Raw genomic sequence first — 230686 nt, forward strand, 5'->3', positions numbered from 1 at the left:
GGCGCCGGTCGCGGCGAGGCGGTGCAAGTCGCGCTGCATGGCGTGGGCGTAGGTCTCCGACACCACCACCAGAGCCCGTCCGGCGGCGGTCGCAATCTGGGGCAGATCACCGGCACCGTCCAACTGCTGCAGGTGCTCCCACCACAGGGATGCCTCACGACTGGAGGAAGCCACGGAATCCGCATGTCGTGGCAGGAAAGTCGCGGCATAGGACGGTGCGAGGCTGGAGACTGGCCGCAGGCCCAGGCCGGCCGAGGCTACATACAGGCGAGGAACGAAACCCGCGCGGGTTGCTGCGTCGGTGAGAGCGAGGGCTCGCCGCCACTGATCCCCTTGGTAGAGGTTCTGCAGGGTCGTCGGCCGGCCATCGGCTGTCTGCAGGCGGCGTGCCCATTCTGCGGCTCGCTGCAGCAGGTCGCCGGCGGGCAGGGTGCGTGCCTGCAGGGTCGCGGGGGGCGGTGAGGTCTTTCGGTCCGTGCACGTGACCACGATGGGCAACTCGTTCACTGCGACTCGACCCCTGGCTTCCGTAACTCGCGTGTTGTTGTGGTTACTGTAGCCGGTAGTTAGGGGGGTAGGCTGCATCTGCCTCGGCTGAGGAAACTGGACTGCAGATAAGGGAGTGACAGCATGGACCGTCCCGCGATCGTGTTGCTGAGCGGCGGCCTGGACTCGACCACGGTGCTGGCCATCGCCAAGGACCAGGGCTTCACTCCCTACGCGCTCAGCTTCCGCTACGGCCAGCGGCACAGCATCGAGTTGGAGGCGGCCCAGCGTGTGGCGCAGGTCCAGGGTGTGGCCCGGCACGTCATTGCCGACATCGATCTTCGTGTCTTCGGCGGCTCGGCCCTGACGTCGGACATCGAGGTGCCCAAGCACGAAAAGCTGGAGGATGTCGAGGAGGGTGGGGTGCCGATCACGTATGTGCCGGCCCGCAACACGATCTTCCTGTCTTTCGCGCTCGCCTTCGCCGAGACCGTCGGCGCGAGTGACATCTTCACCGGGGTCACGGCCGTGGACTACAGCGGCTACCCCGACTGCCGCCCCGAGTACATGGAGGCCTTCGCCACCATGGCCAACCTGGCCACCCGGGCCGGGGTGGAAGGAAGTTCGAAAATGACCCTGCACTCCCCTTTGATCGCGCTGTCCAAGGCCGACATCGTGCGCGAGGGCCTGCGCCTGGGCGTGGACTACTCCCTTACCTCTTCCTGCTACGACCCCGACGAGCAGGGGCGGGCCTGCGGCCGGTGCGACACTTGCCTGCTGCGCCTGAAGGGCTTCGCCGAAGCCGGCGTGAAGGACCCCGTCCAATACCAGAGCGCCTGAGCATGACCTACCTGATCAAGGAAATCTTCTACACCCTGCAGGGCGAGGGCAGCCACGCAGGGCGCCCGGCGGTGTTCTGCCGTTTCTCCCGCTGCAACCTGTGGACAGGCCGGGAGCAGGACCGCGCCCGTGCCGTCTGCCAGTTCTGCGACACCGACTTCGTCGGCACCGACGGTGAAGGTGGCGGCCGCTTCCGCACCCCGCAGGATCTGGCAGCCGCCGTCGAGGCCGCGTGGCCCAGCACCGACCCGGCCCACCGGTTCGTAGTGTGCACCGGCGGAGAGCCCCTGCTGCAGTTGGATGAGGAAGCCATCGACGCGCTGCACGAGCGAGGCTTCGAAGTCGCGGTGGAGACCAACGGCACCCGCCCTGCTCCCCGCGGTATCGACTGGCTGTGCGTCAGCCCCAAGATCGGCTCCACCCTGGTCCTCACCCAGGGCGACGAACTGAAGTTGGTCTACCCGCAGGCCGGAGGCGACCCCGCCCAGTTCGAAGACCTGGACTTCCGCCACTTCCGGCTGCAACCGCTGGACGATGCCCACCGCGAAGCCCACACCCGTGCCGCCGTCGAGTACTGCATGAAGAACCCGCGCTGGACACTCTCCCTCCAGACGCACAAGTATCTGGGAATTCAGTAATGGAAATCTTTCGCGAGTTCACCTTCGAAGCGGCGCACCGACTGCCCCGCGTGCCGGAGGGCCACAAATGCGCGCGCCTGCACGGCCACTCCTACAAGGTGATCGTGCACGTCGAAGCCCCTGTCGACGCAGAACTGGGCTGGGTCATGGACTTCGGCGACGTCAAACGCGCCTTCAAGCCCATCGACGCGCAACTCGACCACTATTACCTGAACGACATCGAAGGACTAGACAATCCCACCAGTGAGAACCTGGCCCGCTGGATCTGGGACCGGCTGATCGACGAGCTTCCCGCACTGTCCGCGATCACCGTGCGGGAAACCTGCACCTCCGGCTGCACCTACCGAGGCGCGTGAGCATGCACGACATCCAAAACGAACCCGACCGCCGAGGCATCGCCATCGACGAAGTGGGCATCAGCGGCCTGCGCTATCCCCTCACCTTCGACGACGGCCACACCCGACAGCAGGGCATCGCCGACATCAGCGTGACCGTCGGCCTGCAAGCCGACCGGCGAGGCACCCACATGAGCCGCATGATCGCCCTCGTGCACGAGGAAGTCGCCACGCTCACCCCGCAGGAATTGCCCCTCGCCCTCAAACGAGGCCTCACCCTTCTCGACGCCCCGGCTCTCACCCTGATCCTGTCGCTGCCTATCGCCACCTCTGTAACCGCTCCCGCCAGCCGGCAAGAGTCCTGGCAGACCCACGACGTCACCGTCACCGGCCGCATCACCACCTCCGACTGCACGGTCGCCACTGCGGTGACCACGCATGTCACCAGCCTGTGCCCCTGCTCGAAGGCCATCTCCGACTACGGCGCCCACAACCAGCGCAGCGAGATCACCCTGGAGATCACCGGGACCGCGGACGCCCCCTATCCCCTGCCCGTCCACGAGATCGTCGACCTGCTGCGCGCCACCGGCTCCGCCCCTGTCATCCCGCTGATCAAACGGCCCGACGAACGCGTCGTCACCATGCAGGCCTACGACCACCCCGTCTTCGTCGAAGACATCATCCGCGACATCAGCCTCACGTGCCGCGACAAAGCACTCACCCACACCGTCACCGCGAAAAACCTCGAAAGCATCCACAGCCACGACGCCATCGCCACCCTGCACCACACCTGCTGACACCCCAACGCGCGCACGACTCACCGCTGAAGGCGCCGGGCGCGCCAGTACCGCACAAGAGGAGTCCATCGCCCGCGCACCGTCACGGCGGCACATGGACACGCAGTGCCGCTCGGCGCCCCGCCGCTGCTCCAGGGCTTCGCACGCTCGAAGCAGCCCTGCGCATTCAGCGCCCCCTTGTCCAGACCCCCTGCGGGCAGGGGGTCTCGCTCTCCACGGCCACCACGGCGACCCGGATTCGGCAGCGGCTGCCGGGGGCACCGAGCCAGCTCCGGTTTGTGTGACACCCCGCGCCACAGGCCAGCGGATCGACCATCATCCAGCGCGTGCTGAGAAACCGGTCCCGGCCTCAAAGCCCGTAGCAGATGCCGACCTGGGATGTGGCCGCCACGACACCTCGGCCGCTGCAGCCGAAAAACGAACCATCCGGCTGTCAGTGCCATGTGGTGAACTGCGCGAGGTTTGTCTCCGCGCCCGTCCGTCGTCAAACAGGGCGCGCTATGCCTCGATCACCACAGAAAGCAGATCGTGAACGTCCCCGCCCGCGCTGGAATCCTCACTCTCCTCGCTTACATCGCGACCATCCCGGCCGCCAACCTCGCCGTCACCCACTTCGGCGTCGTCCCAGTAGGCCTCGGCTACACCGCCCCCGCCGGGGTGTACATGGTCGGCCTCGCCCTCATACTGCGCGATCTCGCACGAGAAGCCGCAGGACGCGGTGCCGTCCTCACCGCCATAGCCATCGGCACCCTCCTGTCCTACCTCCTGGCCGACCCAAACCTCGCAACAGCCTCCGCGATCGCCTTCGCCGTAGCCGAAATCATGGACTTCGCCGTCTACGAGCCGCTGCGGCAACGCGGACTGCTCCTCGCAATGCTTGCATCGAACGCTGTCGGCCTGCTCGCCGACAGCCTCCTGTTCCTCCAACTCGCCTTCGATTCCCTCGACTTCCTCCCAGGACAGATCCTCGGCAAAACCTGGATGACCCTCGCCGCCGTCACCACCCTGACCCTGCTACGCCGAACCAAACGCACCCCTGCATGAACCACCTCAAGCACTCACAGTCGCCGAGTCGACCCACGAGCCGTCAGGAGCACGGCCGGTCCAGGCAGAACGACGCCTCAGGATCGTGTCCCGCGTGATGGTGTAGTCGATCAGCTGGTGGGCGTGTTTGGTGTGTTGGTTAGCGCCGGGGCGCTTTCGGGGAGTTCGGGGTAGAGATCGTCCATGCTGCCTTCGGGGAGGTAGCGGCGGGGGAAGGCGATCCATTCGTCGTGCATCTCGAAGAGCACGGCGGTGACCAGCCGCAACAGGGCGTCGTCGTTGGGGAAGACCTGGACGACGTCGGTGCGGCGCTTGATCTCCCGGTTGACCCGCTCCAGCGGGTTGGTCGACTGGATCTTCTTCCAGTGCCGCTCCGGGAAGACCGCGAAGGCGGTCAGATCGTCCTTGGCCTCCAGCAGCATCTGCTTCACCTTGGGGAACTGCCCGCCGAGCATGTCGGCGACGGTGTCGGCCTGGGCTCTGACCGCGGTGGGGCCGGACTGGGCGAAGATCGTGCGGATCGTCGCGGCCACCATCTCACCGGCGTGCTTGTCGATCACGCCGAAGACGTTGCGCAGGAAATGGACCCGGCATCTTTGGTAGGCGGAGCCGAGCATCACCTTGCCGATCGCGGCAACCAGGCCGCTGTGATGGTCACCGATGACCAGACGGACCCCGGACAGGCCCCGTTCGCGCAGGTGACGCAGGAACTCGGTCCAAAACACCTCGGTCTCGCTGTCGCCGACCATCACGCCGAGGACTTCGCGGCCGCCGTCCTCGGTGACGCCGGTGGCGATGACCACGGCCCGCGAGGCGATCTGGTGGTTGACCCTCGCCTTGCAGTAGGTGGCATCGAGGTAGATGTAGGGGAAGCGGGTGTGGTCCAGCGGCCGGGTGCGGAACGCCGTCAACGGCTCGTCCAGGGCTGCGCAGATCCTGGAGACCTCGCTCTTGGAGATCCCGGTGTCCGCCCCCAGGGCCTTGACCAGGTCGTCGACCGACCGGGTGGAGACGCCCTCGACGTATGCCTCCATGATGACGGCGTAGAGGGCCTGGTCGATGCGGCGCCGACGCTCCAGCAGACAGGGGAAGAAACTGCCGGACCGCAGTTTGGGGATGGCCAGGTCGAGGTCGCCGGCCTGGGTGGTGAGCGTCTTGTCGCGGTGCCCGTTGCGGTAGTTGGTGCGGGTGTCGGTGTGCTCGTTCCACTCGGCGCCGATCTTCGCCGTGGCCTCGGCCTCGATCAGCTCCTGCAGCATCCGCTCGGCGACACTGCGGACGAGTTCGAGTCCCTCGGTCGAATGCAGTGACTGAAGCAGGCGGGTGAGTTCAGACTGGGACAGGGCCACTGTGCGTCTCCTCCCCTCGATGAACTGGGCGTTCATCAGGGAGGAGACGCACGGTGGCTCGTCCCCTGCGCAGGGAGCGGACATCACCAGCCGGAGCACACCGGCGCACTACTCAACGTCGATCGGCTACACCATCACGCGGGACACGATCCGCCTCAGTCGGCCGCCACGGTGCGTACATACGGCAGTTCGTCGAACTTCGGGGGCGGGAGCCGTTCGCTGCGGTCACGGCTTGCCCGAACCAGACCAGCGCCCGCAGGAAAAGCCGGATCGTACACGGCCTCCCCGGCACGACCCGGGCCGTCTGCGTCAGCCGTGGTGTCCGCCGAGCCGCTCTCAGACGGACCCGGACTACTGGAAGGCCGTGCCGAGCGCGCGCAGTTGAGCGCGGCGGGCCTGCATGAGTTCTCCGGTCGGCGCAGGGCGGTGTCCAGGAGCCATACCCCGCGGCGGAACAGTTGGAAGCCGATGCTCTCCCACAGTGCGGCGATCTCCTCCTTCGCCTGGAGCCGATAGGCCTCGGTGACCTGCTCACAGTCTTCGGGGTACTCACCCATTCCGGGAAACACCGCTACCGCGTAACAGCCCCCAGACAGGCGGCGGATCGCCTCGACGACCAAGGCCACGCGCTGGCCCTGCCGCCGCCTCTCAGGCACGACCCGCCAGCCCCTGACCAGCACAGACCAATCCACCTGAACCACGCAGCGATAGAGAAATCCTGCACCGATCACTAGATCCACAGGTCAGCGCATCACTCACCTAGTGATCACTAACGGATTTGTCAGAGGGCGTCTACGGCCAGAAGTTGGACCCGGTAGACCTCGCGGTAATTGATGAGGCCCACAGGACAAGTGGGGCGATGGGTAAGGCGTGGGCGGACATCCATGACCAGACCGTCATCCCGGCGTACCGGCGGCTGTACCTGACGGCGACGCCGCGGATCTGGGAGGAGCGGCTGAACCGCGAGGTTGCCGAGGGGGGGCGTGACCCGCTGCCGAGGGAGATGGCGGCGAGCATGGATGACGAGAAGGTCTTCGGGCCCGTCCTCTACAAGCTCTCGCTCGCCTCTGCTATCTCCCGGGGCCTGTTGGCGCGGTTCCAGATCATCGTCCTGGAGCTCCAGGACCCGGTCGTCACGCCCGAGCGGCTGATGGGCGAGGAACGGCACACCGAAGAGGTCCGCGGGCAGCGCCTCGGAGCCCTCCAGGCCGCGTTGCTGCACACGATGGCGCAGCACGACCTGTCGACGTGCATCACCTTCCACCACCGGACTATCGAGGCGCAGGCGTACGCGGAGGGCCTGGAGCGGGTCGCGGCCAAGCTGCACGCCGACCGGCCCGAGACCTACCCGAAGCGCATCTGGGCGGACTGGCTGTGCGGTGAGCACGTCCCCGAACGCCGGCGAGAGGTCCTGGGTTCGTTCGGGACCACGGCGCAGCGGGCCGTGCTCTCGAACTGTCGTGTCCTGGGCGAGGGCGTCGATATTCGAAGCGTGGATTCAGTCGCCCTGTTGGACCCGAAGGGCGCGCCGCACGACATCGTCCAGGCCATCGGCCGGGCACTCCGGCAGAAGCCCGGACAAGGCAAGCTCGCCTCCCTGATCGTGCCCGTCTTCCTCCAGCCCGGAGAGCAGCCCGAGGACATGTTCACCTCCGGCTCTTACCGGCCCCTGGTGAAAGTCCTGGAAGGTCTGCGGGCCCACGATGAAGAGGCCGTGGAACTGCTCGCCATCCCCCAGGAGCCGCAGAAGGACGTCGCGCAGCCGTCCGTGAACATCGGTGTCGCGCCAGAAGACGGCGAAGAAGAATCCCGCTTGTTGCTCCGTTTCGCCGCCCCCAGGGATCCCATGATGGTCGCGGACTGGGTTTCCTTCAACGTCATCGACACCGAACGCCAGGACTGGGCCCGCGGCTGGGCGAAGCTGAAGACGTACGTCGAGCGCGAGGGGAGCGCCCGCGTGCCCTACGGACACCGCGAGGGCGCGACACCGCTTGGACAATGGGTCGCGGAACAACGACGCGCCTACGCAGCCGGGCAGATGACCGGCCAACGCGCGAGGCGGCTCGAACAACTCGGCATGGTCTGGTCACCGGCCGACGAACGCTTCCAGGAAAACTTGGAAGCGGCCAGGACGTACTACGACCAGCACTGGACGCTCTGCGCCCCCCGCACTGCGACCGCGCTGGATAGACCATTGGGGATGTGGCTTGCGAATTTGCGGCGTCCTGGTGCGCTGGACGGCCACCCCGAATGGAAGACGGCGCTGGAAGCCGTGGACGAGGACTGGAACCCGGCATGGCCAGCGGACTGGCAACGCCACTACGCCGCACTACGCGAGCTCGTGCGCGACGAAGAGGGCCGAGCGGAGGTCCTGCCCGGCGTGACTTGCCACGGAATGGACATCGGACGATGGCTCACGAAAAACCGTCAGCCCGCCGTCTGGCAGGGGCTGATGGACGGGCAGCGCGAACGCCTGGAGCAGCTCGGCATCACACCGCTCGCCCAGGAGCCGGAAGTGCCCACGAAGCCGTCCACGACACCCGTGGGAGCCTTCGAACGGGGCGTTGCAGCCCTAGCGCAGTACAAGGCCCGCGAAGGCTCCGTGACCGTCCCCAGAGGCCACACAGAGCGGCTGGAAGACGGCACCCAGGTCAAGCTCGGAGTCTGGATCATGAACCAGAAGGGACGCCGTGCGAAGCTCACCACCGACAAACTCGCCACACTCGCCAACCTCGGTCTGGAATGGGCGAGTGCGTAGGGCATTCGAGGGGGAACGGCAGCGTGAGGATCATGCTCGACAACAACATCTGGTCCTATGTGGGGGATGCGAGGGCCGGGGACCGGTTCAGGACGGTCGCTCGTTTCCTCGGCATCGCGTGGTAACCGCGCCGAGCGTCCTGCTGGAGGTGCTGCAGCATCCGCACTCGGACATGCGGGCGGCCATCATCGAGGCCATCACGACCGCGACGGACGAACGGCTGTGCAGCGAGGCCGACCGGGAGGGTGCCGAGGTCATCTCCGAAGTGCGCCGTTTGCACCCGGAGTGGATGCGGGCAGTGCCCGACACCGGACGTGAGGCGACATGGCGTACGTACTGGACCAAGATGTTCTGGCGGGAGGCGGTGGAGCACCACGACTGATTGCGCGACGCGGAACCGGCCCGTCGGACCGCGCGCACGGTGCGCTTTGTCGTGGATAACCAGAAGGAACAGCGGGGGCGTTGGCGCGAGGCCGGCTTCGATCTCCGCGGCCTCTCCCGCATCACGCTGGCCCCGGGTGAGGAGACCCCGATCGAACAGCGGGCAGGGTGGCCATCTGACGAATGGGTCGCGGCATGGCGGCCGTACAGCCAGGAGGTGTACTGGCATGCCTTCGCGAGGAGCCGTCGATCTGTGCTCACGCAGGAGGAGACTACTTACGCCGACTGGGTCGGCGCCCGGGTAGACCTACGCGCTATGTGTGACTCCCGGGAGGCGTTCAACCGGTTTTGGCTGTATGAGGTGGAATCCGCGTACATGCCACGCGCCTGGCTCCGGTGGGCGGCGGACACCGTACAGATGGACATGAAGGTGACCGACGGCAACTCCATTGACGTCCAACACGCCTCCTACCTGCCGGACTGCGACGTGTTTGTCACCGCCGACAAGAACTTCCTGCGGGTGCTGGACCGCATCGCGGAGCAGGCCCCGGTCCCCGTAGGCAGAGCCCATCGGGTGGAGCCGGCAGCCCATAACGGCATCGTGGAGGCGGTTGAGGCCACGCTGCGTACCCTCTGAGCCGCTCGGCGCTCGGAGGCCCGCCCTGGGCGTCAGTCCTGACCTGCACCTGATGTGGCTGGCTCTAGTTGGCGTCGGCTGGGCCGACAAAATGTTTGATGTCGGCTCTGAGTCATTTGGAGTGCGGCCTCGGAGCCGACGCCGCGCCGACCGCCGCCGCGCCCCAAAGGATGTACGAGTTTTCGGATCGGCCCTGCTTGCAGCAACGCACCGGCCGGGTGGTGTTCTCCCCCGCCGGCACGACTTGTGTATGAGGCTCCCGTGAGGAAAAGGGGGACAAGCAGCGGGACGACATCCCTCCGACCCGACACGCCCGGAAGCTGGGGCTCGCTACGGTCGGGCAGTCCGCGGCGGCTTCCGCCGGGGCGCTGGTGCCGCGGTGGAAGCCGGCCCCGCGCCGGTCGTGCTGGTTGCTGGTCGAGTGCTCGGGCCGGCCGAACGGCAGGTGGGTCTTGAGCGCGGGCAGGTAGGTTCCGTGGATGTTGGGCGCGGTCACCTCATCGGCGTCGGCGGGGAGTTCGGGGCGGGTCCGCTCGGTGCGGGCTGCGGCCAGGTGCCGGCGCTGATCCGGGCGGGGACGACGGTGGTGTACTGCTCTCGGGCGGCGGGGGCGAGGGGATCGGTGGCGGTGGTGGGTCCGTCGTAGGTGATGTGGATGCGGGCCGCAGGCCCTTCGTGCAGAACGGCCTCGAGGCGGCGATGGCCGGGGAGCGCCTCGGGTCGGGTCCGGCTCCGGTGCGGGCAGCACGGCCGGCGCCTGGTCGGCGGCGTATGCCAGGGCGCGGTCGGCGTCGCCGGGCTCCTGAGAGGTCTCGACCTCTCGATGCCCGGGGTGCGTCTCTTTTCAGCCATGCCTCTATGACGTCCCTGCGCGGAAAGGTACTTCCGTACAAGGGCATGTACCTGACATCTTGCATCGACCATTCGTTTCGTACGGCGCGGCCGGTGCCCTCGGCGCGGCCGGGCCGTCTCCGGAGGACGCATTGATACCCCCCATATCCGGCCGACCCAGACGCGCGCTGGTGCTGGCGACCACGCTCGGTGCCGCCCTCGCGTTCGGCGCCCCGGGCGCCCTCGCGGGCACGCTCCCCGTCGTCCCCTCCACCGCGCCGGCCGCCAAGGCCCACGCTCTGGCCGCCGTGCCGGCATCCCAGAGTGCGGCCTGGGTGGCCGGCACGCGTGCCTACCTCGTGATCACCGCCCCCGGTGACAGCTCTGCGGTCCGCTCGGCGATCGCGGCCAACGGCGGCACCGTCTTCTCGGACTTCGACGCCATCGGCGTGATCGTCGCCCACTCGGCGTCCAGCGGATTCGCCGCCGCCATGCGCGGTGTCGCCGGCGTGCAGCAGGTCGGCGCCACGCGCACCTCGGACGTCCCGGCCGACGCCTACGACCCGGCGCTCCCGGCCAACCCGGCCCAGGCCTCGACCCCGGCCGGAGAACCGGTCCGGGCCGACATGAGCCAGATCAAGGCCGACCAGGCCTGGGCCGTGAACCCGGGCTCCGCCTCCGTCACGGTCGGCATCCTGGACACCGGTGTGGACGACCAGCACCAGGACCTGGCGCCCAACTTCGACGCGGCCGACTCGGTCTCCTGCGCCTACGGCAAGCCCGACACCCGTGCCGGCGCCTGGCGGGACGTCGACACGCACGGCACCCACGTGGCGGGCACCATCGCCGCGGCCAAGAACGGCAAGGGCGTCGTCGGCGTGGCCCCCGGGGTGAGGATCGCCGCGGTCCGGGTCGCCGAGCCGGGCAACTCCTTCTTCTTCGCCGAGAACACCATCTGCGGCTTCGTCTGGGCCGGTGACCACGGCTTCAAGGTCACCAACAACAGCTATTACACGGACCCGTGGCAGTTCAACTGCCCGGACAACATCGACCAGGCCGCCATCATCGAGGGCGTCAGGCGCGCCCAGGAGTACGCCGAGGGCAAGGGCTCCCTCCAGGTCGCCGCGGCGGGCAACGAGAACTACGACCTCGCCCACAAGACGACCGACTCCGCGAGCCCGAACGACTCGACGCCGGTCACCCGCACCATCACCAACGCCTGCCTCGACATCCCGACCGAGCTGCCGGGCGTGGTCACGGTCGCGGCCAACGGCACGGGCGTCACCAAGGCCTCGTTCTCCAACTACGGGCAGGGCGTCATCGACGTCGCGGCGCCGGGCAGCAGCGTGTACTCCACCGTCCCCGGCGGGGGCTACGGCAGCAAGAGCGGCACCTCGATGGCCACCCCGCACGTGGTCGGCGTGGCGGCACTCATCGCCAGCGCCGACCCGGGCATCACCCCGGCGCAGCTCCGCGCCAGGCTGGCCGAGCAGGCCAACGACATCGCCTGCCCCTCGGACAGCCGCTGCACGGGCACGACGGCCAGCAACTCGTTCTTCGGCGAAGGACAGGTCGACGCCCTCAAGGCCGTCGGGACCACCCCGCCGCCCGGCACGTACTTCGAGAACCTCGCGGACTTCGCCGTCAACGACAACGCGACCGTGGAGAGCCCGATCGCCGTGACCGGCGTGACCGGCAACGCCCCGGCCACCCTCAAGGTGGGTGTGGACATCAAGCACACCTACATCGGTGACCTGAAGGTCGACCTGGTGGCGCCGGACGGCACCGTCTACACGCTGCACAACCACACCGGCGGCAGCGCCGACAACATCGCCCAGACGTACACCGTGGACGCCTCCTCGGAGGTCGCGAACGGCACCTGGAAGCTGCGCGTCAACGACAACGCCGCCTCCGACACAGGCAGGATCGACGCCTGGAACCTGACCTTCTGACGCAGGGCCGGGCAACGCCCGCGTCGGCACGCTGTGCGCCGACGGCAGCTCCCTGTCCGCGGCCGCGGACGAGGCGGGCTGCGGTCGGCCAGGGCCGGACCGCTGCGCGGCGGAGGGCACAGGGGCCTCGGCGGCGGTGAACGCCGCGGCCGGGGCCGCCATGCCGGAGGCGTCCGGGAAGGCCGCGAACGGCCTGGGGCCGGTGCCCGGCTCACCGTGCGCCTCCCTGAGGACGCTCCGGCCGAACGGCGAGGTCCCCCACACGTTTGTGGCCTGGTTGTTCACTGCTGTTCAAAGCGTGGTGACGGGCGAGTGCACGCTGCGGCGTCTCTCCGTCGTGCTCTTGGGTCCAGCGGGTGACACTGGGCGTGGATATGAGCAGGTGCGGCTCGGCGTAGGCCAGGGCCGTAGCGGCGCGGGGGCCGGCATTGCGATCATGATGTCGAGCCGATCTTGGGCATCGCCGCGGACGGCTCGCAGGCGGCGCCCGGCGCGGGACGCGGTGGACGCGTTCGTGTCCGCCCACGCACGAGCCCGGCAGGAGCCGGACACCCCCCTTCCGCGCACACCTGCACGCGCTGGTGTCGCGCTCATCCGGCTTCGACTGTCAATCTCGATCGCCAGGAACGCACGCAGGACTCCGAGGGACTCGGGCTCGGGGGAACCTGCGACCGGCTACGAAGGCGCCTCACCAGGGAGGCCGCCGTCGCCCCCCACCACCACCTGAGCGGGCGGCGGGCGGCCCGCAGGCAGAGCGGGCCGGAGCCTGGGGGCAGCGATCATCGGCGCCGTCCCCGGCACCCTGACCCGCCCCTCAACTCGTCCTCGGCCGCCTCGGGCAAGGCGGGCCGGCTGCGCCCGGAGGCGCCCCGGAAGGTCGGCGGGCGCCTCACCGCGGCCCCGGGCACCCCTTCGAGGAGGTGCGGTTCACCTCGGCGTGGGGCAGCCGCGACGCTTTGGACGTGCAGCCGGTCATCCCTCGCCCTCTGTCCCGGCTGCCAGGCGCCACAGTTCGGGTGCGCTGGAAAGAGCACTCCGGTATGACCGCCGTGTTCGACCGGCGGACCCGCCGTGCGGCGCGGGCCTTCGCCGCCCCCGCGGGCTACGAAGCCAGCGCGTCGGCCTCGGCCGAGTGGGGTATGACGAAGAAGTCGGTGAGGAAGCAGGCGACGCTGCCGTCCGCCGCGCGGCCGATCCAGGTCGGATATGCGCCGTCGCCCCACCCGGACGTGAACCCGGCGAGGTTGTGGCCGCCCTCGCCTTGGGCCATGAAGACGTCGGGTCCGTGCCCGGCAGACTCCATGGCCGCCCACACCGCCCCTTCCTCGTCCTCCGTCCCCGGAAAAGCGTTCTCGGCCGAGGCGTCGTAGAAGCAGCCGGTACCCGCGTCCACGCCGTAGCCGAAGTACTGCTCGTCACCCAGTTCCGCCGGATCCTGTCCGGGCAGCAGCGCAAGCTCCCACCCGGCCACCTCCACGTCACGTATCACCAGCCGGGCGGCCGCGACGCGAGTGTGCGGGTGGGGCCCCGACTCCGCGCCTGGACGAACCAGCGTGGCGACGGCAGCGTCCACGGCGTAACGGCCGGGCTCCACCGCGACCGTGAAGGGTGGTACGTCCCCGCTGCCCAGGTACACGAACGGGTCGCACGCCACCACCTGGCCCGAATGCAGGGTGAGTTCGCCCACGCGCACCACGGACAGCGTTCCGGTCAGGTCGCGTCCGCAAGCGAAGGAGGTCCCGTCGGTGAAGTACCGGGAGTAGTCGGGCGCGGTGATGGGCATGCGGGGAACCTCCGTGAACCGGTGTGTATCCGGTGGATCCTAGAAGCAGGCACTGACATCTCCGCGTTCCTGCGCTGCGTCACGGGAGCGCCTGCTCTGGGCAGGGGCGGTGGCGGTGCCTGGAGGCAAGGTCCCGGAGCGGGTGGACCACTGCAGCATCCGGGCGGGCGGCCAGGGTGCCGAAGGGGAGAAGACGGACTTCGTCCGCAACCTCTCAGGCAGTCATCCGGATGAGCCAGGCACGTGTCCAGGGCCTGGGCGTGGTGGCGCCGTTCGTCTTCTGCGCACACCTTGCGGGGCAGCGCGCCCAGTCGCCGGCCTCAACAAGCGGGCCTGCCCGGCCCGGGGCGGGCAAGCGGTGCGTACGCCCAGAAGCCAGCACTGGCCCTGCACCCGCAACCACCCCGAAGATCACCAGGCGCGCCGAACACGCTCCGTCAGCGGGTTAAGGAATGGGATAAGTTCGTGGTTACGTTTCCGGATCTTTCGGAGTGGAGGTGCAGGGGTGGCATCTGAGGAAGAGCTGTTCGCGTCCGTCGATGCTCTGTTGAACGAGGAGCCGCATCTGCCGCCTCCGGCGGAGCGTGCCCGGCTGCGTGAGGCCGCCGGCATCACCCAGGCCCGCCTGGCCACAGCGCTGAAGACGACGACCCAGTCGGTGAAGAACTGGGAGAACGGCCGCAGCGAGCCGAAGTCGCCGCGGCTGGATGCCTACCAGCGGCTGCTGAACGGGTGGGCCGCGAAGTACCCGGCCCATGGTGCCGCTGGCGCGGCGGTGCCGGCGGACTCTGGCGGGCCGGCCGCGTCCGCGACGGCGGACGCCCCGCAGACACCCCACGTTGCGGCTGCGCAAGCACCGCATCCCGCCGCCCCCCGGCCCGCCGCAGCGTCGCGTCGCCCAACGGTGAAGAAGGCGGCCAAGCCCGCGCTGGACCCGGGTTTCCCTCACGGGCCGCTCGCCGTGCTGGACGGTGACGGCTCCGCTTACGGCATCGACGGGATCGTGCTGGACTGCCCGGCGGCCACCGTGGTGGAGCTGGTGGAGTGGACGCTGCGCGAGGCCGGTCTGGGCGCGCCGCGTCTGCACCGCAACGGCAAGGACAGCGACCCGCTGATCGTCCTCACCGCCGCGGCCGCCGTGAAACTCGGACTCCCGGAACACCTGGAAGGTCACGAGCAGCGCCGTTCTCTGCGGCTGCCGGAGGATCATCCGGTGGTCAAGCAGGTGGTGGAGGCGAAGTGGCGGCTCACCCAGCGCGGGTTCGGCCCGTGGGTAAGGATCTACCGCAACGCGCAGGGGGCGCGGCGGCAGTGCGTGCAGCTGGCGATCCTGTCGTGGGACGCCCTCGATGAGCGGTCCTGGCCCGGCGTGGCGGAGATGGAACCGGCCGACGTCGCCCGCGTCCTGGGGGTGTACGCCACCCGCGTCATCCCCCCGCGCGGGTCGACGGCCGTCTGCGGACTGGAGCTGATGACGGCGCTGCGCCCGCCCACCCGCGCGGTACGCGACGAAGCGAGCGGAAACTGGGTGCCCGGCCACAACCCCGGCTCGCTGGGGACGGACCCGATGGACCCGGCGCCGCCGGAGGCCACGCCCGAGCACCCCGTCGTCATCGACAGCGGCTGGAGCGGCGGGTTCCTGAACGAGGAGGCGTACCAGTGGGTGCGCGACGTCAGCCTGCTGACAGATGAGGAGTGCATGCTGCCGTACGCGGTCGGCCTCGACCTGAACACCGCCTTCCTCGCCGCCGCGGCCCGCCTGGTCGTCGGCCTCAGCGCGCCCGACCACTTTCGCGCCCCGGCGTTCAACCCGAAGATCCCCGGTTGCTGGCTGGTCGACCTGTCCCGCATCGGGCTGGACCCGCGCCTGCCCTCGCCGTTCACGCCGGACGGCTCGCGGCCGACGGGACCTGCCTGGTACCAGACGCACACCGTCGCCTACGCCCAGGAGCTCGGCCACAACGTCGCTCCGCTGGAGGGGTATCTGCGCCGGGAGACCGGCGCGTACCTGGACCCGTGGCACGACCGTCTGAAAAACGCCTACGCCGACACTCTCGCCGACCTCGGCGTCACCAAGGACCTCACGGACGTGGAGTTCCTCGCCGCGATGGAGCGGCACAAGGACGTCGACCCCGCGATGGCGGCCGTCCTCGCCGCCATCAAGGCCACCGTCAAGGGCGGCGTCGGCAAACTCCGCGAGCGCCCCCAGGGCAAGCGCTACAAGGAGGGCGAGCGGTGGCCGGCCCTGCAGCGCCCCACCTGGCGTCCGGATGTCCGTGCCGCCGTCATCTCCAAGGCACGGGTCAACATGCACCGCAAGCTCACCACCATGGTGAAGTTGACGGGCCTGTACCCGCTCGCCGTGCTTTCCGACTGCGTCGTCTACCCCAGCCCGGGCGCCTCGCCGCTGGATTTCCTGCCGTACGCCGCGTCCGGCAAGCCGCAGCCCGGCGGGTTCCGCCTCGGGCCCACGCCGGGCCTGGCCAAGCTGGAAGGCGTCCAGACCATGCTGTGGGCGGTCGACGTGATGGAACAGGGCTACAACCCCGCCCGTCACATCAAGGGCGGCGACGCCGTCCTGGACGAAGGAGAGTAGGCCAGTGCCCGACACCGGCCCGACGCACAAGACCTGGTTCCCGCCGGCCGACACGGGCGGCCAAGACCCCACCGCCGAGGAGGGCTGAGCCGTGGCAGAGATCGAGGACGCCATCGAGCGGGCCGGCCAGGAGAGCTTCACCCGCCAGCCGCCCAGGACGCTCAAAAGCCAGATCGGCTACCTGATCAAGCAGCTCAAGACGACCCGGGCCGTCGCCGAGGAGATCGGCGTCAGCCAGCGGTCGGTGGAGCGCTACCGCAAGGGTGAACGCAAGCACCCGCCCCGGGCCATCGCCGAACGGATCGACGCCGCCGTACGGCAGCGATGGCAGCCCCGGGTCCGCAAACGCCGGCAGCAACAAGCCGCCCGCAGCGGCGGGATCACGGTGGAGACCAGGGCGCGGTTCGGGTACACCGCACCGATCGGCACCACAGACGACGGACGCTTGCGCCGCCTCACCGTCCACCTCCCCCCGCAATACGCCCAGCGCCTCTTCGACGCCCGCGACACAGGCGCCGGTGACCAGCAGATGCGCCAGATCATCGCCGAGGGATTCAAAGAGATCTACTTCCAGGACGGCGGAGCCCGCGCCATGGGACTCTCCGACGTCACCCTCAACGACATCGACTACCTCGACCTCGACTACTGACCTCAAGCCGGCCGTAGGCCCAGCACCTGCTTTGTGACTGAGCACGTCAGTTGGCGGCCGGCGTGGCGGGCTTTGCGCCCAGGCTCGCTCCGCTCTGCCACATCAACGGCCCGACCGTGCACGACGAACCGCAGATGCCCTTCGGCGGTGTCGGCGCCAGCGGCTGGGGACGGTTCGGTTCCCGGGCCGCGCTGGAGGAGTTCACGGAACTGCGCTGGGTCACCGTCCAGTCCGGCGAGCGGCACTACCCGATCTGACCCCCGGCATCCAGAACAGACGCGAACAGATCGGAAACCCGCATGCCCACTGTCCGTGACGCCGTCTTCGGAGTACTGCGTCGGTTCCAGCTGACCACCATCTTCGCCAACCCGGGGTCGACGGAGATCGACTTCCTGACCGGCCTGCCCGACGACCTCGACTTCCGCCTCGCCCTGCACGAGGGCTCCGTCGTCGGCATGGCCACCGGATGGGCGATGGCCCACGGCCGCCCCGCGTTCGTCAACCTCCACACCACCGCGGGCCTGGCCAACGCCGCGGGCGCGCTGGCCACCGCGCGCACCAACCGCGTGCCGCTCGTGGTCGTCGTCGGCCAGCAGGACCGGCGCCATCTCGCCTACGACCCGTTCCTCGCGGGCCGGCTGGAGGGGCTGCTGGGCGAGTATCCGGTATGGACGAACCACCCGGCCCGGCCCCAGGACGTGCCGGCCGCCGTCACCCGCGCCCACCACGAAGCGATGGCCGGGGCGGGCCCGGCGATCGTCGTGGTCCCCATGGACGACTGGCAACAGCAGGCCGACCCGATCCGCGGCGCGGCCCCGCCCGTCGTCCACAGGCCGGCCCCGGCGGGGACGGACGCCGCCGACGACCTCACCTCACTCCTCGACCTGGCCCGCTCCCCCGTGATCGTCGCGGGCGCAGGCACCGACGACGACGCGTCCTGGGCGGCTCTGGTGGAGCTGGCCGAGCGTCTGGGGGCACCGGTGTGGCAGGAGCCCTTCGGTTCGCGCGCCGGATTCCCGCAGGACCACCCGTCGTTCGCGGGCCATCTCCCGGCGGGCCGGTCCGGCGTGCGCGCCGCGCTGGCCGGGCACGACGTCCTCCTCGTGGTCGGTGCGCCGGTCCTGCGGCAGTACCCACGCGAGCCCGGCGAACTCGTCCCGGACGGCATGACGGTCCTCCAGGTGACCCCGTACGCGGACGAAGCCCACCACAGCGTGGCCGACGTGGCGCTCATCGCCGACCCGGCCGCCGTCTGCCACCGGATCGCCCAGCGGGTCCGCCCGCGCGAGGGAACACGGTCCGGGCGGCCCTCCCCACAGGCTGCGCCTCTGCCGGAACCGGGCGGCCCGCTGCGCCCCGCCCATGTGTTCGACCTGCTCGCCCAGCATCTGCCACCCGACACCGTCCTCGTCGAGGAGTCCCCGTCCAGCCGCCCCGAACTCCACCGCCGGGTGCCGGCCCGCGCTCCCCTCGGATTCGTCAGCGCCGCTGCGGGCGGGCTCGGTTTCGGGCTACCCGCGGCCATCGGTCTCAAGATGGGCGCACCGCACCGGCCCGTGGTCGCCGTCCTCGGCGACGGCTCGTCGCTCTACGCGATCCAGGGCCTGTGGAGCGCCACCCACTACCAGGTCGGCACGCTCTTCCTCGTCCTGGCCAACGGCGGGTACGCCATCATGGACCGGCTCGCCGAGAAGTCGGGGCGGGGCAAGGCACCCTGGCCCTCCTTCACCGAGGTCCGCATCTGCGACATCGCCCGCGGCCTGGGCTGCCCGGCCCGGCGGATCACGACCCACGAAGAGCTGACGGCGGCCCTGGACGAGATCCTGCCGTCCCTGGCACAGCGGTCCGAACCGCTCGTGCTCGACATCGAAGTGGCCCCCGACGAGTCCTACGGCTGATCCACCGCATCGCCGCCCTTGAGGACCCCCTCCCGCACGCCCCATGAACCTTCGCCGCACCGACGAGGAACCGATGAAGATCACCCATTTCGGCCACGCCTGCGTCCTGCTCTCCACAGACCAGGAAGTGCTGCTCGACCCCGGCACCCTGTCCACCGGCTTCGAGACCCTGCGCAACCTGGACGCGGTGCTGGTCACCCACGACCATCCCGACCACCACGACCCCGACCGCCTCCCCGAACTCCTCACCGCCAACCCCGCCGTCCGGTTCGGCTCGGTACCCGACGGCGTCGACGCGGTGGCCGGCGAGCACGCCGTCATCCACCCCGACCTCCCTGGCATGGCCAACACCGGCTACCTGGTCGACGGCGTGTTCCACCCGGGCGACGCCTTCCTCCCGCCGCCCGGACCCGTGAAGGTGCTGCTGCTGCCCATCGGCGGGCCGTGGATGAAGATCGGCGAGGCCATCGACTACCTGCGATCCGTCAAGCCCGAGCTGGCAATCCCGATCCACCAGGCCGGACTCGCCCCGGCCCACCAGGAACTCCACCTCCAACTGCTCCGCGGACTCGGCCCCAAGGGCAGCCAGATCGAGGTACTCGACCACGGCGTCCCGTACGCCGTCTAGAACCGCCCGCGCGCCCCGCACGGACAGCCCTCACCCACCACGGCACCCGACGGTGCCGGACGGGCTCTCAGACGGCCCGTCCAGCCGGTACGGCTCGAACGCGGCACCCGCCCACTGGACAACCCGGGCCGAAGAAACCCGCACGCCTGTGCATACGACCGATGTCCCGCCTACCTGTCGGGCCTGCGTTCTCCCTGGCCTGCGAACACCGACCGGCAGACATCGGCAAACAGCCGGCCCCACCCGCAACGAGGGAACGGACAGACCCGAATGAAAAAAGGACGTAAAGACGGGAACACTGCAACACCGCTGTCGCGGACTCGCGGCCGATGCCGACATCATGAGAGAAACACCATCTCCCGTGCGCCGCCGAAGAAACCACCAAACAACCCCTCAACCGGCGCATCCTCGAACCGTCACCTGTCCCTGTCTACTTGCGCGTCAGGAACGAGTGGCTCAGCCAGGTGCCGGACCTTCCGAGATGGGCAGCGGTTCTGCGGTCTTCGGGGCCAGCATGCGGATGGAGGGGGTGGCGACCATGGCGAGGGTGGCGAGGAGGATGAGCGCGGCGGCCACGTAGAGGGTGGCGTGGAGACCGAGGAGGAGTACGGCGGGTCCGGCGGCGAACTGGGCGAGCGGGAGCGCGAGGTAGGAGCCGAGGTCGTCATAGGCGTAGACGCGGGCAAGGCGGTCCTCGGGTATCTGCTCGTTGAGGGTCGAGTACCAGGCGACGCCGGCCTGCTCGACAGCCACGCCCGCCACGAAGTTGGCCACGACCAGCGCCCAGGTGTACGGGGCGAGCGCGAGCAGCAGCGGGGTCATCGCCGTCAGGCCCATCAGCGTGCAGCCGACCAGGATCGCGCGCCGGGGCCGCCATCTCAGCGACAGTACGCCGCCGGCAACCGCGCCGAGCGAGGACGCGGCGACGGCCAGACCCCAGCCGGTGCGGCCGATCCCGGTGGTGTCGGCGACGGCCGGGCCGAGGACGGTGAACGAGGCGGTCAGGCCGGCGTTGAGGAAGCAGAAAGCCACCACGATCACCCACACCCAGGTGCGTGAGGTGAACTCCTGCCAACCGACGCGCAGTTCATGCACCACGCCGGGGCTGGGCGCGGGCGGCGCAACCTGGATGCGGACCAGCGCGAAGAAGGCGGCGGCGAGCGCGAAACTGAACGCGTCAACAGCCAGGCCCCAACCTGAGCCGACCGCGGCAACCAGTACGCCGCCCAGCGAGGCGCCCGCGATCATCGCGCTGCTGCCCCCGATCCGGGAGAGCGCGAGAGCGGCGCGGCGGGACTCGGCCGGCACGGTCTGGGGCAGCAGGGCCTGGGCGGCGGGCTGGTAGCAAGAACTTGACGCCCCATTGACCGCGGCAAGCGCCATGAGCAGAGGGATGGCGGCGTTGTGGGTGAGGACCAGGACGGCGGTCATCGCCTGGCTCGCGGCACTGACCACGCTGCTGCCGACCAGCAGCGGACCGCGCGGCAGCCGGTCCGCCAACACCCCACCACACAGCAGAAAAACAATACCGGTGAGAGAGCGAACACCAACCACCAACCCGAACGAGCCGATCAGTTCCTGTTCTTGCGCAAAGCGGGACGGCACAGTACGAAACGGTCGCGGTCGAGGTGCGGATGCCCTCGACCGCGACCGCTTCATACTGTGCCGTCAAGGCACCGGGACTGGCACTGCCCCCTGATCATTCAGGCGCCCGGGCCGTGCGGGACCTCGACCGGGGCGATGTGGACTCCGTACGTGGCAGCCACTTCTGTCCAGGGCTCAGCGAAACCGTGCAAGATGTTGCCCGCGATGACGTGACCGCGGATGACGGCGTTACCGGCGTGGTCCAGTGTGTAGAACGGGGCGCCCGAGTCCCCATGGTCCGGCAGACGTGATCCACCACCGAAGACGCTGGCGGGCCAAACGCAACCGTTCTCCGCACATGACATCCAGTCGGCCGAGGATACAGTGTGCCCGCAGGATTCCCCGGTGGTGGCACCGCTGTAGCAGTAGAGTCCGCCCTCGGTGACACCTTCGGCCGCTACAACCGGGATGGTGGTAGTGCTGTTGACGCCGCCAGTGAAGATCTGTCCGAGGTAGTCTTTCCCACTTACGAGTTCCGCGTCCATGAGGTCACCTGTTTTGTCGGGCAGGCGCCGGTCGGAGACGGTGCCGTAAGTGTGGTTCTTGGTCCTGGTATAGACCGTCACGCCGTTCTCATAGCAATGGCCGGCAGTGACCATGAACTTGTTCCCACCGGAGTCCTCCACCGCGTAGCCCATGGAACACTCGATTTGCTCGCCGGTCGGGAGGGGGGACGACGCCATACCCCCACCACCCTTGAACGGGGCTTCATCGTTCAGGCGGGACTGCAGGTTGCGGGTAGAGACGCGGTTGACCCGCACGTTGCGGATTGCCTGGGCCTCGTTCGCTGGCTCGCTGGAGAAGTCGGTCAGTTGGGAAACTACGTTCACCGGAGCATCTGTGTCGAGCACGATCCTGCCGGTAGCGTCCAGTCCGTTGCCGAACGAGTACGTAGTGCCGTTCTGGGCGACGTAATCGAGGATCCTGTTCTGAAGCTTCGCCAGTGCCGTTTTTGCTGCGGATGACCCTGGACCAGGGCGGCGGGCTGCCGTGGCAGGGTTGGGCCGCTTCTGCTTTTCCTGGATCAGCGTCAGCACGGTTCCGGGGAAGATCCAGTGGCCCCGGTCGCTGGAGGCGTATCCGTGTCGGTGTGCTTCGTCCTCGATGGTCTGCTGGTTGAGCGTGTAGACGTTTGCCCACAGCCGGGGGTTGCCGACGGTCTGCTGGGCGATGTCCCACAACGTGTCACCGGGGACGATGGTGTGCCTTGCGGGCTGCTGCCGCGTCGGTGTTGCGGACCCATTGGGCGTTCTTCCTTGCGGCAGATCACGTGGGCTGGTGCTGGGCGCGGGGCCGTCAGCCTGCGCTGCGGCTTTCATGCGAGCGGCCGCTCCGTCCGACGTACCGTGGGCAGTGGCCGTGCCTGCACTCATCACGGTCAGGCTGGTGAGGCATATGGCAGCCGCAGCGGCTGCGCGCGCTGGAGGTCTTCTGCGTATGGGCATGTCGTCCCTCTGCATCGGTGCCGAGTGGCGACACGCGCGTTGCGTGGGTCAGCACACGGCTTGGGGTGGTCACACACCACGCTGCGGAGATCATGCCGACATCGCACTCCGACACACCCAGATGGCGTCGTGGCCTGCCCCGTCCGGACGACGGTCAGCTCCGGGGTCCTATCGGTACTGGGCGGCATTGCGCTGCCGGGACTTGGTAATCACGCGGGCCGCAAGGTAGGTACTTCAGTCATCCTAGGCGTGGTCCGCCCATCTCTGGGCCGTGTGATGTTCATGCCGAAGAGGTCGGCGACCACGACGGGTGGGAGGTTGGTGGCTGCTTCAATCATGGTGGTGTTGCGGATGCTGACAGGCAGGCCGCGCTACTGAAGCAGGTGGTGGGTGCTGGCCGCGTTCCGTGAGCGTCTTCAGGGTGGTCACTGATCAGGTGTCGGGCTGGTGTCCCTCAACGCACACGTTCCTGTGCCGTTGAGAGAGGTTGTTCGACGTCTCAACTCATCAGCGCAGGAACCTCGTTGGTTCCCTCTCCTACCGCGCTCGACCTGCCAAGCGCTGTCGAGTGGGTAACCATGCTCTTCGTCACTCGTGAGGGTGACCGCCGTTGCAAGCTCCCTACTCACCAGCGTGCTCTCGTTGGCCTGGTCTACCTTCGCCGTCGCGCCCCGCTGACACAGATCGCCGCTGGCTTCGGCATATCCGTCGGCACCGCCCATGCCTACGTCACCGCAGTCGTGAACCACCTGTCCCGCCGGGCGCCCGGCCTGCTGCGCGTCCTGCGGGTGACCGACCCCGAGTACGTCCTGCTCGACGGAACTCTCCTCGAGTGCGAACGGGTCGGTGACAGTCGTGCGAACGCCAGGGCGTTCCCGTCCTCGCTGACCGCGCCTACATCGGGCGATCAATCGGGCGCTGTCAGCGGCGCGAGCACCTGTCGACGAAGCGTCGCGAGACTGAAGTTCTGGCGGATCTTCCGTCGGGCCCGTTGCAGCCACAACCGCCTGTCGTCAATCTCTGCCGCCGTCCTCACCCTGGAGCGGCAACGCTGAAAATGATCTGTGGCCTGCGCGGCGTTTTGCCTGGGAAGAGGTAGCCGTTTCCGTTGCCGAACTACTGACCCTCATCCGTGAGTCGGGAGGGCGTAGAGGCTGATCAGGGCACCGATGATGCGTGCTTCTCGCGGACTGGTGTAGTCATTGAGACAGCGTCGGAGCTGGTCCTGTAGATCTTGTTCGTCCAGGAACCCGGAAGAGTTTTTCTTGGGTGGTCGGGAGATGGCGAGCTTGCCGGTGATGCGTCGGGCCACCGCCCACTGGGTGAACGTGACGACGGTCCGGCCCAGGGAAGAGTGATCAACGAGCCAGCGGTCCAGGTCGCTCTGGTTGGTGTCCTGCAGGATGATCTCGTACGTGTCCAGCCAGGATATGAGTCGACACCGGCCTTGATGTCCCTGATGTCGCCGTCGACAGCCAGGGCGGTGTAGCGGCGGCGGGCATGGCGGACGACGTGCCTTACCGAACGCCCGGCTTACCCGGGCTTAGTTCCGGGCGCGCGAGGTTCTCGTCTCGGCGGAGAGGGAAGAGGTACCGGACACCACTCACATGACGAAGACCCGGTCGAGGGATCTCGACCCGCCGCGCCAGCCGGGCGTGGCGTCGGTCAAGTACCTCACGGTGACGGCAGTACAGCGCAGAGGGCTCAACGCTCAGCCGAACGACCCGACATCACCCAAACGGTGGTCCAGGTGCGGGAGTGGGCCTTGGACCTGTGGCAACGAGTGCAAGGTGAGCTGCGAGGACCTTGGACGTCTCCTTGTCCCGCATCATCGGGATGAGCTTCTGCGCGGTCTTGGGGTGGCACACGCGGTCCATCGGAGAGCGGTCGATCTCCTGCTCGTCCAGCATCAGCCACTTGACACCAGAGTGCTCACCAGCGTGACACCGGCGACCTTGCCGCCAGTGCGGGCGCCGAGCGACCCGCCGGTGCGGCTCGACGCGGCGAAGAGTTCGAGGTCCTTCTTCCAGAGCAGCGGCTGCGGCCCGGCCGGCAGGGAGCTGAGCGAGACCGTGCCTGTGGACGCGCTCGTGGCAGCCCGGAACGCGGCGGCGCCCACCGGCGGCAGGGCCTACGACTCGCTGAGCGTCATCCGGCTCACCGCGAACAGCGGAACCGCGAGCGGCATGTCGACCAGCAACGCCGACGGCAGATGCTGGACTCCTCCACGAAGGGCCAGTCGTTCATCGGGCCCCCGCCAGTGGGACGTCGGCGGGCCAGAGGCCGTCGAGGGTGCCGTGGTGGGTCGCCGTCCAACTGCCGTCAGGCCGAACGGCGATGTCGAAGACGACCGGTGGTCGGCCCGGGCGCGGCACCTCGTAGTGGACGGAGGTGAGGAGATCGACAACCTCGGTCGTGCCGTCCGCGAGCGGGACCGCCAGCCGTCGGCCCTTGGCCGTGGCGGTCAGCGGGACCTGCGCCCTGGTCTCGTGCGCGCTGCGCAGCACGTTCTCGAAGCCCTTGTTCTGCACCAGCTGGTTGACACCCTCGGGCGCCAGCATGATCCCTTCGATGAGCTCGCTGCCGAATCCCGGCCCGATCAGGTGGGCACGCTGCCAGCCCTCGAGGAAGCCCGCGAGGCGGGCCGCGAGCTCCGGCGGCGCCGTCTTCAGCTCCCGGATCTGGTTCGGGCTGAGCAGGACCCGCTCCAGGCCCTCGCGCCCGACCGGCTCCCGCAGTGTCCCGCTCGCGAGGACGTCGAGCTCGCCGAGATGGAGCTGGTCGAGCAGCTGGGGGCGAGGGAGACCAGCCAGAGCCGGGTCGGCGGCGAGCGCGGCGCGGATCGCATCGGCCCGGGCGGCGGCCTCGGCGGCAGCGCCCGTACGCGGCGTCGCCCCGGCGGGCAGGAGCCGGCCCGGTAGCACGTCTCCGGTGACCACCACGTCGAAGTCGCCCGCGGCCCGCCGTAGCGCCTCATTGGCGGCGGCGTACTCTCGCTGGAGCAGATCGGCGGCAGCCGCCGCCGACGCCGCATCACCGCGTGGATTCCTGCGGTACGCGTCGATCGCCTTCTCCAGCCGTCGCATCGCGGCGACCAGCCGCGGCTCCTCCGGCCGGGGCACGGAGAACCTGAGACCGCGCTCGGGCAGCGTGTGTCCGGACCGCCACGCCTCCAGCACCGTCTCGGCCAGACCGCGCACCTCCTCACCCCGCCCGAGCGCCTTGTTGAGAGCGCCGACCGGTGCCGCCGCGGAGCCCGGTGGTGACTGCTGGACGATCCTGCCGAGCTTTTCGTCGTGGGCCGCGATGCGCCGCCTGACAGCGCCCTCGAACTTTCGTTCGACGATCGCCGCATCGAGCCTGTCCTTCGGCATGTGCTCCAGGATCTCCGTGACCATCTCCTCGCTCAGATAGACGTTGCCCAGCGCCATCCGGCGGCCGAGCGCCCGGACCTCGTCGGAGCCGTACTGCTCCACCAACCGCTCGATCCGGCGGGCGAGTTGGGCCGAGGGCCGGCTCCGCGGCCCCTTGAAGGCGAGCACGTCCCCTCTGGTGATACCGCGGTCCGCAAGCCTGCGCAGGACATCGTCGAGCCGTTCGGGCGGCGGGGCGGGCGCGAGCGGCGCCTCCGGCTCGACCGGTCGGGCCTCTTCGGGCACCTGCCCCGGCGCCCCGCCCCCGGCGCTCTCCGGGGCCGCCGCCTCGGTCAGTGCCTCGGGTTGCGTCTCGGGCTGCGTCTCGGGTTGCGTCTCGGTCAGCGCCTCGGGTTGCGTCTCGGGTTGCGTCTCGGGCAGTGCCTCGGGCTGCGTCTCAGGGAGCCTGCCGGGTACCTCGACGACGGGCTCGGGCCCGTACACCTCCGCCAGCGACTCGGCGGCGCGGGTCTCGTACTCCCGGCCGAGCGCCTTCAGAACATCGCCGACCTTCTGCCGGAATCCCCTGGCGATCGCGGGCCCGGCTTCGTTCCCGACCGCGCGGCCGACCGCCGCCTCAACCCCCTCCGCGCCTCGCAGCAGCAGCCTGGCGATCTCGCGCAGCGGCTTGCCGCTCGCCCGCAGCGCACGTGCCGCCTGCGTCGCGGTCGTGGCCTTCTCCAGCGCGAGGCGCACGGGCGGGGCGAGGACCGGCACCGCCAGGAACTCGAACGCCAGCGTCATGGCGAAGCCGGTGGTGAAGCGGTCCCAGTATCTGCCCGGGTCGGACCAGCCGTTGCAGTGCGAGTAGTGCACCAGGTCGTCGCCGAACTGGTAGGTGGCCTCCAGGCCGCCGACCCCAGCCGCCGTCGCGACGCCGCGCAGGCCATAGACGATCCACTTGGCCGCGACCTTGCCGACCAGTTCCCGGGTGATCAGCTGGCCGGTGGCGAAGCCGCCGAGCTTGCTGACCACGCCGGACAGGCCCTTGAAGCCGACCGCGTCCAGCTCGCCCTTGAGCGCGGCGCCGAGATAGCCCTCCAGCGTCCGGTCCTCGGCGTCGGTGGTGAAGTGGTAGACGACCACCTGCATGCTGACGAAGAAGAAGAGCTGGCCGACCGTGGCGACACCCAGTTCAACGATCATCACACCGCCGAGGACGACCGCCTCGCCCATCATGAGGACAGTGAGCGCGCTCTCCAGGTGCTGCAGGTGGTAGGTCGTCAGGTAGGCCTCGAAGGCGGCGGGCACCTGGACGCGCACGTCCCCTGCCGGCATCCACGGGTTGTCCCCGACCTTCTGCACCGGCTGGTAGTGCACGTAGACCTCGTCGATCCCGCGCTCCCGGCGGCGCTCCAGCCGCAGCACCCGCACGGACTTGAGGAGCGTGACCTTCACGAGGTCCTTCTCCTCCAGCGGCGGCAGTTCCCTGGCGGCCTCTTGGGTGGCCCTGTGCAGCAGTTCCTCACGGGTCATCTGCTCGCCCGGACGGCAGACCATCCGCCCGATCAGCTCGGACACTTTCTTGCGGGTCGGTTCGCGGAGGCGGTCCAGGATCTCCTGCTTCGGCTGGAGGACCCGCGAGGACTCGGCGTAATATGGCTCCACCACCGCCACCACGCCGGCCCTGTCGTCGCTGCTCCGGCCCGCCGCGTGGAGAATGCGCCCCGGGTCCCGGCCGATCAGGATCTCTTGGGCGTCCACGTCGTAGTGGTGCTTCCCGATTTCGCGGACGAGGGACTCGATGTCCCCCGCCACCGCCGCGATCCGCGGATCCCGGTCCGCCAGCGCGGCGACCTCCCGCTTCAGCGGTGTGTCCGTCAACGGAAGACCGCGGACCGCACGCACGAACGCGTCGAGCCTGTCGCGCCGCTCCAGCTCGTCCAGTAGCAGTCCGAAGAGCTCCGGGTCGTGCACCTTGGTGGTCCACCGGGTGAGGAAGCCACGCAGCACGTCGTCCCGATCGGCGCTCCAGATGCCGTTCTCCGTCCGCAGGATGCGCTCCGCCTCGGCCGCCTCGGCGGAGATGAAGTCCGCGTTCGCCGTGCGCAGCGTCTGCTTGCGCACGTCCCCGACCAGCGGGGTGAGGTTCACGCCCGTGCTGCCCGGCAGCCAGAAACCGCCCACCGGTGGTCCGCCCGAGGTGGCCCGCGCGGCCAGGAAGGACCGCAGGACCGGGCCAAGCGCAGGGGTCGCGGACTGCGTGAGCGGTACGACCGCGCCGAGCCGGCCGCCGCCGAACTGCTCGCGCCGGTACTGTACGAACAGGGCGGCAAGCGCGCGCTCGTGGATCCGACGCCGGACCGTGAACGGGGTGACAACCACGGCGACCGGCACGTCCGGCGCCTCCCGCACGGCGGCGGACAGGTCAAGCCCGGCCTCGGCGGCGAAGTCCGCCGCCGTGCCCAGCGCGGCCGCCTCGCGCATCGGTACGTCGACGGCGCCGACCTGCCCCAGCTCGACGAGGTCGGCGAGGACGATGCTCGGCAGCGGCAGGAAGACCGAGAGCGTCCACGCGCCGGGTCGCAGGACCTCCTGCCGCGTGCTTTCCGTCGGCCCGTGCCGCTCCTCGACGAAGCCCCGTCGGCCGAACTCCGGGATGGGGCCAGCGATCTGGGGGTCGGCCGCCGCGAACTGCGCGCGCAGCTCGTCCCACCCGTGCACCGACCAGATGTACTCGTCGGGCCGCCGGGTCGCGGCGAAGCGGCCGAGGACCTCCCGGTTGTGCTCGTGGACCTCGCGTTCCGCGAGCACCTCGGTCACCCATGCGGTCGCCGGCACCGGCTGGTCGAGCAGCGGGAAGTAGACCTCCAGTGGGTCGACCGGGTCGGTCGCACCGCTGTCCTGCGCCGCGTGCTTCTGGCGGATCTCGAAGAACTGCCGGGGCGTGAGGAGGAATTGCACCGCGGTCCGGACATGCCATGTCTCCACTGGCGCCGCCCGCCCCGCCGCCGTCCTGCGCACGCCAGTGTCGGCGGGCGCCAGCGGCAGCGACTGCGCCCGGGCGGCCTGCCCGATTGCCTGGCTCAGCCGTTGGAGCAGCGCGGCCTGCTGGTCCGGGGTGAACTCGCCCCGGACCAGCTCCGGCGGTTGCAGAATGACGGCGGACGCGGGCAGCGTCTGCCGGGCGCGGTCGAAGGCCCGGCCCAAGGCGCGTGCCACGGCGTTCTCCAGCCCTTCGGCGGCCAGCAGCTCGCCCGTGCTGGTGCAGCGCAGCCGGAGGGGGAACGTGAGCGCGCCGGCTGTGCCCGGTCCGCTCGTGCCGCCGTCGCTCACGCCCCACCCCCCCGTCAGACCGCGAACGGCTCGCCCCAGCGGGTCAGCTCGGGCTCTGCCGGATCACGGCGCGGGCACTGCTCGCTGACCAGGCGGGCCTTGCGGGAGGCCACGCACCCGCAGGCGCCGCAGACACGGTCGTCGCTCCCCTTGGCCATGACCACCTTGTAGACCCACTTGACCGGCGGCTCGGTCAGCTCGGGGCAGGCCGCGCAGGCCGCCGTCCGTCGCTCGTACGTCTCCGGGTCCACGGTGCGGAATCCAGCCGCCGCCCAGCGGTTGAGCGCCTTGCCCGCCTCGACCACCAGCCCGGCGGTGGAGCGGTTCGCCGTCTCCGTCGCCGCCACCTCGGTCGTGGCGCCCGGAGCGGAGTCCTCGGGCAGCTCGTACGGACGGTTGTCGGGGTGGTCCACCAACTCGCGTAGCTGCGACTGGTTCCCACGGAAGGCCAGCAGGACGAAGCAGTAGGTGTCCTCGACCATGGCCCGGCGCAGCGCGGGTGCGGGGAGCGGGCTGGGCAGCCCGACGTACTCCCCCGCCGCCGCCCGGGCCTGCTCCCACTCCAGGCCGTCCAGCCTCTTCTCGAGTTCTGCCAACATTCCGTCAGCCTCCCTGCGGAGGGGCGCTCAGGGCGCAGTCGGGCACCGGCTGCATGCCCATGGCGGCGACGTAGGCCTTCATCCGGCAGTCGAGCGACGGCTGTTCGCAGCGGTCCGCCGGGTCCTCCCCGGCGGCGGCCCCATCCACGTAACCGAAGATGGTCTTGATCTCCTCGACGCCCCGCTCGCACATCGTCGGGAAGACCGAGAGCGTCCACATCCGCCGCAGGCCGTCGATGGCCGCGTGATCGGCCTCGCCCACGCACACGGCGCCCTCGTGGTAGGCCAGCGCGTGGGAGAGCACCAGCGCGAGCCCGGCCTCGGTGAGCGACTTGATCCGCAGCAGACCGCCGGACACCACCACGTACCTCTGCCGCAGCTGGGTCCACGCGTACGCGCCCGGCAGGCTGTCGTTCCAGTCGACGAGCATGACCACGTCGTCGCGCCGCAGCCGGGCCAGTTCGATCAGCCGCTCCGTCACGGTGACGCGGAACGTGTTGGTCGAGGGGAACCGCGGGGCGGCGTCGCGGATCTGCTCGGCCTGGGCGTTGCTGAGGAAGCTCTTCGCCCCGGGCGGGATCGTGACCAGCGGCCGGGGCGGTTCCAGGGCCGACGCGTGGAGACTGATACCGGCCGCCCTGACGTCTTCCAGGAAGGTGCTGTGCGCCCGGTTCTGGGCGAGGTACTCCTCGGTGCCCGCCACCGGGGTGCCGTCGTCCAGGACGATCGGGTCGATGACGTCGGTGCTCTGCAGGGCGCCGACGCTGTGCGCGCGCTGCACTGAGAGGTCGGCGGTGACGACGCCGTAGGTGTTGAGCAGGTGGCCGTCGAGGTTGACGCCGTCGAACGGGCCCATCTCGACGGAGTGCACGCCGACGGACAGGGTTTTGGTGACCGGGCCGAAGATCTCGGCCTCACCGCCGTCGGCGCGGCGCAGCCGGTCGCCGGGCACCAGCACCTCGGCTGACTTGAGCAGGCCCGTGGTCATCAGGAACAGGGTGTCGTCGGTCACCTGGAGGGCGCGGATGTCGTCCGCGTCGTATCGGAAGATGACGTTCAGGACCGGGAAGGCGGGCTGGGCGGTCTGCATGCCGGAGGCAGAGGAGACCTGCGTGGGCTCCCAAGCCAGGCTCGCACCGGCCGCGAGGATGCTGTCGCCGGTCTTGATGTCCTGCACCTTCACAAAGACGCCGGGCTGCGCTTCGATCGGCGTGTCCTGCCCGTAGCAGCTGCAGCAGCACGCGCACTGCTTGACCGTGCCGGGCGTGTCTCCGGGGATGAACAAGATCCACGGGTCGTCCGGCTGGTGGCCGTTCAGCACGCAGTGGCCGTCCACGACCTGCTGCGCGGCGCCGCAGAAGGCGTCACCGCACCACACGTTCGCAGGTGGCGGGGAGCTGTTGACGTTGTCCAGGCATTTCTGCGAGGGCATCGATGGGTCCTTTCCTCGGAGGGTGGGGTGGTGTCAGTCCTGCAGTTCGAGCCGCAGGACGCGGACCGAGACCGTGACGGCGGTCGGCCGCTGGTGCTGGAGGCGGAGCATGCGGGCGATCAGCGGCGCGCCCGCTCCCGTGTCCGCCGCGAAGGCCATCTCCTGCCAGGTGACCTGCGCGTTCAGGAAGGCCGCGCCCGGGCGGACGCTGACGAAGTGGAAGGCGTGGCTGGTCAGCGGCAGCAGCGCGCCGAGCTGGACGTCGAACACGCCGCCGGTGGCCGGGGGCCCGGCGATGAAGGCGGGGATCGTGACCGTCTGGTCGATCAGCGTCCCGGCCGTGGGCCGCTGCTGGAGTGCGCTGTCCACCTTGGTGATGACTTCGGACAGCTTGCCGAGGTCCGCCTGAAGCGCCTTGAAGCGCGCGTTGAAGCCGTTCGGGCCGCCGGCCTGCACCCGGTCCCGGTTGTCCACGTAGTCGGTGTGCTGGAAGGTCGGGGTGAACGAGACGCTAGTCATTGTCGAGGCCCTTTCGGCGTTGTTCCGGATTCAGCCGCGCGGTGGAGCGGTGCAGGCGGAACTTGGGATACGTGTAGACGGGGTCGAGGGACGGCAGGCCGGCCAGCTCGACCACGGCCGAGCGGATGTCGCGAGTCAACACCTCGACGCCGAGCGGGTGCAGGGCGTGCACGACGTTCATGATCAGGTCGTACTGGTCGCGGGTGACCTTGGCGTCGGCCGGGACCGTGTCGGCCAGCCGTACCCGCATCGCGTACGGGCCGGTCGCCCCGGCCTCGCGAAACGCCGCCTGCACCCAGACCCGGCCGGCCTGCCGGCCGGTCAGCTGAAGGGCGGGCAGCGCCGGGCTCGCCACGTCCGCCCGCCCGGCCGTGGGGTCCAGCGGGCCGGTGGACCAGTGCAGGCGGGTGGTCGCCGAGACCGCTGACGGGTCGGGCACGACCTGGAGGGTGATGTTCCCGCCCTCCTCGACCAGGTCGGGCCCGCGGACCACGATCAGGTCCTCTGCGCGGTGCAGAACCTTGACGTCAGCGCCTTCCACGGTGACCCAGCTGAACCCGACAGCATGCGCCAGCGCCGCGAGCCGGCCGGCGGCCAGGTTGGAGTGCCGCATGCTGAGCGCCCGCCCCTGGGAGGCGAGCGTCGGCTCGCCACCCGTCGGTACCGGGACGAAACCGGAGCGCAGGGTGAGCGTGCCGGTGAGGCCGGTAAGCAGCGTGCGCAGCCGGCCGGCTGTGCCGGGCTGGATCCGGCCTGCGTCCGGGGTGGTGAGGGTGACCGAGGGGGCGGTGAACTGCTGGAGGAAGGCTGGGTCGAAGCGCTCGGCGGGCGCGCCTGCCACCTCCCGGCCCGCACCCAGGGTGCCGTTGGCGGCGATCGACGAGCCCGCGGCGAGGGTCGTCGGCAGCACGCGCACCGCGAGTGAGGCGGTGGCGGCGAACCCCTCGTGGACCACGTCGAGAGTGATCACGGCGAAGCCCGGGGTCACGCCGCCCACGGTGGCCTGTCCTGCAGCGGCGGCCGGGGTGACCCGGACCCCGCCGGCGGCCACCGACCAGCGCACGTCGGCCGCTGCGGGCGGCACCGGCGAGGCGGCCAGGGTAATGGTCGCGCCGACGTCGACGGTGATGTCCTCGTCGAGTGCGGCGCCCGGCCGGCCGAGGACAATCGGCGTGCCTGGGGCACAGGAGGCGTAGACCCCGGTCGCGTCCGGCAGGGTCCGCACCAGCAGGAAGCCCGCCCGGTGGGCGAGCGCGGCGAGCTTGGACACGGCGATCGCGCTGTGCCGCAGGACGACGGCGCGGCCGGCCGCCCGGGCGTCCGGGGCGGCGGGGGTCCAGGCGCTGGCGATGCGCAGGCGGCCTGCGGCCTCAGCGGCGGCGATCGTGCGCAGCCGGTCGACCATCCGGGCCAGCGGCGGTTGCATGAGATGCGGGTCGCCGGACGACGCGGGCCCGTAGTCGACATCGGCCGCATCGTGCCGCAGCAGCAGCGCCGGGTCGATGGCGAGGTCGTCCGCGTCGCCGTACAGCTCCTCCTCCGACCGCAGCCCGCGGCGGCCGGCCGCGTCGATGCTCTCGCCCGGCGGGAGCGCCGTCGGCACCACCCGGACGACAAGGTGGCCACGGTAGGCCGGGGAGTCGGTGTCGTCGACGACGAGCGGGTTCGTGACGCCGCCGATCGTGCCGACCGCGTCGTTGAGCGCGGCCGTGAGCGCGGCCGGAGTGGGCAACGTCCAGCGCCGGAAGATGCCCAGCCGACGGCGGTAGTGCTCGTCGTCCTCGCCGAGCGCGGGGGCGAAGGTCCGGCGGGCCACCCGGCTGATCCGTACCTCGTCGATCGTGGCTTGCAGCGCTGTGTCCGGCCCCGGCCCGATCACCACCGGTTGCGCGGTGGTGATCGGGCCGAGCGCCCCGATGGGCCGCAGGTCGGCCCGCTCGCCGTCCACCCAGAGCGTAACCGAGCCCTCGGCTCGGTCGACTACGACGGCGACGTGCGTGAACCGGTCGGTTCGCAGCGACCGGCCGCTGTGCAGCACCTGTTCGTGGGTGCCGTCAGAGACGGTGGCGCGCATGGTCCGGGGCAGCCCGCGGCCGAACGAGCCCAGCTCGATCGACCAGCCGGCGCCGGTCGCGCCGCGCCGGGCGAGGATCCGGGCGTCCAGGCCGTCCGCGTCCGGTTTGACGAAGCACTCGGCGGTCAGGCCGGCGTTGGCTGGAACGTCAAAGGCGGTGTCCGAGGTGACCGTTACGGCGCCGCGACCGGTGAAGGCGGCGGCGGTGCCATACCGCCCGAGAGCGCCCAGGGCGACGCTGCCCGACGTCGTCCCGTGGTGCCCGGTGCGGCCGGGGAAGCGGCCGGTGAAGTCCTCCACAGCGATCGACGCGCCGGGCACGTCGTCCAGGTGGTAGAGCGCGACGGTGTCGTCGTCCACCGAGTAGGCCAGCGGCGGGAAGCGCGGGACGGCCATGTCGGCGCCGAGCAGGTCGAGGCTCACGCCGAACGCGGTGGCGAGCTGCCGCTGGGTCGCGGTCCTGGCGATCTGGCGGCGCAGCAGGTCCCGTTCGGCGCCGAGCACCCAGAGCACACGGGCGGTGTGGCCGAGCAGGGCGGTGACCCCCCACTCGTCCGCCACCGCGCCGGGCGCCGCGGCGAAGCCCGGCCCGGCACTCCTGGCGACGGTGAGCCGGGTGAGCCGGGCGGCGTCGGTGGCACCGGCGGGCAGCAGCAGCGGCACCGACTCGCCGGCCAGACTGCCGGCCGGGAGGACCAGTTGCGCGTCGGCCGCGCCGCCGACGAGGGCCGGGTCCGCCACGCGTAGGGTCAACCGGGTGTCGCGGTCGAGATCGCGCAGGGTGCGCACCACGTACGACGGGGTGGGCAGGGCGCCGAAGCGGGCGACATGGGCGGTGAAGTCGTAGCGGCTGACGTCGGCCGACTCCGGTGCGCCAGCGGCCGGGGTCAGCGCCAGGTGCAGTACGTCGCCGCCCGCCGCGAAGGGCGCGGTGAGGCGGCGGGACATCCGGCCGGCGGCGCCGCGGGTGACCGAAGCGAGTTCGAGGTCGGCGGGCAGCGTCATGGCGTCACCAGCTCAAGGTCGTGCAGGGCGGCGTCGGGGCGGAAGACCGGCAGTTCGGTCGGGCCCATCACCAGGTTCTGCCCCACCGCGGCATGCACGGTGGTGGTCTGGAACGCCACCTCGCCGAAGGTGATACGGCCGAACGCCGGCGGGTGGCGGCGCAGGTGCAGGCGCTGGACGTCGAGCACGCCGTCGACCTCGACCACGGTTCGGACCACCTGGCTGTACAGCACGTCGCCGCCGAGCCGCAGGTCGCCGAGGGCGCCGGCGAGCCGGGAGCGGATCTCCCGGTCCAGCGCCGCCTCGTCGGAGCCGCGCTCCACCACCACGCGGGCCCGCACGCCGACGTCGATGTGGTCGGCCTCGACGATGTTGGGGTGCACTCCGGGCGGCCGAAGCCGCTCCATCACCTCGTGGACCCGTTCGAAGACGCCGAGCACCGGGTCGGTAGTCCGCCAGGGCCACCGGTATTCGTGCGCCACCACCACGTCGAAGGTGTACGGCTCGTCGATCTGCCGTTCGGCGCTGAACAGCCGCTCGGCGAAGGAGAATTCGTTGAAGACGCTCTGCGACACGTCCACGCCGCCGAAGGGGTCGGAGAGCAGCACGTCGACGACGCCGTCGACGTCGAGCACGGCCTGCCGGGCGGCCTCGGCGGTCCAGATCGTGCGGACGATGCCGAGCTGCCGACCGCGGTAGGTGTCGTGGTCCTCCCGGTCGTCGCCGCCGCCGAGTTCGGAGTGGTTGGTCACGGTCACGTCGGCGGGAAGGAAATCGGCCAGGTAGACCGCGCGGTACTGGGGGGCGATCGCGGTGATCGTGCTCTTCGGCACGTTGCCGCCGATGCCGCGGGCGAGAGCCTGCACTGCCACATCCTGCGCAGGTGTGCCGGCGGTGAGCTCGGCCGCGGCCGTGGTCGCGAAGGACTGCCCGCGGGTCGGGGCCAGCAGGATGGTGCCCTCCGGCACTACGTAGGTCCGGCCGGTCAGGCCCCCGGTGAGCGTCAGCGTGACCGTCCCGGTGGCGAACAGCTCGCGGCGGGTCAGGCCGACGTCGCCGCCGAGCAGGTCGAGGCTGTCCCCGGTCGCGGTGGACACGTACCCGCTGTAGTAGAAGTCCTGGAGCCGCTTCCACAGCTCGGCGTCCTCCATGGCCGCCGCCTCGATCAGCTTGGCCAGTGGGCTGGTCGCGCTGAGGTCGGCCTCCAGCCCGAGGGTGGCCCACATCTGCCGGGCCCGTTCCCTGGTGTCGTCAAGGATGGCGTCGATGCCCTTGAGGACGAAGCCGTCCCCGGTCACCCCGTATTCGGTCATCACTCAGAACTCCACATCGACCAGGACCGACGTCGTGACGTTCTGGACCGTCTCCACCGTCACGAGCACCTGCCACAGCCTCGTGCGGTGGTCGGACGGCTTCCCGCCCGCCGCCACGACCTGGGCCACGAACTGCGGGTCGTCGTCGAACAGCACCTCGGCGACCTCGCGGACCCGCGGATCGGAGCCCAAGGTGCGCACCACTTCGAGCCGGATCAGCTCCTTGACCGTGCGCCGGTTGTAGCCGCCGGTGAACGCGCCCCGCACGTCCAGCCCGTAACGGGCGTTGAGCGGATCGGTGCCGAACGGGGTGAGCAGCCGCAGGGTGAGCGCCTGTTCCAGGTTCGCGAGGCCGTGCACGAGCTGCGGCTCGCTGCCGTGGTGGTCCGCGGCGAGCACCAGGTCGCCGTCCCGGAGCCGGAAGCCGGAGCCGTAGAGGATGTCCCCGGCGGGCGGGGCGGGGCTGGTCATGACGCCTCCAACACTTTCTGGCTGGCGCTGCGGACTTGCCACAGCACCGGCTGCGGCGGAACCGCGTCGGTGAGCCCTTGCGCCGTCTCCAGCATCACCGGCTGACCGGACACGGTCAGCGTCCTGCTGAGTCCGGCGGTGATCGACGTCACCTTGAGGCAGGGTTTCTGCCCGGGGCTGTTGTTCGTGCAGCCGGCGACGGTCGCGGCGAGGAGATCAGCCTGCACCAGCACGGGCGACCCCCCGGCGGTCAGCGCCGAGGTGGACGCCTGGACCACCAGCTGTCCCTGGTGGGCGCAGACGAGCTGGGAGGCGGCGGTCAGCACAGCCGGCATCAGGACACCGCCACCTTCGCGCCGTCGAGCTTGAGCGAGACCTGCCCGTTGGTCAGGGTCAGCGACTTGTGGTCGGTGGTGATGGTGACCTTGCCCTGGGAGGAGATCTCGATCCTGGTGCCGGAGTGGTGCTCGATGGTCACCGTGTCGTTCGCCGGCGCCTTCGGCCGCTTCCCCACGTCCGGCAGTTTCGGGCCGCCGACCAGCACGTGCAGCGCGCGCACCTGGACGGCTCGGCGGCCGGTGGCGTCGATCAGGTCGTTGGCGCCTTTCCCGGTGGGCAGGCCGTCCTCGCCGAACTCGGTGGGCAGGGCGAGCCAGTAGTCGCCGGGCTCGTTGCCGGGCGGCTCGTGACCCGACTGCCGCGACCAGAGCCAGCCGGCGACCACGGCGTCGTCGACCGCGCCTCGGTTGTGCGCGAGCAGGGCGCGCATCCCCGGATATACCGGGGTCACCAGGCCGACCTTGTGGAACGCGAACGGCGCCGCGAGCGGCTTGCCATGCAGCTTCACGTCGTCGTCGACGGGGCTCGCGACGCTGGGCGTGGACACGTCGGGCTTCGGGTGCTGGCCGTAGTTGAGGTCCGTGAGGTGCTTGCCGTCCTTGCCCGGGCGGTACTCGGTCACCTCGCCCACGTCGACTGCCGGATGGTCGGACCGGCTGCGCTGGACGACGTCCTGGACACGGTCCACCACGCCCCGCACGCCGCCGGTGACCCGGGCCCGCTTGCCCGGCGCGACCGCGGTGAGCGTGAGCTTGCAGGTGTAGCCGGCTGTGCCGTACGTGTGGGTGACGCGGCCGATCCGCAGCGGACCAGCCGGCACGTCGTCCAGGCCGGTGACCGTGACGGTCTGCCCGGCTCGCAGCTCGGGGTGGCCGAGTACGGTGACCTCAAGGCCGGTGCGCACGGCGCGCGCCGCATCCTGCGGGGGCGCGTCCGGGCTCTCGGTCTGGGCGTCCGACCGGGCAACCAGGTTCCGGTCCGGGTCGACCGGGACGGGCGCGGGCTCCCGACCGACCGCGTCGCCGAGCAGGACCGAGCCGTCCCGCACGATGATGGGCACGTCGGCGTCGGCGGCGAGCTGCTGGAGCGCGGTGAGGGTGTTGCCGGAGCAGACGCTGATCTCGCCGACCGACCCGGGGATCGTAGAGCCGGGCGCCAGGTCGACCCCTTTCGGCAGCAGGTCGCGGACCAGTTTGAGCCGGGGCAGCGCGGCCGGCCGGTCCAGCCGGGCCTCCTTGCCGCGCAGCAGGTAACCGGCCTCCTCCTGGCCCTCGATGACCGTCTCGGTCACCCCGCCGCTGCCGATCCCGGTGGTCACCGCCGTGGCCCGCCCGGTCATCACCGGCCGCGAGCCGAGCCGGGTGCCCAGGTCGTCGAAGTAGCCGAGCCGGATCGACACCTTCAGCCCGTCCGACGAGTAGCCCGCCCGGAGCTGCCGGACGGTGTCGGGGGGCAGGTCGTAGAGGGTGACGCAGAACGTGTCGGCGGTCGCGCCCTCGCCCATCTCGACGGTCACCTTCGCGTCGAGGACGATCCCGCCGGCGTACACGTCGTTGCTCACCGTCAGCGGCAAGCCGAGCCCGGCGAAGGAGGCGACCGCCTGGACCAGTCCGCCGCCGCCGGATACCTGCTCGATGTGGACGCGATGCCACAGCACCAGGCTCATGCCCGTGCCACCCCCGCCACCACCTCGGAACCCCACCGGCCGTAGCCGTTGAGGTTGCCCAGCGCGATCCGGATTGTGCGGAACACCAGCGCGAGTTCGCCCGCGCGGTACACCAGGCCGGGAATTACCTTGCGGCGCAGCAGTGTGACGCCCTCGGCGACCCCCTCTCGGACCACGGTCACGACCAGGAAGGCGCCGTCATCCGGTAGGTCCACCACGGTGTTGAGGCCGGCCGAGGAGTACGCGTCCGGCAGTGCCTCCTCGGCGATCGTGACCTGGAGGCCGAAGACGTAGGAGCGGCCTTCGAACGAAAGCCGGAACGACTGCGGGAAACCCTCGTCGGGGTTTACCGGGAGCCGCAGGAATGATGGTTCGCTCATCCGGTCTCCAGATGGATACGAGGTTGCTAGAGCGGGGGGCCGGGGCTACGCGGTGCCGGGCTGGGAGGCGGCGCGGCGCCGGAGGCCGCTGTGCCTGCCGCGAGTGCCATGTCCGCCGCCTCGCCGACCAGCGCCGAGAGGTTGGAGCGCGGCACGTGCTGGAGGCTCAGCGAGACGTCCAGCGCTTCCCGTTTCGTCGTGCTCTGCGTGATCCGCAGGTCGGTGACCTGCATGTCCAGGCTGATCGTCAGGCCGGACACCACCGGGATGCCGGCGACCGCCATCAGCGGTGCGGCTGCCGCGGCAAGCGCCCGGCTGGTCAGTGCCATCGCCTCCAGCGCCTTCTTGACCAGCAGCCGGTCCGGCCCGATCAGGATGGCCTCGATCGCGATCGTCTTCACGGTCGGCTGGGTCGCCTGCGACCAGCGGCTGCCCATGATCCGCTCGATCCGGTAGCCCTGGCTGATCGACATGCTCTGCACATGGAAAAGCGGGACGACACCGACCAGCACCGGCGGGTTGGCGGTCACTGACGGCTCGCCAGCTCACGGTTGAGCTGGGCGAAGACCTCGGACGCGACCCGCTGCACCAGCGCCTCGTCCACGTCGCCGACGACCTCGACCTCCACCGGGAAGTAGTAGTGCACCTTCGCGCCCTTGCCTGCCGGGGCTGGCGGCCCGGCAGTCGGGAGGGCGCTGTCGCTGGGGCCGGCCACGGTCAGTCCTCCACGCCGACGGTCAGCGCCATGCAGGTGAAGTTCGCCTGCGGCACGCCGTCGATGACGACGTTGCTGGGCGACGCCGAAGTGACCACGCACCGGGCGAACTTCATGGCGTTGAACGCCCAGTCGGTGCCGCGCTTCTCGGCCACCGTGATGGCGAACTCGGCTCCGCTGACCGCCAGTTCGGTGAGGTCGGCGACGGTCGCCGCGATCGCAGGCACGGTCATGGTGAAGGTGAAGGTGAACGGCTGCCGCACATACCCGGTGTTGTCCTGCTCCAGGCTGTGCACCACGGTGTGCGGCACGTTGAAGGTGGGTGTGAAGTTCGTGATCGGGGTGATCGTCCGATCGCCGAGCTTGACCTCGAGGCGCGTGTTCCAGTCGGCCATGGTCGCGGGTCCTCCTACACGAACTTGAGCGTGATCGACAGGCGGTGGATCGCCCCGGCGTAGTCGACGGAGACCAGAACCTCGACCACGCGCTGAGCCTGTGCGTCGTTGATCCGGTGGAGCTCGGCCTCGGTCAACGTGTTCGGGTCCTTGTCGAGCAGCACCTTGAGCGGCGCGGTGATCGTGAAGCCCTCGATCACCTCGTTCTGAACCAAGGGCTGGAGCACCGCCTCCATCTGGGCCTCCAGCGTGCGCAGCCCGGAGCGGCTCACCCGCAGGTTCCCGATCGTCTTGATGAGCTGCGCCTTCAGGCGGAACGAGACGTCGTCGACGGTGCGCACGATATCGATGTACTTCTTGCCGCCGGGATCTCCGGTGTATCCCTCGCCCATGTAGACGCCGCGACCGGGGATCAGCGAGGGATCGACGAGCCAGTTGACGCCGTTTCCGGCCGGGCCGCTGGCGAAGGTCTCGTCGCCGTTGATGGTCGCGATCTGGGTGGGGGTGAACGGCTCACCGGTGATGTTGACGGGTTTCAGGACGATGGAGACGTGCGGTTCGTAGCCGGCGATCACTCCGGCGACCGCCGCGGCCGTGTCCTGGTCGCTCTTGTGGGCGATGTACACCATCCGTTCGTGGGCCAGGGCGCCGCTGACGACGGTGGTGGCGGTCGCGTCCCTGGTCAGCATGGCCACCCCCATCCGTTCCTTGCCGTCGCCGCCTTTGTTGGAGACGGCGCTGACATGGCCGGCGAGCAGGTGAACGGGGCCGCCGGGCGCGCCGGTGGTGCCGTCCAATGCGATGTTGGCCAGCACCACGAACTGCGCGTCGAGGGGCGCGACGGCGTCGAGAGCCGCCTGCCAGCCAGGGCCAGCGGCTGTGCGCACGCCGTACACCAGCGTGGGGCCGGGCGTCTGCGCGAAGGCCAGCGCGATGGCCTCGCCGAGGTCACCCGGTACCCGGCGGCGAGCCTCGCCCGGATCGGTGAAGGCGATCGGTGTGTTCGGGCGGGCGATGAGCGGGCTGTCGCCCAACTTCGCATCCGGAACGTCGTCGCTGAACGTGGTGGCGGTGTTGTCCTCGATAGTCGCCAGCAGCCGCTCGGAGCCTGTCGCGCCGCCCACCGCTGTGCGGTACAGCCTGCGCGCCGTCGTGCCGGCCGGTCCGGCCGGGATGGCGGTGAGGTTGACCTTCTGGTTCCCGGCGGTAGTGGTGACGGTGGCCTCAGCACCGGTGTCGGACTCTTTGCCGGCGGTCACGAAAGTCACTGCGTAGCGGTAGGCGCCGACCTTGAGTCCTGCACCGGCCGCCGCGGCGGCCGTGGGAGCCGTGGGTACCTGGCCCGGCGGCGCGACCTGGCCCACGATGGCGATGTTGCCGTACGCACGTACAGCCGGAGCGAAAAGATCGGAGACGGGATTCACCCGAATATAGCGGACAGTCATCGGCGGTCTTCTCCACCTTCGTCAGCTGGCTCAGTGGTATCTGTCCTGGAGCTTGCGTCGCAGTCGGATCTGCTCCTCGCGGCCGAACGGTGGAGGAGGGCCCAGCGTCGGCGTACCCGCGGCGTCCGGGGGATCCGTGACGGCGTCCTGTGCGTCGGCGGCCGGCCGGGCTGCCTCGGGCGGCTTCTTGCCCGGCTTCTTTCGCCGATGGGGCATGGTGTCCTCCGTCTCAGCATGCGGAGCTCTAAACGAATAGGGTCAGTACTCCTTCGGAGGCGAAGAACGACTCCAGAACGTCCTGCGTCAACGGCGGGCCGGGCACTGCCGACACGGGAAAGACCACTACCGGTGCGTACGGTGTCCGTACTTCCGTTTCGTCCGACCGGGGTTGAGGGACGATCGCGCGCTCCATGGCCGTCCGGGCCAGTTTGGCGTCCCGCAGAGCGGCTGCCACGTCCACCGTGTCGCGGATGAGGATCGCCAGTTTGAGGTCGTAGCGATGGCTGTTCGCCGGGTCGTTCGGGTCGAAGGGGCCCGGGAAACGCAACCGGACTTCAGTGATCAGGTAGTGGAACGCCTCGCGGAGCTCCTCGACCGTGGTGATGCCGTGCTCGGCCATGAAGGCATCGAGGTCGATGAAGCGGAAGCGGCTGCGGAAGTCGTCCAGGCTCGCGAAATCGGTGATCTCACGTGTGAGGAACGACTGCACGCCGCCCACGTCGATGTCCAGCAGCAGGGTGAGGCCGAGCTCGGCGGCCAGGTCGACCCAGACCGGGGCCGTCGGATCGTGCCGTTCGAGGGCGACATCGGTGCGGGTGTAGGGCGGCACGCTCTGGAACCACGTGCCGGCGGTGCGGCGCGGCGGGAAGACGGGGCGCTGGAACTCCGTCTGACGTACCTTCATTTCGGACACGCCGTGGATCGTGGCGAACTCCATGGCGTACACCGCATTCAGCAGGGCGCGCACACGGCCGTGCTGGGTATCGCCGGGTGGATCGACCAGACTGGCAAGGTGCGAAGGATCACTGAGCCGTACCATCTGCTGGTCCACGAATTCGCTCATGCAAACGCCCTTCGCGAATCGTCGGGGTCGACGGCTGTCACATATGTGCCAGTATGTAACCGGAGGAACCGATTCCTGGGGACCACGGGCAGCACCGGCGTGGCGCCTCGGCTCCCCATCGCCGCCTCCCCTGTAGCGTGGGGTGCAAGGCCTCACGCAGAGAACGGGCCGACGGCCACAGTTCGCACATCCATGCGAGCCGACCGTCCGTGGAGAGGCCGAGGACGGCGAAACCCCGGTGCTTGAGCAGCAGGTCGCACGGCACGATCCGGTCTACGGCGACCGCAGCGGCGTCGACACCGACGATGACCATGTCGGGCGTCTCCCGCCCGATCACGGCATCGAGGCAGTCGGCAGTCCGCAGTGTCTCGGCACTGACCGACGGGTCGTCGACGAATGCCTCGCGAACCATGTCGGCGAGTAGCTCCGCTGAGGTCAACGACACCGAGCGGACGGCCAGACCCCCTACGAACGCCCAAGCGCTTGCAGAGAATCAACATGCTGATCGGATCTCCGCGGGGCTGCTGTTCGCGAGGAATGCCGTGATGTCAGCGGGCGTGCGGAATCTGGCTGTCGAGGGTGGAACGGTGTGGGCGTGGTCGGCCAGAAGAGGCTGAACTTGGTGAACGGCCCGGGTGAGGGTGCTGCCGTTGACTCCGAAGAGTTGGGCGATCAGGTCTCTCGTGCCGAGTTTGCGCAGGTAGAGCACGGTGGTCAGGACTCTGTCGGAGGTGGTCAGCTTGTCCTTGGCGCCTGCGCCGCGAGCGCGGATGCGCTCGCCTCCCCGGTGCTGGAGCCGTCGTTGCTCACGTGACTCATCCAGATCAAGGGCCAGTTGGTTGATGAGGTCGTCCAGCGCCTGTTCGGGCATGCCGGTCAGTTCCGGGTCGCGCAGACCCTTTGTGCAGGGCTGAGGGGGCGGGTCGCCGGCTGACCCTGGGTTCCGGGCTGCGCTGGTGGTGTCGCGGGACTGAGAGCGGAGGGTGTAGTTCCAGTCGCCGTGGAAGCGGTGGCGGTGCATGGGCAAGGCGTCGATGTCGCTGTCGGTGACCTTGATGCCCGTGTCGTAGGTGCCCGGGTCGAGTTCGGCGGGGACTTTCAGCCCGTGCGGGTGGTGGTCGCCGCGATGCTGTTCACGATGACGTCGTGGCTGGTCAACGGACGTCCGCGCCAGTTCATGGAGATGTGGGAGAACAGCCGGTGCTCGATCTTGTTCCACTTCGATGTGCCCGGCGGCATGTGGCAGACCGTGATGTCCAGGCCCGTATCGGCAGCCAGAGCTGCGAGTTCCGTCTTCCAGGCCCGGGTGCGGTAGCCGTTGGACCCGCCTGCGTCCGCAGTGATCAGCAGACGGGTGGCGACCGGATAGTCGTGCCATCCCCGGCCCTGCCACCAACGGCGGATGGAGGCAACGGCGAATGCGGCGGTGTTGTGGTCGGTGCCGACGCTGACCCAGCCGGTGTTCGCGGCGATGTCATAGATCCCGTACGGGATCGCCTTGCCCGGTCCTTGCCGGTCCAGGAAGTCGTGCGTCTTGACCAGTACCGGCTCACCGGCCGGCCGCCACTGGTCTCCGACGTTCTTGTAGTCGCCGACGAGTTCCTTCTTCTTCGTGTCCACGCTGATCACCGGCTGGCCCGCATCCATGTGCTGTTTGGCCCGCTCGTTGATGTAGCGGAACTGGGCGTCACGGTCCGGGTGCTGCTTGCCCTCAATGGTCTTGGCGCCGGCCTGGAGGCTGAAGCCCGCCTCAGGCCGCAAGGATCCTGGTCTCACCGTCCAGCGCAGCGGCGACATCAGACCGCCCCGCTCGTCCGGTTCCACCAGTGCCAGCAGCGCGGGACGCACGTCCGGATCAAGGTCCGCGGCCTTCTTCCGACCACCGCCGGGCCTTCGTACCCGGCCCATTGGCTCCTCGCCGGCCTCCAGCTCGTCCACGCCCTTGCGGACCATCGTCTCGCAGACCTGGGCCGCCCGGATACCGCCGTGCCCCAGGGTCCGGGCCTCGGCCCCCATCAGCAAGCGCCATTGCCGCTCGTCCAGATGCGGAAACAACACCCCGAACTTCACCGCGAGTTGACCACGAACCTCATCCGAGATGCCCATACCAGACCAACGAGCCGAATCACGCGAAGCAACACGTTGATTCTCTGCAAGCCCTAAAAGGCGTTGTCCAGCGTCAGGGCGAGCTCGGCGATCCGCCACCCACCGTCGGACCGGCGCAGGCCGAACGTATAGACCCCGGTCGAGATCATCTGGATGCTCTCGCCGGTGTTCCTCGTCTGCACCAGATAGGCCCGCACCTCGGCGGTGGTGGCGTTCGTCGTCGTGACCACGGCATTGGCCAGGTAGTGCCGCACCCTTCCGGTCTGGACCGTGTGCCCGTCACGGACGAAGTCGAGCACCGCCGCGCGCCCGGCGACCGGGCCGATCACTGCCTGTCCGGGCATCGTGAAGGTCCAGGTGGTGTCTTCGGTCAGGACCGCTTCCAGCTCGGGCACATTCAGCTCGTCCAGGGCGTGGGCGTACTTCGCCACCGCCTGCTGGAGTTCGGCGATCACGGGACCACCGCCAGCACGATCTTGCCTTGGATGTGGCCCTGTGCGGCCCGCGTGTGTGCGCTGCCCGCCTCGGGCAGCGGGTAGGTGCTGTCCACCCCGACCTGGAGCCTGCCCTCGTCGAACAAGCGCCCGATCTCGGCGAGCTGGGGGCCGTTGGAACGCACCTGAATGTTCGAGACGGTGATGCCCAGGCTTGCCGTCTCTTCCGGGTCGTACTCGGCGAAGAACACCGGAAGCATGGTGCCGCCGCGCTTGAGCACGGTCAGGAAGCGTGAGCTGTCCGGGCCACCGACGGTGTCAATCACCAGGTCGACACCGCTGACCACGTCCGCGGCCTGCGTCCTGGTGTAGTCGATGAACTCATCGGCGCCGAGCTTGCGCAGGAACTGCTCGTGCCGGCCCGAGGCCACCGCGATGACGTGTGCCCCCTTCCATTTCGCCAGCTGCACCGCGAAGTGGCCCACTCCACCGGCGGCCCCGTTGACCAGCACGGTCATCCCTGGCGTGATCGGCAACGGCTGGTGCACCTGACCAGTGAAAGGAGACGGCACATCGTGGCCGAGATCAACCAGGTACTGCCAGGCCGTAAGCACGGCCATCGGCGCCCCGGCCGCCTGCACGTGGTCGATACCGGCCGGCTTGTGAGCCAGGTCCGAAGCCGGCGCGGCCACGTACTCGGCGTACGTCCGGCCGTCGAATCCGGGGAACCGCAGCATGCCGAAGACCTCGTCACCGACGGCGAACCCCCGCACGTCCGGAGCGACCGCCTGGACCACGCCTGACATGTCCGTTCCGGGGATCAGAGGGAACTCCAGCACCGGCCTCATCTCGGCCGGCATGACCTTCATCCCCTCACGCAGGTACCAGTCCGGCGGGTTGATGCCCACCGCGTGCACCCGGACGAGCACCTCGCCCGGCCCGATCTCGGGAACCGGCACCTCGTCATACTGCAGAACTTCCGGCCCGCCCGCTTCGTGGAACTGAATCGCCTTCATCGCGCCTGTCGCTTTCCTGGGGAAACGTTGCTCCTTCAGTCAAGGCCCAGGACGGCATGACCGTCCAAGACCGGTTCGGCAACCCGATCATTCCGAAACGGCATGACGCGTACGCTGAAAGGGTGAACGATCTAGGACAGGACCTGGAACTGCGGCTGGTGCGCTACTTCACCGTGGTGGCGGCGCACCAGCACTTCGGCCGCGCCGCCGCCGACCTGCACGTGGCCCAGCCGGCGCTGAGCCGCCAGATCCAACGGCTCGAGAAGTACCTCGGCGCACGCCTGCTGGACCGCACACCCCAGGGCACCCGGCTCACTTCGGCCGGCCAGAACTTCCTCCCCCTGGCCCAAGCCCTGCTGCAGGCCGCCCGCCAGGCCGAGCTGGCCGTGCGTGAACAGGCCGAGACCGAACGAATCGCCATCGGCTACGTCGAAGACCTGGTGATCACTGCCGCCGTACGGGAACTGCGCCGTCGTTGTCCGGACGCCGAGATCGCCACCCGGTACCTGAGCTGCCGCGACGTCGGGGCACTGTCCGACAAGCGCGTCGACGCCCTGATCGCGCGGGCCCCACTGCCGTTCGCCGCCGACGACGTGTTCACCACCCCGCTGTACGAGGAGCCCCGGATGCTCGCGGTCCCGCGCGGCCATCCCCTGGCCGACCGCGCGTCGGTGACCGCGGAAGAACTGGCCGGCGAGGAGACGGCGCCGTGCGCGTTCGAGACCGCAGACTGGGCTTCCTACCGGATCCTCGGGGCCGGCGTGCCGCCGATCGAGAGCTACGAGGACAAGCTCGAACTCGTCGCAAGCGGCAAGGCGATCGCCGTGCTGCCGGTCGGCGATCGGCGTAGCTCACTGCGTCCCGACCTCGTCACCGTCCCGGTCGAGGGCGCTCCCCCCAGCCGGGTCGTCCTGGTCAGCCGCAAGGGCGACCCGAATCCGATGATCAGACATCTCCGGTTGGCTGCCAAGACCGTCCTGACCGCCCCGGCAGCCTGACCGAAACCAGCCGACCCGCTTGGCGCTGCACTGCGCCAAGCGGGGCTCACGCGCGCCGTGTTCGACGCGCATCTGCCGGTATCGCTCGGGGTTACGTTGTGCCGGCTCAGCGTCCGACCCTTGGGAACGGCGATCAAACACGCCGTCTCGACCAAGGACCGTTGCCGTATCGCGTGAGGGTGCAGGCAAGCTTCAGATCCGACCAGGTCAACACGCACTGTTCAGGGCCGTCGTTGAGACACGTTCCAGCCCGGGCGCCCCAGGGCTGTAGCCCGGGAGTGTAAACCTAACGGCCCTGTCTCACTTTCGATGGTCACTCAGGGTGACTGCTATCCGAGGAGGATGCGGTGGCGGAGCGGAGCGAAGCCTGCTCGTCCGTGCGTCTGGCGCGCGATGCGCTTGGACTTGGTGTTGACACCCTCGGTCGACCGTTGCGGTACGGAAGCGTGAGAGCTGCATCCACGGCCTCGCGGTCTCGTTCCAGACCTCGGGCGAAGGCATACAGGTGAGGCATGTCGGCGTTGTCGGCGTGAGGGGAGAGGAGCGGGGCGAAGTCCCTGATGGCTGCGGCCAGTTGGGTCATCTCGGCGCAGGCGGCGGTGAGTTTGGCCAGGAGTTCGTGGTGCTCGGCCTTGAGTTTCTCGGGCCTGGTCAGCAGCATCCGGGCGAGTCTGCGCGGGGAGATGTGGCTTCGGTCGGTGTTCGCGGTAGGGGTCCGACGAGGCTCGCGTGGTATTCGGGGACGCGGAGCATGCGCTCGGGCCGGTCGGCTCGCGCGTAGTGTTTCACGGTGTTCAGGGCGAGTTGCAGACGCCGGGCACATTCGAGCAGGCCCACCCCCCTTCTCGAGCAGGCCGTGCACCTGGTGCCGGCGTTCCAGGGTGGTCTGGGCGCGGGCCCGTCGTGGATCGGCGCGTCCAGCACTGCGGCCCAGCAGGTGCTGTGCGCCTTCACCTCGCTGAGGGCGGCTTCACACAGGTTGTGCCACAAGTGCCATCGGTCAGCGACCTGCACCGCGCCGGGCAGCGCGCGGCGGATGGCCTCGGCGTACCTGGTCGAGCCGTCGCGGCACACGACCTCGACGCCCGGATGCCCGCGCAGCCAGGCTTCCAGCGTGCCGACCGTGCGGTCGGGCAGCACGTCAATCCGCTCATGGGTGTCGGTATCGATCACCAAGGTGGCATGGCGGTGCCGCCGGCGCAGGGCGAAGTCGTCGACACCGATCACGCGGGGCATCCGCCCGGCGGGCAACGGAATGCGCACCAGGACGCGCAGGGCCGTGTGGCGGGACAGGCCCGCCGCGAGTATCACCGGCAAACGTGATCCCGCCCGGCCCGCCAACTCCTTGACCATGGCCTTGACCTGCCTGGTCAGACGGGCCGTGCGTCGCTGGTAACGGTCCAGCACCCCGGGCACCTGCTCGCGGAAGGTGTGCCGACAGCCGCGCGTGGGAGACACCAGACGCCGCACCCGCACACGGACCACACCCGGCGCCCGTCGACCGGAACGTCGGCCACCGTCCGCCAGTGATAGCCGTGCACCCGTCCCGACAAGGCACCACACACCGGACAGACCGCGGTCTCCCGCGGCGTCAGGGCCACCGCACCACGATCCGCTCACCTTCGTCAGCCACATCGTCCATGACCAGCGGGGACAATCCCGGAAACACCATCTGCGGCAATCAGCCGTGGCTGGTCCTCCCGAACCGCTCTTGAATCGTGGTCGTCGGGCAGTCGGTGCTCGGGCCGTGTCCACCGGGACGGTCAGCCCAGCGTCATGACGAGCCGTGTCGGCTGGTGAAAGACGTCGCCCTCGGCGCGGGCTTCCGCGCCGGCGGGCAGGGACGCGGTGGGGAAGCGCCGGACCAAGGCGGTGAGCAGGGTCTCCAGTTCGGCGAGTGCCAGACGGGCTCCCGCGCAGGCGTGGTTGCCGGTGCCGAAGGCCATGGCGGGGTGTCCGGGGCGGCCGGGCTCGAAGGCGCCGGGGCGCTCGAAGGCGTGTGAATCACGGTTGGCGGCGGCGAGGTCCAGCTCGACCATGGTGCCGCGGGTCAGCCGCAGCGGGCCGACCTCGGTCTCGCAGGAGGCGAAGCGGACGGTCCGCCGCAGCGGGGAGAGCCACCGCAGCGCCTCCCTGACGGTCTCCGACGGGGAGAACTCCCCCTCGCGCAGGGCCTGCCACGTGCCCGGGTGACGGAGCAGGCAGACCATGAGGTTGCCCGTTGCCGCCGCAGTGGTCTCGACACCCGCCGCGAGCAGGAGCAGAGCGGTACGGACCACGGTGTCGGTGGCGGCGGACCGCGAGGACGCGCCGATGCGTTCGGTCAGCAGGCTCAGCAGAGTGCCGGGCGGTGGCTGCTCACGCAGACAGCGACGCAGATAACCGTCCAGCTCGTCACGGGCCCCGGCAGCCTCGACCGGCGGTCCAGGAGTCGCTATGTGGGCGACGATCGGCCGTAGCCGCGCCCACACCCAGTCCTCGTCCTCCTCCGGGCAGCCGAGCACCCGCAGGACGACTCGGGTGGGTAGCCGGCGGCCGACGGCCTCCATGAAGTCGACCGGGTTCCCGCGGGGCAGAGCGGAGACGAGATCCCGGACCACGGGGTCGACGGCGCGGGACTGCCACTGGGTCATGTGTCCCGGAGTGAACCAGGTCACGTGGGACCGCAGCGTACGTCGGCGGGGGCCGTCGACATCGATCGCGGTCGGCCCGAACAGCTGACGGGTGGCCCGGAAGGGGTGGTCCACGGTGAAGTGCGGGCTGCGCAGCACGTGCTGGACCGACCAGTGGTCGCTCAGCAGCAGCGGGGGCGGCTTGGTGAGCACCGTCAGACCTCGAACCGCAGCGGGGCCCGGCCTGCCAGGAAGTCCCCCAGCCCGCACAGCTCGCCCAGGGTCTCACCGGCCCGCAGCTTGCCCTTGAGCTCTTCCTCCCGCTCGGCCAGCAACACCGCGGCGCGCAGCACGGCGCTGACATACCGCTGGGTGACGGTCAGGACCCCGTCGCCGTCCGCGAAGATCCAGTCGCCCGGCCGCAGGGTGCACGAGCCCAACGTGACGCTCTCCGGCACCTCGCGGGCCGGGGCCTTGGCGGTCTTTGCCGACACGTAGGTCACCTGCGAGCTGAACACCGGGAACGCCATCTCGGGCAGTGAGTCCACGTCACGGACGGCGCCGTCCACAATGAGGCCGGCGATGCCGCGCTCCTTGCAGGCGGTGACGTAGATGTCGCCCGCCAGGGCCTCCGAGCGCTCCGTCGTGTTGTGCACCACGATCACCGAGCCCGGCGGTGCCAGGTCGAGGGCCTGCAGGCAGGGCAGCATGTCGTTGTCCGTCGCCACCGGGAAGGCCGGGCCGGCGGCGCTCAGTCCTGGGGTGCGCGAGCGCAGGGGCGTGTCGACCACCGTGGCGACGTCGGGGGCCGCGTCATGCAACAGGGCGCAGCCGAGCCTGTCGAACAGCGACGCCAGCCGACGTACCGTCACCTCGTCCTGCACCGTCATCCTGTCACCTCCGTGGCCGCGGCCGCCGAGCGGACCATGTCGTACAGGCCGTTCATCGTGTAGAAGGAGCTGATCGAGTAGTTCTCCACCGGGATGTCCTGGCCGCTCAGCTCCTCCAGGAAGACGATCAGCTCCACCAGGCGCAGTGAGTCGATCAGCCCGAGGACGAAGAGGTTGTCGTCCGGGCCGAATTCGGCCGGTCCCACCGGGTTGTGCTTGACCAGGAAGTCCTGGACGGCACTGACGAATTCCGTACGGTCGGGCATCATCTCTGCTTCTCCGTTTTCTGCGGGCTCAGGTTGATGCGGCGCGGCATGTGTCCTGGGCGACCCCGGCGGACACCGCCTCGGTCAGCGTGTTCAGGGCGTCGGCCAGTTGGTCGGGGGGAATCGTCACGGGCGGGGCTATGCGGATCCGCTCACCGCGATGACCGCCGACGAACGCGATGACGCCGTCGAGGAAGCAACGGCCGACGACTTCCCGGCCGAGTCCTCCCGGCACTTCGAACGACAGCGTCGGGCCGGTCACGTGGACGCGGCGTACGCCGCCGAGGGCCTCCAGGGTGTCCGCACTGGCGCGCAGCCGCCGCTCGACTCCGGCCACGAGGTCGGCGACCGGGGCGGCGTCCAGGTAGCGAGTCACTGCGGCGGCGGCCCGGTAGCCGAGGACCCCGGTCTGGAAGGTGTGTGCCAGCCGTATCGGGTCCGGCGCGCCATGGCCCAGGCCGCTGTCGAAGACGACTGCGGAGAGCGGATAGGCGCCGTTGGTCATGGACTTGCTGAACAGCAGGATGTCCGGGGTCAGGCCCCACGACCGGGCGACGCTGAGTTCGCCGTGCCGGTAGTAGCCGCTCTGCACCTCGTCGGCGATCACCACGACGCCGGCCGCCCGGGCTTGCCCCGCCAGGCCGCGCAGCCATTCCCGCGGGAGCGGCACGTACCCGTTGGCCCCCTGCACGGGTTCGAACAGCAGACACGAGTACGGTTCCCAGTCCGGGACCGGGGCGCCTGGAGCGAGGAAGTCGACGTTCTGCCCCAGTTGGGTCACGCCGGGGCCGGCCTGGAGGGCGATGTCGTGCTGGATTCCGGTGGCGGCCAGGGTGTCCTGGCCGAGCCCGTGGAACGCGCCTTGCATGGCCAGTATCCGGCCGGGTCGTGCGCGGGCCGCCAGGGCGAGCGAGGTCGACACGGCGAAACTGCCGCCGATCTGGAACAGGACCCGGTGGTCGGGCAGGCCGAGCCGCTCGCACAGCCAGTCGGCGACCGTGTCGGCCTCCGGCGGGTAGAAGCAGCCCGACAGGTCGGCCGTCATACCGGCCGCCGGGTCGATGTCGGGATTGCGGTGACCGAAGTTGACCGCGCCGTACGCGCTCATGAGGTCGGTGTAGTCGTGTGGCGCCTCCCCCGGGGCGGCCAGGGTGAGGGTGGCGTTCCGCGCTCCCAGCAGGACGTGTTCGTCGGAAATGACCTGGGATTCGTCGAGCAGACTGCGCCGTGGCATGCCCACCATCTCTCAGTCGGAGGAGTTGTCACGCGCGAGGTCCGCGCTGATCAGTGCTGACAGCGCCGCGCGGTCGAGCTTGCCGTGCACCGACAGCGGCAGGGCCGGGACGAACACGACGTAGCGGGGCACCATGTAGTCCGGAAGCTGCTTCTGGCAGAAGGAGCGCAGGCCGGGTTCGGTGAGCCGGCCGGGCGCGGTAGGCACCACGGCTGCCGCCAGTTCGTCGCCGCCACCGGTGTCCACCGTGAGGGCGGCGGCGTGCGCCACGCCGGGGTGTTCCAGCAGCACCCGTTCGAGCTCGGCGAGTTCCACCCGGTTCCCGCGGACCTGGACCTGGAAGTCGCGCCGTCCGAGGAACGTGAACTCCCCGTCCTCCGTCCTCCGCGCCAGGTCGCCGGTACGCAGTACGGGTTCCGGGGCCATGGGCCTCAGCGGATCGGGCACGAGGGCCGCCCGGGTGGCCTCGGGGTCCGCCCAGTAGCCGCTGAACAGCGTCGTTGCCCGCAGGTACAGCTCGCCAGTCCCGCCGGGCTTGGTGACCTCCTCGCCCGATTCGTCGATCAGCATCAGCTCGGCGCCGTCGTGCGCCCGGCCGATGGGCATGTCCTCCCACGCGTCCGGAAGGGGTTGGGGCAGGTCCCGGAACGAGCACTGGATCGACTCCGACTGGCCGTAGCCGTGGGTGAGTCGCACACCGGGGAACAGGTCGGCGAGCCTGCGTACCTGGGCACCCGGGAAGTGCTCCCCGGTGAAGTGGATGCCGGTGATGCGGGCCGGTACCTCGGTGCCCTGCCCGGCCGTCGCCAGCAACGGCCGCCAGATGGACGGAACTCCGCTGACGTGGGTGACCTCGTGATCCGCCAGGTAGCGCAGCATCCGCCGGGGATGGTGCACGAGGATCCGCGGCACCTGGACCAGGGTGGCACCGGAGCCCAGGGCGAGGCCGAGGTCGAGGATGCTCAGGTCGAAGCTCATGGGGGAGAACGTGGCGACCCGGGCGGTGGGGGGAAGTGAGAAGTGCCGGGTCAGCGCCCGGACGAAGGCGACGAGCGCGCGGTGCGAGTTGGTGATGCCCTTGGGGCGTCCGGTCGTCCCGGAGGTGAAGACGATGTACGCCGGATCCGTGCCGAGCGTACGCCGCCGGGCGCCGTGGTGTTCGGGGCACGCGTCGTGGAACCGCAGGCCGTCGGCGGTGACGTCGGCGACGCGTGCCGCAGGCACCGGGAGCGGCCGGCCGCCGGGGCTGTCCGGCGCCCGCAGCCAGGCAGTGGCCGCCACGTGGTCGAGAATCTGCCGTACGCGGTGCTGGGGGGTGTCCGGCGACACCGGAACGTACACCGCGCCGGCCATGGAGCAGGCGAGCAGCACACCCACCGCCTCCGGGACGGGGTCCAGGCTCACCAGGACGCGTTCGCCGTCGGTGATCCCGCGCCGGACGAGTTCGGCCGCGCACGTACGCGCGTACCGGGCCAGGTACCCGCGGGTCCAGCGGCCGGTCGGACCGTCGACGGCCTCCTGGTCGCCGGCGCCGGGCAGCAGGACGTCGTGGAGCAGCGGGTCCGTGGGAAGCCCGGTGCCGTTCACGGCGCTTCCCCCGGGAAGTCGAGGCAGTCGACCAGTCTGCGCAGCGCCGCCGTGTCGCCGTCGAGCCGGACCTCGGGATGAGCGGCCACCTCGTCGAGGGTCCTGCGTCGGCGGCTCAGGTCGTGCCAGTGCTCGGCCGGGCCCCGGTAGACGACGTCGAGTTCCGCGTCCCAGCCCTGGTTGCCGGTGAGGCCGTGCGGGGTGGCGCGAAGCGTCCACGTACCGTTCGGTGCGTCCTCCAGGTGAAGGCCCAGCACCACGGCGGAGCCGATCCGCTCCGGCCGGTACACCCGGTGCAGTGGTTCCATCCAGCGGTCGGTGGCGACGGCGATGAGGATGCCCTGTCCCCGGAAGGAGAACGGGCCGTCGACCGTACCGCCCTCGACGACGGCGGTCAGCCGGCGGCCGGAGGTCCGCTCGACGCTGCCCCGCAGGTGCAGGCGCCGCTCCACCGGGGTGGGGCGAGCGTAGTCGATCTCCACGTGCGCGGTCATGGTCGGGCTTCCGGCCGCGGCCATCCCGATCAGGGCCAGCGCCTCGTCCACCAGCGCGGCGAGGTATCCGCCGTGCGCGATGCCGGGTGCGCCCGCGGCATGACCGGGTATGGTGTGCTCGCCCACGGCGCTGCCGTCCTGCCAGGTCATCCGCAGGCCGAGACCCCGGTCGTTGCCACTCCCGCAGCCGTAGCAGTCGGGGTAGTGCTCCAGCGCCGCCGTACTCATGGGGTCCGGTCCTCTCTGCTCACCTGGGTGTCCACCTCGGCCGGGCAGCCGCTGTCGGGGCCGTGGGTCGCGAGCGCCGGTCTGGGCGGCCCCGCGAGCGGGATGAGCCGGTTGCTGGTGGAGCCGTGGCAGAACTCCTCGAAGTCCGGCCGGGCGGTACCGTCCAGTCGTGCGAAGGAGCACAGCCCGGGGTCCAGGGCCTTCTCCGTTCCGTCCTCGTCGACGCACTCCAGCCGGGCGTGGTTGAGGAACGCCATGACCCCGAGCAGCACGGTCCGCCGGGCCCGCGCCGGGATGCCCAGCCGACGGCACTCCTCCTCCATCAGAAGGCTGCCTCCCACACAGTCGGCCATGCCCAACTGCCGCAGCCGCGCGGTGTCCGAGGCGAGTTCGAACGGGATGGACTGGAAACGGAAGTCCTCCACCAGCCACCGCATCAGTTCCCGCAGGCGAGCGGAGACCAGGGTCCGCCGGACCCCGGCGGTGGTGACCTGCCAGGTGAGCTCGATCGGTCCCCGCGCGCCGGCGATCTCCAGCGAGGTGGCCGTGACCTCGGGCGCCGGGTGCCCGGACAGCTGCCGCACATGGCCGCCGTACGCCTCCGGAACCGGCTTGACCACGCGCCACGGGTCCCCGTCGGCGCACCGCGCCGGGTCCCCGCAGCGGGCCCGCAGCCGCAACGTCCACTCGAGGGGCCGCACCCAGGTCCCGGGGTCGGAGCGGGCCAGGCGGGTCACGAAGTGTGCGGCGTACTCGGGCAACGAGCGGCGGGTGCTCGAGTACAGGCCGAGGTTGTAGATGTCGTAACCGTCGAACCTCTGGGCGCCCTCCGGGCCTTCGCAGGGCAGTCCCTCGCGGATCAGCAGGTCCAGGGTCCGGTCGTCGCAGCGCAGTGTCGTCAGCACGGTGGCCCGGTTCTGGTCGGCGCGGCGGTAGGGGGCCGGTATGGGGATCAACGCGGCCAGCGAGTCCAGCCACAGCTGGTCGCTCCGCGGTGCCGTGGTCGTCATGACACCTCCATCCGGTCCTCCGTGTCCGTGCTGCTGCCTGTGGCCTGAGGCTTCGGGGTGTACGCCACCACGCCGTCCGGTCGCTCCGGCCCCGTCAGGCGCTGCCACAACAGCCTGCGGCGCGGCTTGCCGCTGGTGGTTCGGGCGATGGCGCCGGGCGGACCGTGGAACATCAGCCGGCGCACATCCGCGCCGACGCAGGCCCGAAGTACCGCGGACACGGTGTCCCAGGGCACCTCTGCCGCGCCATCGGCGCCCACGCGACCCTCGACCAGCAGCACGACGGTGTCGTCGGCGCCGTCGGCGCCGAGCAGGGCGGCGACCCGGTGTCGGGTCCTGTCCAGGCAGTCGGCCACCCGCTCCTCGACGTCCTCGGCGAAGACGGTGCGGCCCCGGACCTTCAGGGCGTCACCCATCCGGCCGACGACGAACAGCTCGCCGCCGCGGAGGAATCCCGCGTCGCCGGTCCGCAGCCGGCCGTCCCCGTCGGCCACCGGGAGGATCCCGTCGCGGGTGCGGAAGCCGCTCGCCACACAGGGGCCACGGACCGTGATCTCGCCGATCCTGCCCTCGGCCGCGGTGGCGCCGTCCTCGTCCAGGATCCGTATCTCGGCCCCGGCGAGCGGAGTGCCGCATCCCACCAGCGGGCTCTCGATGACGGTGCCGGGGTCCGCCGTGGGCTCCGGACGGCCGGGCCGCAGCGGTGACGGGTGGCCGGCCACCACCCGCGGTCCGGCCGGCGGGGCGCAGACGCGCACCCGGTCCCCGGGCCGGACACCGGTGACGGCCAACGTGCTCTCCGCCAGGCCGTACGCGGGACACAGCGCCGCCTCGTCGAAGCCCCACGGCCGCAGCGCGGCGGCGAACCGGCCCAGCAGTCCGGGTGTGATCCGCTCGGCACCCACGATCGCGGACCGCCAGCGGCTGAAGTCCCAGCCTTCGAGCGCCTGGGGCCGTGCCGTGACGTACCGCAGGACGTGCGCCAGGCCGAACGCGGGTGTCGCGGTCAAGACCGCGCCGTGCACACCGAAGCACTCCAACCACAGCAGCGGCGAGCGGACGAACTGCACCTGGCTGAGGGCCAGCACGCTCGTCCCGGTCACCACCGGCGTGAGCAGGCAGCCGATCAGTCCCATGTCGTGGTGGAAGGGCAGCCAGGTGGCCGTGGTGTCGCCCGGCCGCATGCCCAGCCATCCCGCGATGCCCGCCAGGTTGGTCTCCAGGCTCTCCCGGCTCACCTCCACGGCGCGCGGATCGCCGGTGGACCCCGAGGTGAACTGCAACAACGCCGCCTCGGCCGCGGGCGGCCGGGCGAGCGACGGGCTGCCGCGGCGGACCTGTCCGACGGTGAGGAGCGGGAAACCGCCGCCAGCGGTTCGACACGCCTGCCCGACCAGTTCCAGTCCGTCGGCGTCGGTCAGGACCGCGCTCGGCCGGGCCGCCCACAGCAGCCGGCTCGTCTGCTCCACGTACGCCGCCGAGTTGGCGAAGGCTGCCGGCGGAGCGATCGGGTTGGGGGTGGCGCCGGCGGCCAGCGCCCCGAAGAAGGCGATGACGAAGTCATGGCCGGTGGGAAGGACGAGCGACACGACATCGCCGGACCGGATCCCGGTGTCGCGCAGCCCTCCTGCGACCCGCAGCACGGCCTCGGCGGTGGAACGGTGGCTGTGCCGCTGCCAGTCGTCACCGGCGCGGAAGCTGATCCCGGCGCTCTCCGCCGGGTCGTCGAGCCAGCCGAGCAGCGATGTCATACGCCGTCCCCGGCGAGCTTGGCGATCAGTTCCTCGACGTCCCCCACGGTGACGATGTCGAGCATCGCGGTCTCCTCGACCTCGCTGATCCCGAACCGTTCCTCAAGCGCCACGGCCAGCTGGATCAGCTGCAGAGAGTCGAACCCGAGGTCGTCGGTGAGCCTGAGCGTCCGGGTCACCGTCCCCGGATCCGTTCGGCCGACCTCGGCGATGATGGCGTGGACCCGTTCCGCGATGGTCTCGTGCGAGAGCACTAACGCCCCTTTCCGGTTCCGCCGGCCCCCTGCTGGGCCAGTCGGCTGGGATGACGCGTACCGTGCAGTTCCTCGTACTCGTCGACTGCTGTCGCACAGTCGGCGTACCAGGCACGACGCACGTCGTCGGTGAGGTCCCGCAAGCCGATGCTCACCAGGCGCCGGTGCAGGGCGTCGGCCGCGGCGTCCCACTGGCCGGCCAGCAATCGTCCGTGCCGAGCGACGACGAACGGCAGCGCGAGTGTGGTCAGGCGCCGTTCGGGATCCACCAGGGCCCGGGCCACCACCGGCATGCTCTGGACCACCTCCTCGGCGATGGCGTCCCGGTAGCCACCGCGGACGCCGTCGCGGAGCGCGATGATCCCGAAAGCCGCGTGCCGGGCCTCGTCGCGCGCCACTCTGGCCAGGCCCTCCGACACGGCGGTCAGCCCGGGCAGGGCGCGTACGGTGTCGCTGAGCGAGTGGAGGAGCGTCATCGCGAGAACGCCCTCGGCCAGCAGGTGGTACAGGGTCACCGCCCGGTACCAGTCGGCGGGATCGCCGTTCGGCCGAACCGCGGCGGTGCGCTCCACGAGCCTGCGTTCGACGACATCGGCCAGTGCCTCGGTGCGTCTGCCCTCGGTGTGCAGGTCGTCCGGGCGGTGCTGCCCGAGGCCGGTGAGCGCGTCCAGACAGCGCTGGAAGAACAGCGTGTGCCGGGCCTCGTCGGCGAGTTGGGTGCACAGGAACAGCTGGTAGTCGTACCGGGGTGCCGCGTGTGCCAGTGGCGCCAGTGTCTCGGTCACGGAGACCTCGCCCAGGAAGAGACCGCTCAACCCGGCCAGCAGCCCTGTCCGGACGACCTCGGGCAGCGCGTCCCAGGCGGGGCGGTCCGCGGCCAGGTCGAGGTCGGCGATCCTCCAGTTGCGCTGCTCCCACCCGTCGTACAGGCCGAGCGCCCCGGCCCCTTCGTCTTCGTGCAACCCCTCGGACTCGTAGATTCTCGCCTCTGACGTGGTGTCCGGCACAGTCACTCTGCCTTCCTCGGGTCAGGACGGCGGAAGCCTCGTCGGTCTCGTCGCGCCCTGCTCGCCCCGAGCCTGCCGGAGAGCCGTCGGGATGTATTGAAGAAATTCGCACTCCCGTGCGTGATCAATGGCTGACAAGCACCTGTGGCAGAGGTGGTTGAACAATGCATCATTATTGACCCGCTCGATGCTGGGTACGTCGTGGACTGGAGGGGTCACCCCACGTGTGTCACTGGACGTTGTTCCCCGACCACTCCCCTTCCGTCGCCACCCCGCAGGCAAGAGGCGCGGGCCTTGGCTGTCGGCGCTACAGGATCAGCCGGGGCGGACGCCAGCGGTGGCTTCAGGCGCCCACCAGCTGGACAACGCTCACCCTGGCGTTCAAGGGCGAGCTGCGCATCAGCGGCCCGGTGGGTGCGCCGACCGGGACGCAGCTGTTCTCCTCGTCGCTGGCCGGACCGCACACCCGGGCCAGGCTCAGGGAACACAGCGGCTCGTACATCGGCCTCGAAATCGCCCTGCCACCGTGGGAGGCGTTCCGGACCTTCGGCGTGACCATGCACGAGCTTGCCGAACAGGTCGTCCGCCCTGGTCAGTTGCTGGGGAGGCGGTTCGATACGCTGGCCGCCGCTCTGACGGCGACCCGGCGGTGGAAGGAGCGTCTGCACATCCTCGACGTCATGCTGAGGAAGTGGGCCGCCACCGGACCCGAGTACTCCCCGGGAATCCTGGGGGCTTGGCAGGAACTGGCGCGTACCTCGGGCACGATCCCCATCGGTCGACTGGTCGACGGGACACAGTGGAGCTGGCGCCAACTGCAAGAGCGCTTCCGCGAGCAGATCGGCCTGTTGCCCAAGGCGGCGGCCCGTGTGTTACGGCTGCGGAAGGCTCTCATGATGCTGACGGCCAACCAGCCGTCGGCCAGCGTCGCGACCGCTTGCGGCTTCAGCGACCAGGCCCACCTGACACGCGAGCTCAGGGCGATGACCGGCCGTACCGCTTTGTGGTACCTCCGCGGGCGGGGCACTGCGGGGAACGGGCCGCGCGGGGCCACGACGGGGACCGGGTCCGTATGGCCGACCGACGCCGAAGTGCGTCTGCTCATCCTGTGACCGCCCGCGGTCGGGCGAGTGATCGGCATACGGGCAGGCGGAAGGGCCGGCGTCTCGTGGAGACGATCAGCCCCGACGGCCAGGGTCGTGTCCCGCTTCGTGGTGTGAGGGGTCTACCTTTGATCTTGCGCAGTGCTCCCTCGTTCACGGGAGAAGTGAAGCGCATCTCACCACTGACGCACGGGACTTAGCGCAGTCGGGACCGGACTCCGGCCTCGGGTCCACTCGGCCGCAGGCGCCGGCGAATCATGCCCGAGCCGAAGCCGAGTTGCCGCGGCAGATGCTCCCAGGTGATGCCGGCCTGGGTGTAGAACACCTGCGTCCGGCGCCGGAAGACGGACGTCGACGGCGTGGCGCAGGTAGCTGTGACCCGCGCCGGAGCGGGTCCTGCGGCCGGCCTGGCGGACGCTGGAGGGGGTCAGTCGCAGCAGGTGGGCGATGCGTGCCGGTCCCCAGCGGCGCAGGAGGCGGACCTTGATGATCCGCTCGGCGCAGGATCCGGCCGTCCTCGATGACGCAGCAGGCCAGGCGCAGGCGGCCGGTCTCGGTCAGGGGTCCGTCGCGGTGGGGCATGAGGGCCTTCCCGGTCGGTGCGGACGTCACAATCCACACCGAAGCCGGAAGGCCCTCACCTGTTCAGGATTCCCCGGCCGGGACCTGTCTCGCCCGTCCGCAACCTCCCCGGACAGAACACCTGGGCCGCGGCCGTGCACCGTTGTCCTGCGGCGCGCGAACACACGGATGCACCGGCCCTTGGGTCCGTCGGCACACCGCGTGGCGGAACCGTGGTCCCCCTGCCGTAGCCCGCACCCCGTTCGGTGCCGGCCGCCTCGTCACGCCCGCGCCTTTCCCTTGCGCGCCAGGTACTTGGCGCGTCCGCGCCGCCCGATCGCCTCGGCGGGGCCTAGGAGCGGTGGGACGAGCCACGGGAACGACTCCAGGACGCGGCACATGACCGAGTCGCTGTAGAGCAGGTAGTACTCGAGCCTTCGCGTGCGCAGGGCACGGTCCACCACCTGGGCGACGTCGTCCGCCGTACTCACCTTGCCGAGGAAGTTGAGCAGGCTGCCGTCGTCGTGGGTCGCCTCGTGGAGGAGCATCGGCGTGTCGACGGCGCTGGGGTAGATCCCGCTGACGGCCACCCCGGTCCCGCGCAGTTCGGCGCCGAGTGCGGCGAGGTAGGCCCGCAGCCCGGCCTTGGCCGCCGAGTACGCCGCCGAACCCGGCAGCGCGAGGATGCCCCCCATGGACACCGTGGCGACGATGTGGCCGCGTCCGCGCGCCTTCATGACGCGGGCCGCGGCGGCGGCGAGTTCGACGACCGATCCGAGCATGACGTCGAGCTGGAGCCGCAGCTGAGTGGCCGTGGCCTCCGCTGCGTCGCCCGGGATGATCACCCCGGCGTTGAGGAAGACCAGTTCCAGACGGTCGGCCCACTCCTCTTCGATCCGGGCGCACAGGGCGGAGACGGCATCCCGGTCGGACAGGTCGCAGCCCACCGGGACGGCGTCCGCGCCGGCCGCGGTGGCCGCCTTCGCGGCGAGTGTCGCGTCACGCTCGACGCACAGCAGGGTGCGGCCCTGGGAGGCGAGGCGGGTGCAGACCGCCTCGCCGATGCCACCTGCGGCGCCCGTGACGAGCGCGAGAGACGTACGGTCAGACATGGCTGGGCTCCTTCGGGGGCTCGGTCGTGGTGGTGGAGGACCAGTCGGAGGGCGCGTCGGCCCGCTGACCGTCAAAGGTGTGGTCGTCCACGTCGTGCCACCCGAACCGGTCACGGAACCGGGCGAGATGGGCCATGTACGTGGTGCGCTCGACGTAGTTGGTGTGGCGCGGGCTGTCGACGTAGGTGACACCGCCGCGCAGGTCCGGGGTGTCGGTGCGCTTCAGCAAGGTCAGTTCGTCCTTGCGGACACCCGTTTCCCGGGCGTTGATGTCGATCATGATGAGCTGGGCCATCTCGTCGAACCGCTTGTACGCGGCGTCCGCGAACTCGACGAATCCGAGCACGTACAGGGAGTCCAGCTCGCGTGCGAAGACGTTCAGGTACAGCTGCGGGTGGCCGTACTTCCAGGGGAGCAGCTCGGGGTCGAGGAACGGCATCCGGTACTCGTAGCCCGTGGCGAGGAGGATCTCGTCGACCTCGGCCTCGGTGCCGTCGGAGAACACGACGCCGGTCTCGGTCAGGCGCGTGATGTCCGGTTTGGCGACGAGATCGCCGTGCGCCAGATGGTGGAGCACCTGGGTGTTCATGATCGGGTGGCTGCTGAGCGCGTCGTGGTCCGGCGTCGGCAGTCCGAGCCGGGTCAGGTCGCCGACGAGCGCGTCGAGCATCGCGTTGACGTCGCCGGAGAGCACCAGCCCCTTCGGCGGGTCGAGTCTGCCGGAGAGCAGGGCGTCGGTCGGCAGCCCGGCGATGTGCTTGGGCACGAACCGGTAGCCGCGCCGGACCGACAGGTAGGCCGTGTCCGCGTGGCGAGCGGCGTCGCAGGCGATGTCGACCCCGGAGTTCCCGGCCCCGACGATCAGGACCCGCTTGCCCCGCAACTCCAGGCCGTCGCGGAACGTCAGCGAGTGGCGGAGCGTGCCCCGGAAGGTCTCCCGGCCCGGCAGGGCGACCTCGTTCGGGTGCCAGGTGACGCCCGGGCAGCAGATGAGCCCGTCGTACTCGTGGACCGTCCCGTCGGACAGCGTGACCCGCCAGCGGTCGTCGGCGATCGGCTCGGCCGAGGCCACCTCGGTGCCGAATCTGACGTGCCGGTAGAGGTCGTACTGCCGGCCGAAGTCCCGGACGTAGTCGCGGATGTCGCGCCAGCCCGGGTAGTCCGGCAGGCGGGACGGCATCGGCGCGCCGTAGAAGCCGCTGGTGTACTTGGAGCTGATGAAGTGGCAGCTCTCGTACATCGGGCTGCCCCGGTGTTCGGGGTCCCAGATCCCGCCGAAGTCGGGGTTGCGTTCGTACCAGTCGAAGGGGACGCCCTCGCGCAGCAGGTTGCGGGCCATGATCATGCCGGAGGGGCCGGCGCCGACGACGCAGTAGCGCCGGGTGTAGGCCGGCCGCTGCTGCGGCGTGCGCGGGTCCGGGCGGTGCCGGTTCCTCGTGCCGGCGAGCTGGGAGTAGGCGAGGGGACGCCGGGCGCGCAGCCGCTGTGCGGCGCCCGCACCGGCGGCGGCCGTGACGACGATGAGCAGCGGTACGGCGTTGAGCAGCGCGTTGTCCGTGCCGGTCAGGGTCGCGTAGTGGAGGGAGGCCAGGACGAACGCCGTCCCGAGCCCGAGGGCGCCGACCACGGGGGCGACGACGCCCGAGAACGGCCGCCGGTCGTCCCGTCCGCGGAAGAACACGAAGACGGCCGCTGCCGTCACCGCCTGGACGAGGACGACCGACAGCGTGCCCAGACTGACGACCGCCGAGGCGATGACCTCGTAGGGGTCCGCGCCCGCCAGCCCCATGACGCCGACGACACCGACCGTGACCGCGGTGACCAGGGCGCTGCCGACGTGCGGGCTCTGGTGCACCGGGTGGTAGCGGCCGAGCGCGCGGGGGGCCACCTGCTCCCGGCCCAGGGCGAAGAGGTAGCGGCTCGCCGCGTTGTGCAGGGCGATCCAGGAGGCGAGGACGCTGGTGCACAGCAGGACCGCGGCGGCGTCGAGCAGCGCGGTCCCGCCGTACTGCTCCGCGAGGGTGAAGACGAGGTCGCCCAGGTCCTCGCGGGCCCGCTGGGGAGCGGCGGTGCCGCCCGCCCCGCCGATCACGGCCCAGGAGGTGAGCACGTAGAAGACGGCGATGGACGCCACCGAGATGTAGAGGGCGCGCGGGATGCTGCGTTCCGGTGTCCTGGTCTCCTCGCCGTACAGCGCCGCGGACTCGAAGCCGACGAAGCTGGTGAAGGCGAACATGACCGCGATGCCCAGCGAGCCGCCGAACAGCTGCCCGGCCGAGAACGCCTCCGCCGGGAACGCCTGCGCGCCCCGGTGACCGACGACGAGCACGTCGAGCACGAGCAGGACCGCGAACTCCAGGCCCATGAGGAGGCCGAGGAACCGGGCGGAGACATCGGCGCTGCGGTGCCCGAACAGCGTCACGACGACGACTCCGGCCGCGCTGAAGACGCCCCACGGGACGTCCGTGCCGGACTGTGCGAGGACCAGCGAGGTGAAGTAGCCGAACACCGCCGCCATGCCGACCGCGAGCGACAGGTAGCCGAGCGCGGCCACGTAGGCGGTGGCGGCACCGGCCCGCTTGCCGAGCGCGCGGGCTACGAAGACGTAGAAGGCGCCGTCGTTCGCCACGCGTCTGCTCATCGCCGAGTAGCCGGCCGCGAAGCACAGCAGGACCACGGCGGCGATGACGTAGGCGGCGGGCAGCGAGATGCCGTCGCCCCGTACGAGGGCGAGCGGTTCGTTGCCCGCGATGGCCGCCATCGGAGCGGCCGCAGCGATGACCAGGAACACCACCCTGCGGGTGGACAGCACGCGCCGTGTGCGCTCCGGATCCGATGTCTCATGTCGTTGATCGGTCCCCATGGCTCCTCCTTCTCCTGACCCGATGGCGAGGTGGAGGGGAGCATATTCATTTTTTGGTCGCGTGACCAGATTAATTGGGCAGGCGACCAAATTCGGTCGGCCGTGCCAGACTGACGCGCATGAGCGCCGAGCCCGTCGAGTCAGTGAAGTCAGCCAGCAGACGCCGTCGTGCGCACCGCGCCACCAGCGAGGAACTCGTCGCGGCGGCGATCCGGGTCATCGGGCGGGAGGGTGTCGCGGCCGCGACCACGCGCAAGATCGCCGAGGAGGCCGGGGTGCCGCAGGGCACCGTCCACTACTGGTTCGCGGACAAGAACGCGCTGCTCGAGGACGTGGTGCGCGAGATCACCGCCCGGCTCGAACGGACCGTCGCCATCGGCGACCGGCCGGGCGGAGGGACGACGCGGGAGGACCTGGGGGCGGCCCTGCGCGCGGCGTGGGACGAGGTCGTCGACAGCGACCCGGGCACCCAGCTCGCCTACTACGAGCTCACGGCCCTCGCGCTGCGCACCCCGTCGATGCGTGAGCTCGCCCGCCTTCAGTACCGTGGGTACCGCGACCTGGCGGCCCGCTCGCTCGCCCCCGTCCTCAGCGGCGTCGCGCCCCGACGGGCGGCCGCGCTCGCCCAGTTCGTCGCGGTCACCTTCGACGGTCTGGCCCTGGCCTGGCTGGCCGACCCCGAGGGCACGGATCCCGGGCAGACGCTCGACATGCTGGTCGACGTGGTGCTCCGGGCCAAGGAGGCCTCGGACACAACCCGCACGCCCACGGCCGGCACCACCGGGTGACCTCCGCAGCGCGGCCAGGGCCTGCGGGCGGGGCGGAACCGGCGCGCAGGTGAACGAAGCGGCGGGCACCCGGGGGTGCTCCCGGATGCCCGCCGCTTGTGTGCCGTCGTTCCGCCGCCGGTGCGCGAGCCCGGCGACGGCCGACTGCCCCATCACGCCAGTTGGTTGAGGTCCCGCTCGATGGCCGCGAGTTCCTCCGCGCTCCCCTGGACCTTCGGCCCGGTGAACCAGGTGCGGGCCGACAGCAGCCACCAGGCACCGGCGAAGCCGAGCACGACCACCACCGCGACCGGAGCGTAGTTGAACGTCTTGGCGGTGACCGGACTGACCTGGGGCAGCATGAACAGGACGGTCACGAACGCCACCCACACCACGGCCGTGATCGCGACCGGCTTGCTCCAGCGGCCCAGCTGCCACGGACCGGCGGCGAAGTCGTCGCCCTGGCGCAGCCGCAGGTAGATCGGGATGACGTACGCGATGAACAGACCGATGACGGCGATGGAGGTCACGGCGGCGTACGCGGTGGGGTTGATGAGGTAGGGCAGCCCGAGGAGGAACGCGCCGCCGGAGGCGAGCCAGACCGCGTTGGTCGGGGTGCGGGTGTGGTCGCTGATCCTGTGCCAGATCCTGGAGCCCGGCAGGGCGCCGTCGCGCGAGAAGGCGTAGATCATGCGCGAGTTGGCGGTCACCGAGGACATGCCGCAGAAGAACTGGGCGCCGATGACGATGAGCAGGAGCAGCTTGCCACCGGTCGCGCCGAGCGCGTCGAGGAAGATCTGCACGGGCGGCACCCCGGTGCTGCTGCCGAGTGCTCCGTCGTACGACTGGATGGCGAAGGTGACGCCGATCAGCAGGATCCAGCCGGCGACCAGGGAGACGAGGATGGAGTTGACGATGCCGCGCGGACCGGACCGGGCGGCGTCGTGGGTCTCCTCCGTCATGTGGGCGGAGGCGTCGAAGCCGGTCAGGGTGTACTGGGCGAGGAGGAGGCCCAGGAGGGAGACGTAGAGGCCGCTTCCCCATCCGGTGTTGTTGACGAAGTGCCCGAAGACGAAGCCCGCGGACTGGTGCCTGCCGGGGAAGACGATCAGTGCCAGGACGACCACGGCGACGCCGATGACCTGCCACCAGACGCTGATGTTGTTGAGCAGGGCGACGACCTTGACGCCACGGACGTTGAGCAGGGCGTGGACCAGGAGGGTGATGCCGAAGAGCAGCACCGTGTGCCCGGGCGTGGCCGCGAAGCCGAACTGGAGGTCCAGGAAGGCGTTGAGGAACTGGGCGAGACCGAAGTCGATGCCGGCGGTGACGGCGACCTGGCCGAGGAAGTTGAACCAGCCCGTGAACCAGGCCCAGGCGGGGCCGTTGCTCTTGGCGAGCTTGGCCGCCCAGTAGTACAGGCCGCCCGCGGTCGGGTAGCTGGAGCAGACCTCCGCCATCCCCAGGCCCACGGTGAGGGTGAGCAGACCGACGACGGGCCACCCCCACACCATCACGGCCGGGCCTCCGGTGTTCATGCCGAAGCCGTACAGGGTCATACAGCCGGAGAGGATGCAGATGATCGTGAAGGAGACGGCGAAGTTGGAGAACGGCGACATGCTGCGCTCCAGCTCCTGGGCGTAGCCCAGTTCGTGGAGGCGGGCCTCGTCGTCGCTGACCGCGGCCTGTCTCTTGCCGACGGGCTCGGCCTGCTCGACGCTTTCTGAAGCCATGGGGAACCCCTTTGACTGAGGTGCTGGCGGGGACGGGGTGGGGGTACGGCTGCGGGTGGGTCGAGGGTTACTGCGAGGTCATGCCGCCGTCGACGGCGACGACACTGCCGGTCATGAAGCTCGCCTCGTCGGAGGCGAGGAAAAGGGCCACGTTGGCGATCTCGCGCGGCTCGCCGGGCCGGCCGATCGGCTGGAAGGAGTCGATGGTGTCGTACACCCGCTCCAGGCCGCCGAGGAGTTCGGCGTGGGCGTGGTTGATCGGGGTGTCGACCCAGCCCGGGCAGATGACGTTGCAGCGGATGCCCTGCTTGGCGTAGTCGAGCGCGACGCCCTTGGTGAGCATCACGCTCGCGCCTTTGGACGCCGAGTAGACCGTGAGGAAGGGCTCGCTGACAAGCCCGTTCACGCTGGAGATGTTCACGATCGACCCGCCGCCCTGCTCCAGCATGTGCGGGATCACCGCCCGGCAGCCGTAGAGCTGGCCCTTGACGTTGATGTCCAGGGTCCGGTCGATGATGTCGTCGGGGACCTCGTGCAACAGGCCCGGCAGGTTCACCCCGGCGTTGTTCACCAGGACGTCGACCCTGCCCCAGTCCGCCACGGTGGCCGCCACCATCGCGTCGACGGCGGCGCTGGAGGAGACGTCCACCGTGCGGGCCCGGGAGGTCCCGCCGGCCTCGGTGATCTCGGCCGCCGTGCGGGCGGCGGCGTCGGCGGAGACGTCGGCGCAGAGCACCAGGCCGCCCTCCTCGGCCAGCCGGTGGGCGATCGCCCGTCCGATGCCCGACCCGGCGCCGGTGACGACACAGACCTTGCCGGCGACGCGGCCCTGCACTGTCCCAGGGGATGAGGGCGTAGGGGGTGAGGTGGTCATGGGGCCTCTCTCGGTCTTGCGCTTTGGCCGATCTCCCAATGACGTGCGCGCGACTGCGGCGCAACACGCCCGGGGATGCCACAATGCTGCGGTGAGCTGCGCTGCATGTCATTGGACAATCGGCCAACATTCCTCGTGCCGTGACGTGGAATCCTCCGAACAGGGCGGCGGTACGACGTGATCGACCTGGAGGGGAAGGTCGCCGTCGTGACCGGCGCGGCGAGCGGCATCGGGCGGGCGATCACCCGGGGCTTCGTGGCAGCCGGGGCGCGCGTCGTCGCGGCCGACATCGACGAGGCGGGGGCGGCGCGCACGGCCGAGCTGTGCGCGGCGCCGGAGGCGGTCGTGCCGCTGCGCACGGATGTCTCCGACCCGGCCGACGTGGCGGCGGCGGTCGAGACGGCCGAACGTACCTGGGGACGGCTCACCACCATGGTCAACAACGCGGCCGTCTCCCTGCCCGGGAACGTCCTGGAGACCTCGGTCGAGGACTTCGACCGCATGCTGGCGGTCAACCTGCGGGGGGTCTTCCTCGGTTGCAAGTACGCCGTTCCCGCGCTGTTGCGGGCCGGCGGCGGCTCCATCGTCAACATGGGCTCCGTCAACAGTCTGGTGGCCGAGCCCGTGCTGGCCGGCTACACCGCGAGCAAGGGAGGCGTGCTGATGCTGACGAAGGCGGTCGCCCGTGACTTCGCCACCCTCGGTGTGCGGTGCAACTGCATCTGCCCCGGCTGGGTCGACACCCCCATCAACCTGGCGCACGCGGAGCGGATGGGCGGCATCGACGCCGTACGGGAGGAACTGCCGGCCTGGCAGCCCATCGGCCGGGAGGGGCGGCCCGACGAGATCGCCTCGGTCGCGCTGTTCCTGGCCTCCGACCTGTCCACCTTCATGACCGGGTCGGCGGTGGTCGCCGACGGCGGTATGACGGCGATCTGACCACCGTGAAGCCGTCCCGATGAGAGATCCGGCAGGAACCCCCCGATGAGCGACACCCTCGACTCCCTCGTCGCCGCCCTCGGCAGCGACGTCCTGCGCGCCGTGCTGCTGCCGGAGCCGTCCCTCACGACCGGCGGCGTACGCATCCACGAACCCGGCACCGCGCAGACCTCGGCACCCGGCGAGATCCTGCTGGCCGTCGGCGCACACGAGGCGACGGCGATCACCGCCCTGCTGCGGACACTGCGCGGCACACGCGCCGTGCTCGCCGTCAAATGCCGGGTGGAGGACGACACGAAGGTGCTGGGCGCCGCCGCCGAACACGGCTGTGCCGTCCTGGTCCTGGACGACGGGATCGACTGGCTGCAGGCCGCGGCACTGATCCAGGGTGCCGTCGGCGGCGGGCACGACGGATCGGCCGAGGACTCGACGGGGGATCTCTTCGCGCTCGCGGACCTCGCCGCCGCGGCGGTCGGCGGCCCGGTCACCATCGAGGACCCCCGGGGCTGGCTCCTCGCCTACTCCAGGGACCAGCGGGGCGGTGACACCGTACGGACCGAGACCCTGATGACCCGGCGTGCGCCGGAGGAGTTCAGCCGGGCGCTCACCGCCCACGGAATCCCGCAGGAGATCGCCCGCAGCGACACCCCCGTGGCCGTCCGGGGGGTGGGCGGGAAAGCAGCCGACCGGCTCGCGGTGGGCCTGCGCTCCGGCGGCTTCGGGCTCGGCACGATGTGGGCCGTGGTCGACCGGCCCGACGAGCAGCGGACCGCCGCCTTCACTCAGGTGGCGCACCGGACGGCGCTTCAGCTCATGCGGCGCCGGACCGAGGACTACCGCAGCCGCCGGGTCGAGATGGAGCAACTGGCCGTGCTGCTCCATGGAACTCCCGCGGTGACCGGCTCCGCCGACGCCGTCGAACTGCCGCCCGGCACCCACTGGGTCGCGGCGCTCGCGCTGGCTCCGCACGACCCCGCCGAACGGGCGGTCGCGCGGTCCCTGCTCGAACAGGGACTGGCGTTGACGCAGCGCGGACCCGAACTCACCGTCCACGCGGGACAGCTGTCCAACCTCTGGTATCTCGTCCTGACGGTGGCCCGTCCGCGTGAGTCCTCGGCCGGTGTGGTCCACACCTGGCTGCGCGATCTCCTCGGCGGCGCGCAACAGTCGCGGCTGCCCGTGTACGCGGGGATCGGCTCGGCCGCCGACGACGCACGCGGCCTGCCACGGTCCCGCAGGGAAGCGGAACGCAGTCTGGCCGTCGCCCGGCTGGCACCGCAGCCGGGCGATCCGCTCGCCTTCGACGACTGCTGGGCCCAAGCCGCCCTCCTGCGCGTGCTGGAACCCTCGGTCGTGGCCGACCTGGAAGGCGTCACACCCCTGCGTCGGCTCAGGGAGCAGGATCTCGCCCAGGGCACGGAGTACGTACCGACCCTGCGTGCCTGGCTCGAGCACCAGGGCAACGTCCGCGCCGCCGCCGGGCGGCTCCACGTCCACACGAACACGCTGCGCTACCGCCTGGGCAAGATCGAGGAGACAGCGGGTGTCGACCTCGCCGACTCGGACGTACGGCTCGTGCTGGCTCTGCAGCTCAAGGCGCTCGGGTCGTGAGGCACCTCGCGACGAGACGGCCCGGCCCGCTCCCCCACCGGCGGCGCTCCACCGGCCCGCCGTTCAGGACGCGTGCCTCCCGCTGACGGCCTTCACGCGCAGGCCGGGGGCCGGATGCCGGATGCCGGATGCCGGATGCCGGATGCCGGATGCCGTCGAGGGCGTACCTCAGCACGGGCCGCCGGCCGAGGCCCGGTCCGGCGGCGTCGCCGCCGATGGCGGCCATCAGGCTGTGACATCGTCGCGTTCGGCGGAAACCTCCACTCGGTGCCCGCCCGCAAGGTCCGCCCGCGTCAGCTGCTGGAGATCAGAGCGACGAAGTCCCAGGTCGTGCTGCACACAACCGTCCCCGATGCCAGCGGCGAGACGTTGCTGTCCAGCCATCCGCGTGCGGTCGGCCGCAGCGTGGTAGTCAAGCAGGACGAGCACTGGGACGGCCTGCCGACCGGCAGGAACCGCCGCACCACGACGGGCGACGAGCCGCCACCACCGCGGAGCGAGTCCTCCGCGCCTGGCCGCATCGGGCCGTTGCAGGCCCTGCTGAACCGGTCCGCCGCAACCCGGATCGAGGTCGGGAGGCGGCCGCTGTCGGTCTATGACGAGGAACTGACCGGTACCCGGCCCTTCACCACCAACCTCCCGACGAAGGAGTCGTCTTGAGCGAGCTCATTGGGTTGACGAGGCGAGGGTGGGTTACCTCGACTTCCTCGACCTGGTCCTGTCCGAGGCACCGGCCGTCCGCGACGACCGCCGTGTCCGTCAGGGCACGCGGCTGTCCAGGCTGCCGCATCACAAGACGCTGCGCTTATCTGGGGTAGTGGTGAAGAAGTCTTGCAAAGTCGCTGTTCACGACGCTGCGGACGTGTCCGGAAGGTCTCTGCGGTTCGCCCTCTACCCAGGGTGCTTGCTCTTCGAGGTAATCCCTTGTCCTGTCGGATTGGTGCATCCGTAGGATCACCTCATGACTGCCGATGCCCCGCTCACCCGAGAGTCGTTCCGGCGCCTCCAGCCGATTAGCGCGCCCAAGCCGGTGCCCCAGGTGCCCGATCGTGTTTGGGCTGACGAGGACTGGGACCGGATCCAGCGCGGATATCGAGCCCGGGACATGGATGAGAAGTGGAACATCTTCGTCGAAGCCGATGTCGTTTTCATGCACCGGAGTTGGACCGGTCTCGGCGTCTATGAGGCGTCCTTCGCCCCCGTGGCTGGTGGTGGAAGGAGGATCTCCTCTGCCCTAGTGGAGGGCGATGGAGAGCGCTATCGGAGCATGGGCGACGACTACGACCGCCTGATGATCGAGCTGATCATCAGCGCGATTGTCCTTGGTGAGCCAGCCGCCGACCTCCGGGCCGGACTCGTGGAGCTGACTGCTCGGGCTTCGGGAAAGAGCGATCTTCCCTCGGGTGTGGTGCAGCACAGTGTTCTGGGACTGCGTTCTGAATCGTGAGACCTGGACCCAGGCGAGTGTTGTCACGACCTCGCGCTATGTGACTGGATCACGCGTTGCAGGCGCAGGATCTCGCCATGTGCCGCGGCCAGGCGTTGTTCGAGTTCTTGGACGCGCTCGCGGTGGATGGTCCGCTCACGGCGGAGGGCCTCGGCGCGCGTGTCGCACGAGTCGCGGTCGGCGTCGGTCCGGTGCTTGAACTTCTCACGGCTGTAGCCGGTTCAGCACCCGCCCTGGACGGTGAGCGCGGCCAGGGCCTCGCGGACCGGCAGGGTGATCGTGTCGCCGGGAGCGTGCCGGTGCAGCACGGGGGCCGCGCCGGGGCGGTGGCGTGGGCGGTGGCCGGGGTGAGCAGGGCGGTGAGCGCGGACAGCCCGGCGGCCGCGCGTCCGGTACGGGCGAGGCGCACGTACGGGTCTTTCCGGAGATCACGAACGGGTCGTGATCTCCGTAGCGGGTGGCACGGCACCGTGGCGGCGGCTCAGCGTCGGATTCACCCGTACGGCGAGCACGTCACACGATCTCGCCGACTGCCGCGTGCCGGCTGCAACCGCCGATCTCCCGGGGTCTGTCTCCCCCTCATGACGGCCAACGCAAGGACGCACCCCGCTCCGCAGGAGCAGGAGCCGCGGTAGTGGAAGGTTGGCCGGGCCCGCACGGTCACCTTCGCCGCCCCGGTTCTGGCCGCGGGCAGCGTCTTCTGCAGCCTGGTCGTCCTGCCGGACATCCGGATCCAGCGCTGACGCGCCCGGGCGAGCCGTGATTCAGGGCCCGGTCACCCGGCGTCGTCGCGCAATGCCTTGTCGATCTCGCTCAGCGCGCTGGTCAACCGCGCGTAGTCGTCGGCCGCCAGCGGCCTGACGAAGAACTCCTCCACCACACGAGCATGGACGGCCGCGCCGCGCAGGAATGCCGTGCGGCCCTCGGCGGTCGGTTCCACCAGTGCCACCCTCCGGTCCCCGGGAGACGGTGTGCGGCGGACCAGGCCGACCTCCTCCATGCGGTCGATCAGGCGGGTGGTGCCACTGCTGGTGAGGGTGAGATCGTCGGCCAGCTGCCGCTGGGAGACCTTCTCACCGGGCTTCCGGCAGAGCCGGATCAGTACTTCCAGCATGGTGTGGCTGATCCCGCACTCCCGCCGAAGGTCGGCGTCGATCCGCCGTTCCAGGCGGGTGGCGGATTTGATCAGCAGCCCGAAGTCGCGCACGACTTGGCTGTTGGCCGCGCGGGCGGCGGCTTCGTCGTCCTGTCGGTGCGTGGCGTCCATCGCCGAGACTTTACTGCAATCTCACCTACTGCCGCCTCAATCACTGAGCAATCAATTGCTGACTAGTCAACTAAATCGTATGGTGGGCGTCCGCGTCACCGGAGAGAGGGAGAGCAGTGGACCTGCAACACTGGCTCGGCCGAGCCACCCACGCGATACAGGACTGGGCCGACACGTTCGGCCCCTACCAGGCCCACCCTTCCCTGCTGGTGGACGACGATCGCTTCGCCGCCGCTTTCGGGGAACTCACGGGACGGCTGAAGGACAACTACCCCTTCTTCCACCCGCGCTACGCGGGCCAGATGCTCAAGCCCCCGCACCCTGCCGCCGTGGTCGGCTATGTCACCGCGATGCTGATCAACCCCAACAACCACGCCCTGGACGGCGGTCCCGCCACGGCGGCGATGGAACGCGAGGCCGTCGCCCAGCTCGCCTCGATGTTCGGCTACGACACACACATCGGCCACCTCACCACCAGCGGCACGATCGCCAACCTCGAAGCCCTCTTCGTTGCCCGCGAACTCCACCCGGGCCGGGGCGTCGCCTACAGCGAGGACGCCCACTACACCCACGGCCGCATGTGCCACGTGCTGGGCCTGAAGGGCCACCCCGTCCCCACCGACGATCACGGCCGCATGGACCTCGACGCCCTGGAGCACACTCTGCGCTCCGGGGAGGTGGGCACCGTCGTGGTCACCACCGGCACCACCGGGCTCGGCGCGGTCGACCCTGTGCACGAGGTCGTTCCCCTCGCCGAGCGGCACGGAGTCCGCGTTCATGTCGACGCGGCCTACGGCGGCTTCTTCACCCTCCTCACCGACGTCGGCGGTCCCGAGGCGCTGCGGCCGGAGCCCTGGCGGGCCATCGCACGATGCGATTCGGTCGTGGTGGACCCCCACAAGCACGGCCTCCAGCCCTACGGCTGCGGCGCGGTCCTGTTCCGCGACCCCGAGGTAGGCCGCTTCTACCTCCACGACTCGCCCTACACCTATTTCACCTCCGCCGAACTCCATCTCGGCGAGATCAGCCTGGAGTGCTCACGCGCCGGCGCCTCCGCCGCAGCCCTGTGGCTCACCTTCCAACTCCTGCCACCCACGGCGGAGGGACTCGGCCAGATCCTGGCTGCCGGCCGGCGCGCCGCGATGAAGTGGGCGGACCTCATCGACGCGTCCGAGCACGTGGAGCTCTACCAGCAGCCCGAGCTCGACATCGTCAGCTACTTCCCCGTCGTCGAACCGGCCACCCTGACCGGCATCGACGCCGCCTCCGCCCGCATCCTCACCGACGGCATGAACAGCCCCGACCCGGTGTTCCTGAGCACCCTCAGGGCCGACCGCGAGGCGTTCACCGCACGCCACCCCCGGATCACCGCCGACACCGACGGGGCCCGGATCCTCCGGAGCGTGCTGATGAAGCCGGAGTCCGAACACCACGTCGAGCACCTGCACCACCGGATCGAACACCTCGCCCGCGCCGACTGACCACCGACCCGGTACCGCCCGCCCCTGCCGAAGCATCGTCGCGGCCTGTTCCCGGCCACACAAAGGACCGCGCACGCGAAACGGGACCCACCGCCAGCCTCCTCCAGGGGCAGCATCCCACGGGCCGTCAGCTGCACCTCCTCAACCACCCTCGATGTGACCGGCAGAATACGGCTGGGCCCGAGCACCTGACCGGCGCCCGGGCGCACCGCCCACCAGCCAGCGACCAGCCAGGCAGGGGCAACCCCGGCCCGCAGGGGGGTGGGTCAGTGGCCGCCGCCGCGCTGCACCGACCGCGCACCCTGCCCGCCCGGGGCGCACGCCCTCACAGCGTGCCGGGGACTGTAAGACGTTCGGCCCTGGCCCGTAGCCGGTGGTGACGCCGAGTAGACGCCCTTGATCATGATTTTGTGGTGGAAATCAACCCCCTTATGGGGACGGTGGTTTCGGCCCTGGTCATCGAGGACGTGACGGACGGCGGCGACGCGGTGGTGGTCTCGGCCTGGACCCGGGACGTGGTCGATGCCGTGTCCGGTGTGCGGGACGCCGACGGCGAAGGTGCACGGGTATCACCGCCGAACGGTGAGGGACGTGCCGGTCGACGGCCGCCAGGTCGTCATCCGCCTGCGCGTACGGCGGCTGGTCTGTCCGGCCCTGGACTGCCGACGGGAGACCTTCCGTGAGCAGACTCCCGAACTGCTGGAGCGTCATCAGCGCCGCACGGTGCGTCTTGTCGGGCAGATATCCCAGGTGGCGCGGGAGTTGTGCGGCCGGGCGGCCGCCCCCGCCCGCCTGACGGCCTGCCGGCCGTGCCCGATTCCCGGAGTACCGCGCTGCGCCCCGCCTACCGGCCCACGCTGGTCGACCCCTATCGCGAGCACCTGCGTCGGCGCCGTGCCGAGGATCCCGCCGTCCCGGTCACCCACCTCCTCGAAGAGATCCGGGAGTTGGGCTACACCGGCAGCGCCAACCTGCCGGTCCGCTACCTCAACCAAAGCCGCGCCGAAGGCGACCGCCCCGTCACGACCCCACGTCACGCCGGCCGCCTCCTTCTCACCGACCCGGAAAACCTGCGCCCGAAGGAAACGACCCTGTGGGAGAAGATCGCTGCGGCCTGCCCGGAGATGACCGCACTCGCCGATCTCGTTCGCGGCTTCGCCGCCCTGCTGAAACCGGCCGAGGGCCACGACGTGAAACCCACCGAGTGGACACGACCACCCGGGCCATCGACCGGTCCGCCGTCAACGCCGGCCTCACCTTGCCCCACCGCAACGGCCGCACCGAAGGCGTCAACACCCGCACCCAGAGGATCATGAGGCAGATGCACGGACGCGCCGGATTCGACGCACGTCGATCGTCGGCCCGGCCAAGGCGCACCGCCTGCGCGGCGCCACCGCCGCGGCTGCCGAGCAGCGGGACGTGGCCGACGCCCTGTGGAGGCCGGCGCCCGTCAGCTCGGGTACGGCTCTCCTGGTGGCGTGGGGACTTAGGGCCGCTGGTCGCCCTGGCCGGACTGTTCACCTTGATCCGGCTGCCGGTCGGGCCCGTCGGGTGGGCGATCGAGTTCGCGTTCAAGTTCATGCTGCTTCCCGCTGCTTCCCGCTGCTTCCCGCTGCTGAAGCTCCTCACCCGCCGGCGCAGAAGGCCGCCGGCACCTACGGCACCGTGGTCGTCGACACCCTCAACGCGGCCCTCCTGCGTACTATCGCAACGACACAGGCGTGCACCAGCACCTGCTGCACCCGCGGCAGCAGCCGCAACAGCTTCAACCACCGGCTCCGAGTACGCCACGGGCCCGCCGCGCACCGGCTGCGGCACCCAGGAAGGGTGTGAGCATCATGTCCGAAACCACCAGCCCCGCCACCGAGTTGACCTCCCAGTACAGCGCCCAGGTCGCCGGCGACCTGGAACGCAACCTCAAGGAGCAGGAACGCCTCAACGGCGAGATCGAAGCACTGCAGGAACAGATCGCCGCCCTACGGAACGACCACGCCGTCCTGGTGAACCTCCAGCAAGTCCTCGGCCTCCCGACCAGGCCCGAGGCGCCGGCGACCGAGCCCGCCACGGCGGTCCCTGCTCCCCGTAAGAAGGCCGCGGCAGCATCCGGTGCGGCCAAGCAGACCAAGGCCAAGAGGGCCGCGCCGGCGAAGAAGGTCACCACCGACGAGACCACCGCCGTCGCGCAGACCTCGCGGTCCGCGGCACCCAGGCTGGTGGACCTCGTACGGGAACACCTGGCCGGCCAGGACGGACCCCGCTCGGCCGCCGAGATCACCACCGCACTGGCACAGCAGCACCCCGAACGCGCGGTCAAGCCCACCGTCGTACGCGGCACCCTGGAAGGCCTCGTCGCCAAGAACCACGCCCAGCGCACCAAGCAAGGCACCTCCGTCTACTACACCACCCCCGACACCACCGACCCCACAGCCGACGAGCCCGCACAGCAGCCCGTCTGACACCCCAGCAGGTTGCGGCCGACGCATCACGCGCCACAGGGTCGGGCCGGACCCGTCCGGCAGACCCGTGGCCACGCCTGCCGGAGCGCGCCCGGGCGGATCAAGCTGCGCGGTCGGTTGTCCGCCGCCGCGCGGACCCGGTCGATCTGACGGCGCACGGCCGCGCGCTCGTCCTCGGTGAACCCCCATCGCGCAGCCACGGGACCAGCCGGCCGAGCCTGGCCACGAAGCCGTGACAGGAGCCGACCAGTCGAGGTCTGCAGATCTTCTTCGACAACCCGCCGAGCGCCCCGACCGCCGACGACACGGCATGCGACACCACCGGGCCGTACTACCCGTACATGGGCAAGACCATCGCCTCGACGCCACCGGTGCTGAAGGCCAAGATCTCCGACCCGAACGCGGACAAGCTCCAGGCGACCTTCCAGTACTGGGTCGACGGATCCAGCACCAAGTCCACCCTGGTCAGCGGCGACAACCTCGCCAGCAATACCTACGCGGGCGTCTCGCTGCCGTCCTCCTTCAACTCCGGTCTCACCAACGGCAAGATCGTGGACTGGGACGTCAAGGTCAGCGACGGGATGGCCGGCACCTCCTACACCCAGTCCCCCACCTGTCATTTCACGGCTGAACCCACCGCGCCCGACACTCCGACGGTGACGTCGGAGAACAACCTGTATCCCAACACCGGTCAGGACGACAGCGTGGCATCAGGGTGTCCGGCGGCGATGAACGGATAGGCGAATTCGCCGGAGTCGTCACCGGCGCCGTCGACCGAGTACACGTAGAGGGTGTGCGGGCCGGGGGACGGCGGGGTGATCGAGACGGTCGCGCTGTTGGTGGTCGTGGTGACGTACTGGCCGGCCGGCGGGACGTCGAGGTGGTGGACGAAGTTGGTCGCGGCCGCTCCGGGGCGGACCTCGACCGTGCCGGCAACAGCCTGTCCGCGACCGACTTGGCGGGCGCCGGATGGACGAACGGCGGCAGGGTGACCATCGACGGGGCCACCCTCACCCTGCCCGCCTTCGGCTCCGGCCAGAAGGACAACGTCCTGGCCGGCCACCGGACCGTCACCTACGGCGGTTCCGGCGACGCCCTGGTGTTCGTGGGCACCTCGACCGGCGCCGGCATGTCCAACCCCGGATCGATCGCGGGCGACTCCACGGCCCCCTGCCGTCGCCGCAGCGGCAGGTCTGGCCGTGGCGGCGGAAGGGTTGATCACGTTCAACATGTACGCCTCCGCCCACGAGAGCGGGAACGACGCGGCGAATCGCGGGTCTCAGCAGGCTCAGGTCCTGGCCGCCGGAGCCGCCAACACCATCAGCTGCCCCGACGTCGGTGCCAGGCTGACCTCGGTCCCCGAACAGGCCAGGGCGCAGGTGGACAGGGAACTCGCGCTGCTCGACAAGCAGGTGGCCGAGGCCTACCAGCGGCTGCAGAGTTCGGCCAGGGCGATCCAGCAGGACAGCAACTTCGCCAACAACGCCATCATGGGCCCGCTGAAGGACAAGCGGTTCGCGACCATCGACCGGATATCGATCGCCATCGGCAGGTCGGGCACCAGGCCACAGGGCCTCGAAGCCCTCGCCGCCTGCACCCTGCGGGCCGCCGACGGCCAGGGCAACGGCGCAGGACAGGGCGCCAACGGCGGACAACGCGGCAACGGCCCCGTCGCCGCCGACTTCGTGGACATCACCACCGTCCGGCCGAACGTGAACGACCCCCGCTGGCTGCCCGGGGCTTCCACGGGCGCCTTCAGGACACGGTGCGGTGTCAACAAGAACAAGCTGCACAACTCCGACAACATCATCGTCGCCCCGGGCGTGACCAACGGCGCGCATCACACGCACGACTACGTCGGCAACCAGGACAACGACGCGTTCACCACCAACGAGGAGTTCGCCGCGGCCACGACCAGCTGCCGCAACCAGGGCGACAAGTCGACCTACTACTGGCCGGTGCTCCGCCTGCAGGACGGCACGCAGGAGTTCGACGCCCAGCGGCTCGGCGGCGGCGCCGAGGGCAACACCGGACGCATCCTGACCGCGTCGAAGGTCACCCTCAACTTCGTCGGCAACCCGCGCGGCAAGGTCGTGGCGATGCCCAGGTTCCTGCGCATCATCACCGGTGACGCCAAGGCGTTCACCAACGGCACGGCGAACGCCAACGCCTCCTGGAGCTGCACGGGCTTCGAGAACCGGCAGCTGACGGACAAGTACCCGATCTGTCCCCGGGGCAGCAGCCTGGTCCGCACGTCCAGGTTCCAGAGCTGCTGGGACGGACGGAGCATCGACAGCGCCAACCACCGCACGCACGTCGCCTTCGCCGACCCCAGGACCGGTGCCTGCCCGACCGGCTTCAAGGCCATACCGCAACTGGTCCAGCGTCTGGTCTACAACGTGGCCCGGCCCAGCCTCCGCGACAACGGGAAGTCCAGCCCGTTCTACGCCGTGGACGGCTTCCCTGAGCAGATGCACAAGCCGATCACGGACCACGGAGACTTCATCAACGTCTTCGACGACAGCCTGATGCAGCGGATGGTCCGGTGCATCAACACCGGCCAGAAGTGCGAATGACCGCCTGTCCCGACGAATGAGGGCCCGGGCGGCTCCGGGGCCCACGTCAACCGCGTGTCCCCTTGCCGTGGCCCGGGCCACGGCAAGGGGAATCCCACAGCCGCCGATCGCCGCGCCGACGCGGACGGCGGATCGTCGGCGAGGAGGTCCCGGCCGGGCCGGCCGGCCCGGCTGCTGGGGAGCCGACCACCTGTCCACGTGTCGGTACGCCCTCTCCACCGAAAGGTGAGCAGGGGTATCCAGGGCCAGTCGTGTCTTGGGACAGGCGCCGCTGGGATGCGACACCATCCGGGCACCCGCTCCACGCCACGACCGTCCGGGCTCCCCGGTGCCGAGCGTGGTCGCTCGATCCCGCGTCTGCTGCGAGCGCAGTAGACGCAAGTGTCTGCGGACGGCCAACGACGAGAGACGAGCGCGATGCCAGTCTGATGGTGGGCCGAGATCATCGGCCCGCTCTCATGGCAGTCGCTCGAAAGGCTCGTCGATGTCTTCTCTAGCTCGCTGGTGCCACCGGCACCGGCTCGCCGTACTCCTGGTCTGGGTGGGCCTGATGGTCACGCTCGGCGCCGGGGTCGGCGCGGTCGGTAACGCCTTCGGTAACAGCCCGACCTCGCAGAACACCGACTCGGCCAAGGCGACGGCGCTGCTTCAGCAGGCCCCGAACAGCGCGGCGGGCAAGAGCGGCCGCGTGGTCTGGCAGCTGAAGGACGGCAAGGTCACCGCGCCGGCGGCCGAGCAGGCGATGACCGAGGCGCTGGGACGCATAGCCGACGCGCCGGGGGTCGCCGCGGTCACCAGCCCGTACGCGCCCGACGGCAAGGCGCAGGTCAGCAAGGACGGCAGGACGGCGTTCGCCACGGTCGCGTTCGACCGCGATGTGGCGGACGGCCAGATCGAGCACGTCAAGGAACTCGCGACCGCCCCGGAAACGCAGAGCCTGCACATCGCGCTCAACGGCCAGGCGTTCACCGTCAACCCCGAGCCGAACGCGGTCGCCGACGCGATGGGCATCGTGCTCGCCTTCCTCGTGCTGCTGTTCGTCTTCCGAGCGGTCTGGGTGGCCGCGCTGCCCATCATCACGGCTGTCATCGGCGTCGGCACCTCCGCCATCGCGGTGATGCTGCTCAGCCATGTGATCACCCTGTCCAGCACCACGCTGACCCTCGGCTCGCTGATCGGCCTGGGCGTGGGCATCGACTACGCCCTGTTCATCGTCAACCGGCACCGCAGCAACCTCCTGGCGGGCATGAGCGTCGCCGAGTCGGTCGCCAAGTCCCTCAACACCTCCGGCCGGGCCGTGCTGTTCGCCGGGCTGACCGTCGTCGTCGCGCTGCTCGGCATGCTCACCCTCAACGTCGGCATCATCAACGGCATGGCCATCGGCGCGGCCGTCACCGTCGTCCTGACGGTCCTGGCCGCCATCACGCTGCTGCCCGCGCTGCTCGGCATGATCGGCATGAGGGTCCTGAGCCGCAAGGAGCGCCGGGTACCGGCTGGTCGGGCCAGGCCGAAGGCTCCGGCCCGACCCGGGCTGTGGACCCGGTGGGCCGCTCAGGTCCAGGCCCGTCCCAAGGCTCTCGGCCTGGTCGCACTGGCCGTGCTGGTGGCGCTCGCCTTCCCCACGCTGTCCCTGCGCCTGGGCGCGTCCGACGACGCCAACCTGCCCACGACCTCGACGAACCGCCAGGCCTACGACATGATCGCGGACGGTTTCGGGCCCGGTTTCAACGGCCCTCTCGTCCTCGCGGTCCAGGCCCCCACGGCCGCGGACAAGGCGGCCGAGGCGAAGCTGGTCACCGCTCTCGAGCAGGTCGACGGTGTCGCCAGTGCCCACGCGGCGCCCATGAAGGACGGACAGGCGGTCGGCGTGATCTCGGTCGTCCCGACGACCTCGCCCCAGTCCGCGGCCACGTCCGAGCTGATCCGTCACCTGCGTGACAAGGTGATCCCGCCGGCCGAGCAGGGCACGTCGATGAAGGTCTACGTGGGCGGTCTCACCGCGAGCAACGACGACTTCGCCTCGGTCCTGATGAGCAAGCTCCCGATCTTCGTCCTGGTGATCGCCGCCCTCGGCTTGCTGCTCCTGACGATCGCCTTCCGCAGCCTGCTCATCCCCGCCGTGGGCGCCCTGCTGAACCTCCTCAGCATCGGGGTGGCCTTCGGCGCCATCGTCGTCGTGTTCCAGTACGGCTACGGCGCCTCACTCCTCGGACTCGGTGCCGCCGGACCCATCGAGTCGTTCGTGCCGATCCTGGTCGTCGGCATCATGTTCGGCCTCTCCATGGACTACCAGGTCTTCCTGGTCAGCCGGATGCGCGAGGAGTGGGCCCACACCGGCGACAGCCACCGGGCCGTGCGGGTCGGCCAGGCCGAGACCGGCAAGGTGATCGCCGTCGCCGCCACCATCATGGTCTGTGTCTTCGGCTCCTTCGTCTTCGGCGGCATGCGGGTGATCTCCGAGTTCGGTGTCAGCCTCGCGGTGGCCGTCGCCGTGGACGCGCTGCTGATCCGGATGGTCGTCGTCCCCGCACTCATGCATCTGTGCGGACGTGCCAACTGGTGGCTGCCCCGCCGGCTGGACAAGGCCCTGCCCAACGTGTCGGTCGAAGGCCCCGCGGACGAGCCGCCGGCGTCGCACCACTCGGTACAGGAGCAGCAGCCGGCCGTAATGGCCGACCACTGAGCGGCGCAGGCCGTTGCGGTTGAGAGTCCAGTCGGCTGGGAGCACGGACCGATGACGAACGGCGGGCCGGGCGGACCGGGAAACCCGGCCTTCGGTCGGTCCAGCCTGCCTAGAGTGAGGGAATGGACGTGAGTATGGTGTGGCAGCGGTGGCTGGCCCGTCACGACCGTGTCAGGGACACGCTGCCGACGGTGCCGCTCGTCGTGGCGGCCGCGGCGGCGACCGCCGTCGGCAAGTCCGACTGGCACGAGCCACGCTGGCAGGAGGCGATGTGGATAGGCCTGTCGTGCCTGCCTCTGGTCGTTCGCAGCCGGTGGCCGCTGCACGTAGCCCTCTTCACGCTGGCCGGCGGGCTCACCTTGATGGCCGTCGCCCCACAGACCCCGCTGACACCGGCTGCCAGCCTCGTCGCCGTGTACACGCTCGCCGTGCTCGGCAGCCGACGTACCGCGTGGACCGTCGGTCTCGCCGCCGCGGTGGCGATCACGGGGGTCTACGCCGCCACCCACACGGAGTCCCTGGTGGGCGGGGCCAGCCTCCTGCGGTTCGACTTCGCGATCGCCGCGACCGCGCTCGGTCGCGCCGTCCGCAACCGCCGTGACAAGCTCGCGGAGGCCAGAGCCCGCGTGGAACGCGCCGAAAGCATGCAGGAGGCGGAGGCCCGGCGCCGGGTCACCGAGGAACGCGTGCGCATCGCGCGTGATCTGCATGACGTGGTCGCCCACCACATCACCCTGGTCAACGCCCAGGCGGGGGTCGCCCACCATCTCATGCACGTCGACCCCGAGCGGGCGTACGAAGCCATGGCCCACATCAAGGACAACAGCCGTGCCGCCCTGGACGAACTACGCGCCACTGTCGGCCTGCTGCGCCAGCCCGACGACGCACCCGGCTCCCGTGCCCCCATCCCGCGCCTCGCGGATCTCGACACCCTGGCCGACGGATTCCGCGCGAGCGGACTGTCCGTGTGGGTGGCCAGTACCGGTACTGTCGCACCGCTGACGCCCGCCACGGAGCTGACCGCCTACCGCATCATCCAGGAAGCCCTCACCAACACCCACAAGCACGCGTCCGCGACCCGGGCCGCCGTCGTCCTGGACTACGGTCCCCACTCACTCCGGGTCACCGTGACGGACGACGGACGCCCCGGAGCACCCAAGGGCGGGGGGAGCGGCCACGGCCTGATCGGCATGCACGAGCGGGCCACCGCCATCGGGGGCACCGTCACGGCCGGCCCTCGGCCGGAAGGCGGCTTCCAGGTCGTCACCGAGCTACCCGTCTCGCTCACCCCCGCACCCGTCTGACACTCCACGAGGAACAGCCGACCATGACCATTCGCGTCCTGCTCGCCGACGACCAGGCCCTGCTTCGCGGCACCTTCCGACTGCTCCTCGACGCACAGCCGGACATGGAGGTCGTCGGTGAGGCGTCCAACGGCCGGGAGGCGGTCCGGCTGGCCCGGTCGGAGCGCGCCGACGTCGTCGTGATGGACATCCGGATGCCGGAGATGGACGGTATCGAGGCCACCCGGCTGATCGGTCAGGACGAGGACATGGCCGGAGTCAAGGTGCTCGTCCTGACCACCTTCGAGGAGGACCAGTTCGTCATCGAGGCGCTCCGGGCCGGTGCGAGCGGGTTCCTGGGCAAGGGCGTCGAGCCGGCTCAGCTGCTCGACGCCGTCCGGCTCGTCGCCGCCGACGAGGCGTTGCTCTCCCCCGCGGCCACCAAGGGCCTCATCGCCCGTGTCCTCGCCCAGCCCTCTCCCGATGATCTCCTCGACGCCGGCCGGCTGGCCACGCTCACTCCCCGGGAGCGCGAGGTGCTGACGCTGGTGGGTTCCGGCCTGTCCAACGACGAGATCGCCGAACGCCTCTTCGTCACGTCGGTCACCGTCAAGACCCACGCCAACCGGGCCATGGCGAAGCTGGGCGCCCGCGACCGCGCCCAGCTCGTCGTCATCGCCTACGAGAGCGGCCTGGTCCGCACCAGAGAACATCGGGGCTGACGGGGCAGTCGCGGTCCTTGCCGGATTCTCCGACACGGACCGGCTGAAGACCGCCGGTTCGTGCGGCCCGACCATTCTCGCGAGAAGCGGATTCTCGTATAATCAGATCGTCACTTACGCATGAAGAAAGTTCCATATCCTCGGCCGCGCACACCGGCTCACCTCGAGCGCACACCCTCTCACGTATGTCATGCCCATGATCGATCTGGGCCCCTCCCGGTCGCCTGGCGAGACCCGCGTACCCGGGGTCTGCACCACGCACCGGCCCGCCACCTGTCGAAGGAGTGTCATGCGCAAGAGATCCAAGGCTCTGGCCGCCCTGGTGGCCCTGGTGGGCGTCACCGCCTTCCTGTCACCGGCGGAGGCAGCCCCGGCCTCCGCGGCCTCACCACGCCCACCCGCCCCCGAGCGAATCCAGGTGGAGCGCCTGCCGCTGCCGCCGGCCGCCCCCTCGAACACCGCGGGAGCGTGCACCAGCGCGGTCAACCCGCGCGGTACCGGTTGCATGGTCGCGGACTGGGATTCCGGACTGCGCAACGGCGGCTTCCTCCCGGACGGCCGGACGGTCACCGCCAACGTGCGGTTCGCCGGGGCGCCGGCCGCACCCGACCCGGCGAGCGTGTACAGCGGTGACCAGCTGATCCTGTCGCGCACCGACGGCAAGACCTTCCCGAACGGTGACGCGTGGAAGTGCCTCACCTGCGGTACACCGCCCGCCAACAAGCAGGGCATGAACGCAGACGTGAGCTACCCGCAGCCGTTCGCCGACGGAAGGCGGGTGCTGTACGGGACGAACATCGTCGACTGCGGCCCCTACCGGCTCGCCTCGCCGGACTGCGCCCCGGACCGCCTCCACATCTACCCGATCCGCTGGAACACCACAGCCGACGGGTCCGGCCCCGGCGGCTCGATCCGGGAGCTGCGCCTGCACCCGGATCAGGTGCACCTCGGTTTCAACGGCATCACCGTCACGGGCGGACGCCTCGACCAGTACGGCTACTTCGGCCGCCTGCGCTTCGCCCCCGCCCCGACGACCGGGACACCGCTCGTCCCCCGCTACGAGGTCGAGAAGGTCACCCGGCTCCTCGACGCCTCCCCCACGCGGCAGTCGGTGCACGTCGACGCCCGTGACCCGTCGAGGCTCGTGTTCGATCCTTCCCTGCCCGGCTTCGGTGAGCTGCGCGGCTTCTCCAAGGACGGCAGGGAGGTGTTCTACGTCGGGTATCCGGTCGAGTCGTCCAACATCGACCTGATGGCCATGGATCTGCGCACCGGCAGACTCCGTCGCATGACGGCCAACCCCGGGTACACCGATCCCGTGGACTCCTCCCCGGACGACCGGTGGATCGTGGCCCTCGACACACGAGGCTACGACCGCATGATGTTCACTTCCGGAATGCCCGGCATACCGCCCATAACCGACCTGCTGTCCACCTCCGTGGTCTCGTCGGTGCGCAACAACGGCCAGCGACGCTTCTTCCAGCCGTACCTGATCGACCGTCATGGCGACCGCGGCGCCTACCAGGGCCAGCAGCTCAACTACTCCGACACCTCGCCGGACTGGAACGCCGGCGCCGACCCTCGCTGGTCCCCCGACGGCACAGCGGTCGCCTACCACGAACGTCTGGTGTCCGCGCCGTCGTGCGGCGGCGTCAACCCGCTGGCCTGCCCGGTCTCCACCGAACCGGGCGGCCGCCGCACACGGCTGATGATCGCCCGCCTGGTGGACCGTGAGCCGGTGCACCGTCGGCCGGTGCAGCCGGTGTCCGACACGGTGCCATGGGGCACCCCCTACGTCCCGGGCGCCCCGGTTCCGGTGCGGCCCTATCCGCCGCAGGGCACCTACACCCTGCGCGGGAAGGCGTCCGGCAGCGCGCGCGTCGACATCGTGTGGGACGACGCGAAGACCACGGTGAAGACGGTGTCCGTGCGCTACACGCACTACTCGGACGACGGCAAGGGCTTCCTCGCCGGCTCCGAGAGCGTCACTCGGACCAGCACCAGCCCCACCCTGACCAGCCTCGACTGGTACTCGGACCTGACGAGGACCAACCGGAGCGGCAAGGTGCTCGCCACCAAGACGACCGGCACCGACGGCTTCCACGTGACGATCGACCTCTGGCAGACCGTCTTCCAGGCGACCGGCGCACTCACCACGACCGTCGACGGGCACACGTACCACCAGCCGGCGAACGGGACCTGAGGAGGTCGGGGACTGGAGCGGTGAGCACAGCTCCGCCGAGGCCTCCCGCCCGTCATGGTCGCCGAGGCCTCGGGGGAGGCGCGGGCACGGCGATGCCCCGGAGAGAAGCCCCTCTCTCCGGTCGTCGCCTCGCTCCTTTCTCGCAGCACACCCCCACAAGGAGGATCACCGTGCCGATCACCATGCTGAGACCCTCCCGCGTCAGGCCCGGAAGGCTCTCGGTGGCGCTGCTGGCCGCTCTGACGATGTGGCTGGGCACGGCCCCGGAGGCGCTCGCCGTACCGCAGGCACCAACGTCCGGGGCACCGGTCGCGAAGGCGTGGCACGAGCCGCCCGCGCCGAGGCCGGAGCCGATCGCCGTCAGCGAGTTGCCCGTGCCGCCTACCGCGCCGTCGGGCAGCACCGGATCGTGCGCGAGCCCCACGGGCTGTGTCAGCGCGGTGGCCGGCGGAGGGTTCCTGCCCGACAACCGCACCGTCCTCGCGACGTTCACCTACGCCGGGGCGCCCGCCGCGCCGGGTCCGCACAGTGTCTACAGCGGCGAACAGCTCGCCCTGATCAGGACCGACGGCGGCAGGTTCCCGGACGGAAACCCGTGGAAGTGCCTGACCTGCGGGATTCCGGACGCCAACCGCGTCGGCGTGTCCGGAAGCCTCAAGTACGCCCAGTCGTTCCGCGACGGCCACCGGGTACTGGCGGGCAGCAGCGTCGTCGACTGCTCCCCCTACCGGCTCACAGACCCGCGCTGCACCCCGGACGCCCTCCACATCTATCCCGTCCGCTGGAACGTCACACCCGACGGATCGGGCCCGGGCGGCAGCTTCATAGGCCTCAAGCTCAACCCCGACAACATCCATGTCGGATGGAACCGGCTCATCCAGCCGACCACGCCCGGCGGGGCCTACGACGAGTTCGGGTACCTCGGCCGCCTGCGCTTCGACCCCGCTCCCGAAACCGGTACCCCGCTGACACCCCGCTACGACCTCGTCAAGGTGACCGGGCTCTACAGCTCGGATCCGGCCCTCAACGGCCACTTCCTCAGCGTCGACCCGCGCGATCCCAAGCGCCTGCGGTACGACCTGCGGGGCGCGGTCGGCGAGTTCAAGAACTTCACCGGCGACGGGAGGGAACTCGTCGGGATCGGCAACGCTCAGTCCAGCAACCTGGACCACTTCGCCACCAGCCTCGCGACCGGGGAGTCCCGCAGACTCAGCGCCGACCCCGGCTACAGCGACCCCGCCACCAGCTCGCCCGACAGCAGATGGACCGTCGCGATGGACGTCCGGTACCGCGACCGCTTCCAGTTCATCGCCGGACTGCCGGGGGTGCCCCCGCTCACCGACATGCTGCCGACCGGCGCCGCCTCGTCCGCCGGGTACAACATCCACACACGGCGGCTCTTCCAGCCCTACCTCCTCGACCGCTACGCCGACCGGGGCGACTACCACGGCCAGCAGATCAACGCCTGCACCACCGGCCCCTGCTCGACCCTCGCCACCGGCCCCGGCAGCACCGCCGACGACCCCATCTGGGCATCCAGAGCCGACGCCAACTGGTCACCCGACGGCACCCGCATCGTCTACGGCCAGACCTACTCCAACCCCACCGACTGCGGTCCCCCCTTCGACGCGGTCGCCTGCCCGCCGTCCGGCGAGCCCGGCGGGCGCACCTCCCGCATCATGCTCGCCCACCTCACCAGCCGGAAGCCGGAGCGCCTCCGCCCGGTCCGGCCGGTATCCGACACGGTCCCCTGGGGTACCCCGTACCGGCCCGGAGACCCCGACCCCGTCCGGCCGCACCTGCCCGCCGGGCACTACACACTCGAGGGCCGCTTCGCCGGCAAGGCCTCCGTCGACCTCGCCGAGCATCCCGACGGGACCCGCCTCAGCGCCATCTCCGTCACCTACACCGGCTTCAGCGACGGCGGGAAGACCTTCCTCGACGGCACCGAGAGCGTCGAGAAGACCGGAGCACCGTCCGACCCGGTGACCTTCCACGAGCACCTCCGCGTGACGGGGAAGCACACCGGCACCAAGACCACCAGCGAGCCCGGCGGTTACACCATCTCGCCCCTCTCCGCCTTCCAGGGCGCCTACCAACCCGTGGGCACCATGACGACGGTCCTCGACGGCCGCGTCTACGCCCAGCCCCCCTCCTATCGGTGACAAGAGCCCGCGTCGACCGCCGGGGATTCCCCACCCCGGACGCGCGACGGCCCCCTGGGCGTTCGGGGTGGAAACCGGTCCGGAGACGGACCACGGAGCATCGACGATCACGCACCGGCCTCGTAGCCGGGAAGGAGCGATCATGGGGCCTTCGACTCGTCACGGCAGCCCGCTTCGCGTCGTTCAGTGGGCCACGGGAACCATCGGCGCGCGATCGCTGCGCGCCGTTCTCGACCATCCCCAGATGGTGCTGACGGGAGTTCACGTCCATGCACCCGACAAGTCCGGGCGTGACGCCGGTGAACTGAGCGGTACGGACCTCACCGGCGTCACCTGCACTCACCGTCTCGACGACGTCCTCGCCCTGGAGGCCGACTGCGTGCTCTACATGCCGCGCACGGCCGACCTCGACGAACTGTGCGCCCTGCTCGCCTCCGGAACGAACGTCGTGGCCACGACCGGAGGGTTCCACCACCCCGCCGGCCTGGATCCCGGCGTCCGCGGCAGAGTGGAGGAGGCCTGCGCGCGGGGCGGCACCTCGCTGCACGACACCGGCAGCAGTCCCGGCTTCATCACCGAGGCCGTGCCTCTCGTGCTCGCCTCCGTCCAGCGGCGGCTGGACACCCTGACCGTCCATGAGTACGCGGATCTGTCCCGACGGGACTCACCGGAGCTGCTGTTCGACATCATGGGCTTCGGCCGGACGCCGGCCGCGGCGTTCGACGAAAGCCGCCTGGCGCATGTCCGGGACAGTTTCGGGCCGTCCCTGCGTCTGGTCGCCGACGCCCTGGGGGCGCCCCTGGACTCGGTGGAGGCACACGGGCGGTTCGCCACCGCCGTGCGTACGACGGAGATCGCCGCCGGCGTGCTGCGTGCCGGTACGGTGGCGGCGCAACGGATGACCCTGTCCGGCCGGCGCGACGGTCGCACCCTGCTGCGGTTCGACGCGACGTGGTACTGCGCCACGGACCTGGCCCCGGCCTGGGACCTGCGGCCCACCGGGTGGCATCTGAGGGTCGACGGCGATGCGCCCCTCGACATCGACATGCGCTTCCCGGTGCCGCTGGAACGCTTGGCCTCGGTCTCCCCCGGCTATACGGCCCATCGGGCCGTCAACGCCGTACCCGCCGTGTGCGCGGCGGCCCCGGGTATCCGGACCACGGTGGACCTTCCCCTGTTCACCGCGACGCTCGGGTGAGGCGGACCCCGTCCCCGGCTCCCCCTGTTTGGCGCGCAGGGTCGCACCCCACCCCCGGAGAGAACATCGTAACCGCCGCATGCGACTAGCAATCCGACAATGCGAGAATTAGATTCTCGCACACGAGAAGGAACCTCCGAGCCGCCTCGGCACCACGAAAAAAACCGGCCAGTGGCGCATGACGAGCCGTCCGAGGACCCTGACACGATCGACTTCTTCCGGGACGACAGCACGGCGCAGGACCCGTATCCCTACCTGGACGCCCGGCGCGCCCCGGTGCCCCGTGACCCGCGAGCCCCACCACGGTGTGATGATGGTGACCGGGGACGACGAGGCCGTGCAGGTGGCACAGGACTCCCGGACGTTCTCGTCGTGCCTGTCGGTGACGGGCCCCTTCCGGGGCTTCCCGGTCCCGGTGGAAGGTGACGACGTCGGCGAACTCATCGAGCGACACCGCGACGAGCTGCCGATGAGCGACCCGCTGCCGACCCTCGACCCACCCGCGCACACCGCGCACCGCGGGCTGCTGATGCGGCTGATCACACCGAAGCGCCTCAAGGAGAACGAGGCGGCCGTCCGGGAGATCGCCGACCGGATGCTGGACACCTTCCTGTCCCGTCCGGAGGGCGAGTGCATCAGCGAGTTCGCCGACCCCTTCACCCTGCTCGTCATCGCCGATCTGCTCGGCGTGCCCGAGGAGGACGGGCGTCGACGAGGACCGCTGCCGCGGACACGGTGCCTGCTGCGCCGTCGGTCCGGAGGTGTTCGACCTGAGCGACGACGGGTATGCCGTGACCGAACCGGGGGACGTACCCGCCGAGTTCGAGCAGGCGGCGCGCGTTGCGGCGACGATGTGCCCCGAGCGCGCCATCACCTGCAATTGAGGCTGTTCCGGCACGTCGCGGCGACATCTCGAACCCGGCGACCAGCACGGCGTTGGTCTCCGCCGCGGCCTGCCGCAGCGGCTTGGCCCCCGCGTACTCGGCCGACTCGTACCAGGCGCGCGCCGCGTCGACCGACTCGAACTGGAGGACGACCGTCCGGTCACCGTGCCATTGGCACTCCAGGACCTCGGGTCCCGCGTCGACGGCGAGCACCGAGGCGCCGGCCTCGACCATCGGGTGTTGTCCGCCGAGGGCTGCGAGGTCGTCGTCCCTCCCGGCCAGCCGTGCTGCGGCGCACTGAGCATGCACGCGGGCCTGGACGGCGACGCGGCCCGGCGGGCGCGCGACACCATCGACGCCCTCGGCGGCCTGGCCGTGGACGCGATCGTGGTCAACGTCGCGGGCTGCGGTTCCACGCTCAAGGAGTACGGCGAACTGCTGCGCGACGATCCCGCCTACGCCGAACGGGCCAAGGCGTTCTCGGCCAAGGTCCGTGACGTCCACGACGTGCTGGCGTCCCTTTTCCCCCGTGGCCCCGCACAGTCCGCTGCCCCTCCGCGCGGGCTACCACGACGCCTGCCACCTGGCCAACGCACAGCGCGTCACGGCCGAACCCCGGCAACTCCTCGACACCATCCCGGATCTGACCCTGGTGGACGTGGCCGAAGCCGACAACCTCCTCGCTGGCCGACCCGACGTGATCGCCACGGGCAACGCGGGCTGCCTCCTGCAGATCCGTCGGCACACGGGCGCCGCCGGCATCCCCGTCGTCCACCCGGTCGAACTCCTCGACGCCTCCCTCCGCGGTGATACGTCGATCCTTCAGCGACCCGCAGGATCAGCATCCGGTGTGACACGGGCGGCCTCGCGGTCGACGTCGGACGCGGACGGCGCGGGCAACCCCGCTCCGGTCGGGTGCTCCCGACCGGAGCTCGGGCCTTGACTCCACTACGAGTCGGTCGTCCCGACTCATGGGCGAGTGCAGCCGCCTCCCTCAGGGAGCCGCCGCCGAACCCCGTCGTCGTGGTGTCTGCCTCACACGACGATGCGTCGTCGGCTGCCGTCCGGCGTCGTGATCCCGTACCCGTGCACACGGCGGGAACGATGGGACGGCGCGTGTGACCCCGCCACCGACGGCCGGCGGAGGGCCGACATGACCAACTGGCGCGCCGTGGGCGGCTGAGCGGCCACACCCCTCGTGCAGGGTACGACCCGCCCGTTCGAAACCTGTCCAAGACGTGTGGCTTCACCGTGTCGCGGCAGGTCCGCTCAGGCCGCGACACGGCCTCGCCGACTCACCGCTCGGCGAAGAACACCAGGTGAGCCGCAGTCGGGCAGAGCAAGCCGTCACGCACGGCGAGCGCCGTGACCTCGGCTCGGGAGGCAGTGCCGGTCTTGCGCAGCAGATGCTCCATGTGGCTGTGAACGCTGCGCGGCGACGGGGGCGACGCGGCGATGGCTTGATTCGTCTGCCCGGTGGCGGCGCGCGTGAGCACCTCCAGCTCTCGTCGGCTGAGTCCGTACGGTACTTCGGCCGGGATCTCGTGCACCAGCACCGCGCCCGCGGTGCCCCCCGGGGCCACCGCCCTGTACCGGTGCAGGACCAGGCGGACCATGAGCCATCCTTCCGCCACAACATCCGCAGCGGTGTGCCGTCCGTCTGTATGAAGGCGTGCAGCAGCGGACGGAACCTCTCGTCCTCCAGGGCCCGGGGGCGCTCCCGACCGGGGATCTCGATGACGTCTCCGTCCGCTGTCACCAGGCTCGTCGCCCCCTCGGCGACCGGTCCGTGCAGATCACCAGCGTGCGTCAGGGGATCGGCGAACACCGCGAGTGCGGGCATCACGGCAGCGAGCAGTCGGCGTGCTTCGGTGTCGTAGACGCCCGCGTCCTGGTGGGACAGGTGCACCAACCCCACGACGCGGGCTCCGTGTCGCAGCGCACCCGTCACCCCGTCGCGAAACCCGGTCGGGCGCACCCGCTCGGCATGGAACCGGCCCTGCCGAAAGCGCGGCCCGGTGTACTCACCGTCCTCGGAGATGGACGGGGCAGCTTCAGCCGCAGGGCGCTGCCGTACTACGAGGTTGCCACGAACTCGGCAGCCATCGACTCGGACGTCTCGGCGGTGTAGCCGATCCCGGCGACCTGTACGTGGGAGCCCGTCACCGGGTCGATGGCCAGCAGGGTCGCCGCATCGAGGGGCAGCGCACCCGCGAGTTCGCGACCTTCGTCGTGTCCCTCGTGGGTGTCCTGGAAGGAGTTCGCCGCCCGGCCCGTGGGGGCGGGGTGCTGCACGGCGGCATCCCGCCCCCAAGGGCCTGTTCTGGCAGGGTCAGGCGATGACGTGGTGCGGCTCCGTGGCCGGAGTCGCCAGGCGGTCGGCGCGGTGCAGACCGTACAGGGCTGCCGCGCAGGCGAGCCCGAGCGCGCACAGGCAGATCCACGGGAGCGCGGGCATTCCCGCCTCGCGGGCCGCGTCGAGCGCCGCGCCGGTGAGGAGGTTGCCGAGGGTGATGCCGATTCCGCAGATGGTGTTGTAGAGCCCGTAGTGGGTGGCGACGAGACGGTCCCCCGAGAGCCGGACGATGGTGTCCATCTCGAAGGGGTACGCGATCATCGTGCCGACCGCCAGCAGCAGTGCGGCAAGCGTGGGCGGTGCGGCGGCCAGCAGCCAAAGCGCCACGCCTGGACGGGGAACCGGTACGGCGGTGGCCAGCAGCAGGGGCACGAAGGCGAGCCCCATGACGGCCAGGCCCAGGGCCAGTGCAAGGCCCGGCTCGTAGCGGGCCTTGCACCAGGCGGTCACCCGCGTCTGGCCGGTGATCGTGGCGAGTCCGGACACGGCGAACAGCACGGCCACCGCCGCCGTGCCGAACTCCCCGTCGCCGCCGACCCGTCGTACCTCCAGGGGCAGTGCGAGGTAGACCTGGAAGGAGAGGACGTACGAGCCGATCATGGCTCCGGAGAAGAACAGGAACGGGCGGTTGGCGAGAATGGTCCTCCACTGGGCGAGAACGCCGTTGCGGTCCTTGTCCCCCGTGTCCCCCGTGTCCTGCCGGTCGTCGGCGCGTCGGGTGGGCAGCGCACGGATCTGCACGACGCTGAGCAGGGCGAAGACGCCCGCGGCGACCAGGCAGGTGATGCGGAAGTCGATCCCGCTCAGGACCATCCCGACGAGCGGGCCGAGCAGGATTCCCGCCTGGTAGAAGACGTTGAACAGTGCGAACGCCTCGACCCTGCGCTCCCCCGCGTCGGCGGCGAGATACGCGCGGACCGCCGGGTTGAACAGCGCTCCGGCGAGTCCGGTGGCAGCGGACGCGGCGATCAGCGCGGCCAGCGAATCGACCATGCCGAGCGTGGCGAAGCCGACCGTGCGCAGCACGCATCCGGCGACGATCAGCGGCTTGTAGCCGAACCGGTCGGCGAGCGTCCCGCCTACGACGAACATCCCCTGCTGGCTGAAGTTCCGTACGCCGAGCACCAGTCCGACGACCCACCCGGCCAGTCCCAGCGTCCCGGAGAGGTGGGCTGCCAGGTAGGGCATCAGCATGTAGAAGCCCAGATTGATGGTGAACTGGTTGACCATCAGCAGCTGGACGCTGCGTTCGTAGGTGCGTACCTGTGCGAGGGTGCCCTTCACCGGCTCTGCTCCACGGACTCGAGGGTGAGCGGGTCGACGACTGTGGCGCACCGCGTCCATTGGGCCACTTCCTTCTCGTCGATCCGCCCGATCACCTCGGGCTCGGGAGCGGGAGGGGCGTCGAGGAGGCCGTGGGCGGCGCAGTAGTCGTCGTCGAACACCGTGCCGAGGTAGCGCTGCGGGCCGTCCGGGAAGATCGCCGCGATCCGGGTGTCGGCGGGCAGGGTCCGGGTCAGCCAGCCGGCGACCAGGGAGACGGCTCCCACGCTCCAGCCGCCGGTCGCGTAGTGCGAGCCGGCCAGCTGACGGCAGGTCCACACCGCCTCGGCCGGGGCCACCCAGTGGACCTCGGAGAAGGCGTCGTAGGCGACATTGCGGGGATAGATGCTGGACCCGAGGCCCCGCATGAGCCGTGGCCGGGCCGGCTGGCCGAAGATCGTCGAACCGACGGTGTCGACGCCGACGACCTTCAGCCCGGGGTAGAGCTGCTTCAGCACACGGGAGACTCCGGCTGAGTGTCCGCCGGTGCCCACGCTGCACACCAGGACGTCGATGTGGCCGAGTTCGGCGGCCAGTTCGAGGGCGAGCGGGGTGTAGGCGGTGGTGTTGTCCGGGTTGTTGTACTGGTCGGGGCACCACGAGTCGGCGTGCTGTGCCATCAGGTGCTGGACCCGTTCACGGCGGGCCTGCTGCCAGCCGCCGGTGGGGTGGGGTTCGGAGACGACGTTGACCTGCGCGCCGTACGCGGTGAGCAGCCTGGTCATGGAGGCCTCCAGGCCCGGGTCGGTGACCAGGGTGACCGGGTGGCCGTGGACCATGCCGGCCAGGGCGAGCCCGAGTCCGAGGGTGCCGCTCGTGGACTCGATGATCCGGGCGCCGGGGCGCAGGTCGCCGCGGGCGCGGGCCCGCTCCACCATGTGCAGGCCGGGGCGGTCCTTGATGCCGCCCGGGTTGAAGCCTTCCAGCTTCGCCCAGAAGCCGCGGTCCGGGGGTGTCAGCGGCTCGGACACCCGCAGCAGAGGTGTGTTGCCCACCAGCGCCGACAGTGCGGCCCGGTCGGACGTGGCGGGAGTGTTCGTGAGTGACTGCATGTCTTTCGCTCTCGCTCGATGAATGCGCGGTGCGTGCTCATCCGGCGTCATGGCCACACGGCGGGCGGTCGGTGTCCGTCCGGGACGGTGGGGCCATGGCGCGGCAGCCGTGCGGTGCCGGCTGCGGGCGAGAGGTCTAGATGCGCCACCGCGAGGTGCGGACGAGCGTGGTTCTGCCCGTACGGCGGGTGCGGAAGCGGTGCGGCCTGCGGTGAAGGGACAGAGCGACCACGACGCCGAAGAGGCGTGCCGGCAGGGACGCCCCGGCGTCGGCAGGGGTCTGGGGAGTGGCCTGGGCCGTCGTACGGGCGCCCCCGTCCAGGGCGCAGTGCTCGTTCCCGTGATGGGGGTGCGGCCCGTGCGGCGTCGCATCGGCCGGCGCGGTCGCCCAGGCCGGAGCCGTGGCCGCGGCGGGTGCAGGCCGGACCGGCGCCGCCGACCACCCGTGCGCGAGGGCGCACAGGACGATCGTCACGAACAGGAGGCCGGACAACAGGCCGACGAGTGAGCGCGGCAGGCGCGATCCGGGCACGGCCCACAGGGGACGTGCGGGTGTACGGGACAGGGTGAGCACAGGTTCTCCGTGAGCCGGCTCTCTTCGAGCCTGGCCGCGAACAGGGGTGGGGGCGGGACGGCATGGCGGATCCGGAGTCGGCATCACGTCCCGGTCGACGGGATCCGTCGCTCGTCGCGCGGGGCACGGTGAACCGTCCCCTCACCCCGAGTCGGTGACGGGCGGGACGGCAACAGCCGGAGGTTGGAGCGGACTGCGGCTTCTACACCTGCTGGACCACGGACGATCTCGGGGCTCTCGACGATGCGACGGACAGCGCCGACCCGTCGGCCCCCGGCCTGCCCGACGCCCGCCCGGCGGGAGCCTGTTCGCTGACCGACACGGCAAAGAGCGGAGGTGTCAGCACCGGCGCCTGCTGCGGCTGTCCCGAGACGCAGTATTCCTTCGGATGCGAAAGGCCGTGTTCCTCGCCTGGATCGGCTATCGCGGCCGACGAGGGCACAGCCGGTTCGCCCGCCGCATCGAGTACGTCCTCGTGCGCTGCGGCAGCGGGCGCCACCGTACCGATGACCAGGTGTCCTTTGACGCTCTCCGCGCTCAGTCCGTGCGTGAACGCGATACCGACCAACAGGGCGGCCATGGTCAACAGGCGTAGCAACGGGCCCACATCAACGTGGGCCCGCGCAGAACGCGGGAGTGACCAAGCCGTAACCACGCCGTGATACTAGCGGCTGACAGACCTTGATCCACCGCCCCCGCGCCGCATCACGCCAACAAGCCACGCACATGACCGATTTGCTTCGGCGAGCGCCCGGAAAGGGCGGGCTCGGCCCGCCCGGAGGAGCGTCACGATCACTAATCTGCTTAGTAGATTCTGAGTGTTCTCCCGCTTCCCCTGCGTACTAGCCCGTGGCCGCCGAGAACGTGCGGTGGCCCGGTCGGGCACACACGGAAGGGTGGATATGGGAACTCTGGCGCTCAGTTGGTCCATAGCGGGGGTCGCCGCACTGGTGGCGGCCGTCAGCGCGGTCCGGATGGTGACCTCGAGCGGCGAGGGCCGGTTCGCGGCGGGCGGCGATCTGCTGATGGGGGTGTGCATGGCCACCATGTCCCTGCCCGCGACGGCGGCCTGGTACGGGGGTCACGGCCTGTGGTGGGCAGCGGCGTTCACCCTTCTCGGGGGCGGCGCCGTGGTGTTGGCCGTCAGGCACGCGCGCGAACACGGCTGGCGGGAGGGCCGTCACTGGGTACACCTCATCGTCGGCAGCGCCGGCATGGTGATCATGACACTGGCCATGACGCAGACTCCGTCCGGGCCGGTCCTCGCGTTGGGCCACGGCAACGGCAACGGCAACGGCAACGGCTCCACGATGGCGGGCATGGAGTCCATGTCCATGCCCGGAATGGGCATGGACATGGACGCCATGAACATGGACACGCACACGTCGGCCGCCGGCGCGGACGTGGCCTCGTCGTCCTCGGCCTGGCGTCTGGTGATCGCCGCGCTCGCCGTCTACTTCCTGCTGTCGATCGCCGCTTCGGTCTGGGCCCGCATCCGTGGCACCGAGCGGACCGCTCTCACGGTCGGCCGGGAGAACGGCCGGCGCCGTGGCTGGAGCCATTGGCTGCTCTCGATGCCGGACACGGTCGTGGTGTTCCTGGTGTCCCTGACGCTCTCGGTCTGGGACAAGGCACGTACGGCGGAACGAGGGCACCACGGCGGTCGTCGCCGCCGGGCGGGCGCCACCCCCGAGGCCGCCCTCGCCGCACACATCGGCATGGGCGGAACCATGTCCGCGATGCTCCTGATGATGGTCGCGTAGATCCGGTGGCGCGGGGTCAGGGTCCGCACGCCACCAGGAGCGGAAGCAGCGGCGCCATGACCGTGCCCAGGACCACGCGCACCCGGGTCGCCCGGTGCGGCCGGGGCCTCGGGGTCAGCACGCGCCGGAGCCTGATCAAGGTGCCCGCCCCGCCGGCGCCCAGGGCCACCGGCGGCACCCGGCCCGCCGCCACCTCGCACATCGCGGTCGCCAGCACGTCCCGCGGATGGGATCGCAGGGCGTGGTCGTCCGCGATCATCTCCACCAGAAGCGCCGTCTGCTCCTTGGCGTGGCGGGCCAGCGGCAGTCCGGGGAAGGCCAGGGAGAACGCGTCCGCCAGAAGATGGAGCAGGTGATGCCTGCCCTCGATGTGGGCGCGTTCGTGCTCCAGAACCGCCCGCAGCTGGTCCTCGGACAGCGCCTGCAACGCACCCGTCGTGATGACGACCCGACGCCGACGGCCCGGCAGGCAGTAGACGGCCGGCGTCTCGTGATCGACGACGGTGGCACCGAGTTCAGGTGCGGGATCGCCCACGAGCGTGAGCAGGTCGAGGTGGCGCCTGCGTGCCCGGCACGCCTTCCGGGCGCAGGCCACGAGTCGGCCGAGCGGCAGCAGGGCGATCACAGCGGGCGCGGCCACCGCCCATGCCTGGATCGGGGTCGCCGCGGCCCCGGACAGCGGGGCGCCGAAGGCGAGACCGCAGGCACTGAGCAACCCGACGAGGCCGTCGTGCGCGTGGTGATCGACGACGAACAGGTGGTACGCCGCGAGCATGGCGGTGAAGACGAACGTGACCATGAGGCCCTGCCACGCCAGCACGGCCAGAGCCGGGGCGCGGTGCGCCCACGCCGCTCGGGCCAGCAGGGACGGCGCGACGGCGCCCACGACGGCGGCGTAGCCGATGAGGACCGCGGCTGTGCTCATGCTCCGTTCCGCCGCTTGACCGATCGGAGCGCCGAGCGCAGGGCCTCGGCCTCGTCGGGCGTCATCCGTTCCACGAAACTGACCAGGGTGCCGGCCGGATCCGGGTTGCTGCCCAGAGCCTGCTGCATCAGCGCGGCGGTGTACTGCTGCCGGGTGCAGGTGGGCTCGTACACCCAGGCCCTGCCCTCCTTCACCCGCTCGAGCATGCCCTTGTGATGGAGGATGTCGGCGACGGTCTTGACGGTGCTGTAGGCGAGCGGCCGCTGCTTGTTGATGTCCGTCAGTACGTCGCGTGCTGTCGCCGGGCGTCCCCAGGCCCACAGCCGGTGCATGATCTCCGCCTCCAGCTCGCCCAGCTGACGCACGGCCACTCCCCTCCCCCTTTGCCCGGGAGGCGGCGGCGAACGCGGCGGCCCCTCCGACCGGTGAACGCTCATCGTAAGGGGGCCGGGCGCGCCCGACGAGGCGATCAGGAGCCGAGGCGGCAGTCTCCTTACTAATTGGCTTAGCAGATCGGCGGGGGTCGCCGTTCTCGGCAGCGAACAGACACCCTGGACGCCGCCGAGCCGCCGTGGCCCTGGCATCGGTCGGCGCCCTGGCTGTTGTACTGGCCGCATGCACGAGCGCCGACAAGGCAGGCGGTGCCTCCGGCGGCGATCCGGTCGCCGGTACCACGCCGGACGCGCGTACGCCGGCAAGGTCAGCGGCCCCGGCCCGGCCCTCCGCGTCCCCCGCGACGACCGCGCCGTCCCCTCGCTGTCGCAGCGCGGACCTGCGTGCTTCCATCGGCCCGAACGACCCGCAGCCGGTCAGGAGAACTTCGCCGCCGTCCTGACCATCAACTCGACCCGCACCTGTACGGTCTACGGCTTCCCCGGCATCGCCTTCGTCCGGCGTCGGCGCGGCGGTCACGCCGGACCCCGGGCGGGCCACCGGCCAGGAGGAGCCGACGGTGACGCCGAAGCCCGGCGCCAGTGCGTGGTCGGCACTGACGTGCACCCATCCGGCGGCCACCGGCGTGACCACCGTGATCCCCGCGGCCGCCCTCGTCACCCCGCCCGACGAGACGGCGTCGATCAAGGTGGCCTGGAGCGGCGGCAAGGTCTTCGACACGGGCAAGGCGTCGGTTCCGCAGGTGAGCCCGCTCAGGCCGAGCGACGGCGGTTGGCCTCGGCAGCATCATCGCCGGCACCGGCCTCGGCCCGGGCCCCGGCCGCCGGCGTGAGCCGGTCCGCCGCGCCCTCGACCAGCTCCAGGTCGGCCTTGGTGTGGCCGATGGCCGCGTCGAGGAGGAGGGAGATGAGCGGGTCACCCGTGTGAGTGCGCCGCAGCCGGGTCAGGCCGGCGAGTTCGGAGAGGTAGGTCTGGCGCTGCGCCGCGACGAACGTGTCCAGCGCCTCGGCGCCGAGCGCGCAGGCGCCGAACAGTTTCAGGAACAGCTCGTCGCGGAACCCGCCCGTGCGCACCCAGGCACTGGTGGCCCAGTTGCTCACCTCGTCCCGCCCGGCCGGGGTGAGCCGGTAGAGCGTCTTGTCGGGCCGGTCCGGCTGGGCCACCTGGGACCGGGTGACGAATCCGTCGCGGACCAGCCGGTCGAGGATCTGGTAGAGGTGGCCGATGTTGAGCCCGCCCCACTGCGGGCCGATGGCTTCCTCGAAGCGTCCCTTGAGCTCGTAACCGTGGCTGTCCCCCTCGGTCAGCAGGGCGAGCACGGCGTGGTGCAGCGGCAATGTACACACCTCCTGGATTGTGACAATGTATCGCTGCATTGTCACAATGTAGGAGGAGCGGCAGTGGGTGTGAGGTTGACGGGCGTGACGCGCCGGTATCCGGGGCTGGTGGCCCTGGACGCCGTCGATCTGGAGATCGGCGACGGTGAGGCGGTCGCGGTCACCGGCCCGTCGGGTTCCGGGAAGTCCACCGTGCTGCACCTGGTCGGCGGCATGGACCGGCCCGACGAGGGGACGATCGAGGTCGACGGCGAGGAGCTGACGGCACGTCGCCTGGACGCGCACCGGCGCCGGATCGGGTTCGTCTTCCAGCGCTTCCACCTGCTGCCCGCCCTCACCGTGCTGGACAACGTCCTCGCACCCGTGCTGCCGCGCCGGGTGGACTTCGACCGACGCGCCCGTGCCATGGAACTCCTGGAGGCGGTGGGCCTCGCCGCCCGCGCCGACGCGCTGCCGTCCGAACTCTCCGGCGGCCAGCAGCAACGGGTCGCGACAGCACGGGCGTTGATCAACCGCCCGGGGCTGCTGCTCGCGGACGAGCCGACCGGAAACCTCGACAGTGCGACCGGCCGGGAGATCATCGACCTGGTGCTCTCCCTGCGTGAGCGCTACGGCATGACCCTGCTGCTCACCACCCACGACCCCGAGGTCGCCGTGAGCTGCGACCGGATCGTCCGGCTGCACGACGGCCGGATCGTCGCCGACGAGCGTCTCGCCCCCGACGACGAGGTGTTCGACCGGCTCGGAGGGCTGCGCCCGTGATCGCGATGATCCTGTCCCAGCTGCTGCGCCGCCGCTCCCGTGCCCTCGCGCTCGCCTCGGGCATCCTGGTCGCCGCCACCAGCTTCACCCTGCTCACCTCGACGGTCACCACCAGCCAGGCCCGCACCACCGGCCTTGTCGAGGACAGTGCCCGCTCCGCCTACGACGTCCTGGTCCGCCCGCCGGGCACCGGCACCGACATCGAGAAGGACCGGGGCCTGGTCGAGGCCAACTTCCTGTCGGGCATCTTCGGCGGCATCACTCTCGGCCAGTACGAACGCATCAAGTCCCTCGCCGGGGTCGAGACCGCCGCACCGGTCGCCAACATCGGCTACTTGATGGTGCAGAGCACGGTGCCCGTCGACGTCTCCGCCTTCCGCGACAGCGACGCCCCCGCCCAGCTCCTGCGTCTCACACCGACGTTGAAGGCGGGGCTCGGCACCTATCCGATGGCCGACCAGTACGTCTACCTCACCCGCAATCCGATCGTCACGTACAAGAAGTGGAACGAGGCCGAGACCATCTGGCCCGACCTGCAGCACGAGATCGCCGACGACGAGAAGTACGCGGTGTGCTGGTTCTACAACGAGGACAAGAACGGGGACACCTTCGACATCCTGGGTGAGCGGCTGCCCCAGCCGCTGTTCGTGTGGAACCCCGTCCCGAAGACGGCGTTCACCCCTGACGCCCGCTCGCGGATGACCTGTGTACCGGGCGACGGCAAGGCCACGGCGCAGATCCCGGTCGCCTATCCGGTGCTCCTGTCTGCGATCGACCCGGCCGCCGAGGACCGGCTGGTCGGCCTGGGCGGCGCGGTCACCTCCGGCCGGATGCTCACCGACAAGGACAGGCCCTTCTGGGGGCCGGACGCCTTCGACCAGAACCCGGTGGAGTCCGAACGGCAGCACGACTACCAGGTCCCCGTCATGCTCAGCAGCCGTACCCTCACCGCCGGCACCCTGGACGCCACCGTCCAGCGGCTCGACGTCGGCGATCCCGCCGCCCTGCCCGCCAAGCTGGCGAGCCCTCAGGCCCACGACTACGTCAACGGCCTGCGCGGCAGCGCCGCCGGCGAGGTGACCGCCGACCTCGCCACCGGCTTCCGCAGTGTCAGCTATGCCGACGGCCTGGTGACGGATCTCTCCTGGACCGTCGGACCCGTCGACTACAACGCCACCGAGGACGGCCTCGCCGTCCGGGCCCGGCCCGCCCAGCCGCCAGGTCTGTGGAACACGAACTTCGAGAACGACCTGACGCCGAACGTCCCGGAGGAGAACACGGGCACCCAGTTCCGTGAGGTCACCGCCCACGCCTCCACCGAGTGCCTGGCCTTCCAGACATGCATCGGCAAGGACGCCGGACGCGGTCCCACACCGGTCCTGAACATCGTCGGCCGCTACGACACCGACAAGCTGCGCGGCTTCTCCGCCCTCTCCCAGGTCCCCCTGGAGACCTACCGCTCCCCCCAGGTCACCGGCGCGGACAAGGCGTCCCGCGAGGCCCTCGGCAACCAGCCGCTGCGCCCCGACCGCAACCTCGGCGGCTACCTCAGCCCGCCGCCCACCCTGCTCACCACCCTCGACTCGCTCGACGTGATCACCCACAGTCGCAGAAAGCCCACCGCGCAGGAGAAGGCACCGGTCAGCGCCATCCGCATCCGGGTGGCCGGAGTGAGCGGGGTCGACCCCGCCTCCCGCGCCCGCGTCAACGCCGTCGCCGGACAGATCCGTACCGCATACCCGAAGCTCCAGGTGGACGTCACCGTCGGTACGTCGCCCGCCCCGCAGACGGTGACGCTGCCGAGGAACGTCAAGGTCACCGAGTACTGGGTCGCCAAGGGCGTCGCCCTGCGGATCCTGCGGGCCGTGGACACCAAGAGCGCGGTGCTGTTCGGGCTGGTCCTGGTGGTCTGCGGACTCTTCCTCGCCCAGGCGGCCCTGGCCTCCGTACGCTCACGCCGCACCGAGATCGGCACCCTGCGCTGCGTCGGCTGGAGCGCGTCGGAGATCCTCCGCCTCGTTCTCGGCGAACTCGCGGTGATCGGCGTTGTCGCGGGCACGCTCGGCGCCCTCCTCGCCTACGGCCTGGGCGCCCTGCTCGGCCTGCCCACCTCGGCGGCGAAGGCGGCCCTCGTGCTGCCCGTCGCCCTGCTGCTCGCGCTGACCGCGGGCGTACTGCCCGCTTGGCGGGCCACCCGCGTCCAGCCGCTGGACGCGGTCACGCCCCCGGTCACCGGCACCCGCCGGGCGGTCGCCGTCCGCTCGGTCGTCGGCCTCGCACTGCGCAACCTGCTGCGCGCCCCCGGCCGGACCGTGCTCGGCGCGGCCGGACTCGCGCTCGGCGTGGCCGCCTTCACCGTACTGCTCTCCCTCACCCTCGCCTTCCGCGGCGAGGTGGCCGGCTCGCTCCTCGGCAACGCCGTCGTCGCCCAGGTCCGTACCGCCGACTACGTCAGCGTCGCCCTGTCGCTGCTGCTCGGCGCGGCCGGCGCCGTGGACGTGCTGGTCCTCTCCCAGCGGGAGCGGGCCGCCGACCTCGCCGTGCTCGGCGCCACCGGCTGGTCGAGGCGGGAACTCGGCCGACTCGCGCTGTACGAGGGCGCCGGCCTCGCCCTCCTGGGCGGTCTGACCGGCTCGGTCGCCGGGCTGTCCACGATCCTGGTGATCGGTCAGGGACTGTGGGAGGGAAGACTGTGGACGATGACCGCAGCCGCACTCCTGGCCACGCTGGCCGGGGTCGGCCTGGTCTGCGGTGTCCTCTCCGTCCCGATCCGGGCCATGTCCCGCATCGCCCCGGCCGCTCTGCTGGCGAGCGAGTGACGCCGCGGGAGCAGGCCCTGCCGGACGCTGGGACTCCCCCGCGGCGAGGCCGAACCCGCCGAGCAGCCGCCGCCTGCTGGAGCAACAGACAGCGTTCTCCCCGACCTCGTGCGCAGCACCGTTGGCTGAGCAGTGACGGTGGCCCGGTACGTGTGGGTGTGGTGATGCGGCTCGAGGTGCTGGGTCCTTTGCGGATGTGCCATGGGGAGAGGGAACTCGATCTGGGGGTTCCCCAACAGCGTGCGCTGCTCAGCCCGTTGCTGGTCCAGGCGGGCCGTTGGGGACGAGCGAGATCGTCGACACGCTGTGGGTCGAGGAGGCACCGATCAGTGCCGTGAACGTGGTGCGCCGCTACGTGGGCTCGCTGCGGCGACTCCTGGAGCCGGGGCTGCCGGCCCCGGGCGCCCGGACGCCGGCTGCCGCGCCGCTCCGGCGGCTACCTGCTGGACGTACAGGAGGAAGAGAGGTCGACCTGCTGCGGTTGCGTGGCTTGACCCGGCGCGGCGGGCGGGCCGTGAGCACCGGGCGGCCCGACGTGCCGGTCGCTCCGTACGCGCAAGCACTGAGCCAGTGGCGCGGTCCGGTGGTCATGGGCATCCCCGAATCCGTCCGCGGGCACGTCGCGTTCACCGCCGTCGGACAGGAACTGGTGCAGGTGACGCAGTGGGCGGCCGACGCGGCGCTGCTGTGCGGCCGGGCGGAAGACGTCCGGGAAGGCAACCCGACGGGGCGGATCACCACGCCGCGTCGACCTGCCCTGGCCAACTCCCACCATCGCAGCCATCCCGCCCAGACCCGAGCCCTGCACCGCTACCTGCGCTGGCGCAACGCCCACGCCCGCCACCCCGACGTACTCGCCGCACAACGCCGAGAGCGTGCCCACATCCGCAGCGAGAAAGGCATCCGCTGGGGCAGACGTGCCAGATGCCCGGCGGCGTGAAGGATCGACAACCGGCACAGCCCACTCCCACCACACGGACCGCGAGGAGCTCTGCATGGACCATCAGGACGTCGACGCCGCCGTGGCAGAGATGCTGCGGGTGCTCGGCCCCCAAACCGCCGAGGACTGGACGGTGCCGGCGGGGCCGCTCGAATGGAGCTGCTGGCAGACAGCAGCCCACATCGGCCACGACCTGCTGGCCTACGCAGGGCAGCTGGCAGCACAGCCCACCGACGCCTACCTGCCCATCGACCTGAACGTTCGCCCCACCGCCTCGCCGGCCGAAACACTCCAGGCCGTCACCGCCTGCGGGCGACTCCTCAGCAGCGCCCTGGCCACGGCCAGCCCGACCCTGAGGGCCTGGCACTGGGGACCGTGCGACCCCGAAGGGTTCGCGGCGATGGGCGTCGCCGAAATCCTGCTGCACACCTACGACATCACGCAGGGACTGTCCGTGGACTGGCTGCCACCAGCACCGCTGAGCGCAGCAGTACTCAACCGGCTCTTCCCCGCCGCCCCGCCCGGAGACCCCACCCAGGCACTCCTCTGGTGCACCGGCCGCGGAGAACTCGACGGCCTCCCTCGCCAAACCTCATGGAAGTGGGAAGCAGCACGATCGGACTGATCAAGCTGACCCCCGGCGAACGTTCCCGGTCACAGCACTACTAGGACTCCGTTAGGTCTGTCCCGATCTTGGCCTTGAGTGTGACCCGCTGGGCAGGGGTAGATGGCAGGTTGGGCAGACGCCGATCCCGCACTTCAGGACGTCCTGGAGGGCGTCGAGGACCTGGTAAAGGCTGGGAACGGTGCGGGCACTTTTCCCAGGAGGACCTTGCCGATGCCCCCGGGCTGGGTGTCTCCACCGTGGAGAAGGTGTTGAAGGCCCTTCGTGAGGACCACGTGCTGGCGAGGCCTCCTGACGGATTGCGTGTCAACCGGTTCTACGAGGTCAGCGACCACGATGAGCTCACGCGCCGCGCCGCCTTGCGGGGGTGACACCGGCAGATGGGCTGCGGGGGGCCTTGTTCTTGGCGTCCATCTCCGCCGTGACGCGCGGCCGGTCCTCCGCCTTGGCGTGCATGGTGACCGCGGGCTGGAAGCGTTCTGCGGCATCGCGCCACTTCACCCCTGTGGGAAGGCCCGGAGACGTCGACCGAGGACACCGCGGCGGCGGAGGCGGCAGCCGGGCCGCCGCCGCTCGACGACCAGGTGGAGTTCGCGGGGTCATGGAGGCTTGGACGGAGAACGTCTCGCCGGAACAGGGCAGCGCGGAGGACCTGCTCAGCGACCTCGACTCGGCCCTGGACACCCTTCAGTGGCTGCTCGCCGACGCCCTCCCGACTCCGGAAGCACCAGAGGCACCGGCCCGCCCCGGCGGATCCCGCTCCCACAGAGCCTTCTGGCGAGCAAGCGCAGCTGGGACACCCGCCAGGACCGGGCCGGGGAGGGCTTCAACAGCCTGCTGGGCGACGGCCGGGTCGGGGACTTGTTCTGGAGGGACTCGCTCAAGGTCTGTGAGAAGGCCGCCGGGTGGGCGCAGGCTGGCGCCGACCGGCTCCGGCGCGACGACAAGCACGAGACCGGGCAGGACGCCGAGCGGCGCGGCCACCTGCCCAGCGCGGAGGCACTGCTCCGTCGGAGACGAAGCCCCCTCCTACGCAGCACCTCTCTCCGCGGTGGCGGCGGCGGAACCCCGCCCGCATCTTCGAACGGGTCGGCGGTCTCAGTGAACATCCAGGCGATGCGCAAGTTCGCCGGTCGACCACCGCCAGGAAGGGCGGGGCGAAGAAGTCTGCCGCCGGCAGCACGAAACAGGCCGGACACCTGCGGCACGACGTCAGCGAGCAACAGCCGACGCGCAGGCCGGCCAAGGGCTGGCAGCAGCGATCGGGGTGGGCGTCGTCTGGTCGTCGACGCCTGCCCGCCCACTCGACCGTCGAAGACCGACGGGCGCCGACCTGGCATGCGGCGACGGCCGCCCGGACGTCGAGGGCCGGTTCCCAGGTGTCCGCAGGCGGACGCGACCCTCGTGGTCCCCGGGGTGGGCGTGCGGCGCCGGTGGGCCGGCCCCGCACGGCGGCGAGTAGGCGCACCGGCGGGACAGGTCCGCCCCGAGCACCCCGCACACCAGGCCGGCTCACACGGCGAAGCCGGGGGTGGGGGTGGGCCCTGGTCCCGTGAGTCCTGCCGCGCCCCGACGCCGTGCCGCCTGACCGGGGACGACCGGCGGGACCTCGACGGCCACCTTTCCCGCCCACAGGGCTCGCCGGGCGCCCGCGACTACTGGACGCCTGACCCGCCGCTACCGGTTGACAGACCGCATGCCCGCCTCGTCGTAGCGCTCACCGGCCGCCTCGGGCAGCTCCGCGTCGATGCGGGCCAGATCGTCCTTGGTCAGCGTGACGTCGGCCGCGGCGGCGTTCTGCTCCAGGTAGGTGCGGCGCCGGGTGCCCGGGATCGGCACCAGGTTCTCGCCCTGCGCCAGCACCCACGCGATGGCCAGCTGGGCCGGTGTCACCTCCTTCTCGGCAGCGATCTCCTTCACCTTCGCCGCCAGCCGCAGGTTGGCCTCCAGGTTGGAGTCCTGGAAGCGCGGGTTCTGGCGGCGCCAGTCGTTCGCGTCCAGCTCGTCCGGCGAGCTGAACCGCCCGGCGAGGAAGCCGCGGCCGAGCGGCGAGTACGGTACGAAGCCGATTCCCAGCTCCCGGCAGGCGGGCAGCACCTCGGCCTCCACGTCCCGCGACCACAGCGAGTACTCGCTCTGCACGGCGGTGACCGGATGCACGGCGTGAGCACGGCGGATGGTCCGCGCGCTCGCCTCGCTCAGCCCGATGTGGCGCACCTTGCCCTCGGCGACCAGTTCGGCCAGCGCACCGACCGTTTCCTCGATGGGCACGTTCGGGTCGACCCGGTGCTGGTAGTACAGGTCGATGTGGTCGGTCCCCAGGCGCTTGAGGGAACCGTGGACGGAGCTGCGGACGTGCTCCGCCGAGCCGTCCTGCGGACCGACCGTGCTGATGTCGCCCGGCACGGCGTCGTCCATCCGGTAATTGAACTTCGTCGCGATCACGTACTCGTCACGATGTCCCCGGATCGCCTCGCCGACGAGGGACTCGTTGGTGAGCGGCCCGTACATCTGCGCCGTATCGAGGAAGTCCACTCCGAGGTCAAGGGCGTGCCGGATGGTCGCGACGGCCTCCGCCTCGTCGGCGGACCCGTAGAAGGCCGACATGCCCATGCACCCCAGGCCGATGGCCGACACCTGCAAATCCCGCAGACCACGCTTCTGCATGTCCTGTCCCAGCCTTTCCTGGTCCTTGTGCGCCGTTACGTCCTCGACGCTATGACTTGGAGTGCACTCCATGACAAGTCCCACGTGCTCGACTCGCCGCACACATGTTCACGACCTGCATCCCCCGCGCGGGGTGGGGGTGAAGCAAGGGACGAGGACAGGGACGGCGGAGGAGAGAGATCGTGAACAGCACTTCACCGGCGGGTGGTCACCGATGACGCGCTGGGTACCCCGGTACGACGGTGGACGGCCCTCGGGGAATCCTTGCTCCCACACCTGGACGGCCGACCCGACGCCGCTGAGTGAGACCTGCCCGGCGTGCGCGGCGCGCGGACGTGCGCCGGCGGATCTGCTGCTCTGCCTGACCTGCGGGCACGTGGGCTGCAGCGACAGCTCTCCCGGTGCACACGCGACGGCGCACGTCGACTCCAGCGGCCACCCCGTGGCCCGCTCCCTGGCCAGGGGCCAGGAGTGGGCCTGGTGCTACGCGGACGAGGTGTACCTGGATCCGCTGCCGGAAGGCCCCCTGCCGCGTCCCGCCCCGCGGCCGTCCGAGTCCGTCTGGGACTACCCGCGGCCGCCCACCGTACGGGGGGACGACCGCCTCGTGCGGGTCGAGTGCGCCAGCCAGGTGGTGGCGGAGACCTGGCGGGCCGTCCGGGTGCTGGAGACCAGTCAGCCCCCTGTGTTCTACATCCCTCCGGCGGACGTCCGCATGGAACTTCTGTTCCCGGCGGTCTCCGGTCGGACCTGGTGTGAGTGGAAGGGGTCGGCCCGCTACTGGGACGTCGTCGTGGGAGACGACGTACGCGCTCGTGCCGCCTGGAGCTATCCCCGTCCCGAGCCCGGCTACACGGTTCTCACCGGCTTCTTCGCCTTCTATCCGAGCCGCGTGGACCGCTGCACGGTCGCCGGAGAGGAGGTCACAGCGCAGGAGGGCGACTTCTACGGCGGCTGGATCACCTCGGAGGTGCGGGGGCCGTTCAAGGGCGGTCCGGGCACGCGGCTGTGGTGAAGCGGGGCCCTTCTCTTCGTCGGCCTTGCGCGGCCGCTGGTCAGCGCGTGCGCAGGGCGTCGTACTCGGTGGCGAGTGCGTCCGTCATGCGGGCCACAGAGAAGCGCTCGGTGACCAGATTCCTGCCCGCGGCCCGTAGCGGCGTCGGTCGTCGTCGGATTCCGCCGCGATGCGCCGGAGCCCCCGCATCAGCCCCTCCTGGCCGGAGGTGTCCATCAGGATGCCGTTGACCTGGTCGCGGAAATAGTGCGCGACGCCCCCACGGCGGGGCCCGCGACCGGAAGGCCCGCGCTCGTCTCCTCGCCCTCAGGACGACGGCCCACTTCCTGACGCAGCCAGGTGACGACGTGCCGAGCCATGGACGACCAGTCGTCCACCAACTGTCGGATGGCGGGCTGCCCATGAGGCTTTTCCAACCTGGTTGCGTAGCACGTCAGTTGGCTGCAGGCCGCGTTGAGGAGAAGGTGAAGCTCCTGGTAGATGGGTTGTCGACCAAGATCAACGTGGCCGCCCGGAGCTTCACTTGCTTGTCCACCCATCGGGGACCGATCTGTCCAGCTCGACCCTGCGCTACCTGTCCGACCTGCTGAGAGCCCAGCGGCGTGAGCGCGGCACGCGCTGGCGCCGCCTGACTGCGGACCGACAGACTCTGCTCGCGCTGGCCCATCTGCGCTGCGGGCACACGTACGCCCAGCTCGCGGCCGGTTTCGGGGTCGGGCTGGCCACCGTCTACCGGTACATGGCCGAGGCGGTTGAGGTCCTGCCCGCCCTTGCCCCCGCCCTCCAACAGGCCATGACCGTCGCCGCCAACAAGGCATTCGTGATCCTGGACGGCACCCTGCTGCACATCGACCGCATCGCCGCCGACCGCCCCTACCACTCTGGAAAGCACAAGCGCCACGGCATGAACGTCCAGGTCATCGCCGACGCGTTCGGACGTCTGCTCTGGGCCTCACCTCACCTGCCCTGCCGGGTGCCGTCCAAGACATCGAGGCCGCACGCACCCACGGCATCATCGAAGCTCTCCCCCAAGCCGGCATCCGGACGTGGGTGGGCCGGCAAGGGATATCAGGGAGCTCGGGGGACGATCCGGGTGCCTTACCGGGGCCGCTCGCTGGAGCACGCTCCCAGCCGGGAAGCGGGCGGTGAACTCCTCCCACGCCCGGATCCGAGCCGTCGGAGAGCAGGCCAACGCCACCCTGGAGAGTTGGCGGGTCCTGTGCAAACTGCGTTGCGGCACCAGCCGCATCACCGACATCGTCAAGGCCGCGCCGGTCTTGCAGCTCGCTCCGTCAACCTGAGGTTGCTGCCGCCGGAGGCAAGGACAAGTACAGCGCGGCCATCAACTACAGCAAGGGAGCCCGCTCACCGTGGCAGACGTCAGGGTCACCTACGACAAGACTGCGAACGCGGCGTACATATACCTCACCGAACCGCAGGTGTGCGTGCGGTCCGCGCGCATGTACCCCTGCGATCCGGTGGACGTTGACGGCATGATCAACCTCGACTTCGACGAGCAGGGCCGCCTCATCGGCATCGAGGTGTTGGCGGCCGGTTCAAAACTGCCCGAGTACCTACTCCAGTCCGCGCAGCGACTTGACACCGAAGGTGTATGACCAGTGAGGAAATTCCTCGAGGCGGGGCGGTTCCACGCCCGTATCTGCGTCCGGCGCCCGATGGCGAGCACCGCGGTGTCCGGCATGCTGTCCAGCAGCCACCGCGTAGCTTCCGAGACCCGGTCCGCGGCGGGTGGCTGTCTCCGGTCGGGGCGCGCCAGGTTGTGGAGATGGACGCACTCCAGCTCGTCCGGACTCAACGCGCGGGCAATCGCGTCGAGTATGGATGCGGAGACCTTGGTGTTGCGCCCCTATTCCAGCCGGACGTAGTAGTCGATCCCGGGGCCGACCAACTGCGCCAGCTCCTCACGCCGTAACCCCGGTACCCGGCGCACCCCTCCGAACGTCGGCAGACCCACCCCGGACGGGTTCAGCCGGGCGCGTCTGGATTGGAGGAAGGCGCACGGAGCTCGGTACGTCTGTTCATGGCCATTCGTGGGCCCTTCTACCCGGATTCAGCGTGGCCGGAATCGTGGACAAAGTCGGCTGTGAGAGATGTGGTCGAGGTCGGATACACGACGTGACAGGGTGGGCCAGGGGCCTACTGGAGCCCTCCCACCCGGCCGAACGAGCTGGGAGGCTGGCGCGTACCGCACGGCGCGTTCGGGGGATACGAGCCGCGCGGCGCTCTGCTCCGCGCCCATCGGGCGTCATACGTACAGAGATCACCAAAGGTGAATAAAGTGCCCAAAATGAAATCAATTCTTCGCACATCTGGCCTCATTCTGGCTTCCGGCCTCCTCGTCCTCGCTACCGCCAACCCATCAAGTGCGGCAACCACGAAAACGGCCAGCTGTTCAACAACCGGGGCAAAAGGCTATTCCAAGACCGAATGGACGGGCGATCCATACGAAGAGCAGGACGTCACCCTCAGCGTCACGGACACGATCACGGATGACCATCACGTTCGCGTCAGATACCTGACCCAGCAGGAAAGCGGTACAACTCGCTACTGGACGTGGCACAAAAACACCGGAGGCAACGGCACCACCGAGATCTGGCACTCCACCGCGCAGTCCGACTACGGGATCTGGGGTTGGGGGGTCGAAATCGCGCGGTTCGAGGGCAATGAACTGATGAATTCTTGTATCGACTGGGCCTAACCTCAATACCAGTGACTTAGGGAATTAGATCCCAGCTGCGTGGGACCTTGATCGGTGGATTGATCGGGGCTGTGCGCCAGTGCGGGGCGATGGCCACGGCCTCGGCCGGGCTCCGGTCGGGCTGTGGTGGGCGTCGGTGTTCGTCGCGTTTGGCGCCGAAGTTGGACATCTTGCGTTTGATGGCGCGGGGGTTGAAGCGCCTGCGGCGGAGAGGCAGCAGGTGCCGGGCTATCTCGTGCAGGCCCTCGGCGAGGGAGGCGGCGAGCACAAGCCCTATCTCCATGCCCGCTGGCTGGAGGGCTGCCATCATATTCCCCAGCTCCACCGGGAACTGCGCGAGCACGGATTCACCGGGAGCGTCCAGTGCCTCCGCCGCTACTTCCGCGCCTTCAGACCTCCCCGCCAACCAGGACGGAAGCAGCAGCCGGTGTCCCGGCCGCGGCCCAGGCAGGCCCCGAAACCCCGACGCGTCGTCCGCTGGATCATGACGAACCCCCAGCACCTCGCAGCCGCCGACGCCGCGGAACTGAAGGAGATCCGTACGGCCTGTCCTCACCTTGACGCCGCCGCCCGGCACGTCCACGACTTCGCCGAAATGCTCCACGACCTCCGCGGAGACCAACTTCCCGATTGGATGGAGCGAGTCCTTGCCGACGATCTCCCAGCCCTCCACTCGCTGGTCAGCGGCCTGCGCCGCGACTTCGAAGCCGTCACCGCAGGACTCTCCACACCGTGGAGCTCCGGCCAGGTCGAGGGCCACGTCACCCGCGTCAAGCTCATCAAGCGCATGGCCTACGGCCGAGCCAACCTCGACCTACTACGCCAACGCGTACTCCTCGGTCCGTGACCCGACGAGATCACACGATCCCTGGCAGAGCCCGATTCGCCCCAGGGGCCTATCTAGCGGGGAGCTGGTGACTCGTCTCGTCAGAGGTCGACGCGATGCTCCGCAGCCGATGGGGCGTCGACGGCGCCGTAGCGCAAGACGACGTGCGCCGGCCGAAACGGCAGGTCGTTCAGGATAGGTGCCATGACAGCGAAGAGCGCGTCGGCGTCCGGTCCGTAGGCATAAAGGACCACCTCGCCGCCTCCGTACTCGTTTCCGTCGAACTCGCCGACGGCAGCTTGCCCGATCGCCTCGGTCAGCAGGGACTGAGCCTGGCGGACGGCCTCCCGTTGGCTTGGCTAGCCGAGGCCGTCATCGGCCAGTCGGTAGTGAGCGATGACGGCATGCTCAACGTCGGCTTCTGCTTCGTCTGTGTCGGCCATGCGGGAGACAATCTCACCCCGGACCGACATCCGCGCCAGCCGGGCCCTCCCAAACGCGGTCCTACGAGCCAGAGCTCGATCTCCTACAACAACAAGTACTTCTCGCCCCCGTGACCCTGCGACATCACAAGATCCCCGACAGAGCCGAAATACGCGAACGTCCACACTCCCCGTGTGCTGATGGTGCGCAGGCGGACAGCGGTGTTTCGTTGTCCTGCCCGTGTGGGTCGGGGCGCGATGCGGTGGGCCCGCAGGGGAAAGGGCGGGTCGCCTGGTGCCCTGGGGCGGGGCGGTGCCGTGCGAGGGGAGGGTCCGGGGGGCTCGGTGGGGCGGGCCTTCGGTCAGGGGCGGATCAGTTGCTGCCGGGCCGGGAGTGCTCTTGTGCGGCCGGTCTTCGTCGGCGTCATTCCAGGGCCGCCAGCTGGAGGTGTACGGCCGCGGTGGTGCGCGCGGTGTCGCCGGTGGCGAGGAGGTCCAGCAGTGCGCCTCGCAGTACGGCGAGGACGAGGGTGCGCTGTGCGAGGGCGGCTTCGGTGTGACGTGATGCGGGGGGCTGGCCGGCGGCGAGCAGCTCCAGCCAGTCGCCGACCGTGTCGCGGGCGAAGCCGGCCCAGGGTCCGTCGGGGTCCATGAGGGAGCGTGCGTAGCTTTCGACCCACAGGGTCAGCAGTGCGCGGTGGGAGTCGTCGGACAGCCACGCCCACAGTGCGTGTGCGGCCGGCTGGAGCCCTGCGGGCCCGTCCGGCGGGCCGGCGAGCCGGCTGGTGTGGGCGAGTTCGTCGGTCCTGGCCCGTGCGAGCAGGGCGCGGATCAGGCCGTCCTTGCTGTCGAACAGGTAGAGCAGGACGCGTGGGCTGGAGCCGATCGCCTCGGCCAGCGGGCGCAGGGACAGGGTGCCAAGGCCGCTGTGCAGGGCGTAGGCGTAGGCCGCTTCCAGCAGTTCCTGTCGTCGTGGGGAGGGGGTTGGTTCGGGTCGGGTCACCCCGCTAGTCTACTGAAACAGTCGTTTCAGTCGGAGAGGGGTGAGGTTGTGGCGGCGGAGCGGGAGATAGCTGTCCGGCCGCTGGGCCAGGCCGGTGACCTGGGCTGGGTGGTGATGGCGCACGGCGAGATCTACGCCCGGGAGTTCGGCTGGGACACCGGGTTCGAGGCGCTCGTCGCCCGGCTCGTCGCCGGCTATGCCGCCGGGGCGGCCTCCGGGGAGCAGGCCGCGTGGATCGCGGAGGTCGACGGGGTGCGGGCCGGGTGTGTCTTCTGCGTACGTGAGGACGACCGGACGGCGCGGCTGCGCATGCTGCTCGTCGATCCGCGTGCGCGGGGCCTGGGGCTGGGGGCCCGACTGGTCAAGGAGTGCCTGGGGTTCGCGCGGGAGGCCGGGTACGAGGCGATCGTTCTGTGGACCAACGACGTGCTCGGCTCTGCGCTGCGCATCTATGAGAAGCAGGGCTTCGAACTCGTCGCCGAGGAGCCGCACCGCAGCTTCGGCCACGATCTCGTCGGGCAGACCTGGCGGCGCCGTCTGTGACGAACGGGCGGCTGTGCGGGCGGCCGCCGGGGGCGGGGGCGAGGGGCGAGGGGCGGACGCCAGAGGGCGCGGCGGCGACGGCGTTCGGGCGGTGTGCGGGGGCCGGGAGGGGGAGGCTGTCTGCCGGTGTGGGGCCATCCGGTTACGGCCCCTACCGCTTCGCCGCGTGGTGGCGCCGCCGCCCGTGCGCCGGTCCGCCGGTCCCCGCTCCGGGCCCCCGGCTGTACGGCTCCACAGATTCCGGCTGCCTGCATCCGTGGAGATCCTCAGGAACGGGTCACCGGCCGGGAGCCCGGCCGGCCGGAACGGCCGCACGACGGCGGAAGCGTCATCGGGCTGGTCTTCGCGCCATACTTCCTCCCCTGCCTGCGTCTCCGCCCGGCGGGCAGGTGCTCCGGAGCGGACCCGCCTGGCCGCAGCCTCCGGCAGCGTCCTGGGCCTCGCCCCGCGCGCCTTCGCCCCGGCGGGGCCTCCTGAGGCGAAGGCACGCCGCCGGACCCGGCCGGGAAGCAGGCCGTGGCGGGCGGCGCCGATCCCTCGTCCGCGGCCCGGCGGGCAGTTCGCCGTGCGCTGGGCGGCCGCCCCGGCGGAGCACACGGTCCACCCCGTCCGGTCCCGGGAGTTTGACGAGCCCGGTGGCCGACGCCCCTGGAGCAGTTCCGGGGCCAGGCCGCGGAGGCGAACTCCCGCCGTTCGCGGTCCACTTCGCCCCGCGGCCCCGCAGTTGAACCCCTCGGCAGGTGCGCGCCGGGCACGCGCTGGCTCGTCGCGCCGGCTCCCGGCGCCGGGAGCCGCGTGCCACTCCCCCGCCCGGATTCCCGGACGCGCCAACCTCAAGGACGCGTCCTCGCGCCCACTCCAAGGGGGGCGGGGCGGGGTCCCGTATGCCGGGCGGATCGGCCAGGGCAGGCGCTGTTCCACGGGCACCGCAGCCGGGACGGGGATTGCGGCGGACCGCACCAGGCAATAGGTTTGAGGCCAAACGAAATCCCCCTGCGGTCCCGGCCCACCACCCGGAAGAGCGAGGACACCGATGACGACCACCGCGCCCCGCATGCTGCTCGTCCTCAGCGAGAACTGGACCCTGACCGGCGGACGGGCCGATCTGCCCGCCGCCGTGCGGTGGGCACGGGAGGCGGAGGACGCCGGGTTCGACTCCGTCATGGTGAGCGAGCACATCGTGCTCGGCCCCGACGCCGCAGCCGACGGCATCATGGGCAACCCCCGCGACTACGCCCTGCCGGGCAACCAGGACCCCCACACCCCCTGGCCCAACTCCCTGCTCCTGCTCGCCTCCATCGCCTCCGTCACCGAACGCCTGCGGCTGGCCGCCGCCGCCGTCCTCGCACCGCTGCGCCACCCCCTGCTGCTGGCCAGGGAACTCGGCACCCTCGACCTCCTCAGCGAAGGCCGGCTCCTCGTCCAGCCCACCGTCAGCTGGAGCAAGGACGAGTACGACGCCCTCGGCGTGCCCTTCCACCGGCGCGGACAACTGCTCGACGAACACCTCCAGGTCTGGGCGAAAGCCTGGGGACCGTCCCCGATCTCCCACGACGGCGAGCACTACCCGTTCCAGGACGTCTATTTCGAACCGGGCGCCTACCGGCCCGACGGACCGCGGCTGTGGTTCGGCGGTCGGCGCCTGCACGGCCCCCTCCTGCGCCGCCTCGTGGAACACGGCCACGGCTTCCACCCCCTCGGCCGGCCCACACCGCACGACCTGCAGACACTCAAAACGGCCATGACCGCCGCGGGCAGGGACACCACCGAGCTGGAAATGATCGGCGGCACCCAGGCCCACTTCCCCGACCACCACTCCCCCGCAGACCTGGGCGCGGCCCTGGCCTCCATACCCGAACAGCTGGAACAGGGATTCACGACCTTCTGCATCAAACCCAACCAGTTCATCGACGACCCCCACGGCATCGGCGCCTTCTGCCGCGACGTCATACGGCGGGTCGAGGCGCGCACCGCATAACCACCCCGCCAGGGCCCCTCCGCCCGCACCCCCACCCGCCAGGCCGACACATACCACCCGGCCGCCCCAGACACCTCCGCCCGGCCGCCGCGGACGCCCCCGCCCGGCTCGCCAGGACCGGCACCGAACCCGCCGGAGCGGGCGCCCCGTCCCGCGGCGGCCGCACCCTGCAGCCCCCGGGCCACCCCGCGCCCACCGTGCACTGTCCAGGCCCGCGGGCGGGACCAGAACGCTGCTCCCTCGCCCGCGCCCTCGCACAACGTGCCGGAGCCTGCCCGTCCGCCCCGCCCGAACAGGCACGCAAGCAGCAACCGACCAGACCGCCGCGGCCCACCCGGCGCCAGAGGGTCGACGGTCTGCCGCCGGCTACGGATCACAGGCACCGCGGCGCACCGACGCCTGCGGATCGAAGGTGAAACCCAACCGCCACATGCCCCATCGGGCATCCCGCCTCCACCCCGGCCTCGTGGGCTCCACCGCGCCCCCGAGACTTCCGGGAAAGCGGTCCGCCGACCGCACGCCCGCCCTCGAGCGCATCCGAACCGCACAAGCGAGCACGCACTTCGCAATGCCCAACACAGAACCAGTCGGCCACATCAGACCAAGAACAGCGTCCACCGACCTGCCCGAGGACAGTGACGCGAGCACCCCTCAGCGAACCGCCTGTCCAGGCAAGGCCTGTAGGGGTCTGGCCTGTAGGGGTCTGGCCTGCCGGGCCGGGAGCGGTTCTCGCGGAAGGTGTCCGGCCGGTACGCGGCGCGCGCGTAGCGCAGCACGGTCTTGCGTACCCAGCGTAGGTGCCGGGCGATCGCCCGCCGCGAGTGGCCCTGCGCGAGCAACTCGTAAACCAGGGCGTGCGCTGCCTTCTTACGCTGAGCCCGTCTCCCGCCCTGAGCCCGTCTGCCGCCCGGCTCCCGGTTGGCAGACCCCCAGCCGTCCGCCGAAGTGCCGGCGCTCGTCGTCTTGAGCGGTGCCGGCACTCGTAAGCACTCCCTGTGAGCGGCGACGCAGGTTTCCACAGCCCGGCCAAGGCCCTGCCACAGGTGGAACCGGTCGGCGGCCTGGAGGGCATCGGGGGCGCCGGGCCAGGCACCCAGGCGTAGGCGCCGACCCGACCCGGCCCGGCCCAGCCCGGCCCGGCGGATGATCTCCACGCCCTGGTGGGCGGTCAGCCATGCGGCCAGCAGTCCTCACTGGCGCGTGGGGAGCACGTCGACCACGCGATGGGTTTCTCCGCAGGTCAAGACGGTGGAGAGGTCTGCCCCCTGCGGACCGCGAAGTCGTCCGCTCCCAGCACGCACGGCGCGCTGAACAGCGGGTCCGGCAGCGCCATGACCCTGCGCAGCAAGGTCATCCGCCCCGCACTGATCCCCCGTCGGCCCGCCAGACGGGCGCCGGCCCGTCCAGCGAGCGCAAGACCGACACGTTCCAGAGCGTGGTTGAGCCGCGTGGCGAGGCGCGCATAGGAAGTGGTCAGCCGAGGGAACGGCTCGGCGAAGATACGACGCGGACAGTCTCCTGCGCCGCAGATGAAGCGCCGGATCGCCAGCCGGATCACGACGCTCTGTCCGCCGAGCGGAAAATCCTCCAGTTTGCGCAGATTTTCGCTGATAAGAGTCGTGCACCCCGCCCGAGAAACAACCGCGGTCAGGACAGGCTGCCCCGGCTGCCCTGCCTCGCGCCACCACGTGGACCGTGCCGAAGGCGGCGGTCACCGTCTCGACGTCTACGTCATCGATCCCGCCGAACACGAGAGAGTCCCAGGATGATGCATCGGTCTGCATGACCAGTACCTTCACCGGTCACAGCAGACCACAGCGACGATCACCACCTCCCTGACGGAGCGCCACTTCTGCGTGGAAGACGGCAGGGCGTACGGGTCTCACGCAACCCCGACCTCCGCCGTCGAACACCGCGGTGACGCTCCGCGACCGCTTCCCAAGATCTGTGCCAGAACCGAGTGTCGGCAACACGGGCGGGCGTGCGAGGGGGGGAGCATGGCCATACTCCGCGCCGGACGCCGTGTCGGTGGCCGGGATCCCGGCCCGGCCGCCCGTACGGGCTGAGCCCGCGCGAGCGCCGGAGGCGGCGACCCGGGTGCCCGGGGGGGAGCTGGCCGGACGAGCGGATCCGAAGTGATCAGTGCTCCTGCCCGGTGAGCGAGCGGCCGACCAGGCACACGGCCGGGCTCCCGCCGTCCGCCGGCGCGCCTGCGCTCAGTGCGGGAGGTGGTGCGGCAGCTCCTCGGTGAGGGCGGCCGCCGCGGGAGAGAGCCAGCGCCGCCGGTGGCGGGCCAGCTGGACAGTGACGTCGGGGAACTGCAGGCCGGGCACCTGCGTCAGGCGGCCCGCCGCGAGCGCCTCGGCGACATTGGCGCGGGCCAGCAGGCTGAGGCCGAGGCCCGCGGCCACACAGGACCTGGCGGCCTCCAGGCTGCCGAAGCGGGTGATCCGGGGCTGCGCGCCCTGGGCGGCGGCGAGCAGCCGCCCGACGAAGCGGTCGCTGTACGAGCAGCCCTGCTCGTGCAGGAAGTAGTCCTCGCGGGCCAGCTCCGCCCAGCCGGCGGGCTCGTCAGCGGCGCTGCGGGCGAGGCGGTGCCCGGGAGAGCAGACGAGCACCAGCGGCTCGCGGGCCAGCGGCGTGCACTCGATGTCGCGGAAAGCCGCCTCGTCCTCCAGCAGCAGGGCCAGGTCCAGCTCCCCGGTGCGCAGCGCGGCGACGGCGTCCGAGGTTCCCGTCGTGCGCAGGTCCACCTCGATCCCCGGGTGGCTGCGCCGCAACGCCGCGATGACTCCCGGCAGCCGCGCGGACACCAGCGTCTCACCGGCCGAGAGCACCACGCGTCCGGTCACCCGACCGCCCGCACCGCCGGCCGAGGCGGCGACCGCGCGCAGCCGGGACTCGGCCTCCAGCACCGCCTCGGCCTGCGCCAGCACCTCGCGTCCGGCACCGGTGAGCACCACCCCGCGCGGCAGCCGGTCCAGCAGGCGCAGGCCGAGCTCCTTCTCCAGCGCCTGCACATGGGCGGTGACGGTGGACTGGACGAGGTGCAGGCGCTCCGCGGCGGCGGTCAGGTTCCCGGTCCGGGCCACGGCGGCGAAGGTACGCAGCAGTCGGGTGTCCATGCCGCCGACGATAACCGCCGCCATCGGGTATGGCGATGGACTGGATCGGTATCCATCGTTTGTACGGATGCCTGCGCAGTGCCACGGTGGGGGAATGAGCCCGAAGACCCGCCCCGAGATCCTGCGCTACACCGCCTTCACCACCGACCCCGCCGGCGGCAACCCGGCCGGTGTCGTGCTCGACGCGGCCGCACTGGACGATGCCACCATGCTCGCCACCTCCGCCGAAACCGGCTACTCGGAGACCGCGTTCGTCACCGCCGCGGACCGCGCCGCGCGCCGGTTCCGGCTGCGCTACTTCAGCCCGCTCGCCGAGGTCGCCTTCTGCGGCCACGCGACCGTCGCCACCGCGGTGGCCCTGGCCGAGCGGATCGGCCCCGGCCCGCTCGTCTTCGACACGCCCGCCGGTGAGATCGCCCTGGACACCACGGCACAGCCCGAAAGCCCCGTGACAGCGACGCTCACCAGCGTCCCCACCCGCTCCCGACCGGCCAGCGACGCGGAGGTGAACGCCTCCCTCACCGCCCTGCGCTGGTCCCCGCACGACCTCGACCCCGCCCTCCCCCCGCACGTCGCCTTCGGCGGGAACGAGCACCTGGTCCTGGCCGCGGCCACACGAGAGCGTCTCGCAGCCCTCGACTACGACTTCGACGCCCTCGCCGAGGTGATGCACCATCACGGCTGGACCACGCTCCAACTGATCTGGCGTGAGACCCAGGACCTCTTCCACGCCCGCAACCCCTTCCCTGTCGGCGGTGTCGTCGAGGATCCCGCCACCGGCGCCGCAGCCGCCGCCCTCGGCGGCTACCTGCGCACCCTCGGCACCCTCCCGCCCTCCGGCGCCTTCACCATCCGCCAGGGAGAGGATCTCGGCCGGCCCAGCCTGCTCCGCGTCACAGCCTCCACCACACACCCGCGCGTGCGGGTCAGCGGGCAGGCAGTGGCAATCACCAGCGCAGACGCGAGCACCGGCGAGGCAGACACCCGAGCCAACCGATGACACCCCACACACCATCCACCCACACCCCACACAGAACTGAAAAACACACCCCACCCCACACACGGTTGATTCTCTCCCGAAGCGTCTGCCGGGATGATCGCCTCATGCTTCAAGCTGGGGGGCCGAGCTTGTCATGAGCGAGTGGTCGCCGGACGTGCTTGAGGTCCTGGAGGCTTCTGGATGGACGGCGGGCAGGCAGGTCGACACGGCCGGCTGGCGGTCCATTTCCGAAGCGGTCGGCATCGTCATGCACGACGCTGCGGAGAGGTTCCTCCAGGAGTTCGGAGGGCTGGCCGTGAGCATCGGCGGCCCGGCAACCAACCGTGCCAGTGCCCGGGAACCCTTCGAACTCGACCCGGGGCCGGCTCGGGGAGAGGATGACCAGTTCTCCGAGTGGAGCGACTCCTTGGGGAGACGCCTCTTCCCGCTCAGCGAGCTCAATCACGGCCGATTCTTTCCCGGTATCGATGAAGGCAGTGAGATCTGCCCTGCCGAGACCTGGGTCGCAGTTCCGGGCCAATGCCGCACGCCCTCGACGATCTGATCCTCGGTGTGCAACTGACGATCGACGACTACGCCTGGGTCGTGGACTTCTGATTGGGAGGCGTTCGTAGGGGGTCTGGCCGCCGAGGCCGCCGTGGGGGCGATGGTAGTTGTAGTAGTCCTCCCACTCGCGCAGTTTGTCGTTGAAGACCTCGGCGTCGTCGCCGATGACGCCATCCAGGAGCCGGCAGAACTCCTCGGCGTCGATGCGGTGGGAGCGTTCGACCTTGCCGTTCAGCCTCGGGGTGCCGGGCTTGATGTGGGTGTGGGCGATTCCCTTGTCGAGGACGTGCCAGTGGAACACGGACTGGAACTCTGCGCCGTTGTCGGTCTGGATGACCTCGACCTGGAACGGCAGGTGCTGAACGACGTAGTCGAGGAACTGGATGGCGGTGGCCTGGGTCAGCGTCGGGTAGATCCGCAGGACGCGCAGCCTGGTGCAGTCATCGATGGCGGTGAACTGGAAGTACTTGTTGCGGCCGCTGCGGCGCCCCTGGGGCATCGAGGCGAGGGGCTCGATGAACTTCACGTCGATCTGGACGCGGTGGCCGGGCAGCTGTTTCTCGTAGCGCTTCCATCTGCGGTCGTGGCGCTTGTAGCGCTGCGAGGCCGGCAGGCGGCCCATGTCCAGGCGGTTGAGGATGCGCCAGACGCCGGAATTGCTGATGGTGACGTCGTGGTACCGCTTGAAGTACATGGCGATCTTCTCGGGGCCTAAGTGGTAGTTCTGCCGCAGATAGATGATCTTCCCGACCACCTCGACGTGGGTCGCGTTCGGGCAGCTCTTCGGCGCCTTGGAACGGGTGCGCAGGCCCTCGATGCCCTCGGCTTGGTAGCGGCAATACCAGGTGTAGTAGGCCTGTCGGCTGATCCCGAAGTACCGGCAGGACATCGCGACGTTCCCGGTGACCTCTTCGACGTGGCGTATGACGGCCAGGCGCCGCTTGGCCTCACGGTCAAGCGGCGGGGCAGTGGTGGGGCTGGACTTCGGCGTGCGGATCTCCGTAGTGATCGGAGACCCAGGTGTCAATGGTGATCGTCAACTTTATACCTAGGGCACCGTACGACGTCGGTGACGGCGATACAGCACGCTCCCGGCCAGTACCGCGAGGGTGGTAAGGGCGGTCGGCACCAGGGCGGCGGGCCTGCGGTACGGCGGGGCCGGGGAGGCCTCGAGGGGGATGGAGGCGGTGTCGTTGCCGGGGGTGCGGTCGTAGGGGTTGTGGACGCGGATGGTGCCTTTCGCACCCGGGACCTGCCGGTCGACGCGGAATCGGAACTCGACCGTGGTCGTGCCGTCGGACCCCGGCCAGAACACGTCACGGTTGAGATCGCAGACGAACGCTCCGCCGGGCTTCCCGGGGCGCTCACACGCCCACTTCCCGTCCGTGTCCTCGAAGGTGTAGGGGATGGAGGTGACCGTGGTGCCCTGCGGCGGGACGACCTCGAAGCCGCCCACGTCGCCGCTTGGGCTGCCGGGGCCCAGGCGCCGCACCCCGAGCTTCACGCTCACCGTGTCGCCGACCCGGCCCCGGACGGTCCCGCTGACCGGCTCGTAGTCGGCCTGCACGGTGGTGGTGACCTCGACCCGGCCGTGGCTGTCGTCGAAGTCCGTTCGCGCGGCGGTGCGGACCAGGGTGAGCACGGCGCCCGTGCCGCGGACGGTGTGCCCCTCGGGCTTTTGCGGGCTGGAGGACCAGGTGTAGGTGACCTCGCCGCCCAGGGTCTTCGGGGCGGTGACGGTGTACTGCAGCGGTCCGCTCGTACGGTAGGCGGCGCCCGGGGCCGCCGCCGCGGGAAATGTGCACCAGGCGGAGGTGGGCGACGGCCCGGCGTAGAAGCAGTTGCTGTAACGGGTGGTCAGGGTGAGGCCCACCGAGACGTTCACTTGCAGGGCGACCCCTCGCTCCTCAGGGAAGCGGGTGTTGTTGGCCAGCCGCGGGGTCATCTGCGCAGGCTTCCCCGGTGCCAGTGCGCTCACCCCCTTCTCCGGCCCGGGCGCTGACAAGGTGGGACCGCCGACCGTCATCCGGGTGGTGCCGGTGATCGTGGGCGCGTTGTCAGCGGTCGCCGTGTAGGTCACCGTGCCGCTGTCGCCCGGCTCGACGCCGTCCACGCCGAGGAGGACCAGCGGGTCGTAGCTCTCGCCGTCGCCGTTCTGGAGATCGCCGTACTCGCAGGTGTACACCGGGCCCTCGGCCTCGCACATGCGGTTTGCCCCAAGCCGGGCGACGCCCTCAAGGCCCGACGCGTCCACGATCACCCGCACGTTGCGGGCGGAGGTCCCGCCCTTGCTCCGCTCGACGAAGACAGGCAGGTGAAAGCCGTTGTTCGATGCCTCGGCCCCCTCGTCGGCGTTGTACATGACGAAGGTCTTCTCGGTCTCGAAGCGCATTACGACACGGTCCGAGCTGTCGGCGGCAGCGGGCATGGCCGTCGCGAACACCGCCGCGATGGCTGCCAGGAGCTCCGGCATGCGACTCCGTAAAGGCATCCGGGCAGTATGCCAGCCGTAGTCCAGACGGCGACCATGAGGCATCCGGCGGCGGCCAAGGGGTCAGGACACCGCCGGACTCGTGTGATCGCTGCCCCGATCCCGTTCGGCTGGGTGACCGCGGATGCTGCCTACGGCCTCAGCAAGGGCCGACGGTACGAATTCGAGCAGGCCGAGGTCTTCCAGGTATGGCCACCAGCCGTCACGACACGCCCACAGACCGGGCGCCGCCCATCCTGCCGTGACGTGTGGTGGTGCCGGACGCGGCGAGTGAGGAAGACGGCTTGCGGCCCAGGTGCCGAACGGTCCCGGTGAGACAGACGAGAGCAGGCGCATCGCCCAGCCGGAGGGGGAAGCCGGGCAGCAGAAGGAGGCCGTCACCTCGCACGCCGTCGTGGACCAGGCCATCGGGATGATGGTCGCCCTTGGCCGGGTGCCCCGGGACCGGGGCTGGGCCGTCCTCAAGGACGTCTCCCAGCACACCGACATCAGGCTCCGCCACGTCGCCGAGCTGATCCTGATCTGGGCACGCAAGGGCGGGATCCCCTCCGACATCCGGGCCGAACCGGCAGACGCCCTCGGCCGTCACGGCCCCACGCAGATGCCAGGAACCCCACCGGCGTGACCCAGCCACCGCCGGGTCAAACCCCTGATCGTCGAAGAGGCATGGGAAGCGCGCCTGCCCTTCCACGACACGCTGTCGGCCCAGGCGAGGGACGCGGGTGCGGACGTCTGCGTCACCAGCATCCACAAGATGGGAAGCGGCCTGGAACAGGGCTCCAGCTTCCACCTCCAGCGCGACCTGATCGACCCCGCCGAACTCGCCTCCCCCGCGCCGACCTGCTCGGCACCACCAGCCCCAACGTCCCGCTGTACGCAGGGATCGACGCCTGGCGCCGGCAGATGGTCCAGCACGGCCACGACCGCATCGGCCAGGCGCTTCAGCTGGCTGGCCGCACCCGGGCCGCGATCGGGGACATCGTGGGCTTCCACGTCAACGACACGGACGACTTCTGCGGGCCCGGCATGGCCGCCGTCTTCGACCTCCCTGCCGGCCGTCATGGACATCGACACCCTGGGCACCATCGGCTAACTGGCCGCCGAATGGCTGCGTGAGCACCACCACCTCGACATGCACCTCGTCGACCACCGCCGGATCAGCGCCGAGCTCACCCACACCGACGACGACCACACCTCAGCCCGGCTCCTCGCTGCCTTACGCGATCTCACCGACCACGCAGACGAGTTGAGGAACGCGCCGCAGGTCGACGTGCCGTCCCCGGCCGAGCTGCGGCGCGGCTGGCCGGCGAGATGATCACGCCGTGTCCGCCCGGCATCCCCGCCGTACTCCCCGGCGAACGCCCCACCGAGCCGGTCCTGCGTTACCTGAGTCGGCGTGCGGCCGCTGCAGAGCTGGGTGATGCCGATGCGTGCCCCGGGCGTTTGACGCCGGCGGCACCCGGAGTCGGTGGCGTACAGGTTTTGGCTGCACAGACCGGGTCCGCCTTGGAGGCCAGCCGGTTCAGCCGCGAGTACTCCGTCACGCACTGCCCAGGGTTCTGAGTTCGCCAGAACACACTCTCTTGCGGGCGCAAAATGGGCATACACCATCCGGGCAAGAGCACCAGGTGGCAGGCTCGCTCCGTGGCCGATGACGTCGTGGGGAACCGGGTCGCTGACTTTCGGGCCGAGTGCGAAGAACAAGCCCGGAGAAACCGCTTCCGCCGGCAGTTCTGGCGGTTCGCTCATGCCGTGCTGGGACTGCCTGCTACCGTGCTGGCCGGGATCTCGGGCGCAACGGGACTCTCTTCAGCAGATGCCCGTATCCCCGCAGCCGTGATGGCACTCGTCAGCGCGGGACTGAGCGCTGCAATCGCCTTTCTGAAGCCTGAGGTGCATCAGCGAGCGGCGCACGCCCGGCGCAGGGCCTACCTCGCATTGGAAGTGGAGGCTCGCTTCGCACTCACGCGGGCGGCGTCCACCGGCGAACCAATACCCCTGACCGTCTACAGGAATCTACTGGAACGCCGAAGGATGATCATCGCCGGCCAGCTTGACGAACTCGTCCAGCAGATCACGGTGGGGGGAAGACCGGCCGAGGCCGAGGCCTGCGAATGAGGAGTCTGGTGAAGCCACCATCGAATACGCCCCTGGAGACCGCTCCTGGCTGCTGGTCTCCGCCCGCGCGCGCCGTCGTCTTCTACCGGGGGTTGAGGAACATCCATGTCAGCTCGTGTGCTTAGGGCTCCTGACAAAAGTGGTGGGCTTGACCTGGTCAGAGGTCGGTGTCGTGCACGAGGCGGCTGGGTAGCGGGACGCGCTCCGCCGCGAAATCACACGCGAACCTGGCGAGGTCGGCGCACATCCCCGGGATAGTGGACGCCCATGGATGAGGTCAAAGTCGTCGTCGCACACTCCGAGCGGGCGACTCTGCGCGTCGGTGACGTGTTCCTGAAGGTGGACGCCGATCCGGCGCGCATCGATGTCGAGGTCGAGGCGATGTCCCTCGCTCCGGTCCCGACCCCGGAGGTTCTGTGGCGCAAGCCCTCCGTGCTCGCGACCGCCGCACTCCCTGGGACGACGCTTGGGCGCCTCGGCGGGCCGTCGACCGGGTCGCCGGCGGCGTGGGCCGCGGCGGGCTCCGCCATCCGGAAGCTGCATGGCGCGCCGCTTCCGGCCTGGCCGGGCCAGGCCGGCCGGAGCATCGCCGCGCTGGCGGCGGAACTCGACGACGAGTGCGAGTTGCTCGTGACGAACGGCGTCCTGCCCGCCGACCTGGTCACCCGCAACCGCCAGGTCGCCCAGGCCGCGCTCCGGCCGTGGACTCCGGCGTTCACCCACGGCGACCTGCAGATCGATCACGTCTTCGTCGACGGCGACGAGGTGACGGGCATCATCGACTGGTCCGAGGCGGGCCAGGGCGATGCCCTGTACGACCTGGCCACCTTCACGCTCGGACACGAGGAGCGCCTCGACGACGTCATCGCCGGCTATGGCGCCGACGTCGACCTCGACGTGATCCACGCGTGGTGGTCGTTGCGAAGCCTGCTGATCGTTCGCTGGCTGACCGAGCACGGCTTCGATCCCTTCGCGCCGGGCTGTGAGGTCGACGTGCTGAGATCCCGGATGTGAGGCTGCACGGGCCCGACTGCCAGGTATGCGTTGCGACGTATCGAGCAGGCCATCCCCTGGGGGGCAACGCCTGCCCTTGCTCTCAACAAAGTGCGGTGCACAGTCGTCGCCAACAGATGACGGCGCAGCCGAGGGTGACGAACGCGTGGTGGGTGCCGTCGCGGATCTCCCAGCGGCTACGCAGGCGGCGTAACCCGTGCAGCAGCACAATCGCTGCTTCCACGACCCAGCGGTGCCCGCCCAGGCCGCAGCCGTGGCCGGTGCCGCCCCGGGCGTGGTGCGGGTGATCTGGAACCGGCGGACCTCGTCCCGGTAGCCCTCATGGTCATTGCCGCGGACGACGTACAGGTGTTGGGGCGGCGCAGTGGCCGGCCGCGCTTGCCACGGATCGGCGGAACGGCCCCAACTGCGGCGCGCCACCCCGAGGCAGGTACATCGTCGTCGGTTCGGAGGTTGCGACTGCCCGAGGCCGCGGCTTCACGGAACTGCGGACAGGGCCGCTGAAAAGCCCTGACCGGATTCCGTGGAGCCCCACTTCAGGACGACTGCGGCTCGCCATCAGCCTTTGGACCGCCGGCGAGAGACCCGAAGTACTCATCGAGCAGCTTGAACAGTTGATCCACAGCATGCTGGTCGTCCTCGGGTGACCACGGCTCTGCAGGGCGGCCCTGGGGAAAGGCAGAGCTGAGGACCAAAGCCACCCAGATCAGGTTCCGGCCGAATCCCAGTTTGGCGGCGAGCCACTCCTGAAACCCACTCAGCAGGGCCCCTGCGACGGCGGCGTTGTAGCCGTTGAGGAAAGCAGTCACCGACTCAAAGTTGACGCGGGCAACGAATGAGGTCTTCTCGGCAACGTGACGGTTGCGGTGTGTGACGGGTGCGGGTGCCCGCTCCCAGCCTAGTTCTGCGGTGCCAGGGTGCGTACGACGTCGAACTCGTTGCCCTCGGGGTCTGCCATAACCACCCAGTTTCGGTCTGAGCCCTGGCCCACATCCGTCTTGGTGGCGCCGAGGCCGAGCAATCTGGTCACCTCGTCCTCGGTGCTGCCGTCGATCGGGCTGACGTCGAGGTGGAGCCGGTTCTTCACAGTCTTGCCCTCGGGCACCTGGATGAACAGCAGGGTGGGCGGCATCTGACGGGCCCGCACATCCTCGACGGTCGGCACCCAGGAGCCGATCTCGACCTTGCCCTCGCTCCGGTCGATCACCTTGAAGTCCAGGACCTCGCACCAGAAGGCCGCGAGCCTCTCCGGATCGTCGCAGTCAACGACCAACTCAGTAAACCTACTTGTCATGACTCTCCCCAGGTAGTGCGGATGGGGCTCAGAGTATTGGCCAGGTCGCCCGTCCGACAGGTCCGCGATCTTCCTGACTAGTCCAGACGAGTTGACCCGGCATCAGGTATGCGAGAAGCCCCTGGTAGGAACGGGTCTGCGAAGATCACGTTCCGGAACCCAGAGGCTTCACGCGTTGGCTAGTATCACCTATAACGCAACACTCGACGTCGGCAGGGAGACCGCGGAGACTCTCGCCCAGCTCTTGCGCGAGCACCGCGAACGGCTCGGTACCCGCAGGGGGACCCGCGCTCTGAGCGTCTTCAAGCAGGGTGTCCTGGTCCTGCGGTGGTTCGTCGACGGGACCCGGCTGGCTCAACTCGCCCGGGACAACGGGGTTTCGGTGCCCACCGCGTACCGCTACTTGCACGAAGGTCTGACTGTGCTCGTCGACCACACCCCGGATCTGTCCACCGCGCTGGAACGGGCGGCGGCCGCCGGTTACACCCATCTCAACCTGGACGGCACCGTCATCCGTACTGACCGCGTCGCCGCCCCCGGCCCCAAAGGCGCCGATCTCTGGTGGTCCGGGAAGCACAAGCACCACGGCGGCAACCTCCAGGTCATCTCCGCCCCCGACGGCTGGCCGATCTGGGTCTCCCCGGTCCGCCCCGGCCTCGAGCATGACACCACCTGCGCCCGCCACCACGGCCTGGTCGACGCTCTCAACCGGATCGCATCCACCCTGGACATTCCCACCCTGACCGACCGCGGCTACGAGAACGTTGGCGAGGGCTTCCGCCATCCGGTCAAGAAGCCCAAGGGCGGCGAACTCGACGACGAGCAGCAGGCGTTCAACTCGATCATCCGAAGCATCCATGCGCTCGCCGAGCGGGCCAACGCCCTGATCAAGGTCACCTTCAAGGCCCTGCGTCGCGTCAGCCTCGACCCCAGCGGCATCACCCGGATCGCCCGGCCCGCCCTCGTCCTGCTCCAGCTGGAGCACGGCCGCACCGCCTGACCGAAGATCACGAACCGTCACGAGACGTTACCAAGAAAGGTTCAATGTGCCCGGATACGTCTTGAAGTCCTCCCAGAAATCCTGGCGCGAGCACACTGGCTTGCGCGTGGCACGCCCCGCACGACGCCAGGCAGGGGGGATCGGTGCCGAACCCTTACGTGGAGTACGAGACCACCTCCGGCCCCACGCCAAGAGCCACGAGGAGACTGCCTGCGCGCGCGGCCGAGTCGACCGGACCGTCGTTGCGGGTCCAGACATGCGTTCCCGGAGCGTCCCCCTCGTGATGGGTAGCGACGAAATCCGTGCCGTCCAGTACGAAGAACGCCGCCCGAACCCTGCCGTGTCCGTCCCACAAGGACTCAAGAGTCAGCCTCAGCCGTCGGGCCACTGCATCCAAGTCCACCGAGAGAAGGGCGAACGAATACAGAGGCCCGACCGCGCATTGGAACATCGAGGCTTGCCGGGCCGGATTGGGTCCACCCCGTGGTTCTGTCGCGGGCTCCCAGTCACCCTCGACATCCGGTACGTACATCAGTTCATTCACCGGGATTGTCAACCAGCATGCGGTGGCCCTGATGTGACGGACCGACAGCGATGTTTCCTGCAGCAGCACCCCCGACCAGCTGTCCACGGAACCACGGACAGAGCCATTTTCAGGGCTCTGTCCGAGTTATCGTGAATGATCTCGAGTAGAGGCTGCGGGGTGCTGATATCGATGGGCGTGGCCACACACCGTCACACGTGCTCGTCCACAGAGGCGGTGATGACGGGCTGGGGGCCGACTGGCAGGAGTTCAAGCAGGAGGGCCACAGCCTCTTCGGCGGTCTCGACTTCGCCGATCACGGCGAAAGGACTGCGTCGGCGAACCTTGAACCGGGCGTTATGCAAGGGCTCGATCGATCCGGCCTGCACAGTCCAGGGGTAGCTGGTGGAGCTGCTGAAGAGCAGGGCGAAGTGGCTGGTGAACGGATACAGCCGCCGGAGTCGTGGTTGAGCGGCGGCAGCTTCCAGCAGCGGAATAATGCCCGGATATGGGCGCCCGGGCGTGCGGATCTGATGTACTGCATGCCTCCACTGCCAGCTGAGTCGTAGGGACTGCCAATGAGCCTCGACAACGTCAGCCGGCCCGCGACTGCGTGCTGCAGCTATGTCTGGCAGAACTGGTCTTGGAGGTAGGGGCAACTGTTGATCCCAGGGCTCGTCATTCGCGTCCACTGTCATAGTGTCGCGGCCGTTGCCTGAAAGCGGTGCTCTGATAACGAAGATCATGGCCGGGTGAGAATGCGTGTCCGGAAGAGTCGGAACGAGGCTCGGCCTACATAGCTCGCTTGAGCGTTTTCACCCGGTTTACGTGTCCTTCAACGACCCCGGAGCTCCAGGGGAGGGTCAGACCGGCGGTCACCACGTCGAGGTCCTGGCGGAGGAAGCCGGCGAAGCCCTTCATGGGCTTTGGTCCATCCTGCTCGGCCTGCCGGATCCACTCCAGCAGCAGGCGTCCGCGCCGGTGGCGGACCGGGTCGGCGAACGCTCGAGCGAGGTCGCAGGCACGGGTGATGTCGGGGCAGGCGAGTCGGACTTGATGGAGTCGCTCGTCCTGGCTTTCGGTGAGCGTCTCCCGGGGCCCCATGATCCACGAGGTGATCTTGCGGGGGCTCGGGATGTCGGCCCGGACCGGTTCGACGGTGCCCGCGCGAGGAGCGACGGGGTGCTTGCGGACGACCTGGCGGCTGCCGCGATAGCCACAAGCGTGGGTCTCCAGGAAGAGCTGGGTGCCGCTGGCCTGGCCTTGGGGATTCGGTGACGCGGGCGTTGAGATATGCCTTGAACAGCTCTAGGACGCCGTGGGGGCGGCGCTCGCGGGCGGAGGCCAGCAGCTCGCCGAGGCCGGTGTCACGGAAGCGGCGCACAGTCTTGCGGTCGAGGTTCAGACGGCGGGCGATGACGCTGCTCGTCCAGCGTTTCTCCAGCAGGCGGTGGATGTCCTCGTAGCGGTGGCGGGTGCGTTCGACGATCTGGGTGCGATGCAGTTCCGCGGGAGGTAACAGCATCGGGGGCGGCTCCGGCGCCTCGGTCACCGTCTCCTCCTCTGCGCGTTTGCGCAGGCAGTCGCGGTGCTGGTGGCACGTCTTCTCCACCGCGGCGGACAGGTTCTGCAGCAGATGCCAGCGGTCGGCTACTTCCAGGGCGCACGGGGCTGCTTCCCTGACCGCCTTGGTGTAAGCGGTGGCCCGGTCCCTGCAGATGATCTCCGCACCGGGATGCTCGGTGAGCCAGGCCGCGAACGTCTCCGAGGTGCGGTCTGGTAGTACGTCCACGACCCGGTCGGCCTTGACGTCGACCAGCACGGTGCCGTAGGTGCAGCCCTTGCGGAAGGCGAACTCGTCCGCCCCCAGCACCCGCGGCGCACGGTCCGCCGCCGTCGGCGCCGTCAACAGCCTGAGCAGCCGGGTCCGGCCCGCGACCAGCCGCAGGCGGCGGCACAACCGCGCGGCCTGACGGCCGCCGAGCTCGATCGCGGTCGCCCGCAGGCACCCCGTCAGCCCGGTACTAGAGCGACGGTGCCGCTCGGACAGGCCCGACACCTGCTCGACGAACGTCATACGGGAACAGTTCTTGCGATCACAGAAGCAGGGCTCGTTGATACGTGCTATGTATGCGCCTCGCCTGTTTCCGGCAGTCTGCGCACCGGCCCGGGCGAGCGGTGGCCACGGCCTCCACCACGAGGACGTCAGAGGAGTCGCTCACGCGCTCCACTCGCACAGCGATCCCTGGAAACAGCAAAGCCTCGACCGTCTCGCTTGCCATACCGAAACGACCCCTCGCTCACCTCCCTGACCGAGGGATTCACGGAACTGCGGACAGAGCCATTCTCAGATAGCCCCATCACGGCATACGTGCGCCCTGAGTGACCGCCTCGGCTGCGAGCGGCGGAGGTCCCCTCAGGGGGTCGACCGGAGCCAAGCGATTGAGGACTTGAGCGGCACCGGCCGGGTCGCCATCCCCTCCTGTCCGTCTCGGCTGCCGAGCTGCCGGTTGCCGGTGTGGGTAAGCACGCTGATCCTTGCGGTTCGCGGAGAACATGCCGTTCACCGCGGCGCACGCGGTGGACGCGGCGACGATCGCCTGGCAGGCGGTGAGGCGGGAGAGCCGACGCCGTCCTGCCACCGACCTGTACGCGGGCACTGGTACACCGTGGACCCCACCAGGCCCCGCCCTGGGCCGCCTGCCACCATGCCCATCCGTGCGGGCTGTTGGGGACGGCCCTGCCGCGTGTGTGCCCCCTTGCTACTGCGTGCTGTTGAGACCGGCCATGGCAGGCGGTGACCAGGGCGTCCCAGCGCTGGTAGGTGGCTGGCCGGCTCGCCGTCGCTCTTCGAGCGCTGGACGGATGAGCGGGAGCCAGACCGGCCACGAAGGCGGCGGAGTCGCTGCAGTGGGCGAAGACAGTGACGGCGCGAGTGTTCTCGCGCAGCTCAGCGATCGCTCTGGCTGCTTGGTCCTGGTCGTCGCGAACGGTGTGGTGGAAGGCGAGGGCGTGCTCCAGGTCACCCGGAGCGGGGATCCTCGGCAGGAGCTGGAGGCAGTCCGGGTGCTGTTGGTTCTTTCAGGGGCAGGCGCTACTCGGCCTCGCTCGGCTTCGGCCTGGCGGGGCCGAGAGCTGCGCGCGGACACCCCTGGTGCCCGGCAACTCGGCGCCCCCGGCAGGCGCAGAGCCTGGAGGGGGTGGGAAAATCACGGTTCGGAGTGGGGGGCCGCGGAGGCACTCTAGTCGGAGGGGTCGTGGGGGCGGTGGCCGGTGGTGCTGTTGCTGTGTTCTCCAGCAGCTATGCCAACCACGCCGTCACCGACATCGCCAGTTGGTTCGGAGTTGATTGTGGTGGGGATCTTTCTTCTGGTCTTCTGGGGTGGCAGCGCCTGCTTCTCCGCCTGGCGTGCCCAGCGGTTGTGGAAGGATCCCGACTACTACCAGCAAGTCGTGGGTCAAGGGGTGTTTCGCTTCAGGGACGACATCAGCCGTGGACTGGTTCGCGGCTGGGCGCCTTTCTCGGTCGGCATCGTGGCGCTGATGGCTGCGATGACGATGTTCATCGTCGGCGGTGTCGGCCAGCGCCCGCACGAGGGCTCCTTCGCAGCACTCGTCGTGGCCGTACTGCTGCTCGCCGTTTTCCTGGCCGGCGTCGTTCTCCAGCTGTCGGTGGCCTGGTTCAACCGGCCGCGCTGGTGTGTCCCCGCCTACCTCCGCGAGGAGAGCGGAGCGTGGGCGCAGCGACACCCGCGCAAGGCTCGCTGACCACGTACACAACCCCGGATCGGGTCATTGGGGGCCGAGTGCTGCGAAGTGACTGGTGCGCGTGCGGGCCCCGGGTGTGCCGGTGAGGCGGGCGTCGATGCGGGCGATGTTGATCGCGGTGCCGGTGAGCTGGTACTGGAGGCTGGTCTTCGCCAGACCCGGCAGCGGGATCTACCCAGGCCGGAGCGAGGAACAAGGGCGAGGGACAACGGCCTCAGTGATCAGTTGCGACGGCCGACCTTGAGACCCGCTCAACCACACCGCTCCGCGGACTGATGGGGGCTCCGGTCGCGTCGACGAGGGTATGGTGGGCGCGACCGGCGACCCGGCGGCCGTGTACGAGCGGCATCGGCATCGGCGACGACACCCGTGAAAGCCATGTGCCGGGTCACCGGCAGGAGGCCGCGGTGGCGCACGCGGGGCTGCGGGCGTTCGCGTACTCGACAGCACCGTGAACGCCGACGACTTCGCCCCGGAACCCGCCCGTGCCCCTGTTGTTCCAGTGACAGACGGGCGGCCAGAACAGGACGATCTCCGAGACCACGATCCGCCGGACCCTCAACCAGACCCTCGGGTTCGCCGGCCTGACCGACAACAACCGACAACACCGGCCAGCCGCTCAACTACCAGCCCCACGGCTTCCGAAAGATCTTCATCACGGATGCCATCATGAACGGCCTGCCGCCACACATCGCGCAGATCCTCGCAGGCCACGACGGTATTTCGACCATCATGCGTGACCAGGCGATCTACCCGTTGGAGGCCATTGAGGCACACCGCGCGTTCATCGCCCGCAACCGGGCAACACGTCCGAGCGAGGAATACCGCAACCCGACCAACGGAGAGTGGGACAAGTTCCTGGGCCACTTCGAGCGCCGCAAGCTCTCCATCCGCACCTGCGGCCGAGTGTTCGGCACCCCAAGCATCCACGAACACGTGTGCATCCGCTGCCCGATGCTCCCGCCTGACCCGGCCCAGAGACCTAGGTTGATCGAGATCAGGGACAACCTCACTGATCGAATCGCCGAAGGCGAGCGTGCAGGCTGGCTCAGCGGGATCGAGGACCTCAAGGCGAGTCTCGGCGCTGCCGACGCCAAGCTTGCGCAACTCGATGCCCAGTCGGCACGAGTCCAGCGAGCGATCGATCCGGGCATGCCCGGTTTCCGTGACATCGCCGCACGCTCCACTGAGCCATGAGCAGAGCGCCGGGGCAGGCGGGAGCGTCAACGCACACTCGGTTTGCCACCCTGTCCTTGCTGGCGGCTCGATCCGGCCGCATAGGCGAGCGGAGAGGCGATCGCCTGGACGTCCAATCCCCCTCCGATCCCCCTCCGACCAAGAGCCCGATAAACAGCGCGGCGGTCGCCTTGGTGAGTTGACTGCGCGTCGTGATCGTCTTCCTACGGATCCGCCTTCCAGGCGGATCCGGATCGGCAAGTTGTCAGGACGGCATGGCGGGGCATCTGGTGCCCCGGGGTGGCACTGCCAGGTCACTGAGGTAGCTGTCCACAGCGTCCTCCATACACGGGCCGCTCGTGACGCTGCCGTGGCCGTGGCCCTCGTAGGTGAGGAGCACGCCGCTGCGGCCGAGTTGCCGGGCCACCGAGACCGCCCACGGGTAGCCGGTGGCCGGGTCGTGCAGCGCGTTGGAGAGCAGGATCGGCGGGGCACCGTGTATGTCCAGGCGGTGCTGCGGGTTGGCGGTCGGCGCGCCCAGGCACGCCGCTGCCATGTGTATCGGCAGCAGGTAGGGCAGGTCAGGCGCGGTCATGTGCATCATGGCGACGAGCGAGGCGTACTCCTGGTAGTCGCGCACCGGCAGGTGCCAGTCCGAGCAGAAGACCGGGGTAGCCGAAGGCAACGGCGCTATCGAGGTGGGCGACGCCGGCAGCGGCTTGCTCGCGTCCATCCCCGCGATCGCTGTGGCCAGGCCCGCGTAGTCGGCCTGGTAGAACTTCCGGAACGCGATCTTGTTGACCAGGTCCGAAGAAGACAGCGAGGTGCCCGGCTTCGCCGGGTCCTCCAGCTCGCCGCGCCCGGCCCGGGCCAACAGGGCCTGCCAGACGGCGCGGACGTCGCGGGCGTGCAGTGCGCAGTCCGCGGCACCGTCGCACCACTTCACGAACTCCTGGAATGAATCCTCTGCTGTGGCCGCCTCGGACTGCAGGAAGTCACGGGTGGTCGGGACGCTGTGGTCCATGACGCTCTCCAGCACCATCGCGCGCACGCGACGCGGGTAGGTCTCGGCGTACTGCGCACCGAGCAGCGTGCCGTACGAGCTGCCGTGGAAGGTCAGTTTCCGCTCGCCGAGGGCGGCCCGGAGTGCGTCCAGGTCCCGGACCGTCTGGGCGGTGTCAAGGTGGTCGAACACCGGGCCGGTCTGCGCCCGGCAGTCGGCACGGAGCCGCGCGTTGTACGCCAGGGTGGCGTCGAAGTCCGCCTGGCTCTTCAACTCCGGTGACGGCCGCTCGGCAAGGAGGTCGCCGGAGCAGGTCACCGGGTTGCTGCCACCCACGCCGCGCGGGTCGAAGCTGACGATGTCGAACCTGCGGCGGACCTCGGGGCTGAACCGGCTGATACGGCCCACCACCATCTCCACACCCGAGTCGCCCGGCCCTCCGGGTCCGAACACCATCGAGCCAATGCGTGCGCCGGGGTCGGTGGCCTTGCGGCGGGCCACAGCCAGGTCGAGTCTCGGCCCGTCCGGGTGGGCCCAGTCGACCGGCACCGAAAGGTTGGCGCACTCGGCTCCCGGCTCCGCCGGGTCGTCGCATGGTGACCACCGCAGGGCCCCGGCGGCAGACGGCGACGCGTGGACCGCGGGAGCGGCGGCGAGGCCGGTGATGACGGCCATGGCGGCTCCCACCACCATGGCCGTGCCCTGCGCGGCGATGCGCCTCAGTGCGGATCTGCCCGTTAACGGCATGGATCCTCCTCGTGAAGAGAGCGGCTGTGTGAGGCGTGCGAGCCCGGCCGGGGCACCGTCGTCACGGTAGGTGCACTGTCGCCCATGTGGTGCCCCTGTCAGGGGTTTCTCCGGGTCGGGTCGGGGACCACTCAGGGGCGATCGGGGCGCAGGACGAAGACAGGTCAGGGTCGGGTCAGGGGAAGGGATCCGTTGCAGTCTCCAATGATCTGTAATGATCTGTCAGCCACGACGCACACCGCACCGGCACCGCCGACTCCTGTAGAGCCGTACAGCACGTGCCTTGCTCACCTCACGAACCACGAACGCCGATCGGGCCACCTACCTCAGGACCCTGGTGCCCGGCAGTGACCTCGACCACCGCGGTACTCCCATCTCCGAGAGTCTGCCGCAACAACTCCTGGACGCGGTCAGTGACTCCGCCACCGCACGGCCCTGCCTCGGCGATACTCGGTTCGACGGGCGACGTTCTCTGGCGACACCTCGTTCGGCGAAGCAACGTCACCGGTCGCGCCGAGTTCGCCGGGGTGGTGGAGCGCTGACCGACCGCGCTGCGCGCCCCCTCCGGGGATCCGGACGTGAGTGCCCCCGCGCAGCACCACACCTTCACCGTGGCGACCGGGACCGGGGCGGCCCCTTGACCGTCGAGGAGTCGTCAGCCTCGGTCGTACGGTCGGCGCCCCTTCCGGGTGCACGTCGACCCGGTCGATGACGGTTCCGCGGCCGCGCCCGCGTCACCTTCCTCGGCCACGCCGCACCGCGCGGGCCCGGACACCCCTCGCGCCTGGCCCGGGCGACTTCCACCGATCCCCCGTCACCATGCGTGATCGCGCGGTAACATCGCGGCGCGCCACGGGGGGGGAGGCCCATGACACCGCAAGGTCCGGGCGGGTCCGACGCGGGGGATCCGGAGGAGGCGGAGCGCGCGCTGCGGCAGGCCGAGGCCCGGGGCGTCGGCGGCGCCGGGCTCGCGGACCTCCTCGACCGGTCCGCCGCCGCGCACCGGCGCCGCTTCTGGAACTCCGGCGACACCCGGGACCTGCACCGGGCGGTGGACCGCTACCGGCGGGCCGTACGCGCCGACCCCGCCCGACGGGCCGTGTGGTCCAACGAGTTGGCGGTCACCCTGACCGATCTGTACGACGTCACCGGCGCCGACGACGACCTCGCCGCGGCGCGGCGGGCGGCCGAGGAGGCGATGGCCGCCGCCGAGGAGGGCTCACCGCAGTGGGCGCGGTGCGCGGCGACGCTCGTGCTGTGCCTGTGGGACCTGTACGACGCCATCGGTTCGCTCACCGACCTCGACACGGCGCTCGACCTGGGCGGCCGGGCCTCGGCCGCGCTGCCCCGCACGGACGGCGCGTGGGCGCGGGTGCGCAGCAACGTCGGAATGCTCCGGATGGACCGCTACGAACGGCTCGGCGCCGCCGACGACCTTCATGGGGCGGTACGGCTCGCCGGGGAGGCCGTCGAGGGCGCGCAACCGGACGACCCGGAGCTGGGCGGCTGGCTGAACAACCTCGGCAACGCGCTGCTGACCCGCCACGGCACCCAGTTCCCCGACGGTGCCGCGCCCCGCCCCGGCGAACGGATCGACCTCACCGACCTGGACGCGGCGATCGCGGCGTATCGCAGGGCCATCGAGGTCTCCGAGTGGAAGGTCGCGGGGCGGGCCACCTTCCTGTCCAACCTGGGCAACGCGCTGACCGACCGCGTCGAGGCGCTGCGGCTGGGCGAGTCGGCCGGGAGCGGTGAACCCGAGCTGCGCGAGGCGGTACGGGTGCTCACGGAGGCCGTCGGCCTGACCCCGTCGACGGCCCCATACCGGGCGAGCAGGCTGAACGTCCTCGGCGAGGCCCTGCGGGCGCTGTCCGAGGAGACCGGCTCGGCCGACGACGTCGACGCGGCGCGCACCGCACTGCGGCAGGCGTGCGCGAGCGGCCTGGCCGTCGCCCCGGAGATGACGGTGGACGCGGCGCACAACTGGATCCGGTGGGCGGTGCGGCGCTCGGCCTGGGACGAGGTGGGCGAGGCCGACGGCCATCTGCTGCGGGCCGCGGAGGCCCTGCACCGGGCGCAGTCGCTGCGCCGCCACCGGGAGGCATGGCTGCTGGCGTCCCGCGGGCTCGCGCAGGAGGGTGCCTTCGCGCTGGCCAGACAGGGCAGGCCGGAGGCCGCCGTGGTCCGCCTCGAACGGGGGCGCGCGGTGCTGCTGAGCGAGGAACTCGGTCTGGTCCCGGCCCAGTTGAGCCGCCTGCCCGCGCCCCTGCGGGACCGGTACTCCGACGCCGTCAGCCGGGTCCAAGAGGCGCTGCGGAACGCGGGCTGAGCGCCCGGCGGCCACCGGACGGACCCGGGACGGCGGATACGGCGACGGCGGTCGGGGTATTCCTCATCAGGGCCCGTGGGGGGCGGGCCACGATGAGGGGGTGGTCCGTCGTGGAACAGGGTCTGATCGCCCGTACGTTCAGTCCGTACACGTGGCGGGCGAGGATCCGCCCGGTGCTGATCGCGGCGCTGCCGCCGGCCCTGCCGGTGGTGGTGCTGGTGCCGGACTGGTCGGCCGCGCGCCGGGTGTGGGCGCTCGTGGTGGTGTGCGGACTGCCGCTGCTGCTGGGGCAGTTCAGCCGGTCCCGTGGGCGGCGGCTGGAGCCGGCCCTGTTCGAGCGGTGGGGCGGCAAGCCGTCGGTGCAGCTGCTGCGGTGGCGGGGTCCGACGGGGACCACGCACCTGGCGTATCTGCACGCCCGTATCGAGCAGATCGCGGGACCGCCGCTGCGGCTGCCGTCGGCCGCTGAGGAACGGTCCGACCCGGAGGGCGCCGACGCCGTCTACGAGGTGGCGGGCACGGTGCTGCGGACCCGGGCGCGGGCGCTCGCGGGCAGTGAGCTGGTGGCGGAGGAGAACCGCGAGTACGGCTTCCGCCGCAACGCGCTGGGGCTGCGGCCGCTGGCCCTGGGCGCGGGGGCCGTCGGTCTGCTCGGGACGGTGCTGTACGCGGTGGTGGGCTGGCCGCCGGCCGGTTCCCCGAAGGCCGTGGTGTCGGTGCCGCTGGTGCTCGCGGACCTGGGGCTGCTGCTGTTCTGGCTCCGGACGGTGCGGCCCGCCTGGGTGGAGGAGGCGGCGTGGACGTACGCCCGCCGTCTCATCGAGACGGCGGGCCTGCCCGATCTGGAGTCCCGGACGTCGTAACCGCCGTCAGGCGGTGGCGAGGGCGGGGTGCAGGACCGTGTCGCCGTTGCAGTACAGGGCGTAGAGCAGGCCGAGCGGATTGCGGTGGTCGACGGCGAAGTGCTCCCTGGTGGCACGGACCGCCTCGCCCATCGGCTCGCCGGACAGGAACCGGTCGAAGAAGGCGGTCGCCCAGGCCGCGGCGAACGGTGCGGGTGTGTCCGCCTCGGTGCCGAGCACGCCCCGGGAACGTTCGAGGAAATAGGTGAGGAAGCTCGTCGTGGACGACGACGAGGTGAAGGCGGTACCGCACGCGTTCAGCACGACGATGGGCAGCCCGGGCAGCGCACCGCCGTAGTCGTGGAGGGTGCGCAGGGGGATGCCGCCGTGGGTGGCCTCCACGGCGAGCCTGGCGGAGGCCGGTCCGCCGTCCTCGGGGTCGTGGGCGACGGCATGGCAGTAGAGGTAGAGGATCTCGGCGGGGTCTCCGTCACCGCGCAGGGCATTCAGGACGGTGTCCTGCTGGTCGTGGACGGTGAGGCGGGCCAGCCCCCGGTCCAGGTAGCCGCGCCAGTACCTCTCCTGTCCCAGCACCAGATCGCGTTCGCCGTCCCGGTCGATGCTCCGGTTGAGACCGAGCGTGACGCCGAGGCCCGGCCGGGTGTCGATGGCCACCTCCGTGACGCCGCCGCCCGCGTCGGCGCAGAGGGGGATGCAGTCGACCTGATGACGCAGGCCCAGGATGTGCCGGAAGTCAGCGTCGCGTATGTCCTCGACGGGGCACATGAGATGCCAGGGCAGCAGGGGCTGCTCGGTGATGAACTGCACGCTGCGCGGCGCGGACTCGGCGAGGTAGTCCTGGATCTTCCGCCCCACGGCCTGCAGTTGGGCGTCCGCACGGTCGAAGAACAGGGCGCGGAACATGCGGCAGCCGGCCTTGGCGAGCAGCGTGGTGTACCTCTCGTAGGCGTCCGGCGGCAGTTCGAGCCCCGTCACCGCGCCGCCCTCGGCGAGCGGTCCCCACTCGGCGGCCAGCGTGCGCAGGGGTTCACGGGCTTCGCGGGCCACGGCGTCGAGGTCGACGTCCTTCTTGCGCACGTGCGCCCGGTACGCGTGGCCGATGCCGCCGGACACGACGATCTCGTAACTGCGGCCGTCGGCGGCCGGCCACAGGTGTACGGACAGCCCGCGGTTCCGCTCCCTGCCCATCGCGGTCCGGGACAGGCCGCGCGCGCTCGTGCGCACCGCCCACTCGCTCGCGTTGACGAGCATCGAGTGCACATAGGTGTTGCCGTGGAGGAACACCGCGTGGAACTGGGGAGTGCCGGCCGTGAGCGGTGTCACCCGGAAGCGGGCCCGGTCGGGCGAGGGTCCCTCGCGGGGCACCGTGAGCGTGTCGGAGAGGGGTTCCACCACGGCGTCGGCGCTGTAGACCCGCACGGTCAGGGACACGGGCCAGGCGTCGGGCTCCTCCAGATGCCCGAGGGGCGCCGCGACGGCCGTGTCGCGCGGGGTGTCGGCGAGGTCGAAGGCCAGCACCCACACGCCCGGCACACCCGGGTCGCCGGGCTCGGCGACGGCGTTGATCCACCGGCCGGACGGGCCCGGCGGGGCGTCCTGCAGCAGGACGCCCGCCCGCAGGGCGAGTCGCCGGGCGGGGCGGCTGCCGGTCCCCTCCGCCGTGTCCGCCGCGCGGTCGGTGGGGATGGTCTTGCCGATCAGGGCCGGGGCGAGCCGCTTTTTGACCTCGGCGTGGCCGAGCAGCAGCCGCAGCAGGGCCAGGGCGCGGCGCTCGTACTCCGTCGGCGGTGCCGTCGCCAGTTCCTCCACGGCGGTCAGCAGCCGGGGGCGCAGTTCGGGCCAGTCCTCGCCCACCAGGACCGGCAACTCGTACCAGAGGTCGATGAGTTCGACGAGAGCGGGATCGGGGTTCACTGTGCCCTCTCCGGGTCGGTGTGCGTGCGGGCCACCCGGCCGGGTGTCACCGTCAGGTCGGCGCCCGGCCGGTCCTCGGGCGGGTGGACGGCCCCAAAGCCCCGCTCGGCGGCGAGTTCGGGGCAGGCGTACTCGGTGGTGCTGGGCGAGAGGTAGTTGAACCACAGCACGGGGTCCTCGTACCGCCGCGCGATCCGGGCGACGGCCCGCCGGTCGGGGTGGCCGAAGCGGGCGCCGCTGGTGGAGAACAGCCAGTGGCGGCAGTCCAGTCGGGCGAGGAGTTCCGGGCTGAGGTTGCGGCTGCTGCCGTGGTGCGGCACCTTGCACAGGTCCACCCGGTACGGCCGTCCCCACGGGGTGTCGTCCAGGCGGCGCAGACCGTCGCACAGGGTCTCGGCGTGCGCGTCGGCGCCGAACAGCACACGGGCGCCTTCGTACTCGGCGAGGAAGGCGATGCTCGACCGGTTCGGCACGGAGTCGTCGCGGGCGTAGGGGCGCAGCGCCAGTTCCTCCCAGGCGACACCGGCGTCGCCGCCGCGCAGGACGTCCGGGGGCGCGGGGGTCTCGGGGGCGAGTCGTTCGCGTTCGGTCTCCTCCACCCAGCGCGTCCAGTCCCGGCTCAGGTCCAGCAGGGCGCCTCGCTGGGGGGACAGCAGGGTCAGCCGCAGCCCCCGGACGTCGAATCGGGGCAGCGGCCCGCCGACCGGGACGGCGACGGCGTGCCCGTTGAACCTCGTGTTCCAGGGCTGGTCCACCAGCAGCCGGGAGAAGGTGTCGGCCTGGGCGTGGCTGAGGACGTCGCCGAGGATCTGCCGGTCGCCGTTGAACCAGACCTCGTCCGCGGTGAAGCCTTCCGGCGGATCGCGGAACAGGGGTATCAGGCCGCCGATGTGGTCGGCGTCGAGATGGGTGCACACCACGAGGTCGAAGGCGCGCTCGGCGACCGGCTGTCTGCGGAACCGGGCGGCGAGGCCCTCGGGCAGCCGGCCGCGTCGGCCGGCCCGCCCGCCGTCGACGAGCATGCGGCGGGTGCGTCCTTCGTACGTCCACTCCACCCAGAGGCAGTCGCCCTCATGGGCGGGCAGTGCTTCGACTCTGATCATGTGCGGCCCGTCACGCCCCGAAGTGGCCGAAGCCGGCCCAGGAGTGGAGGTCGGCGAAGGAGCGCTCGTCGTCCTCCTGGAACTCCAGTGCCAGCAGGAGTCCTTCGGTGGTCTCGTCGTCCGGCAGCCAGGGTTCGCCGGCGGCGAGGGCCTGCTGGAGGAAGGCGAACCGTTCGCCGTTGGGTACGTCGCGCAGCCAGACCTGGGCGTCGCGCAGCGCCGTGGCCGGGTGGCCGTGCTCGGTGCGCCAGCGCCGGTAGAAGTCGGTCATGAGGAGCGCGGCCGGTACGTCGGGCAGCGACCACATGGCGGCGACGACGCCGGCGACGCCCGCCTGGAGCAGTCCGCCGGGCAGCGACACCACCTCGTCCGGCAGGACGGTGCCCGGCAGATACGACTCGCAGGCGGACAGGACGGCCAGGCGGAGCGTCAGCCGCAGCGTCAGCAGGTCGCGCAGCCGCAGTTCGTCCGTGCCGGCCAGCAGCAGTCCGCTGTCCAGCGGGGTGAGCAGATTCGCCTGCCCGTGACAGGCGAAGTGCGCGGCATCGGCGTCGGCGAGGGCGTCGCGGGCCGCGGCGGCGTGGGCTGCCGGGCCGCGCAGCACGGTCGTACGGCCCGGGAACCCGGCCGCCGCCGCGCGGGCCTCCTGCTCGGCCGAGCCCAGGGGCGGCCGTCCGGCCGGGTCCACGACGACGGCCAGCCGCTCGACGCGGCCCCCGGCCCGTGCGCGGGCCGAGGTCAGGGAGCGGGCGTTGGGCACATAGCTGAGGACGAGGTCGTCGAGGGCGTACCGGCGTCCGGTGGGCGTCGCCGTGTCCTCGGTCCAGGCCGCGTGCAGGGGCAGCAGTCCGAGCAGGCCGCCGGCCACCAGGACGGCCCCGTCAAAGGCGCGCAGGGTGTCGCAGACCGGGCCCATGAGGTCGTCCCACAGCCAATTCGTGGTCGTCTCCAGGGACTTCTCCCACTGGGTCAGCCGTCCGGCGCGGTCGGCCGCGTACGCCCGGTGGGCGTCGTCGTGGGCGCGCGCCCGGGTGCGCACCGCCTCGGCGGTCAGGTCGGGCAGGTTCACCTGGCCTACGTCGTGGTCGTGCACGACAAGGGCGACCCCGCCGCGTTCGGCCGCCGAGAGGTACACCAGCGGCTGCTCCTCGGCGGCGCGGTGGACGTCCTCCTCGGTCGGTTCGGGCAGGAAGTCCTCGAACCCGTCGAGCTGCCGGATCTCGTCCACGACGGCGTCGAGTTCGCGCCTGGCCGCGCGGATCTCCTCGAAGCGGTCCACCCCATCACCCCCAGCACCGTCGGCTCCTTCACCGATCCGGTGGCACTCAGCGTAGATGAACGCTCACACTGGGGAGGCGAGTCGACCGTCCGAGAGGGAGTGCCCGTGACCGACGACCGGGCCGAGGCGGCGTACCGGGCACGTGACCGGTACGAGAAGACGGGTGATCCGGAGGCGGCCCGCGAGGCCGTGGAACTGCTGCGGGCACTGGCGCTGGAGGAGCATGTCGTGGCACATGTGGACGAGTTGGGCGGTGCGCTGCTCGATCTCTACGAGGCGGAGGGCGAGTTCGCGGTGCTCGCCGAGGCGCTGGAGACGCACGAGGAGCATGTGCAGCTCGTCCGGGACGCCGACTCGCTCAACAACCTGGGCAACTGCCTGCGCGTCTGCCACGACGAGACGGGGGACGAGCATCTGCTGGAGCGGGCGCGGGAGGTCCTGGAGGAGGCCGCCGGATTGTCCCCGGCGGACGCCACGGTCCTGGACAACCTCGGTCTCGTCCTGACCGACCTGTACGACGCCGAGGGCGAACCCGCGCTGCTCGACCGCGCCCTGGAGCTGCACACGCGTGCCGTGCTGCTCGGCGCCGCCGAGGATCCCCACCATCTGCTGCACGTGGCGAATCTGTCCTCCGCCCACATGTACCGCTACGACCGCGCCGGCGACCCGGCCGATCTCGAGGCCTGGGCCGAGGGCTGCGCCCGGGCGGTGACGCTCACCCCCGCCGGATCCCCGGACCTGCCGCTGCGACAGGCCAATCTGGCCCTCGCCCTGCTGGAACGCCACGCCCGCCACGGCTCCCCCGCCGATCTGTCCGACGCCGTGCACGCCGCCCGGCGGGCCCTCGACACGAGTCCCGTCGGCGCCCCCGACCGGCCCCGGCAGGCCGGTGTCCTCGCGAACGCGCTGATCCGGAGGTACCACGAGGAAGGCGACCCGGGGGACCTGGACGAGGCGACCGTCTTGCTGCGCGCGGCCACCGCGGATCGTCCCCAGGGCCACTCCGGTTCGCCGCACCTCTGGAACAACCTCGCCCGCACCCTCCTGGAGCGCTACGAACGCGACGCGGACCCGGCCGAGTTGGAGGAGGCCGTCGAGGCGGCCGAGCACGCCGTGGGCCTGCTCGACGGGCCCGAACCACTGCTGCCGCACTGTCTGGACACGCTCGGCACGGTGTTCACCGCGCGCTATCTGCACCACGGCGACGAGGAGGACCTGGAGCGGGCCGTGGCCTGTCTGGAGCGGTGCGCCGTGCTGACCGACGAGGCGGCCCCGGCCCTGCCCGGCAGGCTCACCGCTCTGGCGATCGCGCTGGCGTACCGCTATGAGCACACCTGGGAGATCGCCGATCTCGACCGCTGCGTCGGCCTGTTCGACACGGTCGCCGAGCTGCGCCCCGAGCGCCCCGGTCCCGCAGACCTCAACAACCTTGCGCGCGGCAGGATCCGGCGCCACCAGCGCACCGGGGCACCCGAGGACCTGGCGTTCGCCCTGGACCAGCTGGAAGCGCTGGTGGCGGCCACACCCGAACGGGCCCCCGGCCTCCCGCTGTACCTGGAGAACCTGGCCGAGGCCCTGCGGCTGCGGCACGAGTCCACCGGGGCGGCCGACGACCTGGAGCGGGCCGTGGCGACGCTGCGCCGGGCCCTGCGGCTGCTGCCGTCGCGCGCCTCCCGGCGGCCGGACACGCTGGGCGCTCTGGGCAACGCGCTGCTCGACCGGTTCGGCGCGACGGGCTGGGTCGTCGACCTCGACGAGGCGGTCGCCCTGCACCGCGAGGCACTCGCCGCGCTCCCCGCGGACGCGCCGGGCCTCGCCGGAGCCCTCAACGACCTGGCGAACGCCGTGCGGGAGCGCCATCAGCACCTCGACGCGCCGCACGACCTGGACGAGGCGATCACCCTGCTGAACACGGCGGTCACCCTGGCCGGCCGCACGACCCCCGACCGGCCGGTGTTCCTCGACAACCTCGGCAACGCCCTCATGGACCGCTACGAACGCGACGCCGACCCGGACGACCTCGACACGGGTCTCGCCGCCCATGCCGAGGCCCTGGACCTGGTGCCCCCGTCGGCGCCGGAACGCGGCCGGATCGCCGCCAACACCGGGGGCGCGCTGTGGCACCGCTGGCGGCTGAGCGGCGGGCGGGAGGACCTGGACGAGGCGATCTCCCTGCTGCGGGAGGCAGTCGACGCGACGCCCCCGACGTCCCCGAACCGTCCGCTGCGGCTGAACAACCTCGGCTGCCTCCTGCGCGACCTGCACGGCCTCACCGGGACGGAGGACGACCGGCGGGCCGCCGCGGCGACGCTGGAGGAGGCGTGCTGGTCGGGGGCGGAGCGCGGGCCGCGCTGGGCCCTGGAGGCGGCGCGCAACTGGGGTAGCTGGGCCACGGCGCGCGGGGCGTGGCCGGAGGCGGCCGACGCCTACCGGTTCGGACTCGACGCCCTGCTCACGGCATACCGCGGCCAGGGGATGCGCCGGCACCGGGAGAGCTGGCTGAGGATCGCCGACCGGCTGCCCGCGGACGCGGCCGAGGCGTATCTGCGCGCTGGTGACGTCCCGGATGCCGTGCGGGCCCTGGAGGCGGGCCGGGCGGTGCTGCTCAGCGAGGCGCTGCTGACCGGGGACACCGCTCTCGAACGGCTGGCTGCCGCGGGACACGGCGCGATGGCCGACCGCTACCGCCGTCTCGCGGACCGGCTCGCCCGGCTGGAGAACCCGCGCGACGACACCCGGTCGCACACGGCCGGACGCCCGTGGTGAGCCGGGCACCCACGACGGGTCGGCCGGACGCGGTGGGCCGGACTGCCGCTGTCGTGCGGCGGCTTCGGGACTGGCGTCTGGAGCGGCTGATGGACCGTTTCCTGTCCTGCGCGGACTGGGCGGGCGCCGAGCGGCTGGTGGCCTCGCGGCCGCGGCTGACCGGGGACGAGGCCCTGGCCCTGCTCGTCTCATGGGAGGAGGATGCGCGGTCCGACGCCGACCACACCACCGCGGACACCTACGAGTACCACCGGCTGCTCCTTGAGCGGTGCCGGGGCGAGGGGCCGGCCCGGGTGTTCGGCGAACTGACGGCGGCCGACCCCGCGCAGGAGCGGTGGGAGGAGCTGGTGGAGGCCGCGCTGGACGCGCTGGACCGGGCGGCCGGGTCCGGGCACCGTGACGACCTCGACACCGCCGTGGACCACTGCGAGCGGGCCGCCGACCGCTGCGTCACCGCGCCGCAGCGCGTGGTGGCGTACGGCCACCTCGGTGTCGCCCTGCTGCGTCGTGCCGACCGCGTGGGCTCGGCGGAGGACGTGGGCCGTGCCGTCGGCCTCCTCGACACCGTGTACGCGCTGACCCCGCCCAGCACCCCCGAACGGCTCGACGCGGTCACCAACCTGGCCTGGGCGCTCGAACTGCGGCACCGGGTCGACCGGCGCCCCGCGGCCCTGGACCGGGCAGCGGAGCTGCTGCGCCGGGTGGTGGAGCGCGAGGAGCCCGCGGACCCCGACGGTCCGTGGCCGACCGGCGCGCGCGACGCCGACATGCTGACCAGTATCGCGTCCGTGCTGCGCACCCGGTACTTCGCCACCGGCTCCCCCGCCGATCTGGCCGACGCCGTCGTGTGGTTCGAGCGGGCGGTACAACACGACGACCGGTCCGCGCGGGCGTTGGGCAACCTCGGGGTGGCCCTGTCCGAGTTCTTCGGGTGCACCGGCTCCGTCCGGGATCTGCGCCGTGCGGAGGAGTGTCTGCGGGAGTCGCTCGCCGGGACGGACGCCCACTCGCCCGAACGATTGGCCCGGCTCGCGCACTTGGCTTCGGTGCTCGCCGACCGTTACGTCCACGAGGGCAGGGACGCGCTGGACGAGGCCGTGGCGCTGTACACCGAGGCCGAGCGTGCCGCGCCGCCGGGATCGCCGGAGCACGCGGCCCACAGCAGCGGGCTGGGCACCGTCCTGCTGACCCGGCACGAACGCCACGGCGACCTGGCCGATCTGCGGGAGGCGGTGCGCGCCCACGAGCGGGCGGCGACCGCGCCGGGCCCCGAACGGGACGACGAGGCCCTGTACCTGGATCAGTGGGGGGCGAGTCTGCGGCTGAGCGCCCGGCGTCTCGACGACGCGGCCGAGGCGCACCGGGCGGTCGGGCTGCACGAGCGGGCCGTCGCCCTGACCGGCGACGGCTCGCCCGATCTGCCCCTGCGCCGGGGCAACCTCGCCGCGGCGCTGCGGCTGCACGCCGAACTGGCCGGGGACCGCGCCTCCTTGGAGCGGTCGGTGGAGGTCCACGAGCAGGTCCGGCGGACGGTCGGCGAGGAGTCGCCGTACACGGCCGCGGTGTTGACCAACCATGCCGCGGCGCTACGTGCCTCGGCGCGGCGGACCGGGCAGCGCCCGCCGCTCGACGAGGCGATCGGGACACTGCGCCGTGCCGTCCGCGCCACTGCGCCGGACGCTCCCGAACGGGGCGGCAGGCTCACCGAGTTGGGTCACGCCCTCGCCGATCGCGGACAGTCGGGGGACGCCGCGGAGGCCGTGCGCGCCTACCGGGAGGGCTGCCGGCTCGCCGACCCGGACAACGTACCGGTGCGGCTGGTGGCCGGCCGCGCCTGGGGCGCCTGGGCGACGCGCAGGGGGCCCACGAAGAGGCCGCGGAGGCGTTCGACCACGCGGTGGACGCCGTCGACCTGCTCGTCCGGACACAACTGACCCGCCCCGCCGCGGAGATCTGGCTGGCGCGGGCGACCGAGGTGGCCGCGGAGGCCGCGCACGCCCACGCGGCGGCGGGCGCCCCCGCGCGGGCGGTCCTGCGCCTCGAACGCGGCAGGGCCCGCCTGCTGACCGCCGCGCTGCGCACGGCCGACACCGATCTGCGGCGGCTGCGCGGCACCGACCCCGACCTGGCCGAACGCTTCCGGCGCGCGGCGGCCCGGCTGCACGGCCTGCAGCACGCCGCCCCGCCCCGCGCCCCGGAGCACGGCGGCTCCCCGCCCACGCCCTGAGAACGGCCGCACCCGGCCGCTCCCCCTGTCCGGCCTGCGTACGGGGGCCATGGTCACACCTCTTCGGTCGGCATCATCCAGAGTCCGCCGACCGAGGCGTGGCGGGGACGGGTGAGCCTGCAGACGACGCCGTCGGCGATCTCCTCGGACGCCGGTTCGGTGAGCGCTCCGCCGTTGGTCTGCCACGCGCGGAGTTTCGCCGCCTCGGTCGCTCTCACGCCGGCCGGTTGACGTCGGCCGGTCAGGTCAGAGCCACCGTGGTGTCGCGGCCGTCCGCTGCGATGCGGACGGCCGCGCATGCCCTCGGGCGCCGCAGGCTGTCAGACCTTGCCGAGCAGGCGCCAGATCTGGTTCTTCTTGGTGCTCAGAGCGCTCGCCGAGTCACAGGTCCACTGGTGGATCAGGGCGCCGGCCGTGGTGGAGACGTTGCTGACGTCGACGCACTTGCCGCTGTGCACGGCGACCAGCTGGTAGTCCTGGCTGTTGCCGAGGGCGGTGACCGGGTTGAGGGTGAACTGCTGGTTGGTGCCGCCGTTGCAGGTGTACTGGCCGACGGCGGCTCCGTCGGCGGTGGAGGCGCCGGAGACGTCGAGGCACTTGCCGCTGAGTTCGTCGACCACGGTGTAGGTGTTGGTCTTGCCGCTCACCGGCTTGAGGTCGAGCATCTGCTGGTAGCCGCCCTCGCAGTGGTACTGCTGGTACTGGGTGCCGTTGGCGGTGCTCAGGTTGGTGTCGTCCAGGCACTGGCCGCTGTTCTGGCTGACGGCGACCGTGGAGATGGTCGTGTTCGATGGCGGCAGCAGGGTGACGGTGTAGCCGTCCTTGGCGTTGGTGAACGGGACGCTGACCGAGGCGGCGTTGTCGCTCACCGTCAGGGTGGTGTCGGAGACGGTCGTCGGCCCGGTGACGGCGGCACCGCTGTTGTACGGGACGCGCTGGACGACCGCGCGCACCTTGCCGCTCTCGACCACCGAAGTCGTGTTCAGCCCGGTGAGGTTGACGGTGACCGTCCCGGTGTTGCCGCTGCTGCCGAGCAGGATTTTGGCGTTCTTGGCGGTGTTGTCCTTGGTGGCCAGGCCGTCGGTGCCGGTGCCCGGTATCAGGTTGACGATGTTGCCGGTCTGCGAGCCGTAGTAGCGGTACATGAACCACTCGCCCAGCGGCAGGTACTGGCCCACGCTGTTCTTGGTGAGCAGATTCGCCTCGTAGTCGTGCAGCCTGGTGCCCGAGGCCCAGTTGCCGCGCAGCCCATCGGCACCCGCACGTTCCAGACGGCCGATGAACCACGCGCCGCCGCCCGGGGACTGCATGGACGCGGTGGCGTACTCGTTGATCTGGTACGGCCGTGTGTGGGGCAACCCCGCCGCGGTGAGGGTCGAGTTGGCGCGGCCCACGTCGGTGACGGGATCACCCGGCTCGTCGTGCCAACTCCAGATGTCCGGTGCGACGTTGTTGGCCTTGACGTAGCTCAGGTACGCCGTCCACCAGGAGTTGGACGAGTTCGGCTGGCCGGCGATGCTGGGTCCGACGATCAGCTGGCTCGGGAACGCGGCCCTGACCCTGGCGTGGAACCGGGACCACATCTGCAGGTACTGGCTCTGCGAGGCACCCCAGAAGCCGCTGCCGTCGGGCTCGTTCCACAGATCCCACTGGACGGACATGTTGTTCGCCTTGACGTCGCTGATCAGCTGGGTGACGAAGGCGTCGAACTGCGTCCAGTCACCGTTGTCGCCGGGCCAGCCCTGGCTGGTCGTACCGTCGGCGCCCCACAGGTCGTGGGGGAGCAGCACGAACGTGCCGCCCAGGGAGGCGGTCCGCTTGTACTCGGCGAGGGTCGAGGCCCAGCGGGTCCGGTAGTCGGCGAGGCTGGTGGCGTAGCCGCCGCTGTTGAGCTGCGCGCCGCCGGCCCGCATGAAGTGCCACTTGATGTCCTTGAAGAAGTGGTCCTGTGGCAGCGAACCGTCCGGGGTCATCCCGTAGATCGTCCCGGAAGCGTGGTACGTGGGCGAGCCTCCGGCGGTGGCGAAATCGACGGTGACGCTGGTGTCGGCGGCCTGGGAGGGGGTGGCGGGCAGCAGGGTCGAGGCCAGGGCTGCCATGAGGACGGCACTGGCGAAGGCTGTTCGGCGCCTGGCGCGGGGGGCCGGTCCGGGGAGCGAGGAGAGCGACTTCATGGTGCGGCTCCTGGGAGGGGGAAGGAGACGGACCGGGGCCCGAGAGGCCCCGGGGCTGGCGGGAGACGGCCGGTCAGCGGCCGTCCCGGTGCGCGTGCGCCTGCGCGAGCAGGAGGTAGCTGCTGGCGGTCCAGGTGTAGGCGCGGTCGCGCAGGCCCGTTCCGGTGAGGGCGTCGAAGTTCTCGGCGAAGCCGTGGGTCTCGCACAGGGCGCGGAAGCGGGCGCTGATGTCGTCGGCGAGGCGGTGGTGGCCGGCGCGGCGCAGACCGTCCTCGACGAGGACGGTGGCGGGGGCCCAGACGGGACCGCGCCAGTAGCCGTCGGCGAGGTAGTGCGGCGAGGTGGTCCGTTCGGTGGCGAGGCCGTACGGCGTCAGGTGGGCCTTGATGTGGTCGCCCAGCGCGCTGCCGACGTCCTCGGGCAGGTGCTCGCCCAGCACCACCGGCATCAGGTCGAGGAGGCTGGCGCTGCTCCAGGTGTCCCCCGTGTCGGCCCCGCGCGCGACGAACCGGTCGCCGGTCCACAGCTGGTCGAACAGCGCGGCCTGAGTTCCCTCGGCCGTGCGCGTCCACCGCGCCGCCTCCTCCGGTTCATCCAACTCCGTTGCCAACTCGGCGAGTTCATGCAGCTGAAGAACCAGGAAGGCGGCCAGGTCGGCGGTGATGACCACACGTTCCGGGTCGAAGGTGGTGGCGTTGTCCCAGCCGCTGTCGTTGCCGTGCTGGTAGTAGGGCAGTTGGGCTCCGGGGGCGCGCCTGGCGGTGAGCCAGAAGTCGGTCCAGCGCGCCAAGCGGCCGTAGGTCGCCGCCAGTTCGGTCCGGCTGGGCGGCGTCGGCAGTCGGCGGCGCAGACGGCCGAAGGCCCAGCCGTGGATGGGCGGCTTGACGAAGTTGTACAGGACCTCGGAGTGGGTGACGGAGTCGGGCAGCGCGCCGGCGGCGTCCTGGTGGTCGAAGGGGAGGTGGAACTGGTCCAGGGCCAGTTCCGGTGAACCCGGCGCCAGGGCGAGGGCGTTGAAGCAGTGGTCCCAGCTCCAGACCTTGTCCATCCAGTGCTTGGACATCAGCACCGCGGGCCGGGTGACCAGGCCCTTCGGCTGCACGGTCGCCGACCAGAGGACGTAGGCGGCGAGTTCGGCGGCCGGGGTGGCCGCCGAGCGCCAGGGGGCCACCGCGTCGACGAAGTCCGCGAACGCGGTCCGTGCGGACTGCACGATCTCGTCGAAGCCCGCCGTGGGCTCGTACGGCGGCCGGGCGGTGTCGAGTTCCTCGATCGCGAGCTCCCAGACTCCGTCCGCCGTGCACGTGACGCCACGGCGGGCGCTGCCCAGGGCCTGGCCTCCGACCGCCTCGGCGACGGTTCCGGACAACAGGGTCACGCGATAGCGGCGTCCGGTCTCGTACGACGTGAACACATGAGCGCCCGCCGCCGGATCGTGGAAGAAGTACGTGCCGCTGAACGGCGTCAGGGTCGGGGCCGCGGCGAGGACTCCGATACCCAGTCCGCTCCCCCGCAGCCGCACGGTGTCCTGCGACTCGTAGGCGAGGTCGACGCGTCCGCCGTCGCCGACCCAGCTGAGCAGGCCCGGCGTCGCCTCGGCACGGGTCTCGGCGCGGTCGCCCGTCGCCCGGTTCAGCGGGACCAGGCGCAGGACGCCATGCATGCCGTTCTGGTGCGAGACGAGGTGGAGGTCCTCGGCGTACGTCTTCTCCGCGATCACGGGCGAGATGTCGAACCAGGATCCGTAGGTACTGAACGGGATGTCGTGGACCGAGAAGGCCGGGCCGGACGAGGCGGCGGTCATGGGGCGTGACTCGTTTCTGGAGCAGGGGCAACGGCCGGCTGACGCGCCGTGGGCTCAGCCGTCTTGCCGGAGGGGGAGACTCAGTCCTTGACGGCGCCGGCGGTCACGCCGGCGGCGATGTGGCGCTGGGCGAGGACGAGGATGACCGCGGCCGGGAGGGAGGCGACGACGGCGGTGGCCATGATGGCGTTCCACTGCTGGTTGTTGTTGCCGATGTAGTGGTAGATGCCGAGCGTGATCGGCTCGTGGGCGCCTCCGTTGACGAGGGTGCCGGCGAGGACGAAGTCGGACCAGGACCACAGGAAGGCGAAGAGGGACACGGTGACGACGGCGTTGCGGCTGATCGGCAGGACGATGGACCAGAAGGTGCGCAGCGGCCCGGCGCCGTCGGTCGTGGCGGCCTGGAGGAGTTCGCCGGGGATGCCGGACATGAAGGCGGTGAAGACGAGGACGCCGAAGGGGACGGCCAGGGTGGAGTCGGCGACGATCAGGCCGGGGACGGACTGGAGCAGTCCGAGCTGGAGGTAGATGGCGTAGAAGCCCATCGCCATGATGATGCCGGGGATCATCTGGGCCGCGAGGAGCACGAAGGTGAGGATGCCGCCGCCGTGCGGGCGCAGCTTGGCCAGGGCATAACCGGCGGGCGCGGACAGGGCCACGGTCAGCGCGACGGTGCCCAGGCCGATGACGAGGCTGGTGCCGAGGTAGGGCAGCTGCTCGTCGAGCACGGTGCGGTAGCCGGCCAGGGTGCCGTGCAGCGGCAGCAGGTCCGGTGGGCTCTTGCGCATGTCCTGGTCACGGGTGAGGGAGACGTTGACCATCCAGTAGACCGGGAAGAGCATGACCGCGGTCAGCAGGACGCCGATCGTGGTCTTCACCCCCGTACGCCTGCGGCTTCGGCTCATGCCGGCGCCTGCTTTCTCTGGGCCCGGACGTACACCAGGCCGAAGACCAGGGCGGCGACCACGAGCAGGTTGCCGACGGCCGCTCCCGGGCCGAAGGCCGGCAGGAGGTTGCCGAAGCCGAGCTGGTAGGACCAGGTGGCGAACGTGGTGGACGAGTCCGCCGGACCGCCCTTGGTCATGATCCAGATGATGTCGAAGACCTTGAGTGTGTAGATCAGCCCGAGCAGCAGGGTGATCGCGGACACCGGGCGCAGCAGCGGGAAGGTGACCCGCCAGAAGCGCTGCCAGGCGTTCGCCCCGTCGATCGCGGCGGCCTCGTACAGGCTTGCCGGGATGGACTGCAGTCCGCTGTGGAGGACGACCAGGTTGAAGGGGACGCCGATCCAGATGTTGGCGATGATCACCGAGGTCAGCGACCAGGACGGCGAGGTCAGCCAGTTCACCGGACCGATGCCGACGGCGTGCAGGGCCGCGTTGACGACGCCCGACTCGCTGCTCAGCATCCACGACCAGGTGGACGCGGAGACGATCAGTGGCAGCAGCCACGGTACGAGGAACAGGGCGCGCAGGGTCGCGGAGAGCCGGAAGTTCTGGTGGAAGAAGACCGCGAGGGCGAGCCCGATGGCGTACTGGAAGACCAGGCAGACGGCGGTGAAGATCGCGGTGTGCAGGAGAGCGGGGGCGAAAGCCGGGTCGGCGAGGACTTTGCGGTAGTTCGCCAGGCCGGTGAAGGGGGCGTCGCCCTGGACGAAGGAACGGACGGTGTAGTCGCGCAGGCTCAGGTCGAGGTTGCGGTAGAGCGGATAGGCGTAGAAGAGGGCGAGGTAGACGGTCACCGGGGCGAGGAAGGCCCAGGCGGCCCACTGGGTGGAGGCGGGCCGACGGCGTTGCGGGCCGCGGGCCGCGGGTGGGGTGGCGGCGAGCACCGCCCCGTTCCGGACGCGCTCGGACCGCAGGTCCGGGAGTCTTGTCGTGTGGTTCATCAACGACCCTTGTGGTCGGCCTACTTGGCGGCGGACTGCGCCTCGGACAACGCGTCCTTGGGTGACTTGGACCCGCTGAGGGCGGACTGGACGGCCTTCCACATCTGCTCGGAGATCTTGGGGTACTTGGTCCCCAGGTCGTCACTGGTGCGGCCCTTGGCCGCCTTGACCGCGTCGACCCACGGCTTCAACTCGGCGTTCGCGGCTTCCTGCTTGTTCTGGACCTCGCTGGTGGGGGCCACGTAGGACAGCGTGGTGTCTGTGGTGTACAGGTTGTCCCCGCTGGTCAGGCAGGTCACCAGCTTCTGGGAAGTGGGGTAGCGGGCGGAGTCCTTCTGGACCGGGATGGTCACGAACTCGCCGCCGGTCGGGGCCGCGGCGTTGCCGCCCGTGGAGTCGGGGATGGGCAGGACTCCGTAGTCGAAGCCGGCCTTCTTGGCGTTGGCGAGCTGCCAGGTACCGTTCTCGCTGAACGCGTAGTCGCCGCTGGCGAACTCCTGCCAGCTGGTGGTCTGGGTGTTGTTGAGGACCGAGTTGGGGGCGTAGCCCTGCTTCAGCCAGTCCTTCCACAGGGAGAGCGCCGACACGGCCTGGGCGGAGTCGAGTTCGGTCAGCTTGGCTCCCGATCCCCAGAACCAGGGCAGGAACTGGAAGCTGCCCTCCTCGGTGCCGATGGCCGAGAAGGTGATGCCCTTCTTGCCGGCCTTCCTGACCTTGGCCAGTGCCGCCGTCAGGGTGTTCCAGTCCTTGACCGAGGCGATGTCCACTCCGGCCTTCTTCAGCACGTCCTTGTTGTAGTAGAGGGCAAGAGTGTTGGCGCCGATCGGCGTGCCGTAGGTCTTGCCGCCCGACTGGCCGGCCGCGAGCAGGTTGGGGTCGACCTTCGAGGTGTCCAGCTGGTTGTCGTCGGTCGTGGTGAGCACGCCGGCCTCGGCCAGCGTCGACACCACGGGGTTGTCGACGATGAGGATGTCCGGGGAGTTGCCCTGCTGTGCGGCGAGCAGCGTCTTGTTGCCGAGGTCGCTGGTGTCGAAGGCGGTCCGCTTGATCTTTACTCCGGCCTTGGTGCCGCACTGGTCCAGCAGCTTCGCCCAGTCCGAGGTCTTGTCGAACTGCGGGTACGGGTCCCAGATGGTGTACGTCCCGCTGCCCGCGCCCTTGCTGTCGGTGCTGCCCGAGCCGGAGGAGCAGGCGGTGGCGCTGACGGCCACGGCGAGGGCGGTCACGGCTGCGGCGGTCAGACGGCGCTGTCCGGAGGAGCTGTTCATGGGGAGGGTTCCTTTGTTTTGGGCATGCGGGTGCCGAGGCACGGGGTGGTGAGGAGTGGCGGGCACGGCGAACCGCACCGTGGAGCGGTTCGCGCGTCCGGTGAAGTGAGGCGAGGTGGGGTGACGAGGACTACGTGGGTGCGGTCAGGAGGCTGTGACGGGTCCGGTGCTGGCGCGCAGGGAGATGGGCGGTGCGAGGAGGTGGTGCCGGGGCGGCGCGCCGGGGTCGTCGAGCCGCTCCACCAGCAGGTCGACGGCGCGCCGGCCCATCTCCTCCGCCGGTACGTCGGCGGCGGTGAGCTGCGGGGTCACCGTCTCCGCCCAGCGGCCGGCGACGACCCCGGTGACGGAGAAGTCGCGCGGCACATGGCGGCCCGCCTGGGCAAGTCCCCGGTAGAGCCCGCCCAGCGCGGCCTCGTTGAGCGTGACCAGGCCGGTGGTGGCCGGCTCGTCGTGCAGGATCTGTTCCAGGCAGGTCTGCCCGGATGCCGCGTCGTCCCCGCAGCAGTACGTCCGCACGGTCAGCCCGCGCTCGGCCGCGGCCTTGGTGAAGCCGTCCAGGCCGCGGTGCGCGGACTCGTATCCGGCCCGCAGCAGTTGCTCGGGACGGTTGACGAAGGCGACCCGGCGGTGGCCGAGGTCGGCCAGGTGGTGCACGCAGGCCGCGGCGAGCGCGGTGTGGTCCAGGCCGACCCACCAGCCGCCCTCCGGGTGGGCGGTACGGCCGATGGCGACGGCGGGGAAGTCCAGCTCGGCCAGGTGGTCGACCCGGTCGTCCTGGAGCCTGATCTCCATCAGGATCGCCCCGTCGACCCGCCGCTCCCCCAGCAGCCGCTGGAACGAGCGGTCGCTGTCCACGCCGCTCGGTGAGAGCAGCACGTCGTAGTCGTGGGCCGCCGCGGCCTCCACCACGCTGCCGATGAAGTCCAGCTGCATGCCGGTGTAGTGGTTGCCGGCCGGCGGGAAGACCAGTCCGATCGTGTTGGTCCGACCGTTGGCCAGGGCACGTGCGCTGGCGTTCGGGCGGTAGCCCAACTCGTCGATGACCTGCTGGATCTTCCGGCGGGTCTCGTCCGAGACCGGGCGCTTGCCGCTCAGCGCGTACGACACGGTGCTCCGCGAGACACCGGCCCTGCGGGCGATCTCACCGATGTTCACGGGTGGCTCCTAGCTCGAACCGGTTCGACTTCTCTACGGAGAGCGTACTCATGGGTGCATGACGGTGTCGGTTGAACGCGACTCGGATCCATCGTCGAACCGGTTCGCGTGAAGTGAAGGTAGGAACTGACACATCGGCTGTCAACACCCCCGGGTGAAACCTTCGGATCCCGCAGAAGGTCCGCATTTCTTCCGGCCGAGGGGATTGATGGCCGGGACTCCCGGTGTTAGCTTCCCCGAACCGGTTCGATGAAGTGATCCTTCTGACGACCGCGGGCCCGTGCCCGCGCCTCCCCTGAAGCACTGGCCCCCACCTCTCCGACAAGCCGAGCTCCCCAGGTTGCACGTCCCACGATTGTCGAACCGGTTCGACTCACATCCCCGAGGATTGAGGACGCAATCCATGCCATCCGCTGACAGATCCGCCCGGCGCCGGGCCCCGGCCGCCATGGCGCTGGCCCTCGGTGCGGGCCTGCTGGCCGCGTCGGCCACCCCCGCGCAGGCGGACGACACACCCCAGCCCACCGCCCACTACACCTTCGACCAGGACGACCTCACCACCGGCAAGATCGCGGACAGTTCCGGCAACGGCCTGACGGCGACCCTGGTCAACGGTTCCACCGCCCAGTCCGTCGCGGGTAGCGACGGCGGCAAGGCGCTGTCCCTGCCCGGCGGTGCGCCCACCTCCGCCGGCGCATACGTCCGCCTGCCCCGCGGCATCCTCGGCGACGCGAGCGACTTGACGGTATCGGCCCGTGTGCAGTGGGGCGATGACAAGTCGGCCTGGCAGCGGATCTTCGATCTGGGCACCGACACGGGCAGGTACCTGTTCACGACGCCGTCCAACGGCGGAGTGCTGCGCACCGCCGTGACCACCGGCGGCGGAGGCGCCGAGGCCCAGGTCTCCGGCTACGCGCCGCTGCCCGCCGACGGCTGGCGGACGGTGACGGTCACCCTCGACACCGCCGCCCAACGGGTCACCACCTACCTCGACGGCGTGGCGGTCTCCTCCGCCGTGACCACCGTCAAGGCGAGGGACCTGCTGGACAGTACGGCCACGGCGGCCGGCTACATCGGCAAGTCCTTCTACCAGGACCCGCTGCTCAAGGGCGCGATCGACGACTTCGCGGTCTGGCACTCGGCGCTCACCGCCGAGCAGGTGGCCGCCACGGTCGGGACCCTCCCCACCCTCGACCAGCTCTCGCGGACGTCCTTCGACGTCCGTACGACGACCGCAACCGCCCCGTCCCTGCCCACCTCGGTCCGCTCCAGCTTCTCCGACGGCTACGACCGCGACACGCCGATCATCTGGGACGCCGTACCGCCCGAGAAGTACGCCACGGCCGGCATCTTCACGGTGGCCGGCACGTCGGCCGGACAGGCCGTGAAGGCGACCGTCACCGTGGTCCGCGAGGGCCAGCTCACCGTCGACCTCGCCTCGGACACCGGAGCCTTCCACGGCGGCGCCTCCGGGACCCTCTACGGCGTGTACGGACCGGACGTCCCCACCAACAACCTCATCGAGGGCATGGGCCTGCGTACCGTCTCCACCAAGGCGCAGGACGGCCCGCAGCACCCCGGTGCCGACGCGCTGGACGTGGTGAAGCCGCTGGCCGACTCCACCGACGGTGACGTGTACATCTACATGACCGACATCCACCGCGGCTTCCCGTACGAGTGGCCGGGCGACACACCGGCGGAGAAGCTCAGGCTCTACGAGGAGAAGATCGCGAAGCAGGTCGACCAGGTCCTGCAGCTGCCGAAGAAGTACCAGGACAACATCGTCTTCGTGCCGTTCAACGAGCCCGAGGGCAACATGTTCGGCACCGGCGACTGGAGCTACGACAAGGTCAGCTGGCTCACCGACCCCAAGGACTTCTTCGCCGCCTGGGACTCCGCGTACAGGCTCATCAAGGGCAGGATGCCGGACGCCCGCATCGCGGGCCCCAACACCAGTGTCCTGTTCGACCAGGTGAAGGGCTTCCTCACGCACACCCTGGCCGCCGGCACGCTCCCCGACGTGATCACCTGGCATGAGCTGAGTCACCCGGAGGCCGTGCGCCAGAACATCGCCAAGTACCGGGCGTGGGAGAAGGACCTGTTCAAGGGCACCGACCACGAAGGCACCCAACTCCCCGTCAACATCAACGAGTACGCCTTCAACTACCACACCTCCGTGCCCGGCCAGATGATCCAGTGGGTGTCCGCGATCGAGGAGTCCAAAGTGGACGCCGACATCGCGTACTGGAACATCGACGGCAATCTTTCCGACTCCGCGGTGCAGTCCAACCGCGGCAACGGCCAGTGGTGGCTGCTGAACTCGTACGCGTCGATGAGCGGGCACACGCTGACCGTGACACCACCGTTCCCGGGCCAGAACTACACCATGCAGGGCGTGGCCACGCTCGACGAGAGGAGGAAACAGTCCCGGCTGGTCTTCGGCGGATCCACCGGCAAGGGTCACATCACGTTCGACAACGTGCCAAGGAAGGTCTTCGGGGACAGCGTCCATGCCTGGGTGCGCGAGATCGAGTGGAGCGGGCAGGTCGGCGACAACTCCGGCCCGCGGCTCCTGACCGAGACAAACCTGAAGGTCGGTGACGACGGCAAGGTCGTCGTCGGCTTCGGCGACGGCACGCTGCCGAAGCTGAAGGAGTCCTCGGCGTACGAGATCGTCCTCAGCCCGGCCGGCAAGGCGAAGGGCACGCAGATCGCACCTGTGCGCTGGCAGGGCTCGTACGAGGCGGAGGACGCCGCCCACACCGGCTCCGGCTACTCCAAGAACGGCCCCGAGGGCTCCACTTCCAACGTGTCGAAGTTCTACACGTCCGGCGGCTACGACGTCGGCGGCCTGCGCACCGGCTCGGACGTCACGCTCGACTTCACCGTGGACGTTCCCGAGGACGGCACGTACGACCTGAGCGTCTTCGCCAACTCCCTCAACACCTTCGACAAGGTGAAGGAGCAGGGCCCGACCAACGTGTTCCTGCGGGTGGACGGACAGGCGGACGGCGAGCAGGAGTTGTACCTGCCGCTCGGCTACAAGTGGGTGGTGTGGGACCACACCGACACCGAGGTGCACCTGACCAAGGGCAAGCACACCCTGACGCTCGCCGCGAAGAGCCTCGACGGCAAGCGCGTCACCACGGGCGATGCCATCGTCGACCGCCTCACCCTGTCGCTGCCGTCCGCGTCGGCGTCCAGCGAGGTCTATGAGGGCGAGCTGGCCTGGACGAGCGGCGGGGCGCGGCCCGTCTACGACCTGCCGAAGCACATCCCGGCTCCAGCCACCGGATCCGGCGCGGTCCGGGTCGCGAGGAACCAGACGGCGACTTTCTGGGTCTACTCCCCCGCCGACCGCGAGACCACGATCGACGTCTCCACGCTCGGGGCCGCGGACGCCCGGCTGTCCGTCAACGGGCACGACGTCCTGCACGTTACCAAGGGGCGCCACGAGGTGGCCGTCTCCCTCTCGGGCGGCGTCAACAAGGTGACCGTGACCGGCGGTTCGGACGCCACGCTGGTCGACCGGCTGACGGTCACGCCCACCGACGGCACGCTCGAGGCACATACGTATGAAGCAGAGGACGCCAAGCTCGCGGGCACCGCGACGCTGACCCCGCTGGCACTGGCGACCGATGGTACGGCGATCACCGGGATCGGTGGTGACCCCGGCAACGGCAACACGGCGACGTTCACGGTGACCGCGGACACGTCCGGCCTGTACGCGCTGCGCATCCGCTACTCCAACCCGGAGCAGTCAGAGGCCACGCACTACAACCCGGACCCGCTGGCCCGCCACGCAGACATCACCGTCAACGGCGGGAAGGCGCAGCGCGTCGGCTTCCCGCACAGCTTCCACCAGGACAACTTCTGGGAACTGACCGTCCCGGTCCAGCTGAAGAAGGGACAGAACACGATCGCCTTCCGCTCCGAGGAACTGCCGGACTTCGACGGCACGACCTACGCCTCGGACACGTTCCCGGGGGTGCTGCTGCGCTCCCGCTACGCGCCGCTGATCGACCGGATCGTCGTCGCGCCGTACGCACGGAAAGTGCGATGACGCATCAACCGATGCCGCCGACCTGACGGGCTCGTCAACGGCACGGCAAACAGGCGCCTGGGCCGTCACGGTCGACCGACCCGGGCGCCTCGCTGTCGGCGAGCCCGCTGCTGAAGCCCTCGTGGTGGCGGGCATCCCAAGCAACCGTATGCCTGCCACGCGTGGTAGCTCCATGCGTGAGTCCGCCCCCGCGGTGCCCAACGGGGGCGACCGAACCCGCCCAACGGTGACCAGGACTACTCGGACGCCGGCAGCAGGGCTGCGCCGTCCTCGTCGGTGTGCGGGATGTCGCCCGGCGAAGGTGGCACCGCCGAACGACACCGGGACGTCCAGCTCGCCCAGCCCGGACTTGCCGCTCTTGCGCGGGTGGTACCGAGGGCCTGTACGCCGAGGGGCAGGTCGGCCGGCACGGCGACGTCCCGGACCGCTCCGAGGATCATCAGGCCGGCCCAGCCGTTGCCGCGGGCGCGCTCGGCGTCAGATCGCCGAGCAGGGCGCTGTCGGTGTCGTCACGGGCGTGGCGGTGGCGACAAGCGCGGGGCTGCCCCGGCCGCCGGACAGGCAGTCGCCGCGAGGGCGAGCGCGGTGCGCGGCATGTTCATTCGGCTCTCCAGAGACGCGCATTGCTGTGGATGCCGTGCGGGGCTGCGGCCGTGCGCCGCCCTACCGCCAAGGCCTGCAGTGGATACCGGACCGGGTTGAACCGCAGGCACGGAACTGCCAGTTGGCCTCGCAGTCCGACGCGGCGGCCCGTGCACCACCCGCCGACCCGAGGGCGCGGGAAGGGCAGGTCCTCGCGACGCCGCGCTCCGCCCGCAGTTGGGCCCATGTCGTCCGGACCCGTTCATGCATGATGACGACATGAACGATAGCGACCAGCGCTTCCACGTCATCGTGCTGTCGAACTTCGCGAAGGGCTTCGACAAGTACGCGTTCGCTTACGGCAAGGCGGGGATTCCGGAGAGTACCTATCCCGACCGGTTCCACCTGCTGACCCGTGCGGAGTTGGGAATCGGCATCGGCAAGGCGCGACGCCTGCTGCACCGTCTGGCCCTTCCGGGCGACCGGTTGCTGGTGCTGGAAACCATGGTGAACACCGACAAGCTGGTGCCCAACGTGTCGACCGGCCTCGGCATGGAACTGCACGAGGCTCGCATACGGTTGTCCGCAGTCCACGAGCTCGATGAAGCAGGCGACGAGTTCACTCTGCGCGCGACAACCGTCGAGGATGCGATGGCGGCCTCCCTGCGCCTGCACGGATCGGCACAGCGTCGCCATGCCGACACGCGACCGCGCTCGGTATCGCTTCTGCCGGTCGCCTCCGCCTGCCAGGCCCGGTGCTCGTTCTGCTTCTCCTCGGCTTCGATCTCCAGCGACCAAGCCCCGGCGCGGGTCCCGTGGGACGCGGTCGCCCACTGGCTGGAACGCGCCCGTGCGGCGGGTGCCGAACGTGCGGTGATCACCGGTGGCGGGGAGCCCACGCTCCTCCCCTTCGAACAGCAGCTGCGGCTGGTATCCGCCTGCTCGGCGGCCTTCCCGAAGGTCGTCCTGATCAGCAACGCGCACACCCTGGCGAAAGGCCGGCATGCCGACCGGGCCGGCCGCCTCGCAGCCCTGAGCTCCGCGGGCCTGAGCGTGCTGGCGGTCTCCCGGCACCACCACGACGACGACGTCAGCGAGCGGCTGATGATGCTGCGCACGCCGGTGAGCTCCGTGATCGACACCTGGCGCGTGGAACGCGACCGCTGGCCGGGGCTGCGGATGAGACTGATCTGCGTGCTCCAGCATGGTGGCGTCGCGGACTCGGCCGAGGTCGCCGAGTACCTTTCGTGGGCCGCGGCCCTCGGCGTCGAGGAGGTCTGCTTCAAGGAGCTCTACGTATCCACCAGCACCGAGTCGCTCTACTTCGACCGCGCCGCCAACGTCTGGAGCCGAGAGCACCAGGTTTCGCTGTCCGTCGTCACCCGTTTCGCGGAGCAGCACGGCTTCGAACTGGCGAGCCGCCTGCCCTGGGGCGCGCCGGTGTACGAGGGCAGCTGGGACGGACGACCGATGCGGATCGCCGCCTACACCGAGCCCAGCCTGCTCTGGGAACGCACCAGCGGGATCGCACGCAGCTGGAACGTCATGGCCGACGGACGCTGCTACGCCTCCCTGGAAGACCGGGCCAGCGAGATCGTGCCGGAAGGCGCGGTGACGTGAGGTTCGACGAGTTCCAGGAACTTCGGCAGCGCCGACTCAGTGCGTCCTCGTCGCTTCTGGACGCCGCCGAGACCAACGTGTACCGGGCGCTTGCTCCGATACGACCGCAACCGCCGACCGACATGCGTACGGTGCACCGGTGCGATCTCGCCCGTGCCTGGCTGCGGCGCTTCGAGCTGCCGGAAGAGTGGTCCGGCGACGCCATGGTCTGCCGAGGGGTCCGGCATGGGCTCGGTGTGGTGTTCCACTGGCTGCGCACCGTGCGTGCGCGGTTGTGGCTGCCCAGCGACGTGTACCCCGTCTACTTCGAGTTGGCCCGCGCTGCCGGCCTGGCGCCCGTGTCCTACCCGACGCTACCGGCACCGGCCCTGCCCGGGTCGCCGGCGGACCACCGGCTCGAATACCTGCTGCTCGCCAACCCCAGCAAGCCGCTCGGCCGATACCTGTCCGATGCCGAGTGCGCCGCGGTGATTTCGTGGCTGCGGGAATCACCACGCCGCCGCCTGCTGATCGACAGCGTCTACGACCTGGGAGCCCCGTTCGCTGCCGGCACACGGCGATTGCTGGACACCGGTTGTGCGGTTCTGCTGCATTCGGTCACCAAGGGATGGCTGTGGCCACGCACCTTCGGCGTGGTCCTGGTGGGTCGTGCGCAAGCCGAATTGGCCGAAGCGTTCCGGGCTGATCCGCCGACGCCGGCACAGCTGAGGCTCGCCGACCGACTGCTGACCGAGCACAGCGACGTGCCCCGCCAGGTCGTCGCCGAACTGGCCGTACGAGCTGAGCGGCTGTTCGAACGGTTGCCGGACGAGGTGCTCGAGGCGATTCCCACGGCGAGCCGGACTTGTTCCGGCAACTACTTCTTCCCGGTCGACATCCCAGCGGAGACGCTCCGACGCGAGTGCGGTGTGCTCGCCATGCCAGTCAGCGTGTTCGGGGAGAGCAACTGGTCCGGATCCATCCTGACGAGCCTTGCTGACGCTTTCGCCCCGACGCGGCCGTGACGGTGACGGTGACACGATGAAACCGCTGCAGGACCTGGCCCGCGACATCCCCTTCTTCCTCGGCCAAGCGGTCCGAGCGGGCCGTCCGGTGCCAGGGGGCCCTTTTTCCGGGCACCCGCACCTCCGACTCACCCCAACCAGGCCCTTGTTCGAACCCCTCCGACCACACGGCGGTCCAGGGCCTCCGGCGTCGATGCGCCGGTCAACCGTGTGTCACACGAAGCGTCGGGCGGTGTCGGTCCAGGAGGTCTCGTGCCGATTGTCGGTAATTGCCTTGAAGTTACGGGCAGCGACAGCGGCACTGGGCCGGGCCCTGGTCCTTGGCCCTGTGCTCAGCAGGACGGACGTGGCCGCCGACAACGACTTGCTCGCCATGTACGGCGCGGCACCGGAAGACCTCCAGCCCACTGGTTGTCCTCGTTTGATGCTCCGGCGGACGACCTTGAACGCCTGGCGGACACCGCCGAGCGTGTCGATGTCGTCCTCGGTGAGGAAGCGCTCGGCGGCCAGCTTGGCCATGAGGGCCTCGATCTGCCCTTCGGCGGCGGTTGCCCGTTCGAGGCAGCCCCAACCGATATGTTCGGGCGTGGTGACAGGTGTGTGGCCGTCCGTCAGGGAATCCCACGTCTTCCAGATGGCCACGAATTCCCCGTAGAGACGTTGGAAGTCCTGAGCGGCCGCCAGGTCCATCTCCCGGCGCTTCTTGACCTGTTCCCAGCGGTCAGTGACCCGGACCGTCACGAGCCAACCTCCGCCGAGGGTGACGGCCACCGTGAGCAACGGGGAACCTACCGACTCGATGATCGACATGAGCCTCCTGACGACGGTGACGAGTAGTCGCGGCCACATTGTGCTGCGCGGCGCAAGGGATCGTGGCGTGCTCTCGTTTTCTCTTCCCGACCGGCCGTAGCGGGCGGTCTTCTTCGACAGCTGCTTTTCGCCGGCGGCAGGGACGAACATCAATGCCCCGTGCCCCCCCACGCTGATGAGTCCAAGCGCCTTGGGGCAGGACACGCACAGCGATCAAGCCCTCCGGCGAGACTCCCTGCCTGGGCGCCAGCGAGATGGAGACGAGCCTCGACTACAGGCGGCCGACCGCGCTGTTGCCTGCCGTACCGCCGGCCGGCGTGTGCGGGCGGGCGGGCCATGAAGGTCTGTCATAAGACGCGGGGGGGGGGTGGCCGAGGGCTGCGGCGTGAGGGCGGTGTGTATCTACTGCCGTGGGTGCTCGGGCCGGGGGGCCGGGGCGCTCGGTCTGGCTCGGCGTTCTGATCGCGGCCGTAGGCCGGACCGTGACTTCGCTCAGGCCGCGGACCACCCGGCTGACGCCGGCGTCCCGGAGGGCCTGCGCGTCGTGGCTGCCAGTCGTCACACCAAGGCCGACAACACCCGCAGCCCAGGCCCCCTCCATGTCCAGGACGTGGTCACCGACGTAGACCTCTGCGCCGTACCGGATCATCGCGACCGCGTCCGGGACAAGGCCGGCGGATGCCAGGCACACCTCGGCAATGGGCTGGACGCGTGAGGTGAGGACGCCGAGGCGGGCCGCCCCTCCCCCGGACGCGCGCCGCGAAGTCCGCGGCCCTTGGCAGCAGAACGATCCGGCCGACACCGATCCCGACGAACGCGGCGCGGAAGACATGCGCTGCCTCGTCCAGGCGTTCCAGCGCGCCGACTCCCGGCCGATGGGCGAGCCAAGTCCGGCGACGAAGGCGTCCACGTCCACGCGCTCCCCGCAGTGGGCTGGTGCCCGCCGTGGCGCGCGAGCGCCGCCCCTGCGGGTCACCGTAGCGGCGGCGCGTGGCCGAGCCTTCGTGAATGCGCTGACAGCGCTTGGGCCGCGTTCCTGGCGGGCGGGAGGGCGGTGGCGGAGCCTCAGGCTGTTTGCGGGGCGGGTGCTCCCGGTGTTGGAGGATCGAGTCGGGTGACGAGGGTATGGCCCGATACGCTGGAGTTCCTCGTGGTGGTCGATGCTCTGGAACCTGCCGTCACGCCGGGGCAGGGCCGGTGCCGCGAGGGGGCCCATGCTGACCAGGCAGGTCACCACGTGGTTCGCCGTCGCAGGGTTCTTGGCCATGGCCCGCAGCAGGGCGTCCAGGACGGCCGGTGCCTCGGTTTGACCACCGCTCTCCCAGAGCGCGGCCGCGCAATGCACCCGGACCCATGCGTAGTCGTGCGTCAGGAGGCCTTGCAGACGTGGCAGTGCGGCGGAGGCCGACGGGCCTGTCTCACCGAGCAGATCAGCCGCGTCACTGATCCAGAAGGTGATCGGGTCGTCGAGGAGGTTGAGCAGGAGCGGCATGACCTCGGCCAGGTCGCCGCCGACGGCCCACAGCGCGGCGACTGCGGCAGGGTGTATGCGGGCGTCGGTGGCGGTGGTCAGCGACCGGATCGTCTCCTGCGCGCCGGCCGCCGCCGGACCGAACGCCCGCAGCGCCTCAAGAGCTGATCGCGTGATGCGGTCCTGCTGTTGGCAGACCGCGGCACCGAGCGTGTCCACCACCACAGGAAGCGCGGCAGGGTCGCCCAGCGCGGCCAGGGCAGCCAGGATCTCGTTGGCGCTCATCTGGTCCTCTGCTGGGAGAGGTCGATCCGACGCAGATGGGCGCAGAGCCGGGGCACCAAATGGGCTGCCTCTTGCGGCAGATGCCCTGCGACCTGGATCGCGCGCCAGGCGTCGACGTCGCTGTCGAGCGCGGGCGTCGCCCAGGCGCGCCAGGGCCCGGACGGCATCGTGGTGGCTTCGAGGCCGGGCGCGGCCCATACGTGGGGGCCGTGCGCCGCGCGTTGGGCGTGGAGGTGCGCGGCGAGTGCATCCCGGGCCGGGGCTGCGATCGGGTGACAGGCGGCCAGGACGGCCGCGGCCTCGGCGGCGACCTCCTGGTCGGCCGTGCCCAACTGGTCGGTGACCAGCAGGAGCAGCCGGATGTGCTCCCCGCGCCAGGTGCGCATCAGCTCCCCGCTCATGCGGACCGCGTCCAGGCGCGCGCCGGGGTCAGGGTTGCGCAGCTGCTCGGCCAGCACCGCGGTGCGCTCGGGCACCCGGGCCTCCAGGACCTCGTCGAACGTGCGCAGCAGGGTCGTGGTCGGTGCGTACACGCGGGCGTGCCGGTCGAGATCCTCGAAGGCGGCGACGATCTGGGTCGCAACGGTGTCCGTGGATGCCGTCGGGCGGCTCGGGCCCGGCACGATCCGCCGCACGGGGAGGCTGCGGGTGGTCTCACGCAGCAGGCCGACGCCAGCCCGTACGACGTCCTCGCCGATCTCCTCCGGCGCGCAGCGGGCCCGCTGGACAACGGCCGCGAGCCGGGTCACCGGTCCCTGGGCCGAGTCGGCGGCGACCCTGATAACCAGTGTGTCACCTGGTACGAGACCGTCGGCAGGCGCAGTGCCAGGGTGGCCGCCGCATCCACGATCCGCAGCCGCGCCGCGATACCTTCCTCGGCGGGCAGCCGCTCGCGCAGCACCGCGGCGGCCAGGCACACGTCCGGATCGAGGTCGCGGGCGAGTTCGGCGAACCGCGCACCCCGCTCGCGCAGGAACGCAACGGCCTGTGCGCAGCCCATCGGCGGGCAGCACTCGATCTCGGTGCCGTCGTCCTCGAAGCCCCGCTTCAGGGACTCCCGGCCGATGCTGACCAGCAGCGCGACAACGGCAGCCCGGCCATGCGTGGCGCCGCCGGTAGCCAGTTCGAACAGGAAGGGCAGGCTGGCTGCCGTCGCCAGGTACACACTGCCCTGGTGATGGACCGCGCCGTAGAAGCGGTCGAGGGCCTTACGGCGTTCCTCCGGGTCCGGGGAGCGCAGCGCGGTCAGCAGCGCCGGTACCTCCTCGGCCGACCCGTACGCATGCTCCATCGACGCCCAGTCGATGTCGGGTCCAGCCGCACAGAAGGGGCGGAAAACGCAGTTCGCTCTGAGGTATCTGTGCCATTACGGTGGCGCGATGGTGCACGTGCGGGAGATGGATGCGGCCGACATCGAGGCCGTTTCGGTGATCCGAGTCCGAGGGTGGCAGGCGGCGTACGCCGGCATCGTTCCCCAGACGTATTTGGATGCCATGACGGTGGAGGGTGATGCCGGTCAACGGCGACAGTGGTTCTCTCAACCCGGACGACAGTCACGGGACCTTGTGGCGCTCGGTGACCGTGGCCCGGTGGGGTGGATCTGCTTCGGGCCGTGTCGAAGTGAGATGCCCGGTCCGGGACGGGTCGGAGAGGTCTACGCCCTGTACATCTCGCTGGATCTGATTGGCCAGGGCATCGGCCGGATCCTCCTCGGCGAGGCTCATGCCCAGATGAGGAGCCAGGGCTTCGAGACGTCAGCTTTGTGGGTTCTGTGTGACAACCAACGCGCCCAGCGCTTCTACGAGCGAGCCGGCTATCAGGCTGATGGTGCGGCTCAGAACGACGTCTACGACGGGATCACGCTCACGGAGCTCCGCTACCAGCGCCTGCTTTGAGTCGAACAACGCCGGACGCATCCTTGTCAGTTCGAGGACCCCCATCTCGCCTTCCACCGGCCGACTTGTCGGCTCCCGCTCACCGTGATCGGGCGGCCTTCTACGATCCGGCACATGCTGGCTCCCGAGCTGCTGGGACGGATCACCGCGCGTCGCGCGGAATTGGCCGAACTCGCCGTCACTGAACGGGTCGTTGAACGGATGGCTGGGCAGCTCGCTGCGAAACGCGCTGTGGGCCGTGTCGGCGGTCAGCCGATCCCCACCCCCCATGTTCATGTAATTCCCCAGGTAGTGGCCGTAGCAGCGGTCGGGCCCCGCTGGTGGCGCGGGGCCCGACTGGTCAGTCCTGCCAGTCCAGCTGTGGCTCGGGGATTCCGATGGAGCGCGCGTAGTCCTGCGCCTGCCGACGTCCTTCCGGTTGCTTGCGCGGATAGCGGAAGATCTTGTCGGCGAAGACGACGAACGCCTCTGTGGTGGTGTTGTAGTTGACATACCAACCCCCGGTCGGGGCCAGGCAGGCGGCCAGCTGCTCGGCCAGACGCTCGGCGTCGGCCTCCTCGGCAGCGAAGTCCAGGAGAGTCCACCGGTGCGGCTGCTCGGCAGCGGTGTTGTTCACCTCCACTCTAGCGATCTTGGTGATGTGCAGCGGGACTCCAGCCAACTCGGTTCCGACCCGCAGACTTTCCGCGATCAGCACGCCTTCAAGCACCCGGTCCTCCTTGATCTCGACGCGGTGAGAGTAGCGAGGACCTGTGACAGTGACGGACCACCATTGCGTCAGCCATTCGAGCGCGTCCCGGCTTGTTGGTGGGTCCCTTGGGTCGGTGCCAGTCGCTGGGCGCCCTGTTGCTCGTGATGATCAGAGACCGGCCCTGCCGTTCGGAGACGAGTTCGTAGAGGTCGTCGGCCTGCGACGCGGCCAGTTGGCGCATGGCGAAGTCGTCGAGGATGAGCAGGTCGGGGCGGATGAGCTCGCGCATGCGCTTGTCCCAGGTGCGGTCCGCGTGGCCACCGACGAGCTCGGCGAGGATGCGGCTGGTCTTGGTGAAGCGAACGTTGGCGCCCTGACGGACGGACACCTGGCTCTTGGACCGGCCCGCGTACCAGTGCACGTAGATCTCGACGATGTCGACCACGGTGCATGTTCTCCTTGCCATCCGGTGCGTCCGTCGGCCTCTCGGCTCGCAGATCGAGGGACCTCGACGGCTCCGAGAGACCAGGACCCTCACCCCAGGCACCGGCATGCCCATGGGGAACCAGACCGATCCTCAAGGAACGTCCAAGAAGTGGGTAAACCACCCGATACAGGGAACATCAGGCTAGTTCGAGCATGGTCAGCGGCATCATCGACGGCCAGCGTCCCGGTGGGGAGTCGTGACCACGAGGGTGGGGAATTGGCTGACGCCGATCGTGCAGATCGTGGGGGATTGTTTGATCGCCGACACGCGATGGGTGTCGCCTTCCTTCCCCTGGCCCGCACCCCTCCCGACGCCACGGCCGCCGTCTTGGCCTCACTCGGCCTCGGCATCACCCTCGGCAACCTCGCCACCGGCGCCCCGTGGGACTTCGCCGCACGGCACGATGCCCGCTGGCTGACCTGGTACGCCCTGACCGCCGCCGGGCTCATCTGCGCGGCATCCGTTGCCAGGCTCGCCCGCAGGGGACACCTGGCCGTACGGGAACGACCGCAACTCGCCGCCCCCTGACGCGACGACGTGCATGCGTGGGGGCGGCGGGCCGGGCTCGTCGGCCTCGCCCAGCTGCCCCCTCGATGCTGTCAACCGCCCTGGCAGGCCCTGGCCTTGAACTCCGCCACGGGCACCGTGACCGCGGATTCGCCCCCGCCTTCCGAGACCTCGTCGTACCGGACCATTCCCGGCGTGAGCCGGTCCTGGTCGCTCACGGTGAACGAGACGCTGCTGGAGGACCACGAGTTGTCCCTGGTCCACCCGTAGAAGGCGTACGTGGTCTTGGCGGTGAGCGCGGTGAGCGGTGTGGTCGTGGTCCAACCGGCGGACGGCGCATCGAGCGTCCAGGTGGCGAGTCCTGCCGTGAGGGGGTGGTCGGCGGTCCATTCACCGACCGTGACCTCGCTGTCGACGTCCGCGTCCGTCACATAGAGGGACGCCCCGTCGATCTGATGTCCGCAGACCATCATGACGCCGAGGAGCTGTCCGTCGCCGGTCACGGAGATGCCGGCGACGGCATCGACGGGAACCGTGCACCCGGAGGTGGTGGTGAGCGCCGCGCCCACAGCTGCGGCACCCACGACACGCCGCAACACGGGCCATGAAACAACCGACCGCATACAGCCCCCTTGGCCCCGGGGCGCTCCTGCTTACCCCTGTAGCCCGGATGGTAGGGGTGCCCGGCGCCGAGGACACCGACGGGGCGAACCGGTGGCGGCCGGTCAGCGCGGGCGAAGCGCATCGCGGATCGTCGTGAACAGGTCGGTCTGGTTGGTCACTCCCAGCACCCGGTACGCCTGCGGCCCTGCGCGGCGATGCGCACCCCGGCGCCCGTGTGTTCCTGGGACTGGCCCGGGGTGTTGGTCGAGTAGCTGACCTTCAGCTGCTGGCCCTCGTCGGTGGCCAGGGTGGGGTGGAGAACAGGCCGGGCGGGGTGGCCACCAGCAGGGCGATCTGGCTGGTGTGGCCGTGGTCGGCGGTGGTCACCACAAGCGTGTCGGGGTACTTGGCCGCGTAGGCGCGGGCCACTTCACCGCACGGTCGAAGGCGGCGGTCTCGCCGATCTAGCCGCAGGGGTCGGCCGCCGCATGGTCCTGCTTGTCGATCGAGGCGCCCTCGATCTGCAGGAAGAAGCCCTTGCCGGAGTGCTGGGTCGGAGCGTTTTGACGGTCTTGCGGGAGCGGCCGCACTCCACCGGGGCGGAGTCCACGACCCATACGTCGTCGCTCCACACCGAGGTGGTGGCGGCCAGGATCCGGTTGACGCTTCGCATCAGACCGGCGGCCGTGCGCAGCCGCTTGTAATAGCCTGGCTGCTGGGGCAGGCAGAAGAAGAGGTGGCGCAGGTGGGCACGGGCATGGCGGAGCCATTGGCCTCGGAGGCGTAGCCCAGTAGGGCCTGCATCGTGGCGAGTGTGTCCACGTCGTTCGTCACAAAACGATCTTGGACATCCTCGTTCCCGTCTCCGCAGGCACCCTTTGGACCTCACCACCAGGAGGAACCAGTGTCATACCCGCAACTGCTCACCCCCGAGGAGAAGCTTGCCGACGCGAAGAAGCTGTTGAGCCTCCCGCGTATCGTCGTAATCTGCGGTTCCACCCGGTTCATGACCGAGATGACTGAGGCCGATCTGCGGGAGACCAACGCCGGAAAGATTGTCGTCAAACCGGGCTGTGACATGAAGTCGCGGCACGAACTCTGGTCCGATCCTGTCGAGGCCGAGGCGCTGAAGGTTCAACTCGACGATCTGCACCGGGCGAAGATCCGGCTCGCCGATGAGGTGCTCGTAGTCGGCGACTACATCGGAGACAGCACCCGAGCCGAAATCGCCTACGCCCGGTCGCTGGACAAGCCCGTGCGGTTCACGCACCCCGAAGTCGACCCTGACGACTGACCGTCCGCTGGGCGCTGATTGTTCGGGATCAAGAGCGTGCCTGCAACCAGTGACGTGCGGTGGCCAGTGACACTTCGATGTCGTCGCTCCAGGAACAGATTTCCAGCCACGCCAGGTAGCCGCCCTGGGTGAAGACCAGGGCCTCACCGGGACACTCCCCAGCTTCGGTGACGAGCTGCACATCGGCCACCACTACCGTGCTGGGGCCGGTGGGCGCAGATTCCACCTTGCTGGTGTCGAGCTCGAAGTAGGCGGTACCGCACCCGCATGTGCAGCGCGCTCGCACGCTGAGGTACGGAACCTGTTGTCGGAGCGCGATGTGAACCGGGGTGTCCCCGTTCAGGACTGCCGCAAGCACGTCGGCTACGTCGGCAGGCAGGCTCTCATTCATCCCGTCACCGTATCTGAACAGCAACTTTTCTTGAGCTTGCGCTTCACGGCACGGGTGATCTGGCTGAGATCGGCTGCGGCGAGGTTGCCGATGTCGCGCTTGACCAGCGACCAGATGCCCTCTTGCGGGTGCAGGTCGGGCGCGTAGGTGGGCAGCTGGAAGACCGTGAGTCAGTTCGCTTTCGCTTCGATGAACGCCCGCAAGGACTTGGTCAGGTGGAGGCGGACGTTGTCCCAGAGCAGGACGATCGGACCGCCAAGCTGGATACGGGCGCGGATCAGTAGGCCTCGGAAGTCGCGCCAGCCGAAGCCCTTGGGCTGGTCCTTGCGCCCGGTGTACTCATGGATGGAGCAGAAGAGCCGGGATCGTTCGCCGGGCTTGTAACAGGTCATGCCTGCCATCGAGACCCGCCCTGAGCCCCGGCCGCGCACGTGGACCACCGGGGTGCAGCCTCGGCGGCCCCAGGTCTTGGCCCGCGGCCAGACCTGCTTCCTCCACAGCTCCACAGCATCATCGTCACGCTCGATGGCGCGGCGTGCCGGTTGCTGCCAGGACCAGCCGCGCCGCTTCAGCAGCCGCCACGTCCCCTCGACCGTGTACGACACGTGGAACAGCCTGCCGATCAGCGTCTTCACCCGGGCCGAGGTCCACCGCTGGTCGACCCAGCCGTGGACCAAGGGGCCGCGCTCCAACTCCCTCTCCAGCCGGGCAATCTGCTTCTCACTGAGCCGCGGCCTCCCGGGTGAGCCTTTTGACGGAACTCCAGCCTCGCCCCGCTCGCGCCACTGGCGGCGCCGCCGCTCCACCGACCACTCGCTGACTCACAGTGCGTCAGCTATGTCCCGGTTCTTCCCCCCCGTTATGTTCTTCGCGGTCCTGCAAGAGGGCGGCCGCTGGCCTCCGGGCCCGGCATGACTGTGTCCCCCTGTCGAACGGATGACCTGGGGGGTGGTGTCACCGGGCCCGTGGGGTGCCGTCGGAGACGCTGACAAGAGGTCCGACGGCCGCCTGAACAGGCGCGTCCGGTCGTTCGAGGGTGGCAGGTCTGCATAACGTGGATGCGCGTGCACGACACCGATGCCAGGCCAGCCGCGCCGAAGGAGTGGAGAACACAGTGTTAGACACCGGCGACGTGGGCGTGTTCCTCGGCCTGGACGTCGGCAGGACCGCTCATCACGGGCACGGGCTGACCCCGGCCGGGAAGAAGGTCTTCGACAAGCAGCTGCGAGCCGAAGCTGCGGGCCATCTTCGACAAGCTGACCGCGAAGTTCGGCACCGTCCTGGTGATCGTGGACCAGCCCGCCTCCATCGGCGCCCTGCCCCTGACCGTCGCCCGTGATGCGGGCTGCAAGGTCGCCTACCTGCCCGGACTGGCGATGCGCCGGATCGCCGACCTCTACCCCGGCGAGGCGAAGAACGACGCGAAGGACGCCGCGGTGATCGCGGACGCCGCGCGCACGCTGCCCCACGCGCTGCGCTCGCTGGAACTCACCGAGGAGATCACCGCCGAACTGACCGTGCTCGTGGGCTTCGACCAGGACCTCGCCGCCGAAGCCACCCGCACCAGCAACCGCATACGCGGCCTGCTCACCCAGTTCCACCCCAGCCTCGAACGCGTCCTGGGCCCCCGTCTCGACCACCAGGCCGTCACCTGGCTGCTGAAGCGCTACGGATCCCCAGCCGCGCTACGGAAAGCCGGCCGCCGCAGACTCGTCGAGGCCATCAGACCCAAGGCCCCGCGCATGGCCGCTCGGCTGATCGACGAGCGACGGTCCTGACCTCGATGCCAGGGGTCGCGGTCAGGACCGCCGCCGTACTGCTGGTCACCGTCGGCGACGGCACCAGCTTCCCCACTGCCGCCCACCTGGCCTCCTACGCCGGACTCGCGCCCACCACGAAGTCGTCGGGGACCTCGATCCACGGCGAACACGCGCCCCGAGGCGGCAACCGGCAGCTGAAACGGGCGATGTTCCTCTCCGCGTTTGCAGCCCTGCACGATCCCGCTTCCCGGACCTACTACGACAAGTGCCGAGCCTGCGGAAAGACCCACACCCAAGCCCTTCTCCACCTGGCCCGGCACCGCATCAGCGTGCTGTTCGCGATGCTCCGCGACGGCACCTTCTACGAACCCCGCGTCCCCCACGCGATGGCTGCATGAACCAGCCCACAGGCAGCTCGACTCACAATCAGCATCTTGTGCCGTCCGCCCACGCCGAGACCTCCGCGGCACCCCGACGGACAGCTTCTTCCGGGTCCCGGGCGAGCTGCCCGCAGACCGCTGCGACGCCCAGCACACCGTCCGGCCCCACGAGCGCGTCATGCACCACGGTCTGCAGCCAGTCAGCCTGGTGGTCGTCAGCCTCGGCAACCGCGAGAGCGATGAGCCTTACGGCGGCCACCGTCCCCACCCGGGCCAGCGCCTCTGCCGTCTGCCGGGTCACCGCCCTGTCCTCGACGTCCAGCAACAGCCGCACCAACGCTTCCGCAGCCTCAGGAACATCAGCGAAGGAAGCAAGGTCACGCCCGGCACGAACACGTTGCGACCACGAAGGAGACAACGCCTCAGCCAAGGCCGCCTCCAACCCACTCATCATCTCCGACACGACCAGACAGTCTCATGCCCCACGCAGAAGATCGAACCCCGGGCCGACGCTGCCCACCCGCTTGACCAAGGACATAGAGGCACCCCCCGCGTTCGAAGCGTTCCACGGCCTGAAGCCGGATCCGCTCCCGCGCGACCCTCCCAGCGTCGGTCAACCCGCCGCCCTGCGCGTATCTCACGATCCAGAGCTACCGGAGCTGAGCGGCCACTGCCAGTCGAACGCCCCGACATCACCCCATCAAGTTCAGATGCCGACTCACGGGTACGGAACCCCCAGGAATCCTGGTGTCCGCGCTGTTCGGAACTCGAACGCGCTCATGTCGCAGGACATGCAGAACTCTGGCACCCACTGGTTCCGCGCTATCCACGCCAAGTTCTGCGCGACCGGATCCACTGACATGAATCAGGGGCCCCTTTCCCCAGGCCCACGCGGTTTGCCCGGAGTCGCTGATCCACCGGACAACCAGCGAGGAGGAGTTCGTCGGGCTGTTCCGCGACATGAGCCTGGCGAGGAGCGCGTCGTGCAGTTGGGGCCACACGCCGGCCTCGGTCCACTCGGCCAGGCACCGCCCCGCATACGACACCTCACCCTCGTCCTGCCCCCACCACGCCACCTGCCTCCTCGACGCCCAGGAGCCGGAGGCGACGAAGGCCTCCGCGAGGTCTGCTTCCGCGACAACGGCCGGCGCGCCCGTGCGGGCCGGCTCGAAAATCCCCCATCCAGAGCGCCGGCATCCCGTACTCTGAGGAAACCGACGCGGGGTGGAGCAGCTCGGTAGCTCGCTGGGCTCATAACCCAGAGGTCGCAGGTTCAAATCCCGCCCCCGCTACGAAGACTTCGGCCCCCTTTCGACATTGCCTCAGAAGGGGGCCGAAGTCGTCCAGCCCCCTCGCCCGACGCGCCCAGCACCGACCGAGGGCGTCGGTACCTCGCTCGCGGAGCCTGACTGCCGCATCGGGCCTTCGAGGGTGAGGGTGTCGCCGCGGGTCCCCGTCCGGAGCAGCTGTGCCCACGCGGGCAGCGATGTCCGGCCGGAGCAGCGAGTAGGCGTGGAGCGTGCGGCGTCGAACCTTCCGGGGAGCGGCACCATCCCCGAGTCCGGCCGGACCAGCGGTTCGGTGAGGTTCGCCCCGTGCCCCAGCGGCCCGGCAGGGCCGTTCCCCAGTCTCCGGGCAGCCCCGCCCGACGTCCGCCCACCGGCTCCTGGACGGCGGGCGGTCGACGCGCGGACGTCGTCGCCCCGTCAGGCGCAGGTGGGCACCCCTTCCAGCCAGGCGGGGCCCTTGATGTAGATGTTGGTCATCCATGCCTTGTAGTCGGGCAGGTAGGACCAGGCGTCGTTGGTGTGGCCGTCGGAGGTGACCTGCTCCGCGTGCTTCTGGCACTCGACGCGGATGGTCGTCGGTTCCGGGAAGGCGTAGACGCGGCGGGCCCGGGTCGACGGTTCGGCCTTGGTCCACACGCCGGTGCCCCAGGTCTCGAAGACATGGCCGGTGACCGGGCCGGTGTCGACGCGCAGTGCGCCGAAGTAGTCGCCGTTCAGCCGGACGTCGCTGACCATGAGCCTGGTGCCGGACTGCCGGGCCTCGACCATCCTGCCCGCGCCCAGGTAGATGGCGATGTGATGCAGGTCCTGCGAGGTGCCCCAGGCCAGCAGGTCGCCCGGCAGCAGCGGGGCGAGCCCCTGGGCGGCGGTGAAGCGTTCGGCGGCGTGGTGCGTGTAGTACTGCCCGGAGGCGACCCCGTTGAGGATGTCCGAGCCAGCGGCCTGTGCGTAGGCGTACCGGACCAGGCCCGAGCAGTCGAAACCGCGCCGCTCGGGGTCGTGCTCGCTGGCCGGGTCCGTGGGATCCACCTGCCCGTAGGTGGCGCCGGGCTGCGCGCCGTGCCCACCGCCCCACGTGTACCAGGTGCCCGCGGCGACCTGCTCGCAGGCCGCGGCGACGGCCCGCTCGGCGGCCGCGGAGGCGCCCGGCGCCAGGACCGCGCACCGGCCGTCCGCGGCGCGGGCGGAAGCGGAGGCAGGGGACGCGAGGGCGGACCCGGGTGTCCCCAGGACGAGTGCCAGTAAGGCGATGAGTGTGCCGATGAGACCGGTCCGGCGGGACATGCGGAACATGCCGGGACCCCCGTTTCGTCGTGTGTGTCGGTCTGCTGGTGTGCTGGTGTGCTGGTGAGGCAGAAGCCTGCGGCCCGCCCCCGCGCGCCGTCGAGACCCCGAGGTGTCCCCTACCGAACGGGCAACGGGAAACCCTGCGGAAACCCCCTCCCACCAGGCTCTTGTGCCATGGGGTCAGCTCGGTCGGCACGCCGGCTCGGGTGCCCCGGACAGCCGCAGCCGGCAGATCGCGGCGATCCGTGCCGGCACGTCGAGGTCCCACAGGCGTACGGTCCCGTCGGTGCTGCTGCTGGCCACGGTCCGCCCGTCCGGGGCGAAGACGGTGCCCCACACGGCGTTCGTGTGACCGGTCAGGGTGGCCCAGGGCCGCCGACCGGCCACCTCCCACAGCCGCACCGTACGGTCGCTGCCGCTGCTGGCCAGCAGTCCGCCGTCGGGCGAGAAGGCGATACCGCGCACCGAGCCGGTGTGGCCGCGCAGCGCCGTGACCTGGCGGTGCCGGGGCACGTCCCACAGGCGTACGGTCCCGTCGTTGCCGCTGCTCGCCAGCGACCGTCCGTCCGGGCTGAACGCCACCGCCCGTACGGCGCCGGTGTGCCCGGTGAACGTGGTCGGCCGACGGCGTCCCGCCACGTCCCACAGCCGTACGGTCAGATCGTCGCCCGCGCTGGCGAGGGTGCGCCCGTCGGGGCTGAAGGCGACGTCGTTGGCGAAGTCGGTGTGGCCGGTGAGGGTGGCCACAAGGCGGTGCCCCGCCACGTCCCACAGCCGCACCGTACGGTCGGCGCCCGCCGACGCCAGCAGGGTGCCGTCGGGGGCGAACGCCACCGCGAACACGTTCCCGCGATGCCCGGGCAGGGTGGCGAGGAGGCGGTGGGCGGCCACGTCCCACAGCCGGACCGTGCCGTCGGAGCCGGCCGAGGCCAGGGTCCGCCCGTCGGGCGCGAACGCCACCGAGAACACGGCCGCGCGGTGGCCGCGCAGCGTCGCGACGACCCGGTGCCGTGCCACCTCCCACAGCCGCACGGTGTGATCGGCGTCGGCGGTCGCCAGCAGCGTGCCGTCGGGGCTGTAGGCGGACTGCCACACCTCGGTGAACGGACGCGCCGTCAGCACCGAGCCGCGCAGGTCCCACAGCACCACCGACTGGTCGAACCCGGCGGTGGCGAGCATCGTCCCGTCGGCGTTGACGGCCACCCCCATCGTGTAGTCGGTGTGGCCGGTGAGCGTCAGCGTCTGCATCCCGCTGTGCACGTCCCACAGCCGGGTCGTGCCGTCCCCGCCCGCGCTGACGACCGTGGCGCCGTCGGGGGCGTAGGCCACCGCGTTGACGTCGTCGCTGTGCCCGTTCAGCACCGCGGTCGTCCGACGCCGGGACACGTCCCACAGCCGCACCGTCCGGTCGGCGCTGCCGCTGGCCAGGCTCCGCCCGTCCGGTGCGAACGCCACGCCGTACACCTCGTCGGTGTGCCCCCGCAGCACGACAGGCCGCCCGTCGCCGGCCGTGTCCCACAGCCGTACGGTCCGGTCGGCGCCGGCCGACGCCAGGGTCCGGCCGTCCGGCGTGTACGCCACGGCGTCGACCTGCCCGGTGTGGCCGGTGAAGGACGCGATGCGCCGCCCGGTGTCGGGGGCCCACAGCTGGACCGTCCCGTCGGCCCCCGCGACCGCGAGCGTGCGCCCGCGGGGATCGAACGCCACGGCCCGGGCGCCCGTGGTGCTCGCCGGCAGCACCGCTTTCGGGTGGTGACCGGCCGTGCCCCACAGCCTGACCGGGGCGTCGGTGGAGGTAGCCGCGAGCGTACGGCCGTCGGGGCTGAAGGCGACCGACCGCACCCGTCCGGGCATCCGGAACGTGGCGGTCGTACGGCGGTCGGCGAGCCGGCGCAGCGTCACCGTGCCGTCCGAACTGCCCGTCGCCAGAGTCCGGCCGTCGGGCGCGAACGCCACCGAGTTGACCGGGCCGCGGTGTCCGCCGAGCCGGGCCGAGAACGGCTGCGCCTGCGTGCTCAGCAGGGCGCCGCGCGCCTCCGGCGTCACCTGCGAACGGTAGGCAGCTGCCGCGAGCAGCATGGAGGCCTCGGGCTGTCCGGCGGCCAGGGACGTGGACTGCAGGGCGAGGGCCTTGGAGCGGGCGACCCGCTCCTGCTGCAGGGCGGCCGCGCGTTGCTGGTACGCCAGGGCCCCGGCGGTGACGGCCAGGGCCAGCAGCACGACCAGCGTGGCCAGCGTGCCCTGCCGGCGCCGCACCTGGCGCCGGGCCAGCCGCTGCCGTTGCGCCTCCTCGGCCAGGCTGGCTCGCAGGAAGGCCTCCTCCTGCGCGCTGAGCCCGGTTCTGCCGTCGTGTTCCTGCGCCCAGGCACGAACGGTGTCCAGCCGGGTGCCCCGGAAGAGGGCGGACGCGTCGCGGCCTTCACGCTCCCATTCGTCGGCGGCCTGGGCGAGCTGCTGGTGGATCAGCAGCCCGGCCCGATCGGCGTCGATCCAGCCGCGCAGCCGCGGCCAGGCGTGCAGCAGCGCCTCGTGGGCGATCTCCACCGTGTCCCGGTCGGCGGTGATCAGCCTGGCCCGCACGAACGCGTCCAGGGCGGCCCCGGCGCCGTCCGCGTCGGCCGCCCGCTCCAACAGCGTCCTCCGGCTCATCCGGCGCCGCGTCGGACCGGTGCCGTCGGCGACGTGCACCAGGCGCACCAGGATCCGGCGGATCGTCTGCTGCTCGGACGGGTACAGCCCCGCGAACACGCTCTCGGCGGTCCGCGCGACCGCGCCCCGGATCCCGCCGGTGCGCTCGTACCCGGCGACGGTCAGCGTGGCGCCCTCGCGCCGCTGCCAGGTCTCCAGCAGCGCGTGGGAGATCGACGGGAGCGCACCGGAAGGGGTGACGTCCGCCGCGGTGCCCGGTTCGCCCCGCAGGCCCGCGTCCCTCAGCAGCAGGGGGACCAGGCCCGACTCCAGGGTCAGTCCGGCGAGTTCGGCGGGCCGGGTGACCGCCTCCCGCAGCTCGGCCACGGACATCGGGGGCAGCACGAACAGGCCGTCGGCGAAGGCCGGGGCCAGCTCGGGCAGTTCGAGGCAGCCGCCGGACAGGTCGGCCCGCACGCCGAGGACCACGACCGCCGGGGCCTGGTCCTCGGCGTCCGACGGGCGGGACCTGGACAGGGCGCACAACACCCGCACGAAAGCCCGTCGTTCGTCGTCGTCGGTGCAGAGGGTGAACAGCTCCTCGAACTGGTCGACGAGCAGCACCGGCCGCAGCGGCGGGGGCCGTCTCTCCGCGGTGGCGCCCGGGTTGCCGTCCACCGCGCGGCGCACCGCCTCCAGCAGGACCTCGGGCCGCTCCCGCACCTGGCGTACGGTGATGCCGAGATCACCGTCCACGGCCTTCGCGACGCCGGTCAGCAGCTCCTCCAGCGGATGCGCGGTGGGCGTGAACACCGCGACCGGCCACCGCTCGGCGCCCGGCATGGGAAAGCCCCCGGGGCGCCGGAAGGCCGGTACGAGACCGGCGTTCAGCAGCGACGACTTGCCGGCCCCCGAGGGCGCGACGACGATCAGGGGCCCGTCGCCGATCCGTTCGAAGACCCGCTCCACCACCGCGGCGGTGGCCCGCTCGCGGCCGAAGAACCATGCGGTGTCCTGCGCGGTGAACGCCGACAGGCCCCGGTAGGGACATGCGCCGTCGGACCGCGCCGGACCGGTCGCGGAGCCCTCGCTCTGCCCGTTCGGCGAGGAATCCGGCGTCAGCAGCCGCAGCAGGGCGCCCTCGGCGCCCAGTATCCGGTCGCAGCGGCGCGCGACATCGACGCTCGCCGGCTTCGCCCCCGTCTCGATCTTGCTGAGGTAGCCCTTGCTGTAATGGGTCTGCCGGGCCAAGTCGGCCAGCGACAGCCCGCGCTGGCGGCGCAGCCGTCGCAGCTGGGCAGGGAAGGACGCGACGGCGCCGTCCGGCGGCACCGGTTCGCGTCGGTCGCCGGTGTGCTGCTCCCCCACAGCTTCCCCCAGGGTGTTGCGCGCGCAAGCGCCGCGATATACAGCGGATGCACAGGCTACTGCGGGGGGAGGACGGTCGACCAAGCCTTTCACCCGTGTGGCGCAGACATGAACGTCCGCAACCGCGGCCGCGGTTGCGGACGTTCATGTCCGGGCGAGGAGTGCTACGGACGGTTGAGCTTGATGGAGTTGACCGGTTCCAGGTCGGCCCACACGCCGCCCTGCGCCGGGATGGTGTAGTTGCAGTTGGTACCGCCGTAGTTCAGGCACAGTTCGGCGGTGGCACCGCCGGTCTGGTTGTTCAGGACCCAGTGCCAGCCGTGCTGGTTGCTCAGGTTGTGGGGCCCGTAGCTCCAGTAGACGTTGCTCGGGCTCTGGGCGGGGTCCTGGCCCTGCGGATAGATGCAGACGGCGCCGGACGGACATCCGGCCCAGTCCCCGGCGGCTGCGGCGGGCCGGGCCTGGGCCGCCCCGCTCATCGCCACCACCGCGGCCGCCGTCGTCGCGAGCGCCGCGGCGCCACGGAAGATCTTGCGCATGGTTCCCCCTTGCGGTCGTCCTGCCTGTTCGCAGGTCGTGTCTGATCCGAGCCACCAGACTGGCCGCCGCGCTCGGAGAGGTCGACGGGTTTCCCGTCGCCCGTCGGCCGCGCCACCGGGAAACCTGCCGTGACCAGCAGAAACACGGAAGAGAGAGGCAACGCCGGCAGGCGTCCTACTGGTCGTTCTCCATCCGGTCGTACGCGGGGGCCAGAAGGACGCCTCTGCCCACCGGGGTTTCCCAAGGGTTTCCCGTTGCCCGTTCAGCCGGGCAACGTCCGCGCCTCGACAGGACGGTCGCGCCGCCAGCAGGCTGCCGGGAGCACCCACTTCACCCACACCCACAGCACACGGCCGGAGAAGGAAAACGGGGAACGACATGAGAAGACAGAACCACCGCGGCCGTGACCGCGACGGAACACCGCACGGCCGCTTCCGACCGCTGCGGCTGCTGCTCGCCGCCGCCGTGGCCGTCGCCTGCCTGGCCCTGCCGACAGCGGCGCCCGCAACCGCCGCACCGACCGCACCGGCCGCCGACACCTGTGCGCCGCTGAAAGCGGGAGCGAGCATCGCCGCCCAGGACGCCGTCAACGTCGCCTGCCGTTACGTCGGTTGGACGTACGCCTGGGGCGGCGGCCACGCCGGGGGCCTGCCCGGTCCCAGCCAGGGCATGCTGGACCCGACGGACCCGAGGTCCATCAACGATCCGACGTACTGGAGCTTCGACTGCATCGGACTCGTGCGCTGGGCCTGGTACAAGGCCACCCGCCAGGACATCATCAGCGAGCGCACCACCCAGTCCACCTGGCAGAACCCGGGCTACGCGCACACCAGGTTCACCAAGGCGCAGGGCGAGGCCCCGCTGTTGCCCGGTGACATCATGTACTTCGGCGAGGGACTCAGCCACGTCGCCCTCTACCTCGGCAACGGCAAGAGACTCGAATCGCCCCAGTCGGGCGAGGTCATCAGGGTCTCGGACATCCCCTGGGCCGGCTACCAGGGTTCGCTGCGGCCCGACGTCTCGGGCGTCTTCCCGGTGTGGGAGTACGACGGTCTCGGCAAGCAGGTGAAGACCTGGGGCCAGCCGAACCTGCGCAACGACTCCACCACCGGCAGCGGCATCAACTGGACCATCAGCAACGGCATTTCCGTCGCCGTGCGGGCGCTGTGCCAGCGCGTCGGGGAACGCGCCACCGTGGACGGCATGGTCAACAACGTCTGGACCTATCTGCCCGACTACCGCAGCTGGGTCAGCAACCTGTTCATCCAGGGCCCGGCGATCACACCTGGTGTGCCGTCGTGCGGGGAGTTCCCGAGAATCGGCGGCACACTGGAGGGCGCTTCCTCCAACACTTCCTGCGGTGACGGCACCCCACCCGATTCCGCCGGTGCGTGGACGGCCAAGTCCGCCACCGTGTTCGGCCGTACCGTCGAGCTGCGCTACAACGGCACGACCGCCTGTGCCTGGGGCCGTATCACCGGAGGCACGGTCGGTGACGAGATCTGGGTCGATCGCAGCAATGACGGCGGGAACACCTGGGAGCCGATGCTCGGCTACACGACCGTCACCTCGGGCGGCGACGCGTACACCACCCAGTGGAACGACAACGGCCTGGTGATGCGTGCCTGCGGCACCAACGGCAAGGGCGGCTCCATCGTCTGCACGGGCTGGTTCTGAACCAATGGCACGACTGGGTCGTCTCCTCCACCGCCCTCTGCCCGGACACGATGCCCACACCCGCACGCACCGCCCGGCGGCGATCACCGCGACCGTACGGTCCTCGACCGTGCCGGTGGCGAACGCGGTCATCCCGTGCGCCGGGCCCAACGGTGTGTCGTCGATCGTCCGGCCGGTCACCGGATCCTCGAACCGTACGGCGTCGGGGAGGACGCTGACGGCGTAGGAACGGCCCCGGTCGGCAGTTCGACGGCCACCGGGGCCAACCGGTCGTCGTCCGCGGCGATCTCCGGAGGCTGGGCTTCGTCCGTGAGTTCCTCCCGGGTGGTCAGGTCGGCGGGGAGGAGCCTTGCGCTGGTGGTGTCGTGCACGTTCGCGGCGGTGAGGTCAGCCCTTGACCGCGGAGCTGGCGACGCCCTGGACGAACCACCGCTGGAAGAACGCGAAGACGATCAGGACGGGCAGGACGAGCAGGACACCGAAGGCGAGGACCTGGCCCCAGTCGACGGGCATCTGGCCCTGGAAGACGCTCATCTCCAGGGGCAGCGGGCGCACCGCGGGGTCGGAGACCATCAGGACGGGCCAGAGGAAGGAGCCCCACTGGGTGAGGAAGGTCAGGATCGCGACGGACGCGAAGACCGGCTTCGACATCGGGACGACGATCGCGAAGAAGGTGCGCCAGGGCCCGGCGCCGTCGATGCGGGCGGCCTCCTCGATGCTGGGCGGGATGGCGCGGAAGAACGTGGCGAACTGGTAGATGGAGAAGGCGTTGGCGATGAAGGGGACCGCCTGGATGGCGATGGTGTTGCGCTCGTCGTTGAACAGGTAGAACAGCGGGACGGCAACTGCTTCGAACGGCACCAGCATCAGCAGCAGCACGACGGTGAAGACGACGCCCTGGCCCCGCCAGCGCAGTCGGGTCAGTCCGTAGGCGGCCATGGAGTTGACGATCAGCCCGCCGAGGACCACGACGGCGGACAGGAGCAGCGAGATGCCCATGAAGCGCCAGAAGTAGCCGGTGGCGTCGGAGTCGAAGCTGCTGAGGACGGCGCGGTAGTTGTCGAAGGACAGATGGGTGGGGAGGAAGCCGGTCAGGCCGCTCAGCACCTGGTCGGAGGGCTTGAAGCTGCCGAGGACCAGGTAGAGGACGGGCAGGACGAACAGGAACGCCAGCGTGCTGAGGACGGTGTAGTCGAGGAGGCGGCGCAGGGGTGTGCGGGTCATGGTCAGTCCTCGGTGCCGGTGCGGACGACGCGGCGCTGGATGAGGGTCAGGGCGACGACGATCAGGAAGAAGACGACGGTGATCGCGGATGCCTGGCCGATGTTGTTCTGGTCGAAGGCGGTGGTGACGGCCTGGTACATGACGGTGCGGGTGGCGTCCTCGTCGAGTCCGCCGCCCTTGACGAGGACGTAGACCTGGTCGAAGACCCGGAAGGAGAGGACGGAGGTGAGCAGGGCGACGAAGGTGAGGGTGGGACGGATGCCGGGCAGGGTGACGTGGCGGAACTGCTGCCAGCGGGAGGCCCGGTCGAGTTCGGCGGCCTCGTAGAGTTCGCCGGGGATCTGCTGGAGGCCGGCGAGCAGGATGACCATCTGGAAGCCGACGCCCTGCCACACGGACAGCACGATGATCGACGCCATCGCGGTGAGACCGTCGCCGAGCCAGTCGAAGGCCCCCCAGTTGCCGAAACTCAGCGCGTGCAGGGCGGAGTTGAGCAGACCGTCACCGCTGCGGGCGAGGATGAGCCGCCAGATGACGGCGACCAGGGCCATGGGGAAGACGACCGGCAGGAAGAACAGGGACCGGAAGAAGCCGATCGCCTTGAGCTTGCGGTTGAGCAGGATCGCCAGGCCGAGCGCGAGGGCGGTCTGCAGCGGTACGACGACCGCGGCGAAGGTGAGGTTGTTCAGCAGGGCCCGCAGGAAGGGGCCTGACATGTCGGGGTCGGTGAAGATCCGCCGGTACTGCTCGACGCCGAAGAAGCGCGGCGGGAGCGGGGAGCCGAGCCGCACGTTGTAGAAGGACAGCACGACGGCGTAGACGAAGGGCACGCCGACGAAGGCGATCAGTCCGCCGAGGGCTGGAGCGGACATCAGCAGTCCGTGCACCCCTTCGCGGTGGGGACGCCGGGACCGTAGGAGGGTGCCGGAGGGCGCCGACAGGCTGGGCTTGCGCCCGTCCGGTGTGGCGGGGGCGGGTTTCACGGTGGTCACGGTAGAGGTCCTCTTCCGGGCCGGGAGGTACGGGCGCTGTCAGAGTGGGTCCGTCCCTCCCGGCTGCTGGATGCCGGCTACTGCAGCTTGTAGCCGTCGTTGTCCGAGAAGTCCTGGTCGATGGCGCGGGCGGCCTTGGCCAGGGCGGTCTTCGGGTCGGCGCCGCCGTAGATGTCGCTCAGCGCCTGGCTGAACTTGGCGGTGACCGTGGGGTATCCGGCGGTGATCGGCCGGGTCACGGCGACACAGGACGTGTCGATGGTGGTGTCACCGCACGGCTTGGCGAGCTGGTCGGCGTAGAGCTGGAGCGGGCCGCCCTGCTTGTACAGGCTGCTCTGGGCGAGCGCGGACTTGGTGCCGGGAGGGGCACCGTTGGCCGTGGTCATCGCGGTGATGTTGGTGTCGTCGAGGAGGGAGTCGAGGAAGGCTCCGGCGGCCTTGCCGTTCTTGGTGTTGGCGCCGATGCCCCACTCCCAGGAGCCCTGGCCGGTCTTGGGGCCGTTGCCGAAGTCGGGCAGGGGCAGGACGACGAGGTCGTCACCGAGGGCCTTGCTGTAGGTGGGGTACATCCAGTGGCCGACCCAGCTGAGGGCGACGCGGCCCTTGGCGAAGGCGTTGCCGTCGGTGTTGGGGTCGGTGTACTGCTTCCAGGACTGGAACGTCTTCAGTGCCGAGGCCACCGCCGGGGTGTCCAGGGCGCCGTCGGCTTTGCCGTTCTTGAGGAGGGAGCCGCCGGCCGACCAGACGATGGGGGCGAAGCCGTAGGTGCCCCACTCGTTGGCGTACCCGCCGCTTTCCTGGAGGTCCAGGCTCTTGCCGTCGGAGTCCTTGGCGGCCAGCTTCTTGACGGCGTCGGTGAACTCTGCGGCGGTCCAGGCGTCGGACAGTCCGGTCGGGTACTTGATGCCGGCGGCGTCCAGCAGCTTCTTGTTGCCGTAGATGCCGAGCCCCGAGTCGTACATGCCCAGGCCGTACTGCTTGCCGTTGATCTCGCCCTCGGCCTTGATGGCGTCGGTGGCGTTGGCCAGGGTCTTGGCGGAGACGTAGTCGTTGATCGCGGCGAGCTTCTTGTTGTAGACGAAGTTCGCCATGGTCGGGCCGTCGAACTCCATCACGTCCGGCAGCTTGGCGGCGTCGGTGGCGGTGATGGTCTTGGTGTAGTCGGTGTCGGGGATCAGAGTCAGCTTGACCTTGACCTTCTTCTGTGAGGAGTTGAAGGTCTTCACCGCGTTCTGCAGGGCGGCGGCCTCGCTGGCCTGGCCCTGGTGGGCCCAGACGGTGATGGTGCCCGTGCCGCTGCCCTGCTCGGCGGAGGTGTCGGTGCCGCCGCTGGGGCCGCAGGCGGCCAGCGCGGCCAGGGGCAGGACGAGGGCCAGGGTCGTGGCCGCCGTGCGGCGGGATCTTGTGGTGCCGGGGTTCATACGGGGTGCCTCCGGTGTGTGGTGCGGGTGAGGGCGGGTGGTGCGGAGGTGTGGGGGATTCGGGATCGGCACGCGGCCTACGGGGACGCGGGCGATGACTCCGTCAGGGAGACCTGGCCGTGCGGCAGGTCGGTGTCGGTGCTCGGCTCCTTGACCGTGAGGGGCAGTAGCTGCCAGGCGTCGACGGTGTAGCTCAGGTGCTCGTCCGGTGCGGTGCGGGCGTCAAGGCGCCAGGGGCCGTCGCCCGTCGGGTAGAAGCGCAGGGTGAGCACCTGGCCGGTGGTGGTGAGGAAGACTTCGGCGATGGAGTGGTCGACGACCAGCCGCAGCTCGAGCGGCTGCCCCGTGGGGCAGGGCATCCGGTAGGAACCGCCGCGGGCGCGGCCGTCCTGCGAGGCGTGGTCGCGGTCGACGACCAGTTCGCCCGCCGGGGCGTCGAAGTGGATGGCGAGGTATTCGTCGGGACCGGTGAGCAGCCGCAGGCTCGCCGTCCCGGTCGTCTCCAGCCGGGCCGTCAGGTCGAAGGCGCGGCCCACGCTGCCCAGTTCCACGGGCTGCGGGCCGTGCGCCTCACCTTCCGCGTGAAGAGCCGACTCGCCTCGCAGGGCGAGGAGTTCGGCGGCGGGTTGCTGGTGCAGGGTGCCGTCGGCCCTGGTGGAGATCTCGCGGGGCAGGGTCAACGCACCGGCCCATCCGTCGGCGACCGCCCAGCTCTCCTCGCGGGCTTCCGCGGACCAGCCCCACAGCAGCCACCGGCCGCCCGGTGCGCGCAGCAGGGCGGGCGCGTAGCAGTCCGGGCCGTGGTCGACGAGCAGGGGCGGGCCGGCCTCGAAGGTGTCTCCGTGTTCCTCGCCGATCAGGGCGGTGACGCAGCGGTCGCCGTCATGGTCGTTCCAGGCGCTGAAGATGAGGGCCCCGGGATGTCCGGACTGCGGCGGCAGGTACTGCGGGCACTCCCAGCCCTCGCCGGTGTGCAGAGCGGTGCCGGCGACCGGCTCCTGCTCGCGGCCCTCGAAGGGGCCCAGATAGGTCCAGGTCTCCAGGTCCGCCGACTCGTACAGCAGGGCCGCGCCGCGACCGTCCGCGAGGGCGGCGCCGACCAGCATCCGCCACCGCTCGCCGTCCCGCCACACGTACGGGTCGCGGTACATGGAGCAGTCCTCGGGCCAGGTGGGGATGACCAGGTTGCTTCGCCGGCTGAAGGTACGGCCTCCGTCGCGGGAGGTGGCGGTGGTGACCGGCTGGTGCTGGGGCGAGCGGTCCCAGCGGTTCGCGGAGTAGAAGGCGATCATCCGGTCGCCGTCGGAGACGGCGTTGCCGGAGAAGCAGCCGTCGGCGTCCACGCCCCCCGGGGCCGGGGTCAGGGCGATCGGCAGCGGCTCCCAGCTCAGCAGGTCGGGGCTGCGGAAGTGGCCCCAGTGCATGTTCGCGTGCGTCGCGCCAGTGGGGTTGTACTGGTAGAACACGTGGTAGTGGCCGTCATGGAAGACCAGCCCGTTGGGGTCGTTGATCCAGTTCCGGGGCGGTCGCAGATGCGCGACGGGCCGGTACGGATCGCAGGGCGCGGTGGACACACGCGTGCCTTTCGGTATGTGCGGCAGAGCATGCGAGGACGACGGTCACCGGACACGGCCGGCCACGATCTCCTCGTGGAACCCGGTGCAGGCGCCTTCCCCCAGCGCCCGCTGCCCGCCCTCCGTGAGGTCGGGTCCGGCATGATGCCGACGGCGAGGGGTGGGAAAGCTGTTTCGAGCGCCGACCGCTGGTCGGCGAGGAGCGCCCGGGTCAGTACTCCGAGGCGCTGTCGGATGTCAGGCGGGAATGCCGCCTCGACCGCCCATTGAAAATCTCAGGGGACATCTGTGTACCCTCACTGTGTTCCATGTACTGACAGGACCGACGACCGGTTGCGACGGTCGCCTGTCACGGTGTTGCTTCGTCGTCCCGGGGTCAGAGTCGGGACGGCGGAGCGACCGATGCCCGCGCCACCAGCGGGCAAGGCAGCAATTCCTTCATGTCCGGGCCCGGTGGCCGGCCCGGAGACTTGGTGAGTGCGAGCAGCTGGGCCACGGCCCGTGCCCCCATCTCGTAGTGCGGGAGTTGAACCGTGCTCAACTGCGGGTGAACCGACTCGCAGACCAGCTCCTGGTTGTCGAACCCGATGACTGACAGGTCACCGGGGATGGACAGCCCCAGCTCGGCGGCGGCCCGGTAGGCACCGGCGGCCATCCGGTCGTTGAAGCAGAACAGGGCCGTGGGGCGCCGGTCCGCCGTCAGCAGGCGCCGCGCGGCCCGGTAGCCCGTCTCGACGTCACCGGCGACCGTGTTGAACGGCACCGCCGTCTCGGCCGCGACCAGCGACGGGTCGTAGGCGATACCGGCCTCGGCCAGTGCCTTGCGGTAGCCCTCCAGGCGGCCCTTGCGGGCGGGAAGGTCGACCGTCTGTACGGTCACGCCGATCCGGCGGTGGCCGTGGCCGATCAGCTCGCGCACCGCCGTGTAACCGCCCTGGACCTCGTCGGGCACCACGGAGGGAACGGCGGAGTCGGCCGTGCCCGCGTCGAGCAGCACCGTGGGCGTGGCGCGCAGGGCCTCCGGCAGTTCCACGATGCGGTGGTACATGGCCGCGTACACCACGCCGTCCACCTGCCGCTGGAGCAGCATCTCGATGCTCGTGCGCTCCAGTTCGGCGTCGCCGCTGGTGTTGACCAGCAGCAGCACCAGGCCCTCGGCCGCGGCGGCCTCCTGGGCTCCGAGGATCATACGGCCCGCGTGGGGGGTGGTGGCGATCTGGTCGCTGACGAAGCCGATGGTCTGCGACCGCTGCGTCCTCAGCCCGCGGGCGAGTCCGTTCGGCGCGTACCCGAGCTGGTCGGCGGCCTTCCAGACGCGCTGACGCGTCTCTTCGCTGATCCGCTTGCCCTCGACCCGGTTCAGGACATGCGACACGGTCGCGGTCGACACACCGGCCGCCGCGGCCACGTCCTTGATCCCGATCCGGCGCACCATTGCCCCCGCCCAAAGTGGTTGATTCCGGTTTGCCTAATCGTTTAGCCAACCGTGTGGAGATGAGGGTGCCCTCTGGCCGAAGCGACTGTCAATGCCTCGTTACGAACTCGTGGCCGCGGCATGTCGAGGGACAGCGCGAGTGCCGGTCGCGCGGATTGCCCTGAGGGCGGCAGGACGCCGACCGCATTCACCGATGCGGTGTCGCGCACGATCAGGAACGGCTCGCCGGTGCACCAGAACCCGCTCGGGCGGCGCATCGGGGGCGGCCATCCGGGCCGACAGCAGCCGGCGACCTGCCCGGCTGACGGCTTCCGGCGACTGGGCGACGGAGCTCAGGCGGGACGCGAGGAGGTGGGCGGTCGGTCATGCAGCGCGTCGTAGCAGCCCAGAGCCGCGTGTCGCCGACCGTGACCACCGCGGTGGCCCCCTCTTCGCTGGTTGGAGGTGTGCGAGCGGGCGCCTGGTCCCGTCGCCCGCCGCGTGAGAAGGGAAAAGGAAACGGCGCGGGAGCGAACGGGCCGACCAGGCCGGTGCTGCGCGCGATTGATCTGACGCGTGGGTACGGCGAGGACGAGAGTTCCGTGCCCTGGACCACCGGCTGCGGCCTCACCGGCAAGTTCGCGGTCCCTTCCATTCCGCGTCAGCAGCCGAGCCCGCTGACGCACGAGGACGGCGTTGGTAACTGCTGGAACGGTGCCTGAACGACGGCTTCTGTGCCGCATGGCTCTCCTCGCGCAGGGTCTCCCCCTGGCGCTGGTCCCCGCTCTGGCGGGCCGGCTTGCGGTCATGGCCTCCGGGTGGCCCGGTGCACGAAGGCGGGCGGGAGGTTCGCCCACACCGGCTTCGAGCGCTCCAACCGGTCGAAGCGGCAGGCGAGTTCGGCGGTGAAGTGGCGGGCGGGCGGGGTCCGGGCCGCGTGCAGATAGGCGAAGGTGGTGAACACGCCGCCGGGCGAGAGGACTTCGGTCACGGCGTCCAGGATGTGCCCGCGCCGGTCCCGCGGCATGACCGTCCACGGCAGCCCGGAGACCACCGCGTCGACCGGTTCGCCCACCGCGGCGGCCAGCCCGGCGGCCGAACCCTGGACCACGGTCAGCCGGCTGTCGCGCCGGGTGGCCGCCAGCCGGGCCGCGAGCACCGGGTTGAGTTCGACCGCGACGAGCCGTGCGTTGGCTGCGAGGCGATCGAGGATCGCGTCGGTGAACACCCCGGTCCCCGGGCCGAGTTCGGCGACGAGCCGGGCTCCCTCCAGGCCGATGCCCTCGGTCATCGCGTACGCCAGCCGCCGTGAACTGGCCGCCACGGCACCGGTCATGAGGGGCCGTCTGAGGAACTCGGTGGTGATCGACATGACGGCCATGGTGGAAGCGCCCCGGGTGGCCGCACGTCGTATCCCCGGCCGGTGTCCGTACGACCGCGGGAGGACCCGGTGACGCCCGCCAGGACGATGCCGGGGAGCGGGCCCCGGCCGTAACGTGAGGCGGTGCAACGGCTGATCGAGACCCTGCCCCGCCTGCGACGCGAACACCCGTGGCTGACGGACGTCCTGCTGCTCGTGCTGGTGGCCGTGCCCCCGGTGATCCGACCGCAGCCGGGCTGGCGGCCCGTCTGGGTACAGGCGGGCGTCTACGCCGCCCTGGTGCTGCCCCTGCTGTGGCGCCGCCATCGGCCGGTCCTCGTCGCGGCCCTGGTGACGGCCGCGTTCTGGGCGCAGTACCTCGGACAGGTGTGGGGACAGGAACCAGGACGCGGCGCCGTCGCCCTGGCCGCGGTCCTGGCCACCCTCACGGTACGCGGACTGCGCCGCGCCGCCGCGGCGACGGTGGTCTGTGCCGCAGGCTGCGTAGTGCTGTGGATTCCCGCCTGGCAGCGGGACTACGGGGGTCCGGGCGCCCGCGGTGCCTGGCTCACCCCGCTCGCCGTGGGGCTCCTGCTGGCCGGGGCCTGGGTGTACGGCGAGTACGTCCGTGCCCGCCGCGCCCATGTCGCCGAGTTCGAGCGACGGGCCGCGCTCGCCGAGTCGGAGCGCCTCGCCCTGGCCCGGGTCGCCGTCGCCGAGGAGCGGGCCCGCATCGCCCGCGAGATCCACGACGTCCTCGCGCACAGCGTGAGCGTGATGGTGCTGAACGCCGAGGGCGGCAGGCTGATGCGGCACACCGACCCCACGGTCGTCGACCGCACCCTCGGCGTCATCAGCGCGACCGGCCGCGAGGCCCTGGACGAACTGCGTCGGCTGCTCGAGGTGCTGCGCACTCCCGAGGCGGACGCCGAAGCCGGCGGCCCCGGCCCCGGGCCACAAAACGGTGGGGCCGGTGAGTCCCTCTCGGCCGATCTCCGGCGGCTGGTCGGGCGCCTCAACACGAGCGGCACGCGCGCCCGCCTGGACCTCCGTGGAGAGCGGGACGGTCTTCCGGCGGACCTCACCGCGCAGACGTACCGCATCGTGCAGGAGGCACTCACCAACGTCGTCAAGCACGCGCCACCGGACACCATGATCCATGTACGGCTGGACACGGGCACCGAGGGGCCGGGACGGCTGGTCCACGTCCAGGTGGAGAACTCAGCCGGAGCGGGAGCCGCCCCGGAGCACCCCGGCCCACCGCTCTCCGGTCACGGACTCACCGGCATGCGTGAACGCACCGCCCTGTACGGCGGGACCGTCGACGCCGGGCCCACACCCGACGGGGGCTACCGGGTCACCGCGACCCTGCGCCCCGCCCAGCCCGAACCCACCACGGCGACCCCATGACCGGCCGGGCCCCCACCCCGTCGCCGTCGCGGGTGCTGATCTGCGACGACCAGGAGCTCATCCGGATGGGACTGCGCATGGTCATCGACAGCCAGCCCGACCTCACCGTGGTGGGCGAGGCCGCCGACGGGGATACGGCGATCACCGGCGTGGCGGCCCTGGAGCCGGACCTCGTCCTGATGGACGTACGCATGCCCGGCCTGGACGGACTCGCCGCGACCGAACTCCTCTGCGCGCAGCCCAATGGACCCCGGATCCTTGTCGTCACGACCTTCGACCTCGACGAGTACGCCTACGCGGCGCTGCGCGCCGGCGCGAACGGCTTCCTCGTCAAGGACGCCCCCGCCGAGGAGATCCTGGTGACCGTCCGGGCGGTGCTGCGGGGCGAGGTCATGGTGGCGCCCTCCCTCACCCGGCGCCTGGTCGACCGCTTCGTCCGCCAGGCCCCCGCGTCCGTGCCCGCCCAGCGAAGCCGCCTGGCCGCGCTCACCGGCCGGGAACGGGAAGTCCTTGCGCTGGTCGCCAAAGGGCTGGCCAACGGCGAGATCGCCGACCGCCTCTTCGTGGGAGAGACGACCGTCAAGACCCACCTCGGCCGCATCCTGACCAAGCTCGGTCTCCGTGACCGTGTCCACGCGGTGATCTTCGCCTACGAGAGCGGGTTGATACGGGCCGGGGACTGAGCAGCGGCGGGCTGCCCGCACCGCCCTGCTTGCAGGAATACCCGCGGTGGGTTCCGCGTTGCCTTGCCGCGCCGGGGCGGGCGGTGGCCGCGCCCACCGACTCGTCGCCGACCGAAGCGTGTCTTCCTCGCCTGGAGCCGCGCCAACCGCCCGGTACCCTCACGGAAGATGAAACGATGACAGCGGAAATGAGCGGGATCGTTCTGAGCATGCAGGAGCTTCGCGAGATCGCCGCGTTCGCCGCCACGTGTGCAGAGGTGGCGCTCGAGATATTCGAGGCCGATCAGCCGGGCGACTCGCGGCCTCGAGACGCTGTCAGTGCCGCGTGGGAGTTCGCCCGGGGCGGCGAACGCGGAAAGTCTCTGCGCGACACGGCGTCGGCGTCCCTCAAGGCAGCCAAGAGCGCGGACACCGCGGCTGCGCGTGAGGCAGCGTGGGCAGCGATGTCTGCCGCAGGCGCCGCCTACCTGCATCCCTTGGCCAAGGCCACCCAGGTCAAGCACATTCTCGGAGCCGGCGCCTATGCGGCCAGAGCGGCCGAGCTCGTCGCCGACGACGATCGCAGCGTCGGGGCCAGGCACCTTGAGCAGACGATGCGTCGTGCGACGCCCACCGTCGTTGACGTGCTCAAACGCTTTCCTGCGGCGCCAAGTGGCGGCGGACGGGTTGGTGAGCTGATCCGCGTGCTGGATGCCGACCTTCGTTCGCTCACCTTCGCTGAGTGACTTTCAGCTCGTCGAGACCAGGCGAACGAACGCCCTTGCTCGGCCGCCTACGTGGAGTCGGCACGACGACCCACAGCGCCGTCGCGGCCTGCCGGGCCGGCTCCTCGAACGTACGGCGGTCGATGAGTGCAGTGGGGATGAGCCGCGCGGAGGCAGTCGCGCTCGTGCAGCGCATCATGGATGCGGGCTGCGCCTCCGATGACGAGATGGCCGGTTGGCTGGACAGGCTCGACAGAGCCCTGGCGTACCGGCCGGTCGTCTTGTGAGGCCGGGACTCAACTTCGAAACCAGATGAGCACGGCCGCGGTGGTTGCGATGCCGAGGAAGACGTAGCCGCGCTTGTCATAACGGGTGGCGACGGCCCGGGTCGAAGCCGGGTGGCCGTCCGCTGCGCGAGCCTTTGCGTGGTCGGGCGGCCTGGCTGTCGGTCTTCTCCGGAATCGTGTGCCGGATGCCCCAGCATCGCAGGTACTTGCGGCACCGGCCGTCGCTGTATCCCTTGTCGGCCGCGATACTGTCGTGCTTCGTGCGGGGCCTGCCCGGACCGACCCTCGGAACGCGGGTCTTCGCCGGCACCGTCTGGAACTGGGTGCAGTCCGCCCTGCGGTGACGACCAGGGACAGCGGGCGGCAACGGCCGTCGGCGCTCAAGTGGGGAGTTTCGCCCTGGTGTTCTGCTGCTTCGGCCCCTCTTTGACGCGGTTGCCGACGGCGGATCGATGCGGGCACCGGCCGCGTGCTGGTGAGCCCACACGATGGTGGAGTCGACCGAGATGTCCCAGTCGACCTCGCCTGCAACGTCGGCGGCCTCCTGGACCTGCTGCAGCGGACGCTCCGCAGGGCGGGCGGAGGCTGTTCCGGATCTCGCCTCTCGCCGCCGCTCACGCCCGGGGCTCTGGCGCGATCTCCTTGATCAGGCCCTCGATGAGCACCTTGATCTCGTCCCGGATCGGGCGCACGGCGTCGACACCCTGGCCCGCCGGGTCCTCCAGCTGCCAGTCCAGGTACCGCTTGCCCGGGAAGACCGGGCAGGTGTCGCCGCAGCCCATGGTGATGCAGACGTCCGACTCCTTCACCGCGTCGACCGTGAGCATCTTCGGGACCTCGGCGGAGATGTCGATGCCGACCTCGGCCATGGCCTCGACCGCGGCCGGGTTCACGGTGGCACCGGGGTTGGAGCCGGCGGAGCGGACCTCGACGCGGTCCCCGGCCAGGTGGGTCAGCCACGCGGCGGCCATCTGGGAACGGCCCGCGTTGTGGACACAGACGAACAGCACGGAGGGCTTGGCGGACATCAGAGGTCTCTCTTGTCTCACGACGGCATCAGGCGCACATGACATCATCACCTGGTGGTGTCAGCCACCACTGATGTGACAGTATCAGCCCATGATGACGTCAGTCGACACTGATCTGATCCGGGTTCTGGCCGACCCGCTCAGGCTCCGGATCGTGACCCTCCTCGCCCAGGAGACGCTGTGCACCACCCACCTCGTGGAGGAGACCGGTGCCAAGCAGACCAATCTCTCCAACCACATGAAGGTGCTGCGCGAGGCCGGGGTCGTCGAGACGGAACCGTGCGGCCGGTACATCTACTACCGGCTCAAGCCCGACGTCATCGCCCACCTCGCCGGTCAGTTCGCCGACCTGGCCGAGTCCGCTCGCGCCGCCGCAGAGAACAAGAGGGCCTGCCCATGACCGCCGCCGAAGCCGCCCCGACCGCGGAGTCCGCGCCACCCGCTCCGGTACCCGCCCCCGTCGCGCCCGCGCCGGGCGCCACCCCGCCGCGTACCCCGCTGGTCGCCCGGGCCGCCGCCGAACTCATGGGCACCGCCCTGCTGGTGGCGGTCGTGGTCGGCTCCGGCATCCAGGCCACCGAACTGACCAAGGACGTCGGCCTTCAGCTGCTGGCCAACTCCACGGCCACCGTCTTCGGCCTCGGCATCCTGATCCTCCTGCTCGGCCCGGTCTCCGGCGCACACTTCAACCCGGTCGTCACCCTGGCGGAGTGGTGGACCGCCCGCCGCGGCGGCGCCGGGGTCACCCCGCGCGAGGTGGCCGTGTACCTGCCCGCGCAGGTCGTGGGCGCGATCGCGGGTGCGATCCTGGCGGACGCGATGTTCGGCGAGCCGCTGGTGAAGTGGTCCACCCACGACCGCTCGGCCGGACACCTGCTGCTGGGTGAGGTCGTCGCCACGGCGGGCCTGGTCCTGCTGATCTTCGGCCTCGCTCGGGCCAACCGGCTGCAGTACGCCCCCGTGGCCGTCGCCTCCTACATCGGCGCCGCGTACTGGTTCACCTCGTCGACCTCGTTCGCCAACCCGGCGGTGACCATCGGCCGGGCCTTCACCGACACCTTCGCGGGCATCGCCCCCGGCTCGCTCGCCGGGTTCATCGGCATGCAGGTCGTCGGCGGCGTGATCGGACTCGCCCTGGTGGCCCTCATCTTCATGCCCGGACGACCGGCAGAATGAGCCACAGCACGCAGGTGGTGGTGATCGGCGGCGGCCAGGCCGGCCTCGCCGCCGGCTACCACCTGCGCCGCCTCTCAGGGCGGTGTCGTACGCCAGGTCGGCGGCGATCTGGGCGCCGGAGTTGCCCCCGCCGACCACGATCACGCGTTGACCTGCGAGGTCGGCGGGGCTGCCGTACTCCACCGTGTGCAGCTGGCGGCCCCCGAAGGCCGCTCGGCCGGGGACGATGGGGAGGAAGGGCCGCCACCAGGTGCCGGTCGCGCTGATCACGGCGCCGGCGTGCCAGATGCCGGAGTCGGTCTCCATGCGCAGGAGTTGGCCGTCCCGGTGAACGCCGAGAACGTTTACGGGACGCTCCATGGGCAGCTCGTACCGCTTCTCGTAGTCGGTGAGGTACTCGACCACGTGCTGCGCGTCGGGGTAGGTCTCGCCGGGCTGTGGCGGCATGAGGCGGCCGGGCAGCGAGGAGTACGCGGCCGGGGAGAACAGGTTCAGTGAGTCCCAACCTGGGTGACCCAGCGCCCGCCGCGCTTCCTCGCCGACGACATCGACGGCCGCGCCCTGTTCGACGCGGCCACCGCCCGCCGCCGCGCCCTGGACGAGGGCCGCACGGACCCGGGAGGCGTCGCCTCGCTCGGAGACATCGTCGCTGTACCGCCCGTACGCGAAGCCCGCGACCGCGGCCTTCTGAAGGCGAGCCCGATGTTCTCCCGTCTCGTGCCCGGCGGTGTCGAGTGGGCCGACGGCACCCGCGCCGATGCCGACGCGATCATCTGGTGCACGGGCTTCCGCCCGTCCCTCGCGCATCTCACTCCGCTGCGACTCCGAGGCCGACGCGGCCACATCGCCGTTGCGGGAACGCGCGCGGTGCATGAGCCGCGCCTGCACCTGCTCGGCTACGGCGACTGGACCGGGCCCGCCTCCGCCACGCTCATCGGTGTTGGTCGTACTGCCCGCGAGGCGGCCCGCGAAATCAGCGCGCTTGTTTCAAACGGGGCGCGGTAACCGCGGCTCGGGGCCCTCCGTCGTCAACGCCCCTCGTCGGCCAGGGTGAGCTGCCGGCGGTGGAAGTCGAAGTGCTGGGTCGGGTAGTGGTAGAGGTCAGCAGCGGTCATGACCTCTTGGAAGAACGGGTCCCAGCGGGTGGGGTAGTACATGGCGAGCGCGAGATCGGCCTCCTGCTCGGTGGCGAGGCGGCGCTGCAGGGAGTTGATCACGCGGTCGAACGCGATCCCCGTGCGGCGGCGTCCGAAGACCTTCGCCCCACCGAGTGGGCACAGGTAGTTGACGGCGTTGAAGGGCCTGGTCCCAGCGTTGAGAAGGTGGGCGAAGGCCCGGCTGACGCCACGCGGTAGCCGCCCGAAGATCCGCAGCAGGAACAGCAGCGGCCGGATCAGGGCGTAGCCGAAGAGCATGTGGAACAGCAGCTGTTCGTTGGTCCACCGGGTGCCGTCGGTGGGCCGGCTTAGGTCGTCGTCGGTGGCGTTGTCGAGGAACCGGCGGAACGTTGTCCGGGCCCGCTCCAGCTCCTCGCGGATCGCCTGGCGATCAACCGACTCGTTGGTCATCGGAATCACCCGCTTCCGCGCGGCCCGCGGTCGGTCCGGTCGGCTCAGCCCAGACCGCCGAGCATCTGCCCCATGGCGGCGACCACCGACGGCTCCACCTTGTAGTACACCCAGGTGCCGCGCCGCTCGGAGGTGAGGAGTCCGGCCTCCTTCAGCTTCTTCAGGTGGTGGGAGACGGTCGGCTGCGAGACGCCGACGTCGGAGATGTCGCACACGCACGCCTCGCCGCCCTCGTGCGAGGCGACCAGCGAGAACAGCCGCAGCCGGACCGGGTCGCCGAGCGCCTTGAACATCCGGGCGGTCTTCTCCGCCTCCTCTGCGGTGAGCGGACGCTCGGTGAGCGGCGGGCAGCACGGCGCCACGCTCTCAGAGACCGAGGGCTCCAGCAGCGGCAGCACCTTCGTATTCGACATGCATCTATGTTGACATACGTCGAACCAGAACGGCGAGGGGCAGCCCACCCCGCACCAGGGCCACCCAGGCAGCGCGATCACGCCGCCAGATTCGACGTTTGTCTATGTTGACGCTTATCGATCCAGGTGCCATGCTAGCCCGGTAAGACATCGACAAACGTCGAAACAAAGGGGAATCTCGTGGCCGCGTCCACCAACAGCGTGCTCACCACCGACCATCTGCCCGTCGTGGTCATCGGAGCCGGCCCGATCGGCCTGGCCGCAGCCGCCCATCTCGTCGAGCGCGGCATCGAACCCCTGGTCCTGGAGGCCGGCCCGGCGGCTGGCAGCGCCGTCCGCGACTGGTCCCATGTCCGCCTCTTCTCCACCTGGGGCGAGGTCATCGACCCGGCCGCCGAGAAGCTCCTCGCCCCGACCGGCTGGGTCCGCCCCGACACCTCGGCCTACCCGACCGGCGGCGACTGGGCCGAGACGTACCTCCAGCCGCTCGCCGACGTCCTGGGCGACAAGATCCGCTACGGCACGACGGTCACCGGCGTCGCCCGCGCCGGACGGGACCGCATCGTCGACGCGGGCCGCGACGAGCAGCCCTTCACCGTGCACGTCCGGTCCGCCGACGGCCACGAGGAGCGGATCACCGCCCGCGCCGTCATCGACGCCTCCGGCACCTGGACGACCCCCAGCCCGATGGGCGCCGACGGTCTGCCCGCCCTCGGCGAGAAGTCGGCCGCCGACCGCATCTCCTACCGCGTCCCGGACCTCAAGGCCCCTGCCGTACGCGCCCGGTACGCGGGCAGGCGCACCGCCGTCGTCGGCTCCGGCGCCTCCGCCTTCACCGCCCTTGCCCTCCTCGCCGACCTCGCGAAGGAGGAGGACGGCACGCACGCCGTGTGGATCCTGCGGCGCGGCATCGGCGCGCACACCTACGGCGGCGGCGAGGCCGACCAGCTCCCCGCCCGCGGCGCCCTGGGTCTGCGCGCCAAGGCAGCAGTCGAGGCGGGTCACGCGAGCGCGGTCACCGGCTTCCGCACCCAGGCTGTGGAGGAGGACGGTGACCAGCTGATCCTCGTCGCGGAGGACGGCCGTCGCCTCGACCCGGTCGACGAGGTCATCGTCCTGACCGGCCTCCGTCCCGACCTGTCCTTCCTCTCCGAGGTCCGCCTCGGCCTCGACGAGCGCCTCCAGGCCCCGACCGCGCTCGCCCCGCTGATCGACCCGAACGTCCACTCCTGCGGCACCGTCTACCCGCACGGCGTGGGCGAGCTCTCCCACCCCGAACAGGGCGTCTATCTGGTCGGCATGAAGTCCTACGGCCGCGCCCCCACCTTCCTCGCCATGACCGGCTACGAGCAGGTCCGCTCCATCGCCGCGGCCCTCGCCGGAGACCAGGAGGCCGCCGAGCGCGTCGAACTCACTCTCCCGGAGACCGGGGTCTGCGGCGGCGCGGGCCTCTTCGACGAGCCGGAGAACGCCGAACAGTCCGGCGGCGGATGCTGCGCCGCTCCCGCCACCGTCCAGATCGGCACCGGCGCCCCGGCCGCCACCTCCGGCGGCTGCTGAACACCCCACCCTCACAAGGAGGTTCGCCATGACATCGCGCGTACAGCTCGCTCTCCGCGTCCCCGACCTCGCCGTGTCCGTCGCCTTCTACACCAAGCTCTTCGGCACCGAGCCCGCCAAACTCCGCGACGGCTACGCCAACTTCGCCATCGCCGAGCCCCCGCTCAAGCTCGTCCTCATCGAAGGCATCACAGGTGAGGCGACCCGCATGGACCACCTCGGCGTCGAGGTCGAGACGACCGAGGCGGTCCATGCCGCCACCGCCCGCCTGGGCGAGGCGGGCCTGAACACCGACGTCGAGAACGACACCACCTGCTGCTACGCCCTCCAGGACAAGGTCTGGGTCCACGGCCCCGGCCAGGAACCCTGGGAGGTGTACGTCGTCAAGGCCGACGCCGACTCCCTGGCCAAGCAGCAGGGAAGCACCTGCTGCACCGGCGCGGCCGACGCCGACGTCGACGTGAAGGAACCGGCCGTCGCGGGCGACTGCTGCTGATCCGCCGATGACCGACCTCCACCCCAGCGAAGCCGTGACCGGGACGGCAGACCGGCCACGGCCTCGCGCCGCCCTGCCCGCCCTGTGCGCCACCCAGATCACCGGCTGGGGCATCGTCTACTACGCCTTCCCCGTCCTCAACCCGCAGATCGCCGCCGCCACCGGCTGGTCGACGACCGCCACCACCGCCGCCTTCTCGGGCGCGCTCCTGATTTCGGCCCTCACCGGCATTCGCGTCGGCCGGATCCTCGACCGCCGAGGACCGCGTGCCGTGATGACCACCGGCTCCGTGCTGGGCGTGACCGCCGTGCTGGCCATCGCCTCCGCGCCCAACCTGATCGCGTTCACCGCCGCCTGGCTCCTGGCCGGCGTCGCCATGGCCGCCACCTTCTACCAGCCCGCCTTCGCCGCCGTCACCCGCTGGTGGGGCGAGGACCGCGTCCGCGCCCTCACCATCGTCACCCTCGCCGGCGGCCTGGCCTCCACCGCCTTCGCACCCTTGACCGCCACGCTCGCCGAGCACCTGAGCTGGCGCAGCGCATACGCCGTACTCGCGCTGATCCTGGCCCTCGTGACCATCCCCGCCCACGCCCTCGCGCTCCGAGGACCGTGGCCACCCGCCCCGGCACCACCGTCTCAACAGGACGCCGACGGCGGCTCGGTGGCCCGCAGCCGACCGTTCCTGATGCTCGCCGCCGCGCTCACACTGAACAGCTTCGCCATGTACGCGGTCGTCATCGCCCTCGTCCCCCTGCTGATCACGCGCGGCGCCACTCCCACCGCCGCCGCCTGGGCCCTCGGACTCGGCGGCGCAGGACAGACCCTCGGCCGCACCCTGTACGCCACCCTCGCCCGCCACACCGGCGTCACCACCCGCACCGTCACCCTGATCACACTCGGCGGCGCCACCACCGCCACGTTCGCGACGGTCTCCGGCCCCTTCCCCTTGCTCGTGGGTATCGCGATCGCGGCCGGCATGGTGCGGGGCAACCTCACCCTCCTCCAGGCCACCGCCGTCACCGACCGCTGGGGCAGCACCCACTACGGGCGCCTGTCCGGGCTGCTCGCCGCCCCGGCCACCATCGCCTCCGCCCTGGCGCCGTTCGCAGGAGCCGCGCTGGCCGGACCGCTCGGCGGCTATCCGGGCCTGTTCGCCATGCTCGCCCTGGCCTCCGCCGCAGCGGCCTTCCTTGCGCTGGGGAGCTGACATAGACCACTGAACACCGGAAGCCGCCCGGCCAGCCCCGGGGGCGCTCTCCGAGCACTCGCGGACCGCCAGTTGCAGCAACCGCGCCAGGACGGCAGCTTCATACGTCGTCCGGCTCAGGACCAGCCGAGGGTGGCATGGACAACCAGACCCAGCGGAAGCACGCCCGAGAAGTACGTGCACAGCAGGGTCGGCTCGGAGTCAGCGACCGCGCCGGTGGAGCCGGGTTCACGGGCCCGCGCGGCGTTGGACTGCTGACAGGAACGGCATCACCGCGAGCGAGAGAGCGGCGAGCACGAAACACGACTGCGCGATGGTCGGCGGGGTCGGCGGGGTCGGCGGGGTCGGCGGGGTCGGCGGGGTCGGCGATGATCGAGTCCAGACCGAAGCCGACCAGGGCGGTGGGCGAGGCAAGGGCGCCGGTGGCGGCGACAACCGCCTCGATGACGCTGTATGTGATGACGACAGCGACCAGGAAGCTTATGCGCGGGGGGAGTTGGGCTCGGCGGGTCGGGGCGGGGCCGAGGGAGATCGTCATCAGCAGCAGCCCTTCTCGCCGACGTCCGCACACGTGCGGTCGGACGCGACGGCGAAGACGACGCCGCGCTGTCCAGGGCGTGGCCGAGCCGGCCGTCGGCCAGCCCTTCTCTCTCCTGCGAACGCGGATTCTCACGCATTACGGACAGAAAAGAATGTCACGTTACAGGCGAGCTGCGACCAGCACGTCGCAGCGGCGGCCCCAGGACATCTTCAACCTCGGCGGCCACCGTATCCAGCAGCTCCTTGCCGAACAGACACACCGACGACTCCCAGGGGTGCCCGAAGCTGCCAAGCCGGAAGTCCCCCGAGAGGTAGATGCAGTAATCGCCGTCGGGGTAGGGACTCAGCGGCCACGGTTCCTGTCCATGCCCACCGACGTGATGCGGAGCAAAGGAATAGGAGATGTGCTGCCAGTCGAGCGCGAACAGCCTGGCCTCCGGCTCGACGCACGCAGCCAGCCCCTGCTCGACAACCGCGACAAAGCGGTCTAAGCGCGTATAGCCTGGATCGTCATCCAGCGACGCCAGACTCCATGTGACAGAGTCAGCCGGCTCCTTGATCGCAGGCCACTTGGCCGGGTTCACGCTCGGACTGAACTCGAACTCCGCGTAGAAGCGGTCCCAGACACTTCGGTACTCGGCCTCCGGCAGCTCGGTCACAGGCTCGCTCATCATCCGCACAGACTATCGAGCCAACCCAGCTGCTCCCGGCCACCGCGCCAACGGCCCCTGTTCAACCGCGTCGCCGATCCGGACCGGAAGGCCGTCGAGTACCCGGTGACGCCCGCGCTGGAGGTACATGGCTCGGACCGAGCCAGGGCCGACAGCGGCGGCTTGACGGACGGCACACTCGCGGCATTGTGCTGCGCTCCGGACAGATACGCGCCCTGGGCCGCATCCGTCGGGTCCGAAACAGTGCCTCGGACGCGATCAGCACCACCATCGCGCTGAGCTCCCGGTACGACGCGTACGAGGTGCTCGCCAGGCTGCGGGAGCAGATCGAGACCACGCCCTGGCGCGGGGAGCGAGGACGGACCGCGCTGCGGGTACTGCGGGCGCAAGTCCGGAGGGGATCGAGGCCGTACTGGCGGCGAAGTTCGAGACGCAGTTGCCGCATCTCGATGAGCGTCAGCGCCGGCTGGCCGTAGGGGCGGAGATGCGGCCCAGCGGGTGCGGGTAGCGGACCCTGAGCGCTGCGGCCGCCACGGTCGCGGCAGCCAGGACGACGCTCCCCAGCAGCAGGGGTCCCGAGTAGCCGGTTCCCAGCAGCGGCCGGGAGATCAGGGGGCCGATGATCTGCCCGATCCCGTAGCCCGCCGTCAACAGTGCGACGGCTCGCGGCACTTGGAGGTGCTCACCGAGGGCCAGTGCCAGGGAGGTGATACCCACGAACGTGCCGCCGAAGGCGGCCGCTGCGACGAGCGCGCTGACGCTGCCGGGAACCAGCCCGGTCAGTGCGATACCGCGGCGGACACTGCGGGCTGTGCCTGCCTTACTCGTGGTGCAGCACCCGCGCCTCGCACGAGGCCCGGTACGGGAAACGGAAGATCGTCCAGAGCTGGTCCGGGACGAGGACGGGGCCCACCGCCATGGCGAAGGTCGCCGCGGGGACGGCGCCCGCCGCTTCCGCCCAGCCTCGCGGCCGGACTACGGCGAAGGCCAGCACGGCCAGCACGGCTGGCAGCAGGACGGCTGGGACGGTCTCGGCAACACACGGTGGAACAGCCCTGGAACCTGGGCGGGTTCGCCAACAACGCCGTCCAGCGGGTTCCCGTGCCCTGCCCCGATCCTCCTGACGCCCTCGATCCTCCTGGGGCCCTATGACCATACGCCCCGCCGCCCGGCGTGGCGGGTGCCAACCGGCGCGTGTGAAGATGAGCCGCGCCTGGACGGCAAGGGGGGCTCCGGGTGGATGCATGGGTGTGTGAGGCGTGCGGTGGCGAAGTGCCTCAGTCCGAGGACGAGACCACAGCTGCGGCGGTGCGCAGACACACACGTACGACCGGGCATCCACCGTCGAGCGTGCGCAAGGAACTGCCCGGCGGGATCAGTCAACGGTGGCGTACTCCCGAAGACCGGGAGCGGGACCGGCAACGGGAAAACGAACAGGAACGCGGACGGCTCCACCGCGCCCATCCGGTCGGCCGTGAAAAGCCTGAAGCCCGTGCCGGAGAAGGCTCGCCGGGCAGAGCCGGCCTGGCCTGCAAGCCCTGGTGGGCTGTACCGACGCACCGGGCCCTCGGTTCGCTTCGTGACAGTGCGCTGCTGCAAACCCTGTTCGCTGCGGTTCTCGTACTCGTCCTCGGGGCACTGGCGATCGTGTCCATCAGCGGAGCGGAAAGCACGCAGTCGTCGGCGGAGGCCGCGGGGAGTTCGTCCGTCCCGCCGGAAGGCGCGCTTCGCGACGCGTTCGCGTTGTCCGGCCTCGAAGGCAGCACATGGGGCGAGGCGCGGGATGTGATGGAGGACAGGTCGGGCGGCGGCGAGATCAGCGTCCTGGAGCATGGGACCGGACTTCCACTGACGTTCGCGTACAGCGGCGATCCGCAGCGCGACGAGTGGACGGTGTGCACCGCGGATTTGACCAGCGGCACCTTCGACGAGCCGGGCTGGCTGGTCACCATGGAAATAGCGAGCCCCGACGACGGATGCCCAACGGGCGCACTCGGATCCGAAGCCACGGCGACCGACCGGTACGACGATGGATCCGAGACCGCCGCTCCCGAAGCCCGGGACGGCGACTCCGGGCAAGGGGTGCGCCCTGGTTCCTGGTGCGGTGATCCCGGAGCGTACGGCTACACCGGTGCCGGAACCCGTATGCAGTGCCGGTACGGTGCGGGCAACGACTACCGGTGGCGTCGCGCGGGCTGAACGAGTGGCCGAGCCCGCGCCGGCCGGTCGCACGCGACGCCTTACGACGGCCGGAGGGGATCACCATGGGGTTGGCCATGTGCCCGTTGTGCAGCGACGACGAGGACATCGAGGTGGTACAGAACCTGGAGGGCGGGCGTCGGCGCGTCCGGCACCGGTGCGGCTACGCATGGGAGCACGGGGAACCGACGGACCCGAAGAAGCAGCCCTCCCGCTCCATCACTGACCTCAAGGCTCGATTCCCGAAGTCCGAGGACGTCGAGCCCGGCGTACTGGAACGCGCGAACCTGCTCAAGGCGCAGTTCCTCGCCACCAGACCGGGCCTCGACCCCGAGGTGGCGGCCTACTGGGAGAAGTACCGGCAGATCTTCTCGCGCGAGGGACTGCGCACCGGCGACCTCAAGGCACTCAAGGACTTCGCCAACTCCGACGTCGGAGCCCACCCCGGCAACCAGTCCATGTTCAACGCCGCCTGGAACGCCATGGGTGACGCCGATGCCGCGGAGTCGACTCGCCGGACGATCGAGTACCTTCTCTACGGCCCCGACGACGTACCGCCCGAGGACCGGCTGCAGCAACTCCTCGACGGCACCCGATCGTTCGCCATGACGGGCTTCAAGGAAGCCCTCCTCACAAAGGTTCTCTGCGTCATGGAGCCGGACAGGTTCCTGTCCGTCCTCAAGTACACGACGGAGGCGGGCGGCAAGCGTGAGATCGCGCGGATGGTGTACGGGCTGGATCTGCCGGCGCCGGAGTCGGTGAACTGGACGCTCGGCCGCCTCGTCTTCTGGAGCAACGGCCTCCTGCGCGAACTCGTCGGCGAGGGATTCGCCAACCAGCAGCACTCCGCCGCGTTCCTGTGGTGGGCCAAGGACCAGCCCGGGGCACCCAGGTGAGCGAGCGGGGCTGGCACTGGCAGGCGCGGGGCGGGCGCCGGCCTCGCCTGCCGGCCCGACCACGTCTCACGAGCGATCACACGCCCGCATAACGCGGGAGTGCGGGAACCCGGTCTGACCAAGTTGAACACCTCGTGGACGGCCTGTCGCTTGAGGCATCGGATCATTTCGCGTCGGGTCTTGCCTTCCTGGGTGCGGCGTTCGTAGTACGCCTGGGTGCGCAGGTCGTGGCGCAAGCGGGTGAAGACAATGGGGTGCAGGACCGCGTTCGCCTGGCGGTCGCCGCCGTGGTTGAGCCGACGCGTGCTCCGCCGGCCGGATGAGTACTCGATGGGGCTGACTCCGCAAAGGGCAGTCAAGGACGCCTCGGTGTTCAGCCGCTCGGGGTTGTCTCCCATGGATCAGGAGCGTGACGGCGCTGTCCGGACCGATGCCCACCCGCTCGAGCAGCCGCTGTGCGTGGCGTACGACGACCCGGGGCAGGCGCCGGTTCAGCTCATCGATCTGCCCTGTGAGCTGCTCGACGCGCTCGCCGCACCCCCTGACCAGCAGACCGGACACCCGCCGACCCCTTACGGTGCTCATGTCCGCCCGCCCGCTGCGACTTGTCTCGCTGCTGTCCGCGCGACCGCCGTGGACCTGCTCGACCAGGTGTGCGGCTCGGAGTCCCGCGAGGACTCCACGCTCACCGTGGTCAATGGCCTGGCCCTTCACCCAGGACGCCGCCTTCTGACCCCCTGCGGTCACCGTACGCGGACGCTGTGATGCTCCAGCCGGTGAAACCCCGACCACTGTCTGTGCCACAAGAACGTCCAGCTGCGCCTGGCCCCCTACGGCTGCCACACGACCAACCGCCAGGACTTCTCCTTCCGCTTGGTTGCGGGCCTCGCCTGAGCTGTACGGGTCCGCCGTGTGTGGCCCCCGGGTCCGTCAGGGGCCACATCGACGCCGGTGTGGGGTGTGCCGTTCGGGTGGTGTCGCTCAGTACGGCGGCCGGGTGCGTCGACGCCACCACGTCAGGGCCAGGCCGATCAGCAGGATCCCCACCGCGCCCGTGGCCGCCGACGCGGCGATCAGGCCCGTGTTGCGTGCGCCGTCGGTGGAGTCGCCCGGCCTAAGGGCGTCGACCACCTGGTTGCGGACGTCGTCGCCACCGGTGGTGCCCTTCGCGAGCGGGCCTCGCGACCCCGCCACGGGTTCGGCCAGATAGGGGAAGGAGTTGCCGAACCGATGGTCGTTGGCGTCGACCGCGTCACCCAAGTCGTTCTTGGACCCGACCAGTTCACCTTCGACGACCTGCAGAGCGATGTCGACGACGTCATCGGTGAGCCGGCGCCCGTTGGGGAAACCCGCCTGGTCGCCGTCGAGCACACCGAGCCGTTTCGGCTGGGCGGCCGGTTCGATCGAGGTGTTCAGGCGCAGCATCTCCGCCGGTCGCACGTTCGGCGGCTGGTTGAGGCCCTTGACGCCCTTGAGGAAGACATCGACGAGATCGTTGCGCGGTGCTGCGGGCGCCTTGATCTTGTAGACGGCCTCCATGAGCTTCGGCAGTTCCGGATCGGTCACGTTCTTCAGGAACTGGCCGTCGTTCCACGGCGAGGACGCGTTGAACCTGTCCTTGTCCTTCAGCGGGTTGACGACCTCGTTGACCAGCGGGTTGCCCAGACGTGAGACCTGCTCGTAGGAGCCCTGGGCGTTCTTTCGCTGGGTGGTGGACCAGATGCCGACGACCGGCTGGTCCTTCGACTCGGTGATCATGTCGGTGGGCAGTTGCAGGGCGACCGAGTTGACGTTGTAGCCCTTGAGGGTGTCGTTGCCGACCTCGGAGAGGTCCCCGCCGTACAGCAGATCGAACACGCGCAGGTCCAGGAAGAACGGGTCGTCCGCCTGGCCGGCGAACGTCTGGACGCCGTCGGCGAGCTGACGGACCGCCTGCCGGCGCAGCGTGCCGTAGTCCGGCATCGACGCCTTGCCGACGTTCGAGGGAGCCACCGGTACGTCGTCGGCGAGCTTCGTCTTCGACACGACCTCCTGGTTGTGCAGCTTGAACAGCTCGATGTCGTAGGTCTGCGTGACGTTCAGGTCCGGATCGTCCAGGTCGGTGACCGGGCCCGTGGCGTACAGGAACGTCTTCTTTGACTTCGTGTGCGTCGTGAAGGTGTAGCGCAGCAGTAGTTCGCCCTGCGCGTCGCCGTTGTTGTCGATGTGGATGTCGTACTGGGCGTCGTCCGCGAACGTGTAGAAGTTCGGGCCGCCCGCCGGGTCCTCGAACGGGATCCAGTTCGCGATGATCGTCGTCGTCGCCGGACTGTCCGGACTGACGAAGGCGTACACGTCCGTGTTGTCGTACCGGGGTTGTCCCGAGATCAGCGGGGCCTCCCGGTGACTGGAGGCGGAGGCCGCCCCCGGTTCCAGCGTGGCCACACCGGCGGCTGCGAGTCCCCCGGCGGCCAGCGCACCCGCGATGAGGGTCGCGAGGCTCCTGCGCCCCGCACCGCTCTTGGAGATAGGTGTCATACCGTCCGTCCTCCATGCCAACTTCCCTGACGCTCGAGGATTCGGAACAGTCACTCCTGCGGATTGGTGCATATTGATTGATCTGACCGATCTATCGGTTGATCTATCGATTGATCTGACCGGCACCAGAACCGCCACCCCTGCGTGCGCCTTCAACGCAGGTCGACGCTGCTTCGCCCGCACACCGGGGCCGGCAGGGGGCGCCGCCCACTCAGCTGGGTTCGACGATGATGCGCCTCTGCTCGATCTGATGCCGCGTGGTCGGTGATCGAGCCGTTGGAGGGACATGCCAGAGCGGTTCGGTCCCTGGAAGACCGTTTACGAGCGCCACCGGCTGTGGTCGGCGGACGGTGCCTGGGAACGGTTGTTGCAGCAGGTTCGCCCTGGACTGGCTTCCGGGCGAGCGGGCCGACGACCCGGGCGGCGCCTCACAGGGAGCCGTCGAAGCTCTCCCGGATCTGCGAGCGGTCGGCGTCCGCGGCGAGGAGGCAGATCAGCAGCAGCCTGGCCTTGGCCGCGTCGAGGGCACGCCCGCTGATGATTCCCCGGCCCAGGAGATCGCGCTCGGAGCCGGGGTAGGCGTAGGTGGATTCGTAGAGCTCGCCGCTGCCGGTCCGGGTCACCATCACCACGGGGATACGGCTGTTCGTCTCCGCCAGCGACCCGACCATGGCGCTGGGTGCGTGGCCGCCGCCGAACACCTCGACGACCAGGCCGTCCATCCCCTCGACGTGCCCGGGCCGCAGGGGTGCCGACCCGAGGCCGAGCTTGATGATGCCGACCGTGGGCAGCGGGCCGGTGAGCGGGGCCGCTCGTGGCAGGGCCGGGCGACGGCGCGGCACGAGGGGAATGCGTACCCGGTCCTCCGTCACCCGGCCCACGGGGCCCGCGCCGGGCGAGCCGAAGGCGACCGGGCTCGAACTGTGGACCTTCCGCACGAAGCGCGGCAGATGGATCTCGTCCGCGAAGACGACCAGCGGCCCGAGCCCGGCCGCGAGGGGCGACACGGCGACCCGCATCGCGGCCAGGAGGTTCGCCGGGCCGTCGGCTCCCGGCAGGGACGGGTTGCGCATGGCGCCGGTGAGCACCACGGGCGGGCCGTCCTGGCCGAGCAGGAGATCCAGCAGGTAGGACGTCTCCTCCAGGGTGTCGGTCCCCTGGGTGACGACGATCCCGTCCGTCTCCTCGCCCCGCTCGCGGATCAGCCCGGCCAGCTCGGCGACATCACCGACGGACAGGTCGCCCGACGCGCACTGACGGAACGGCTCCAGCGAGACGTCCGCGAGGCGGGCGGCCTCGGGTACGGCCGCGAGGAGTTCGGCCGGACCGAGCCGGGGTGCCGCACCTTGCCCGGCCGCGGCCGGGACCGAGGCGATCGTGCCGCCGAGGGTGAGGACGAGCAGACGCGGGAGGGGACTCGGCACGGACGGCTTCCTTCGCGGGCAGGGGAACACGGGTGTGACCGTACGGTATTGGGTCTCCGGGCCATCGACGGCCGCCGGGACGAGGTCGAGCTGTGCCGCCCTCCGGTACCGGATCCCGCATGTGGGCCGTCGCCGCGCCGGTGGACAGACCGGCGGAGAATCCCTTGCGTCCGTAAGGCTTCTGCGCGTCAATGCCCCCGAGCTGACTCAGTGTCAGAAGTGCGCACGATCTCCCGCAGGAGGAGCAGACCGTGAGATCCACGACGTGGCCCTTACGTACGGCCGGAACCGCCGCCGCCTCCGTCGGCCTGCTGGCCGGCACCCTGGCATCGGCGCCCGGTGCCGCCGCCGTGACACCGACCTGGGCCACAGCCCGGTACGACTGCGGCACCTGGGGCGGCACCGCCGTCGACTTCACCGCCTCCCAGGCCGGTGCATCGGCGACGCTCACTCTCACCCTGACCTCGTTGACCGCCCCGCTCGGCGTCCCGGCGGACAGCATCACCACCACCCTCACGCTCGCCAGGAACGGCGGAGGGGAGACGACCGAATTCACGGGTCGCCTCTCCAACCCCGCCCTCGGCGCAGGTCAGCCGTTCACCCTCGGCCCCCTCACCGGCGCCGTGTCCCCGGGAGACAGCCTCGACTCCATGGGCAACGGCTCGTACTCACTGCGCTTCACGGTCTACGGACTCCCCGTCAACTGCTCCGCCGGCGGGTACCTGTTCCCGGGCCCGTTCGTCTTCTGACGGGTCGGGGCAGGACCCGGCACCACTACTTCCGGCACGACTCGATCGTTGTGCAACCCGACGCCCTCACCGAGCTGTTCGGCCCTCCCGTCCCGCCTGCCGGTAACAGTGCTTCTAAGATGATTCAGGCGGATACGGAAGGAGCACACCGGAGTGACCGACAGCCCGAAGACCGCACAAGGCTCCCCGACGCCCGACCACCCCCTCGCGGGCCTGTTCCCCCGGGTGCTGGCCGATCACCCGCTCCGCTGCGACAAGTGCGCGCACCAGGCCGACTATCGGGTACCGAGGCTGGTCGACTGGCGTGACCGCGAGGCCGTGGAACTGCTGGCGCGCTGCGCTCCCACCGTGCTCTGCCACGCGTGCGGCGAGGGGATTCCGCTCGACACCCCCGTGGTCGTGCTGCGTCCGGGCGATCCGGCGTCCGTCCTCTTGTGCCTGCCGTTCCACACCGACCCGGAACAGGACGGCGTGGTGCTGCGGGCCGTCCTGGGGCATCCGGCGGTGCCCCGCACTCCGGAGGGCCGGGTCTCGGCCCCGGTCGTGACGGCGCTGGGCGACGCGGCGGCGCTCGCCGGCCGCTACACGGGGTTCGCGCTGTGTGCGCTGTCGGGTCTGGACCTGGCCCCGGAGGAAGCCTGGACGGATCAGGAGCGGTCCTGGCTCGCCCAGCTCTCCACGATGGTGTCCGCGCCGCCACTGCACACGGCGTTCGCCGCCTTCGTCCAGCATCCCTCGGAGGCCGGGGCCGTCGCCGAGGCGACACGGACAGGTGTCCTCCTGGACCCGGTGTGGTCGGTGGTCGTCGACGAACTCGCCACCCGCACCGCCGCCCTCCAGGTCGACCCCGAGGCCCTCGAGCGGGTCCGGCAACGGGCCGGTGTGCTGAGGCGGTTACGCCTGGGGGCGATCCCGCCCACCGGCCAGGACGGGCTGGATCCGCGGACGGCGGAGCTCCTGGACCGGGCGACGGAAGGCTGGGACGCATTCGCCCCCGAACGCCCTCCGGCGATCCGGGAGTTGATCGACGCTCTACGGCAACGCCCCGACTGCGCACCCTTGTTGGTGGCCGCCCTGATCAGCTACGCCGCACGCGTCAGCACGGCCCACGGGCGTACCCCGGCCGCGCTGGCCGCCGCCTTCGAGGCCGCCGGTGAGGCGATCGTCCTCGCACCCGAGGTGTTCGGCGACGACCACGCGGTGACCCAGACCGCCCGGCAGGACTACGCGGCCCTGCTCCTGGAACGCCAGCAGGGCGACCCGGCGGACAACGAACGGCAGGCCCTGGCCCTGCTGGAGCAGGCCGCGAGAGCACTCGCCACCAGCGGCGACCGGGCGCTGCCGACAGCTCTGCACAACTGGGCGAACGCCTTGGTCAACCACAACCGGCAGGGCCGCACCGACAATCAGGAACGGGCGATCACCCTGTACCGGGACGCCCTCCACGTCCACCGCCGACTCGCCCCCCGCGACCGCCGCGGCGAGCTGCTGCTCCTGCTGAGCACCGCGGCGGCGCTGCGCAACCGCCGCGCGGGCAACGTGGTGGCGGCCGTCCGCGAGGCCCACCGGCTCTACACCGAGGTCGTGGACGATCCGCGCGCCCCGGAACTGCTGAGCGCGCTGGAGCTGGCCCAGCCGGTGGCCAACCTCGTCAACTCCGCCTATCGGCTGCATCTGCTGGCCCCCGCCGAGATGTCCGCCGCCGAAGTGGCCGAAGCGGCGCGGCGGGCCGCCGTACGGCTGGAGTCCACGCTGCGGGAGGGCGATCCCGGCCGCATCCGCACCCTGTCCAACATCGGCGGTGTGCTCTCCCATGTGAGGGACCGGTCCATGACCGGGGCCACGGCGACCGGATCAGGGGGCTCCGACCGCGACGTGGCCGTACGGCTCACCGGGCAGGCGTACGAGGAGGCGGTCCGGCACCTGCCTCCCGGCCACGAGGAACGTCTGCGGGTGGGGGCGAACCACGCCTCCTGCCTCGCGGCCTGCGCCGACGACCGCCCGGAGTTCCTGGCGCGGGCCCGGGAACTGCTCCGGGAGCTGCTGTCGGCCGCCGATCCGGAGCGGTCACCGGGGGTGCGGTCGGTCATCGCCGCGAACCTGGGGCGGATGCTGCTGCGCGACGGGGAGTCCGGTCCGGCCGCCTCGGTGCTGGAGACGGCTCTCGACGCCGTCGAACGGCTCTACCAGGACGCGCACACCCACGCGACCCGCCTCGCCGAACTGGGCGAGGGCGCCGACCTCGTGGGCTCCCTGGTCGTCGCGCACATCCTGAACAAGGACACCGCAGCCGCCGTGACCGCGATCGAGCGTTCCCGTGCCCGTCTGCTGCGGGACACGCCGGCCGCGCGAGCCGGCCGGGACGGATCCCCGCCCACCGGTCGGCCCACGCTGTACGTGGGCACGGGACCGCACGCGAGCTGGGTCGTTCTGGTGCGGCCGGGGTACGCGCCGTACGGGGTGCTCACCCCGCTGACCGCAGCGGACCTGCGCCCTTTGGTCACCGCGGTCCGCGCGGCCGGCACCCACGAGGAACTGGCCGAGGCCCTGGACGCGGTGAGCGCGGCCCTGGGCCCGGCGGTGCTCGTGCCCGCGCGGGAGCTGCTGCGGGAGGCGGGGCTCGGCGACATCGAGGTGGTCACGTCGGGCCTGCTGGGCGGGCTGCCGCTGCACGCGCTGCGGCCTCCGGCGGAGGAAGGAGCGGAGGTCGGAACGGAGAAAGGACCGGAGGACGGTACGGCGTCCGACTGCTGGCTCGACCTCGCGGTGGTCCGGTACATCCCGGGCCGGTGGGCCGCCACCGGCAGCGCGCCGGTCCCCGACCGCCCCGGCGTGGTCGCCGTCACCGACCCCCGGGGCGGGCTGGACTGCGCGCTGCACGAACCGGAGGCACTGCCCGCGCGGCTCGGCGCCCGGTACCCGGAACCCGACGGCGGAGACCGCACCACCTGGCTGCTGGCGACGCTCCGGGACGCCACGACCGCCCACTTCGCCTGCCACGCCTACTGGAACCCCGACGACCCGCTGCACTCGTGGATCGACCTCGGCGCCCCGCACCGGCTGACGATCACCGATGTCCTGGACCTCGTCGCGCCCGGCCTCGGCCTCGTCGTGCTGTCCTGCTGCTCCACCGGTGTCGCCACGGAGTCGCTGGCCGACGAACTGCTGGGCTTCGGAACCGCGTTCCTGCTGACCGGGGCGAAGGCGGTGGTGTGCAGCACCTGGGACCTCGCGGACCTGTCGAGCAGCCTGGTGATGTGCCGGTTCTATCGTCTGCTCGGCCGGGGCGCCGACCCGGCGGTGGCCCTGCGCGAGGCACAGTTGTGGCTCTCGGCGGTGACCAGGGCGGACATCGAACGGCTGGTCGCGGAGGCCCTGGACGAGGTGCCGGGGGCGCTGCTGCCCGTCGGACTCGCCGTCGAGGCACAGCAGGTGCTGTGGCAGGACACGGCGCCCGGGCACCGGCCGTTCCGGCACCCCGCCGCCTGGGCGGGGTTCGCGTACCACGGCACGGCCGCCGCCTCCCCGGAAGAAGGGGGAGTCCGGTGACGGCGCGGGACGCCGTGGCCGAACTGGTGGCGCAGTGGCCCCGGTTGCCGGAGCTGGTCGGACCCGGCTGGTCGGCGCTGCGCCCCCGGGCGCTGGAAGAGATCGGCCTGCTCGCCTCGGCCACGACCGACGCCGAGCGCAAGCGGGGTGTGGGCAGGCTGCTGCGGCTGTTCCTCCCGCATCCCCGCGTGCGCGCGCTGCTCGCGGAGCCGGCGGCAAGGGACCCCCGACGCGCCCCCAAGGGGGAGCCCGACGACACGGCGGACCTGAGCGAACTCTGCCGCCAGCTGGCCGCCGCGCCGCACGAGCAGTGGATCAGCGCCGTGTTCGAAGGGCACCCGCCCGGCGCGCCCTTCGAGGCCGGACGGGTCCATACCCTCGCCTTCACCGTGGACCGCCACGACCACCCTTTCGCCTTCGCGGCGGCACAGCTCGACCTCGTCCCGGCCGCCGGCGAGGACAGCGCGGCGCTTGACGTCACCCTGCACGGCGATCCGGACGCCGTCACGATCCGGCCCGTCCGCACCCGGCTCACCGTCCACCGGAACGTGCCCACCTCCGTCTCCGTCTCCGGGACCGCCTCGGCGGTCTTCGAGGTGGTCCTGCGGAGGACGGACCGGACGGCGGTTCTGCTGGCCCGCTTCACGCACGGCGCCGCCCGGGTCTCCCAGGTGCTGCGGCTCACCCTGCGTTCGGCGGGGACGGTCGAGCAGTGCGCCCTGCTGCCCCCGCTGACCACGGGTGACGGCTCGGGCCCGGACCTCAGCATCACCCTGATGTCCGGGGGCGGCGGCCATCAGCTGTGCGTCCAGGACCGTACCGGCGCCGCGTTCGCCCGTCTGCCGCACGACGTCACCGAGCTGTCGTCCGTGATCCGTGAGGTCCGCAAGGGGCTCGGGCAGCTGCTGGACGGCCCACGAGGTGGTGTGTACAAGACGTCGCTGACCATCCCGGAAGACGTGTACCAGCAGGGACTGCGGACACTGGCCGAGCACGGTGCCGACTTCTTCCGCGCCCTGTTCCGCGCACCGGGCGGCAGCGAGGACCTGCGCAAGCTCGGCGACATACTGCTGCGCGCGGTCGACGCGGCCGAGAAACGGGCCACACCTCCCCCGCGCATCGAGATCGTCTCCGACGAACTCTGTCTCCCGTGGCACCTGATGTACGTCGCCGACCGCTACCGGGAGGACGAGCTGAGCCCGACCCGCCTCCTCGGTCTCGGCAGCCGCATCACCCTGGTCCCCCTCAGCTCCGGCCAGCGTCACCGGCCGCCCGAGGCGTGCGGTTCGCCCGACACGCTCCGCGCGCTCCTCGCCGTCAACTCCGACATCGACCTCTCTGGCACGGACCGTCCCCGGACCCTGGTGTCCGGACAGCTCGACTACTGGCGCGAACGCCTCCCGAACCGGGCGGAGACGCTCTACGCCAGCGAGGAGGTGACCCGTGCCCTGATCGGGCCGAGGGAGCCGGACGCGCTCTGGTACTTCTACTGCCACCTGGAGGAGGGCGAGGACCAGCCGTCCGAGGACACCCGTATGGTCCTCACCGGTGACCGGCGGCTGTGGCTGAAGAAGGTGCGGAACACGGCACCGTACGAAGAGCCCCTGCCCGGTGCGCCGTTGGTGGTGCTGAACACGTGTGAGTCGGCCTCGCCCTGGCCGGTGCGGCGCGCGGGGTTCCCGCCCTACTTCCTGGCCAAGGGGGCACGCGGGGTCATCTGCACGGAGGCCAGGGTGCCGATGGGGTTCGGCACGGAGTGGGCCCGGCGCTTCTTCGACCGGCTGCTCGCGGGCGTGCCGCTCGGCACCGCGCTGCACCAGGTGAGCCATGAACTGCTCACCGAGCACCACAACCTGCTCGGGCTGCTCTACAGCGCTCATGGCGACGGCGGCATGCTGCTGGTGCGGCGGCCGTCCGCGACCCCGGTGGGGCGACCGTGATCAGTGTGGAGGCCCTGCCCGCCGAACACGGCGACTGCCTGTGGGTGGAGTGGGACGACGGCCCGCACCGCCGCCGTATGCTCGTCGACGGCGGCCCCGGCACCCGGAACACCCTGCCCGCCGGGCTGAAGGCACGGTTCGACCGCCAGCCCGCAGACCCGGCCGCACGGGAGTTCGAGCTGGTGGTGTGCACCCACATCGACGACGACCACATCACGGGCCTGCTGCCCCTGCTCTCCGCGCCCCCCGAGCACTTCAGCACGCGCGACATCTGGTTCAACAGCCACCGTCACATGGGCGCTCGGGACACCCTGGGCGCCCGCAGCGCCAACCTCCTGGTGGACCGGCTGACGGAGAGCGGTCTGCCGTGGAACCGCGAGGCGCGGGGAGACGCCATCGTCGTACCGGACGACGGCCCGCTCCCCGTGTTCGAGCCGCGCGGCCTACGGCTCACCCTGCTGTCCCCGACTCAGGCCAAGGTGGACAAGCTGCTCAGGCACTGGCCGGATCCGCGCGACGCCACCGGGGACGAGACCCGGGACGTCCTCGGGTCGACACCGGACGGCGGCGGGACCGCCCTGACCCCGCAGAGGCTGGCCGAGATCATCGCCGACCGCCCCTACAGCCGGGACCGCAACCCGGCCAACGGCTCCAGCATCGCCTTCCTCGCCGAGCACGCCGACGGCAGCCGTGTGCTGTTCGGGGCCGATGCCCACGCGGAGACCCTCGTCCAGTCGCTCGACCGGCGATGGCCCGGCGGCGACTGTCCGGTCGCGCTGTGCAAGGTGCCGCACCACGGCAGTGCCCACAACGTCAGCCCGGCGCTCCTCGGCGCCCTCGACTGCCGGCACTGGCTGTTCTCCACGAACGGCGGCCGCGGTCACGACACACGCCTGCGGTCCGGCCGGTCCACGCACCCCGACCTGGCGGCGGTCGCCCGGATCCTCCTGCACGACCGGCCACCGGGGCCCGGTGCCACGCTCTGGTTCAACCACCGCTCCCCGAGCACCGAACGCTACCGGGACCCGTCCCTGCGCCGCTGCGGCCTGCGGTCCACGCGGTATCCCCTGGACGACGCCGAGGGCATCGCCCTCCTGGTCCGGGGATCAACGGTCACCCGAGGCCGGCTGCCCCCGCCCTGAACGCACTTCAGCCACCGGTGGCCCCGGGCAGCGCGCTCTGGTCCGGCACCGCACAGGTCTCCAGCAGCCGCTGGGCGTAGAGCCAGGCCGCGGACTCCACCCAGCGGGCCCGCACCAGCACGGACCAGAACACCATCAGCGCCGCCTCGGCCACCACCAGCACCGCCAGCAACGCGGTTTCGGGGCGCCCGAGATGGCCGGACGGGACGAACACCCAGGCCACCACGGCCAGCAGGCCCGCCGCGGCGATCACCAGCGCGTACGGCCGCAGGCCCAGGGCGTTGCGACGGAAGCCGTACTCGCAGTTCTGCTCCAGCACCAGCTCGGTCCCGGGCAGGCCCCGGGCCCGAGCGCGCAGGACCAGTCCGGCGGCGTCGTAGATCTGGTCGGCCTCCTCCGGTCTCTCGCGCTCCTCGCTCTCCGTGGGCAGCCGGAGCGCCGTACCCGTGATCTGCTGGATGCGGGCGTGCAGGTAGGCCAGGCGCGGCCGGTCGGTGGGCCCGCGCCAGCGCAGCAACTGGACGCTGGGCTTGCCGCCCCAGGAGTGGAACAGCCCGCTCTCGATCCGCTTCCCCCGGCTGCGCCCCAACTGGTCGGCGAGCAGGGGCACTCCGCCGAGCAGTGCGAGCGACCAGAGCAGTTGGGCGCGGGGCAGGCCGGGCAGGGCCGCGGCGACCGGCAGCACGAGGGGCAGCGAGGCGAGGAGCACCGGCCGGATCCTGGCCCGCCAGCTGTACTTGTCGAACGGGGCGGACAGCGTGAGCTGGCCCATGCCGCACCTTCCCGGGCTCCGTAGCGGTTCCCTGCGCCGCCTGGTCCGCCCTCGAGAGATACCCGTACGAGGAGCCGGTATGCGTACGGGGGGCCGCCTACCCGCGGTGGCGCGGCGCGCACGCCGACCGCCGCGTGCGGGCCGGGACGAATCCTTCGACCAGTCAGGATGTCGCCGTCCGACCGGGTGAGGGGCATCAGGGGGTGGCCGAGAAGCGACGAGAGGTGGTATATACCAATGGTCACCGAGTGCGGCTCGCGGACCAGCGGCAACACATGTGGAGGGTCTGTGTCGAACACACCAGGACCAACGCACCGACGCGTCCCCTGGCCGTCGCGGGTGACGAGAACGCCCACCCCGTCGAGGCGACAGGCCACAAGGTGACCGGAGACGTGCCGTTCCTCGACGAACACCCACGCGACAGCACCGGACATTCCATCAGAAACAGACCCCTGTAGGGCCGCAACCGATCCCCCCGTCCCGTCGTGCCCCGCCGCCGTGGCGATTCCACTGCCCGGACCGGCCCGGACGGCACACCCCTTCCGACCGAACCAACGTCGTGTTTCGGTCGCGTCGAGAGCGGCTCCGCATCGGGCTGCCCGGTGATGACGATGCCCATGGCCCCCGCATCGAGGTACATCCCGTCCCGTCCTGGCGGGCAGAGACCGGCAGCGGTGCCGGGAGCGCTGCCCGACGCACCATGCGTTCGTGAGGAGTCGACATGACACAACCCCCGCCCCGGACCGAGTGGCCGTTCGGCCCGGTCGGCGTCACGAGGCCGACCGCCGTGGGGGACGTCCGAACCGCCGCCGCCCCCGCCGCGCGGCGCTCGGCACTGCCTCACCGGACACCACGCGGCGGCATCGTCCAGCGCACCGAGACGACTGTCGCCGTGGGCATAGCCGATCACGAGGTACTCGTACGCGGCGGCATCCGAGCCGCGCTCGAGCCGGCCCACGGCATCGACGTCGTCGCGGACACCGGCGACGAACGTGCCGCGATCGAGATGACGCTGCGCCACCGGCTCGGCGTGCTGCTGATCGACAGCGGCATGGCGGGCACCCGCGGGGCCTGGCTCACCCACACCGTGCGCCGCCTGTCCCCCGCCACAGCCGTGGTGGTGCTCACCTCCTCGCCGGGCGGCGGCCACCTCGACCGCATCCTGCGGGCCGGTGTCGCCGGCTGCCTGCTCAAGAGCGGCGACCCGCGGGACCTGGTCGCGGCGGTACGGGTGGTGGCCATGGGCGGAGCGGTCCTGTGCCCGGAGGTCACCAAGCACGTTCTCGCCAGCGTCGCCAGGATCGACACCGATCGTGTCGAACGGGCGCGGGATCTCATCGGCGGCCTCACCCCGCGGGAGCGCGAGGTCCTGACGCTCGTCGCCCAGGGGATGGCGAACAGCGAGATCGGACGGGCGCTCCACCTGAGCGAAGGTGGTGTGAAGGCGCATATCAGCCGCCTGCTGACCAAGCTCGGCTGCGGGAACCGCGTGCGTGCCGCCCTCATCGCCCAGGACGCCGGGCTCACCGAAGGCCTCGCGGCCTCCCCCGCCGGCCCCCAGCCGGTCTGAGCCCCGCTCGACCCGAATCCGTGCGGGCGGGCCTGGTTCCTCAGGGCCCGGACCGCTGGAGTGACGGGAGTCTGGTTCAGCACGATGAGCCCTGGCGGACGAAGGCGGGCAGAGCGGAGGGTTGCACGGTGGAACTGATCAGCCTCTCGGACGGTGACGACGGCTTACGGGTGCGCGTCAGGTTCCAGCCGCACGACGAAGGGCCTGGGACTCCCGCCGTCCATGTGGAGGACCTGGGCGGTTCGTGCGTCTCCGTGGTCCTTCCCCTGCACCTTGAAGAGGGTCGGATCGACGGGCAGCGGAGGAGTGGCGGCGCTGAACTCCACCTTCGGTGACAGCGGCTCGATCACAGCCCACAGCTCGGCAGCGACTTCCTACGGCTTCGGCCGCGCAACCCCGCACCCTCGTACTGAGTCGGAAGTCGGGTCCCCCGATGGGTCGGTCGGCCAGTCCAGCCAGTCCAGGACCGCGTCCCCCATGATCCATTGGAGGTCGGCCGCGCTCAGGAACGGCAGGGCGGCGGTGAACAGCTCGACGTTCTCGCGGTAGGGGCACGGCAGTCGGGTCCAGTCGCTGCCCCAGAGCATGCGGCGCGGACCGAAGGCGTCGAAGACTCGCTCCAAGGGCTCGTGGAGGTCGCGGAACGGAAACGGCAGCCGCGAATGGCAGGGCGCTGCCGTGGCCTTGACCGCGACCCGCGGATGCCGCGCGAGCGCGATCAGGTCGGTGAGGTGTGCGAACGCCTCGGGGGCCCTGGCGTCCACCGGCACGGCCAGGTGGTCGACGATCAGACGCAGGTCCGGGAAGCGCCGGGCGACCTCGCCCAGCGCCGCGCTCATGCCGGGTGCGTAGACCATGACCGGCAGCGCGGCGGCGTTCGCCGCGGTCCAGAACCAGTCCAGGTCGCCGGCGCGGAACTGGGCCCGCCATGGATCGCGGTGCAGCGTGATCCGGACGCCCAGGCTGCCCGGGCGGTCCCGCCAGCGGGCCAGCAGCTCCGCGTTCGCGGGTCCGGTCAGCGGGATCCGCCCCATCACCGCCAGCCGGTCGGGGTGCCGTACCGCGGCCGCCCAGGCCAGATCGTTGCGGTCGCCCTCCCAGGACGGCGGTACGAGAACCGCGCGGTGCACCCCCGCGGCGTCCAGCACCGCGAGGGTCTCGTCCGCCGTGACCGGCGCGGCACGGTGGGCGGTCGCCACGCCACCGGCGGGCCACGGCCGGGCCGGTGTGTCGGCGCCCCAGATGTGGACCTGCGCGTCGACCAGTCTCATGCCTGGGCGGGCACGCAGCGGTGCGGCGACAGGTCGCTGATGTACTTCGCCTCGATACCGGACTTGGCCAGGTACTCCAGGCACAGCGCGACACGCTGGACGCGCTGGCGGATGGTGTTCTCGTTGACCGGGTCGTGCGGGTGGGACTGGGCGCTCGCCCCGATCTTCAGCATCATCGGCGCGCAGATCTGCACCAGTTCGGGCACCTCGTAGAAACGGATGAAGCCGCCCTTGCTGCCGTAGACGTCCGTCGGCAGATCGATGGTCAGTTCCGGGGAGCCCCTACGGATCTCCTGGAGCACCGCGAGCCCCAGGTCGTGGGTGGTGGTGACGCTGTCCGCGCCGTTCTCCGCGTAGATCCGCGAGGTCATCGGATTCGACACGATGCAGTGCGAGGACGCCTTGAGCATGAGGTCGGCGGGCAGCTCGCCGGCGGCGCGCATGTCCGACAGCAGTCTGATGACGCCGAGGTCGTACGCGATCAGGCCGCGGCAGCCCAGCTCGGTCAGCCGGTACGCCTCCTCGACGCTCTGCGCGATCGCGTCGTTGTTGTTGATCCGCCGCCCTTGGGAGGCACCGAATCCGCCGCGGTAGAAGGCCGCCTTGCGGTCGTACTCCGGGCGCGGGCCGAGCGCGAACACCATGCCGACGCCGTTCACCCGGCACAGCTCGAGCATGTCCTTGACCTCGGAGTCGGACAGCAGCATCGCGCCGAGCGTCTCGTTGAAACGGGTGACCGGCAGTCCCTCGGCCTGCAGCAGGCGGAGCGTCGCGTCGAGCACCTTGAAGCTGTTGACGACCGGGATCTCGACGCCGTAGTGCCCGCCGTCCGTGAACTCCGCTCCCGAGGAGCTGAGTTCGATCTCATCGCTGTAGGGCAGGCCGTGGTCCCTCAGGTACCGGCGGGCCCGTGACGCGCCGCGGGTGACGGTGGATGCGAAGTCGCTCGACATGTTCTCCCCTGCTGATCCTGAAGTGATTCCGGTTCTGATCCTGAAGTGATGCCAGCTGCCGGCACATTCGTGGGCGGCCAACGCGGTCCGAGGCTAACGACGGCGGTCGGCCCAGCGCGGAGTCCCGGGAAGGTGTAGCCGAATTTCCTGTCTGCGCAAGCTTCCGTGTGGCCGAAGGATTCAAAGGATCGAGTTCCGTTTTCGCGTCATGTACTGCTGGGTGCAACGGACTTCGGTTCACAAGGAGGGCACGGATGAGCCATGCCGATGCCGCGACGGTCGGCCTGCTCCACCCCGGCCGGATGGGCGGCGGGTTCGGCGGCGCGCTGGCTGACGCGGGTCACCGTGTGCTGTGGTGCCGAGCGGAGCGCAGCGCCGCCACGGCGCGACGGGCCGAGGACTTCGGCCTGGAGGCGGTGGACGACCTCGCGCAACTCGCCGCGCGCAGTGACGTGATCGTCTCGATCTGCCCGCCGCACGCAGCGCCGCGGGTCGCCGCGGCGGTCGTCGAGACCGGTTTCCGGGGACTGTTCCTGGACGCCAACGGCACGACCCGCGGCGTGCTGCTCGACCTGGCCGGGAAACTCTCGGCGGCGGACGTCCGCGTCGTCGACGGCTGCATCATCGGACCCTGCCCCCAGGACGCTCCGGGCGTCCGGCTGCACCTCGCCGGTGACACGGACGATGTCGCGCGGATCATCTCGCTCTTCGAGGGAACCGGGATCCGGGCGCTGGAGACCGGCGGTGCGCTCGGTGCCGCCTCAGCCCTCAAGACGTCCTACGCCACGTATCAGAAGGCCGCCTACGTGCTGGCCGGCATCGCCTACGCATACGCAGACGCCCACGGCGTCATCGAACCCCTCGTCGGGGAGGCCTCGTTGATAACCCGTTCGCCTTTGACCGAAGTACTCGAGGACGACATGCTGCCCAGCGTCGCGTCCCGCGCCTGGCGATGGGGGCCCGAGCTCACGCGCTGTGCCGATGCCCTGCGCGAGGAAGGTCTCCCGGGCGACGCCGCCGACGCCGCGGTGCGGGTGCTCGAGCGCTGGCTGCCGGTCCGCGACGCGTTCGACGGGGACACCCGGCGCGCCCTCGACCTGCTGGGAGGCCGGCTGTGAGCGCGCCGCAGGAACCCGTGCGTTCGGAAGCCGTGCGTGCGGAAGCCGTGCGTGCGGAAACCGTGGTCATCGGGGCCGGGCTGATCGGTATGTTCACCGCCCTGTCGCTGGCGCAGCGCGGCATCGACGTCGTGCTGATCGACGACATCGTCCACCAGAAGCGCAGCTTCAAGGTCGGCGAGTCGTTCCTGGTGTCCACGGCCCTGCCGCGCACCATCGGCCGACTCGACACGTTCCTCGACGAGGAGTGCTTCGTCAAGCTCGGGGTCTGGTTCACCGAGGGCATGGAGGGCGCCGAGAGCTTCGCCCCGCGCAGCGAATGGAGCATCGCGCCCCTCAGCGAGCACACCCTCACCCAGCAGTCGGAGGACCACCGGGACCACTATCTCTACCGGAGCGCCGAGGACAAGCTGTGGTTCCGCTGCCTGGCGGTGGACCAGCAGATCGTGCGCCCGGAGGCCGAGGACGAGATCCGCGCCACGGTGCGTGAGCATCCCCGGATCCGCTTCCTCGACAGCGCACGCGTCGTGGACGTACACGTCGAGGCGGACGCTCCGAACACGGTGTCCTGGAGGAACCACGACGCCTCGGACACCGGGGAGGTGGTCGCCGACTGGATCGTGGACTGCTCGGGGCGCAACCGGATGCTCGCGCGCAAGTTCGGTCACGCGGTCGAGAAGGAGATCATCGCGCGGGACGGATTCCAGACCACCTCGATCTGGGGCCAGTTCACGGACGTCACCGACGAACAGTTCGCGCCGGTCTGGGAGTACAAGGACCCGAACGGCGGATCGACCCCGCGCGACAAGTACACCGTCCACCTGTGGGGCGAGGGCTACTGGATCTGGGTCATCCGTCTGTCCAAGGACCGCATCAGCGTCGGCGTGATCTTCGACCAGCGCACCCCGCTGCCCGGCGACAAGCCCCGCGAGCAATTCTTCGGTCTGATCGACCGCTATCCGGTGCTGCGCGACGTGCTGACCGAGCAGCGGCTGCTGGAGTTCCGGATGTACCGCAACACCCAGTACATGACCGACACGTTCGTGCACCCGCACGGCTACGGCATGGTCGGGGACTCCTCCTCGATCATCGACGCCTATTACAGCCAGGGCATCGGCCTCTCCTGCCAGCAGCTGTGGCACCTCACGAACGTCATCGAGGCACAGGTGCGCGGCGGCACGCTCGATCACGCGTACATCGACCGGATCAACCGCAACGCGCGGCAGGACTGGCTGATGATCCGCAACATGCTGCGCGAGAAGTTCACGCGGGCCATCCACGACCCGCGCTACTTCCTGCTCACGCATCTGGCGGACCTGGTCGTGCTCTGGTCGACCGGGACCGCGCGCTCGGACTTCGCCACCTGGCTCGTGCAGACCGACGGCGAGACGAAGCGCGAGGGCGCGCGTGAACAGCGGTTGCGCCGCCGGCTGAGCAAGCGCCTGTTCTACAGCAGGTCCCAGCCCTGGGCCTGGCTTCCTCCGGAGACGGTGCAACGCGTCCAGTCCCACGTGCAACGGAAGATCGCCGAACGGGCGCGGTGGCGGCTGGACCACGGCAGTGAGGTCCCCGGCTTCCACTGCCAGATCTCGATCGCGCGTCCGCTGCCGCGGCTGTGGCGCGTGTTCACGGCCCGCGCCACACGCGTCGTGGACGTCTCGCCGCTCGACCGGATCGCGCCCGCGGCGCTACGGCGGCCTTCGGCTCGTCGCCCCTTGACGCACTGGATTCCGATGAGCGTCAACACACGCCTGAAGTGGGTTCTCAACCTGCGCACTCATGGCGTCATCGCGATCTTCGTGTACGGATACCTGCTGGACGCGGCGGACACGGCGGTACGTAGAGCCCGCTACCGCTTCCGGGGCGGCCGCCCCGTCACGGTCCCGGCGGCCGCCTCCGACACGCCGTCCCGCGCCGAGACAGAGGTGCCCACCGAGGCACTCCCGCCCAACGCCCCGACGCCCTCATGACGGCCTGCCCTCACCTGACCTGACCTGCCCGGTCGTCCGCCCGGTACGTGCACTGTGATCACCCAAGGAGGCGGGTCCACGATGCCCGACGACTCGACGACCGCCGCGGTTCTCGCCGCGCTCGGCGTGGCCGCGTTCGCGTGCGCGCTGTTCGGTGCAGGGGCACGTGCGCTGCGGCAGCCCCCGGTGATCGGACAGATCCTGGCCGGGATCGCGCTCGGCCCGAGCCTGCTCGGCCGGCTGCCCGGCGATCCGACCGCGAGGCTCTTCCCGGCGCACGTCCTGCCGTACCTCGGCATGCTCGGGCAGGTCGCGGTGACGGTGTTCATGTTCTCCGTCGGACACGAACTGACCGCGCACCGCCGCCAAGCGGCCGGTCCCGCCGTAGCCGGGGTCGCGATCGGCGCCCTTGTGGTGCCGATGGGCCTCGGTGCGGCCATGGCCGTGCTGGGGCGCGCCGGGTTCAGCGCCGCCGGAGAACCGCATGCCGGCAGCGGCACCTTCGTCCTCTTCATGGCGGTGGCCGTCTCCATCACCGCGCTGCCGGTGCTCGCCGCGATCGTCCGGGACCGGGCTCTCGACGGCACGCGCGCGGGTACCGTGGCGCTGGCCTCGTCGGGCCTGATGGACGTGCTGGCCTGGCTCGCCCTCGCGGCGATCACGCTCGGCGCCGTGTCCACCGGCGGGCAGCGGGCAGGGGTACAGCGGGTGGGCCTGCGGCTCGTCCTGCTGCTCGTGCTCGCCGCGGCGCTGCTCGGCGTCGTCAGGCCCCTGCTGGGCCGTTGGATGCGCGACTCCGCCGCGACGCCCTATCAGCTACCCGTCGCGTTCGCCCTCGCCGCGGGTGCGGCGGCAGCGACCACCGCCCTCGGACTGCACGCGGTCTTCGGCGGTCTGCTCGCGGGTGCCGCCATGCCCCACCCGGATCCAACCTCCTCCGCTCCAAGCTCCGGTCCAGGCTCCGGCCCAAGCTCTGATCGCCCCGCCCTTCCCTTCCTGACCGCCTCCGTCCACGCGGTCGAATCCCTGCTCCTCCCGCTGTTCTTCATCACCACCGGCCTCGCCCTCGACGTCGGATCGCTGCGCCTCGGCGACTTCGTGCTCCTCGCGGTGGTCTGCGCCGTCGCCTGCACGGGCAAGCTCGGGGGCGGATACCTCGGTGCCCGCCTCGGTGGCCTGTCCCGGCAATCGAGCGCGACCGTCGCCGTCCTGCTCAACACACGTGGCCTGACCGAACTCATCGCCCTCAACCTCGGCCTGGCTTCGGGCGTCATCCACAAGCGCCTGTTCACCGTCCTGGTGCTGATGGCCGTCATCACGACGCTGATGACCAGTCCGCTCCTCAGCGCCCTCGGTCATCGCGCGAACCTTCGACGCGAGCGCGGGTCGCACCCTGTCGAGCCCGCTGCGGCCTCCACGTCCGCAGACGCGGATCCGGCCGCGGTCCGGGAGATGCAGACGGGGTCGATGTCCTGACACCGTGTAAAAGGTGTATGGTCCTCGGTAATTGAACACGTTCAATTCGGGGCGGGGGACATCGGGATGACAGAGACGTACGGGCCGCATCCGGGCCTGCAGCCGGGTCCGCAGGCGGCCGCTCCAGCGCGCGGCGGACGATGGTCGTACCTGGCGACCGGGGCGGAGCTGGCCTTCATGGCGCAGCTCGTCGTCGCGGGAGCGGTCTTCCTCGCCACCGCCGGCATGCGCGACGACCACGGCATCGGCTTCGCCGGTGGCGCCCTCACCTGGCTCCCCCGGGTGCTCCTCCTCGTGGTCCTCGCCGGGTACCTGCACTGGCTGCTGTTCACCCTGCCCGCCATGGCACTGGCCCGGCTCCTGACGGCTCCGCCGTGGGCGGCGCTGCGAGCGGCGCTCGGGGCCGCCGCGGTCACCGCGGCCCACACGGCGTGGGCCGCCTCCGTGTGGGACGTCCCGGTCGGGTGGACGGTGGCCTGGATCGCGGGCACCGGACTCCTCCCGGTGACGGCGGCCTGGTACGCGCACCACCGGTCGCTGGGGTGGAGCGCGATGGCGGCCCGGATCGGCGCTGTCACCGGAGCGGCCCTGCTCCTCACCGTGGTCGGCGGGTGCCTCCAGCAATGGACCCACTGGCACGCCTACGAGCCGCCCCGGCTCGACCGGAGCGCGTACGTCGGGGACTGGTACGGCGGCGGTGGCGCGTACCGGCTGCGACTGGACGAGAACGGCGAGGCCGAGGGCATCAACCTGCCGTTGGTCGACGAGAACGCCGGGCCGTGGGACTCCTGCGACGGCACCGGGACGTGGACCTTCGCGCCGCAGCCCGAGGCCGGCCGCCCGGCCCACGGCGGACCGCGGGACCGCATCACGCTCACGATCCAGGGCTGCGGCGCCCTCCGCGACTGGCAGGCGGCCGGCACGGCCGACCGGCCGCAACTGTTCGTCGTCAAGGGAGACCCTGACACCCCCTCGGTCGTCACCCTGCACCGCCCCTGAGCCGGTCTTTCCACCTCGGCCGCCAGCCTCGGTCCAGGCTGCGACCACGAGGTGACGGCAGCTCATGGACAGTGAGCCGTTCCAGAACACGGCCCCCGGGTCTGCCCAGCCGCGGGAGACGCCCGCGACGGCGTCGAGCAGGAACACGGCGGACACCCTGCCGTTCAGGCCCGGGGCTTACGACCCGGCAGGGCGCGTCCTCGCTCCCGCCCTGGCACACGCCACTAATCGCAATAGCAAATATCAATGTGGGGACCAAGGGCTGGCGCACTGTCTAATTGACAACTCAACCAGCGGATTTGCGGCGCCAGATGTCGCCCATGGCCCGGTTGACATCGTCGCGGGTGCGACGCTTACTGGAATCAGGGGCGTTCCGCGGGTGGAGATCAACACGGCTCCCGAAAGCCCCGGCGGCACAGCGAATGCGCCGGGCCCCGACTGCGCCCGTGACGGCACAGTCCCCGTCACACGTGGCGGACCCGCCCTTCCCGGTCCGGGGTCCTCTGGCGAGGTCCGTGAGCAGACGCGGAGGCAGGTCCGTGAGGGCCTGGAGGACTCCGGGATCGCCTCGTACGTCGCGCCGGTCGGTCGCCTGGCGGACGTCGGCCCGCCGATCCCCCACGAGGACGTCATGACGATCGGCGACATCCCGGCCGACAGCGAGTCGCCAACGAGCCCCGGGCGGTCAGTGAGTTCGACGGGCAGGAACCGTACGCGACGCCCGGCGTCCACGCCGGGGGCGACCACGTGCCGTACAGCTTCACGACGCTCGCAGCGCTCCACAGAGGGCTTCCTCGCCGCCGGTCTCACCACGCACAAGGAGGTAGAACCCATGTCGATCATGTTGGATCCCACAACGCTGGACGGGGTGGTGCGGCCGGCCAGGAGGAACGATCTCGAAGGGCTGACGCTGCCCCACAGGACGGAGCAGGGCGGCGCCGCGGAGGCCGTGCTCGTGGAGCCGGAGGCCGAGGACATGGTCCAGCTCAGGGCTCGCGTGGCGCGACTCGAAGCGCAGGCCGTGTCGCGGTCGGCCGATCAGGCCGCAGCGACCATGGTCAGCGGGCGCTTCCGCAGCGCGGGAGCCGAAACACAGCTCGATCTACGAGTGGACGTGGACGGCCCGCGGCCGCTGATGCGGATCAGCGGAGACTTCTTCCAGACCAGCGGGGCGACCACCAACTACGTCGGTTCCTTCGTCGTGGAGACACTCACCGTCGCCGTCACCGAAGGTCTGGTGAAGCTCGCCGGACGGGGGAAGTTCAGTTTCCCCGTCCTGTCCCCGCAGGTGGAGGTGAGCATCGTCCGGGGTACGGCCGCGGGACCCACCCCGGGCGAAGCCACGGTGCAGTTCTCCACCGACGGCGCAAGCCCCAGCGCGAGTTACCTGTGCGCGTTCGTCTCCCCGCACTTCCGCAGCGTCCAGCTCGAACAGGACTCCGTGGCGGGGACCGTCCCGTTCGTCCTGTACGACACCGGGTCCCTGCCGCAGCCTCCGTCGAGCACGGCACGTGTCCTGACCGTGCCGGCCGCGTACGCGGAGGCGGGGATCGAGGTGCAGATCGCCGGGGCTCCCGACGTCGTCGCCGTCGGTGCCGCGGGAACCGACGCACGGTGGGACGACGCGGAGTTGCACAACGCCATGGTCAACCACTTCAGCCTCTGGCGGAACGCCCTTCGGTGGCAGGTATGGCAGCTGGTGGCCACGTCGTACGTCGACGACGACACCCGGGGCATCATGTTCGATCACGGCGGGGCCTTTCAGAGACAGGGCTGTGCGGTGTTCCACGACGCGATCAAGGGCGAGGACCCGGCCGACCAGCGTGCGCAGTTGCGCACGTACGTTCACGAGCTCGGTCACGCCTTCAACCTGATGCACTCGTGGCAGAAGGACGGGGCCGTACCGCCTCAACCGCTCGGGCCCAACGGCGGTTACGGGGACCTGTCCTGGATGAACTACGCGCAGCGATTCCAGCCCCCGCCACCGGCGCCGGGTGGCCGGGCCGCCTACTGGGCCGCGTTCCCCTTCCAGTTCACCGACAGTGAACTCGTGCATCTGCGGCACGGCTTCTACCGGGACGTGGTCATGGGCGGCAACCCGTTCGGTGTCGGTGCGGCCGAGGTCGACGCGGACCTCTTCGACGACGCCGTCGTCGACAACTCCGGCCTCGCCCTGGAACTGCGGTCCAGCGGAAGGTTCCGGTTCGGCGAACCGGTCGTCGTGGAGATCAAACTGGCAAGCACCGATCTGCGCGGACGCAGCACACATGGTCGACTGCACCCCAAGGACGGATTCGTGACCGTCGCCATCCGCACCCCTTCCGGCGAGACCAGGACCTACCGGCCGCCGCTGATCCGCTGCGCGGACCATGCAGACCGGACGGTCCTGGACGCCGACCGGCCGGCGGTCTACGAGAGCGCCTACGTCGGTTACGGCAAGGACGGCTTCTACTTCCAGCAACCCGGTCAGTACCACCTGCGGGCGCAGTACCACGCGTCGGACGGCTCCCGGGTGTTCTCCCCCGTCCACCGGCTCACGGTCCGCAGGCC

Annotated in this window: 191 protein-coding genes, 1 tRNA gene and 26 pseudogenes (1 of these 218 cut by a window edge); 103 read left to right on the forward strand and 115 right to left on the reverse strand. The window is 70.6% G+C overall.

All coding sequences use genetic code 11. The annotated features are described in order from the left end of the window. Positions 1-507: pseudogene (locus ACYQ8Q_RS00005) on the reverse strand (hypothetical protein); the annotation flags it as partial. Between the two features lie 123 nt (positions 508-630). Here ACYQ8Q_RS00005 and queC point away from each other — a divergent pair. From queC to ACYQ8Q_RS00030, 5 genes are all read left to right on the forward strand, one after another. Next, the gene (queC, locus tag ACYQ8Q_RS00010; RefSeq protein ID WP_460060484.1) at positions 631-1326 is read left to right on the forward strand and encodes a 7-cyano-7-deazaguanine synthase QueC; all 696 of its coding nucleotides are present in this window, start codon (positions 631-633) and stop codon (positions 1324-1326) included. Between the two features lie 2 nt (positions 1327-1328). Continuing rightward, positions 1329-1964: a 7-carboxy-7-deazaguanine synthase gene (gene queE / locus ACYQ8Q_RS00015; protein ID WP_460060487.1), complete on the forward strand. Its 636-nt coding sequence runs from the start codon at positions 1329-1331 to the stop codon at positions 1962-1964. Next, positions 1964-2320, forward strand: coding sequence for a 6-carboxytetrahydropterin synthase QueD (gene queD, locus ACYQ8Q_RS00020; RefSeq protein ID WP_151513676.1), 357 nt, complete (start codon positions 1964-1966; stop codon positions 2318-2320). The genes queE and queD overlap by 1 nt, the downstream gene beginning before the upstream one ends. 2 nt (positions 2321-2322) lie before the next feature. After that, a complete protein-coding gene (locus ACYQ8Q_RS00025; RefSeq protein WP_460060490.1) occupies positions 2323-3096 on the forward strand; it encodes a GTP cyclohydrolase, FolE2/MptA family in 774 nt (257 codons plus the stop codon). Between the two features lie 528 nt (positions 3097-3624). Further along, positions 3625-4140 carry a VUT family protein gene (locus ACYQ8Q_RS00030; protein WP_460060493.1) on the forward strand — a complete coding sequence of 172 codons (516 nt, stop codon included), beginning with the start codon at positions 3625-3627 and terminating at the stop codon, positions 4138-4140. Between the two features lie 110 nt (positions 4141-4250). On the opposite strand, the gene ACYQ8Q_RS00035 is transcribed toward ACYQ8Q_RS00030, so the two are convergent. Both ACYQ8Q_RS00035 and ACYQ8Q_RS00040 read right to left on the reverse strand, forming a co-directional pair. Then, complete coding sequence (locus ACYQ8Q_RS00035; RefSeq protein ID WP_460060495.1) at positions 4251-5489, reverse strand: IS256 family transposase; 1239 nt, start codon at positions 5487-5489, stop codon at positions 4251-4253. Between the two features lie 155 nt (positions 5490-5644). Beyond that, positions 5645-6229 carry a hypothetical protein gene (locus tag ACYQ8Q_RS00040; protein ID WP_460060497.1) on the reverse strand — a complete coding sequence of 195 codons (585 nt, stop codon included), beginning with the start codon at positions 6227-6229 and terminating at the stop codon, positions 5645-5647. Between the two features lie 119 nt (positions 6230-6348). On the opposite strand from ACYQ8Q_RS00040, the gene ACYQ8Q_RS00045 reads away from it, so the two are divergent. The 3 genes from ACYQ8Q_RS00045 to ACYQ8Q_RS00055 all read left to right on the forward strand — a co-directional run bounded on the left by ACYQ8Q_RS00045 (position 6349) and on the right by ACYQ8Q_RS00055 (position 9265). Then, a complete protein-coding gene (locus tag ACYQ8Q_RS00045) occupies positions 6349-8247 on the forward strand; it encodes a helicase associated domain-containing protein (RefSeq protein WP_460060499.1) in 1899 nt (632 codons plus the stop codon). Positions 8248-8365: 118 nt separating this feature from the next. Then, positions 8366-8629: a hypothetical protein gene (locus ACYQ8Q_RS00050; protein WP_460060501.1), complete on the forward strand. Its 264-nt coding sequence runs from the start codon at positions 8366-8368 to the stop codon at positions 8627-8629. Further along, the gene (locus ACYQ8Q_RS00055) at positions 8630-9265 is read left to right on the forward strand and encodes a hypothetical protein (protein WP_460060503.1); all 636 of its coding nucleotides are present in this window, start codon (positions 8630-8632) and stop codon (positions 9263-9265) included. Positions 9266-9757: 492 nt separating this feature from the next. Here the strand turns inward: ACYQ8Q_RS00055 and ACYQ8Q_RS00060 are convergent, their stop codons facing one another. Continuing rightward, positions 9758-10117: a hypothetical protein gene (locus tag ACYQ8Q_RS00060; protein ID WP_460060506.1), complete on the reverse strand. Its 360-nt coding sequence runs from the start codon at positions 10115-10117 to the stop codon at positions 9758-9760. Between the two features lie 170 nt (positions 10118-10287). Here ACYQ8Q_RS00060 and ACYQ8Q_RS00065 point away from each other — a divergent pair, with 170 nt between their 5' ends. Next, on the forward strand, positions 10288-12048 hold the full coding sequence (locus ACYQ8Q_RS00065; RefSeq protein ID WP_460060508.1) for a S8 family peptidase: 1761 nt from the start codon (positions 10288-10290) through the stop codon (positions 12046-12048). 1102 nt (positions 12049-13150) lie between these two features. Here the strand turns inward: ACYQ8Q_RS00065 and ACYQ8Q_RS00070 are convergent. Further along, positions 13151-13831 (reverse strand): DUF4241 domain-containing protein, encoded by a 681-nt coding sequence (locus tag ACYQ8Q_RS00070; protein WP_460060510.1) that lies wholly within the window; start codon positions 13829-13831, stop codon positions 13151-13153. Between the two features lie 505 nt (positions 13832-14336). Here ACYQ8Q_RS00070 and tap point away from each other — a divergent pair. The 5 genes from tap (at position 14337) to ACYQ8Q_RS00095 (ending at position 19602) form a co-directional block, all read left to right on the forward strand. Further along, complete coding sequence (tap, locus tag ACYQ8Q_RS00075; protein ID WP_460060513.1) at positions 14337-16427, forward strand: telomere-associated protein Tap; 2091 nt, start codon at positions 14337-14339, stop codon at positions 16425-16427. Positions 16428-16518: 91 nt separating this feature from the next. Beyond that, positions 16519-17076 carry a telomere-protecting terminal protein Tpg gene (gene tpg / locus ACYQ8Q_RS00080; protein ID WP_460060515.1) on the forward strand — a complete coding sequence of 186 codons (558 nt, stop codon included), beginning with the start codon at positions 16519-16521 and terminating at the stop codon, positions 17074-17076. Between the two features lie 62 nt (positions 17077-17138). Then, a complete protein-coding gene (locus ACYQ8Q_RS00085) occupies positions 17139-17333 on the forward strand; it encodes an aldehyde dehydrogenase family protein (RefSeq protein WP_460060517.1) in 195 nt (64 codons plus the stop codon). Positions 17334-17375: 42 nt separating this feature from the next. Further along, positions 17376-18974: a thiamine pyrophosphate-dependent enzyme gene (locus ACYQ8Q_RS00090; protein WP_460060520.1), complete on the forward strand. Its 1599-nt coding sequence runs from the start codon at positions 17376-17378 to the stop codon at positions 18972-18974. A 43-nt stretch (positions 18975-19017) separates the two neighbouring features. Beyond that, positions 19018-19602, forward strand: coding sequence for an MBL fold metallo-hydrolase (locus ACYQ8Q_RS00095; protein WP_460060522.1), 585 nt, complete (start codon positions 19018-19020; stop codon positions 19600-19602). A gap of 456 nt (positions 19603-20058) precedes the next feature. Here the strand turns inward: ACYQ8Q_RS00095 and ACYQ8Q_RS00100 are convergent, their stop codons facing one another. Both ACYQ8Q_RS00100 and ACYQ8Q_RS00105 read right to left on the reverse strand, forming a co-directional pair. Then, positions 20059-21261, reverse strand: coding sequence for an MFS transporter (locus tag ACYQ8Q_RS00100; RefSeq protein ID WP_460060524.1), 1203 nt, complete (start codon positions 21259-21261; stop codon positions 20059-20061). Positions 21262-21305: 44 nt separating this feature from the next. Beyond that, positions 21306-22565 (reverse strand): hypothetical protein, encoded by a 1260-nt coding sequence (locus tag ACYQ8Q_RS00105; protein WP_460060526.1) that lies wholly within the window; start codon positions 22563-22565, stop codon positions 21306-21308. 650 nt (positions 22566-23215) lie between these two features. Between ACYQ8Q_RS00105 and ACYQ8Q_RS00110 the strand changes: the two are divergent. Continuing rightward, a pseudogene (locus ACYQ8Q_RS00110) lies at positions 23216-23746 on the forward strand (helix-turn-helix domain-containing protein). A gap of 854 nt (positions 23747-24600) precedes the next feature. On the opposite strand, the gene ACYQ8Q_RS00115 reads toward ACYQ8Q_RS00110, so the two are convergent. The 17 genes from ACYQ8Q_RS00115 to ACYQ8Q_RS00195 all read right to left on the reverse strand — a co-directional run bounded on the left by ACYQ8Q_RS00115 (position 24601) and on the right by ACYQ8Q_RS00195 (position 42796). After that, positions 24601-24810: a hypothetical protein gene (locus tag ACYQ8Q_RS00115; RefSeq protein ID WP_460060527.1), complete on the reverse strand. Its 210-nt coding sequence runs from the start codon at positions 24808-24810 to the stop codon at positions 24601-24603. 124 nt (positions 24811-24934) lie between these two features. Continuing rightward, entirely contained in the window at positions 24935-29380 is a 4446-nt protein-coding gene (locus ACYQ8Q_RS00120) for a polymorphic toxin type 4 domain-containing protein (protein WP_460060529.1), read from the reverse strand. A gap of 14 nt (positions 29381-29394) precedes the next feature. After that, positions 29395-29979, reverse strand: a complete 585-nt coding sequence (locus tag ACYQ8Q_RS00125) for a hypothetical protein (protein WP_460060531.1) — start codon at positions 29977-29979, stop codon at positions 29395-29397. Between the two features lie 4 nt (positions 29980-29983). Then, positions 29984-31411, reverse strand: coding sequence for a hypothetical protein (locus ACYQ8Q_RS00130; protein WP_460060532.1), 1428 nt, complete (start codon positions 31409-31411; stop codon positions 29984-29986). Positions 31412-31444: 33 nt separating this feature from the next. Beyond that, complete coding sequence (locus tag ACYQ8Q_RS00135) at positions 31445-31930, reverse strand: hypothetical protein (RefSeq protein WP_460060533.1); 486 nt, start codon at positions 31928-31930, stop codon at positions 31445-31447. Then, entirely contained in the window at positions 31923-35009 is a 3087-nt protein-coding gene (locus ACYQ8Q_RS00140) for a LamG domain-containing protein (protein WP_460060534.1), read from the reverse strand. The genes ACYQ8Q_RS00135 and ACYQ8Q_RS00140 overlap by 8 nt, the downstream gene beginning before the upstream one ends. Next, entirely contained in the window at positions 35006-36322 is a 1317-nt protein-coding gene (locus ACYQ8Q_RS00145; RefSeq protein ID WP_460060536.1) for a baseplate J/gp47 family protein, read from the reverse strand. The genes ACYQ8Q_RS00140 and ACYQ8Q_RS00145 overlap by 4 nt, the downstream gene beginning before the upstream one ends. A 3-nt stretch (positions 36323-36325) precedes the next feature. After that, positions 36326-36793 (reverse strand): hypothetical protein, encoded by a 468-nt coding sequence (locus ACYQ8Q_RS00150; protein ID WP_460060538.1) that lies wholly within the window; start codon positions 36791-36793, stop codon positions 36326-36328. Then, positions 36790-37128 carry a hypothetical protein gene (locus ACYQ8Q_RS00155; protein WP_460060539.1) on the reverse strand — a complete coding sequence of 113 codons (339 nt, stop codon included), beginning with the start codon at positions 37126-37128 and terminating at the stop codon, positions 36790-36792. The genes ACYQ8Q_RS00150 and ACYQ8Q_RS00155 overlap by 4 nt, the downstream gene beginning before the upstream one ends. After that, positions 37128-38798, reverse strand: a complete 1671-nt coding sequence (locus ACYQ8Q_RS00160) for a hypothetical protein (RefSeq protein WP_460060541.1) — start codon at positions 38796-38798, stop codon at positions 37128-37130. The genes ACYQ8Q_RS00155 and ACYQ8Q_RS00160 overlap by 1 nt, the downstream gene beginning before the upstream one ends. Next, on the reverse strand, positions 38795-39178 hold the full coding sequence (locus tag ACYQ8Q_RS00165; RefSeq protein ID WP_460060543.1) for a hypothetical protein: 384 nt from the start codon (positions 39176-39178) through the stop codon (positions 38795-38797). Before ACYQ8Q_RS00165 ends, ACYQ8Q_RS00160 begins: the two co-directional genes overlap by 4 nt. A 26-nt stretch (positions 39179-39204) precedes the next feature. Further along, positions 39205-39708: a hypothetical protein gene (locus tag ACYQ8Q_RS00170; RefSeq protein WP_460060544.1), complete on the reverse strand. Its 504-nt coding sequence runs from the start codon at positions 39706-39708 to the stop codon at positions 39205-39207. After that, entirely contained in the window at positions 39705-39893 is a 189-nt protein-coding gene (locus ACYQ8Q_RS00175; RefSeq protein ID WP_460060546.1) for a hypothetical protein, read from the reverse strand. The genes ACYQ8Q_RS00170 and ACYQ8Q_RS00175 overlap by 4 nt, the downstream gene beginning before the upstream one ends. Positions 39894-39895: 2 nt before the next feature. Next, the gene (locus tag ACYQ8Q_RS00180; protein ID WP_460060548.1) at positions 39896-40288 is read right to left on the reverse strand and encodes a hypothetical protein; all 393 of its coding nucleotides are present in this window, start codon (positions 40286-40288) and stop codon (positions 39896-39898) included. A gap of 14 nt (positions 40289-40302) precedes the next feature. Next, positions 40303-41733 carry a hypothetical protein gene (locus ACYQ8Q_RS00185; protein WP_460060550.1) on the reverse strand — a complete coding sequence of 477 codons (1431 nt, stop codon included), beginning with the start codon at positions 41731-41733 and terminating at the stop codon, positions 40303-40305. A gap of 30 nt (positions 41734-41763) precedes the next feature. Next, complete coding sequence (locus tag ACYQ8Q_RS00190; RefSeq protein ID WP_460060552.1) at positions 41764-41949, reverse strand: hypothetical protein; 186 nt, start codon at positions 41947-41949, stop codon at positions 41764-41766. A 28-nt stretch (positions 41950-41977) separates the two neighbouring features. Further along, entirely contained in the window at positions 41978-42796 is an 819-nt protein-coding gene (locus ACYQ8Q_RS00195) for a hypothetical protein (RefSeq protein ID WP_460060553.1), read from the reverse strand. A 238-nt stretch (positions 42797-43034) separates the two neighbouring features. Here ACYQ8Q_RS00195 and ACYQ8Q_RS00200 point away from each other — a divergent pair, with 238 nt between their 5' ends. Continuing rightward, the gene (locus ACYQ8Q_RS00200) at positions 43035-43220 is read left to right on the forward strand and encodes a hypothetical protein (protein ID WP_460060555.1); all 186 of its coding nucleotides are present in this window, start codon (positions 43035-43037) and stop codon (positions 43218-43220) included. 69 nt (positions 43221-43289) lie between these two features. Here ACYQ8Q_RS00200 and ACYQ8Q_RS00205 read toward each other — a convergent pair. From ACYQ8Q_RS00205 to ACYQ8Q_RS00215, 3 genes and pseudogenes are all read right to left on the reverse strand, one after another. Then, positions 43290-44902 (reverse strand): annotated as a pseudogene (locus ACYQ8Q_RS00205) (ISAzo13 family transposase). Between the two features lie 53 nt (positions 44903-44955). Beyond that, positions 44956-45357, reverse strand: a complete 402-nt coding sequence (locus tag ACYQ8Q_RS00210) for a nuclear transport factor 2 family protein (RefSeq protein ID WP_460060557.1) — start codon at positions 45355-45357, stop codon at positions 44956-44958. Beyond that, positions 45354-46352, reverse strand: a complete 999-nt coding sequence (locus ACYQ8Q_RS00215; protein ID WP_460060560.1) for an NADP-dependent oxidoreductase — start codon at positions 46350-46352, stop codon at positions 45354-45356. The genes ACYQ8Q_RS00210 and ACYQ8Q_RS00215 overlap by 4 nt, the downstream gene beginning before the upstream one ends. Positions 46353-46474: 122 nt before the next feature. Here ACYQ8Q_RS00215 and ACYQ8Q_RS00220 point away from each other — a divergent pair, with 122 nt between their 5' ends. After that, a complete protein-coding gene (locus tag ACYQ8Q_RS00220) occupies positions 46475-47350 on the forward strand; it encodes a LysR family transcriptional regulator (protein WP_460060563.1) in 876 nt (291 codons plus the stop codon). A gap of 329 nt (positions 47351-47679) precedes the next feature. On the opposite strand, the pseudogene ACYQ8Q_RS00225 reads toward ACYQ8Q_RS00220, so the two are convergent. The 11 genes and pseudogenes from ACYQ8Q_RS00225 to ACYQ8Q_RS00275 all read right to left on the reverse strand — a co-directional run bounded on the left by ACYQ8Q_RS00225 (position 47680) and on the right by ACYQ8Q_RS00275 (position 58689). Further along, a pseudogene (locus ACYQ8Q_RS00225) lies at positions 47680-49022 on the reverse strand (ISL3 family transposase). Between the two features lie 91 nt (positions 49023-49113). Then, the gene (locus ACYQ8Q_RS00230) at positions 49114-50175 is read right to left on the reverse strand and encodes a cytochrome P450 (RefSeq protein ID WP_460060565.1); all 1062 of its coding nucleotides are present in this window, start codon (positions 50173-50175) and stop codon (positions 49114-49116) included. Between the two features lie 2 nt (positions 50176-50177). Then, positions 50178-50852, reverse strand: coding sequence for an RraA family protein (locus tag ACYQ8Q_RS00235; protein WP_460060568.1), 675 nt, complete (start codon positions 50850-50852; stop codon positions 50178-50180). Then, complete coding sequence (locus ACYQ8Q_RS00240; RefSeq protein WP_460060571.1) at positions 50849-51121, reverse strand: acyl carrier protein; 273 nt, start codon at positions 51119-51121, stop codon at positions 50849-50851. Before ACYQ8Q_RS00240 ends, ACYQ8Q_RS00235 begins: the two co-directional genes overlap by 4 nt. 25 nt (positions 51122-51146) lie before the next feature. Further along, positions 51147-52352 (reverse strand): aminotransferase class III-fold pyridoxal phosphate-dependent enzyme, encoded by a 1206-nt coding sequence (locus ACYQ8Q_RS00245; RefSeq protein WP_460060574.1) that lies wholly within the window; start codon positions 52350-52352, stop codon positions 51147-51149. Positions 52353-52364: 12 nt separating this feature from the next. Beyond that, on the reverse strand, positions 52365-53939 hold the full coding sequence (locus ACYQ8Q_RS00250) for an amino acid adenylation domain-containing protein (RefSeq protein ID WP_460060577.1): 1575 nt from the start codon (positions 53937-53939) through the stop codon (positions 52365-52367). Further along, positions 53936-54661: a hotdog domain-containing protein gene (locus ACYQ8Q_RS00255; protein ID WP_460060580.1), complete on the reverse strand. Its 726-nt coding sequence runs from the start codon at positions 54659-54661 to the stop codon at positions 53936-53938. Before ACYQ8Q_RS00255 ends, ACYQ8Q_RS00250 begins: the two co-directional genes overlap by 4 nt. Continuing rightward, positions 54658-55671: a hypothetical protein gene (locus ACYQ8Q_RS00260; protein ID WP_460060581.1), complete on the reverse strand. Its 1014-nt coding sequence runs from the start codon at positions 55669-55671 to the stop codon at positions 54658-54660. The genes ACYQ8Q_RS00255 and ACYQ8Q_RS00260 overlap by 4 nt, the downstream gene beginning before the upstream one ends. Continuing rightward, complete coding sequence (locus tag ACYQ8Q_RS00265) at positions 55668-57422, reverse strand: AMP-binding protein (RefSeq protein WP_460060583.1); 1755 nt, start codon at positions 57420-57422, stop codon at positions 55668-55670. Before ACYQ8Q_RS00265 ends, ACYQ8Q_RS00260 begins: the two co-directional genes overlap by 4 nt. Further along, entirely contained in the window at positions 57419-57676 is a 258-nt protein-coding gene (locus tag ACYQ8Q_RS00270) for an acyl carrier protein (RefSeq protein WP_460060586.1), read from the reverse strand. The genes ACYQ8Q_RS00265 and ACYQ8Q_RS00270 overlap by 4 nt, the downstream gene beginning before the upstream one ends. After that, positions 57676-58689 carry a ferritin family protein gene (locus ACYQ8Q_RS00275; RefSeq protein WP_460060590.1) on the reverse strand — a complete coding sequence of 338 codons (1014 nt, stop codon included), beginning with the start codon at positions 58687-58689 and terminating at the stop codon, positions 57676-57678. The genes ACYQ8Q_RS00270 and ACYQ8Q_RS00275 overlap by 1 nt, the downstream gene beginning before the upstream one ends. 218 nt (positions 58690-58907) lie before the next feature. On the opposite strand from ACYQ8Q_RS00275, the gene ACYQ8Q_RS00280 reads away from it, so the two are divergent. Continuing rightward, positions 58908-59795, forward strand: coding sequence for a helix-turn-helix domain-containing protein (locus ACYQ8Q_RS00280; RefSeq protein WP_460060593.1), 888 nt, complete (start codon positions 58908-58910; stop codon positions 59793-59795). Positions 59796-60193: 398 nt separating this feature from the next. Here the strand turns inward: ACYQ8Q_RS00280 and ACYQ8Q_RS00285 are convergent. The 3 genes and pseudogenes from ACYQ8Q_RS00285 to ACYQ8Q_RS00295 all read right to left on the reverse strand — a co-directional run. Next, a pseudogene (locus tag ACYQ8Q_RS00285) lies at positions 60194-60368 on the reverse strand (IS481 family transposase); the annotation flags it as partial. A 260-nt stretch (positions 60369-60628) separates the two neighbouring features. Beyond that, complete coding sequence (locus ACYQ8Q_RS00290) at positions 60629-61459, reverse strand: SDR family NAD(P)-dependent oxidoreductase (RefSeq protein WP_460060595.1); 831 nt, start codon at positions 61457-61459, stop codon at positions 60629-60631. Continuing rightward, positions 61452-64322, reverse strand: a complete 2871-nt coding sequence (locus tag ACYQ8Q_RS00295; protein WP_460060596.1) for an amino acid permease — start codon at positions 64320-64322, stop codon at positions 61452-61454. The genes ACYQ8Q_RS00290 and ACYQ8Q_RS00295 overlap by 8 nt, the downstream gene beginning before the upstream one ends. 119 nt (positions 64323-64441) lie before the next feature. Here ACYQ8Q_RS00295 and ACYQ8Q_RS00300 point away from each other — a divergent pair, with 119 nt between their 5' ends. Further along, the gene (locus tag ACYQ8Q_RS00300) at positions 64442-65110 is read left to right on the forward strand and encodes a TetR/AcrR family transcriptional regulator (protein ID WP_460060599.1); all 669 of its coding nucleotides are present in this window, start codon (positions 64442-64444) and stop codon (positions 65108-65110) included. Between the two features lie 152 nt (positions 65111-65262). Here the strand turns inward: ACYQ8Q_RS00300 and ACYQ8Q_RS00305 are convergent, their stop codons facing one another. Together ACYQ8Q_RS00305 and ACYQ8Q_RS00310 are read right to left on the reverse strand one after the other, a co-directional pair. After that, positions 65263-66708 (reverse strand): amino acid permease, encoded by a 1446-nt coding sequence (locus ACYQ8Q_RS00305; RefSeq protein ID WP_460073107.1) that lies wholly within the window; start codon positions 66706-66708, stop codon positions 65263-65265. Between the two features lie 181 nt (positions 66709-66889). Then, the gene (locus ACYQ8Q_RS00310; RefSeq protein WP_460060601.1) at positions 66890-67657 is read right to left on the reverse strand and encodes an SDR family NAD(P)-dependent oxidoreductase; all 768 of its coding nucleotides are present in this window, start codon (positions 67655-67657) and stop codon (positions 66890-66892) included. Between the two features lie 216 nt (positions 67658-67873). Between ACYQ8Q_RS00310 and ACYQ8Q_RS00315 the strand changes: the two genes are divergently transcribed. The 5 genes and pseudogenes from ACYQ8Q_RS00315 to ACYQ8Q_RS00335 all read left to right on the forward strand — a co-directional run bounded on the left by ACYQ8Q_RS00315 (position 67874) and on the right by ACYQ8Q_RS00335 (position 71693). Then, entirely contained in the window at positions 67874-68635 is a 762-nt protein-coding gene (locus tag ACYQ8Q_RS00315) for an SDR family NAD(P)-dependent oxidoreductase (RefSeq protein ID WP_460060602.1), read from the forward strand. A gap of 45 nt (positions 68636-68680) precedes the next feature. Then, positions 68681-70246 (forward strand): PucR family transcriptional regulator, encoded by a 1566-nt coding sequence (locus tag ACYQ8Q_RS00320; protein WP_460060605.1) that lies wholly within the window; start codon positions 68681-68683, stop codon positions 70244-70246. Between the two features lie 267 nt (positions 70247-70513). Next, on the forward strand, positions 70514-70906 hold the full coding sequence (locus ACYQ8Q_RS00325) for a hypothetical protein (RefSeq protein ID WP_460060607.1): 393 nt from the start codon (positions 70514-70516) through the stop codon (positions 70904-70906). A gap of 16 nt (positions 70907-70922) precedes the next feature. After that, a pseudogene (locus ACYQ8Q_RS00330) lies at positions 70923-71048 on the forward strand (ATP-binding protein); the annotation flags it as partial. 159 nt (positions 71049-71207) lie between these two features. Then, positions 71208-71693, forward strand: a complete 486-nt coding sequence (locus tag ACYQ8Q_RS00335; protein ID WP_460060608.1) for a hypothetical protein — start codon at positions 71208-71210, stop codon at positions 71691-71693. A 775-nt stretch (positions 71694-72468) separates the two neighbouring features. Here the strand turns inward: ACYQ8Q_RS00335 and ACYQ8Q_RS00340 are convergent. Beyond that, a complete protein-coding gene (locus ACYQ8Q_RS00340; RefSeq protein WP_460060611.1) occupies positions 72469-72960 on the reverse strand; it encodes a MarR family winged helix-turn-helix transcriptional regulator in 492 nt (163 codons plus the stop codon). A 116-nt stretch (positions 72961-73076) separates the two neighbouring features. On the opposite strand from ACYQ8Q_RS00340, the gene ACYQ8Q_RS00345 reads away from it, so the two are divergent. From ACYQ8Q_RS00345 to ACYQ8Q_RS00360, 4 genes and pseudogenes are all read left to right on the forward strand, one after another. Beyond that, complete coding sequence (locus ACYQ8Q_RS00345; RefSeq protein WP_460060613.1) at positions 73077-74441, forward strand: pyridoxal phosphate-dependent decarboxylase family protein; 1365 nt, start codon at positions 73077-73079, stop codon at positions 74439-74441. 410 nt (positions 74442-74851) lie between these two features. Next, a pseudogene (locus tag ACYQ8Q_RS00350) lies at positions 74852-75795 on the forward strand (transposase family protein); the annotation flags it as partial. A gap of 484 nt (positions 75796-76279) precedes the next feature. Further along, positions 76280-76897 (forward strand): hypothetical protein, encoded by a 618-nt coding sequence (locus ACYQ8Q_RS00355; protein ID WP_460060615.1) that lies wholly within the window; start codon positions 76280-76282, stop codon positions 76895-76897. Positions 76898-77238: 341 nt separating this feature from the next. Then, positions 77239-77637, forward strand: coding sequence for a hypothetical protein (locus ACYQ8Q_RS00360; protein ID WP_460060616.1), 399 nt, complete (start codon positions 77239-77241; stop codon positions 77635-77637). On the opposite strand, the gene ACYQ8Q_RS00365 is transcribed toward ACYQ8Q_RS00360, so the two are convergent. Beyond that, on the reverse strand, positions 77589-77960 hold the full coding sequence (locus ACYQ8Q_RS00365) for a hypothetical protein (protein WP_460060619.1): 372 nt from the start codon (positions 77958-77960) through the stop codon (positions 77589-77591). The two genes, ACYQ8Q_RS00360 and ACYQ8Q_RS00365, sit on opposite strands and share 49 nt — an antisense overlap. A 136-nt stretch (positions 77961-78096) precedes the next feature. Between ACYQ8Q_RS00365 and ACYQ8Q_RS00370 the strand changes: the two genes are divergently transcribed. The 8 genes from ACYQ8Q_RS00370 to ACYQ8Q_RS00405 all read left to right on the forward strand — a co-directional run bounded on the left by ACYQ8Q_RS00370 (position 78097) and on the right by ACYQ8Q_RS00405 (position 90611). Next, positions 78097-79473: a DUF1996 domain-containing protein gene (locus ACYQ8Q_RS00370; RefSeq protein WP_460060622.1), complete on the forward strand. Its 1377-nt coding sequence runs from the start codon at positions 78097-78099 to the stop codon at positions 79471-79473. A gap of 484 nt (positions 79474-79957) precedes the next feature. Then, a complete protein-coding gene (locus tag ACYQ8Q_RS00375) occupies positions 79958-82156 on the forward strand; it encodes an MMPL family transporter (protein ID WP_460060623.1) in 2199 nt (732 codons plus the stop codon). A 122-nt stretch (positions 82157-82278) separates the two neighbouring features. Then, a complete protein-coding gene (locus ACYQ8Q_RS00380) occupies positions 82279-83460 on the forward strand; it encodes a sensor histidine kinase (RefSeq protein ID WP_460060625.1) in 1182 nt (393 codons plus the stop codon). 23 nt (positions 83461-83483) lie between these two features. Continuing rightward, positions 83484-84161 carry a response regulator transcription factor gene (locus tag ACYQ8Q_RS00385; RefSeq protein WP_460060627.1) on the forward strand — a complete coding sequence of 226 codons (678 nt, stop codon included), beginning with the start codon at positions 83484-83486 and terminating at the stop codon, positions 84159-84161. A gap of 289 nt (positions 84162-84450) precedes the next feature. Continuing rightward, entirely contained in the window at positions 84451-86364 is a 1914-nt protein-coding gene (locus ACYQ8Q_RS00390; protein WP_460060629.1) for a TolB-like translocation protein, read from the forward strand. Between the two features lie 170 nt (positions 86365-86534). Next, a complete protein-coding gene (locus ACYQ8Q_RS00395; protein WP_460060631.1) occupies positions 86535-88529 on the forward strand; it encodes a hypothetical protein in 1995 nt (664 codons plus the stop codon). Positions 88530-88671: 142 nt separating this feature from the next. Beyond that, positions 88672-89727: an NAD(P)H-dependent amine dehydrogenase family protein gene (locus tag ACYQ8Q_RS00400; protein ID WP_460060632.1), complete on the forward strand. Its 1056-nt coding sequence runs from the start codon at positions 88672-88674 to the stop codon at positions 89725-89727. 761 nt (positions 89728-90488) lie between these two features. Beyond that, a complete protein-coding gene (locus ACYQ8Q_RS00405; protein WP_460073109.1) occupies positions 90489-90611 on the forward strand; it encodes a ferredoxin in 123 nt (40 codons plus the stop codon). 42 nt (positions 90612-90653) lie between these two features. Here ACYQ8Q_RS00405 and ACYQ8Q_RS00410 read toward each other — a convergent pair. Continuing rightward, positions 90654-90845, reverse strand: a pseudogene (locus ACYQ8Q_RS00410) (DUF1330 domain-containing protein); the annotation flags it as partial. A gap of 3 nt (positions 90846-90848) precedes the next feature. Between ACYQ8Q_RS00410 and ACYQ8Q_RS00415 the strand changes: the two are divergent. Continuing rightward, positions 90849-90974: pseudogene (locus tag ACYQ8Q_RS00415) on the forward strand (heterodisulfide reductase-related iron-sulfur binding cluster); the annotation flags it as partial. Between the two features lie 166 nt (positions 90975-91140). Further along, a complete protein-coding gene (locus ACYQ8Q_RS00420) occupies positions 91141-91554 on the forward strand; it encodes a heterodisulfide reductase-related iron-sulfur binding cluster (RefSeq protein WP_460073756.1) in 414 nt (137 codons plus the stop codon). Positions 91555-91906: 352 nt separating this feature from the next. Here the strand turns inward: ACYQ8Q_RS00420 and ACYQ8Q_RS00425 are convergent, their stop codons facing one another. The 6 genes from ACYQ8Q_RS00425 to ACYQ8Q_RS00450 form a co-directional block, all read right to left on the reverse strand. Further along, positions 91907-92227, reverse strand: coding sequence for a response regulator transcription factor (locus tag ACYQ8Q_RS00425; RefSeq protein WP_460060635.1), 321 nt, complete (start codon positions 92225-92227; stop codon positions 91907-91909). Positions 92228-92687: 460 nt separating this feature from the next. Further along, entirely contained in the window at positions 92688-92906 is a 219-nt protein-coding gene (locus ACYQ8Q_RS00430) for a hypothetical protein (protein ID WP_460060636.1), read from the reverse strand. Positions 92907-92943: 37 nt separating this feature from the next. Next, the gene (locus tag ACYQ8Q_RS00435) at positions 92944-94251 is read right to left on the reverse strand and encodes an MFS transporter (protein WP_460060638.1); all 1308 of its coding nucleotides are present in this window, start codon (positions 94249-94251) and stop codon (positions 92944-92946) included. After that, on the reverse strand, positions 94248-95342 hold the full coding sequence (locus ACYQ8Q_RS00440; RefSeq protein ID WP_460060639.1) for a PLP-dependent cysteine synthase family protein: 1095 nt from the start codon (positions 95340-95342) through the stop codon (positions 94248-94250). Before ACYQ8Q_RS00440 ends, ACYQ8Q_RS00435 begins: the two co-directional genes overlap by 4 nt. A 136-nt stretch (positions 95343-95478) precedes the next feature. After that, positions 95479-95874, reverse strand: coding sequence for a hypothetical protein (locus ACYQ8Q_RS00445; RefSeq protein ID WP_460060642.1), 396 nt, complete (start codon positions 95872-95874; stop codon positions 95479-95481). Between the two features lie 244 nt (positions 95875-96118). Continuing rightward, positions 96119-96496, reverse strand: a complete 378-nt coding sequence (locus ACYQ8Q_RS00450) for a hypothetical protein (protein ID WP_460060643.1) — start codon at positions 96494-96496, stop codon at positions 96119-96121. Positions 96497-96818: 322 nt separating this feature from the next. On the opposite strand from ACYQ8Q_RS00450, the gene ACYQ8Q_RS00455 reads away from it, so the two are divergent. Continuing rightward, positions 96819-97679, forward strand: coding sequence for a DUF5134 domain-containing protein (locus ACYQ8Q_RS00455; RefSeq protein WP_460073111.1), 861 nt, complete (start codon positions 96819-96821; stop codon positions 97677-97679). A 16-nt stretch (positions 97680-97695) separates the two neighbouring features. On the opposite strand, the gene ACYQ8Q_RS00460 is transcribed toward ACYQ8Q_RS00455, so the two are convergent. Both ACYQ8Q_RS00460 and ACYQ8Q_RS00465 read right to left on the reverse strand, forming a co-directional pair. Next, positions 97696-98604 carry a M56 family metallopeptidase gene (locus tag ACYQ8Q_RS00460; RefSeq protein ID WP_460060645.1) on the reverse strand — a complete coding sequence of 303 codons (909 nt, stop codon included), beginning with the start codon at positions 98602-98604 and terminating at the stop codon, positions 97696-97698. Continuing rightward, the gene (locus tag ACYQ8Q_RS00465) at positions 98601-98969 is read right to left on the reverse strand and encodes a BlaI/MecI/CopY family transcriptional regulator (protein WP_460073113.1); all 369 of its coding nucleotides are present in this window, start codon (positions 98967-98969) and stop codon (positions 98601-98603) included. The genes ACYQ8Q_RS00460 and ACYQ8Q_RS00465 overlap by 4 nt, the downstream gene beginning before the upstream one ends. 587 nt (positions 98970-99556) lie before the next feature. Between ACYQ8Q_RS00465 and ACYQ8Q_RS00470 the strand changes: the two genes are divergently transcribed. Next, positions 99557-99829 carry a DUF4232 domain-containing protein gene (locus ACYQ8Q_RS00470; protein ID WP_460060647.1) on the forward strand — a complete coding sequence of 91 codons (273 nt, stop codon included), beginning with the start codon at positions 99557-99559 and terminating at the stop codon, positions 99827-99829. Here ACYQ8Q_RS00470 and ACYQ8Q_RS00475 read toward each other — a convergent pair. Then, complete coding sequence (locus ACYQ8Q_RS00475; protein ID WP_460060648.1) at positions 99750-100343, reverse strand: PadR family transcriptional regulator; 594 nt, start codon at positions 100341-100343, stop codon at positions 99750-99752. The two genes, ACYQ8Q_RS00470 and ACYQ8Q_RS00475, sit on opposite strands and share 80 nt — an antisense overlap. A gap of 75 nt (positions 100344-100418) precedes the next feature. Here ACYQ8Q_RS00475 and ACYQ8Q_RS00480 point away from each other — a divergent pair, with 75 nt between their 5' ends. The 4 genes from ACYQ8Q_RS00480 to ACYQ8Q_RS00495 all read left to right on the forward strand — a co-directional run bounded on the left by ACYQ8Q_RS00480 (position 100419) and on the right by ACYQ8Q_RS00495 (position 105480). Then, the gene (locus ACYQ8Q_RS00480) at positions 100419-101096 is read left to right on the forward strand and encodes an ABC transporter ATP-binding protein (RefSeq protein ID WP_460060651.1); all 678 of its coding nucleotides are present in this window, start codon (positions 100419-100421) and stop codon (positions 101094-101096) included. A 5-nt stretch (positions 101097-101101) separates the two neighbouring features. Then, positions 101102-103915 (forward strand): FtsX-like permease family protein, encoded by a 2814-nt coding sequence (locus tag ACYQ8Q_RS00485; RefSeq protein ID WP_460073115.1) that lies wholly within the window; start codon positions 101102-101104, stop codon positions 103913-103915. Positions 103916-104192: 277 nt separating this feature from the next. Then, positions 104193-104855 (forward strand): BTAD domain-containing putative transcriptional regulator, encoded by a 663-nt coding sequence (locus ACYQ8Q_RS00490; RefSeq protein WP_460060654.1) that lies wholly within the window; start codon positions 104193-104195, stop codon positions 104853-104855. Between the two features lie 55 nt (positions 104856-104910). Further along, positions 104911-105480: a maleylpyruvate isomerase N-terminal domain-containing protein gene (locus ACYQ8Q_RS00495; protein WP_460060655.1), complete on the forward strand. Its 570-nt coding sequence runs from the start codon at positions 104911-104913 to the stop codon at positions 105478-105480. 342 nt (positions 105481-105822) lie between these two features. Here the strand turns inward: ACYQ8Q_RS00495 and ACYQ8Q_RS00500 are convergent, their stop codons facing one another. Next, positions 105823-105981, reverse strand: coding sequence for a hypothetical protein (locus tag ACYQ8Q_RS00500; protein ID WP_460060656.1), 159 nt, complete (start codon positions 105979-105981; stop codon positions 105823-105825). 1176 nt (positions 105982-107157) lie between these two features. After that, entirely contained in the window at positions 107158-108147 is a 990-nt protein-coding gene (locus ACYQ8Q_RS00505) for an aldo/keto reductase (RefSeq protein WP_460060659.1), read from the reverse strand. Positions 108148-108361: 214 nt separating this feature from the next. Here ACYQ8Q_RS00505 and ACYQ8Q_RS00510 point away from each other — a divergent pair. The 5 genes and pseudogenes from ACYQ8Q_RS00510 to ACYQ8Q_RS00530 all read left to right on the forward strand — a co-directional run. Beyond that, positions 108362-108646, forward strand: a pseudogene (locus ACYQ8Q_RS00510) (UBP-type zinc finger domain-containing protein); the annotation flags it as partial. Beyond that, positions 108644-109162: a DUF427 domain-containing protein gene (locus ACYQ8Q_RS00515; protein ID WP_460073117.1), complete on the forward strand. Its 519-nt coding sequence runs from the start codon at positions 108644-108646 to the stop codon at positions 109160-109162. The pseudogene ACYQ8Q_RS00510 and the gene ACYQ8Q_RS00515, both read left to right, overlap by 3 nt. A gap of 523 nt (positions 109163-109685) precedes the next feature. Next, positions 109686-110463 (forward strand): annotated as a pseudogene (locus tag ACYQ8Q_RS00520) (transposase family protein). A gap of 69 nt (positions 110464-110532) precedes the next feature. Continuing rightward, a complete protein-coding gene (locus ACYQ8Q_RS00525) occupies positions 110533-110778 on the forward strand; it encodes a DUF2283 domain-containing protein (RefSeq protein ID WP_460060661.1) in 246 nt (81 codons plus the stop codon). A 692-nt stretch (positions 110779-111470) separates the two neighbouring features. Next, positions 111471-111881, forward strand: coding sequence for a hypothetical protein (locus ACYQ8Q_RS00530; RefSeq protein ID WP_460060663.1), 411 nt, complete (start codon positions 111471-111473; stop codon positions 111879-111881). Positions 111882-111897: 16 nt separating this feature from the next. On the opposite strand, the gene ACYQ8Q_RS00535 is transcribed toward ACYQ8Q_RS00530, so the two are convergent. Continuing rightward, positions 111898-112164, reverse strand: coding sequence for a hypothetical protein (locus tag ACYQ8Q_RS00535; RefSeq protein ID WP_460060665.1), 267 nt, complete (start codon positions 112162-112164; stop codon positions 111898-111900). Between the two features lie 144 nt (positions 112165-112308). On the opposite strand from ACYQ8Q_RS00535, the gene ACYQ8Q_RS00540 reads away from it, so the two are divergent. Together ACYQ8Q_RS00540 and ACYQ8Q_RS00545 are read left to right on the forward strand one after the other, a co-directional pair. Continuing rightward, positions 112309-112728, forward strand: coding sequence for an ISL3 family transposase (locus ACYQ8Q_RS00540; RefSeq protein WP_460060667.1), 420 nt, complete (start codon positions 112309-112311; stop codon positions 112726-112728). Positions 112729-112823: 95 nt separating this feature from the next. Beyond that, positions 112824-113264 carry a hypothetical protein gene (locus ACYQ8Q_RS00545; RefSeq protein WP_460060669.1) on the forward strand — a complete coding sequence of 147 codons (441 nt, stop codon included), beginning with the start codon at positions 112824-112826 and terminating at the stop codon, positions 113262-113264. A 289-nt stretch (positions 113265-113553) separates the two neighbouring features. Here ACYQ8Q_RS00545 and ACYQ8Q_RS00550 read toward each other — a convergent pair whose 3' ends face one another. After that, positions 113554-114132 (reverse strand): TetR/AcrR family transcriptional regulator, encoded by a 579-nt coding sequence (locus tag ACYQ8Q_RS00550; protein ID WP_460060671.1) that lies wholly within the window; start codon positions 114130-114132, stop codon positions 113554-113556. 48 nt (positions 114133-114180) lie between these two features. On the opposite strand from ACYQ8Q_RS00550, the gene ACYQ8Q_RS00555 reads away from it, so the two are divergent. Continuing rightward, positions 114181-114675: a GNAT family N-acetyltransferase gene (locus tag ACYQ8Q_RS00555; protein ID WP_460060672.1), complete on the forward strand. Its 495-nt coding sequence runs from the start codon at positions 114181-114183 to the stop codon at positions 114673-114675. A 1033-nt stretch (positions 114676-115708) separates the two neighbouring features. After that, positions 115709-116653 carry an LLM class flavin-dependent oxidoreductase gene (locus tag ACYQ8Q_RS00560; protein ID WP_460060674.1) on the forward strand — a complete coding sequence of 315 codons (945 nt, stop codon included), beginning with the start codon at positions 115709-115711 and terminating at the stop codon, positions 116651-116653. Positions 116654-118869: 2216 nt separating this feature from the next. Here ACYQ8Q_RS00560 and ACYQ8Q_RS00565 read toward each other — a convergent pair. Then, complete coding sequence (locus ACYQ8Q_RS00565; RefSeq protein WP_460060676.1) at positions 118870-119778, reverse strand: LysR family transcriptional regulator; 909 nt, start codon at positions 119776-119778, stop codon at positions 118870-118872. Between the two features lie 94 nt (positions 119779-119872). On the opposite strand from ACYQ8Q_RS00565, the gene ACYQ8Q_RS00570 reads away from it, so the two are divergent. Both ACYQ8Q_RS00570 and ACYQ8Q_RS00575 read left to right on the forward strand, forming a co-directional pair. Continuing rightward, positions 119873-120778 (forward strand): PhzF family phenazine biosynthesis isomerase, encoded by a 906-nt coding sequence (locus ACYQ8Q_RS00570; protein ID WP_460060678.1) that lies wholly within the window; start codon positions 119873-119875, stop codon positions 120776-120778. Between the two features lie 133 nt (positions 120779-120911). Continuing rightward, a complete protein-coding gene (locus ACYQ8Q_RS00575; RefSeq protein ID WP_460060680.1) occupies positions 120912-121322 on the forward strand; it encodes an SUKH-3 domain-containing protein in 411 nt (136 codons plus the stop codon). A gap of 28 nt (positions 121323-121350) precedes the next feature. On the opposite strand, the pseudogene ACYQ8Q_RS00580 reads toward ACYQ8Q_RS00575, so the two are convergent. Together ACYQ8Q_RS00580 and ACYQ8Q_RS00585 are read right to left on the reverse strand one after the other, a co-directional pair. Further along, a pseudogene (locus ACYQ8Q_RS00580) lies at positions 121351-122321 on the reverse strand (IS481 family transposase). A 51-nt stretch (positions 122322-122372) separates the two neighbouring features. Next, positions 122373-123797 (reverse strand): hypothetical protein, encoded by a 1425-nt coding sequence (locus ACYQ8Q_RS00585; protein WP_460060682.1) that lies wholly within the window; start codon positions 123795-123797, stop codon positions 122373-122375. 99 nt (positions 123798-123896) lie between these two features. Between ACYQ8Q_RS00585 and ACYQ8Q_RS00590 the strand changes: the two are divergent. From ACYQ8Q_RS00590 to ACYQ8Q_RS00610, 5 genes and pseudogenes are all read left to right on the forward strand, one after another. Next, positions 123897-124039: pseudogene (locus tag ACYQ8Q_RS00590) on the forward strand (IS701 family transposase); the annotation flags it as partial. Positions 124040-124110: 71 nt separating this feature from the next. Further along, on the forward strand, positions 124111-124440 hold the full coding sequence (locus tag ACYQ8Q_RS00595; protein ID WP_460060684.1) for an ANTAR domain-containing protein: 330 nt from the start codon (positions 124111-124113) through the stop codon (positions 124438-124440). A 6-nt stretch (positions 124441-124446) separates the two neighbouring features. Next, positions 124447-125378 (forward strand): annotated as a pseudogene (locus ACYQ8Q_RS00600) (Orn/Lys/Arg family decarboxylase); the annotation flags it as partial. Between the two features lie 81 nt (positions 125379-125459). After that, on the forward strand, positions 125460-125933 hold the full coding sequence (locus ACYQ8Q_RS00605) for a hypothetical protein (protein WP_460060686.1): 474 nt from the start codon (positions 125460-125462) through the stop codon (positions 125931-125933). Between the two features lie 267 nt (positions 125934-126200). Beyond that, positions 126201-126947 (forward strand): phosphotransferase family protein, encoded by a 747-nt coding sequence (locus ACYQ8Q_RS00610; RefSeq protein ID WP_460060689.1) that lies wholly within the window; start codon positions 126201-126203, stop codon positions 126945-126947. A gap of 536 nt (positions 126948-127483) precedes the next feature. Here ACYQ8Q_RS00610 and ACYQ8Q_RS00615 read toward each other — a convergent pair. Together ACYQ8Q_RS00615 and ACYQ8Q_RS00620 are read right to left on the reverse strand one after the other, a co-directional pair. Further along, entirely contained in the window at positions 127484-127756 is a 273-nt protein-coding gene (locus tag ACYQ8Q_RS00615; protein ID WP_460060692.1) for a hypothetical protein, read from the reverse strand. An 89-nt stretch (positions 127757-127845) separates the two neighbouring features. Then, positions 127846-128241: a VOC family protein gene (locus ACYQ8Q_RS00620; RefSeq protein ID WP_460060693.1), complete on the reverse strand. Its 396-nt coding sequence runs from the start codon at positions 128239-128241 to the stop codon at positions 127846-127848. Positions 128242-128416: 175 nt separating this feature from the next. Here ACYQ8Q_RS00620 and ACYQ8Q_RS00625 point away from each other — a divergent pair, with 175 nt between their 5' ends. Then, the gene (locus ACYQ8Q_RS00625; RefSeq protein ID WP_460060696.1) at positions 128417-129241 is read left to right on the forward strand and encodes an HARBI1 family protein; all 825 of its coding nucleotides are present in this window, start codon (positions 128417-128419) and stop codon (positions 129239-129241) included. 735 nt (positions 129242-129976) lie between these two features. On the opposite strand, the gene ACYQ8Q_RS00630 is transcribed toward ACYQ8Q_RS00625, so the two are convergent. From ACYQ8Q_RS00630 to ACYQ8Q_RS00640, 3 genes and pseudogenes are all read right to left on the reverse strand, one after another. Further along, a complete protein-coding gene (locus ACYQ8Q_RS00630) occupies positions 129977-130510 on the reverse strand; it encodes a DUF6193 family natural product biosynthesis protein (RefSeq protein ID WP_460060697.1) in 534 nt (177 codons plus the stop codon). A 46-nt stretch (positions 130511-130556) separates the two neighbouring features. Further along, the gene (locus tag ACYQ8Q_RS00635; RefSeq protein ID WP_460073119.1) at positions 130557-130868 is read right to left on the reverse strand and encodes a transposase; all 312 of its coding nucleotides are present in this window, start codon (positions 130866-130868) and stop codon (positions 130557-130559) included. A 514-nt stretch (positions 130869-131382) separates the two neighbouring features. Beyond that, a pseudogene (locus ACYQ8Q_RS00640) lies at positions 131383-131637 on the reverse strand (ISL3 family transposase); the annotation flags it as partial. Here ACYQ8Q_RS00640 and ACYQ8Q_RS00645 point away from each other — a divergent pair. The 3 genes from ACYQ8Q_RS00645 to ACYQ8Q_RS00655 all read left to right on the forward strand — a co-directional run bounded on the left by ACYQ8Q_RS00645 (position 131597) and on the right by ACYQ8Q_RS00655 (position 134729). Then, positions 131597-131737: a hypothetical protein gene (locus ACYQ8Q_RS00645; RefSeq protein WP_460073758.1), complete on the forward strand. Its 141-nt coding sequence runs from the start codon at positions 131597-131599 to the stop codon at positions 131735-131737. The pseudogene ACYQ8Q_RS00640 and the gene ACYQ8Q_RS00645 sit on opposite strands and share 41 nt — an antisense overlap. Positions 131738-133037: 1300 nt before the next feature. Further along, a complete protein-coding gene (locus ACYQ8Q_RS00650; RefSeq protein ID WP_460060699.1) occupies positions 133038-133532 on the forward strand; it encodes a hypothetical protein in 495 nt (164 codons plus the stop codon). A 669-nt stretch (positions 133533-134201) separates the two neighbouring features. After that, positions 134202-134729 carry an integrase gene (locus tag ACYQ8Q_RS00655; RefSeq protein ID WP_460060701.1) on the forward strand — a complete coding sequence of 176 codons (528 nt, stop codon included), beginning with the start codon at positions 134202-134204 and terminating at the stop codon, positions 134727-134729. A 244-nt stretch (positions 134730-134973) separates the two neighbouring features. On the opposite strand, the gene ACYQ8Q_RS00660 is transcribed toward ACYQ8Q_RS00655, so the two are convergent. After that, positions 134974-136458 carry an alpha/beta hydrolase gene (locus ACYQ8Q_RS00660; protein WP_460060703.1) on the reverse strand — a complete coding sequence of 495 codons (1485 nt, stop codon included), beginning with the start codon at positions 136456-136458 and terminating at the stop codon, positions 134974-134976. Positions 136459-137326: 868 nt separating this feature from the next. On the opposite strand from ACYQ8Q_RS00660, the gene ACYQ8Q_RS00665 reads away from it, so the two are divergent. Beyond that, positions 137327-138787: a hypothetical protein gene (locus ACYQ8Q_RS00665; protein ID WP_460060705.1), complete on the forward strand. Its 1461-nt coding sequence runs from the start codon at positions 137327-137329 to the stop codon at positions 138785-138787. 110 nt (positions 138788-138897) lie between these two features. Further along, positions 138898-139650 carry a hypothetical protein gene (locus tag ACYQ8Q_RS00670; RefSeq protein WP_460060707.1) on the forward strand — a complete coding sequence of 251 codons (753 nt, stop codon included), beginning with the start codon at positions 138898-138900 and terminating at the stop codon, positions 139648-139650. A gap of 6 nt (positions 139651-139656) precedes the next feature. On the opposite strand, the gene ACYQ8Q_RS00675 is transcribed toward ACYQ8Q_RS00670, so the two are convergent. The 3 genes from ACYQ8Q_RS00675 to ACYQ8Q_RS00685 are packed head-to-tail and all read right to left on the reverse strand — an operon-like array spanning position 139657 to position 143946. After that, positions 139657-141564, reverse strand: coding sequence for a CHAT domain-containing protein (locus tag ACYQ8Q_RS00675; RefSeq protein WP_460060709.1), 1908 nt, complete (start codon positions 141562-141564; stop codon positions 139657-139659). After that, on the reverse strand, positions 141561-142667 hold the full coding sequence (locus ACYQ8Q_RS00680) for a ComEC/Rec2 family competence protein (protein ID WP_460060712.1): 1107 nt from the start codon (positions 142665-142667) through the stop codon (positions 141561-141563). Before ACYQ8Q_RS00680 ends, ACYQ8Q_RS00675 begins: the two co-directional genes overlap by 4 nt. Before the next feature lie 10 nt (positions 142668-142677). Then, a complete protein-coding gene (locus ACYQ8Q_RS00685; protein ID WP_460060714.1) occupies positions 142678-143946 on the reverse strand; it encodes a CHAT domain-containing protein in 1269 nt (422 codons plus the stop codon). Between the two features lie 105 nt (positions 143947-144051). On the opposite strand from ACYQ8Q_RS00685, the gene ACYQ8Q_RS00690 reads away from it, so the two are divergent. The 3 genes from ACYQ8Q_RS00690 (at position 144052) to ACYQ8Q_RS00700 (ending at position 148939) form a co-directional block, all read left to right on the forward strand. Continuing rightward, a complete protein-coding gene (locus ACYQ8Q_RS00690; RefSeq protein WP_460060716.1) occupies positions 144052-146712 on the forward strand; it encodes a hypothetical protein in 2661 nt (886 codons plus the stop codon). Between the two features lie 89 nt (positions 146713-146801). Continuing rightward, a complete protein-coding gene (locus ACYQ8Q_RS00695) occupies positions 146802-148646 on the forward strand; it encodes a hypothetical protein (RefSeq protein ID WP_460060719.1) in 1845 nt (614 codons plus the stop codon). After that, positions 148610-148939 (forward strand): hypothetical protein, encoded by a 330-nt coding sequence (locus ACYQ8Q_RS00700; protein ID WP_460060721.1) that lies wholly within the window; start codon positions 148610-148612, stop codon positions 148937-148939. The genes ACYQ8Q_RS00695 and ACYQ8Q_RS00700 overlap by 37 nt, the downstream gene beginning before the upstream one ends. Before the next feature lie 53 nt (positions 148940-148992). Here the strand turns inward: ACYQ8Q_RS00700 and ACYQ8Q_RS00705 are convergent, their stop codons facing one another. The 7 genes from ACYQ8Q_RS00705 to ACYQ8Q_RS00735 form a co-directional block, all read right to left on the reverse strand. Continuing rightward, positions 148993-149157: a hypothetical protein gene (locus ACYQ8Q_RS00705; RefSeq protein ID WP_460060723.1), complete on the reverse strand. Its 165-nt coding sequence runs from the start codon at positions 149155-149157 to the stop codon at positions 148993-148995. A 102-nt stretch (positions 149158-149259) separates the two neighbouring features. Further along, positions 149260-151113 carry an RICIN domain-containing protein gene (locus ACYQ8Q_RS00710; RefSeq protein WP_460060725.1) on the reverse strand — a complete coding sequence of 618 codons (1854 nt, stop codon included), beginning with the start codon at positions 151111-151113 and terminating at the stop codon, positions 149260-149262. A gap of 73 nt (positions 151114-151186) precedes the next feature. Further along, positions 151187-152917, reverse strand: coding sequence for an amylo-alpha-1,6-glucosidase (locus tag ACYQ8Q_RS00715; RefSeq protein ID WP_460060728.1), 1731 nt, complete (start codon positions 152915-152917; stop codon positions 151187-151189). Positions 152918-152997: 80 nt separating this feature from the next. Next, the gene (locus tag ACYQ8Q_RS00720) at positions 152998-153822 is read right to left on the reverse strand and encodes a carbohydrate ABC transporter permease (protein WP_460060731.1); all 825 of its coding nucleotides are present in this window, start codon (positions 153820-153822) and stop codon (positions 152998-153000) included. Then, the gene (locus tag ACYQ8Q_RS00725) at positions 153819-154805 is read right to left on the reverse strand and encodes a carbohydrate ABC transporter permease (protein WP_460060734.1); all 987 of its coding nucleotides are present in this window, start codon (positions 154803-154805) and stop codon (positions 153819-153821) included. The genes ACYQ8Q_RS00720 and ACYQ8Q_RS00725 overlap by 4 nt, the downstream gene beginning before the upstream one ends. A 20-nt stretch (positions 154806-154825) precedes the next feature. Beyond that, positions 154826-156073 (reverse strand): sugar ABC transporter substrate-binding protein, encoded by a 1248-nt coding sequence (locus tag ACYQ8Q_RS00730; RefSeq protein ID WP_460060736.1) that lies wholly within the window; start codon positions 156071-156073, stop codon positions 154826-154828. Positions 156074-156217: 144 nt separating this feature from the next. Further along, positions 156218-157231 carry a LacI family DNA-binding transcriptional regulator gene (locus ACYQ8Q_RS00735; RefSeq protein WP_460060738.1) on the reverse strand — a complete coding sequence of 338 codons (1014 nt, stop codon included), beginning with the start codon at positions 157229-157231 and terminating at the stop codon, positions 156218-156220. A gap of 403 nt (positions 157232-157634) precedes the next feature. Between ACYQ8Q_RS00735 and ACYQ8Q_RS00740 the strand changes: the two genes are divergently transcribed. Beyond that, on the forward strand, positions 157635-161294 hold the full coding sequence (locus tag ACYQ8Q_RS00740; protein ID WP_460060740.1) for a LamG-like jellyroll fold domain-containing protein: 3660 nt from the start codon (positions 157635-157637) through the stop codon (positions 161292-161294). Between the two features lie 236 nt (positions 161295-161530). Here the strand turns inward: ACYQ8Q_RS00740 and ACYQ8Q_RS00745 are convergent. After that, positions 161531-161758, reverse strand: a pseudogene (locus tag ACYQ8Q_RS00745) (RraA family protein); the annotation flags it as partial. 397 nt (positions 161759-162155) lie between these two features. Between ACYQ8Q_RS00745 and ACYQ8Q_RS00750 the strand changes: the two are divergent. Next, positions 162156-163496: a radical SAM protein gene (locus ACYQ8Q_RS00750; RefSeq protein WP_460060742.1), complete on the forward strand. Its 1341-nt coding sequence runs from the start codon at positions 162156-162158 to the stop codon at positions 163494-163496. Beyond that, positions 163493-164500, forward strand: coding sequence for an aminotransferase class I/II-fold pyridoxal phosphate-dependent enzyme (locus ACYQ8Q_RS00755; protein WP_460060745.1), 1008 nt, complete (start codon positions 163493-163495; stop codon positions 164498-164500). The genes ACYQ8Q_RS00750 and ACYQ8Q_RS00755 overlap by 4 nt, the downstream gene beginning before the upstream one ends. A gap of 213 nt (positions 164501-164713) precedes the next feature. Here the strand turns inward: ACYQ8Q_RS00755 and ACYQ8Q_RS00760 are convergent, their stop codons facing one another. From ACYQ8Q_RS00760 to ACYQ8Q_RS00775, 4 genes are all read right to left on the reverse strand, one after another. Continuing rightward, positions 164714-165310 carry a hypothetical protein gene (locus ACYQ8Q_RS00760; protein WP_460060747.1) on the reverse strand — a complete coding sequence of 199 codons (597 nt, stop codon included), beginning with the start codon at positions 165308-165310 and terminating at the stop codon, positions 164714-164716. Between the two features lie 271 nt (positions 165311-165581). After that, complete coding sequence (locus ACYQ8Q_RS00765) at positions 165582-167066, reverse strand: hypothetical protein (protein ID WP_460060749.1); 1485 nt, start codon at positions 167064-167066, stop codon at positions 165582-165584. Further along, on the reverse strand, positions 167063-167815 hold the full coding sequence (locus ACYQ8Q_RS00770; RefSeq protein WP_460060750.1) for a hypothetical protein: 753 nt from the start codon (positions 167813-167815) through the stop codon (positions 167063-167065). Before ACYQ8Q_RS00770 ends, ACYQ8Q_RS00765 begins: the two co-directional genes overlap by 4 nt. Beyond that, positions 167812-168357, reverse strand: coding sequence for a hypothetical protein (locus ACYQ8Q_RS00775; RefSeq protein WP_460060751.1), 546 nt, complete (start codon positions 168355-168357; stop codon positions 167812-167814). The genes ACYQ8Q_RS00770 and ACYQ8Q_RS00775 overlap by 4 nt, the downstream gene beginning before the upstream one ends. Positions 168358-168445: 88 nt before the next feature. Between ACYQ8Q_RS00775 and ACYQ8Q_RS00780 the strand changes: the two genes are divergently transcribed. Beyond that, positions 168446-168961 carry an N-acetyltransferase family protein gene (locus tag ACYQ8Q_RS00780; protein WP_460060753.1) on the forward strand — a complete coding sequence of 172 codons (516 nt, stop codon included), beginning with the start codon at positions 168446-168448 and terminating at the stop codon, positions 168959-168961. 340 nt (positions 168962-169301) lie between these two features. Here ACYQ8Q_RS00780 and ACYQ8Q_RS00785 read toward each other — a convergent pair whose 3' ends face one another. Next, positions 169302-169670: a hypothetical protein gene (locus ACYQ8Q_RS00785; protein ID WP_460060756.1), complete on the reverse strand. Its 369-nt coding sequence runs from the start codon at positions 169668-169670 to the stop codon at positions 169302-169304. After that, positions 169663-170037 (reverse strand): annotated as a pseudogene (locus ACYQ8Q_RS00790) (ATP-binding protein); the annotation flags it as partial. The pseudogene ACYQ8Q_RS00790 and the gene ACYQ8Q_RS00785, both read right to left, overlap by 8 nt. A gap of 351 nt (positions 170038-170388) precedes the next feature. Between ACYQ8Q_RS00790 and ACYQ8Q_RS00795 the strand changes: the two are divergent. Next, positions 170389-170667, forward strand: a complete 279-nt coding sequence (locus ACYQ8Q_RS00795) for a hypothetical protein (RefSeq protein ID WP_460060759.1) — start codon at positions 170389-170391, stop codon at positions 170665-170667. A 71-nt stretch (positions 170668-170738) separates the two neighbouring features. On the opposite strand, the gene ACYQ8Q_RS00800 is transcribed toward ACYQ8Q_RS00795, so the two are convergent. The 3 genes and pseudogenes from ACYQ8Q_RS00800 to ACYQ8Q_RS00810 all read right to left on the reverse strand — a co-directional run. Continuing rightward, on the reverse strand, positions 170739-171230 hold the full coding sequence (locus tag ACYQ8Q_RS00800; RefSeq protein ID WP_460060761.1) for a hypothetical protein: 492 nt from the start codon (positions 171228-171230) through the stop codon (positions 170739-170741). 141 nt (positions 171231-171371) lie between these two features. After that, a pseudogene (locus ACYQ8Q_RS00805) lies at positions 171372-171794 on the reverse strand (alkaline phosphatase); the annotation flags it as partial. 17 nt (positions 171795-171811) lie between these two features. After that, a pseudogene (locus ACYQ8Q_RS00810) lies at positions 171812-172065 on the reverse strand (IS982 family transposase); the annotation flags it as partial. Between the two features lie 88 nt (positions 172066-172153). On the opposite strand from ACYQ8Q_RS00810, the gene ACYQ8Q_RS00815 reads away from it, so the two are divergent. Then, on the forward strand, positions 172154-172543 hold the full coding sequence (locus tag ACYQ8Q_RS00815; protein WP_460060763.1) for a hypothetical protein: 390 nt from the start codon (positions 172154-172156) through the stop codon (positions 172541-172543). A 28-nt stretch (positions 172544-172571) separates the two neighbouring features. Here the strand turns inward: ACYQ8Q_RS00815 and ACYQ8Q_RS00820 are convergent, their stop codons facing one another. Together ACYQ8Q_RS00820 and ACYQ8Q_RS00825 are read right to left on the reverse strand one after the other, a co-directional pair. Beyond that, the gene (locus ACYQ8Q_RS00820) at positions 172572-172934 is read right to left on the reverse strand and encodes a hypothetical protein (RefSeq protein WP_460060764.1); all 363 of its coding nucleotides are present in this window, start codon (positions 172932-172934) and stop codon (positions 172572-172574) included. After that, positions 172931-173791, reverse strand: a pseudogene (locus ACYQ8Q_RS00825) (winged helix-turn-helix domain-containing protein); the annotation flags it as partial. The pseudogene ACYQ8Q_RS00825 and the gene ACYQ8Q_RS00820, both read right to left, overlap by 4 nt. 257 nt (positions 173792-174048) lie before the next feature. Between ACYQ8Q_RS00825 and ACYQ8Q_RS00830 the strand changes: the two are divergent. Beyond that, positions 174049-175092: pseudogene (locus ACYQ8Q_RS00830) on the forward strand (IS110 family RNA-guided transposase). A gap of 28 nt (positions 175093-175120) precedes the next feature. Here the strand turns inward: ACYQ8Q_RS00830 and ACYQ8Q_RS00835 are convergent. Beyond that, a complete protein-coding gene (locus tag ACYQ8Q_RS00835; RefSeq protein ID WP_460073121.1) occupies positions 175121-175528 on the reverse strand; it encodes a HEAT repeat domain-containing protein in 408 nt (135 codons plus the stop codon). Between the two features lie 764 nt (positions 175529-176292). On the opposite strand from ACYQ8Q_RS00835, the gene ACYQ8Q_RS00840 reads away from it, so the two are divergent. Then, positions 176293-176366 (forward strand) — tRNA-Met (locus tag ACYQ8Q_RS00840). A gap of 414 nt (positions 176367-176780) precedes the next feature. On the opposite strand, the gene ACYQ8Q_RS00845 is transcribed toward ACYQ8Q_RS00840, so the two are convergent. The 3 genes from ACYQ8Q_RS00845 to ACYQ8Q_RS00855 form a co-directional block, all read right to left on the reverse strand. Then, complete coding sequence (locus ACYQ8Q_RS00845) at positions 176781-177656, reverse strand: C40 family peptidase (protein ID WP_460060766.1); 876 nt, start codon at positions 177654-177656, stop codon at positions 176781-176783. 174 nt (positions 177657-177830) lie between these two features. Continuing rightward, entirely contained in the window at positions 177831-181646 is a 3816-nt protein-coding gene (locus ACYQ8Q_RS00850; RefSeq protein ID WP_460060768.1) for an nSTAND1 domain-containing NTPase, read from the reverse strand. A gap of 164 nt (positions 181647-181810) precedes the next feature. Then, complete coding sequence (locus tag ACYQ8Q_RS00855) at positions 181811-182185, reverse strand: hypothetical protein (protein ID WP_460060770.1); 375 nt, start codon at positions 182183-182185, stop codon at positions 181811-181813. 379 nt (positions 182186-182564) lie between these two features. Here ACYQ8Q_RS00855 and ACYQ8Q_RS00860 point away from each other — a divergent pair, with 379 nt between their 5' ends. Further along, on the forward strand, positions 182565-183863 hold the full coding sequence (locus ACYQ8Q_RS00860; protein WP_460060772.1) for an NlpC/P60 family protein: 1299 nt from the start codon (positions 182565-182567) through the stop codon (positions 183861-183863). A 176-nt stretch (positions 183864-184039) separates the two neighbouring features. On the opposite strand, the gene ACYQ8Q_RS00865 is transcribed toward ACYQ8Q_RS00860, so the two are convergent. From ACYQ8Q_RS00865 to ACYQ8Q_RS00890, 6 genes are all read right to left on the reverse strand, one after another. Then, positions 184040-184234 (reverse strand): hypothetical protein, encoded by a 195-nt coding sequence (locus ACYQ8Q_RS00865; protein ID WP_460060773.1) that lies wholly within the window; start codon positions 184232-184234, stop codon positions 184040-184042. Between the two features lie 16 nt (positions 184235-184250). Next, the gene (locus tag ACYQ8Q_RS00870) at positions 184251-185087 is read right to left on the reverse strand and encodes a carbohydrate ABC transporter permease (protein WP_460060775.1); all 837 of its coding nucleotides are present in this window, start codon (positions 185085-185087) and stop codon (positions 184251-184253) included. Positions 185088-185089: 2 nt separating this feature from the next. Beyond that, the gene (locus ACYQ8Q_RS00875) at positions 185090-186079 is read right to left on the reverse strand and encodes a carbohydrate ABC transporter permease (protein WP_460060777.1); all 990 of its coding nucleotides are present in this window, start codon (positions 186077-186079) and stop codon (positions 185090-185092) included. A 77-nt stretch (positions 186080-186156) separates the two neighbouring features. After that, positions 186157-187500: an ABC transporter substrate-binding protein gene (locus tag ACYQ8Q_RS00880; RefSeq protein WP_460060779.1), complete on the reverse strand. Its 1344-nt coding sequence runs from the start codon at positions 187498-187500 to the stop codon at positions 186157-186159. Between the two features lie 77 nt (positions 187501-187577). Then, a complete protein-coding gene (locus ACYQ8Q_RS00885) occupies positions 187578-189074 on the reverse strand; it encodes a glycoside hydrolase family 32 protein (protein ID WP_460060781.1) in 1497 nt (498 codons plus the stop codon). 376 nt (positions 189075-189450) lie between these two features. Next, positions 189451-190509, reverse strand: coding sequence for a LacI family DNA-binding transcriptional regulator (locus tag ACYQ8Q_RS00890; protein ID WP_460060783.1), 1059 nt, complete (start codon positions 190507-190509; stop codon positions 189451-189453). Between the two features lie 365 nt (positions 190510-190874). Between ACYQ8Q_RS00890 and ACYQ8Q_RS00895 the strand changes: the two genes are divergently transcribed. After that, positions 190875-191210: a hypothetical protein gene (locus ACYQ8Q_RS00895; RefSeq protein WP_460060784.1), complete on the forward strand. Its 336-nt coding sequence runs from the start codon at positions 190875-190877 to the stop codon at positions 191208-191210. A gap of 83 nt (positions 191211-191293) precedes the next feature. On the opposite strand, the gene ACYQ8Q_RS00900 is transcribed toward ACYQ8Q_RS00895, so the two are convergent. Continuing rightward, on the reverse strand, positions 191294-191860 hold the full coding sequence (locus ACYQ8Q_RS00900; protein ID WP_460060786.1) for a class I SAM-dependent methyltransferase: 567 nt from the start codon (positions 191858-191860) through the stop codon (positions 191294-191296). A 132-nt stretch (positions 191861-191992) separates the two neighbouring features. Here ACYQ8Q_RS00900 and ACYQ8Q_RS00905 point away from each other — a divergent pair, with 132 nt between their 5' ends. The 4 genes from ACYQ8Q_RS00905 to ACYQ8Q_RS00920 all read left to right on the forward strand — a co-directional run bounded on the left by ACYQ8Q_RS00905 (position 191993) and on the right by ACYQ8Q_RS00920 (position 194932). Then, positions 191993-193258, forward strand: coding sequence for a sensor histidine kinase (locus ACYQ8Q_RS00905; protein ID WP_460060789.1), 1266 nt, complete (start codon positions 191993-191995; stop codon positions 193256-193258). Beyond that, complete coding sequence (locus ACYQ8Q_RS00910; protein ID WP_460060791.1) at positions 193255-193941, forward strand: response regulator; 687 nt, start codon at positions 193255-193257, stop codon at positions 193939-193941. The genes ACYQ8Q_RS00905 and ACYQ8Q_RS00910 overlap by 4 nt, the downstream gene beginning before the upstream one ends. A gap of 176 nt (positions 193942-194117) precedes the next feature. Next, positions 194118-194666, forward strand: a complete 549-nt coding sequence (locus ACYQ8Q_RS00915) for a putative immunity protein (protein ID WP_460060793.1) — start codon at positions 194118-194120, stop codon at positions 194664-194666. Positions 194667-194803: 137 nt separating this feature from the next. Then, positions 194804-194932: a hypothetical protein gene (locus tag ACYQ8Q_RS00920; RefSeq protein WP_460060794.1), complete on the forward strand. Its 129-nt coding sequence runs from the start codon at positions 194804-194806 to the stop codon at positions 194930-194932. Between the two features lie 614 nt (positions 194933-195546). On the opposite strand, the gene ACYQ8Q_RS00925 is transcribed toward ACYQ8Q_RS00920, so the two are convergent. Continuing rightward, complete coding sequence (locus tag ACYQ8Q_RS00925; protein WP_460060796.1) at positions 195547-195960, reverse strand: arsenate reductase ArsC; 414 nt, start codon at positions 195958-195960, stop codon at positions 195547-195549. Between the two features lie 91 nt (positions 195961-196051). On the opposite strand from ACYQ8Q_RS00925, the gene ACYQ8Q_RS00930 reads away from it, so the two are divergent. Together ACYQ8Q_RS00930 and ACYQ8Q_RS00935 are read left to right on the forward strand one after the other, a co-directional pair. Then, a complete protein-coding gene (locus tag ACYQ8Q_RS00930) occupies positions 196052-196360 on the forward strand; it encodes an ArsR/SmtB family transcription factor (RefSeq protein WP_460060799.1) in 309 nt (102 codons plus the stop codon). After that, a complete protein-coding gene (locus ACYQ8Q_RS00935; RefSeq protein WP_460060801.1) occupies positions 196357-197136 on the forward strand; it encodes an aquaporin in 780 nt (259 codons plus the stop codon). The genes ACYQ8Q_RS00930 and ACYQ8Q_RS00935 overlap by 4 nt, the downstream gene beginning before the upstream one ends. Positions 197137-197220: 84 nt before the next feature. Here the strand turns inward: ACYQ8Q_RS00935 and ACYQ8Q_RS00940 are convergent. Continuing rightward, positions 197221-197640, reverse strand: a pseudogene (locus ACYQ8Q_RS00940) (NAD(P)-binding domain-containing protein); the annotation flags it as partial. On the opposite strand from ACYQ8Q_RS00940, the pseudogene ACYQ8Q_RS00945 reads away from it, so the two are divergent. Next, positions 197641-198141, forward strand: a pseudogene (locus ACYQ8Q_RS00945) (pyridine nucleotide-disulfide oxidoreductase); the annotation flags it as partial. A gap of 23 nt (positions 198142-198164) precedes the next feature. Here ACYQ8Q_RS00945 and ACYQ8Q_RS00950 read toward each other — a convergent pair. Together ACYQ8Q_RS00950 and ACYQ8Q_RS00955 are read right to left on the reverse strand one after the other, a co-directional pair. Further along, entirely contained in the window at positions 198165-198704 is a 540-nt protein-coding gene (locus tag ACYQ8Q_RS00950) for a DinB family protein (protein ID WP_460060804.1), read from the reverse strand. A 44-nt stretch (positions 198705-198748) separates the two neighbouring features. Continuing rightward, positions 198749-199117, reverse strand: coding sequence for an ArsR/SmtB family transcription factor (locus tag ACYQ8Q_RS00955; protein ID WP_460060806.1), 369 nt, complete (start codon positions 199115-199117; stop codon positions 198749-198751). Positions 199118-199297: 180 nt separating this feature from the next. Here ACYQ8Q_RS00955 and ACYQ8Q_RS00960 point away from each other — a divergent pair, with 180 nt between their 5' ends. From ACYQ8Q_RS00960 to ACYQ8Q_RS00970, 3 genes are read left to right on the forward strand one after another with little or no spacing between them, the layout of a single operon-like run. Then, positions 199298-200677, forward strand: a complete 1380-nt coding sequence (locus ACYQ8Q_RS00960) for an NAD(P)-binding domain-containing protein (protein WP_460060808.1) — start codon at positions 199298-199300, stop codon at positions 200675-200677. 28 nt (positions 200678-200705) lie between these two features. Continuing rightward, on the forward strand, positions 200706-201173 hold the full coding sequence (locus ACYQ8Q_RS00965; protein WP_460060811.1) for an ArsI/CadI family heavy metal resistance metalloenzyme: 468 nt from the start codon (positions 200706-200708) through the stop codon (positions 201171-201173). 7 nt (positions 201174-201180) lie between these two features. Continuing rightward, positions 201181-202380 (forward strand): MFS transporter, encoded by a 1200-nt coding sequence (locus tag ACYQ8Q_RS00970; RefSeq protein WP_460060813.1) that lies wholly within the window; start codon positions 201181-201183, stop codon positions 202378-202380. Between the two features lie 119 nt (positions 202381-202499). On the opposite strand, the pseudogene ACYQ8Q_RS00975 reads toward ACYQ8Q_RS00970, so the two are convergent. From ACYQ8Q_RS00975 to ACYQ8Q_RS00990, 4 genes and pseudogenes are all read right to left on the reverse strand, one after another. Next, a pseudogene (locus ACYQ8Q_RS00975) lies at positions 202500-202918 on the reverse strand (cation transporter); the annotation flags it as partial. Between the two features lie 157 nt (positions 202919-203075). Beyond that, positions 203076-203579 carry a DUF2716 domain-containing protein gene (locus ACYQ8Q_RS00980; protein WP_460060815.1) on the reverse strand — a complete coding sequence of 168 codons (504 nt, stop codon included), beginning with the start codon at positions 203577-203579 and terminating at the stop codon, positions 203076-203078. Positions 203580-204047: 468 nt separating this feature from the next. Beyond that, on the reverse strand, positions 204048-204380 hold the full coding sequence (locus ACYQ8Q_RS00985; protein WP_460073123.1) for a YbfB/YjiJ family MFS transporter: 333 nt from the start codon (positions 204378-204380) through the stop codon (positions 204048-204050). A gap of 31 nt (positions 204381-204411) precedes the next feature. Beyond that, positions 204412-204594, reverse strand: a complete 183-nt coding sequence (locus ACYQ8Q_RS00990) for a hypothetical protein (protein WP_460060817.1) — start codon at positions 204592-204594, stop codon at positions 204412-204414. 347 nt (positions 204595-204941) lie between these two features. On the opposite strand from ACYQ8Q_RS00990, the gene ACYQ8Q_RS00995 reads away from it, so the two are divergent. Beyond that, a complete protein-coding gene (locus ACYQ8Q_RS00995; protein WP_460060819.1) occupies positions 204942-205790 on the forward strand; it encodes a hypothetical protein in 849 nt (282 codons plus the stop codon). Between the two features lie 65 nt (positions 205791-205855). Continuing rightward, positions 205856-206686: a hypothetical protein gene (locus ACYQ8Q_RS01000; protein ID WP_460060821.1), complete on the forward strand. Its 831-nt coding sequence runs from the start codon at positions 205856-205858 to the stop codon at positions 206684-206686. Positions 206687-206946: 260 nt separating this feature from the next. On the opposite strand, the pseudogene ACYQ8Q_RS01005 reads toward ACYQ8Q_RS01000, so the two are convergent. Further along, positions 206947-207084 (reverse strand): annotated as a pseudogene (locus ACYQ8Q_RS01005) (transposase); the annotation flags it as partial. Between ACYQ8Q_RS01005 and ACYQ8Q_RS01010 the strand changes: the two are divergent. Continuing rightward, entirely contained in the window at positions 207017-207451 is a 435-nt protein-coding gene (locus ACYQ8Q_RS01010) for a hypothetical protein (protein WP_460060823.1), read from the forward strand. The pseudogene ACYQ8Q_RS01005 and the gene ACYQ8Q_RS01010 sit on opposite strands and share 68 nt — an antisense overlap. 216 nt (positions 207452-207667) lie before the next feature. On the opposite strand, the gene ACYQ8Q_RS01015 is transcribed toward ACYQ8Q_RS01010, so the two are convergent. After that, entirely contained in the window at positions 207668-209203 is a 1536-nt protein-coding gene (locus ACYQ8Q_RS01015; protein WP_460060824.1) for a DUF4331 domain-containing protein, read from the reverse strand. A 277-nt stretch (positions 209204-209480) separates the two neighbouring features. On the opposite strand from ACYQ8Q_RS01015, the pseudogene ACYQ8Q_RS01020 reads away from it, so the two are divergent. Further along, positions 209481-209583, forward strand: a pseudogene (locus ACYQ8Q_RS01020) (transposase); the annotation flags it as partial. A gap of 48 nt (positions 209584-209631) precedes the next feature. On the opposite strand, the gene ACYQ8Q_RS01025 reads toward ACYQ8Q_RS01020, so the two are convergent. Then, positions 209632-210627 (reverse strand): asparaginase, encoded by a 996-nt coding sequence (locus ACYQ8Q_RS01025; RefSeq protein ID WP_460060825.1) that lies wholly within the window; start codon positions 210625-210627, stop codon positions 209632-209634. A 251-nt stretch (positions 210628-210878) separates the two neighbouring features. Here ACYQ8Q_RS01025 and ACYQ8Q_RS01030 point away from each other — a divergent pair, with 251 nt between their 5' ends. The 4 genes from ACYQ8Q_RS01030 to ACYQ8Q_RS01045 all read left to right on the forward strand — a co-directional run bounded on the left by ACYQ8Q_RS01030 (position 210879) and on the right by ACYQ8Q_RS01045 (position 218007). Next, positions 210879-211376 (forward strand): hypothetical protein, encoded by a 498-nt coding sequence (locus tag ACYQ8Q_RS01030; RefSeq protein WP_460060827.1) that lies wholly within the window; start codon positions 210879-210881, stop codon positions 211374-211376. Positions 211377-211529: 153 nt separating this feature from the next. After that, positions 211530-214925 (forward strand): CHAT domain-containing protein, encoded by a 3396-nt coding sequence (locus ACYQ8Q_RS01035; protein ID WP_460060829.1) that lies wholly within the window; start codon positions 211530-211532, stop codon positions 214923-214925. Then, positions 214922-216865, forward strand: coding sequence for a CHAT domain-containing protein (locus ACYQ8Q_RS01040; protein ID WP_460060831.1), 1944 nt, complete (start codon positions 214922-214924; stop codon positions 216863-216865). The genes ACYQ8Q_RS01035 and ACYQ8Q_RS01040 overlap by 4 nt, the downstream gene beginning before the upstream one ends. Continuing rightward, positions 216862-218007 carry a ComEC/Rec2 family competence protein gene (locus ACYQ8Q_RS01045; RefSeq protein WP_460060832.1) on the forward strand — a complete coding sequence of 382 codons (1146 nt, stop codon included), beginning with the start codon at positions 216862-216864 and terminating at the stop codon, positions 218005-218007. The genes ACYQ8Q_RS01040 and ACYQ8Q_RS01045 overlap by 4 nt, the downstream gene beginning before the upstream one ends. Before the next feature lie 7 nt (positions 218008-218014). On the opposite strand, the gene ACYQ8Q_RS01050 is transcribed toward ACYQ8Q_RS01045, so the two are convergent. Continuing rightward, on the reverse strand, positions 218015-218779 hold the full coding sequence (locus ACYQ8Q_RS01050) for a hypothetical protein (RefSeq protein ID WP_460060834.1): 765 nt from the start codon (positions 218777-218779) through the stop codon (positions 218015-218017). A gap of 721 nt (positions 218780-219500) precedes the next feature. Between ACYQ8Q_RS01050 and ACYQ8Q_RS01055 the strand changes: the two genes are divergently transcribed. Next, a complete protein-coding gene (locus ACYQ8Q_RS01055; protein ID WP_460060837.1) occupies positions 219501-220349 on the forward strand; it encodes a LuxR C-terminal-related transcriptional regulator in 849 nt (282 codons plus the stop codon). A 374-nt stretch (positions 220350-220723) separates the two neighbouring features. Here the strand turns inward: ACYQ8Q_RS01055 and ACYQ8Q_RS01060 are convergent, their stop codons facing one another. Both ACYQ8Q_RS01060 and ACYQ8Q_RS01065 read right to left on the reverse strand, forming a co-directional pair. Then, the gene (locus ACYQ8Q_RS01060) at positions 220724-221620 is read right to left on the reverse strand and encodes an amidohydrolase family protein (protein ID WP_460060840.1); all 897 of its coding nucleotides are present in this window, start codon (positions 221618-221620) and stop codon (positions 220724-220726) included. Then, positions 221617-222573: a hypothetical protein gene (locus tag ACYQ8Q_RS01065; protein WP_460060842.1), complete on the reverse strand. Its 957-nt coding sequence runs from the start codon at positions 222571-222573 to the stop codon at positions 221617-221619. The genes ACYQ8Q_RS01060 and ACYQ8Q_RS01065 overlap by 4 nt, the downstream gene beginning before the upstream one ends. A 254-nt stretch (positions 222574-222827) precedes the next feature. On the opposite strand from ACYQ8Q_RS01065, the gene ACYQ8Q_RS01070 reads away from it, so the two are divergent. The 5 genes from ACYQ8Q_RS01070 to ACYQ8Q_RS01090 form a co-directional block, all read left to right on the forward strand. Further along, positions 222828-223691: a DUF1932 domain-containing protein gene (locus ACYQ8Q_RS01070; protein ID WP_460060844.1), complete on the forward strand. Its 864-nt coding sequence runs from the start codon at positions 222828-222830 to the stop codon at positions 223689-223691. 47 nt (positions 223692-223738) lie between these two features. Next, entirely contained in the window at positions 223739-225661 is a 1923-nt protein-coding gene (locus ACYQ8Q_RS01075) for an NAD(P)/FAD-dependent oxidoreductase (RefSeq protein WP_460060847.1), read from the forward strand. 81 nt (positions 225662-225742) lie between these two features. After that, the gene (locus ACYQ8Q_RS01080; protein ID WP_460060849.1) at positions 225743-227137 is read left to right on the forward strand and encodes a cation:proton antiporter; all 1395 of its coding nucleotides are present in this window, start codon (positions 225743-225745) and stop codon (positions 227135-227137) included. Between the two features lie 66 nt (positions 227138-227203). Continuing rightward, positions 227204-228136, forward strand: coding sequence for a hypothetical protein (locus tag ACYQ8Q_RS01085; protein ID WP_460060851.1), 933 nt, complete (start codon positions 227204-227206; stop codon positions 228134-228136). An 832-nt stretch (positions 228137-228968) separates the two neighbouring features. Continuing rightward, positions 228969-230686: the 5' portion of a hypothetical protein gene (locus tag ACYQ8Q_RS01090; protein WP_460060852.1), read on the forward strand. It continues 502 nt past the right edge of the window; the window shows 1718 of its 2220 coding nt (coding positions 1-1718); it begins with the start codon at positions 228969-228971; its stop codon lies off the right edge, out of view.

The organism is Streptomyces sp. YKOK-I1 (assembly GCF_054660435.1).

Bases quoted from the DNA above. Each gene is read 5' to 3' on its own strand.
- queC (WP_460060484.1), top strand. From the start codon at position 631: ATGGACCGTCCCGCGATCGTGTTGCTGAGCGGCGGCCTGGACTCGACC.
- queE (WP_460060487.1), top strand. From the start codon at position 1,329: ATGACCTACCTGATCAAGGAAATCTTCTACACCCTGCAGGGCGAGGGC.
- queD (WP_151513676.1), top strand. From the start codon at position 1,964: ATGGAAATCTTTCGCGAGTTCACCTTCGAAGCGGCGCACCGACTGCCC.
- ACYQ8Q_RS00025 (WP_460060490.1), top strand. From the start codon at position 2,323: ATGCACGACATCCAAAACGAACCCGACCGCCGAGGCATCGCCATCGAC.
- ACYQ8Q_RS00045 (WP_460060499.1), top strand. From the start codon at position 6,349: ATGGGTAAGGCGTGGGCGGACATCCATGACCAGACCGTCATCCCGGCG.
- ACYQ8Q_RS00060 (WP_460060506.1), bottom strand. From the start codon at position 10,117: ATGGCTGAAAAGAGACGCACCCCGGGCATCGAGAGGTCGAGACCTCTC.
- ACYQ8Q_RS00070 (WP_460060510.1), bottom strand. From the start codon at position 13,831: ATGCCCATCACCGCGCCCGACTACTCCCGGTACTTCACCGACGGGACC.
- ACYQ8Q_RS00090 (WP_460060520.1), top strand. From the start codon at position 17,376: ATGCCCACTGTCCGTGACGCCGTCTTCGGAGTACTGCGTCGGTTCCAG.
- ACYQ8Q_RS00095 (WP_460060522.1), top strand. From the start codon at position 19,018: ATGAACCTTCGCCGCACCGACGAGGAACCGATGAAGATCACCCATTTC.
- ACYQ8Q_RS00100 (WP_460060524.1), bottom strand. From the start codon at position 21,261: ATGAAGCGGTCGCGGTCGAGGGCATCCGCACCTCGACCGCGACCGTTT.
- ACYQ8Q_RS00105 (WP_460060526.1), bottom strand. From the start codon at position 22,565: ATGAAAGCCGCAGCGCAGGCTGACGGCCCCGCGCCCAGCACCAGCCCA.
- ACYQ8Q_RS00125 (WP_460060531.1), bottom strand. From the start codon at position 29,979: ATGTTGGCAGAACTCGAGAAGAGGCTGGACGGCCTGGAGTGGGAGCAG.
- ACYQ8Q_RS00130 (WP_460060532.1), bottom strand. From the start codon at position 31,411: ATGCCCTCGCAGAAATGCCTGGACAACGTCAACAGCTCCCCGCCACCT.
- ACYQ8Q_RS00135 (WP_460060533.1), bottom strand. From the start codon at position 31,930: ATGACTAGCGTCTCGTTCACCCCGACCTTCCAGCACACCGACTACGTG.
- ACYQ8Q_RS00140 (WP_460060534.1), bottom strand. From the start codon at position 35,009: ATGACGCTGCCCGCCGACCTCGAACTCGCTTCGGTCACCCGCGGCGCC.
- ACYQ8Q_RS00145 (WP_460060536.1), bottom strand. From the start codon at position 36,322: ATGACCGAATACGGGGTGACCGGGGACGGCTTCGTCCTCAAGGGCATC.
- ACYQ8Q_RS00150 (WP_460060538.1), bottom strand. From the start codon at position 36,793: ATGACCAGCCCCGCCCCGCCCGCCGGGGACATCCTCTACGGCTCCGGC.
- ACYQ8Q_RS00155 (WP_460060539.1), bottom strand. From the start codon at position 37,128: ATGCCGGCTGTGCTGACCGCCGCCTCCCAGCTCGTCTGCGCCCACCAG.
- ACYQ8Q_RS00160 (WP_460060541.1), bottom strand. From the start codon at position 38,798: ATGAGCCTGGTGCTGTGGCATCGCGTCCACATCGAGCAGGTATCCGGC.
- ACYQ8Q_RS00165 (WP_460060543.1), bottom strand. From the start codon at position 39,178: ATGAGCGAACCATCATTCCTGCGGCTCCCGGTAAACCCCGACGAGGGT.
- ACYQ8Q_RS00180 (WP_460060548.1), bottom strand. From the start codon at position 40,288: ATGGCCGACTGGAACACGCGCCTCGAGGTCAAGCTCGGCGATCGGACG.
- ACYQ8Q_RS00185 (WP_460060550.1), bottom strand. From the start codon at position 41,733: ATGACTGTCCGCTATATTCGGGTGAATCCCGTCTCCGATCTTTTCGCT.
- ACYQ8Q_RS00190 (WP_460060552.1), bottom strand. From the start codon at position 41,949: ATGCCCCATCGGCGAAAGAAGCCGGGCAAGAAGCCGCCCGAGGCAGCC.
- ACYQ8Q_RS00195 (WP_460060553.1), bottom strand. From the start codon at position 42,796: ATGAGCGAATTCGTGGACCAGCAGATGGTACGGCTCAGTGATCCTTCG.
- ACYQ8Q_RS00215 (WP_460060560.1), bottom strand. From the start codon at position 46,352: ATGAAGGCGATTCAGTTCCACGAAGCGGGCGGGCCGGAAGTTCTGCAG.
- ACYQ8Q_RS00235 (WP_460060568.1), bottom strand. From the start codon at position 50,852: ATGACGGTGCAGGACGAGGTGACGGTACGTCGGCTGGCGTCGCTGTTC.
- ACYQ8Q_RS00240 (WP_460060571.1), bottom strand. From the start codon at position 51,121: ATGATGCCCGACCGTACGGAATTCGTCAGTGCCGTCCAGGACTTCCTG.
- ACYQ8Q_RS00245 (WP_460060574.1), bottom strand. From the start codon at position 52,352: ATGCCACGGCGCAGTCTGCTCGACGAATCCCAGGTCATTTCCGACGAA.
- ACYQ8Q_RS00255 (WP_460060580.1), bottom strand. From the start codon at position 54,661: ATGAGTACGGCGGCGCTGGAGCACTACCCCGACTGCTACGGCTGCGGG.
- ACYQ8Q_RS00260 (WP_460060581.1), bottom strand. From the start codon at position 55,671: ATGACGACCACGGCACCGCGGAGCGACCAGCTGTGGCTGGACTCGCTG.
- ACYQ8Q_RS00265 (WP_460060583.1), bottom strand. From the start codon at position 57,422: ATGACATCGCTGCTCGGCTGGCTCGACGACCCGGCGGAGAGCGCCGGG.
- ACYQ8Q_RS00290 (WP_460060595.1), bottom strand. From the start codon at position 61,459: ATGTCTGACCGTACGTCTCTCGCGCTCGTCACGGGCGCCGCAGGTGGC.
- ACYQ8Q_RS00295 (WP_460060596.1), bottom strand. From the start codon at position 64,322: ATGGGGACCGATCAACGACATGAGACATCGGATCCGGAGCGCACACGG.
- ACYQ8Q_RS00300 (WP_460060599.1), top strand. From the start codon at position 64,442: ATGAGCGCCGAGCCCGTCGAGTCAGTGAAGTCAGCCAGCAGACGCCGT.
- ACYQ8Q_RS00305 (WP_460073107.1), bottom strand. From the start codon at position 66,708: ATGTCGCCGTTCTCCAACTTCGCCGTCTCCTTCACGATCATCTGCATC.
- ACYQ8Q_RS00320 (WP_460060605.1), top strand. From the start codon at position 68,681: ATGAGCGACACCCTCGACTCCCTCGTCGCCGCCCTCGGCAGCGACGTC.
- ACYQ8Q_RS00335 (WP_460060608.1), top strand. From the start codon at position 71,208: ATGACTGCCGATGCCCCGCTCACCCGAGAGTCGTTCCGGCGCCTCCAG.
- ACYQ8Q_RS00340 (WP_460060611.1), bottom strand. From the start codon at position 72,960: ATGGACGCCACGCACCGACAGGACGACGAAGCCGCCGCCCGCGCGGCC.
- ACYQ8Q_RS00355 (WP_460060615.1), top strand. From the start codon at position 76,280: ATGTCCGAAACCACCAGCCCCGCCACCGAGTTGACCTCCCAGTACAGC.
- ACYQ8Q_RS00360 (WP_460060616.1), top strand. From the start codon at position 77,239: ATGGGCAAGACCATCGCCTCGACGCCACCGGTGCTGAAGGCCAAGATC.
- ACYQ8Q_RS00375 (WP_460060623.1), top strand. From the start codon at position 79,958: ATGTCTTCTCTAGCTCGCTGGTGCCACCGGCACCGGCTCGCCGTACTC.
- ACYQ8Q_RS00380 (WP_460060625.1), top strand. From the start codon at position 82,279: ATGGACGTGAGTATGGTGTGGCAGCGGTGGCTGGCCCGTCACGACCGT.
- ACYQ8Q_RS00385 (WP_460060627.1), top strand. From the start codon at position 83,484: ATGACCATTCGCGTCCTGCTCGCCGACGACCAGGCCCTGCTTCGCGGC.
- ACYQ8Q_RS00390 (WP_460060629.1), top strand. From the start codon at position 84,451: ATGCGCAAGAGATCCAAGGCTCTGGCCGCCCTGGTGGCCCTGGTGGGC.
- ACYQ8Q_RS00400 (WP_460060632.1), top strand. From the start codon at position 88,672: ATGGGGCCTTCGACTCGTCACGGCAGCCCGCTTCGCGTCGTTCAGTGG.
- ACYQ8Q_RS00425 (WP_460060635.1), bottom strand. From the start codon at position 92,227: ATGGTCCGCCTGGTCCTGCACCGGTACAGGGCGGTGGCCCCGGGGGGC.
- ACYQ8Q_RS00440 (WP_460060639.1), bottom strand. From the start codon at position 95,342: ATGCAGTCACTCACGAACACTCCCGCCACGTCCGACCGGGCCGCACTG.
- ACYQ8Q_RS00450 (WP_460060643.1), bottom strand. From the start codon at position 96,496: ATGGCCGCCCTGTTGGTCGGTATCGCGTTCACGCACGGACTGAGCGCG.
- ACYQ8Q_RS00455 (WP_460073111.1), top strand. From the start codon at position 96,819: ATGGGAACTCTGGCGCTCAGTTGGTCCATAGCGGGGGTCGCCGCACTG.
- ACYQ8Q_RS00460 (WP_460060645.1), bottom strand. From the start codon at position 98,604: ATGAGCACAGCCGCGGTCCTCATCGGCTACGCCGCCGTCGTGGGCGCC.
- ACYQ8Q_RS00485 (WP_460073115.1), top strand. From the start codon at position 101,102: ATGATCCTGTCCCAGCTGCTGCGCCGCCGCTCCCGTGCCCTCGCGCTC.
- ACYQ8Q_RS00495 (WP_460060655.1), top strand. From the start codon at position 104,911: ATGGACCATCAGGACGTCGACGCCGCCGTGGCAGAGATGCTGCGGGTG.
- ACYQ8Q_RS00505 (WP_460060659.1), bottom strand. From the start codon at position 108,147: ATGCAGAAGCGTGGTCTGCGGGATTTGCAGGTGTCGGCCATCGGCCTG.
- ACYQ8Q_RS00530 (WP_460060663.1), top strand. From the start codon at position 111,471: ATGAAATCAATTCTTCGCACATCTGGCCTCATTCTGGCTTCCGGCCTC.
- ACYQ8Q_RS00535 (WP_460060665.1), bottom strand. From the start codon at position 112,164: ATGGAGATAGGGCTTGTGCTCGCCGCCTCCCTCGCCGAGGGCCTGCAC.
- ACYQ8Q_RS00545 (WP_460060669.1), top strand. From the start codon at position 112,824: ATGCTCCGCAGCCGATGGGGCGTCGACGGCGCCGTAGCGCAAGACGAC.
- ACYQ8Q_RS00560 (WP_460060674.1), top strand. From the start codon at position 115,709: ATGACGACCACCGCGCCCCGCATGCTGCTCGTCCTCAGCGAGAACTGG.
- ACYQ8Q_RS00565 (WP_460060676.1), bottom strand. From the start codon at position 119,778: ATGGACACCCGACTGCTGCGTACCTTCGCCGCCGTGGCCCGGACCGGG.
- ACYQ8Q_RS00570 (WP_460060678.1), top strand. From the start codon at position 119,873: ATGAGCCCGAAGACCCGCCCCGAGATCCTGCGCTACACCGCCTTCACC.
- ACYQ8Q_RS00575 (WP_460060680.1), top strand. From the start codon at position 120,912: ATGAGCGAGTGGTCGCCGGACGTGCTTGAGGTCCTGGAGGCTTCTGGA.
- ACYQ8Q_RS00585 (WP_460060682.1), bottom strand. From the start codon at position 123,797: ATGCCGGAGCTCCTGGCAGCCATCGCGGCGGTGTTCGCGACGGCCATG.
- ACYQ8Q_RS00610 (WP_460060689.1), top strand. From the start codon at position 126,201: ATGGATGAGGTCAAAGTCGTCGTCGCACACTCCGAGCGGGCGACTCTG.
- ACYQ8Q_RS00620 (WP_460060693.1), bottom strand. From the start codon at position 128,241: ATGACAAGTAGGTTTACTGAGTTGGTCGTTGACTGCGACGATCCGGAG.
- ACYQ8Q_RS00630 (WP_460060697.1), bottom strand. From the start codon at position 130,510: ATGATCTTCGTTATCAGAGCACCGCTTTCAGGCAACGGCCGCGACACT.
- ACYQ8Q_RS00635 (WP_460073119.1), bottom strand. From the start codon at position 130,868: ATGGGGCCCCGGGAGACGCTCACCGAAAGCCAGGACGAGCGACTCCAT.
- ACYQ8Q_RS00655 (WP_460060701.1), top strand. From the start codon at position 134,202: ATGAACGGCCTGCCGCCACACATCGCGCAGATCCTCGCAGGCCACGAC.
- ACYQ8Q_RS00660 (WP_460060703.1), bottom strand. From the start codon at position 136,458: ATGCCGTTAACGGGCAGATCCGCACTGAGGCGCATCGCCGCGCAGGGC.
- ACYQ8Q_RS00665 (WP_460060705.1), top strand. From the start codon at position 137,327: ATGACACCGCAAGGTCCGGGCGGGTCCGACGCGGGGGATCCGGAGGAG.
- ACYQ8Q_RS00680 (WP_460060712.1), bottom strand. From the start codon at position 142,667: ATGATCAGAGTCGAAGCACTGCCCGCCCATGAGGGCGACTGCCTCTGG.
- ACYQ8Q_RS00695 (WP_460060719.1), top strand. From the start codon at position 146,802: ATGGACCGTTTCCTGTCCTGCGCGGACTGGGCGGGCGCCGAGCGGCTG.
- ACYQ8Q_RS00710 (WP_460060725.1), bottom strand. From the start codon at position 151,113: ATGAAGTCGCTCTCCTCGCTCCCCGGACCGGCCCCCCGCGCCAGGCGC.
- ACYQ8Q_RS00715 (WP_460060728.1), bottom strand. From the start codon at position 152,917: ATGACCGCCGCCTCGTCCGGCCCGGCCTTCTCGGTCCACGACATCCCG.
- ACYQ8Q_RS00720 (WP_460060731.1), bottom strand. From the start codon at position 153,822: ATGAGCCGAAGCCGCAGGCGTACGGGGGTGAAGACCACGATCGGCGTC.
- ACYQ8Q_RS00725 (WP_460060734.1), bottom strand. From the start codon at position 154,805: ATGAACCACACGACAAGACTCCCGGACCTGCGGTCCGAGCGCGTCCGG.
- ACYQ8Q_RS00730 (WP_460060736.1), bottom strand. From the start codon at position 156,073: ATGAACAGCTCCTCCGGACAGCGCCGTCTGACCGCCGCAGCCGTGACC.
- ACYQ8Q_RS00740 (WP_460060740.1), top strand. From the start codon at position 157,635: ATGCCATCCGCTGACAGATCCGCCCGGCGCCGGGCCCCGGCCGCCATG.
- ACYQ8Q_RS00750 (WP_460060742.1), top strand. From the start codon at position 162,156: ATGAACGATAGCGACCAGCGCTTCCACGTCATCGTGCTGTCGAACTTC.
- ACYQ8Q_RS00760 (WP_460060747.1), bottom strand. From the start codon at position 165,310: ATGTCGATCATCGAGTCGGTAGGTTCCCCGTTGCTCACGGTGGCCGTC.
- ACYQ8Q_RS00765 (WP_460060749.1), bottom strand. From the start codon at position 167,066: ATGAGCGCCAACGAGATCCTGGCTGCCCTGGCCGCGCTGGGCGACCCT.
- ACYQ8Q_RS00775 (WP_460060751.1), bottom strand. From the start codon at position 168,357: ATGGAGCATGCGTACGGGTCGGCCGAGGAGGTACCGGCGCTGCTGACC.
- ACYQ8Q_RS00780 (WP_460060753.1), top strand. From the start codon at position 168,446: ATGGTGCACGTGCGGGAGATGGATGCGGCCGACATCGAGGCCGTTTCG.
- ACYQ8Q_RS00820 (WP_460060764.1), bottom strand. From the start codon at position 172,934: ATGAATGAGAGCCTGCCTGCCGACGTAGCCGACGTGCTTGCGGCAGTC.
- ACYQ8Q_RS00835 (WP_460073121.1), bottom strand. From the start codon at position 175,528: ATGATGAGTGGGTTGGAGGCGGCCTTGGCTGAGGCGTTGTCTCCTTCG.
- ACYQ8Q_RS00845 (WP_460060766.1), bottom strand. From the start codon at position 177,656: ATGTTCCGCATGTCCCGCCGGACCGGTCTCATCGGCACACTCATCGCC.
- ACYQ8Q_RS00855 (WP_460060770.1), bottom strand. From the start codon at position 182,185: ATGCGCAAGATCTTCCGTGGCGCCGCGGCGCTCGCGACGACGGCGGCC.
- ACYQ8Q_RS00860 (WP_460060772.1), top strand. From the start codon at position 182,565: ATGAGAAGACAGAACCACCGCGGCCGTGACCGCGACGGAACACCGCAC.
- ACYQ8Q_RS00870 (WP_460060775.1), bottom strand. From the start codon at position 185,087: ATGACCCGCACACCCCTGCGCCGCCTCCTCGACTACACCGTCCTCAGC.
- ACYQ8Q_RS00880 (WP_460060779.1), bottom strand. From the start codon at position 187,500: ATGAACCCCGGCACCACAAGATCCCGCCGCACGGCGGCCACGACCCTG.
- ACYQ8Q_RS00890 (WP_460060783.1), bottom strand. From the start codon at position 190,509: ATGGTGCGCCGGATCGGGATCAAGGACGTGGCCGCGGCGGCCGGTGTG.
- ACYQ8Q_RS00895 (WP_460060784.1), top strand. From the start codon at position 190,875: ATGCAGCGCGTCGTAGCAGCCCAGAGCCGCGTGTCGCCGACCGTGACC.
- ACYQ8Q_RS00900 (WP_460060786.1), bottom strand. From the start codon at position 191,860: ATGTCGATCACCACCGAGTTCCTCAGACGGCCCCTCATGACCGGTGCC.
- ACYQ8Q_RS00910 (WP_460060791.1), top strand. From the start codon at position 193,255: ATGACCGGCCGGGCCCCCACCCCGTCGCCGTCGCGGGTGCTGATCTGC.
- ACYQ8Q_RS00915 (WP_460060793.1), top strand. From the start codon at position 194,118: ATGACAGCGGAAATGAGCGGGATCGTTCTGAGCATGCAGGAGCTTCGC.
- ACYQ8Q_RS00920 (WP_460060794.1), top strand. From the start codon at position 194,804: ATGAGCCGCGCGGAGGCAGTCGCGCTCGTGCAGCGCATCATGGATGCG.
- ACYQ8Q_RS00925 (WP_460060796.1), bottom strand. From the start codon at position 195,960: ATGTCCGCCAAGCCCTCCGTGCTGTTCGTCTGTGTCCACAACGCGGGC.
- ACYQ8Q_RS00930 (WP_460060799.1), top strand. From the start codon at position 196,052: ATGATGACGTCAGTCGACACTGATCTGATCCGGGTTCTGGCCGACCCG.
- ACYQ8Q_RS00935 (WP_460060801.1), top strand. From the start codon at position 196,357: ATGACCGCCGCCGAAGCCGCCCCGACCGCGGAGTCCGCGCCACCCGCT.
- ACYQ8Q_RS00950 (WP_460060804.1), bottom strand. From the start codon at position 198,704: ATGACCAACGAGTCGGTTGATCGCCAGGCGATCCGCGAGGAGCTGGAG.
- ACYQ8Q_RS00955 (WP_460060806.1), bottom strand. From the start codon at position 199,117: ATGTCGAATACGAAGGTGCTGCCGCTGCTGGAGCCCTCGGTCTCTGAG.
- ACYQ8Q_RS00965 (WP_460060811.1), top strand. From the start codon at position 200,706: ATGACATCGCGCGTACAGCTCGCTCTCCGCGTCCCCGACCTCGCCGTG.
- ACYQ8Q_RS00970 (WP_460060813.1), top strand. From the start codon at position 201,181: ATGACCGACCTCCACCCCAGCGAAGCCGTGACCGGGACGGCAGACCGG.
- ACYQ8Q_RS01000 (WP_460060821.1), top strand. From the start codon at position 205,856: ATGGGGTTGGCCATGTGCCCGTTGTGCAGCGACGACGAGGACATCGAG.
- ACYQ8Q_RS01010 (WP_460060823.1), top strand. From the start codon at position 207,017: ATGGGGCTGACTCCGCAAAGGGCAGTCAAGGACGCCTCGGTGTTCAGC.
- ACYQ8Q_RS01015 (WP_460060824.1), bottom strand. From the start codon at position 209,203: ATGACACCTATCTCCAAGAGCGGTGCGGGGCGCAGGAGCCTCGCGACC.
- ACYQ8Q_RS01050 (WP_460060834.1), bottom strand. From the start codon at position 218,779: ATGGGCCAGCTCACGCTGTCCGCCCCGTTCGACAAGTACAGCTGGCGG.
- ACYQ8Q_RS01055 (WP_460060837.1), top strand. From the start codon at position 219,501: ATGACACAACCCCCGCCCCGGACCGAGTGGCCGTTCGGCCCGGTCGGC.
- ACYQ8Q_RS01060 (WP_460060840.1), bottom strand. From the start codon at position 221,620: ATGAGACTGGTCGACGCGCAGGTCCACATCTGGGGCGCCGACACACCG.
- ACYQ8Q_RS01065 (WP_460060842.1), bottom strand. From the start codon at position 222,573: ATGTCGAGCGACTTCGCATCCACCGTCACCCGCGGCGCGTCACGGGCC.
- ACYQ8Q_RS01070 (WP_460060844.1), top strand. From the start codon at position 222,828: ATGAGCCATGCCGATGCCGCGACGGTCGGCCTGCTCCACCCCGGCCGG.
- ACYQ8Q_RS01080 (WP_460060849.1), top strand. From the start codon at position 225,743: ATGCCCGACGACTCGACGACCGCCGCGGTTCTCGCCGCGCTCGGCGTG.
- ACYQ8Q_RS01085 (WP_460060851.1), top strand. From the start codon at position 227,204: ATGACAGAGACGTACGGGCCGCATCCGGGCCTGCAGCCGGGTCCGCAG.